Origin of the sequence: Paenibacillus sp. FSL R5-0407 (assembly GCF_038009185.1) — a bacterium.
GTDB lineage: Bacteria > Bacillota > Bacilli > Paenibacillales > Paenibacillaceae > Fontibacillus > Fontibacillus vini.
In genome coordinates, this window is the sequence record NZ_JBBPAX010000001.1 from 1990031 (window position 1) to 2220716 (window position 230686).

The following is a 230686-nucleotide window of genomic DNA, read 5'->3' on the forward strand; positions in this document are numbered from 1 at the left end:
AACAGGAGACGTCCCGGAACCCGCACTTAAGCAGCTCGCTGGTCATCCAATCCGGATCATAAGCACGCTGGACATGAGTTTCCTCAAATCGCCGGTACAAGCCAGGTCCGTTCTCTTCCTCACGGGCAAAAATCGTTAAATGATGTTCTATTTCATCCCGTGCGTCATCCCGTTCGCAGGTCCAGATATAAGCTACGGAGGATTCGTCCCAGATGAACGGCTGTTCTTCTTCATACCGGCGAAGCGTGTTCGGATGATGGACATCAAACAGGAAGGTCCCACCCGGCTTCAGCCCCTCATAGGTTCTGCGGAAGGTACTGACGATGTCATCTTTCTCCAGCAGATAGTTCAGGCAATCGCAAAAAGAAATTACCGAATCAACCGGCTCTGGCATTTCCCATTCCGTCATATCCTGTTGAACCCAGCGGATGCTCCCGTCACGGAACAATCGGACGCCTTGCGTGGTTCCTTCCATTTTGCGCCGGGCAACCGACAGCATGTCCGCCGAAAGATCGATACCGGTCACCTGAAATCCGGCATTCACGAGGGGAATCGAAATGCTGCCCGTACCGCAGCCGAGATCGACGACCGATGTTGGCATACCGTGCTTCTCCCAGGCCATGCGGGCGAACCGGATCCACTCGGGATACGGCATATCTTCCATCAATTCATCGTAAACATAGGCAAATTTTCGATAAGATACCATGGTTGTCACCGCACTTTCGTTTCCGCACGTTCTGATTATTCTGGCTTAGTCTCTGCTTGGGAATCATCTTTCGATTGCGATTCCCCTTTATTCTTCAAAGCGGAGGTCAGGTAAGTCCAGTTTTCGCTCTGTGTAATTTTCCCGTCCTTCATCAGCTTGCCAAGCGCACGTTTGAACGCTGATTTGCTGATCCCGAAGCGCTGCTTGATGAGATCGGGCGCTGTGGCATCCGAGAAAGGCATGCCGCCGCCAGGCCGGCTCTCCAGGTAAGCCAAAATACGCTCGGAATCTTCGTCACGGCCGATTTCCTTGCGAGGCGCCATCGACAGGTTGACGCGCCCGTCCTCACGGACATGCGCAATACGCACCTTAACCCGCTCACCCAAACGAAGCATCCGATTTCGTTCCGAGGAGTGGATCATGCCGATTGCACCAAAACCGAGAACCCCGCCTTCCACGATTACAAACGTCCCCATCTGCAACGGCTTGTATACGATCGCTTCCATCCACTGATTGTTCCAGGAAGATGGTGCGTGAAAAGCATGCTGAACCAGCTCCTGCTCGCCGGCCAGTTTGGCCTTCAGACGTCCCTGTTTGTCGTGCTCCATAAGGACGTAGACCCGGTCTCCCACTTGGGGGTGCAGTTCTTTCAGCTCCGGCAGCTCCCGGATCGGAAGCAGCAGTTGCCGGCCTAATCCCATCTCCAGGAAGCAGCCGAGACGGGGATGAACGTCGGCCACTTCAAGCAGAGCGAGCTCACCTAACGTGAGATACGGCTTTTTCATCGTTGCGGCCAACCGGTCTTCCGTATCATAGAACAAGAATACTTCGACCGTGTCCCCAGGCTGAATCTTGCTTGTCAGTTCGGAGTAATGAAGCAGCACGTCCTGCGTTCCTCCGCTGAGAAAATAACCGTAAGGCGAAACTTCCCGGTCTACGGGAAGAGATACGATCGTTCCCGCGATCAGGCTCATACGTTCTCCACTACCTTGGCGTCAGACCAAAGCCGCTCAATGTTGTAATATTCCCGCTCATCCCGGTGGAATATGTGTACTACGACATCCCCCAGATCCATGAGGACCCAGCGGGCGGAGTTCATTCCCTCGATGCCGCGGATCTGCACGCCCGCTTCCTGCGTACGTTTGCGAACCTCTGTAGCGATCGCCTGCACCTGCGTGTCCGAGTTCCCGTGACAAATCACGAAATAATCGGCAATCAGCGAAATACCTTTTAGGTCCAGCGCCACAAGATTCATAGCTTTTTTATCTTCCGCGGCTGCCACCGCGATGCTTAGCAATTCAGTTGGTGATACCGGCATTCATATATCCTCCTATGGAAAATGATAATTGTTTTATTGTTTTGAACCTTTGATTTCCTGGATCAGGCCGTTACGGGCAAGGACGGTCAGCGGGAAAATCACTTTTCCCTTCTCCAGCAGGAAGGAAATCGTCGAATCGAACCCTGCGACCAACGCCTCCTCCAAGCTATGTTCAGCCAGATCACGAATCTGTTCTACGCCGGGAAACTCCCGGCCCGGCTCGATATAGTCGGCCAGGCAGACGATTTTGTCGAGCTTCGTCATGCCTACTCTGCCCGAGGTATGGTAGCGGACCGCGTTCAGCACCTCCGGATCCTCGATCCCGTAGTCCCGCTGCGCAACGAACGCGCCGATTTCGGCATGCATAAGCTGCTTGTCATGCTCCAGCAACTCGGGATTGAGCCCGTTGTCACGGATCATGGCTTCCTGGCGCTCGACCGGCCAGAATTTGGCCAAATCATGCAGCAACGCGGCCAGATCCGCCTTCTCCTTATCGCCGCCGAACCGCTCCGCCAGAATGACCGCCGTCTCCATCACGCCTTCGACATGCTTCCACCGTTTGGCAGGCATTTGACCGGAGACGATTTCGATCAGCTGTTCACGGGTGTATTCCATACAATCCGCTCCTTACGATATATTCATACACCGCTTCGGGCACCATGTAACGCACCGACAACCCATTCGCGATCCGCTTGCGGATCAGGCTGGACGAAATGTCGACGAGCGGCATATCCGCCAGAAGCACCGACTCCTGAATATATGGAGGCAGCGCATCAAGTTCAAGGAAGCTTCCCGGGCGCTGCAACCCGATAAACGTGAGCATTCCCGTCAGTTCCTCGATCCCTTCCCATTTTGGAAGATAATTGACCATGTCGGCTCCAATGATAAAAAACAGCTCCAGCTCAGGATGCTGTTTCCGCAGGGCCTTGATCGTATCTACCGTATAGGATACCCCGCCGCGCCGCAGTTCTATATCAAGCGGCTTAAAAGCGGGATGGCTATGGGTTGCGGCCTCCACCATGGCGAGCCTCTGCTCCCCGCTCACACCGGCCTGGTGTTTGTGGGGAGGAATATGGGACGGCATGAACCAAACCTCTTCCAAGGCATGCTGTTCCCGGGCGGCCTCCGCCGCCAGCAGATGCCCGAGATGGATCGGATCAAACGCGCCTCCCATGATGCCGATTCTTTTCATGACTGTTTCCTCCTCCCCGGTTCCATTGCGGTCATTTGTTAGGGAAGCTCAATCTGCTTGTATTCGCGCGATTCTTTATACAATACGATCGTTCTGCCGATCAGTTGAACCAGTTCCGCTCCGGCGCCTTCCGCCAATTCTTCGGCGATTTCGCGCGGATCGTCCAGATTGTTGTTCAGCACCGATACTTTAATCAGTTCCCGGCGCTCCAGTGCTTCGGAAATATGCCGGACGATCTGATCGTTCGTGCCCCCCTTACCAACCTGAAAAATCGGTTGAAGATGGTGGGCCTGGCTCCGTAAATAACGCTTTTGTTTTCCTGTAAGCATGTAATTTCATAACTCCTCTAAATGTAAAATAGTTGTTTTCATATATTAACACTTCAACGTCCGCCGGCTAAACCAAACTGCTCAAGACCGCTGCGCGCATCGCGTCCACCGGAGCCGGCATGCCGGTCCAATATTCGAAGGCATAGCCGCCTTGATAGACGAACATGCCGATTCCATTATGAATCGTACATCCTTTCCGTTCCGCTTGAAGGAGCAGTTCCGTGCGCAGCGGATTATAGATGAGATCGCTGACGACGATGCCGGAAGGCAGCAACGCCTCATCCAGCGGCATTTGGCCGGGATGCGGATACATGCCTACGGAGGTCGTATTGATCAAAATATCGATCTCCGGCAGCAGGCCGCCGATCTCCTCCATGCCGCAGCCCTGGAGCGCACCGAGATGGCTCCATTCCGCGGCCAGCTCACGCGCTTTCTCCGCCGTGCGGTTTGCCACGGTTACCCGGGCGGGCGACTCCTGCAGCAAGGCGTACACGATCCCGCGCGCCGCGCCGCCGGAACCGAGCACCAGCACCCGCTTCCCGGCCAAATCCGGTGCAGCTTCCTCTTTCAGGGAACGGATATAGCCGATGCCATCCGTATTATAGCCTTTCAGGACGCCTCCGTCATTGACGATTGTGTTGACAGCACCGATCGCACGGGCTCCTTCATCCACCTCGTCGAGATATTTCATGACCTCGACTTTGTGGGGCACCGTTACGTTCACGCCGCGAAATCCGAGCGCACGCACCCCTTTAATCGCATCCTCGAGACGGTCACCCTTTACATGAAGCGGCACATAAGTCCCTTCGATACCGGAAGCCTGGAGTGCAGCCCGGTGCATGGACGGAGATTTGGACTGGATGATCGGATCTCCCACGACGCCCAGCAGCAGAGGCAATTTCAGCTCCTCCCGCTCTTTCCCCACGACATTCATAGTTCTCCCCCTTTGACCCGTTCCGTAAACGAAAATTCCGGCTAGATCAGCGACGGCCGGACTAAAACTTTAATCCCCTTCGGCGCATGAACCGCTACAACGGCACCCGCCTCATTATTGACTTTGATCCAGCCGAGTCCTGATATAAACAGGTCGGTCCGGCTGCCTTTGGCGATGCGGAATTCATGCCGCGTCCAATCCGGAAGCTTATCCAAGCTCTCCTTGCTCGGCGGAGCCAGCATTTCACCGGCATGATCCGCAAACAATTCGTCCGCACGCTCCAATTTGGTTCGGTGCAGCGGAATTCGTCCGCTGACAAAACAAGTGAACGATTGGCGTTCTCCCTGTACAAAATCAAACCGCCCAAACCCGCCGAAGAAGATAGTTTGGCCTTCGTTCAACTGGTAAACGGCCGGCTTCAGCGGCTTGTCCGGCAGAATGATGCCTAAATCCTGCGGGCTTACGAGCTCGCTGTATCTCGACGGATACATGATTCCCGGCGTATCGATAATCGATCTTCCGTCATCCAGCGGAATATGCACCATATCCAGCGTCGTGCCCGGGTATCTTGACACCGTCAGCTCCTGATCCAGATCGCTGTAATCCCGGATCAGCCGGTTGATGAGCGTGGATTTGCCGACATTCGTCGAGCCGACCACGTATACATCCCGGTCGCCTCTATGCTGCTCCAGCGCTTCCAGCAAGCGATCGAAACCGCTGTTTTGCTTCGCGCTGCACAGGACGACGTCCTCCACCTTAAGACCAAGATCCTTCGCTTCTTTTTGCACCCAGTTCCGGACTTTGTTCCAATTGGTCACTTTAGGCAGCAAATCGATTTTGTTGACCGCAAGCAGCACCGGATTATTGCCTATAAACCGCTGTAATCCCGAAATCACGCTGCCGTGAAAATCAAAGATATCGACAATATGAATGACCAGCGCTTCTTTTCCGCCGATCTGGCTCAGCAGCCGCAGGAACTCGTCCTGCTCCACGGTAACCGATGACGACTCATTATAGTTCTTAATGCGGAAGCAGCGCTGGCAAATGACCGGCTCCCGCGTTAGCGCCTGCTGGGGGGTATACCCCGGTTTGTTCTGCTCTTCGCTCTGCAGTTTAATCCCGCAGCCGCTGCAGCGGAATTCGCGCTCTTCGCTCCGCTTATCTGTCATTTCTGTTTTTCCTCCTCAAGCCATAATCCCGATTTCCCCAGACGGTGCTTCACGATCCGCTCCAGTCTTCGGTTGATGCGTGTGCCGAAACCTTCATCCGCTGCGGAGATCGGAAGCACCAGAACGGTGAACAACCCTTGACGGTTCCCACCTAAAATATCGGTCATCATTTGATCGCCGACCACGATCGTCTCTTCCGGTCTGAGGCCCATCATCTCCATCCCCTTCCGGAATGAAGACCCCGCCGGTTTTCTCGCCTTATGCACGAACTCAATATTCAAAGGAGTCGCAAATACCGACACCCTGTCCAAATTATTGTTTGACACGATCACAAGTTTAAACCCGGCCTTCTTAACTTTTTCGAACCATTCTACCAGTTCGGGCGTGGCTAACGGCGCTTTGGCACCGACCAGCGTATTGTCCAGATCCGTGATGATTCCCCGGTACCCTTGTTCGTACAAGCCTTGGAGGTCGATATCAAAGACATTGTTGACTCGCAATTTGGGCAAAAATCTTTCAAACAATTTACGTTCACCTCGGTTTCATACGAAAAACTATACCATATTCTACCCTTGCTTTATATTTATATTTTAAAAAAGAAAAGGTCCCCGGTGCAACCACCGGGGATCATTGTCGTGCTAGTGACATTCGGAAGTGTTCACAAATTCATTTTATTATCTCATTACCGCGTACCGCTCCCGCTTCTTTCTCTTCCGGGTCATCCGCATCAATTTGCGGGATTGCTCCCGAACGATTCTCCATTGTTGCGGAGAAAATGATTCCGGACTGTAGCTTGCCCGTTCGAATTCACTCAGCAAGGTGTCCAGGGTCGCAGCCAGTTCAGGCTGCTTCTCTTTCCAGCGGTCGACCGACTCCCGTAACGTTTCATCGCCGCTCCGGTTAAATCCTCTGCGTCGCAGCCTGCGTATTAAATGCTGCGTCTGCAGAACCGCCTTCTCGCCCAGCGTCAAAGGCCGGCCCAGACGAAGCCGAAAAAAGGCGAAGTACAGCACCGAACGGAGCTGATAAACAGCCCATACCAGAATTACCGCAACGCAGATAATAATCAAATTCCGGATCGTCTCGGGACTCATGCTCTCCAGCATTCCCTTGCCGTTATCCCGGGATGCTCCGTCGAGGTCGGAAGAATCAGCTAATGTCATTACACTTCCGTCCTGCTTATACAACACCGGCGCACTGAAGCCGGGAGTCGCTTCAAACGGAACCCAGCCATAGTCTCCGAAATATAGCTCTGTCCACGAATGCGCATCCGCATTGTTGACCCGGTAGTCCATCCCCGTCTCCGGGAACCGCTGCATATACTCGGGGTTGGGCTGTGTTCCGGGTGAGTATCCCTTGACCCATCTCGCCGGAATGCCAAGTGATCGGGCCATCATGACCATTGCAGTGGAATAATAATCGCAGTAACCTTGTTTGATTTCGAAGAGAAAGGAATCCACGAAATCTTCACTTTTTTTCAAAGATAAATCCGGCTGGTTGGTATACTCATAATTTTGTCTCAAATAGTCCTGCAGGAGCTCCATTTTCCTGTAGGGCGTCGTACCTTCAGCGGTGACCTGCAGCGCCAATTCGCGGACGCGGTCCGGAAAACCGGAAGGGATTTGCAAATAAGCATTTTCCTTATCCGCAGGATACAGGCTCTCGAAACTGGCCTCACGAAGCTCTTCCAAAGGAATAACCGGGATATTCGCCACTACTTTATACTTTTTCGGGTAGAGGCGTCCTATAGGTTGAGAACTTCTGGTCAAAGCCTGATGGTTCATCTCCCAGTGAAGCTCGGCTTCTTTGGGCGCCCACATCATTGTTCCCCCGGTTTGCTGCTCCTCCTCATCCAGCAGCTCCACACTGCCCATGGTATAGCCGCCGAACAATACCGGATAAATCTCCTCGTTTTGCATCGTAATCGTCTGCTCTACTTGCATGATTTCAACTTTCGGAGGTATCTCCTCACCTGGAAGCTCGCCGGTGGAGACGCCTTGAATCCGGTTAAATTCGCGCCCTTCTTCGCTCAGATCCATCCAGCCCTTGCCGGTATAATTCCGGCGAGTCTCGCCGCGCCAGTAGGATCTCACTGACGTATCGACCGTCATCACGGGGCCATAACTGAATTCAAAGCCGCCCCCGAGCTCTTTATCGTCTCGGCTATAGCCGGAAATGACTTCCTGCGGGGCGATAATCGTGACCGATCCCGAATCAGTGGAAGAAACAGGGGTCGCAGCGGCATTGCCGCCTGGTCCCCCCCGATTTTTCCAAGCGGTATATGGGTCCGTCAGAACAGGCGAGACCGATGGCATACTGACGCCGATCAGCAATACGCAGGCAAAGATCGCGACAATGTTGGCGGCGATCCTAAGCGGCTGATGCCGCAGACGATTCCATCCGTGCGGATATTTAAGCTGGAAGGACCGGAAATGAAGGCTCGCCAGCCAACCGAGGCCGGCAAACACCGTCCAGGCTACATTTTGCCATAAATAATAGGAAGTAAAAGAGTCCAAAATCGCAAAGGCAATCAGATCTCCAGCCAAAAACAACAAGATTCGTTTCTTTCCGTTCAGCAGTTCCAATGCCAGCTCAAAAAATACCCAGGCCGCCAGCGAAAACCAAATATAAGGCGTGAATTGTTGCGCCATACCATAAAGCTGATCCGGGACCAGCCGGCCTGAAGGCAAAAAAACATCATAAGCGATGAGAACGATGCGCCAGCCCGCCATAACGACGATCGCTTTGATGATCCATCGCCAGGTCGCTCTCAAGGGCAGTAGTTCTATGGCAGCCACCGACAAAAGCGTTACGGTGACAAGCGCCGTTGTCTCATCGAACCATAAAGGCTCCGTATAATCGATCCATTGCATAGCGATAACTAAAAGCCACAAGACCGAAAATAGGCGGTACCAGGAAAAAAGGGTCCGATTGTGTGATCGTTTCATAATCTGCCACCCCCCAGCGCTGCCGGAAGATCGCTCAGCGAAGAAACTGTAACCCCTTTCATTCCTCGTTCCTGAAGGACCGTCTTCAGGGATCCCTGCCGGTATACGGTCTGCCCCGGAATCCCCGTATGAATCTGGTAAGGCGTCATATGACGCGATTTGGCCCAGCGCATAATGCCGAGCATTTTATCGTCGGTCAGCGGACTGATCAGAATAAAAAACGCCCCGGACGGAAAGTATTGCCGTTTCCCTTCCAGCTTCTCCTTATATCCTCCATATCCATCCGCATGGATATCAACCAGATGATGAAGCATTTGCTGCCGCTCCAGGTAGCCCTCCGCCGGCGCGAATGCACGAACGGTTTTGCCCAGTGTACACAAGCCCATGCTGATCCTTTCCCTTGATCCGTATTCCAGCAGCGAGGCTGCGGTCGATACCGCGAGCTCGAACTGGGACGGCTGCGTGTAACTGAGCGTATGCGCATCCAGCACCAATATGGTTTTCGGGAGCGATTCGTGCTCGAATTCCTTCGATTTCCAGGCTCCTGTTTTCGCGGTAGCGTTCCAGTGGATCCGGGAAATCCGGTCTCCGTATATGTAATCACGGACCCCGTTGATTTGGGTCGTTTCCCGCCGCGACATGGAAACTGCGGTTTCCGGTCCGGCCAGCCGTGAATTCCGGCTATGCAACTGCCAATTCGGAATGAAGACGGTGCGCGGAAGGATACGGAACTCTCCGCCGGTCTCAAACACCCCTTTATGCTTCATCAATCCGAAGATGTCTTCAGAATGGCATTCCGTCCCGGAAAATACGTATTTCCCCCTCTCCAGAGGAGGAGTTTGGTAGGTCAGAATGCTGTCCTTATTAAAGTGAGGAACCAGACTGTCTTCGAATATCCAGGAGTCTCCGTTATGACGCTGCAAATGTTCCCTGACGATGATATAAGGGAGCGGCATAAACCGCGGCGGTTGGATCTGAAGCCTGATTTGAACCTGTTCCCCGGCTTTCAGCAGGCCCGGGCGGTCTTCATTCTGCGAAAGGGTTCTCGAGCCCCTGATTCGCTTGATTCCTCCCATACCGCCCGCCACCCAGTAAAGGGCCAGCAGCGATATCATCGTGAACAGCATTATCGACGTTTTTCCGCCTTGGAACAAAACATAGAATAGACATATAAGCCATAATGATGCCACTTTCCAAAAGTTTAATGAGGACAACCCGGATTTGAACATCTCCAGCACGGCCCGCATCATTTACCGTCCCGCAGATATCGGCACCTGAACCTGCCGCAAAATCTGCTGAAGCACTTGTTTGGAATTCATGCTGTCCAGCCGGGATTCGGGACGAAGCAATATCCGGTGGCCGAGCACGTAAGGAGCCAGAACTTTCAAATCGTCAGGCAGAACAAAATGACGTCCATCTATAAATGCGAACGCTTTCGCAGCAGCCATAAAAGCGAGAGAGGCGCGCGGAGAAGCTCCTAGGAGAACGGCTTCATGCTCACGGGTGCGCCGCACGATTTCCAGCAAATAATCGCTGAGCAGATCGCTGATATATACGTCGCGGATTTCGTGCTGAATCGCGGCGATTTGCTCCATGCTTGTCACTGGACGCAGCTGGTCTACGGGCTGTCCCAGGCTGTGAGTGTGGAGCATATTTTTTTCGGTAGCCGCATCCGGGTATCCCATCCCGATCTTTAGCATAAACCGGTCAAGCTGCGCCTCGGGCAGCAAATAGGTCCCTTCAAAATCGATCGGGTTCTGCGTGGCGCAAAGCATAAAAGGATGCGGCAGCGGATAGGTCACGCCATCCGCGGTGACGCTGCGCTCCTCCATGACTTCGAGAAGGGCGGATTGCGTTTTGGTCGTAGCCCGGTTAATTTCGTCGGCCAGCAGAATGTGAGTCATAACCGGTCCCGGCCGGAACACAAATCGTTCCTCATGAGGGTGAAATACGGATACGCCGGTAATATCGCTGGGGAGAATATCCGGATTGCATTGAATGCGCCGGTACTCGCCGTCCATCGATTTGGCTAATGCCTTAATCAACTGGGTTTTGCCGGTTCCGGGCACATCCTCGATCAGTACGTGGCCGCCGGCGAGCAAAGCGGTTAAGAGCAGGTTGATTTCAAATGATTTTCCGAGAATGCATGATTCCAAATTGTCTTTTACGGCGGTCAATGTTCGTATCGATTGCTCATTTACGGGCACGTTTTTTCCCTCCAGACATTTGATCATCCTGTTTCATCGTGTTGTATTCATCTATTTCTTTCTATTGTACATGAAGTTAGTCGGTGAAGTATACTCGGCACTTTTCGGGATGAATGTTGATTTTTTTATGATCCGGTAATCTCCTGAAAACAGAAAAAACCTTCAGTCCGCAGACCAAAGGTTTTTGAAGAAATTTGTTCATTCCTATTCGATTCAATTGAGTTATCCTTTCGGACGTACAACAAGCGCAGCCAGGAATGAAAATATGATCGCCGCGGAGATCCCCGCGCTGGTCACGTCAAAAATCCCGGTGATTACGCCGATCCATCCGTCACGCTGTAACTCGGTCAACGCGCCGTGTACCAAGGAATTGCCGAAGCTGGTTATCGGTACGGAAGCCCCTGCGCCGGCAAATTTGACAAGCGGATCATACCAACCGAAGGCATCCATGACCGCACCGATCACGACGAGTGAACTCATCGTATGAGCGGGGGTCAGTTTGAATACGTCAAACATGATCTGACCGACTACGCAAAACAATCCTCCTATGACAAACGCCCAGAGAAATATCATCCTATGCTTTCCTCCTTTTCCAGAGCTACCGCATGCGCGATGCACGGAATACTCTCTCCCTGCTGGTAGGACAGCGGGGACAGCAGCGCCCCGGTCGCCGCAATCAACACCCGGTTCAGCTCCCCTTTTTTGATTTTCTTCAAAATATGTCCGTAAGTCACAACCGCCGAGCAACCGCATCCGCTGCCCCCCGCTATCACGTAGGGCTGTTTCTCCCTGTCAAAGATCATCAGGCCGCAATCATTGAAGGTCGTCCCTTTCATGGATACGCCATCCTTCTCCAGCACATCCTTTACAATAGCGTGCCCTACCGATGCCAAGTCACCGGTAACGATTAAATCATAATCCTCAGGACTGCGGCCCGTATCATTGAAATGAGCGACCAGCGTGTCCGCGGCCGCCGGCGCCATGGCTTCGCCCATATTGAACGGGTCTTTCACTCCCAGATCCTGTATCCTCCCGATCGTGGCATGGGTGATGCGCGGGCCTGATCCTTTCGAGGATACGACCGCCGCGCCCGAGCCGGTGATCGTGTATTGGGCGGTCGGCGGCTTTTGCGAACCGTATTCCGTGGGATAGCGAAACTGCTTCTCTGCCGTACAGTTGTGGCTTGCCGTTCCCGCCAGCGCATGATGAGCGCCCCCGGCATCCACGATCAAAGCGGCCAAAGCCAGGCTCTCCATCGAGGTTGAGCAGGCTCCAAATACGCCCAAGTAAGGAGCACCTATCTTCCGCGCCGCAAACGTCGCGCTGATGATCTGATTCATCAAATCACCGCCGATAAAAAACTGGAGCTCTTCCCTGGAAATCCCCGCATGCACAAGGGCTAGGGCGGATGCGTGTTCCAGCAGCTTGCGCTCCGCCTTTTCCCAAGTCTTCTCGTCGATCTCCAAGTTGTCATACACAAAGTCGAAATCGGCCGACAGCGGGCCTTGTCCTTCTTCCGGGCCGACGACGGTCGCCGCCCCGATAATCGCCGGCTTCGATTTGAATTCCCAGGTTTGCGAACCGGTCAGCACCATTAGTGTGCGCCTCCCAAGCCGAAGATAACGTGAACTACGCCGACTAAAAAAGCCGCGACTACACCGAATACAATGACCGATCCCGCAAGTTTGAACATGTTGGCCCCTACGCCGAGCACCAGACCTTCCGCCTTGGATTCCAGCGCCGAGGAGCACATGGAGTTCGCGAATCCCGTAACCGGCACGGCCGAGCCTGCGCCTGCCCATTGCGCGATTTTATCGTAAACTCCGAACGAGGTGAGGATTACGGAAATAATAATCAGCACGGCGACCGTCGGGCTGCTCGCCTCTTTGGAGGTCATCCCGCCATAAGACATGAACAATTGCTGGATGCACTGCCCGATCAGGCAGATCAGCCCCCCGACAAGAAACGCCTTCAGGCAGTTTCCGAAAATATTCGTCTTGGGTTTATGTTTTTTGGCGATTTCCTTATAATCCTGTTCGGTCAGCGACATCGTATTCAGCTTCACCCGGGCACCGGATCTCGATTTGGTTTTGGCTGGCAAGCGCCATCCCTCCTTCATGCATTCAAACATTTCCTTACGCGGTATACTCATTATTTGTCATCATGCCGCTTGTTATGTTTGGTAAATCATCCATAGCCGCAAATAGCGGTTATCTTCGAGCACAACAAAAAAACAGCGTAATCCTTTAGCGGGAAAACGCTGTTTAAATGATTGGGCTTTATTTAAGTGCAAGTTCAAAAAGTCGTGATCAAAAGATGACTTTTTGAACAACCTCTTATAAATATTGAAGAATAATGACCAGCAGAATGAACAGTAGCATAATCATCAGCCAATCCTTGGAATAACGCTCCATTATGACTTGCCCCCTTGCCTCCTCGGTTCACGAACAAATGCTTTGCTGCAGTATATGAGTTTTACGGTATTCCGGTGCCATTCAAAGAGTGGAATTCGAAGCGGAAATACGGAGACCGTTTAGCGGATCATAGACATTCTTTCACAGGTGGTACATACTAAATAAGGACGGAAAGGAGAGTACGATTTATGAACAATAAAACAATGGAACTGTTTAAACACTTGACCGAATTTCCCGCTGCCCCAGGATTTGAGCGAGAGCTCCGGGCCTGGTTTAAAGAGCAGCTATCCGCTTATACCAATGAATTCGTGCAGGATCGATTAGGAAGCCTGTTCGGCATCCTCCGCGGTGACGATCAAGGCCCGAAAGTCATGGTGGCCGGACATATGGATGAAGTCGGTTTTATGACCACCGGCATTACCGATAACGGCATGGTGCATTTTCAGCCAATCGGCGGCTGGTGGAGTCAGGCCGTTTTGGCGCAGCGCCTGCAAATCATTACCCCGCAGGGCCGGATCGTCGGTGTAGTCGGATCGATTCCGACGCATCTGCTGGACGAGGCCCAGCGCAGCAAGCCTGTCGATATCAAAACAATGTATCTTGATATCGGAGCCGACAGCCGTGCGGAAGCCGAGGAGGCCGGCGTTCGGCCTGGACAGCAGATCGTCCCGATTTGCGAATTTACGCCGATGGTCAATCCGAAGAAGATTATGGCCAAGGCGTGGGACAACCGTTATGGCGTCGGCCTTGCCATCGAGCTGATGGAAGCGCTGCATGGCGAGAAGCTGCCGAATACGCTGTATTGCGGCGCCACCGTGCAGGAAGAGCTCGGCCTTCGCGGAGCGCGTACCTCGGCGAACCTGATTCAGCCTGACATTTTCTTTGGCCTCGACGCCAGCGCCGCTAACGACATGACCGGCGACAAGAAGGCGTTCGGGCAATTGGGGCAAGGAGCCCTGCTGCGGATTTATGATCCGACGATGCTCACTCACCGGGGCATGGTGGAATACATTCAGGACACCGCTGACACGCACAAAATCAAGTACCAATATTTCGTATCCCCAGGCGGTACGGATGCCGGACAGGTGCATTTAAGCGGAATCGGCGTTCCTTCCACGGTGATCGGCATATGTTCGCGTTACATTCACACTTCGTCCTCAATCATTCATACGGACGATTACGAGGCGGCCAAGGAATTGCTGATCAAGCTGGTGAAAGGTCTCGACCGCACGACGTTAAATACGATTTTGGAAAACAGCTAACTATACAAAAGAGCTAACCGCCTGGCCAGTTTCGGCCTGTGGATAGCTCTTTTTTAGTAAATATGAACTATGTACTAGTAGTATGGAATGCTAATCAACCCAATAGGGGACATTTTGGGCTCTATTATCAGGTTTTCGGGGTTTAACTTGCCAATTGGAGCCTTTTTGTCCCCTAATAACCTCCATCCTGATTAAAACCGACCTTTTAGGCGGTCCATCTGCAAAATAAGACCCGGAATGGGGAACATCCGCGCAAATAAAGCCCTAAAAGCCCCTTATTTCTCACACGATGTACCCGCTATGCTCTCCCAACACTGCTGCAAATGCTCCGAAGCCCAGCGCCGATGGTTCTCATCGCTGTATTGGCGATAGGTACATTCAATATGTAGAATTAGGGCAAGATACAGGTCATAAAGCTCTAGCCGCTCTTTTTCAAGATTCGTAAAAGCTTCCTTCCCGTATCCCTTCAAAAAAGCGGAATGATCCCCGGCCAATGTCCGGAAATAGTATTCCATGAGCGGGTCTCCCCATAATGCCCTCTCGCAATCAATAATTCCGGTAATCCGGCCGGAATCCACAAACACATTGCCGTCCCATAAATCCCAATGAACCAATCGCGGAACGGTGACTTCCTCCAAACTGGATTTACGGAGAGCAATTGCGGACTTTATTTGCTCTTCACTTGCCGGCAGCTCAATATCTTTGTCCTTCGCATCGGCTATCAAGCCGGAAACCATGTCTGAAAATACCGTCAGCCAGTCACTTCCCTGCTGTTCTTCCAGGGCAAAGTAGCCGAAACGATCACTTTGAATCTCATTTATGTATCGGCTCAATCTCCCGAGCTCTTCTTCAATCTGCCCGCGCTCTTCCGGCAATAGTTGTTCCTTGATCTTATTGTACGGGGTGCCCGGGAGGTATTCCATCAGGAAGCACTCATTGCCGCCTTCCTCTACTTCATAATAATAAACTTCAGGTATCGGTATATTACCGGTTCCCCTCAATAAACGCAGCACCTCGACCTCAGTTTTCATTACATTGCGTTCATAGCGCATCATTCCGGCCCCTACGTGGGGAGCAACTTTCAGAACCGCCCGCGAACCGTCGTTCAAAGTGAGATCATAAGCAGAGTTGAACCAGCCGTCCTTTAATTCGAGAACTTCACCGATTTTCGCTTGTTCACCGAAGGCTCTGGCAATTAAAGCCGCCAACTCATCCCGAGTCAATTGACGCTTGATCATATTCTCCATACGGTATCCTCCAATGTTTTCTTTTTCAATACTAATGAAAAAATCGTTAAAGTCATTGTACAGTAACCCTTACATTATATTTAATAACTTTATTCAAAGCATATAAAAAAGGAGGGGATTGCTCCCCTCCTCTTCGTTATTTATTTTCTTTGATCTTCAAGAATGATAACTCCGCGGCCAGGAACAGTGACGGAATCCTTCACGTTCTTGCCTGCCAGCAGGTCTTTCTTCCCTTCGGAGCCGATTTCTACCTCGGCACTCTCCGCATTGTGATTGAGCAGGAACAGGAATTCCTTATCGCTCTTCACCCGGCGAGCTACTTCTACGCCCGCAGGAGCATGCAGTAAAGGCTTGATGCCCTTCTCATCGCACAAATTAGCAAGGAATCCTTCAAGGAAAGATGCCTCCGGGCTGCTCGCCACATAATAGGCGTGGCCGGAACCAAAGCTGTTCTTCGTCAGGACAGGCATCCCCTTATAGAAATCGGAACCATATTCAGCCAGTACTTCAGCACCTTCGGAATGAATGAGATCGCAAAGCAATCCACATTCGAACTGTCCTTCCAGTTGGCCCCAAGCCTGCTTCATCACGATCTGATTCTTCTGATCCGGGAACAGCGCATCGATCTCTTCCGCCCAAATCCCAAGCACCTTCCGCAGTTCACCGGGGTATCCTCCGGTCGTTACGATATCGTTCTCGTTCACGATGCCGCTGAAGAAAGTGGTAATAAACGTGCCACCCTTTGCGACAAACTGCTCTACTTTTTGCGCGAAGCCCGGTTTCACCATGTACATGACCGGTGCTATGACGATTTCATATTTACTCAGGTCCTCTTCCACCGATACCATATCGCTCTCCACATGCATCTGGAACAAAGCGTCATAATATTTGTGAACCTCATTCACATAATTCAAGGCGATCGTCGGGCCGCTGGACAGTTCAGTCGCCCAACGATTTTCCCAATCATAAACAATCGCAATTTTAGCCTCCGTGCGAGCGTCCAGGAGCGTATCACCAAGCTGCTCCAGCTCGCGGCCTAGCTCGGCGCATTCGCGGAAGACACGGGTATGTTCATGCCCGACATGCTCGATCACGGCGCCGTGATACTTCTCGCACGCCCCGATGGAACGGCGAAGCTGGAAGAACAGCACCGTATCCGCCCCGCGGGCAACGGCCTGGTAGCTCCATAAGCGCATAACGCCCGGCGCTTCAGTGAATTGTAGGCTTGCCAGTTTTGCTGGCTCGGTGTTTGCTCCATCAGCATGAACGGATCCCCGCTTTTCAATCCGCGCATCAGATCATGCGTCATTGCCGTAAAGCTGACCGGGGTATCCAGGGAAGGATAATTGTCCCAAGATACGATGTCCAGATATTTAGCCCATTCAAAATAGTCAAGCTCCGGATAGAAGCCCATCAGGTTCGTCGTCACCGGAATGTCCGGGGTATGTTTTTTGATCTCTTCATACTCCAGTTTATAGCATTCCAGCAAGCTGTAAGACATAAAGCGGCGGTAGTCCAACGAGATCCCCTGGAAGTTGGTGCGGTTGCCGTTCCATTCTTCGCTCAGTTCACTCGGAGGTACGATCTCCTCCCAATCGTAGAACGTGTGGCCCCAGAAACGGGTATTCCATGCCTTGTTCAAAGCATCCAGATTGCCGTAACGCTCCTCGAGCCATTTGCGGAATCCGGCTGCGCAATTGTCACAGTAGCAATATCCGCCGTATTCGTTGGATACGTGCCAAATCAGCAGGCCGGGATGGTCCTTGTATCTCTCCGCCATTTTACCGGCCATGCGGACGGAATATTTGCGATAAGTCGGCGAATTCGGGCAGGAGTTATGGCGTCCGCCAAACTTCCGCTTTCTTCCCTGAACGTCCACACGCGTGACATCGGGATACTTTCTCGCCATCCATGCCGGGTGGGCACCCGTGCTCGTTGCCAGGCAAGTATACACACCGCTCTTGTACAAGCGGTCCATCGTCTCATCAAGTTGGGCAAAATCATAAGTATCTTCATCCGGCTGGTTCAGCGCCCAAGAGAACACGTTGACGGTCGCTACATCAATACCTGCGAGCTTGAACATACGCTCGTCCTCTTTCCAAATCTCCGCGTCCCATTGCTCGGGATTGTAGTCCCCGCCATACCATATTTTCGGCAGCTTATCGTTAATCACTGCGAACACATCCTTTAAAGTGATATAATTATATTACCATTGTAAAAGTAAATCTTAGCCCTTCATATATAATATTTCCGACTTCAAATATAATAATATGGAACTAACAAGGAGGTCATAATCTCATGCAAACGCCAGCATCCCGGCGGTTCGTCTTTTCCCCTTCCGGAACTCCTCATCTCCCCCTGATCGTCGAAAGCATCGGCTATAATCCGAATCAGGAGAAGATCATCCGCCCCGAAGGCTACCCCTTCTACCACTGGATTCAAACCGAAGCGGGCGAAGGCAAATTGTCCTATGGAAATGAGACTATCGTGCTTGAGCCGTTCACGGGGCTGCTTCTCCCTCCCGGAATGCCGCATGCTTACGAGGCGATATCCCACGGAACTGTGTGGAGTACGCTGTACATCACGTTCGGCGGAGAAGCGACGGGTCCGATCCTGAACGCATTTGCTATCCGTGAACCCGCCTTTTTTCGATGGGATCCGGATTCGCCGCTGGCTCCCCTGCTCGGCTCGATGCTTGAGCAGCTGGATACCGGAAACGATCTGTTCGGTCTGGAGATATCCACTAAAACTTACCGGTTCCTTGGTCTTTTGAGCAAATTCGGACAAGCCAGCAGCGTTTCCGTAACCCGCAATGTGGAAAAGCTCGCCCCCCTGCTGCAGTGGATGGAAAACCATTATCGCGATCCTGATATCGGTCTGGACAGTCTGGCCGAAGTACTCGGCATTTCCAGCCGCCATTTGAGCAAGCTGTTCCAGCTTACTTTTGGACTTTCCCCGTATGCCTACCTCGTCCAGATGCGCATTCACAAAGCCAAGGAGCGGCTCGCCGGGAACCCGGAACTCACCGTCGCAAGCATCGCCGGGGAAACCGGATTTCGCGACACCAGCCATTTCGTGGCCACGTTCCGCAAGCATACGAACCTGACTCCGCAACAATTTCGAAGATTGCATTAAAAAGGCTGTCCTTTGGGACCGGAATGTGGCGGATCCCTGGACAGCCTTGCTTGCCCATCAATGGACGAGAATTATTGCACGGAAATCAGATATGTGCTGCCTTGCTCCGCATAGAAACGGCCATCTTCGACCGGAACAAGCGATCCGTCCGACTTAACAACCGAAATTGCCTCTTTGTAACGCAGAGTACACCAACCGCTGCGGGAAGCGGTGATGCCGGCTTCCGTAAGACGGCCGTTCAGCCATGCGGCGCTAACGGTGTAGCCGCCTCTGGCCCGGAGTCCGCTGACGCTGCCCGAAGACGACCAAGCCTTCGGCAGGGCAGGTAAAAGCTCGATACCGTTGTTATGGCTCTGAAGCAGCATTTCGGCGATGCCTGAAGTTCCGCCGAAGTTGCCGTCAATCTGGAACGGTGGATGATCGTCAAAAAGATTAGGATAGGTCGAACGGGACAACAATGTATTTACAAAACGGTATGCCGTTTCCCCGTCTCCCAGTCTGGCGTACAAGTTGATCAGCCATGCACAGCTCCAGCCGGTATGCCCGCCCCCTTGGCTGATCCGGCTGTCCAGCGATTTGCGGACCGCTTCCGCCAGCTCCGGCGTTCCATCCGGTGTAATGGCATTTCCCGGATACAAGCCGTAAAGATGCGATACATGCCGGTGCCCCGGTTCCGCTTCCACAAAATCCTCGCTCCATTCCCGCAGCCGGCCATCCGGCCCTATTTGCGGCTTCGCCATTGTCTCCATCGTTTCTTCCAGAAGTCGAGACCATTCCCGATCGGCACCAACAATTTCGGAAGCCAGAATACAATGGTTGAACAGCTCGCGGATCAGGAACAAATCCATAGTGGAGCCGGCCGATATGCTGCATGGCTCGCCGTCCGCTGTTAGGAACTTGTTCTCCGGCGAGGTGGAAGGGGCTGTAGTCAATTCTCCGTTTGGTCCCGGAACAAGCCAACCCAAGCAAAATTCAGCTGCCCCTTTCAAAAGGGGATAAGCGGTTTCCCGCAAAAAATGTTCATCCTGAGTGAAGACATAATGTTCCCAAAGATGACGGCTAAGCCATACTCCGCCCATCGGCCAAAACGCCCAACTGGCATCTCCGTCACTCGGTGTGGATGTCCGCCACAAATCTACATTGTGATGCGCAGTCCAACCTCTGGTTCCATAATGAATTCTTGCGGTTCTTGCACCGGTTTTGCTAAGATCGCCGATAAGATCAAACAAGGGTTCATGACACTCGCTTAAATTACATACTTCTGCAGGCCAGTAGTTCATTTCCGTGTTTATATTCGTCGTATAGTTGCTGTTCCAAGGTGGCTGCATATGCGGATTCCAAATACCCTGCAGATGAGCCGGCTGTGTGCCGGGTCTGGAACTGGCCATCAGCAAGTATCTTCCGTACTGAAAATACAAAGCTTCAAGCCCAGGATCACTCTTCCCGGATTGATAGCGTACGAGACGTTCATCTGTGGGTAAAGAGGTTACGTCCTCTCCATCTAACTTTAAGTCCACCCGTCCGAACAGGCTCTCGTGATCTGCGATATGCCGCTTGCGCAGTTCATTAAATCCAAGCTGCTCGGCCGCATCGAGGGCAGCCGTGCACTTCCCGCTCACGATCTCCGCCGAACCGTTTCCCGGCATCACGTCGTACCCGGCGAAGTCAGTAGCCGCCGCTAGTAGCACGGTCACTGATTTCGCACCGCTTACTTGCGCCCGGCCGGATTCGTGCACAAGGGTTCCTCCATCATGATAGATACGGATTTGCGCTTCAAAAGAAAGGCCCATCCCTTCCTCATACAAAACAGATTGAGGGTGATCCCCCCTATAATTGTCGGCAATATGGCTAGGTGCCCTACCGTTCATTTTCAGCCCGTTTCCTTCCGCCGTTTCGCTCGTTGTGTATCTTAAAGGCGAATCCAGCGAAATCGTTAAATCCAGTAAATCCTCCGAAGGAGAATCATATCTGAGCGCTAAAACTTGATCCGCCGCACTAACGAACACCTCCCGCGTAAAGACGGCTTCTCCGCGGGAATAACGGACCTCAGCCACTCCTTTTTCCAGGTCAAGTCCTCTATAGTATCCGGCAGATGTCATATCTCCATGGTGCTCCACTTTCAGGTTACCTAAAGGCTGGTAAGACTCGGTCCGCCGGCCCAGCATCTTCGAGTTGATCAATGCTTCCGCCTCTTTATATTTCCCGGAAAATATCAGTTCCCTTGCCCGATCCAAATGCCGGAGAGCGTCGTAGTTCTGGGTGTCACGGGGAAATCCCGACCATAAAGTATCCTCATTAAGCGCTATCATTTCTGTACGGTCTCCCCCGTAAACCATTCCGCCAATCCGCCCGTTTCCGACTGGCAGAGCCTCTTCCCAGCGGGAAGCGGGCTGATTATACCACAATCTCCATAATGACTTCTCTTTGTTCATATCCGGCATCTCTACTGCCTCCCATCCATAACTTAGAGAAAAAGGCCCGAGCAAACTGCGGGCCTTTTTCCTGTTCAACCTATTTAGTTCTTATAATAGCTGATTACTTAACTTCTTTGCCAGTGAACAAAGATACTCTCTTCTTCACAAGCTCAGTGTATTCAGCTTCCATTTTTTCCGCACCGGCTTTATCCAATTCAACCAGGAATGCGTCGTAAACCTTGTCGAAATCAGTCGTTTTAGCAAGAACTGCTTCCGGAATACGCTTGCGGATGATGTCTTGTGTTTTTTGGAAAATCACTTGATAGTCACCGTCTGTAGGAACCGGCATGTTGTACAGCGCGCCCCATTCTTTAGCAGGGAATGCATCTTCAGCCGGGAACAGATCTTTCCAAGTCGTAGCGTTGTAAGCTTTCAATGTTTCTTTTTCAGCTTCAGTGTAACCAGCAACGATTTGATCCGGGAAGTTAGTTGTATAGTAGTTGCCTGTGGAATCCTTCACGCCGTCGCCATAGAATGGCGCCAGAACTCTATACTGACCGATACCGGATTCTTTAGTAAAGTTGGTCGAATCATTTACTTTTCTGTCATGAATGTCGGCAGGAACTACACGTGTTCCATTCTCATCTACAGTGTAATGCTTGCCCTCAACGCCCCACATTCTGAGCACTTGACCTTCATCGGAAGCAAGCCAGTCAATGAATTTGATCGCGCGAACCGGGTCTTTACATTCCGTAGTAATAGCGATACCGTATCCGTCCAGACCTGCAGTTTGGAAGGAATGATCTTCATAGTCTTCCGACAGAGTTACTGGGAAGTGAGCGTAAGTGGATTCGTCTTTTCCAGCTGTTTTCAGAGCGTTCTCTGCATCTTGGTATCCCCACTCTTGGTCGATCAGACCAAGAACGCGGCCGCTGGCAATTTTCGCTTTGTATTGGTCGTCTTTTTGTACGAAAGTATCTTTGTCGAGCAGACCTTCATTGTACATATGGTTCAACCAACGGAAATATTCTTTCTCTTCAGGACGTTTGTAGTGCAATTTTGCTTCATAGGTTTGTGGATCAACAAAGTACTCGCCGTCATCCGGTGCTCCCGTAGCAATGAACGCCGGATTCGTTACGGTGATCATAATTCTCCAGTCATCCGCGTTCAAAGTGAGCGGGATGTTTGGCTGACCGTCCGTAGTCGGGTTCTTTTCCATATATTGTTTCAAAACATTTTCAAAGTCTTGAACGGTACGAACTTTCGGGTAGCCAAGCTCTTTCAACACGCGCTGCTGGATTTCAAAACCGCCGCCAGCATCAAAGTTCTGTTGATCAACCCCGACATTCGTCGTAATTTGATAAATCGCTGGATCTTCGTTGCTGTATTTCAGACGATTCATATTTTCGCCGATAACCTTTTTAATGTTTGGAGCATGCTCTTCAATCAAATCGGTCAAATCCAGAACAAGTCCGGCGTCAATCAGCTTACCGATTTCATTCTTTGCAAAAATGATGTCCGGAACGTCGCCACTCGCAGCCATCAAAGCGATTTTGCTTTGTCCGCCGCCGCTGCCTACGTCATATTCTGCATCCAGCGTTACGCCGGTTTTTTCAGTGATGACTTTACCCACATCATCCTTCATGTTGTTCCAGTTCGGGCTGGCATCAGCGCCGAAGAAAGTGAAAGTGACTGGGCTCGTATCTTCAGCCTTTTGTTCATTTTGTGTGTTACCCGAATTGCCAGTGTTACCAGCCGCGTTGTTCTTGTCGTTACCGGAATTTCCGCAACCGCCGACGAGTAATGTGCTTGCCAACAAGATCGCAGCAAAGGCCTTAGGACTCTTCCAACTCATTTCTAGTTCCCCCTTGTAATAAATAATAAAGCTATATTGTATAACAGGTAAAACCTGTAAATACCAAACCAAAACAATTAAACTTTGTTAATAAGAGCGCGTTCATTTGAATAGACAAGTCATCTCTTGCCTGAGCATTTTAAGTAAGGGCTTTCAACGAAAGCTTAAAAAAAGATTTTCCGATTCAGCCCGCCGTACCGGTTGCTGCCGGCACGGCGAAACTGTTCATGCTTGTTACTGCTGTTCCGTTATGGAAGGTTAAGCTTTAACTGCGCCCAACGTCATACCGGATACAAAGTACCGCTGTAAGAACGGATAAACAATCAAGATCGGAAGTGTTACGACTATGGTAATCGCCATTTTAATCGATTCCGGTGAAATCTGAGCCATCTGATTCGCCAAGTCGTTCGCATTCGTCATCGCCGAACCTTGGTTCGTGCTGGCCAGAACCTTCATCAATTCGTATTGCAAGGTAGTCAAGTGAGGTTTATTCCCGTTGTACAGATAGGTATCAAACCAGGAATTCCACTGTCCGACTGCAAGGAACAAGGCGATGGTCGCAAGCACCGGCTTACAGAGTGGAAGAATAACTTTGTAATAAATCGTAAAGTCATTGGCACCGTCCAATTTGGCCGACTCTTGCAGAGCGTATGGAAGCCCGTCAATGAAGGAACGGATGATGAATACGTTAAATGCGCTGACAATACCAGGCAAAATGTATATCCAGAACGTTCCGATCAGATCCAGATGCCGCATCAACATATAAGTCGGTACAAGTCCTCCGGAGAAATACATCGTCAGTGCAAGAAACGTGGAAACAAATTTCCGGGATTTAAAATCCGGTCGGCTTAACGTATACGCCAGCATTGAGGCACTAATCAAGCCTAACACTGTACCGGATACCGTACGAAGAATCGTAACTTTAAAACCTTGAATCAGGCCGGTGTATCCAAAGATCGTTTTATAGTTTTCCAAAGTGAATTCCCGCGGCCAAAGATAGATGCCGCCACGGACCGTGTCTGTCGAATCGTTCAACGAAATCGCAAGCACGTTCAGGAAAGGATATAAAGTAATGATCAAGATAATGGCCATAACGATTACGTTGACAGTGTCGAATACTTTATCGGATCTTGTAGCGTTAAAAGCTTTTGAGTTTGTCGCCATTTTGTCCCCTCCCCCTCTACATGATGCTTTCTTTCGTCGTTTTCTTCATGATGCCGTTTGCCGTGAGCAAGAGAATAATGCTTACGACGGAGGTGAACATACTGATCGCCGTTCCGTAGGAGAAGCGACTGATGTTTATACCATAATTCAAAGCATACAAATCCAATACTTCGGAATAATCTTTTACCAGCGCATTTTGCAACTGGAACTGTTTCTCGAAGCCGATACCGATCAGGTGACCAATCGACATAATCAGCAGTACGGATATCGTAGTTCGAATGCCCGGAAGCGTAATATTCCATATTTGTCTGAAACGTCCCGCTCCATCCACGCGGGAAGCCTCGTAGAGTTCTTTGTCAATCCCTGTGATCGCAGCCAGGTAGATAATGGCGTTCCAGCCGGTCTCTTTCCATATATCGGAAGCGGTTACAATACCCCAAAACCATTTCCCTTCAGCCATGAATTGTATCGGCTCGTTAATAATATGCAATGACAGTAGAAGTTCGTTAACGATCCCGCCGTCAATCGAGAGCATTTTGGTAATGATACCTCCGACGACGACCCAGGATACAAAGTGCGGCAGATAAGACACCGTTTGAACCGTACGTTTGAAAATACTTCCCCTGAGCTCGTTCAGGAATACCGCGAAAAAGATCGGTACGATAAATCCAAAGATCAATCCCATAAGACTCATGGCTAATGTGTTTCTTAATACCAGATAGAATCTTTCGTCTTGGAACAAGTCCACAAAGTTTTTCATTCCAACCCATTTTTGTTCTGAAAAAGACTTGGACGGTTTATAGTTCTGGAATGCCATCGTCCAGCCCCAGATCGGTAAATAATTAAATACAAACAACCAAATTACGAATGGCAAGGACATCAGGTATAAATATTTTTGTTGAACTATACTTTGCCACATTCCTTGCTTCCGCTTTTTTGGCGGCTTAGGGGTTACGCTTACATTTCTAGTTCCAGGTTTTTCTGAGAGCGTTTCCATCTGTCCAATCCCCCCTTCTCTGCTATACCTTTATGATAAAGGAACGAGGGGATTGGAAATACCCGATAGATTTGAGAGAAAACCATATAAAAATTAGACATTAACCGGAATCGTAAAGGAAAACTCCGTTCCGCGGCCATATTCACTGAAGATTTTCAGCCCATGCTCTTCTCCATAGGACAGTACTAGTCTTTGGTGGACGTTGCGCAGCCCGATCCGGTTGTTCTCGGATTCGTCCGGACTTGAAATCGAATGGATCACCTCGTCAAGCCGCTGCGGAGTCATCCCTAAACCGTTATCTCGTATTCGAATGACTAGAAGTTCGCCATTAAATTGAATATCGACATTTACTTCCACGCCGTCTTCCTTATCCTCTACCCCGTGAACTACCGCATTCTCTACCAAAGGTTGAATGATTAAAGGAGGAATCCGGATCTCCTGCGCTTGCGGATCAATATTCAACTCGTATTTCAATCGATCCTCATAACGGAATTTCTGGATTTCCAAATAGGAACGCACCATTTCGATCTCTTCCTTAATAGGCGTACTCTCTCTGCCGACTTCAAGATTTTTGCGCATTAAACGACCCAGCAAGCGGACGACATTCGCAATTTCCTTTTCACCCTTCATATGAGCATTCATCCGAATCGACTCCAGGGCATTAAAAAGGAAGTGCGGGTTAATCTGGCTGGCCATCATTTTCAGCTTGATCTCACGTTGAGCGATCTCCAGCGCCGTATTTTGCTCCGTTTTCTCCACAACCTGATTCATCAGGCTGCGAATGCTTTCGACCATGTAGTTAAACTGCCGTGATAACTGGCCGATCTCGTCATTTCCGTCGATTCGGGAGACTACATTTAAATCGCCAAGGGCCAAGCGGTTCAAATGTCGGCTAAGCCGCAGCAACCGATTGGAAGTCAGAAATGAAACAATATAAACAAACGCAAGGGCGATCAGCAAAACAAGCAGAATGATGACCAAACCGATCAAACTGACCTTGTTCGCATCCTTGACGATAGATTCCGTACTGAAAACGGATACGACTCTTAGCCCGTTGATGCTATTTTCCGGGATCAGTTCATCCACGATCATATAGGAAGGTTCGCCTTTAATGTTGAGCTTGTGAGTCCCTTTTTCCAATTGACTCAGGTCAACGCCGAAATCGAGACTTTCAAGCGTTTTACCGACAAAGCTGGAGTCCTTGGCGGCTACTACGTTTCCCGCTTCATCCGCAATCAGCGTTTCAAAAGGTTCCTGGAGCAACATACGATTTAATTCATTCTGATCGAGAGAGACCATTAGTACTCCGCTTGTCCGGCGTTCCGGAAAAGGCAGTTGTCTTATGAGACTAAGCTTTCGTACCGGAATGGGTTCATTATCATCGATATAAGTCCAGATCAAGCTTTTTGTGGACATCGCCTGCTGATACCAATGTGTTTTACTAGTATTTTCATCGATCGGGATCAGCTCCAGGTTATTGATTAAGGTCTGGTTGTCGTAATAAAAACGTACGCCGGCAATCTCCCGGTAAGTACGTTTGAATCTCGTAAACTCGTCATAATTCAGGTAAGCCTTTGTTAATTCCAGCACGCTTTCATAACGGGTAGTGACCATTCTCTCCAGATCCTTGTCAAGCAATAAGGTGTTCGACACATCCATCGGTATGCGCAGCAAGTTGCCAAGTTGAGATTTAGTCTTCTCCACATTATTGGTCGCCTGATCAATCGCCCGGTCCATCGCCTGGGAACGGAAATAGCTAACCACTCCTCCGCCAACAATCATGACGGGAATCATGACTACGAGAATGTAGGAAATAATGAGCTTGTGCTTGAGCTTGAAGTTGTTCGTGACTTGTACGACTTTTCTAAACATGTCTGCCCCTCCCTGACCTCGGGTTACCATAACGGAGATCTCCGTAAAAACCGAATATCCCCGACTCTTTGACAAGCGGGGATCATTCGGGCCGCGTCCGCACGGCGCACGCATTAGCTTAATATTAGTTTATTGCTCCGTCAGGGGCAACACGGTTATTTCAGGGAAATCTGCAATTCCGTCTTGCCGGAGAAGGAAGTCACCGAAACCGTTCCTTCATTAGTAAGCTCCCCGCCTTGAACGGAAGCCACTTCACCCATGCCGTGCAGCGATACTTTGAATGCTTTTCCGGCACCTTCAGCGCCGAGAGTTACTTTGGAGCCTTGGCGAACCGCGGTAACGGTCAGTTCGGTTTCACCCTTCATATTGCGGACCGTGCGCGTTACAGAAACGCCTTCTTGCAGCTGGTACAATCCGAGCTCTACGCCGTCTGCGAAGTCATAGTCCGGACGGCTGTTGTTGGCGCCTTTTGCCAGGATGGAGTTCTGGCGGACAAACAACGGCAGGCCGAAGAAATCGTAAGTTTCTTTTTGCCATTTGCCACCTTCGACAGTTTTGCCTGTGAGCAGGTGGGTCCAAGTGCCTTCCGGCAGGAAGTAGGTAACTTCCCCGGTTTCGCTGAATACCGGAGCAACCAGCAAGGAATCGCCCAACATATATTGACGATCCAGCGTCTCGGTAGCAGGGTCATTCGGGAATTCCAGGAACATGGCGCGCATGGTCGGAACACCTTTTTCCGTAGCATAAACAGCTGTATCGAACAGGTATGGCATCAGGCTGCATTTCAGCTTGGTGAAGAAACGGGTAACGTCAACAGCTTCATCATCATAAGCCCAAGGCACCCGGTACGAGCTGCTTCCGTGCAGACGGCTATGGCTGGACATCAGGCCGAATGCGAGCCAGCGTTTGAACACATGAACCGGAGCTGTGTTTTCGAAGCCGCCGATATCATGGCTCCAGAAACCGAAGCCGGACAATCCGAGCGACAGGCCGCCGCGAAGGCTTTCCGCCATCGATTCATAATCCGCATAGCAGTCTCCGCCCCAGTGTACAGGGAATTTCTGTCCGCCGACGGTAGCCGAACGGGCAAACAGCGCCGCTTCATTTTTGCCAAGCTTCTCTTCCAGGACTTCAAATACCACTTTATTGTAAAGGTATGTGTAGTAGTTGTGCATTTTGACCGGATCGGAACCGTCATGGTAAACGACGTCGGTTGGAATCCGCTCGCCGAAGTCGGTCTTGAAGCTGTCGACGCCCATGTCAACGAGCTCGCGCAGGTAGCCGGCATACCATTCGCAGGCTTCCGGGTTCGTAAAGTCAACCAGAGCCATGCCTGGCTGCCACAAATTCCATTGCCATACATCGCCGTTCGGCTTCTTCACGAGGTAGCCGTTTTGCTTGCCTTCTTCGAACAAACGAGAACGCTGACCGATGTAAGGGTTAATCCATACGCAAATTTTCAGGCCTTTTTCCTTCAAACGTTTCAGCATGCCGACAGGATCCGGGAATACCCGCTCATCCCATTTGAAATCCGTCCAATGGAACTCGCGCATCCAGAAGCAGTCGAAATGGAAGACATGCAGCGGAAGGTCTCTTTCGGCCATGCCGTCAACAAAGGAATTGACCGTAGCTTCGTCATAATCGGTGGTAAACGAAGTCGTGAGCCACAGACCGAACGACCATGCCGGCGGCAACGCAGGTTTGCCGGTCAATGCGGTGTATTTATCAAGTACATCCTTCGGCTCAGGTCCGTCGATAACGAAATATTCAATCGATTCGCCCGGTACGCTGAATTGAACTTTTTTCACTTTTTCAGAAGCTACTTCAAAGGAAACGCCGCCCGGGTCATTAACCAATACGCCGTAGCCTTTATTAGTTACATAAAACGGAATGTTCTTATAGGATTGTTCGGAGCTTGTGCCGCCGTCTTTGTTCCAAATGTCGACAACCTGTCCGTTCTTGATAAAGGACGTAAAGCGTTCGCCCAAACCGTAAACGAGTTCACCAACGCTTAAGTCGAGCTCTTCGCGCATGAAGGTGTTTCCGCCGGCTTCGGTCACGTGTGCCATCGATTTAAACGCACTACCTGTAAGGCGCTGAGTTCCGCGATAGAAATCCACCGACCACTGCGCACCTTTGTTAATGCGTACGCTGAGATTGCCGCTTTTGAGTTCGGCATACTCATCGTTTTCGGTAATTACTGCATGATCGCCGCCCTTAGCCAATTCAAAGTTAGGCCCATGATCCACAGTACCGGCAAAATGCACAAGCTTGACGCCGATTACGCCAGGAAGCGGGGAGTGGAAATGTACGGTAAGAAGCGTTGTATTAATCATATCGCCGCGTCCGCGAAGCGGAGTAGTCGAAGCTGAAGCTGTCAGTGTATGATTCTGTTCCATAAAATCGTATGCTTGAACCGCAGTGGAAAGCGTGTATCCATCACGAATCAGCCAGTTGCCATCGGTAAATTTCATCTGTTATATACCGCCTTTCGATTCACTTTTCATAATTATCACTATTAAACTGCTTACACTTGCATTATACTGATTGAAAAGGAAATATTCTAACATAATTCGATGATATTATAACACTATATTGATGAGGTGACTTTCATGGATCAAGCACTCCGCCGCTCTCTGAAAGAAAGCAAATCGCACGGTAGTGAGCATCTTCCATTTGGAACCTACTGGTACAGTTATGGCCCCGGCGAGCACGTTATCGACTGCCACTGGCATGAAGAACCCGAAATATTCTACTGCATAGACGGCGAGACGGTGTTCCAGGTCGATACCGATTATTTTACCGTCAAGGCCGGAGAAGCCGTATTCGTCGATGGTGGCGACATTCACGCCGCTCATGCCAGCGGAGAGACAGGCTGCTCTTTTTTCTCGCTGGTCTTCGACACGCAATTGCTGGCCAGCGCTCATTACGACGCCGTGCAAGAAAATCTGATCCTTCCTTTGCAGGAAAGAAAAGCGACTTTTCCGAGACATATCCGGCATGCCGAAAGCTTTGAGGTCAGCCTGCTGGACCATATTGTGTCCATCATGAAAGGCTGCAGCGCGCAATCCCCCGGCTACGAAGGCTCGGTTAAGGGTCATCTCTACCTTATGTTGGCGGAGATTATCGCGGAAGGTAAAACTTGCAACCGGACCGCAAGCAACCGGAGCGAGTCTTCAAAAATCGAGCGCCTCAAAACCGTGATTCACTATATTCAGCACAATTATGAGCACCCGATCCGCCTGTCTGAGCTCGCTGCGCTCGTTCCGATGAGCGAAGGCCAGTTCTGCCGTTTCTTCAAATCCATGACCCGGCAAACTCCGATGGACTATATTAACTCCTACCGGATTCGACAGGCCGTCGAACTGCTGCGGCAACCGGAACGAAAAATTTCCGATGTTGCGCTAGAGGTCGGTTACGACAATATCAGCTACTTTATCCGGGTGTTCCGCAAGACCATGAATTGCTCGCCTTCGGAATTCCGAAAAAAACTCCAAAGCCAGATCGAAGCCTAGTTTGACCGGCTCAAACGCCTTCAGCTAATATTCCTTTTTTGCCGGAGATTCATACTTGCTAGGGCTCTGAAGTTCTGAGATTTGGATTTCGGGACGGGACATCGGAGTGCAGGGACCCCATCAGACCTCCCTCTCCCCTCCACCGTCGCCGGCGCCCAGATTTAGTTGATCAACTAATCGTTGTTGCTAGAATCGCAATCCTACTAACTTCAGAATCCGTCGCCGCCTGATTGTCGTCCTGTGTTATATCCTCGTTGCCCCTGAATACCGTCCTACATGATGCCTCGTCGCCAAGCCGGGCTTTTCGTGTCTATTATTCACAAACCTATCATACCACCTTTTGTAAGCGCTTTAATACATCCATTATTAGTCACATTTTCATGTGAAAATTTAACTTCAACTACCTAAAATTGCTGAGCTGCAAATGCAGAACGAACTAATTGGATATTTCCAATGAAAAACTACACAATTAGCCGATTCCCCCGTGTTGATTGGAAATATCCAATGACGAGACTCGGATTAGCGTAAATGAGACGGTTTTCCTTAAATTCCATTGGAATTATCCAATGGAAACAACCAACTAGTCAAAAAAAGAAGCTGCTGATTGGAAATATCCAATCAGCAGCTTCTTATCGTTTCGCAATTAGCTTCACATATACTAATGCCATGCCTCAACGACCATTCTATCCCGCTTCGTGATCACAAGCCGGTTTTTGATCTACCCTTCCAGTCGAGATTCAATAACCGGGTTTTCAGCACCGAGAAGGTGGGGTAAAGCCAGGGACTGAGGAGCGGAGCGTAGGAGAAGCCTACGTGAGCACCTCAAATGTTTCCGGAGGAAACATTCTTCGGAAGCATATGCTTGGTCCATGGCTGAATCCCCAGATTCGACGCCGAATCAACTTCTCTGAATCCGCTTCGTGATCAAAAGCCGGTTTTTGATCTACCCTTCCAATCGAGATTCAAAAACCGGGTTTTCAGCACCGAGAAGGTGGGGTAAAGCCAGGGACTGAGGAGCGGAGCGTAGGAGAAGCCTACGTGAGCACCGGAAGGCACTGGATGAACCCCAGATTCGACGCCGAATCAACTTCTCTGAATCCGCTTCGTGATCAAAAGCCGGTTTTTGAATTACATCTACGCGTGGTTGGTGGTTTTGCGGTAGGCGGAGGGGGATGTCCCCACATACTTCCGGAACTTGCTATGGAAATAATCCACGTTCGTATAACCGACCTTCTCGGCCACTTGGTAGACTTTCAACCCTTCCTCAAGAAGGGACTTCGCCTTCTCGATCCGCACTTTATCGAGGTAGGTGTTAAAGTATTCGCCTGTAGCGTTCTTGAACAATTTGCCGAGATACGCGCTATTATAGTTAAAAATGCCGGACAAAGTTTCCAGCTTCAAGTTGTCGCTGAAATTACGGTGAATCAGATCAAGCATGATCTTTACTTCCCGGTGTTTTCCTCCCTCGCCCAGTCCGCTCATCATCTGTTCCAGGAAAAACTCCGTTTTCTCATACACGCCCTCAAGCGTCCAAGCCTTATAAATATCGGACAAATAGTCCGAAAATTCCTTACTGCGGCTCTGCAGCTCCGGCGATTGCTTGATCCCTTTTGCGTGAATCGAGGTCAGAATCTCAACGAAACGACGTTTAATTTCCCCTTCGCCATAGCCCTCAGACACAAGGCATTCCCCTGTACGGCGGACCAGCGCTTTCACCGTCTCGCGATTGCCCACCTCCACAGCATAATAAAGCTGTTCGTTCAACGGTTCCGTCCCTGGCTCAACGGACACTTCTCCAAGGGAAGTTTCCTGAACCGAATCCCGGCTCAGAAGCTTGCCGTTGCCATGAATAAAGTGGCTTTTGTTAAGCTCACTGGCCACTCCATAAGAATCAACTACTTCCATTAAGCTGCATACCTTTGGCCCTAAGGCCGCGGTGAATTCTACGCCCGTATCGGAAGCTGCATCCCGGATACTGCCGTAAACTCCATCCATTTCCACGCCCAAAACCGGATCTTTTAGTAGAATACCGATCTGCGCATGGTAGCTGAATACGTAGCCTCGATCCGTGTGTTCAAACAGCTCGGTCATCTTTCTTCTCATTTGAACGGAGGGTTCCATATCCGAATCGTTCTCCGTATGCAGATTAATCAGCAAGACCTGATAGCATCTCCATAGCAGACCCAATTCCTCAGCTTTGCCTTCCAGCACCGCTTTCTCTTCCTCATTACCCGACAGGAGCGATTGAATAAACGCCTCCCTGCCCCAATCCTTAGTGGTGCTTTGCCAAAGCTCGGCAAGCCGTTCCTGAGTAATCTGCTGCTGAATTTTCTGTATATAATCTATCAATTCATCTTCGTCGACCGGCTTCAGTAAATAACCGTCTGCCCGTTGCGAGATAGCCTTCTTAGCGTAATCAAAATCCGCGTATCCACTTAAAATTAAAATATGAAGCATAGGATCAAGCGAACGCAGCCGCTGAATCAACTGCAATCCGTCCATTCCCGGCATACGAATATCGGCGATTACCAAATCGGGTTCATGAGTGTTATATTTCTCGAGCGCTTCGTTGCCGTTGGCCGCCGTGTCTACGACGACATAACCGTAAGCGTTCCAGTCGATAAATGTGCGAAGTCCCTCTCTCAGCTTAGGTTCATCGTCTACAATAAGCACTTTAATCATCATTTATTTCCCCCTGCCGGAAAAGATTTCATTACAATTCCCATCCGGCGTTTTTCAATGGTGTGTATAACACTTTATTAAACACAAATAATATCCTTCCCCTACGGAAAGAATTAAAGCGTTTACAAATAATTATAAATAAATATTAAATTCTCACAAACATAATTATGTTCATTTATTGCACTATTTTGATGATATGAGGATAACAAAAAAATCTTCCAAATCGCAGATCACGATTTGGAAGATTCTTGGTATCACCTGAAACTCAAAGCAAGCCAGCTTACACCGCCTCTTTTGGCATGTCGCTCTCCTGAAATTGAATCCGGTACAATTTTGCATACAAGCCTTGCTGCTCTAGGAGAGATTTATGGGTTCCCTCCTCCACGATCCGGCCCTTTTCCATAACCAGAATCCGATCTGCATCCAGAACCGTAGACAGTCTGTGGGCAATGACCAGGGTAGTGCGTTTTTGCATCAATACGTCAAGCGAACGCTGCACAAGACTTTCGGCTTCGTTATCAAGCGCCGAAGTAGCTTCATCCAGAAGCAACAGCGGTGCCTCGCGCAAAAAAGCTCTTGCAATGGCGATGCGCTGCTTCTGACCACCGGAAAGCGATGCCCCATGTTCACCAATATGGGTGGCATATCCATCTGGAAGCTTCATAATGAAATCATCGGCCCCGGCCATTCCGGCGGCCATCCGGATTTCTTCCTCGGACTTACCTTCCGTACCAAAGGCGATATTATCGCCGATCGTTCCCGCAAAAAGGTAAGGAATTTGGGGCACATAGGTCGCAAGTCCGCGGCCCTGATCCAGACTCTCCCGCAGGCAAACGCCATGGAGGGAGACGCTCCCTTGATCAGGCTGGTAGAGTCCGCAGCAGAGACGAACCAGCGTCGATTTTCCTGAACCGCTTGGTCCAACGACAGCGACCGTTTCCCCGGCATTGACCTGCAAATTCAAACCCTCAAACAGGGCTTCCTGCGGGTCATCGGCAGAAATTTTATGCGCAAAATGAACATCCTTGAGCATGAGCGCCGGTTGATCGTGATCCCCCGTCGACGCATTCCGGAAGTACGGAGCTTGCCGTTCTCCCCGCTCTTGTCGCTCTTGCAGCCCTTTCCGCTTTTGCCGCTCCTCCCTCTGTACCGCCCGTTCCCCGCCGGATTCGTTTTCCGTTTCCTTATCAAGAATTTCAAATACGCGGTCCGAAGCACCCAAGGCCTCCTGAACCGCGCCCCAGGTCTGGGACATGTGGACGAAGGGCCACTGTACCCTGCCGATTAAGATGACGAACGCCAGCACGCCGCCCGCCGACATCCCGCCTCCAAGCGCGGAATAAGCGATCATCCCCGCACACACAACCATGACCACATTGTTGATAAAAGCGGAGGTTTGCCACAAAAGGCCGACAAGGACTGTTCTTTTCCGCTGCAAAATTCCTAGCTCGGCCCGCTCCTTTACATAACGGTTAAGTATGGCGTCTTCCATGCCGAACGCCCGAACCACCGTCATGCCTTGCACCACTTCCTGAAGCAGCGCTCTCAAGCCGGCCTCCCGGGCAAATATATCAACGGACAGGTTTCGCAGCTTCCGGTCAAAAAATCGGCTGCAAAAAAACACGACCGGCCCCGAGCCCAGCGCAAGCAAAGCGATCCATACATCCGAACGAGCGAGATAAATGAACGATACCAGGGTAAGCAGCAAATTATAAAACAACTCATATACGACGCTGCTCACCATGCTCATTGCCGAATTGACGTCTTTATTGTTCCGGGAGGAAAGATCGCCGGAATGCATCGATTGAACTTCCTGAAACGATAGGCGATTACTCCGGTCGAATAGTCTGGACCGCAAATCCCAGGCCATGCGGAAGTGAACCGTAAAGCGGAAATAGTGCTGAAAAATAAGACAGACTATTATAATGGCGCAGGCGATCCCGCATATGACCGTAACCCGGGTCAATGCGTCCGTATCGGAGCTTGTGATCGTATCGATGAACAGCTTTTGTACTGTGGCGAAGCCGATATCGACGACCAGCTTGGCGGCAAGCAACACAATGGCGGCCATAAACCCGGCCCGGTACAAGCCGGCATAGCCGACCAAACGACGGAAGGCGGACCAGACCGTGGATGACGGGTTAGCGGGCGATTTCACTTTATCATCGGTGATCATAGGTAACCTCCTTCTATCGCCAGTTCGGGGGGATTTTCGGAATGATGCACACTTTTTTCCACCATCGCCCGGTATTTTCCGTCTTCGGCCATCAGCGACTCATGGTTCCCCGCTTCCACGATGGAGCCGTTCTCCAAATAATAAATCACGTCGGCATCCCGGATCGTGGACAGACGATGCGCGACAACAACGGTGGTTCGGCCCTGCATCAGCTTGCCGAGCGCCTGCTGGATCATCTCTTCATGCTGGCTGTCGAGCGCGGCAGTCGGCTCGTCGAGGATCAGCATCTCCGGCTCCCTGACAAAGGCGCGGGCAATCGCAAGTCGCTGCCGTTCCCCGCCGGACAAGGTCAAGCCCCGTTCCCCGATCCGGGTCTCGTAACCCTGCGGCAATCCCTCGATGAAGGAATGAATCCCTGCTGAACGAGCCGCTTCCTTCACTGCGGATACATCGGCATCCGCCCGCCCCCAGGCGATATTCTCCCGAATGGTCCCCGAGAACAGATAGGGCTCCTGCGAGACGTAAGCAATGCGGCTGCGCCACTCTCCCGGAGGAATGTCCGCCATCGAGCCCATATCGCAGTCGATGTTTCCGGCCAGCGGTTCGTATACCGCCATAAGCAGGTTCAGAATCGTGCTTTTCCCGCTTCCGCTCGGTCCGGCAAATGCAGTTACCTTCCCTTGCTCAATCGTGAACGATACTCCTGATAGAACGAGGTCACTACTTCCGTAACCGAAGGAGACCTTTTCGAAGGAAACCGTCCCCATTTCCCCGTACTTCTTGCCGTCGTCCCGTACGGTTGCCTTTTCTTCCTCCATATCCGTAATTTCGAACACTCTGCTTCCCTGAGCCAATGCCGACTGAAGCTCGGTCCATAGATTGGCAAGCCGGGACACCGGCTGGGTGATCTGATCAAAGGTGATCAGAAAAGCCGCCACCGCTCCGACGTCCAGCCGCCCTTGGATAACCAGATAACCGCCAAAAGAAAGCACATACAGCAGCCCGCCCAGGACCACGGCGAAAGGCATATTATATCCGATCGCTTCAAGCCGGGTTACCCGGGTATGAAGGGCTGTAAGACCCTCGAGACGCTGCCGGAACTGCGAACCAAGCCGGGGAGCAAGCGAAAAAGCGCGCACGACTTCCGCCCCCTGAAGGGCATCCTGGACAAAGGATTGCTGTGCGGCAATGGCCTTTTCTCTTTCGATATGCAGATTACGGAGCCGGCGGCTGAACGGAATCATCACCAGCGGCAGTAAAATGCAGATCAACAGCGTTCCCAAGGTCAGGATATATTGGAGCGACAGCAAATAAGACAATAAAAACACAACCTGAAGCACATTGCCGAACAATTGGATCGTCTTCTCGTTAATTCCGGTTTGAGCCGCCGGTGCTGCATCCTGAATCCGTCCGATTAAATCGGCGGAGTGAAATCGTTCCAGCTCTCTGGTTTTCGAGCGCATAAGCTTAGACAAAATCGTCGCTTGCAAACTGGCGGTCGAGCGGATTTCCAGCGTCCCGGATAAATACGTGCTTATAAAATTGCCCAACGCGTCAGTAACGACTACAATAAGTGCAAAAACCAGCCCTGAGATCAGACCGGACATTTCCTTATCGACGGCTGCATTGATAATCCTGCGCAGACTTTCGGCGAGAAACACACCGGAGACCGACAGAATTCCGGCCAAAATGCATAACGTGATGTACCTGCCTAAATACGGTCTTCCAAGCGTGATCAGCCGCTTCAGCGCATCGGATACGGAGATTGCATGCTCCCTTTTGATTTCATCGTGCCCATTTTCTTTTTCCAACTCGTTCTCCCCTTCTCCTGAAGCCCTATCTTCCTATAGAAGTTCCCCCTTGTTGTCCATTCGTTCATTCGTTCACTCATCCAGCATGACTTTCGCCGTCAACGCCAGAAGCTCTCTGAGCCTTTCCTTGTTGAGATGGTAATATAACCGATGATCGCTGCGTCTGAATTCCACCAGGTCCAAGAAGAAAAAGAAGTTCGCATGATAGATCACCGCGGCCGGGGTAATGCCCAGCTCCGCCGCAAGCTCGCTGCCATACCGCGGACGTTCCCGGAGCAGCATAATGAAATCGATCCGCCGCTTATCCGATAGCGCCTTAAAAAACAGCTCCGCCTTCTCCCGATCCGCAGCAGGCCCAAAAACCCGGTCATTGAAAACGCCGAATATAACCCAAAAATGGGATGCATCAAAGGGCCAAATATGGTGATTGCCGACCTGTGAAACGAAGCTGACATGAATGGTTGACGGCACTTGAAAAATCTCCGGCTCGCTTTTATGAATTTCCCGGATAAACCGCTCGGGATCCCCTTTGAAAAAGGCTTCATACCGGACCAGTGCCCGTTCGCTTTCCTCGCGGATTACCTCGGACCAACCGGCAAAGACATCCCGATGAAATTGCGAGATCAGCATCATATAGCGCCGCTTTGTTTCTTCCGGATGCCTTAGACACTCCAGTAACGGCTCCTGAGCTTCCTTCACTTCATCGAGCGGCAGTGTGACCTTAACGCGCTCGATCAGCCCGAGCCTATCCTTTCGAATCTCTTCCCATTTGCGTCCTTGGAGCAGCTCCTCCATTTTGTCATAATAGACGCCGTAGACCATGTTCGCTGCGATTTCCGACGCCTCGGTCTTCTCCAGCCGCCCAATCCAGGATGCCGCGCTTAATGGCTGGCGCGAAGAAGCAATTGATTCATAGAAGGTATAGTTTAAAGCCATATGAAAAAAGTCGTACCCGAAGAAAAACTGCAATTCCCGGACCATATGCGGAGACATCTTCTTCCTGGCGTCAAAAAATATTTCATTGTTCAGCGGATCGAGCTCAATGCGGTACTCTTCGGCCGTCTTGACCATCTGGGGCTCGCAGGCAATCATGCCCATCATGACGATCAATTCAAACGCCTCATTGTAGGCGAAGCTGATATTTTTCTTCAAAGGGACTTTCAATTCAACGCCTCCACTTTATTAAAAATTAAATAAAGATTCATTTCGATCAAGATTTAATAATTACTTAATGTTAAAATAATCCTTCCCGCCCGCTTTGTCAATATCTGATTCGAACAAAAAAAGGACCGTTCGGCAAATAGCCAAACGATCCTTCCTGCATTTTGAGTCCTAAAGCAATACTCCATCCTTTACGGGCGAGCCGAAGTCCGGAGTTCCATCCTCTTTCCAGCCAAACACCTGGGCCCGGGTATGGCGGTTCGGGTCATATAGAGGATCTCCCTTAATCTCCTTGTAATTCCGCGCGTGATAAACGATGACATCCTGACCGTCCTCGGAGACAGTAAAGCTGTTATGTCCCGGGCCGTATTGTCCGTTCTCTTCGCTCGTTTGAAAAACGGGCTGCGGCGCTTTCTTCCACACGGACGGATCGAGCAGATCCGCGGATTCATCCGCTTCCAACAGCCCCATGCAGTAGTTGTAATCCGTTGCGCTAGCCGAATAGCTGATGAAGATGCGTCCGTTCCGCTTGAGCACAGCCGCTCCCTCATTAACCCGGAAACCGATGATTTCCCAGTCGAATTCCGGCGTCGAAATCATCACCTGCTCTCCGGTCAGCGTCCATGGATTGCTCATTTTTGAAATGTACAGGTTTGAGTTCCCTTCGATTTCGGGATCCTTTTGCGCCCAAACATAATAGAGGTCTCCGCGGTGCTCGAACGTCGTTGCGTCCAGGGCGAACGATTCCCAACGTGTCCGTACCTGGCCTTTCTCCACCCATTCGCCTTCTAGCGGATTTACGGCATCATTCTCAAGGACATACATCCGGTGGTCGAACAAACCGTCCTGCGTTTCGGTCGTTCTGGCCGCCGCGAAATAGATATACCATTTCCCTTGAATATAATGGATCTCCGGCGCCCAGATGTTCGCGCTGAGCGGGCCGGTTTCATATTTACGCCATACCGTTACGGGAAGCGCATCCTTTAACCCTTGAATCGTAGTCGAACGCCTCACTTCGATCCGGTCATATTCCGGCACCGAGGCGGTATAGTAATAATAGCCGTCACTATGTTTGTATACCCAAGGATCTGCACGCTGCTCCACAATCGGGTTCATATATTCTCTATTTGTGTTCATGTCGGTTTCTCCTTTTAACTAGTAATCCATGCTACAGCTGGACTTTAATACGAGCCAACGATCCTTATTTCAACGTCAGAACAACCACTGAAGCGGGAGGTAGCTCCATATGAACCTGGCCGTCCTCCAGCTTTGCGCCTGTAAATTTCGCCGGTTTCACCACTTCAGGCTGATGGAAGGTATTGTGGGCATTCAGCGATGAATGCGTAAGCAAGGTTCCGCTTATCTCTTTGCCTTCCGCGCCTTCAAGGTGACAGCTTACCGAAGCGCTGACCGCATGATGAAGATTGCAGACCGATAAATGAATGCGTCCTTCCTTATCGATTGAAGCCGAAACGCTGAGTTGTGGAATCAACTGCGACCCGTGTTTGTACATCGGGCTTTCAAACTCCACGTCCAGAAGCTCCGCATCCTGATGGACCTTGTACATATCAAACACATGATAGGTAGGCGTCAGCAGCATTTTATCGCCTTCCGTCAGCACCATCGCCTGCAGGACATTGACCACCTGCGCGATGTTCGCCATTTTCACCCGTTTGCTGTATCTGTGAAAAATATTGAGATTTACGCCGGCAATAAGGGCATCGCGCAGCGTATTTTGCTGATACAGGAAGCCTGGATTGGTACCCGGTTCCACATCGTACCAGCCGCCCCATTCGTCCACGATCAGGCCGACTTTGCCTTCGGGATCGTATTTATCCATAATTTTGGAATGCTTAACGATCAGCTCCTCCATGAACAAGGTATTCTTCATCGTAGAGAACCACTCGTCCACACCGAATTCGGTCGCGGAGCCCTTGCTGGCAAACCAATTCCCCGAAGGAATAGTGTAATAATGCAGGCTAAGCCCGTTCATTAACCAATGCGCTTCCCGCATCAGGACTTCCGTCCAGTGGTAATCATCGGTATTCGGTCCGCAGGCAATTTTATATACTTGATTGTCTCCATAATTCCGGACATAGGAGGAATATCGACGGTAAAGATCGGCGTAGTATTCGGGACGCATATTGCCTCCGCAGCCCCAGTTCTCGTTGCCGACGCCGAAGAAAGGCAGCTTCCAAGGCTGCTCCTTCCCGTTCTCCTTGCGAAGACCGGCCATCGGCGACTCGCCGTCAAAGGTCATATATTCCACCCACTGCTGCATTTCCCGCACCGTACCGCTGCCGACGTTGCCGCTGATATACGGCTCCGTCTCCAGCAATTCGCACAAGCGCAAAAATTCATGCGTGCCGAAATGATTATTTTCCTCCACTCCGCCCCAATGATTGTTGATCATTCGAGCCCGCTGCGATTTCGGGCCAATGCCGTCCATCCAGTGGTATTCATCCGCAAAACAGCCGCCCGGCCAGCGTAATACCGGGATGTTTAAGTTTTTCAGCGCTTCCAGCACATCGGTCCGGTACCCTTCCGTATTCGGAATCGGCGAATCGGGACCTACCCAGATTCCCTCGTAGATACATCTGCCGAGATGCTCGGCAAATTGTCCGTACAAGTAACGGCTGATGGTTCCTTTTCTCTCTCTAGCGTTAATGGCCATTCTCACCATGGTTTACAACTCTCCCTCTCCACCCGTATGTTTATTTACTTTGCCGAGAAGTTTGTTTTCCCCAAACGGCCATACCTCGTTCATTCAAGCCGGTAAACACCAAGGTACCTACGCCTTTTTCCCAATCCCATGCAGGCAGCACCTGTACCGTTTCTGTGCGACCTTCACCTTCGGCCAAATCGTCCCAGGTTAAAGTCAGCGTCATCTTCCCGTCAAAACTCCAGGACCCTTCTCCCCGGCTGCCTTCAGCCTTTCCTTTATCCTTCAAAAGAAGCTTGCCGGACTGCTCCTGCCCGTCAGTAAACGGATCGATTTCGAGCCGTTCCCATTCTCCGGCCAGCATACTTTGCGGAATATCCTGCTCCTTCTCTCCCGCATAACGCTCCGGCGAGACGACCGGCCAGCCGTCTTCCGTCCACAGGATTTTGCGGACATGCAGATAGGACCAGTTCTTGTCGGTTTCTCCCCTAGCATGGTGAACGATATAATAGTCGCCCCCGTCATTTAAAACGGAGTTATGACCCGGCGCGATCCAGCCTTCATCCTCGCCGAACTTGTACCCGCCCAATATTTTGTTGCCCACCTCAAATTGCGGTTCGAACGACGTATCCGTCATATCTCTGCCGTTAAAGTCGACATACGGTCCCGTAATGGAATCCGCACGCGCTACGCGTACGTTATAATCCTCGAATAACGAATCGTAGGACACGAATAAATAGTACTTTTTGAATTTCTCGTTATAAACGATATACGGCCCTTCAACCGCTCCGTCCTCGGTGACCATGTCGCGGGCAGCGATCAGCTTTCCGAAGCCTTCTTCCTTCGGTTTGCCCGTATCCGGATCCAGCTCGATAATATGAATGCCCCCGAAAAACGAGCCGTACACCATCCACATCCGGCCTTCCGCATCGGTGACTATGTTCGGGTCGATCGCGTTCAGCGCGTCATCGCTTTTCGTTTGAATGACAGCCCCTTGGTCACTCCAAGGCCCTTCGATCGAGTCCGAGGTCGCCATGCCGATCATCGACTGCCTGCTGCCAAACGTGGAAGCTGAATAATAGAGACGATAGACTTCTCCATGCTTAAAGACATCCGGTGCCCATAGATTGGTCGCTCCCGTCCATTCCAACGCCTTTTCGGGAATACCAGGCAATGCATAGTCGACCCATTTCCAGTGAATCAAGTCGTCCGATTTCCGGACCATGACGCCGGGCTTCGGCTCCCCGCCCACCTTGACGTCCGTAGAAAAAACGTAATATCCCTGATCCGTTTTGATAATGCCGGGGTCGTGCGCATTGTTTACCGTCCATTTTGGTTCATTATGAAGCACCGTAGTGTCATACATTGCAGTCGCGGAGGGGTTATCCGGAAACACGAGTTCCGGCGTCCGATCCCCCGAGCATCCTACCGTACCCATCATCATCAACATCAACATACCCGGCAGCACCACCCGTTTTTTTAATAGGTTCATCACAACTCTCTCTTTCGTTTCTGTCAGGTTCTTTATCCCTTCACCCCGGAAATCGCCACGGATTCGATAATTTGCTTCTGGAAGACAAGGAAAATGATCAACACCGGCAGCAGCGCAATGACGGATGCGGCCATAATCAGCGGGTAATCCGTCTGAATCGCATACTGTGCGTTAAAGTTAGCAATGACGAGCTGCAGAGTTTGCTTTTCCGGTGAAGTCAAATAAATGATCGGTGCCAGATAATCGTTCCAGATGCCCATGAACCACAAAATAAGCTGAGCGGCAACAGCCGGCTTAATAAGCGGGAACGTAATCGTGGAGAACAATCTGAAGTAGGAGCTGCCATCGATTTTGGCCGCCTCAAGCACTTCATCCGGAACGCTGATCAAATACTGCCGCAGGAAAAAGATCATCACGATGTTGCCGAACAGCCCAGGTACAATCAGGGGAAGCAGCGTATCCACCCATCCGATCTTCGAGAACATCATGAATTGCGGAATCATGACGGCCGGATAAGGAATCATCAAGGCTGACAAGAGCAAGAAGAAAATCATGTGTTTGCCCGGAAACTTCAGCTTCGAAAACGAGAATGCGGCCAAACTGGAGGTAAATGTGCCTACCACCGTAACGGAAAGCGCGATGATGACGCTGTTTTTAATCCCGCTTAGCAGGGGTCCGGCCGTCCAGATTTCCGCATATTTGCCCCATTGGGGATTCTCCGGAATCCACACGGGCGGCAAAGCGAACACATCGATTTTCTGTTTGATCGAGGTCGAAAGCATCCAAATCAATGGAGCAATCATCGCGACCGCTCCGATCGCAAGCAGGATGAAAATAATCGTATTAGTCAGCTTGGTTCTTGACGAATGAGACATATTCACTTTCTCCTTTCCCTTTCAATCACGCCTCGTAGGATGATTTTTCGTTCATTTTGAATTGAATCAGAGTCACGATAAATATGAATATGCCCAATACGACGGCCATCGCGGAAGCGTATCCCATTTGGAAGTTATCGAAGGCTTTCTGCCAGATATAGAACACGACGGAAGCGGACGAGTATTCCGGACCTCCCGTATTCGTCATAATGTTGATTTCCGTAAAAATCTGCGATCCGCCGATAATATTCGTCACGACGATAAAGAAAGTAACCGGCTTAACCATCGGCCAGGTGATATGGAGGAACGCCTTAAATCCGCTGGCTCCATCAAGTTCGGCGGCTTCGTAGTAGGAACGAGGAACGCTTTGCAGGGCTGCCAGATACAAGAGCATCGTATAACCGAGCCCTTTCCATACCGTCATCAGAATCAGCGCCGGCTTCACCGAGTATTTGTTCATCAGCCAGTTCGGTCCGTCGATGCCGAAGATATCCAGAAACTGGTTCACAAGGCCGTAATCTCCGTTATATGCCCAACTCCACATAATAGAAATAGCGGCCAGTGACGAAATGACCGGAACATAGTAAATGACGCGGAATGTCGTCGTCCCCGGAATGCCCCGGTTCAACCCCAGCGCAATAAGCAGGGCAAGAATCAGGCCGATCGGAATCCCGAGCATCATGAAGATCGTATTGAAAGCCGCTTTATGAAACAATTCGTCCGTAAGCAGTTCCTTGAAATTGCTGAGCCCGATAAAATCCATTTGCCCAAGTCCGTCCCAGTCCGTTAGCGAGCCGTAAAAAGAGTAAGCTACAGGAAACAGGGTAAAGAGCAAAAAGCCCAGGACAGGGGGCAAAATAAACAACCATCCGTATATTTTTTCTTTCCGATACAGATTTGATTTGGTTTGCATGATAGTCACCTCTAATTCGGATACCAGAATGAAAATGATGTTAGTTCCTTTGTTGGTGCAACATCGGAAACTAACATCATTTCTCCTGGATTAATGCACTGCTGAAGTCCCGTCCTTATTTCTTGGCTTTCGCTTTTTCTTCCGCTTCGATCGCTTTATCAAGCAATTTTTGCATCTTCGGCTGTTCCTGCTTCACATAGTCCGCGGCGGTAATTTTACCGTCGAGCACCGGTTGGATATCCGTGAAGAACAAGTCATACCATTCCGAGGTCCAAGTATAGTGGCCTGGGAGAACCCGGCCGTATTCGCCTACAACGTCGAGGAATTCTTTTTTGTTGGCAGGCTTAGTCGAAGTATCGGCTGCCCATTCTTCGGCCATGTCGATCAGGTTAGGGATTTGCACCTTAGCTTTCACGAGCATTTCCATACCCTCTTTGGAGGCTGTCAGATAGTTCACGAGCGCGACGGCTTCCTCAGGATGTTTCGTTTTAGCGGATACGCCGATACCGAGGGAACCGGTCCATGTTGCAGATTTACCCGTAGAACCTGCAGGGTAAGGCATCAAATCATATTCGAAAGGCAATGTTTCATACGTGCTCATATCCCAAGGACCTACCGGGAAGAAGGCCAGCTCGCCTTTCATCCAGCGTTGGTAAGTGTCCAGTGTTTGTGCGTCTTCCGCGGAAGGAGTGATTTTGTGCACGTTTTGCATATCCGCAAAATATTGCAGCGCTTCCGCAAATTTTGGATCATCGATCGTTACTTTCTTTTTCGTCTCATCGATCCAGTCGGCTCCATTGCTCCAAACCATGGATTGAAGCGCCCAGTTGACGTTAAAGCCAGTGGCGTATTGGTCGATTTTGCCGTCGCCGTTCGTATCTTTCGTCAATTGCTTCGATACTTCAATAAATTCATCCCAAGTGTACGGTTTATCCGGATCCGGGAACGGAATTCCCGATTTCTCGAACATCGTTTTGTTATAGCCGAGCGCAAACGGACCTACGTCTTTCGGCATCCCGTAAAGATTGCCTTGTCCAGCCATATCTCCATCATAGCGATACAGATCGAGACCGTATTTCCACATATTATCAAGGTTAATTTCCGGGTTATTTTCAACGTAAGGCGTAAGATCCATCAGAATGTTGTTATGGACGTAAGCCTTCGTATCGCCGGATTCAAAATAGAATACGTCGGGCACTTTATTGCCTGTAATAGCCGCTTTCAGTTTAGTCGCATATTGGTCTGCCGCCGTAACGACGATCTTAACCTTTACGCCAGGGTGATCCTCTTCAAATTTTTTGACCACGGCACTGTAAGCCTTTTGTTCGTCCGTACCGCCGCGGTACATAAACGTCAGTTCCTTCGTTCCTCCGGATTTGTCCGAGTTTCCGGACTTCCCGCCGTTGCCGCTCGCTTCCCCTCCGCCGTTATTTCCGCCGCAGCCCGCAAGCACGGCAGACAACACGAGTACTAGAGACAAAAGAGTAAACCATCCTTTTTTCTTTAACACCTTAACCCCTCCTATGAGTTCGGATGAAACTATATAGAGAGAACTAAAGTCCATTCAACCGAATGTTCTTATCTGTGGTAGCAGTCGCAGTGCCTGCACTTTAGTCCGGCCTATATCAACCTTGCGAATGAAACCGTGTTCATAAAGTTCAATCGGGCGGGAACGGGCGATCCTTCGCCCCTCCCCTGCCAATACTTACTTAAGCTTTGCGCAGAGTAATGACGTTCCAGGATGCCTTGGACAACCTCGCGTTTACGAACCCGTCCTTGCATTCCGCGTTTCCGCCATGATGCGGTTTAACCCTTTCCTCGGCTGCGGTATTGACCGCTTTCAAATCTTCATGCTCCAGCACGATATGTTCCACCATGCGGTAGTTTTCAAAGCCGCGGATATCGCATTCCAGATCCATCGCTTCCTGGAGATGCCGGTTGACGGCGAAGATCGTGATTTCCTCCTCCGCTTCCCTGTATACGACCGCACTGTCGAGATAAGGTACATCGGTATAATCCTGCGCATCATATTTCGGCGAATGGACGATCGGCTGCAGCGAGGTGCCGCGGCCATATCGGGAAGCATGCAAGTAAGGATAGAAAATTGTCTGCTTCCAGGCTCTTCCCCCGTTTTCCGTCATGATCGGCGCAATCACATTGACCAGTTGGGCCATACAGGCCATCTTCACCCGGTCGGCATGGCGGAGCATCGTAATCAGCATGCTGCCTACCAACAGAGCGTCTTCAAAGTTATAGATGTCCTCCAATTGCGGCGGCCCGATGCTCCAAGGTTCGATCTTCGTATCCGCGTCGTTGGAATGGTACCAGACATTCCATTCATCAAAGCTGAGATACATCGTCTTCTTACTGCGTTTCTTTGCTTTGACATAATCGCAGGTCGCGGTGACCGTCCGGATAAAATGCTCCATGTCCATCGATCTGGCCAGAAAATTCGCTGAATCATTGTCCCGGTTGCCGTAATACTGGTGTAACGAGACGTAGTCGGCAACTTCATAGGTATGGTCCAGCGTAACCGCTTCCCATTCCGGGAACGTCGGCATCCCGGTGCTTGAACTGCCGCAGGATACGAGTTCGATATCCGGATCTACCAGACGCATGGCCTTGCCGGTTTCATAGGCTAATCTTCCATATTCTTGCGGTGTCTTCTGTCCGATCTGCCAGGGACCGTCCATTTCATTCCCCAGGCACCAGGTCTTGATGCGGTGCGGCTGCTCGTAACCGTGGCTGCGGCGCAAATCGCTCCAATAGCTGCCTCCCGGATGGTTGCAATACTCCAGCAGGTTTCTTGCGGCATCCACTCCCCGGGTTCCCAGGTTGACGGCCATCATGACTTCCGAACCGATTTCCCGTGCCCACTGCGCGAATTCGTTGGTGCCAACTTCGTTCGGCTCCACGGTCCGCCAAGCCAAGTCCAGCCGTTTGGGCCGTTCCTTCACCGGGCCTACGCCGTCTTCCCAGTTATATCCGGATACGAAGTTCCCGCCCGGGTAGCGTATAATAGGTACATTCAATTCCTGTATCAATTGTTTTACGTCGGTGCGGAATCCCTTGCTGTCCGCTGCCGGATGAGAAGCTTCATAGATCCCTCCGTAAACGGCCCTCCCCAGATGCTCAATAAAAGAACCGTAAATTCTTGGATCGACCTCGGAGATCTTGAACGATTTGTCCACAATCATTTTTGCTTTAAGCGCTGCTGATGCTGATGACAAGTCCATCACCTTCCGTTTTAATAAATCCTAAACTGTTTTGAAATAACTTGAATGAATCCGCTTACAGATATAAAATAACATATAAGAACTACCTTGTAAATATATAAACCTAAATCTTTTTATGTTTTTCTAAATAGAATTTAATAACACCTCAAAAACCCCCATAATTCAGTGGTTTTATTCAAAATTAGGTCAAAAACCGGATTATTAGTTTCACATTTATGTAAAACATATTATCAAAATTGTGCAATATTTATCTATATTTTTAAATAAATTTACATTTATTGATTTAATGCTTTATTAATCGACTGAGTTAGTTTATAATTATCTAAAATAAAAGGATTTTTCAAATATTTCCTATTGGAAGAGGGTTATGTTATATGATCTACATCAAGGATTTGATGAGCGGGATCGATATTTTTAAAGCCTTAAGTTCTGAAATCAGAATTCAAATCCTCGAATTGCTAGCCAAGAATCAAGCCTTGAACCTGAACGACCTCGCCACGAAGCTGAATCTCAGCAACGGCGCGATTACCATGCATATCAAGAAACTGGAGGAAAGCGGTCTGATCGAGATCAATACCTCCGTCGGAAAACACGGCATCCAGAAAATTTGTTATCTGAACAAAGATAAATTAATGGTGGATCTCAGAAGTAAAGATGTAGAGAACCTGTACGAGGTGGAAATCCAGGTTGGCCATTACAGCAACTATCAAGCGGTACCTACCTGCGGTCTTGCGACCAAAGACAGCATCATTGGCGATTTTGACGACCCGCGGTATTTTGCCGATCCGCAGCGGATCGATTCGGAAATCATTTGGCTCGCCGAAGGGTTTCTCGAATACCGGATTCCCAATTATCTGAAGCCGAATCAAACCTTCCGCGAAGTACAGTTCTCTATGGAACTGGGATCGGAAGCACCCGGGTTTTGCGATAACTACCCTTCCGACATCTATTTCTACGTCAACGGAATCGAGATCGGCTATTGGACCAGCCCCGGAGATTTCGGGGATGCGCGGGGAACGTTCAATCCGGACTGGTGGCCGCCGCATCTCAATCAGTACGGGATGCTTAAGCTGATCCGGATCAATAATGAAGGAAGCTTCATCGACGGCTGCAGAATATCCGACGTCACTCTCGACCAGATTCAGCTGGATTACAAGAGCGAGCTTACGTTCCGCATCGCGGTGACCGACAAATCGTTCAACAAACGCGGACTGACGATCTTCGGCAAAAATTTCGGCAATTACAGTCAGGACCTACTGGCCCGCGTGCTGTACAATGTGCATGAAGATTAAATCCGCCTATCTATGAAAATAACCCCCGGCAGGTTTCCTGCCGGGGGTTATTGTTAGGAAGATTTCCACACTGCTCCGGTGTTTATTTGGTCAGCTCCGTCGGATTCATACCGGTTACTTTCTTGAACAGTGTACTAAAGTAAGGAATATTCTTATAACCGACCCTTTCCGCCACTTCATAAACAAGCATGTTCCCTTCCAGCAGCAATTCCCTGGCCTTTTCGATCCTCACCCGGGTCAAGTAGTTATTAAAGGTTTCTCCGGTCATATTCTTAAAAATAATAGCCAGATGGTTCCGGGATACAAAAACTTTATCCGAAAGCTCGGCAAGGGTCAGCTCTTCCGCATAATGCTCATGAATATAACTCGTCATAAAATCGACGACCTGCCGATGCTTGCTCTTCCCTTTCCATTGTTTGCTGCTGCAGATTCTGGTGATTTTGTCTTTCAGCCATTGGGTCAGTTGATCCGGCACGTACAAGGCACCGATTTCTTTGGCAATCTGGTCGTTCGTAAACAGCTCATCCATCGAAAATCCGGTTTCGTAAAGCGAGTAGGTGATGATACCCCACAGCTCGCTCGCAAGCATTTGAACAACCGCCGGGGATACGCCTTTTTGTTCCACCATTAAGCACATATATTCATCCAAAAGCTGATGGGCTTCCGCTTCTTGCGACGATTTAATCGCATTGGCCAGCTTAAACGACAGTTTGACCGGAAAAAGAGACACGTTGTCCTGCTCGCTTCCCAAATTCTCCCGGTAGCGATAAACCTCATAAACCGAAGCCAATCTCTCCGCACTTTGATCCAGGGCCCGGAAGGCTTCCTCCGTGGATTCGGAAATTTTCGTCCAGGCCTGCTTCAGGCCTCCAATTCCTATTCGCAGCTCCAGCTTCAAATAGCTGCCGATACTCTCGGCCAGCATGGTTCCAAGCTCCTCCAATTTCTTAACAAACGGCTCACCGTCCTCCTCCTCAGGATGAAGGATCAATAAGGAACGGGTGCTGTGAAGCTCGGTAAACTCCACATCCGGAAAAAACTTGCGCGCAATTTCGCAGGCAATGTTGCTGACCGCAAAACGAAACAGATTCCAGTCGGAAACAGACATACGGCAAGCCTGTTTATTGCGAATCAATTCTATGCCGATCGCGATATGCTTTCGGTTCAGCCAATAGCGGTAAGGCGGAGGAAGATGATCGTCCCCCCAATAGGCTTGATCCAGAGTTCCGATCGCCACCGACCGGACCCATTCCTTCTCAATAAGAGGCTCATACAGCGACATTTTGGTTTCGAGCTCACCTTGTCTCTTTCTTTTCCCTTCTTCTTCTCCCAGCTCCTGAATCACTCGGCTTAGTATATTTTTCAGAGTCGGCATACTGATCGGTTTGGAGACATAATCGCTAGCCTGGAATCTTAGAGCCTGCCTTGCATACTCGAAATCCGAATAGCCGCTCAAAATAATGATTTTCCCCTCAAATCCTTCTTTCCGAAGCTGTTCGATCATCTCTAAGCCATTCATTCGCGGCATATAAATATCGGTGATTACGATATCCGGATGAGAAGCACGAATCATCGTAAGACCATCCTCGCCGTTCAAAGCTTCTCCGACCCACTCTGCCTCCAGCTTATCCCAAGGAATTGCACGTTTCATCCCATGCAGGACCTGACGTTCATCATCTATGATAGCAATTTTCCACATAGTTCCGTCTTCAACCTCCTTAAACTGCGCAGAATTTGGCAACTGAACGGGCCGCCATCCAACCCGGCAAAGGATTCCATCCGACTAAAAGTCCGCTTTCGAAGGGGGCTCCGTCAGGAGAGGAAGCATAATTTCCACCCGTGTTCCGCCTTCTTCCCGTTCCTTCAGCGTTACTCCGAACGGTTCGCCGAAATAGCCGGCGATTCTCTCTCTTACATTACGAATGCCGTATCCGCCGGTATGACGCCTTGGCTGCTTGTCTTCCGCCTCCTTCAAGCCGGAGCCGTTATCGTCAATAATGACCCGCAGTGCATTCCCCGACTGTTCTATTAGAATCGAAATTATGCCGCTGTCCAGCTTATTAAACCCATGTACGATGGAATTCTCAACGAACGGCTGCAAAATAAGCTTAGGAACGAACAATTCCTCCAGCTCAGGCTCCGTTTCTATTACGTAATTGAGGCCGTCCCCCCAACGCAACTGCTGTATTTCCAAATAGCATTGAATATGTAGAAGTTCATCCGATATCTTAATAAAGCTGTTTCCGTTTGACAAGCCGATCCGAAACATGCGTCCCATCAACTCCAATATGCGGCTCAGCTCCTCCTGTCCGGCCTCAATCGCCATCCAGTTCAGCTGATCCAGCATATTATAGAGGAAATGCGGGTTGATATTGGCCTGGAGCGCTTCGATCTCAGCCTTTTTTTGTTGTTCATGGCGGCGCTCCAGCGAAATGTAAAGTTCATCGATCCGCTCGTTTTGCTTGCGGTATCCGGCAAAGAGATATCCGAATTCGTTCTGATAGTCACTCGGGAGGTCTACTTTTTCGCCGCCTAAGGAATACTGGCGCATCGCGGTTACAAGTTGTTTGATCGGTTTGGTAAATTGCCTGCTGATCAAGAGGGTCAGGAACAATACCAGAAGCACGGCAGCCAGACCGATGAGGCCGATCCATTCAGCCAGCTTCAAACTGCTTGACGTGATCTCGTTCCATGAAGTGAATTCAATCAGCGTCCATATAGAGTTATCCATCCTGGAATAGACAAGAAGGGTATTCCCGGATGGTCCTGTCCCCTTGATATGGACATAGCCGGATTTGTCGCTTTTGAGATCAACCCACTGAGACCAGTTGTTCTGCTCCAAAGGATCGCCTATTTTCATGATTTGTTGACCTTCACTGTCCGCCAAAATACGGTTGGACCCAGCCGTATTGCCGGTCAGCAATCTCCGGATTTCATTCGCCTTGATGTGAATGACGAGCGTACCTAAATAGTCATCGTTATAAACAATTTTTCGGGCGAAGCTCAAAACGGGGATTTCCCCTTGCTGGCTGGAAAGGTTATACTCTTTCGACCAGCAGAAATCATTTTTATCCAGACACTGGGCATATACCTGCCGCGTTAAATCGTTAATATCCCTGAATTGAATATAACTTTGCCTTTCGCTCGGGATCGGATTGTTCATATAGAGATCGATCCCTTGAATTAGAGGAATCGCATACGTGAGATTCCCGAGAGCGCTTTCAACTCCGACTCGACTACGGTGCCGTTCGAACTCATCCTGCCGGTTCAGAAGATAATGGGTCATCTCGTTGTCGCGGGAACTGGACAGGGAAATCTGTTCGATCATGACCAATCGCGTTGTAATCTCATTATTCAGCTCATCCAGTAGTTGCTGCTGATAATGGGAGGTCGTCTGTACAAGCGCTTTCGACGAATTGCTGTAACTTGTCCACGCGGTGACAGCGATCACTATAACAAGGACTGTTGCATAGCTGTTAAAAAACAGGCGATCGATCCTGAATTTTTTAAAAGGATTGGTCAAGCGTGTTCCCTTCCTTCCCCGTGGCGATTCAGGCGAAATAAACGGTAAAACGGCGAAGAATTCGTCGCTTTACCGTCACCGGTAAATGTTTTTTAAATTTAAATTTTATCCTTTTATGCCTGTAGTTGCAATGCCTTCCACGAAATACTTTTGCAAGAACATGAAAATAAACGTTGCCGGAAGGACAGAAACCAGCGACATGGCGAGTAATTGTCCCCATTCCTGGGCGGATTGAGAGTCGTTTATCATTCTGAGAGCCAAGCCGACCGTATATTTTTCCACCGAGTTGATATAAAGGAGATGCCCCAAGAAATCATCCCAGTTCCAGAGGAAACAAAATATCATTACGGTTATAATAGCCGGCAGCGTCAGCGGAATAATAACCCGCCAGTAAATCCCGAACCAGGAGCATCCGTCGATTTTGGCGGATTCGTCCAGTTCTTTTGGAAGCCCGCGGATGAATTGAATCAGCAGAAAGACGAAGAAGGTGCCTCCCGCCCCACCCGCAAGCATATGGGGAATAATGAACGGCAAATACGTATTAACCCATCCCAGTTGGTGAAACAAAGTGTATTGCGGAATAATCAGCACCTGTCCGGGCATCATCAAGGTCAGCATCAGAATCGAGAACCAGAAGCCCTTGAGCGGAAAATCCAGTCTTGCAAAACCAAAGGCTACCAATGTACAAGATATCAGTGTCGTAGCGATGACCGCTATTTCCAGTCCGAAAGTATTGAGATAAAAGTCCGTAAAGGTGTGACCCGGAATAGAGTTCCAGCCTTTGACGTAGTTGCTCCATTGCGGAACGGACGGGAAGATGCCCGGCGAGCCTAGCTCCGTGCTATGTTTCAGCGAGGCTCCGACCCACCAGAGAACCGGATACACCATAATCAAGCTGAAAAGGATCATGAAAAGATGCCGGAGTGCCGGTTTCCATTTGCGTTGTGTCATTTCCGTTTCTCCCTTCCCGTGTCGGATTCATAGAATACCCAGTATTTTGACGTGTAAAAGATTAGAATCGTAGCCAGTACGATCATCACTAGCATAATCCAGGCCAGCGCGGATGCGTATCCCAGCTCATATCTACTGAAAGCCCTTTCATACAAATACAAGGCATACACATAAGTCGCGTTCATCGGTCCGCCGTTGGTGATGACGAAAGCCGAAGTAAACATTTGGAAAGCTCCGATTACGCCCATTATCAGGTTGAAGTAAAGAATTGGCGAAAGCATCGGCATGGTGATCTTGAAAAATTGAGTAACCTTGTTGGCGCCGTCAACCGCGGAGGCCTCGTACAAATCATTAGGAATCTGCTTCAGTCCCGCGAGGAAAATAACCATGGTCGAACCGAATTGCCAGACCGTTAGCAGAATTAGCGTGCCAAGGGCCGTGTCGGGGCTAGTGATCCAACCCTTTCCTTCAAAACCGAAAACTCCGATAATTTTATTGAAGATCCCGTCTACTCCGAAAATGTTCCGCCAGAGCAGAGAAACCCCGATACTGCCACCGATCAGGGAAGGAAAGTAAATCGCCGTACGGTAAACACCGATTCCTTTTATCGCCTTGTTAAGAACCATGGCTACTAACAGGGCGGCGATCAGCTTCAAAGGCACAGAGGCAAGCACATACGTGAAGGTAACCTTCACGGAATCCACGAACTTCGGATCCGAGGTAAAGATACGCTCGTAATTCCGTGTTCCGATCCACTCCATCGGTTTCATTAGCGTGTAATCGGTAAAAGAATAATATAACGAAAGGAACAAAGGATAAGCAGTCAGCGCAAGAAACCCGATCAGCCAAGGCGAAATAAACAGATAGCCCGCTAATGGAGCGTTCCATCGGCCTAGAAACGAAGGCTTCGTCTTCTTCGGCTTCTTCGTTTCCGGGGCAGCTGGGATTGTAGCGGCTGTGGTACGATTCATGACAGTCACCTCGTGTGTCAAAATGGTATAGATCAAGTATACCGCCGGCACAATTTCTGCTAAATGAGGGCAATGCTCGAATTCTTTCAAAATATAACGAAAAAAAGGGGCGATCACTTTTCCCCTTTTTTGCATGCGTTCATTAATAAATCGTTCTTCCCTGTTCATCGGGGATTCCGCTTCTTCGGAAAAAATACGTGTTGATTCGGTCACGCCACTCCTTGGCATGCTCAGCCTGCTCCTCAAGACGGTCCGCCACTTGCCGGTATGCTTGTTCGTCCAACTGCTCCCGCATCCGCTCCCAAACCGCCAGCAACTGGCCTGCCCGTTCCGCTCCTTCAAAGTGAGTATCATAAATATGCTGAATTACGGTTTTGCCGGAATGAAGCTTATGGGTATACGGAACATGATGGAAGAAAAGCAGCAGTTCATCCGGACAAGTCGCCAGCGATTCATACCTCTGCTTGTTGGCATTTGCATATTGCGCAGTATATCCGGTTCCGGTGGCCGTCGTCCGGTCTACCCCTATACCATGGTTGTCCGCATAGTGGTAGGTCCCCCATGGCGAGTATTCATATCCCTCTACGTTTGGTCCGTAATGATGGTCCGGATTGACCATAAAACCGACCCCCAGCGGAGTAGTATAAGATTCATAAATCTCCCACGAATTCATGAGGATATCATAAATGGTTTGGAATAGCGGTTCCCGGCTGCCAAAAGTTAGCCTAATCCATTCCTTCGCAATTTCCTCTGCGGACAGCTCCGGATTCCAGGCCAATCGGCCGTAACCGAACAGGTTGGCCTGTGCCAACAAGTGACCGGTCCAATTGGCGTCGCTTCCGATATTGGAAACAGCGGCAAAGCCGTTGCAGGGATTTCCGTGCACCGTACCATCCACAATGCGTTTAACGGGGGTACCTTCCTCTTGAAGGTATGTGTCGAAGTCCAGAACCTCTTTCCATTGGGGAACCAGATAACAGACATGTCTTTGCTGTCCGGTATATTCCTGGGCAATCTGGAACTCGATCATTTGATTGGTATGCGGCATGGCCCCGATCAGCGGAGAGACGGGTTCCCGAACCTGAAAATCAATCGGTCCGTTCTTGATCTGCAGAATAACATTATCCAAGAAACGCCCATCCAACGGCCGGAAATGATCATAGGCAGCTCTTGCCCGGTCGGTGGAGCGATCGCGCCAGTCCTGTTTGCAGTTATACACGAAGCACCGCCAGATCACGACACCGCCATACGGCTTCACGGCCTCGGCCAGCATATTGGCGCCGTCGGTATGATCCCGTCCGTAGGTAAACGGTCCCGGGCGATGCTCCGAGTCGGCCTTCACCAAAAATCCGCCGAAATCCGGAATAGCTTCATAAACTTTCGCTGCGGCTTCACGCCACCATTCACGGACGGACGGATTCAGCGGGTCCGCGGTTGCGAGGCCTCCCAATTCCATGGGACTGGCGTAATTAATGCTTAGGTAGAGCTTAATGGCATATTGACGAAAGATCGCTGCCAGTTTAGTCACATCCGGCAGGAAATCGGTCAGGAGGCGGCTCTCCACCCGATGAACATTGACATTGTTGATCGCAATAGCGTTGATTCCGCAAGAAGCCAGCAACCGGGCATAATCCTGAATTCGTTGATGCTCCTTGGCAACCCGGTTATCCTGATAAAAGATCGACGACCCGGCATACCCCCGTTCCACACTGCCATCCATATTATCCCATTGATTGATCATGCGCAGCGAATTGACCGGATTTTCGACCCGATTCAAAGACTTCACGTCGCCGCCCGTCGCCATAATCCGCAGCAAATGGAACACTCCATACAACAAGCCTGCGGAGTCCGCTGCGCCGATCGCTATTTGCTCCGCCCCGTCGTCGATTTGAATCGCATAGCCCTCGGTTTTGACGGAACGGGCAGCATCGGCATGGATAGCCTCGTCAATCGCTTGGCTTGCTCCAAAGATACCCAATAGGATGCCTGAAGACTCTCCCAAAGTTTCCGTAACGGCAACCGAATGGCCTGTAATGGCTTCCAGACCTTGTGACAGCTCATTCACGGCCGTCCGCATCACTTCATCTTGAATCACGGCAGCGATATGACAATAGGGCGCATACTGTTCGAATTTAGTCCCCTGGTCCGTTCGGCGGTACTGCAGCCAAGCCTCATAACCATCACCCGGACGGTACTCAAAATAACGGCTCATTCATAGTCCTCCTCATGATGAAAAATATAAGGCCCGGGGCAAAACTGTCCCGGGCCGCAATCATTAATTTATTTTTCGTAGGATTGCGAAGCTTCCTTTAACTGTTCAAAGGCTTGTTCCGGCGACACTTTGCCAAACATCAGCTGATCTCGGACAAGTACCCAGTCTTTATCGATAAAATTCGTCCATCCGCCCGCACCGGCCGACCATTTTTGTCCGTCCGGCTCCGTCGCGCGCAGAAGTCCCAGACCAACCTTATCCAAATCGCTCATGTTCGCTTCCAGAGCGGTGGCAATTTCCTTGTTAGCCGGCAGCCCGCGGAACGTTTGCAGTATATCTCCCGCTTCTTGACTATTCACGAACCAATCCACGAATTTCTTCGCTTCCACGGCATGTTTGGAGTTGTTCGTCACTCCCAAGAACATGGATGGCTTCAGCCATCCGCCCGCTTCCTCGGCACGCGGCATGGTTACGAGTGCATACGCCCCCGGCTTGATGCTATCCCAAGTCCCCAGGTTGTTGGAGAAGCTGTAACGCATCAACACTTTGCCTGCGGCCATCAAATCCATTTGCGGATCGTGTTCTTTGTCGGAGGCATTCACATCTGCAGGCGGAACCAATCCTTCCTTACGAAGCTCTTCGAATTTGGCTGCCCATTCCACGAAAGTCGCTTGATCCACGTTAAAATGGCCTTCATCCGTGATCACCTGTCCTTTGCCCTTGGCGTATTGATAAGCCGAGTACATGAAGTAATTACCGCCATAGTCCAGAGAGAAATATTGGCCTTTCGGCAGTTTGGATTTGGATTCTTTGGCCAAAGCGAAAAACTCATCCCAAGTCCAGCCATTTTGCGGATTTTTGATTCCGAGCTTATCCATAGCGGCCTTGTCATATACCATCCCAAATGCTACCGAACCCAGAGGCATGGCATACTGTTTGCCGTCAAGCTGGCCGGCGGACACCAACTTCTCGTCGAATTTGCTTACATCCACTTCGGGAGCCAGATCCAGCAATTGACCACGGGACATCCAGTCCGGGATCCAGCCCGGATCCAGCTGAACGATATCCGGCGCGTTTTTAGCGGCAGCCTGAGTGGAAAGTTTGTCCAAATATCCGTCCATCCCCGAATACTCCGGTTCGAAAGTAATGTTCGGATTGTTCTTGGTGTACAAATCCAACGCAGCCAAGGTAGCCTCGTGCCGCGGTTGGGAGCCCCACCACATAATGCGCAATTTTACAGGTTCATCACTTGGCGCCTGCTGTTCTGTAGACGTATTGTTAGCGGGTTTTCCAGCGGAATCGGCACTGTTCTTTGTCTCTCCGTTTCCTCCGCAGGCAGCCAGGATTCCAATCAAAGCTGTCGCCGCCAAAAGGGAAAGAGAACGCTTCCATTTAATCATTTTAACCCTCCTACTTGAACTCTAATTATCTTGCTCATTCGTTATCGTACCATCTTGGAAATAGAGTTTATATGTGGATGATGCACGATTTATTTTAAAATCTCACGAAAATGCAAGCGTGCAATCGAGCAAAGCCTAAACTAAATAAGCTGACTCCGGTTGAGTACCGAAGTCAGCTTGTTGCCTAGGGCTTTTTATTGATGTCCACTAAAAGAAGGCTTGACCAGCACCTGCCGGGCTTCTTTATTATGCGTTTTCTAGGCCTCGTTCAGCGCCCGCAGCAGCGTGTGCCGATTCATGCGCACAAGATGAGCTTCGTTCAGGCTGCGTGCGAACAGCTCGTCGTCGATGCCAAGCTCCTCCAGGCTGGACGGGCCGCCGGCCTGCCGGAGCAGTTCGCGAATCTCGGCGTCGGACGGCAAGTCCGCGAGCCAGGCGCGAACCTGCTCGCTGTGCTGCAGCAGCGCTTCCGGCTCGCCGGCCGGATACAAGCCGCGGTCGACGGCGGCATGATACAGGCGCGAGATCTCGGCGCAGGCCACGCCGACCTTCGCGCCGTGCAGCAGCGCCCGGTGACCCCGGCGCAAAAATTCCATCTCCCAGTAATGGGAGAGATGGTGTTCGGCGCCGGAGGCGGGATGCGACTGCCCGAACAGAAGCATGGCGATGCCCGACTCGATCAGCGCGGTCATCAGCACGGTGATCCCTTCCTCCGTGCGCTGCCCGATCTCCCGGGCATGCTTCACGCAGGAATTCAGCGCCCGCTCGGTGATCAGCGCCGCCTGTTCATTGTACGGCTCTCCCGCCGTCAGACGGGAGAACTTCCAGTCGAACAGGGAGGTATATTTGCCGAGCATATCTCCGAATCCGGCGGCAACGAGAGATTGCGGCGCCTTCATCAGGATATTCAGATCGGCGAAGATGGCGGTCGGCGGCACGGCTGGAACCGTCTTCTTGATTCCGCGGATGATGAGCGGAGCCCCGGCCGACGTAAACCCGTCCACCGAAGGCGCTGTCGGCACCGAGATGAACGGAATGCCGCTTCTATGCCCGGCAAACCGGACGATATCGTGGATCGTTCCGGAACCCGCTGCGATCAGCGCATCCGTCAATCCCGGTTCGATCGCCAGCAGCAGTTGTACGATTGCCGCCTCGTCCGCGACCACGTCGCCGGTCCCGGCCGGCTCAAGCAAACAGAGCGTTACTTCCAAGCCGGCCTCCCGGAGCATGAGCTCCAGATCCCGGCCGGCTGCTTCATACGTATTCCCGTCCGCGGCAAGTACCAGCCGTTTGCTTCCGTGCTTCACAAGAAACGGCGCCACCTGGTTCAGCGCTCCGGCCTCCAGGACAAGACTTTCAAAAAAGGGCAACTCACTAATCTTCGACATCGCTTGTTCCTCCCACTCCTATGTTTTGAGTTCCTCGGCGATGTAAAGCTTCTTCTCTATAGTTTGTCTTATTTCCTTTATTCCGCCGATTTTTTAATATTCTTCAGCCGTTTCATGACATCATTCTCGCCGCGGCCGAAATAATCGTGCAGCTTGCTGTACTCCTCATATAAGCGGTTATACACTTCCACATTCGCCGGAATCGGCTTGAACGTCTCTTCTTTGACCCGCGCCATTTGAGCCGCGGCGTCGATGATCGTATCATAGCCGCCCGCTTCCTGTCCGGCTGCAACGGCTGCAAACATGGCTGCGCCGAGCGCCGGCGTCTGCTTCGAATCGGCGACAAAGATTTCGCGGTTCGTCACGTCCGCATAAATTTGCATGAGCAGCCGGTTCTTCTGCGGCAGTCCGCCGCAAGCGTACAGCGCATCCACCACTACGCCGTTCGAATGGAACGCGTCTACGATTTTACGCGTGCCGAAGGCGGTCGCTTCCAGCAGGGCGCGGTAAACTTCCTGCGGCTTGGTCAACAGCGTCATGCCGAGGATCAGCCCTGTCAAATCCGTGTCCACCAGAACGGACCGGTTCCCGTTCCACCAATCCAAGGCAAGCAGTCCGGTTTGGCCCGGTTTGTACTTCGCCGCTTCTCTCTCCAGCCACTGATGTACGCCGATGCCTTCCGCAGATGCCGCTTCCTTGACGTAAGCCGGCAGCGATTCTTCCACATACCACTCAAAAATATCGCCAACGGCGGATTGCCCGGCTTCATATCCATAAAGCCCCGGAATAATGCCGTCTTCCACGACACCGCACATGCCTTCCACCTGTTTCTCTTCCGTGCCCAGCAGCATGTGGCAAATCGAGGTTCCCATCGCCATGACCAATTTGCCCGGTGTTACGACGCCCACGGCAGGAACAGCCGCATGCGCGTCCACATTGCCTACCGCCACGGCGATGCCTGGTGTCAGGCCCATCATCTCGGCCATTTCCGGCGTAAGGCCGCCGGCGTTCGTCCCGAGCGAAATAACCTCTCCGCGCAGCTTGGTCTCCGTCAGGTTTTCCAGACGCGGGTCGAGCGCTTTAAAATAATCCTTGCTCGGGTATCCGTCCTGCTTATGCCAAATTGCCTTGTAGCCTGCGGTACAGCTGTTGCGCACAATTTTACCCGTCATTTGCGAAATGACCCAATCCGTCGCTTCCAGGAACATATCCGCACGCTCGTAAATTTCCGGCGCTTCATCGAGGATTTGCCACACCTTGGCGATCATCCATTCGGAGGAAATCTTTCCGCCATAGCGCGGCAAGAACGCCTCTCCCCGTTCCTCGGCGATCCGGTTGATCTTGTCGGCTTCCGGCTGGGCAGCGTGATGCTTCCACAGCTTCACCCAGCTATGCGGCAGATCCTTATATTGGCTGTCAAAGCATAGCGGCTCGCCCTGCTCATCCACCGGAAGCATCGTACAGGCCGTAAAGTCGATGCCAATCCCGATCACTTCGGCCGGATCAATCCCCGATTCCCGGATTACCGAAGGCACCGATTTTCTCAATACCTCCAAATAATCGTCCGGATGCTGAAGCGCCCAGTCATATTCCAGCTTGATGCCCGAAACCGGGAGCTCCTCGTCGATGACATGATGCGGATATGGAGTAACGTGGTCGGCAACCTCGTGACCGTTCGACAAGTCCACCAGTACGGCGCGGCCCGATTGGGTTCCGTAATCGACCCCGATCGTATATTTTTTGCTCATAACTAACCCTCCAGATTATGAAATGAATGATGAAGAGATCGAATCGTATTATTTTTACTTTTGTCCGTAATAAGCGTTTGCCCCATGCTTACGCAAAAAGTGTTTATCCAGCAAAGTCTGGTCCATCGGCGGCGTATGGGGATTGATTTGCAGCATGCGGGCGGCGATTTTCGCTACCTCTTCAAGAACTACGGCATTGTGCACCGCATTATGTGCATCTTTGCCCCACACAAACGGCGCATGAGCGTGCACCAGCACGCCGGGCACCATGTTCGGATCCACGCCCAGGTCAGCGAACCGCTCCACAATCACATTTCCCGTTTCCAGTTCGTAAGCGCCTTCGATTTCTTCCTTGGTCATCGGACGCGTCACGGGGATTTCCCCGTAAAAATAATCCGCATGCGTCGTCCCGTAAGCCGGCAGTGAACGTCCAGCCTGAGCCCAACTCGTACCCCAAGGAGAATGCGTGTGTACTACGCCCCCAATATCCGGGAACGAACGGTACAACACCATATGAGTCGGAGTGTCGGAAGAAGGGCGAAGATTTCCTTCGACAACGTTACCTTCGAGATCCATAACGACCATATGCTCGGCCTTCAGCTCTTCATAAGGCACCCCGCTAGGCTTAATGACGAACAACCCGCTTTCCCGGTCGATCCCGCTCACATTTCCCCACGTAAAAGTGACCAGCCCGTGTTTGGGTAATTCCAGGTTGGCTTCCAGCACCTGCTGCTTTAATGCTTCCAGCATGTTGCGGCACTTCCTTTCTATTTTCTTTTAATCCACTGGTTCAATTCAATTGTACGTACAAGTTACCCTACTGAGGAGCAGGGACTCCCTCTACCATTACCAAGCGAGCCCTGCCGTTTCTCTCAGCTACGTCTGACTACAGAATCCCGTTCAATCAACTCAGGCTCGTAAACCGTATCTTCAAAAAGAGCCCCCTGTTCGATCATGCCGATGAGCTGCCTTGCCGCTGCAATCCCCATCTCGGTCTTGGGATGGGTGAGTGTCGTAAGCTTCGTCCCCGAGGCCGCCGCCAGGCTGGAATCGTCAAAGCCGATCAGCGACAAGTCCTCCGGAACGCGCAGCCCGCACTCGGCGGCCGCTTCCATCAGCAGCAAAGCCAATTCGTCGTTATAGCAGACAAACGCCGTCGGGCGCTCCCCCTCAGGCGAATTCATCGCTTTCAGCAGCTTAACAGCTTCCCGATAAGGGAGATCTTGTTTCTGTTCCGTCGTGTAAGTAACGACCCGGTTTGAGGCAACCGATATTCCCCGCTCCTTATGAGCAGCCAAAAAACCTTTCAACCGTCCCACACCCTGCAAATCGTCGGTTTTGAAAAATCCGGCGATATAGCGGTGCCCGGCATCCAGCAAATAACGCGCCGCCTGATACCCTCCGCTCTCGTCATTTACCTTCAGGCAGGGGCACTCCAATTCCCGGTATTTCTCGTTGATCATCAGGTAAGGAATCCCCTTTTCTTGAAGATCGAGAAAGTAACGCAGATTCGGATTGCCTTCGGCACTCCGCGTCGGCTCGATGATCAGCCCGCTAAGCGGCTGACTGGTCATCAGCTGCAGGGCTTCCATCTCCTTCTCCTTCGTGTTGTCCGTACTGCTGAGAAGGAGCCGGTATCCTCTGCTGCGCAGTTCCGCCTCCGCTCCGCGAACGATGTGCGGAAAAATATAATCGGAAATATACGTCGTAATGATTCCGATCGTCTTGACCTGCTCGCCTTCACGCCGCTGCGGGTTCCGGGCGAATGTTCCCTTGCCCTGAATCCGCTCCAGCCAGCCGTCCTTCTCCAATTCACCGAAGGTCTGCCGGACGGTTTGCCGGCTAAGGCCGAACTGCTCCGAGATTTCATTCTCGGAAGGAAATTGCGCCCCGGGCTGCAGCTTGCCCGATTGCAGCCACGAGAGCAATTCCTGTTTCAATTGCATGTATTTTGGAATTTTCCGATTGTTCATCTATTATCCATCCTTCATTTACTCCAGCCGCCGTACATTTTTATTAGTGCAGCTTATGTGTTGGGGCGCACCTTGCACTCTAACCGCTATTGTATCACAGGCCGGGCAAATCCGGAGGGAGTGAATGCTACCGCAAACGGTAAGCCGCATCGCTCCAGCGGAGCTCGTTCTTGAACTGGCGCACCGAAGTGTCCTTATCAATGATCACGGCCTCGATTCCCGCCATTTCAGCCCAGTCGGTCAGTTGCTCCGACGTAATGGTGTAAGACAGGACCGTATGATGCGCGCCGCCGGCCAAAATCCAGGCTTCCGCGGATTCGCGCAGGGAAGGCTGCGGCTTCCATAGAACGCGGGCTACCGGAAGTTTAGGCATCGGCTTCTCGACTTTGACGCCGTCAACCGCATTGACAAGCAGGCGGAAACGATGTCCAAGATCAACCAGCGAAGCGTTGACCGCCGGGCCGTCTTGTCCGTCGAATACGATGCGGGCTGGGTCCTCTTTGCCGCCGATACCGAGCGGATGCACTTCGATCGAAGGCTTCGTAGCCGCGATCGTCGGACATACCTCCAGCATGTGCGCGCCGAGGATCATATGATTGCCCGGTTCGAAATGGTATGTGTAATCTTCCATGAACGAGGTGCTCTTGTTGTCGGCGAGCACTTTCAGCACACGGGTCAAAGCGGCCGTTTTCCAGTCTCCTTCGCCGCCGAAGCCGTACCCGGCTTCCATCAGACGCTGTACCGCAAGTCCCGGTAGCTGCTTCATTCCGTGCAGGTCTTCAAAAGTCGTCGTAAAAGCACCGAAGTTGCCCGCCTCAAGGAACCGCTTCAAGGCGATTTCCGTCCGCGCCTGATAGGCGATCGAATCGCGTACCGCCCCTTCGCTTAGCCCTTCCTTGGTAATCGTGTACTGCTCCGCATATTCGTTCAACAACGCCTTCACTTCCGCGTCGCTTACTTCATTCATGACCTGAACCAGATCACCGATCCCGTAGCCGTTGACGGACCAGCCAAACTGAATTTGCGCGGATACTTTGTCGCCGTCCGTAACGGCCACTTCGCGCATATTGTCGCCGAAGCGCGCTACCTTCAAGCTGCGGCTTTCGGCATAAGATGCCGCCGTACGCATCCAGCCGGCAATGTCGCTGCGCACTTCGCCGTCTTCCCAATGGCCGACAACAACTTTACGGGCGATTCCAAGACGTGCGCCGATATGGCCATACTCCCGATCTCCGTGCGCGGACTGGTTCAAGTTCATGAAGTCCATGTCGATCGATTCCCATGGAATGTCCCGGTTAAATTGCGTGTGCAGATGCAAAAGCGGCTTTTGCAGCTGGGACAGGCCTGCGATCCACATTTTTGCCGGAGAAAAGGTGTGCATCCACGTAATCACACCCGCGCAAGATGCGTCGCCGTTCGCTTGCAGCAACAGGTTGTATATTTCGTCCGGCGTCGTTACGATCGGCTTAAATACGACCGGATAGGAGAATACCGGGTCTTTATCAAATTGCTCCGCGATAATGCGGGAATGCTCAGCCACCTGCTCCAAAGTTTCAGGTCCGTACAAGTGCTGGCTTCCGGTTACAAACCAAAATGAATGCGGTTTCAAGTTCATGATTCTAACGCCTCCTAAAAGTTTAAGTTGCCAAGTAACTTGTACATACAATATCTTATACAAATCGACATATCGTGTTGTTGTACGTACAAGTGATTCTAGATTCATTCTATTCCGGTTCCGGCCAAATATCAAGCGTAAAAATAAAGGCAAAAGACCGAACTCCCTTAGGTCGGGGAATTCGGTCTTGAGTTTTCAGCCTTATTTCAGCAAATTCGGGACTGCGCTCGGCAATAAGGTCCATTTGGGCCTTATTCCGGTAAATGTGCTCTTATGCTCGTCAATAAGGGCCTTTTGGGCCTAATTTATCTCAAACCTGCGTAAAATGGGCATTCTAGTACCCCCAGCGCGGAAATAGGGCCCTAAAAGTCCTTTATTTCCAGTTCGCGGTTGAAAACCACGCAAATAGCGCCCTAAAAGACCCTTATTTCTATATTCAGTCGAAATTGAGAGCGCGCAACTAAACCGATCTATTGCGGGACTGTCCCGCCCATCGCGCCCCATTCCGTACAAGTTCGGCGTACCCGGAATGCATGAAGGAGTCCAGATGATGCCCCGGCATCAAGTAGGCGATCCGGCCCAGGCCAAAATGGCGAACCCAAGCCGCAGGCCAATCCCGGTCTTCGTGCCGGTAGGTCAGCAGCACTTCATGGTCGCTAAAGTCGTCGATGTCGAAGCGGTAAGGCTCCTCTTCCAGGGTAAACGGCGAAACGTCCCTCATCATTGCATGAGTGGTATTTTCGACGCGAAAATCCAGCTCCTGATAAGCGGGGTGTCCGGTAAACCGCGCTCCGAGGAGCTGTGCGGCTTCAGGCCGGGCTTGAAGAGATATGCCGTTATGCAATGCCAACAGCCCGCCTCCTCCGGCGACGTACGAAATCAATCCCGCCGTTTGACTGGAGGTTATGGGATGATCCCAACGATCCGCATAGGAAATGCAGAGCTGATAGGCAGAAATGTTTTCGTATTGAAGAGAATCGTAATCATCCGTAGCAGTCACCTGCCACTCCGCCTCCAAAATTTCGCGCAGCCGCTCCTCCACTGCCCCCAGAGGATGGTATGGCGCCTCGATGTAATCACCGATCAGCAATGCTTTTGGTTTTAGGTTTGTATTCATATCTCATTGTCCTCCTTCAGTGGAATAGTAACTTACCAAGGCAAAGGATTGCCGTAAACATCTATATATTCAGGAACGTCGCCAGAAACGTTGCCGGAAAAATCGTCTGGCGAACTACTAAAAACGTTGTCCGCGCTCGATCCCAACCCTCTTCCGTTGCTTTGTCCGATCCGGTCCATTATCAAGCTGATAATTTTGCCGGCCGACTCCGCCGGAGTCAAGTCTGCGGACGCATCCACTTCACCGCGCATGAAGGTCTGAACCCAGCCGGGATGAATGAGCAGTACGCGGCCGCCCGCTTCCTTCAATCCGTTGTACACCAGGCTGGAGCCCATATTAAGCGCGGACTTCGACATGCAATAGCCGAACCAGCTGCTGCGATTATTCTGTCCGATGCTGCCTGCCTCCGAAGAAATATTGGCGATCATTTTCGAGGAGCTGTTCAACAACAGCGGCACAAAAGCCTGCGTCATCCGCAATGCGCCAAGCGCATTCACATTGAATACTTTCAGCATCTCGTCGTAATTCAACTCGTCCATAACTGTTGCTTCGATATCCCCCAAAATCCCCGCATTGTTGATCAGGATATCAAGGCGGTCGGTATGCACTCGGACGGTCTTCGCCGCTTCCTGCACACTTTCATCGCTGCCGATATCAAGCGGAATCAGGGTCAAGCTGCCTTGATAACGAAGCTGCAGCTCTTCCAACGCAGTTTCCTCCGTTTGATATCTGCCTGCAAATACCCGGCTACCTTGTTTCAGCAGCGTCTCGACCAACGCCAGCCCGACACCATGATCCGCTCCCGTAATCAGAGCCGTCAATCCCATGCTGCTCACACTCCTTTGCTCGCCCACTCCAACGAGGACCATGTTTCATACAACTCCCATTGTCTCTGTTCCCTGGACTTTATGCAACCGCTTTATTTTTAAAGATTTAAATTAAACACAGCTATAGAAAAGCCCCACCCCGAAGGGTGAGGCAACAGGCATGAACAGGCTGCTACGAGCAAGATGAAGCAAAGCCGACACTACACACTACACTTCCGATCGGACGGCCGTAATTGTCAACTCATTACCGATGGTATCCTTGGAGTTGCCTCCGACCAGCACGGAGACACGGCATGGTTCCACCGCGAATCTCATCTCCCTGTTCCATATCGCAAGCTCCTCCCGGCCCAGGGTAAAACTGACAACCCGTTCTTCGCCGGGGAACAGCTCCAGCTTTTGAAAAGCTTTCAGCTCCGCCAAACGCCGGGTGATCCCCGATTCGCGCGCACGAAGATACAATTGAACGGTTTCGGCTCCGGCGCGGGTCCCGGTGTTCTTGAGCCGCACCGTTACCGTTATTCTTCGGCCCGCCTCCAGCTCGACTGCGGTAATTTCATGCCGGGACAAGCCTATCTCCATGTATTCGAACGTCGTGTAGCTGAGCCCGTAACCGAAAGGGTACAGCGCTGCGGAAGGCATGTCGACATAAACACGCTCACGTCCGGGATCTTTTTGATTGTAGTAAACGGGGAGCTGTCCCGAGGACCGGGGGAGCGATACCGGCAGCTTGCCGCTCGGGTTCGCCTTGCCGAACAGCAGGTCACCGATCGCGCGACCGCCTTCAGGTCCCGGATACCAGGCGCACAGCACCGCGCCGCAATGCTCGTCGACACCAGTCAGTGCATGCGGCCGGCCCTGTATGATGACCGCCACCACCGGCGTCCCGGTGGCCGCCACTTCCTCGACCAGCCGCCGCTGCAGGCCGCCGAGCGAAAGGTCGGCGAGGTCCACGCCCTCCCCGCAATCCATTTCCGACGGGTTGCCGTTCGACACGATGGCTTCGCCATTGCTGTCAAACTCCCCGTCGAACCGGCGGGCGCTGCTGCCTCCCAGCACCAGCACGCACACGTCCGCATTCTTCGCGGCCTCCACCGCTTCCGCCAGGCCGTCCGCCGACAGGTCGCGAACGCCGCATCCGCGTGCGTACACGATCTCTGCGCCCGCAGGCGCTGTCGACCGGATGCCCTGCAGCACCGTAGTCCCGCTGCCCTCGCGTTGGACGCTCGTATAATCGCCGAGCTGGTTATACAGCCGGTCGGCGTTGGGACCAATCACCGCGATGCGCTTCCGTTCTCCCCCCAGCGGCAGCAAGCCGCCATCATTCTTGAGCAGCATGACCGATTCGCGGGCCAACTGCAGATTCACTTCACGGAACTCCGGTCTGCCGACCATAGCGATCGGAGTCATTTCATTGACATACGGGCGGTCGAACAGCCCAAGCCTGAATTTCAGGCGCAGTATCCGCCGCACCGCCCGGTCGACTTCCTCTTCGGGCACGAGCCCTTGCTGGACCGCTGCTTCCAGCGTCGTAAATGCCGTGTCCCACAGGCTCAGATCGACGCCCGATTCCAGTGCGAGGGCCGCCGCGGATTCATGGCTGCCCGTCAGTGCCAGCAGCCGGTCTATCGCGCAGCCGTCGGCCATGACGATGCCGTCAAAGCCCCATTCGTCGCGCAATATGCCCGTAAGCAGCGGCTTGTTCGCATGGCATGGCACACCGTCGATCTCGTTATACGCCGCCATGAATCCGGCGGCCCCAGCCTCCTTCCCGGCCTTGGCCGCGGGAAGGTGGATCTCGCGCAGCTCCCGCTCGCCGATTGGTGCGGGACCGGCATTACGCCCGCCCTGAGCGGTGCCCTGGGCGCAAAGATGCTTAAGAACCACCGCGACTTTCCCCATGCCCGAGAGGTCCTGGGGGTTGTCGCCCTGCATCCCCCGCACGGCGGCTTCCGTAAAACGCGCCGCCAGATACGGATCCTCGCTGAAGCATTCCTCGGACCGGCCCCAGCGCGGATCGTGGAGAATGTCCAGCGCGGACACCAGTCCCACATGCGCTCCGCGGCTGCGGATCTCGGAAGCCACATAGCCATAAGCCTCTTCCATCAACGCCGGATTCCAGGTTGCCCCGGCGCCCAGATTCACCGGAAGCATCGTGCCATCCAGCGCCTGATGTCCATGGGGACATTCCTCCGATAACAAGACGGGGATTCCGAGCCGGGTATGCTCGATGATATACTTTTGCACCATATTGGCCGCCTTTGCACTATCAGCGGCCGTAATCCCGTTGCTATAATTAACGCCGGACCAGGGGTCGCTGCGTAACAAGCCATAGAGTGCACCCATTCCGCCTCCCCGGGCGACTTCCTCTTTGAATTCATCGGTCAGGACAAAACCGTCCTCCCGTTTGACATAAGCGTTCCATCCATACATTCGCTGATTAAGCTGTCCTACTTTTTCCGCAAGCGTCATTCTTTCCAACAGGTCGCTGATTCGCTCTTCCATGGGCACATGTGCCTTTTTATATTTTTCCATCCCGCATTTCCCCCGCTTCATACTAATGATACGGGCTTATTAATTTCTCTGGCTGCCCGTGTCCCTCGTTGCGCTTAGCCCGCGGTATTCCTTTGGCGTCATTCCGGTATACGATTTGAACACGGAAACGAAATACTTGTACTCCTTGTACCCCACTTTATCCGCTACTTCAAAAACTTTGTCATGCGTGGTGGCCAGCAGGGCTTTCGCCTGCTCCATCCGCATTTCGTTCATATATTCCGTAAAACCTTTGCCCGTGCTCTGCTTGAAAATATAACTGAAATAACTCGGCGTGATTTTCAGCCAACCTGCCACCTCAGAAGCTTTCAGATCCGTACGGTAATGCTCGTCCATATATTTTTTGGCCTTCTCAATGATCCAGTACGATTTATCGATACCATGGCGGTCAATTTGCCGCAGCAACTCCTGCATCTCTTCCCTGACCAATGCCTCCAGCGAAGCATACGAATTGTAAAGGTTCAAATCCGGGTTGGCTTTGTGACCGTAGTCCAGCTCGGTCATGCCGCTTTTTCGCAGTCGCTGCCGGAGCAGGGCCGACAATTCCTCAACCGCAAGCAAAATATCCCCCGGCAAAAAGACTTCTTTCCGGAAAAAACCGAACATTCTCTCCACCCGGGAGGTAACTTCTTCATGATCTTGCTTGAACATGGCCGCCAGCAAGCTCTTCGCCATTTCGGCAGCATCGAAGGCCGGCAGATTCCGCCCCTGCTCGACAGACTCCCGGTATTCCGGCAACAGCAGGACCTTGTCCTCCACTACATGATATGGAAGCAGCCCGTTTGCCTCGGCGCAGTGTTTTGCCGTCTCTTCGAGATCGTCATAAGGCTCGGAAGCCGCGCAATACAGACCGCCCTCCCCAAGTTCAGGCAGCGCTTGTTCCAGTAGCCCGTCCCAAGTTGTTCGATCCAATCGGATATCGGACATGATTAGGGTGACGAGGAGGTTTTCATGATCAAACACAGAAACCGCGCGCAGGAACGGGTGACTGAGTTCCGTATGCAGCGTTTGAATCCACTTATCCTGGATTTCCCGGTAGCGCTCCGGCGGCCGCTCTCCAAACCGCTCGACAAACCGATCCAACTGGGTAATCAGCACGCGAAATTGAACACCACGCAGGGATGGAGGAGCTTCTTTGCCATAAGCAATGCCATGACGGGCCATATTCGACAACCACAGCTTCGCTTCCTGAACGCCCCCGTCCTTCGTTTCGGCTTGGAGGTCTTTGACGATCTTTTCTACAACCCGGGTCAATTCCTCGATTTCGACCGGCTTGAGTAAATAATCGCTAACTCCCAAACGGATGGCTTGACGCGCATATTCGAAATCTTCATAACCGCTGATCATGACGACGCGAACTTCAGGAAATTGTTCCTTCAGACGCTCCGCCAACTTTAACCCGTCCATGCCTTCCATCCGGATATCGGAAAGCACCACGTCAACCTCATGTTCTTCGACCAATCGCAGGGCTTCCGCGCCGTCATAAGCTTCGCCAACGACTTGAATGCCGAGTTCATCCCAATCAATCGTATGCCGAAGCCCTGCACAGATGATGGGCTCGTCATCCACGATCAGCATCTTGATCCAATTATGTTTACGCTCCAATTTACTGTTCATGCTGTTCACCACCATGATCCTGACTTTCTCCCAAAGGAATTCTCAGACGTATCCAGGTTCCTTGCGGAGAGGTACTTACGATTTCAAGGCCATAGCCCTGTCCGAAAAAGATCGAGAGCCGCTCATGGATGTTGGACATGGCTCCACCCACGTTGTCGTCCTTATTCCGGCCTTGAAGCAAGGCTTGAATTTCCTTTTTCCGGAGCGGAGACATCCCTTTCCCGTTGTCGATCACATCGATCCAAATTTCATCGAAGGCGGCATAAGCGTTGACTAAAATTTCATTGACCGGTTTCGAACGGTCAAACCCGTGCTTGATAAAATTCTCCACCAACGGCTGAATCGTAGCTTTGAGGATCAATGTATTTTCCAGACCGGATTCCATATTCAACCTATAGCTAAGCTTGTCCCCTAATCGGCGCTGTTGCAGATACAAATAGGATTGCACAAAATCCATTTCCCGGCGCAGCGTCGTCTCGTAACTGCCGTTATTCACACTGGAACGGAAAAATTTCGAAAGCATCTCGATCAGCTGACTCGATTTGTCCGCCTTTTCCAAACGGGCCGTCCAGCGGATCATGTCCAGCGTATTATAGAGAAAATGCGGATCCATCTGGTTCTGCATCAGCTTCAACTCGGATTCGCGTTCCCTTAGCTCTAATTTGTATTTGTGTTCGATAAGCTGCTCAATCGTAGCGACCATTTCATTGAACTTATGGTTCAGCTCCGCGATCTCATCCCTGGATTCGATAGGTACGCGTGCGCTAAAGTCTCCGTGGGTAACGCGGTGCGCCTCTTTTTTCAGCCGTAAAATCGGAGTAATGATCGTATAATGAAACCCGATCAGCGCCGTCAGGCCGAGCAGCAATATTGCGGTCAGAATAAACAGCATCAACCATTTGATACCCCGAAACTCATCGGCGACCGTCGCCTCGGGAATCATGGCTACAACATTCCAGCCTGTATTATTGATCGGCTTGTACAGCGTCAAGTACCGGCTATCTTTTACCGAATAATTAAAAAAACCTTCTCTTCCGGTTGCCAGCTTGCCGAGCAGCATTTCGTCCGGTTTGAAATTCTCGCTCAGCTTGTCTTTGGAGCCCAATACGATCTGCCCTTGCGTTCCGATGATAAATACGCTGCCCGCTCCGTCCTCAAATATGCCTTTTTCCAGCAGGTGGAGGATGCTGGCTTCATCCATCCTGATCGTCAACCTTCCTAGCGGTCTGGTAATTTCGTTGTACGAATTCAGAATCCGGAACATCGAAATCAGCTGCACTTCGCCGTACCAATCGCTATTCAAGTTGTAGCCCTCCGTCCAAATAATCGAGCCTTTACCGGCTTCAGCCTGCCGCTCCCATTTGGATTCGTCCCCGCTGAACGGTTCACCCATCTCGATGGAACTGCCGTTATAACCGGATATTTCGATGGATCGGATATAGCTGCGCGACATCAGTTGGAAGGTGAGAAACTCCTCGATATTTTTTTGAAGGTTGGCTCTCTGGTCGGTGTTCAAGGGCGGAGACGTTCTAAGGAAATTCCTCATATCCGGACTTAGAATCAGATAGTTGGCGATATCCTCCACCATCTTCGCCTGTTCTCCGAGCTGACTGGTCACGTTATCCAGATTGCGCTTGGTAGAATTAATAAATTGATCTCTTAACACCTGATTGAATTTGTATTGAACGACGACACCGACACCAAAGGTCGGCAAAATGACAAAGAGCAGGAAGATGACGAGCGCTTTACGCTTCAGTCCGAAGTTTCCGAGGTATTTTCTGTAGCGTATCTTCATGTCGTATCTTCCCCTCTCACTTTCGCCCGGTCTAGCCCTTAACCGCTCCCGCCGTCATACCATTAACGAGTTGTTTCTGCAGCAGCAGGTAGAATATCAGGATCGGGATCAGCGCAATCGTCAGCGCGGCCATCTGCAAGGTGAGGCTGGCCGTTTCAATACCGACGAAATTCGCCAGGCCAAGCGGCAGCGTTTTGAGTTCCGTCGAGGTGATCAGCACTAATGCAAATAAGTACTCGTTCCAGTTATAGATAAAGTTCAATATAATAACCGTGGCCAAGGCCGGCCTAGTAATCGGCAAAATAATCGACCAAAAGATGCGGTATACCCCCGCGCCGTCCATGACGCCGGATTCCTCCAAATCTTTGGGGAACCCCCGCATGAATCCTTCCAGGATAAATACGGTCAACGATAAGTGAAATGCCGTGTAAGGCAAAATCAGCGACCAGTACGTATCCAGCAAATGCAGTTTTTGCATGATCAAAAATATTGGAATCAGGGTAGCATGGATCGGAACCAGCATCCCCAACAAGAATAGTCCGTAGGTCATTCCCTGAAGCTTGAATTTGAACCGCGACAGGAAATAGGCGGCAAGCGCCCCCAGCAGCACGGTAACAAGCAAGGAGACAAACGTAACGATCAAACTGTTTAAAAAGTACACGTTCATATTAGCGACTTCCCAAGCCTTTGCATAGTTCGAAAACTGCAAAACTTTCGGGAACGAAAACGGATCTGCCGCATATTCCTGTTCCTTCTTGAAGGAGTTGACTACCATCCAAAAGAGAGGAACTATATTAATAATAGCGAACAGGCTTAAAAAAGTGTATGCGAAAAACTGAAACAGCCCGGATTTTCTCCTCATGGCGCAATCCTCCCTTCCTTATGCATCTTTCTCCCGGCCAAGCCGGTTGATGAGTGAAATGACGATCAGACTGAACAGCAATACCAGAATGGACACCGCACTGCCGTAGCCGTAGCGCATGTTGATAAAGGCGCTATTGTACATATAGATCGTCATGACTTCCGTCTGATGCGCAGGTCCGCCGCCCGTCAAAATCTGAATCAGGTCAAAGACGCGGAAGGAGTTGCTTATACTGTAAACTACGCCTACCATAATCGTTCCCCGGACCATAGGGATCGTAATCCGCAGGGTCCGTTTCAATCCGGTGGCCCCGTCCAATTCGGCGGCCTCGTTGACTTCTTCCGGAATATTTTGCAGCGCGGCCAGGAAAATAACCATATACAAGCCGCAATTTTGCCAAATATACGCAATACTGATCGACAGCATCGACCATTTCGAATCAACGAGCCAGTTCTGCTGCCAGCCGTCCAGCCCGATCATCCCCAGCAGACTATTCAGAAAGCCGTATTCCGTATTGTACACCATCCCCCAGATCAGGGAGACCATGACCGAAGAAATAACGACCGGCATAAATCCGATGGTCCGGAAAATTCCTGAGCCCTTCAACCCGCGGTTGAGCAGCAGCGCCAGCAGCAGGCCCAGCGGAATTTGACCGACCAGGCCGGTCACCATGATGATGACATTATTTTTTACCGACAGCCAGAAGGTGTCGTCGCTCAAAATTTTCACATAGTTATCAAGTCCGGCAAAAGACATGGAGCCGATTCCGTTCCAATTCATCAGTGAGTAGTACAAGGACAACCCGATCGGAACGATGGCAATACCCAGATAGATGATCAGCGCCGGAAACAAACCGAGGAAAATGGCAAATTTGGTCCCTCTTAGCGTTTGCATCGGGGATTCCTCCTTTTCTTCGCACCCTTGGCCTCCAAGCCCGATGAAACAAGAAAACCCGGAATGCTCGGGTTTTCTTGTTTCATCGGATTCAAACGTCAGGGTGATGGATATGTCCGTTGTTTAGTTCATGTTGTCGAAAGCTTCCTGGACTTCCTTGGCCAGTTCTTCAGGCGTACCGTGTTTTACGGTCAAAGCCTGAAGCCCGTTTTGCAGCACATCGACGACCTGAGTCGGAATCACGCTGTCGAATACCGGCGCCGTACCGTTACCCGTCAATTCCAGCATCTCTTTCAGGTACTTGCTCGCATCTTCCGGCACATCAACCTTTGCCGGCACGACAACGCCGTTACGGATCAGTTCTTTATACAAGTCCTCGCTCACGAAAAATTTCAAGAATTCTTCGGCAGCAGCCCGTTTTTTCTCATTCAGTTCGCTCTTGATGGCAATGCCGTATTGAACGACGCCCGCACTCTTGGCCGGTTCGCCTTTGCCGCCCTCCACGCTCGGGAACAGCGCAATGCCGAACTTGTCCCCTTCATCGTTGTTGATCCGCACCCGTGCATCAACAGTGGAGGAAGAAATATGCATGGCCGCTTTACCCTGGATAAAATAATCCTGCCCTTGTACGGAGTCCATGTTATTGGCATCGGTATTGAACGCGCCCAGTTTGGTCAGTTCATCAATGACCGAGAGCGCCTTGACGAATTCCGGATCGGTGAATTTTGCTTTCTTCTCCAGAACGGCCGGCAAGAAATCGCTGCCCGTAAACCGGTCTCCGATGATCGAAATATAGGAAGATTGCAGCGGCCATTGCTCCTTGTTGCCGAGGGAAATCGGCGTAATGCCTGCTTCTTTCAGCTTTTTGACCGCGTCGATGAATTTGTCATAGGTGTCAGGGAAGGTATCGTATCCAATTTGCGCAAACATTTCTTTGTTGTAGTAAATAATATCGACAAAGGTTTGCTTGGTCGGCACCGCATATTGTTTGCCGTCAACATTAAATCCGGCCAACGCGCTCTCCGGCAAAATGGAAGTCCAATTTTCCATCAGGTCGTTAATCGGCTCAAGCAAGTTACCATCAACTAGCGGATCCAGGTCCGCGCCTGGCCATACTACGTTGATGTCCGGCAGGTTATTGCCCGCGGCGAGCGTGCGGAGCTTCGTTTTGTACTGAGCGGAAGGTACGCCGTCCTGTTTGATAACAATGTTCGGATGCTGTTTCTCGAATTCAGCGATCCGCGCCTTATACACTTCGTTATCGACGTTCGGGGATGTCCACGGATGCATCATGTTCAATGTGATGGTTTCCGTTTCCGAGCCGCCTTTAGAGGAAGCATTGTCTCCTTTTCCGCAAGCTGCCGTAAAAATCGCCAGCAACGCGACCAGTCCCAAAATTACCGCCTTTTTGCCTTTGTTTGTTTTGATCATAACCAACCCTCTTTTCTTAATAATGAAATTCGGTTTAGAACCTAACAAGACATGATCTATTTATTGTCTTGACTCGTTATGTTTCTATTATAAATGGTCTGTTATTCGCTCTATATCCCATGAATCTTTGATTATATCCGAAAAATCAAGATGAATGTGGAAGTTTCGGCGACTTTAGAATGGCCGTTTTGTGGCTTTACGTTATATAATGTAATACATTGTGTAATAACCATGAAAACAGATGTAATATAGTAAGCGTTTTCAAGTTGTTTTCAGGAAGAACCGCTTGCCGCGGTCGTTCCCTGCTTACGTTTCTATTAGTTTTCCGGCTCGTTGAGAATATAATCCACAAGTTCCTCAAGCGGCACCGTCGCCAAGGCGATCGCCGTATCGGTAACTCCATAGTAGATATACAGCAAGCCGTCTTTTACCACGTTCCCCGTCGGGAAAATTACGTTAGGAATCTGGAACCCAAACTTTTCGTAGTACGTCTCCGGCTCCATGATGAAATTCTTCGTCCGCGCAATGATTTTTTCCGGATTGTCCAGATCGAGCAGCATCGCTCCCACGCGGTATACGATTTCGTCGTCCACGCCGTGATACAGCACCAGCCATCCGCGGTCCGTCTTCACCGGCGGCGTCGATCCGCCGATTTTGCGACATTCCCAAGCCGGGTTTTCGCCTTTGGCGAGCAGCTTCGGCTCTTCCCAATGAATGAGGTCGTCGGAATAGGTAATCCACATGCCCGCTTTTTCCGTACCGTATGCTTCGCCTACATATTCCTCCGGCCGACGCAGAAGCACATATTTGCCGTTTATCTTTTCAGGGAACAAAATATTGTCCCGGTCGTTAATATCAAGCGGTGTCGTATCCGTCAGGAACTCCCAGTCCACCAGATTTTTGGAGGTAAGGATCGAGGAACGGGTAAGCCAATGGCCTTCCTGCTCGCCCCAACCGTCCGGATATTCCGGAATCGAACGCTCGGGCACGCCTCTGCCGGTCGGATAGTAACTCATGGCGCAAGGACGCAGCGCGTAGTTCAAATAAAACGTATCATCGATCTTGACGATGCGCGGATCCTGGACGCTGCCGTAGGGGAATCCGAGCATGTCCGACGTAACGATCGGCTCGTCCTTCACATGCGTGAAATGCACGCCGTCTTCGCTTTCCAGCAAGCCGAGAAAGTTTTTGCACGGGGTCAACGACCCGGCCGTCCGCTCGATCATGTAGAACTTTCCGTTATCAATAATGACCGCAGGGTTGAAAACGGTTACCATTCTCCATTCGTAACCCCCCGGTACCACAATCGGATTGTCCGGATGTCTCTCAATCTTCATCTGTATGCCTCCTCATGTAAACCATAAAAGTTCTATGAGCCAAACCGCTGCAGCACCCGACGAAAAGGTCGGTTATCGGCACCGCGTGAGCTTGGCAATGTCTTATAGGGTTATTATAGAACGCTTTCTTATTGCAAAATATCCTGTGAACTTTAGAAAACATCTGAATAATAGGGCTGGTTTTCGGGCGCTCCGAACCGGTGATAGAAGAGCCGCAAAAAGTAAGGGATTTGAGGATAACTTTGGCAGATGGAGCCTGATGCAGGCTTAATTCGAGACGTTGCACGCTGGGGAGGCAAAGCGGTGGATGAGTCGGACCGAACGTTTCGTACACACGATGACATGTTGGACACGGGCTATTAATTTACTTGGCGTGGCAGGCACGTCAGTAGTTTCGAGATAATCCGAGAGTTAATAACCCTGATTACAATCAAACCAACTTCCGATGACTAAAAGTAACTCCGCGCCTAAACTAACCCTTCTAAATCTAAAATCACCTTATTAATCATGAGTAACCTTAAGCTCCTCCGTCACTAGCCCAAATGCCGAAAATACTTGGCACGACTGATCTAATGACATCCAACCTGTTTCAGTAATCTTCCGCTCACTTTAACCAAAATCAACTAGAATACGATGAATCACACGTTTGGGGTAGTCGGGAAATCAGGGACGTTAGGACGTTGGGGACGTTGGGGACGTCAAGTCAGGCATGTCGGGCATGTGGTCATGTCGGTTACATTGATCGCTTTAGTCGCATTAGTCAGATTGGTCACATTGGTTACTTTGGTTAATTTGACGGATTAGTCACATTGATCACTTAGGTCACATAGGTCGCATTGGTCACATCTGTAACTTTGACGGATTGGTCACATTGATCAGCATTGGTCACTTAGGTAACATGAGTCATATTGGTCACGTCGGTCTCGCAGTATCTAACGGACACAGGAGACCTTATTCGGCTAAAAAACAGAGGTTGGATCGGCTAACGGACACAGATGACGTTAAACACCCTTTTTCGCAGGAAAACAGGGAAATCCAAACCATTTAAGGGCTCTGGTGTCCGTTAAATTCCTTAAACGGTGATTTTCCGGAGTTTAGCGTCTCTCATGTCCGTTAGAAAAAGATACAGCCGGGATAAGTGGCAAAATGGCGTTCCACCCCGGCTTCCGACGATGAAAATATCGTAACTCGGCATATTTTTAGATGGTTGCACCTATCTAAACGCGTAATTTTATAACGATGCAATACTAGGCTACGAGACCACCACAGCAGGAATTTTCTAACGGACACAGAAGACCTTATTCGGCTAAAAAACAGAGGTTTGATCGGCTAACGGACACAGGAGACGTTAAACACCCTTTTGCGCAGGAAAACAGGGACATCGCGACCATTTAAGGGCTCTGGTGTCCGTTAAATTTCTAAAACGGTGATTTTTCGGAGTTTAGGGTCTCTCATGTCCGTTAGAAAAAGAAACAGCTTGGACGAGGGGAAAATGCCGTCTCGGTGATGTCCGTTAGAAAAAGAAACAGCCGGAACGAGAGGCAAAAATGCCATCCCATCCCGGCTGTCCAACGGTACTTCTAATTCCAACGCAAACTATGCGTCATAATTTACGATGTAGCTCTGCAACTCAGTGTTATAGTAGCCGACACTGTATTCGATAATGTTCCCTTGTTCATCGCGGGAATAACGGCTGCGCTTGAGCAACGGAGCTCCTTCGGGCACTCCCAGGATCTCCGCGATTTCACGGCTAGCGGCTGCCACGCCGAACTCGTCCCGGAGATTGTCGAGGGACAATCCCTGTTCTTCAAGCAGTTCGTAGAGCGATTGATCATTCAGGTCGGACAACGTCAGACCTTCTTCCAGATCGCTGCTCAAGAAATGCTCGTAATAAATATATGGGGCATCGTCCAGATAATAGAGACGCTCCAGCTTCAGGCAGGTCTCGCCGAACAGCCGATGCGGTTCTGTTCCCGGCACAGTCCGCCCGGCTTCCGCCCGAAGCCACTGCTTCTTGATCCGGTGGCCGGACTCGACCAGAATCTCCGTGAAATGTTTCCATTTTGACAGCTTGGAAGCCGCTTTATTCCGGATTACCTTTGTGCCCTTGCCGCTGCCTTTTTCCAGATAGCCTTCCTGGACGAGTTCCTGGATCGCACCGCGAACGGTAATTTTGCTGACGGCGAATTCCCTCTCCAACAGAGGCTCCGACGGAATGTTGCTCCCCAATGGATATACACCGTGCAAAATCCGGTCCTTCAAAATTTGTTTGATCTGCAAATATAACGGCCGGTCTTTTCGGGACAAGCTCACTTTAAAATCCACTACCTTTCCACATCGCCTATCGTACTCTCCATGGCCCGGAAAACATCTCCCTCCGAAGCCATCGGCGTATCTCCAGCCACGGTATGGGCCAGCATGCCCGCCACCGCCGCAAAATTCACGGTCCGCTCCGGCTCGAATTGCTCCAGTTCCCCATGAATAATGCCGCTGGCAAAGGCATCTCCTGCCCCTATTCTATCATAGACGGAAAATGTCAGTCTCTCCGAAAACGCAAAGCGCCCTTCTTTGAACAAAAATCCGCGCAAAGAGTGGGAGTTATCACCGTGGATATCCCGGTGCGTCCCGGCAATCGCCGTGATACCGTATTGTTTCGCCACCGCCGGAATCAACTCGGCTAATCTCTCTTCCCGCCCTTCGGCAGCGCTGCCCATTCCCAGCGTGAGCATGGCGTCCTTTTCGTTCATGAACACAATGTCCGCAAGCCGCAGTATCTCCTCATAATGCGGTCTGGCCTCGCTATGGCCTTTTTCTCCCCATAGAGAAGGACGGAAATTGCAGTCAAAAATAACTTTGCCTCCCCGACCCTTGACGGCTTTGGCCAGGTTTATCATGTGGCCTCGGACTCCGTCGTTCATAGCCAGCGTGATGCCGCAGAAGTGTACCGCATCTATCGATTCGGCAATACGTTCAAAATTGTAAGTACCTTCCGGCGACGTATTGAAGCTGCTTTCCAACCGGTTAGTATACGTTACCCGGCTTGGACGAGCCCCAAAGCCGTTCTCCAAAAAATACAATCCCAAGTAGTTTCCACCGCGAAGAACGAACTCCGCCTCAATGCCTAGCTTCCGCAAATATGCTGCAGCCGCGTCGCCTAGCGGACCCAGGGGCAAGCGGGTTACCAATAACCCCGTATGCCCGAAGCGGGCCAAGGCCGAGGCAACATTCACTCCGGTGCCGGAGAACGAATAATTCAAGGTGCTGGCCTGTGACAGCATATCATGCCCCGGCACCTGGAGACGCATCATTACCTCGCCGAATGCAGCTACCCGCTTAGGCATATTCATCCGCCAGCTTTTTCATGGTGCCGAGCAAGTCCTGCACATCCTGTATATTGGTATTTCCGGATTCCTTATCGATGATGGAAGAATACACGTGAGGGATGACTTGCTGCACTCCCGCTTCCAGGGCGATCCGCAAAATCGGCTCGAAATTGTCCATGTCGATGCCGCCCGTCGGCTCCAGCGCGAAGCCGGCTTCGGCGCATGCCGCCGCAACGGCGCGGTACTCATCTTCACGGCTAAGGCCTTGCATCGGAAAATACTTCAGCGCGTTTCCGCCCATGTCGCGCACCAGTGCAATCGCAGACGCTACCGGTACAATCGCAGCCTCGCTTTGTGCCGCGCTGACCGGCCCTGTGGAGATGTTCACGTATCCGACGCGTCCCGTTGGGGACACCAAACTGTTGATCCAGCTGTCCTTGTCGCCGAGATTGGCGCGGGTCGCTCCCACGGCCGGAAACACCTGGTTGATATGGCTGCCCGGATAATGCTTCGCGATCTCGGCCACAACAGCGGCTTGACGATTGTCGCCGGCGCCGAGCCCGATGGATACCGCTTCGTCGATTTCCTTGCCATAGGCTTTCATGGCGGTCACGGCTTCCTCTACCGTAGGATAAGCCTTGGACAGAACGCCCACCAGGACATGCCCCTCCGCCGCTTCAAAAACTTCCTTGGCATTGGCGATATCCTTCGCCAACACGTTCAAGGCGACGCGCCCTTTGTAAAAACGCTTTTCGATCTGTGACATGCTTATTTTCCCCCCGTCAATAATTTACGCAATTGTTCCTCTATAACTTGATTGTCGTCCCCGAGCAGAGGCCGTGGATCGATGTCGAAATATCCTTGACGAACTCCATAGTCCCGCGTATAAATCGCGATTTCACCATTTTGGAGTCCCGCCGCAACTTCTTTGGCGGTCGTTCCCGTCTGTTGCGGATCGATATGAATGCGGCCCCGGTAGATCGCTCGGCCCGCTTCGTCCTGAACGATCGTCACCTTCACGCCGGGAATGTCGTTTAGCGGGGACAGCGCTTCGAGAGAGGCTTTTTCCTGCTCGCTCTTGTCTACTTTGACCAGATACTCGTCGAGTGCCTGAAGCAGGCCGAAGCTTGTTTCCTTGCCTACCTTCATACTTCTGCCGATGCCGTGCAATTGGACCTTCAGCCAATCGATATAAGTACGTTTCCCCGCTACGATTCCGGAGGTCGGTCCTTCAATCGCTTTGGAGCCGCTATAGATCGCAAGATCGGAACAGGTCACGTATTTGTGCAGATCCTCTTCGGCCGCCGCGTCCACGATGAGCGGAACGCCGTTCTTTTGCGCCACGTCCCAGGCTTCCTCGACGGAAATCATGTTCTTTTGAACCGCATGATGAGATTTTACATACAAAATCGCCGCGGTTCTCTCCGAGATGGCGTCTTCGATATGCTCGGCCCGGCCTTCATTGGCGTAGCCGACTTCCAGCAGACGCCCGCCGCCCAAATAGACCATCGTCTCCACCGGGGCGCCGTACTGTACATTGTGGCCTTTCAAAATGATGATCTCATTGCGGGGAATAATCTCCTGATGCAGCCGTTCGCTGAGCCGCCGGTTCCCCCGGGTCACAACAGCCGCAACGGACAATGCAATCCCGCTGGAAGCGGAATTGACGATGACAGCCGCTTCGGAACCAAGCGCCCCCGCGATATGATCGCCCGCTTTGTCGACCAGATCGGCGATTTCAACATAGTTCTGTCCGCCCTGCTTCATCGCTTCCATTACCGTATCGGTCGGTGCGGACACGCCTAAAATACTCATGCGCCCGCTGGCATTAATCACTCGCTTAAGCCCGTATTTCGCATTCAATGAATTCCCCATTTGTCACAACTCCTTTTGCTTGGATAATTTGATTCGCCGTTCTCTGTTCTCCTTCCGAATCGGTCAACATGACCGGACCGTCGGCTAGAGTGAACAGAGTCAGATTCGCGGTGTCGCCCGCCCGGATGCGCCCCAGTTCCGGCTTGCCCAGCCAGGCAGCGGCATTGACGGTTACCATGCCGATGATTTCTTCGAGGGAATACCCGAGAAGCAGGAATTTGGACAGCACATTGTCCATGCTGTATACTGGCCCGTTCAACCGATTGCCGCGGTAAATGTCGGTACTGATCGTATCCGGTGCAATCCCGTGACATTTGGCCGCCTCGGCCACCCGGAACGAAAAGCTTGCCGTACCATGCCCCACATCCAGATGAGCTCCCCGCGACATCGCATCGGTAAGCACCTGGAGCGGATGACCTTCTGCATCGAACAAATTGTTCGCTTTTCCGTTGAGATAATGAGTTATGATATCTTTTCGCGCCAAAAGCGGAATTACCTCCCGAATATCCGGCGGTCCCGAGCCGATATGAACCATGAGCGGAAGCCCCGTTTCTTCGGACAGTTCCCTCGCGACGCGCAGCGGCTCGATTCCGCTCTCACCGACCACACTCCGGCTGATGCGCGCTTTTAAACCGACGATGGATTCGCCGAATTTGGCGATGGCATGTTTGGCCCGTTCCCGGTCGATCCACGCCATTTGCGACAATTCGTCGATGCGGAGCAGGCCGATGCGGGAAATATTTAGAAACGCCAGTACGTTCGTCTTGGCTTGTTCCCCGCTCCGAATCAGATCCGCGATCCGGTCCGCTCCGCAGCTTCCGGCATCGACGATCGTCGTGACGCCCTGCCGGACGCCGATCTCATCAATCTCGTCCCCGTAAGGATGAAACTCGGGAAACGCATGAACGTGCATATCGATCCAGCCGCTGGATACATACGTGCCGGTGCCGTCATACTCCCGCGTTGCGCGGCCTTTTCCAGGCTCGGTGATCTCCGCGATCAGCCCGTTCTCGATCACGATATCGATCTCTTCCCCGCTCACGCGTTTGACGCGGCGCAGGACCCATGAATCTGTCATGATCTTCACCCTTTTCGATATAACATTATAATGTTTACAATAACACCATCGTTACCTTAAGTAAATATAACGTTATAATGTTTGTGATTTAATTAGACTTGCTTTTCTGAATCTATTCAGCAGCAATAGTAGTAGACTCCGTCTCAATGTCAAGCTCAAACCCGATTTCAAACATACGCTTCCATGGAAAATGGAGCCGTTGGAGCCTGATCCGACCTTCCGGAATATCCCCGAAGTACTGCTCGGCTGCGCGGTTCATTTTATCGGTCAAAATACTATGCACTTCGTCCAAACAATGTCCGATCACATAATAGCTTGCATCCAGCCGGGGCAGATCGTGTTCCAGCATATCCTGGCGGACAATAGACTGATAAATGAAATCCTCAACCAGGCGCTCATAGTAAAATTTCCGGCTCTCTCGAACGATTTCGGGATAAGCTGCCGATTCCGGGCGTTCCAAATAATACGAAATGATCACGAAATGGGCGATCACTGTACCGAGCGTATTACCGGATGTGTTCCATCCCGCATAGGCGGTCAACTGGTCTAGCAAACCTTTTTTCTTCAGCAAATTTATTAGAACCGGATCTCCACCGTTGCACGTCGCCACGTCACCCAGAGCAACATGCTTGCCCTTTCGCAAGTAAGCTTCCATCCTTTCGACGATCTCCCGATAATGGATTTCGGAAAAATAAGAACGATGCCGCTCCCTAAAAGGAATCTGCTCCGCCATGCCCGCTTGATCCACTGCCGGGGAATGGACAATCAGCACGAATGGAGTATCGCCGGAATGATCCGCCAGCACGGCCCCGGAAGCGGTTAGATGGGATTTCACACTCTCGTTCAGACTGCGGTCCTCATATTTCGGCTTGATCCACGGCCCCTTTGTCGAGGAATACCGCACATAAATCTCCGGCTTGTACTGTTTCAATTCGCAAAAAATATGCGCAAACATCGTGCAGCCGATCTCATCGGCACCGGGATATATCATCACGCGGTCCATGATGCCCAATTCCTCAACCCGGCAGATCAGCATCTGCTGCTCTTTTGGGGAAAAGCCATACTCCGAATTATCGTCGAGCGGAATGATCAGGTGATCGATGATCCCTTCCTCCGCCAGCTTCAACGTGTAATGATTCACCTGCTGATTGACGCCCCGGCGCCCGACGAAATCATTCAGATAAGGCTCCGGGATTAGTGTTTTTAGCTGTTCAAGCTCCATACGTTCGTTATCATTCAGTTGGTCGCGTTCCGCCTTATCGGTCAAGAAGCTGTATTTAAAAATCTGGCCGCCATGAAATTTATAATAATCCGGCTCTTCCTCATCCTTATTGTTGTTCGGCACCCGCATAATCAGATTAAAAGCGTGAATCCAGATCCCCGGATGGCGCTCCTTGATTTCAGTCAGCACGGACAAACGTTCCAGGCATTCCTCAAACGTCAAATGATGCAAGCGGGACGGTACGATTCCGCCATAGATCAGCAAATCAATGGATACGAGCAAATAGTCCGCTCCCTCGGCTTCGTGCAAAAGCCATTCCCGGACCGCCGCCGTATCGGCCGGTTGTTTTTTGCGGCCAAGCAGATGGATGTCCGGTACTGCGAGTTCCAGATCGGTCATTTCGGCAAGCCGCCGCGGAAACAGGTAATTGCACGGCCTTTCATCGAGCGGCAAGTAGACTACTTTTGGCATATGTTTATTCTCCCCTCCGGTTCAACTAATTAAATTATTATTTAAGCGCTTTCAGGAATTTATATGCTTAATATAATCTTAGCTCTCTCCGAATTAAAGGACTATCCCATAAAATTACGATAATATCCAAAAAAAAGAGATCAGGGCCTCTAACGAGCTCCCCGATCCCACGCTTCCAGCACTTGAATGCCTGCCAATACCGGCGAATCCGGCCAATGAATATATCGCTCACGCTCCAGTGCTCGCAGCCCATCAAGAATATCCTCTTTTCTTCTGCCGGTCATTCGTTCCAGTTCACCCATCATCGGCACTCGCCCCCGCTGCGTCGAGAAATTGAACAAAATACGCAGCAGTTTGCGTTCCAAATCAGGAAGCATGGCTGTCACGGCCCTTCACTTTCACAGGTGCATAAGCCAAAATATTGGACTTCCGGAAAGCCCTCGGCTCTCCGGTCTTTAAACAGGTCGCCCGCACCAGGTCCCCCTTTACCGCATGAACTTCAATTCGCCGCTGAGACACGTTGCCCGCCCGATCGATATAAATAATCTCGAGCAATTTTCCGATGTATTTTTCCACCAGCACCATCTCCAAATAAGAACGTTTGTTTGTATTATATGCGAACATTCGTTCTTTATTCAACAAGAAAAAAAATCCTTGTTTTCCGGAGTTAATCTGGACCTTAAATGCGTATGCTACATGTCCGAACTCAATTGGATCGATTTTCCTTATCAAGGATGTCGTTTAAAAGGGGCCATATTAACTTAAGTTATACATATGCGGATTTTCTACAGGAAGGGGTCGAATCGATATGTGGAAAGAAAGAGAACGTTATCGGAGTTGGGGAAAAGCCGTGCTCTGGATCAGCGCATTCGCTATCCTGCTGGCCTGTGGGTATGTGGTATATACTTTGTTTTCGGTGTATTGGGGATAGGTCCGAGAGTCAATGTACTAAATGGATAAAAGAGGCCGGCAATTGTAAATGCGCTAGCCTCTTTTCAATTAATAAGCTTTATATAACGAGGAAAAGGTACGCGAATATATTGTTCTATCAAGAGTTCCTCCTTGGTTCGAATCACGGAGTTGTCAGGAGTTTTGCAGCATGGATAATAATTGTTTTTGTAGACGATTCAAGGCAATTGCCGCCTCTTCCCGGGTCAAGGGATCACCTGGACGCGTTCCGTCAAACAGCCCTGTGGTTTGAGCCTCTGCCCAATCTTTGGCCGCCCATTCGCTGACCTGGTGAATATCCCGTTTCTCCACACGATTCCCCTCCTTTTCTTGTTCATTGGATGAGTTGAAAAAGCTAGCCTTCAGATCGCGTAAGCTCCCTCTATATTCGTTCAAATCGACATTTCCGGCGATCCCGGATACTTTGCCGCTGTCGCTGTACTGCCAGAAATCCCATCGTTTCCAAGCAGGCACGTCGTAAGGAACATTGGAACTGTAACGCGCGATCCAAAGGGGATATTGGCCCAGTGACGGTTCGAATTGCTGCGCAAAAGCATTTCCCGTATAGATGATCGGAACGATGCCGGTCAATTTCTGAACCTCTTTCAAAAAGGCGACCGCCACCGCATTGATCTGGGCTTTGCTAAGCCCCTTCGGGTTGTTTTCATAGTCCATGACGGGCGGCAGGTCGAAGGTAATGCCTGATGTTAGGATTGTACGCGCAAAATGCTGAGCCTGTTGTATGGCAGATTCCGGCGTCGTCGCATCCACGAAGTGATACGGGCCGATTAACAGGCCGGCGGCCTTGGCGCCGGAGGCGTTTATTTTAAACTGCGGATCCACCCAAGCTGTCCCTTGCGTCGCTTTAACAAAAGCAAATGATATGCCGTCCGCCTTGACTTTGGACCAGTTGATGCCCCCTTGCCAGTGAGAGACGTCAATCCCCCGTGCGTTACCGCTGTTTCTTGCCTGCATCGTTATTTTCCTCCTCGCTATCTCCGCTTTTCGATTGAAAAATCTTCACCGCGTTTCGCAGCACCCCCGGCATCGGTATGCCCATTCGCCCGACGTTTTCAATAATGGAAAGGAGCTCCGTCGCCAGATAAAAAAAGATGACGGCATCCCGGATATAATGCCCTTCCCCCAGAATGCCGTCAATCAGATGTGCGATCGACACAAGTATGAATATCGTAACTTTGCGAATAATTCCTTCGTGTCCGATCCGGCTGCGCAGCTCACCGTTCATCCACGCCGCCACCCACCCGGTAACCCAGTCGGCGGCCACGAAAACCAGCAGCACTTGTAGGAGGATAGAAAAACCGCCTACGGCGTAGCCCAGCACCGCCCCGAAAATAGAGGCCGTATTGGTGATGATGTGATTGATTTGGTCGTTCATGTTGGTTGCCTCCTTGATGATATTTGGTAATAGAAATGCCCCCGGGGTCGGGGGCATAATAAATACGCCTTGCGGCGTTCTCTGGTACTTCTCTCTTCTCTTATACGATCAAGTCTTGCTTACCTTCAGCGGTCAGGATCTCGTCGATGTCAACCTTATACTCTGGATAAAGAGGCACGATAACATCATATTGCATTTTGCCAATAATAATGCGCTTTGCGATATATGTTGCCATGACTATTCACCTCCCCTTGTGAGCAGCAAGAAGTCTATTACTTCCTGTGTTGCCTCCAATTCGCCCCTTAGTGCAGCAACCTCTTCATTTGCTGCACTTAATTGTTGTCTTAGCGCTTCGGCGTCCACGGGCGTAACAGGCTTCGGTTTATGCGCTTCACGGTACGCTAGGTATTCGGCTTCCGTGATCTGCGTTACATCCGCATGGCCGTCAAACCCTTCTTCCGTGGACGCTACAGCGAATTCGTTGTCAGTGTCGTTATATACCTGGGACCCGGCTATAAATTGGTCAAGATCCAGGCCTTTGTAGTCGTACTGGCCGAATGTCATTAAGTTTTTCACTTTATAAAACGTAAACATTTTATCCCCTCCGCTTTTAATTTTTAATACATCAAAAAAGCCAGGTCTACGTTCACGGCCTTGCCTTTCATTGTTGCCAGATCAAATATATAAAGCCCGGGAACTTCTGAACCGTCGCCGCTTTTCTGAATGTATATTTTATTGTTTTTCACCTTACCCGCAGCACCTAAACTTGCGGATCTGTTAAAACCAGTAACAGCATCGTTGTATATTCCGAACCCGTTTTCTACGAATCTTTTAATTGTAAAGTTCTTATCCAAAATAATTAAAGTGGTGTTGCTTACCAAGTAATAATTACTAGCATCAGCAGCACCGAACCTGATTGAATTGGGTACGGAAAAGCCTAACCCGCTAGTAGGATGAATTAATGATTTTAATATTGTGCCAGATTTATTCACGCTTAAAGACACCCAAACGCCACTTAATTCAGCGTAATAAATATCATTATCACTATAGTAGGCCCTCGGGTATCTCGGCTGCATTTGCGCCCATCCTAGTACATACTGTCTTGTACCATTTTTGTCATACCAATAAATATCGCTACTGCCTCGCAAAACTACTTCACTTTCCGTTACGGCTAGTGTGCTAAATGGTCCGGTAATATTAAGTGTTTCCGGGTCCGTCAGCAAAGGTATCAATGTTCCTGGAATCCCTAAAATGTTTTTTCCTGCTCGGATATTCTGGGCCAATAAATCCGGTGCTGGGGCAGTGACCCAAGATGCTCCGTTATAAAAACCTTGTAGGGGCTGTATAAAAGCCCTGTCCCCGGCCCAAGACGTGTAATTAAGGCCAGGCATATGGAAATTGTCCTCACTCCGGTTTGGTATTGTTCCTTTTACTCCGGCTATCGTCGTATCATTAAGCACCTTTGCTGCCGGTACACTTACTTGAGCCACCTTTGCCCCTTTATATGCCCCATCCGGGATAGTCACAGCTCCCGTTCCGCTTGGAGTTATAGTTGCCGCTCCTCGGTCAGGCATTGTACCGGAAAAGGGTCCACTTGCGTTTGACGCCGTCTTTCCGGCCAATAAGTCCGCTGCAGCCGCATTACCGGTCGCCCGGATGATCGACGCCATCTTTGGAATCAACTGCGCCCATGTCTCACTTGTGGAAGCCGATACTCCTAAGGCAACAAGCGCGGCAACCACTTCCGCTTTACGCTCATTGCCAGCTTGAAAAGCCTGACTGACAGCCTTTTCAGTTGCTGCAACATTCTCCCGCGAGCCGCTTGTCTCGTTGGAAAGTTGCACGATGCCAGCTTTATTTAGAGAGGCATTCGGAATCTCAATATCCTTCAACTCCTCTCGAACTTCCCCCACCGCCGCATCAATCTTATCCCAGTTCTCGTTCAGCATCGTCCGGATGTTAAACGTATCATTCCCGTCCGTGACGGGGTCTTTTTTCAATAAGTTAAGGTTAGGTGTATTGCTAGCCAATGTGACCACCTCCTGCAAATTTGGATAAAGGAATCTGCTCCATGTCATGGAGCGATAAAACGCCGTGGAGGTCCTTGATCAGCAAGTAGCTGAACTCGTACTCCACCGCCAGATGCGCCGGTTTGATCTCTTCGATGACGGCCTTCAGGTCGTCCAGATTCGGCGGTACGCCGATCGTATCGACGAACTTGATCGTGAAGCTCCATTCGGCGGGTTGAAAAGTTACGTCAACGGTTCCTCCGTCGTACGCTTCAGCCACGTTCTTGACGAGTCGTCCCGAGAACTGACCGGCCCCGCGGAGCTTAGATTCGACCAAGGAGCGACGCTGTTCCAGCGGCTTGGTCTGATCCGTCGCAATGCCAAGTTCGGATTCCCACCGATCCAATCCCCAGGTCGCCGTCCGGACGAAAAACTGATCCAGCGTCTCGTTCAGCGTGCCGTAAAACGCATCCAGCTCCGCACCCTTGGCAGCCATGTCATATTGCATAATCCGCGAATTTTCATAGAATCCGGGCAGATAGGAGAACATTTCACGTCCAATCGGACTTTCCATGTCATATAAACCCGTTTTTACCGCAACTGGATTCGTCATCACACCCGTACTACTCATGGACATCCACCGTCCCTAACACGGCGACCTGCCCGGGCAAAATTTCGATATTGGCATCGCTTCTGCCGTTTACGGTCAAATCGGCATAATCCACGATAGCCGGAAGATCGAGCAGCACCGCCGCGATTCGTGTATAACGCACAAGCGGGTCGGCAAAAGCCAAAGTCTTCAAATAAGCGCGAATGCCGGATTCGATGCTTTTTCGAACCTCGTCTACCGACGCCCCGGCAGCCAATGTCAGACGAACCGAGAGATGAATAGGCATCTCTTCGGCTGCCATCACTTTCACGACCGGTCCGGCTGGGGCCATCCCTTCGCCTTGCCCGTCCGTCGTCGGATCGATGTATGCTTGGACAGCGGCCACGATCTCCGCATTTGCCGCACGTTTCTCGGCGTCAAGCAGATAAATCCCTACGGTTCCCGGACCGTCCCAAAGCGGCCGCACCTGAACGCCGCCCACGCCCGGCACTTCCCCTGCCCACTTCAAATACTGGGCTTTGTTCCCGCTCGTCCCCTGATTGCGAACCTGGGCATAAAAACGTTCCAGCAACAGTTCATCCGATTCCGTATCGGCCCCGCCGCGGGTTTCCTCCGGATTCGTAACAGCTGTAATCCCGCCAACCGGCGAGGACATGACGGTTATGACTCCTGCCGGAACGATTCCCATGCGACCGGCCACCGAAGCCCGGATCGATGCAACGCCTAGGCCATCGGCTCCCAAAGCGACGGACTCCGTCGTCTCGAATTCAATCGAGGCTTCCGCCGTAATTTCGTCGGCAGGCGTGGCCACCACGGTACCGATCGGCACGACCGTTCCCGGCACGCCGGTGAACCGGACAGCGCCCGTTGCGGCAACGGCGGCCCTCCTTGTAATCCCGTGCTCGGCCGCCCGCAGGTCGAGATATTCCCCATAGGCCGTGCCCGCAAATCCCCGCTGCAGCACCTGCTGAGCCCAACCCGCCGCCTCCGCCAGCACAAAAGCAACCGGGGCCTGGGCATCCCAAATAAAAGAACCCTCGGATTTATCAATATCCGAAGGTACTCGATCCAGCATCCGCTGCATAATCACTTCTTCACTTTGTTCCTTCAAAAAAAGCGGCAGCTCCGACATCAGCTCACGCTCCCTTCCAAAGTCAATTCTTCGTCGTGTATATTCATAACCCGGCAAGTAAAGGAACACCGTTCCCCCTGCCATTCAAAAACAAAATCCTCCACGCTTGCCGTACGAGGGTCAACCATAAGCGTTTCACGGGCGATCCGCGGGATCTCGCTCTCCTGAACGGCCCGGCTGTAGCCTCTGCCAATAAGCTCCTCAAATTCTTGCCCGTAATCCCGTGAATAAATGAGATGCCTGTAACGCGGCGTGCGAATCGCCTTTTGGCACCATAGGATCCAGGCTTCCGTGCTTTGGGCTCCGGCTATTTTTCGTGTGGGCGTCATAACGAATTCCCCTGCATCAAAATCAAAACGCCAGCTTCTCCCAAAGCGCACGCTCTCATCCTGCACTTCGGACAACGGTTCCGCCCCCCAAGATTGTTCCGTATTTTCCGGAAAGAGATTAGCCACCTCTGCTCACCACCTTACAAATCACGATTGCGTCATGCCCTCCGTTTAATGGAATCACAAGAACCCTGTCACCGGGCTTGTACTCCAATTTTAGAGACGATTCCTTGGTTTCGGAGGCTTCAAAAGAGTAGCTCCCTTTTCCCTGAACACCGCCTCCTCCGCTATCCTTGAGTCCCGTAACGGTGCCAGCCAATTTCAACTCAGGCAGCTTCAAGATTCCGGGAAATTCGGCCACATAATAATCCCCGATTTCATGCTTGAACCGGTCCAGCTTCAAACCGGAGGCTGTAATCGTACCAAGCTCGACGGCTACGCCGGAGAGAACTTCCTTGGTCTTGTTTACGGCATTGTCCCTTAAGGTAACCGCGAGCGCGGTGAATGGATCAACCGTCAAGAAAATACCTCCTTTTCACGTCCTCGAAAGAAGACAACTCCAGTGTCATGTGCCCGGGATCGCCAAGTTGGTGGGTTACCGAGGTAACGATCAATCCCAACCCGTTAAAATTTACTTTATCGCCGGCTCGAACCGTGTTCAGGTCCGTACAGGATACGGTGTAGGAGACTCCTTTTCCCGTAAGCATCGATTCCGCTAGTTTTTTTGCGGCTTCCGTGGTTTTGACGTCGTCATCCTGAACGATCCGCTGAAGTACGCCGAACTTGGCCGTCTCTCCCGAAGCAATAGCGAGAACCTTGGACGGAGCATCCTCTCCGCTCTCCGTCCCCAGTACCTTGACTCGGGTCACCGTTTCTTCCAGCGTACGGCTCTGCGTCGCCTCTTCGATGCCTTCTAACCGCCAGACGGTTTTGTTGCCGCCGATTTTGAACAGTTCCAGCCCGGAAGACGTCATTCGCGGGATATACATATCACCACCGGATTTAACCGTCTCCTTTAGATCGTTCATAATCATGTTATAAATCGTTTGAGCGCGATACACCGATTTCTTTAGCTTGGTTTTCGTATCCGGGAGTGTAGCCAGTTTGATCTCCCAATCGGTCGCATACTTTTTCAGCCGTTGAGAAGCCGTCCCCCCCGCCGCAAAAAGACACTCATCCTCCGATTTCGCCAAATAGATCGTACGGTCGTAAACCGTAATCGTCATCTTCTTGATGAGGCTAGCCGTGCTGCTGCACTCCCAAACCACGCCGGGATGAAGCAGAGGTACCTGATTGGTTGCACCAAACGGCACGCCGCTGATCCGGATTTCCTGACCGGGTTCGATCCCCGGAAAATCCCCCGGAATGCTCAAGGTGATGGAGGCCTGATAGGCGATTTGATCCAGCGATTCGGTCAGCGAGATACTTTCGATCAACTCGCGGAGATAATACTTGTTTTGCAGCACCACCTCGTAACTCATGACGGCATCACCAGCTTTTGCCCGGGTTTGATCTTGCCCGGATCTTTGCCGATGATTTTGACATTCGCATTGTAAATGGCCTGCCACTTGGCACTGCTCCCGAGCTCCAGCTTCGCGATTTTGGACAGCGTATCGCCGGATTTGACCGTGTACGTTTTAGCTTTTGGCTTGGTGTCCGGCCGTGATCCTTGCGTTTTCGGAACAACCGACGTGTTCGTATGAACCTTCATGTCCCGCCAAGTGCGTGCCGTCAGTTCAAAATACACATCCCCCGGCTCTCCGCCTTTAAACGTCGTGTTATGCGCAGAAATCATCACCAGCACGTTGACCGCAGTTTTCGTGATGATCAGCCGAACCGGCGTTTTACTGTTCATCATGCGGGTGAGCTGATTCATCGCCTCCTGCGGATCGGGAAGATTCCTGAACTTGCAGTACCCTTCGTCATACGACGCAGGAAAAAAAGAAGAGAAGGCGATTTCTTTCACCTTCTCTCCCGCAGGGAACTCATATTCCCCGAGCGATAAAATATTGACCGTTTCCAGCGACTTCCCTCTGGAGATCGTAATTTCTTCGGGATTGACCGGAAAGCGAAAGTCTTTTCCCGCCCCGTCCCTCAAGTGAATATCCACGCGCTTCCCTCCTTTATCCTATATTTTGCATGGCTAAGCGGATTTCGTTAGTGATCTTCCGGGCAGTCACTTTACTAATCTCTTCGTAATCGAGCTCATCCTTATTGACGGTCAGGTTTACGGCACCTTGGGATACAGATACGTTAATCTGAGGAGGCACCCCTGTCCCCTGGCCATTACAATTACAGCAGGATTCACTTCCGCGCCCCGTTTTAAATTCCCTTTGCTCAGATTTATTAGAATATGCCGATCTATCCTGTAAACCTCTAAATCTCTTATTGCTTTCAGGGGCGTTAAGCGTATCAGCTGGTGATTTTTTAGCTTTTTTCTTTTTGGAGAATTTATCGAAAAAGAAGCCCCCTAGCTTGTCTCCGATAAAATCCCCTGCAATGGAACCGAGAGTTGCCCCGATCGCTGTTCCCGCACCTGGGATTACGGAGCCGATCACTCCACCGACAGCCCCACCAGCAATGGATAATGCGGTCGAAGCGGTAGCTTTCGCTTTATCCCGTTTCGAGCCAGCTGTAGCGATAGAACCTACATCAAAAACCGTACCTACTGGGCCAGGAATGATTTTTCCAGCTTTTCCAAGCATTCTGGCCCCTTTTCCGAACCATCCTCCGCTTTTCTTCAAAAGCTTTGAACCGTCTTCCTTCGCCCAAGAAACACCCTTGCTTAGCCATTCCCCGCCTTTGTTAAGCAGTTTCGATCCGCTGTCTTTTACCCCGGATGCTCCATTTCCAAGAATCTTCTTTCCGCTATTCAATAAAGCCGGCCCATTTTCTTTTAAGAAATTCGAACCGGAATTAAACAATGAACCGAGTCCTGAATTCCCTCGGAAGCCGAGAGCCGCGTTGGATCTAGCTGACCCTAAGCCTTTACCTAGTCCTTTTCCAGGTCCTTTTCCAGGTCCCTTTCCGGAAGATTTAGGTTTTCCGCCTTGCTCCGCTTTACTCCGATTAGATGATTTGGTAGGATCATCATTCGAGGTACCTTTACCGGCACCGGAGTTGTTCCGTCTCTTCTTACCTTTCTTCTTTTTTTTGCGTTTCTTCTTCCCATCGTCATCGGAACCAGAGCCGTAGTCATCCCCTAAAAGCCCGCCGCTTCCTCCGCCGCAGTTACACTTGCAGATGCAAACGCAGGCGCCATCTTTCTGACTGCCTTCTTTTTTGAGTAATTTATCAAATACGCCCGCTTCCTTAATGAACTCTATTGAAAGATCCTTAATAAGATCTCTTGTAAAATCCGTTGCAAAGTCTCCCATCCAGTTTCCTTTTTCTTCGCTCTTCTGACCTTTATCTTTATTAGTTGAACTGGCATCTTTTCCAGTCCCACCCTCTGCTGCCCCACCTAACTTTTCGGTGAGTTTCAGAGGATCGATCACGGACAATAACGATTGAAAATAGGATTCTCCTGCTTTTTTACCTGCTTCTGCGAAGGCAGTTGCATCCTCCAATAGCTCAATTAATGGCTTTTTAACGATCCCTTCCCAATCCACTCCTTCTACCGAGACGCGCCATGGAGTAGCGGTTACTCCTAAGAGTGAAGCTCTGATTCTCGCAGCGGCCGCAGATACATTGTCCACAAGATGCACCACTGGCCGGACTTTAGTCCGTTGAATCTGAATCAATGTACGCTTCACCTTTTCGGCGGCGGAAGTAAAGCGATCGTCTAACGTGATTTTCGGAGCAATCTTGGTTTTGCCTAAAACAGAGGCCCGTCGCTGAGTTTGTTGAAGGAGCTTATCCAAGCTGCGAAGCTTCTTATCCGTCTTGTCGACCTCAGCGCTGTCAACTTCAATTTCCAATCCTAAAATTTCTCTTTTAGCCATATGCCACCTCCTTTCACCGTACAGCGCCACCTACTTTAATAGCCTTAAGGCGAAGGAGGCGGAGACATCATCTCCAGCTCCCTCTCCGAAAAAGCTCGCAGCAGCAGGCGCTCTCCTTTAGGGAGAGACCAGAACACCCCGGGGCGAAGATGATGCCGCGTCCACAGATGGTATAGCAGCGTCGTCATGCCACCGGAGTCGATCAGTTTTTTACGTCGTCGATGTCCACCCCAAAGCCGGAGATTTCAAGCACCTTGTCACCCACGGCATCCAGTTCCCCGGCTAACAGCAATCGGCGGACGGCTTCTTCTCCGCCGGACAGCTTCAAACGGCTAATGAGCCGATCATCGCCCCAGCCGCTGAGCTTGACGCTTTGCTCCCCGCCTTGCTCCAGCTTTTTAACAACTTCCAACGCCGCAGTCGCTTCCTTGATCAATGCTGCGTTAAACAGCTCGCTGTCGATCTTTTCCGAAACCTGGCCTTTCGTAGTCTTGCGGACCGTGCAACGTTCACGAATCGAATCGACTTTGCTGGAGGTCAGCCCCCGCAAGGTAATCCGCAAGCTTAGGCGGCTAATAAAAACGGCCTCTTCCGGCAAATTCGCTGCCGTCTCGAAGAGACCGTCCAAAATATCCTGTTCATTCAGTTGTTCAGTACTCATATGAGTAAGTCCTCCTTAAAGTGTTGCTACAATCGGGTCTTTCAGGATGTACGATTCAAAAGTAAACGCCGTTTCTTCCGTCACTTCTTCCCCTGCAGTCCAATTCGCAAGCTGAATTTTGTCAACCATGCAGTTGACTAACTCGATTCGTTCAAATCCGTAAGCTTCCGGATCATCGAGCTTATGAATAATCGAAAATTTCTGGAATCCCCGCGCGATCATATCGGACGAGATTTTGTAGCCGCTCATGGTGCCGGTTCCTTTTTTGCGTCCCAATTTAAAGACGGTGTAATCCGTGCCGACAAGATTCAATTCGCGTTTCTCCGCCTCAACGTTAGCTTCCAGATGGTTCAGGTTCGACTGCCACACTCCATCGATAAAAATCTGGCCGAACGTCCCCATAATAATGCGTCCCGGATCAAGATATTGTGCCATTTGCTATTCCTCCTCAAAAATTATTGCACGTAGAACGTGCCGAAAATTTGTTCCATCACATCCGTGTCATCCGCCGTCCACGACAGGAATACCTGATCGTCTTCCGGCTGGAATTGCGGCGCGCTGCCGTAAAAACGCGAATCCAGCGTCACATCGAATCCCGTGGACTCGATGACGTTTTCAAGCGCAAGAGATTGCAGATACTGCTTCCCGGCACTGATCAAGGCAAGCCGTCCCTCTTCGGTGTTGTTCACCTTGCCGATATAATTGTCCTCGGCGGTACGCTGCAAATCGGCGTTGATTTGGTCCAGCACCCGGATTTTTCGGATTTTCTTCCAGCCTTTGTTCTGTCCTTCCCGCAGTGTAACCAGACTGTTCACGCCCCGCAGAACTTTTACCTTCCGCCCGTCATGCACCAGCAAAAAGACACCGTTTTGTACGCCGGATTCCTGCTCGGACCGGGTCCAGCGGCGGGTCACATCATCAAAAGGCGCAGCCGCATAGGTGGAAGATTCCTTCAAGGACTGGCCTGCGATCAGTCCGGCAACCCAAGCCGCCACCTGGGCCGAGGAATAGGACTTGCCATTCATTTTGGCACCAGTGCCGACATTTACGACGCCTTCGTAATCAATAGCCGTGCTTCGAGTGACAGCCTTATTTACGGCATCAGTCCCGGTATCTTCAGCTGCGGTACCGCCCAGCGTAGCGATAATGCCTTTCCCCTCATTACGGACACGCTTCAACCAGGCTACAATGCTTGTCCGGAGCGCAGCATCGGTCACGCCGTCCAGCGTAAGCACGTGGAAATCCTGCGTTTCAAACGCCTCGGTCGCTTTCACGTAATCCGCATTCGTGATGCCGGAAATACCGCTCTCCCCGCCGGCAAAAGGCTCACCGGATACATCCGCGAGTACGCCGTCGGCGATTTTTTCTGCTGTAATCCACTTGTTTGCTGAATCGTTGTTAATAGCCTCGACAGCCGTGGCGGCTTCTCCGTCACCGATCGCAATCGTACGAAGCAATGTTCCGCCCTCGTAGAGCTTCAGTTCTTTGGCGTTCGCTACGGACAGGCTCGGTTGAATCGTTACTTTGAAGCCATTGCCGCGTTTGCCAGGGTAAACGGCCTTAAGTTGAACAATGCTCTCCGCTGCCACCGTAGATTTCAGCGTCAATTCCGCCGCGGCCGCCGAGCTGTCGGCGATCCGGTAAGCAAGCAGTTTTTTCGGTCCGCCAAGCAATGCAAAATACAAGGTCGTTAAAGCGGATGCACCATCAGACTCATCATCCGAAAACAATTCCTTGATCGCGGCTTCATTCGCCACCTCGACAAATTGATTGACCGGTCCCCAATGGGATTTTACCGGGGCAACCACGACGCCGCGCGCACCCGGCTGAATCGCCGATCCCGCCGCGCTTACGAAATTCATGTACAGACCGGGAAGCACCGGCTGATTCGTCAAACTCCAATTTCCTCCTGCCATCTTAAAGCACCTTCCTTTTCAAAAATTGTTGGACTAGCTGTTTTGCCTCTTGAACATCAAAGGACTCTTGCGTGGTCCCGTGAACGGCTCCTGTCAGTACTTCGAGCTTTACGCCCAAGATAGACTGGCTATTTTCCGCCAATTCATTAAGCGAATAAACCGGAGTCGTTACCGGAGCCGTCTTGGATTTAATAGATCCTTTCTTGGTAGCCTTCAAAGTTTCTCACCTCAAATATGGGATTCATAATGGACAAACTGCATAAGTGGCGCCGCCGCTTCTTCGGCCAAAGAACTAACTCTCCGGCTTAAAGTTACGGTAAGCGGCCCTTCGCCGGTTGCGGCGTAACCATCCGCGCTGGTTCTGGTATTCACCTGTGGGGTGATCACCCTTGCAAATTTCCGGTCATCCGCCCCGATCGGGATTTTTACCGCCGCCGCCAAGCTCTCAACCAACTGCATTAAAGCCGCATGCTTCTGGTTTGAATCTTTAGCTTGAATAAAAGCCGTTGCTTTCTTTTGCAACTCATAGGCCGACGACCCTCTAGGAGTTGCATTCATTTCGGTAATCCGCCATAGGATCGAATTGGTCTTCGGCTCTGGTGGCCAGTTGCCGCTGTACACGGACCAATCCGCCCCTAATGCTTGCTGTGTCCAAGCCGTGAGCGCCGTTAGCCACGGATCGCTGGTAATTGAAACGACCTCAGCCAAAGGCTTTGGGGATAGTACCGAAAGTTGCAAATTCCGTTGGACCGTATCGCGTTGATCATCGATGATGTCTATACCGATTTGACCTTGGAATAGTGCAACCCAACTGCTTGTCACTTCATCTTCCAGTAACTGCTTGTCCAACGCATTAGCGATGGATGTGGTCAATGAATCCAATTCACTGGTAGGAGCGTCGATCTCGGAAACATAGAGACGTATCTGAAAAAGATACCTTAGTCCCTTCCAGGGATTGCCCCCACTGTCTCCCTCAAGAGACAGAACTGCATAGGGTTTGGCGGTATTGACTCCGTCCGGAGCTGCCAGATAGTAAACCTCTTTCAACTCCGGAATCGACTCGAGCAGTTTGGTTCGAATGACAGTTATCGTCTTGTCTGGAATGATGTTTCACCTCCTTTCACGGGATGTGGCAAGGTTATTGAAACACTTTGCTCAAGGCTTCAAACAACATAGCTGCCAATAATTCTGCTCTTTCAATCATTTTTAAGGTAACCTCGTTCATGGCACCATCACCTTCCCGGGACCATGCCCCTCTAATACGCATCTAGGCAGGCTGCAAAACTGCCTGCTTCCTTCGAAGCGTCCCCAGATGCAGCCGATGCAGCATTTGGGCTGCGACCAGTCCACATCATCATCCGGAATTCTGGCCGGCGGATTTTTGTTGTTTTTACGCGTGCTCAAGTTCAGCTTCCCTCCCCAAAAAGAAAAACCGCTGAGAAATTCAGCGGTTTTAAGATATGTTGTTGTGGTTTCATTCGATTTCCACAATACAAATTTATCATGGTTAAAGTGAAGCGAATGGACAAGCATCGGGCAGACACCGGACAAAAACAGGAACACTTGTTCGTTTTTTTGATTGATCGGAATCCTTTCTGCATTTCGATTTCTTCTTTTCTTATAGTAATATAAAGGAAAGGTATTAGTTCCCAAATGAGGGGAATGCCGTCCAACTCTGCAATCAAAGGAAGATGCCATCATGAAATCATTCAGCAAACTGGAAAAAGTCGTGATTTTTAGTCTACTGGGATTTGCAGTATTGTTTATGATCGGATTCTTTCTATTCTGGTTCGTCATTTCCAGAGCCGTTTCGATGTAAGGCCAGAACTTAGATGCGTTTTATTGCCCGGGACATAAAAAAACCGGCTTTCAGCCGGTTCATTAAGCTCTCTACATTTTATTTGGCTTTGCACAGTCCCTCAAACCTTTCTCGATTCCCAAAGTTCCGCGGGCCTTCCTCCAATTTGTCTTCAACCTTATCCTCCAACCGTTCGGGCACTTCATATACTTCCAGCTTCATGGCTACCGCCAAAATCCGGATCGCATCGGCTTTGATGCGGCGGTAAGTACGATCGCTGATTCCCATTTCCCCGCAGCTGATAAAATCGTACTCCCCTTCATCATCCAGGTAACTTCTTTCGATGACTTCACGCTGAATTTTTGTAAGGCCGCTCATAGCCTTGTCCAACAGTTCGGATTTGCGGAGAAGCTCCGCCTCCCGGTCCACATTCCGGATCGCCGTTTGTTCCGCAGGTTTGCTGACCAAGTTCGTTGTGCCATGATACCTCGGCTCGTAATTGACGGTCATACCGGCTTCTTGGCGGATAAAACCGACCTGCCGGTATTGACGCACCTCCTCCAGCCGTTTTTCCACCGCTGCCCGCGAGGCTGCATAATCAATCGGCATTGTCTCAAATACGGTCAAAAAGATGTTACTGCGTTTTCTTCCCACGGCGATCCCTCCCAGTATGATAATTTCTGTTTATAATGTTACCATTTTGGTAATTCAGTTGTTTCAACCTTTCATACACATTCTTCTTTAACCAAACAAAATTCTGACCAAAGAGTTTGATTTCATTCAATTCACTTGATATAATATCCGTAATTACCAATTCGGTAAGTTTATTCTCATTATATATTACCAATTTGGTAATGTCAATTCATTTCCAGTTCTAAATTCCAGTAGCATCTATTTACCAGAACGGTAACTCAATGTTATACTATCCGAAACGGAAAAAGAGGAGTTTCTATGCAAAGTCTTGGGGATCGAATCAAAATCCTTCGGGAAAATAAGTCTCTGACGCAAAAAGATCTCGCGGCTTTGGCCGGGTTGACCGTCGCTCAGTTGTCCCGGTACGAGACGAATGATCGCAAACCCGACCCGGAATCGCTGCGAAGCATCGTTGATGCTTTGGACACGAATGCCGATTATTTGCTCGGACGCAACGAAGACCCGTCTCCTTCCTATGATAAAGGGATGAGCATGTCTTTTTACGGTGGGCCCGAAGCTTATACGGCGGACGAAATTGCGATGATGGAAGCTGCCTTGAAAGCTTACCGCGAGCAAAAGAAAAAATTGCTAGATGGCGAAAAAGAAAAAAATTAAAGGAATTACAACTTGAACGTCGAATATAACTCTAAGGCAAAACAATGAATGAGATGACGAAACAGGCCCTTCCCAGAGGGCCCTTCTTTTCCGATACATACCGAACATACATTCTCTTTTGGGGTGATTTTATGTTATTCTCCTACTACAGGGAAACCGAGTTGGAGCAGTGGATCAGCGGCAAATATTTACAACATGGGATTGCGAGCACGGCCGAGCATGATATCGAGCATATCGCCCAGGCATTTGGCGTGGAGCTCGTTTACGAGGAATGCCCCTCTTTTTCCGATAACGAGGAGCAGGTGATTTTTCTCAATAAATATGCGGATGATGTGACGGCGAGAGTGATCTTTTTCCATGAATTATGCCATGTACTGAGACATGCAGGGGACCAGAGGAGGATGCCCGTCCTATTCAAAAATGCGCAGGAAACCGAAGCGGAACAGTTCGTGCTGTACGCGGCGATTCCTTTTTACATGTTTGCGAAGCTGCCTGTTCCCGATCAGCATTGCGAGGCGATTCCATTTCTCGCCGAAACCTTCCGCGTTCCGTACGAACTGGCCGAACACAGGCTGGATCAGATCCAGCGGCGGGTATTGCACGGAAGCCTGATGGCCGCCGCCAAGGAAGCGGACCGCCAGCACCAGCAAGTGAGCGGCTGGTCCGGGGAAACCAGACGAGTATTGGCCCAACTGGAGAAGCAGTTAAGCGGCAGCGGAAAGCGAGGAAGATAGAGTGCGTTTGGCTTTATACTGCGACTTCGTCCTCGACGGGATACGCCCTTTGCAGCTAGTGATCCTTACTCAGCCCGGTGAGCTGGACTGGACGGAGATTTTGTATCTGCCGCTATCGGGTCCGTTTGAGCGGTTCGAGCCCGAGCAGTTCGATGACAAGATCGGCGCATCCGTGCTGCTGGAGGATCTTGTCCTGAAACGCGGGGGGAATGAGGAACTTGGGGTCGTGCTGCCCAACCTCGCCCTCCGGCACCCCGGAGCCGACATCACATTGCTGGTGATCCAAATCAGCGATGCGGAGGAAGTGCTGGAGTATAAATGGGGAGACCGATTGATGGAGGACGGGTGGATTGAATAAGATTTCGGGTCACAAAGAAACCTGTTAACGCTCTACATGCACCCGGCCGCTCAAAATGCTCTGCACCGCTTCCCGGGTCGGCAGGCCTTCCCAGTCGCCGGGAGCCTGGATAACCATGGAGCCGATCAGATTGCCGAGCCGCACCGCGTCTCTGAGATCATTTCCCTGTTGCAGCCCCGCCAGAAAGCCAGCGCAGAATCCGTCGCCCGCTCCGACCGAATCGACGACCTGCTCCACCGGAAAATACGGGACGCTCGACAACTCTCCATTCTGCAATATGTAAGTCTCACGGTCGCCGCCTTTGATGATTTTTACACCCGGTAGCTTATTCAACTCGGGAACCAGCTCTTCAAGATGTTCTTTGCTATAAAGCAGCCGAAGTTCGTCCAGGCCCGGCAAGAAGTAATCCGCCTGCCCGGCGAGCGCGAGCAAAGTGTCTCTGGCCTCATCCGGGCTCCACAGCTTCAGCCGCAGATTGGGGTCGAAGCTTATTTTAGTTCCATGCTTCTTGGCCAGTTCCACCGCCCGGAAGATCGTTTCCCGGCTCGTGTCGCTGAGAGCCGCGGTGATGCCGGTCACGTGCAAAATTTTGGCGGAGGCGATGTAAGCTTCATCGAGATCCTCCGGCGACATCATGCTCGCGGCGGAGTGACGGCGGTAATAGTATACCGAATTGTTGCCGAAGGCCTTCTCCCGCAGCATCAATCCGGTTGGAGAATCCTCGGCAAGGCCTGCACGAGACACGTCGACTCCTTCACCGCGGATCGCCTTGTAAATACGGCGGCCCAGCGGGTCGTTTCCCAGCCGGCCAAACCAGCCGGACCGGCAGCCCAGCCTTGCCAGGCCGATGGCGACATTGCTTTCCGCTCCGCCGAAGGACAAATTCAGTTCGGAGCCGTAATCCAGGCCCCGTCGATCGTCCGAAATCAACAGTCCCATCGATTCTCCGAACGTAATCACATCAGGCGCCACAGCTGCTTCCACTGTCATGGCATGTTTCATGTCCATTCGCTCCTTTAACTATTTTTCTAAAGGTACTCGTCTTGTAACCACCATTTCCGTTCGCCCTCACAGCCGACAAACACCCGCTCTTTACTCCAGAAGGATCCGCCGGCGTCAGAACATTCCGCCCACTTTACCCTTTGCGGACGCAATGCATCGGCCTTTGAGGTGTCATATTCGCCATAGCCGACCGTCGTCTCATTGGCCGGGTCATTCCAGTTATCCCAGCCCTCCGGGTGAATGTGGCTGCCCGCCCTGCAGTTTACGAATACGGTTTTGGCATGAGGCCGCCATGGACGCCCCAGATAAACCGAGCCTTCCGGCACATCCTGGGCCGCAGTCAAGTAACATTCCCGAAAAATCAATCCATAGCGCTGTTCCTTTAATGTGGAGGCCGCTGTAATATATCCCGAGCCGCCCTCTTTCGCATGGCGCAGACTCCGGATTTCGCAATGCTCAAAATACGCCGTAGCCCCGCCAAATATAAAATCCACCGTGCCCTCGATCAGGCAACGGCGGTATATTTGTCGGCAATTGGCATGCCGCTCCCTTAACACGATGCCGCCAAACTCCGGCCGATCTTTCGGAGACGGAGGCAGCGGCCCGGTGAATAACGTATCCTGATGGCCTTTCAGGATGCAGTTGCTGAACACGGTATAATCACAATGGGCATATACGGCCAGCGCCTGCCCGATGTCATCCCCTTGTCCTGCCGTATTAGCGATGACCAGATTTTCAAGAAGCAGGCGGCTGCCTCCCAAAAATAAGGTCGGCGTAGCGAACGTGCCGATCTCTTCCCCGCGCTCATCCCGCTCCCGGGCATAACGGTTCATAACGATCTCGACTTGTCCAATGCCGATCAGGGCCAGATTCGAGCGATAGATCTTTACCGATTCTTCATAGACGCCCGGTAAAATATGAATCTGCGCGGAAACTTCAGACGGTTTACGTTCCAGAAAATCAACCGCCTCCTGAATGTATGCGAAATCACAAAATGGTTCCTTTCCCACAAGCAACTTCATATCTCCATGAAACCTCCAGTTTCCACTTAACTAAAACAAATCTATGGTGCAATGATACGCCAGCCAAGCTCAATCGGTCGCATCCGATCTTATCTCTCCAGTAAATGCTTCGTCAGAAACGGAACCCAGGCCGCGCGCATCGCCGCGGTCTCCATATGGCCGCCACCGCCGAGAACGGGCTGCCAATACTCCGACTTCCCGGCATCATTATAGGCCTCATGGAGCCCGGAAGCGAGCAGCTCCACACCTTCAACCGGACAAAGCCGGTCGTTCCGCCCGACCAGGCTCATCCTGGGCCGCGGCACGATCAGCCTTTGAATATCCAAAGTCGAAAAATGCTTCAACAAGCCTGGTACATAGGAGTAGAAGCCATGGTGGTCCAGCCCTCTTTTGGCAATCAGGGTTCCCGCCTCCACCTGCCCGCAGATGTCGATCGTCACCTTGATCCGTTCATCGACCGCAGCCAACCACCACGCCATCAGGCCGCCCATGGACATACCGATCGTGGCGACCCGGGAGCTGTCGATATCCCGCCTGCTGCACATATAATCGAGCAAACGGCGATTGTCGTACAGCATCATGCCCCACATGACCCGGCCGTTCCACAGCATCTCCTTGACCAACTCGCTTTCGGTCTTACCGCCGCGCTCATTGAAGGCCCACATATCGATGCAGCAGACCGCGCAGCCCAAGTCGGTGAGCACCTTAGCAAACGAAGGCTCCTGCAGATAGGGGCTGCTCACAATCATCTCTTTGCGGCCGTTCCCGTAATTTCCGCCATGGGAATGATTAAAGATCACAAGCGGAAACGGCCCGCTGCCTTCCAGGGGTTTGGCCACGTAACCCGGCACCGGCTCCATTCCGTTCAATTCCAGCTGCAGCGTTTCAAGCACATACCCGTCCCGCTCCTCGACCTTCAGGACTTGAGCCGTTATCGGCTCTTCCGGCGGCAAATCCCCCAGCAATTCGAGCAATTTCTTCCGTGCCTCTTGCGGACCCCACTTCATGCGGCGGCTCCCTCCTTTCATCTCCTATAACTTAACTTTGTCTATCTCTGCCTTGATACCGGAAATAGTCAAAGTCGGCATAGATTCCGCCGAACATGTTCATGTCATGGGCTGCGATGCCGATGAAGTTGCCGGTAAATCCGCCCGAGAGAAAACCTATATGCCGGGCGTCTCCCCAAGCATGCCATTCGTCCTGATCGTCCGCCCGGTAATAGAATTGTCCCTTTGCACCGGTAACGTCAACGGCCAGTTGGACCGCTCCGTCGCCGCTCCATTCCATCACGACAGGCTCGAGCTCAAATTCATCCCTTTCGCAGCGCATAAGCCTTAGTACCTTGCCTCTTCCCTCTTCATGGCTGACGTAGGCATACCAATAATTATCCTCGTTCAAATAGAGCATCAGCCCGGCCATTTGCAAATAGGAAACCGGATCAAATTCCACCTTCGTCTCCGCACGAAACGACTTGTCCGTTTGACGTATCGCCAGGATATGGTGATTAAACAAGCTTTGTAGCGATTCTCCCGCTTGAATCCTCAGGTAACCCGCTCTGGCCGACAGCGAACACCAGCTTTCATCCGCCAGAATTCGAAGCGTATTCCAGTTCTTTTTCAAGCCGGGACCCGTAAAATCATCTTCAAAATCCGTCACCGTCACTTTCGGTGTGAAATTGAGTCCTTTTGGCAGCGGCACCCGAAGCTGCGGGGCGTTACCTCCCGCAGTTAAGCGGAGCCAGCCCTGTTCGTCCCAGTACACCTGCTGCAGAGCGGTTTCCCTTCCCAAGATGGCATATTCGCCTTCTACCGGACGCGTGCACAAATGCGCCATATACCATTCGCCCTGTGGCGTCTCTATTAAACTGCCATGCCCGGCGCATTGAAGCTCCAATTCAGGATGATTTCGCGAAGTCAGCATCGGATTCTGCGGATCCACTTCATATGGGCCGAGCAGTTCCTTGGAGCGAGCCACCGTAACGGCGTGCCCGGAGCCGGTTCCTCCTTCGGCCGTAATGAGATAATAGTAGCCGTTTCGCTTGTAGATATGAGGCGCTTCCGTTTTTTTCAGCGGTGTACAATCAAACAGTTTTTTGGGTTCACCAATCAACTTGCCTTGCAAGGAATCATACTCCTGGATCACGATTCCGCTCGATTTGTTGCCTTCGGTGATCCGGTAATCCCACAGGCAATTGAGCAGCCATTTACGGCCATCTTCGTCGTGATACAAGGACGGATCGAATCCGCTGCTGTTCAAATATACCGGCTCCGACCAAGGGCCATGGATCGACGGAGCCGTTATCAAGTAATTATGGCAATCCTTAAAAGGACGCTTCGTGCTTTTCACATCGGTGTACATCAGATAAAATAAACCGTCATGATAACTAAGCTGTGGAGCCCAAATGCTGCAGTTTTTCGGGTTACCCCTCAAATCCACTTGATGGGTTAGCGGATCACTGCAGTGTTCCCAATCGGCGAGATTGCTCGACTCATAAATCCGGACGCCGGGGAGCCATTCGAATGAAGAAACCGCGATATAATAAACCTCTTCCACTCGTACAATACAAGGATCCGGGTTAAAGCCCGGCAGAATTGGATTTTGAATAAAGCCTGCCTTGTTTCCTTCGCCATTCACCATCATCAGCCTCCTCTAAGCCTCTTCCTCGCCCGGATTACTCGGCGGAACAGTAACCTGCTCCAACAGCATTTCTTCCTGCTTCGTATTTCTGGACTCGCAATGTTCCACGACGACCCGCTCTCCATTCTCCACATGAATTGCCGGTCCCTCATGTTTTTCGATCGTGACATGGTGGAAGCGGATATCCCTTACGTTACCGAGGAAGAAGCCTCGATTGTTCATTTCGCGGATGCCCGTCATCATGGCCGGGACTCCCGGAATTGCATTCTCCGCCATGGAAATATCGATATGGTCGAACGTAATTTCGGAAATGTATTGCTCGGCAAGACCGTATAGGAATCCCGCAGCCGCATGCACCCGGCGTGCGGTAATATTCGCAAAGTGGATGCGCCGGAAGCGAGGCGTCTCCTCCGTCACGGGATAAGGATTTTTGTCCCAGACGTATTTGTCTTTGCCGCGCGGCCCGCAGAAATAATAAAGATTCAGAATAAAGGGGCACAGGACATCATCCATGACGATATTGCTGATGCGGATATCCTCCACGATTCCCCCGCGTCCGCGGCGGGATTTCAGGCGAATGCCGCGGTCGGTATGCTGAAATACGCAGCCCGTGATCGTAACGTTACGGATATCTCCGCTCATCTCGCTGCCCAGTACCACGCCGCCGTGTCCATGAACCATCGTGCAATTCGCGATCGTAATGTTTTCGCAGGAGATCCGCTCCGCAGTATCCTCGGTGCCCGCCTTGATCGCGATGCAGTCGTCGCCCACATCGATATGGCAGTTGCTGATCCGCACGTTCCGGCATGATTCCGGATCGATACCGTCCGTATTCGGCGAATCGGCAGGGTTCCAAATGGATAAATTGTCGATCGTAACGTCATGGCATCGGATCGGGTTCACGGTCCAGCTCGGCGAATTGACCAGGTTCAAATCTCTCAACGTCACCCTGCGGCAGCCGTCAAAGCTGATCAGCTTCGGCCGGGGATATTCCAGCTCCTCCGGCGTGTTCCGCTTCTTGTCCCACCATGGCTGGCCGTTTCCGTCGAGCTTGCCGCTTCCCGTAATCGCGATATTCTCCAGATCCTGGCCGAAAACACATGACGCATGCACCTGCTGCAGCACGCCCTCCCAGCGGGAGGTTACGACCGGATAGTGCTCGGGATTCGTGCTGAAGGACAGCACGGCACCGGGACTCAGATTCAGCTCGATATAGCTTTTCATAAAGATCGCGCCCGTCACATACGTACCCGCCGGAACGAATACAGTTCCTCCACCTGCGGCTCCGGCGGCATCGATTGCGGATTGAATAGCCGCTGTTGACAAGGTTTGCCCGTCGCCAACCGCTCCGTAATCGGTAATGTCATATACTCGCATGCTTCTTCCTCCTGTTTGCAACGACTTTTATGTCCAAGCGGCATTTCGGCATTTATTGAGCCAGCAACCCTTCAACCTCGGCGCACGCCTGCAGGAACGCCCCGACTCCTTTTAAATCGTTCGTAATGATAGGCTCGCTGATGTAATACGCATAGGTGCCGTCCCGGCGGTCCTCTCCGCCTAAGCCTGCCACCATGCAGTTTTTGTTCAGATTGACCCAGCCCTCTTTCGTTTCCAATACGAATTCAACGATCAAGCCCTGAAATGCCGAATCCAATGTCTCCCGCCAGCCGTCCCCTTCCAGAATCCCTAGCCGGATTCCCTTGGCAATGGCAAACACGATCATACTGGAAGCCGAAGCCTCCAAATAGTTGCCTTTGCGTCCGCCCATATCTACAACCTGATACCATACGCCGCTGGCCTCGTCCTGATATTTTCTCAAAGCCGTCAGCACATCCCTGAATATCCGGACAAGCTCAGTGTAATCACCGTGCTCCTTGGGCAGCAGCTCCAGCACATCCGCCAAAGCCATCACATACCACCCCAGGGAGCGGCCCCAGAAATTCGGAGACAATCCGGTGGCGGGGTCACACCAGGGTTGAATCTTTTTTTCATCCCAGGCATGATATAACAGCCCGGTTTCAGGGTCCTTCGTATGTTTTTCGCACAGGATAAATTGCTTCGTTACATCGTCCAGTCCTTTTCCCTCTTCAAAAGTCAGCAGGTATTCCAGATAGAACGGCGATCCCATATAAAGTCCGTCCAGCCAAATTTGATAAGGATAGATTTGCTTGTGCCAAAAGGCTCCTTCCGACGTGCGTGGATGACTCGCCAGCTGCGATCTCAGCAGATCGGCCGCCTGCCGGTATTTCTCCAGACCGGTTTCCTCATACAGCATGAACAACAGTTTTCCGTTATTGATATGATCGATGTTGTATTCATCCTTACGGTATCCTCTTACGCTACCGTCTTCTCCGATAAAGTCATCCATGTTGTCCCGGATATACTGAAAATACTTCCGGTCACCCGTCTGCCTCCAGAGCAGCGCAAAACCTCTTAACACCACACCATAATCATATGACCATTTGCCGGCATATCCTTTGCCCTCATGCATCTTCGGCATCCGCTCCATCAGGGATTCCGCTGTTTTAGTAGCCCAACTCATCTGATCTGCACATCCTCCCGGTCAAAAAATGACGGTCCTTGCCACAGATACATGGAAAGGACCCCTTAAAAATTGTCCAAGCTTAAACAATCTGACTATATAAAATGAATTAACAAGCGAACTTAAGAATTGGCTTCTTTATACGCAGCTTCGTACTCGCTAATAATTTTGCTGCCGCCGGACTTTTTCCATTTCTCGACCTCCGCCTTGAAACCGTTCAGATCGATGGATCCGAGAATGTACTTGTAGGTGGCGTCTGTAATGATCTTCTGAAGCTCCGAGCCCATCGTTGTGTAAGTTTCCGATTCCAGCGAATAAACCGGATTCAGAACCGCAAACTCCTCGTTTTCCAGGATCAGTTTGGTAGCTTCGACCTTCAACGGATCCGCATCATGGATTTTGTAACCCGGCTCCTTAGGGCGGGAAGAGGCGAACGGCTGTACTTCCTGTTTCCACAGATCGTTATCCAAAATGGTGACCGCCATATCCCCGTCGATGGAGTAATGAACGCCCTCGATACCGTATGTCATCAGTGCATAAATATCGTCGTCCATCAAATCATTCACGAACTTCAGAACTTGTTTCAGCTCCGCTTCGTCTTTAACTTCCGATTTAGGAAAAGCCAGCAGCCCGCCGATTCCGTTGTTCCCGGCCCAGATGGCCCGGTCGCTTTCATTGCCGGTGGATGTAATATTGTTGACGAGCACCAATTCCATGTCGTCCTGAATACCCTTGGCCAAATTCAGCAGGTTCTTGCCGTCAAACAGGGCGCCGACATAGATGCCCGCTTTACCTTGGGCAAACCCTTCCTGCTGATCCGTCTTCGCCGTAACGGCAAAGTCCTTGTTAATATAGCCGTTATCGTAAGTGGCCTTCATAAAATCCATCGCCTTGACGTAACCTTCGGTCTCAAACTCAGGCGTCATTTTTCCGTCTTCGCTATGTTGCCAATAGTTAGGAGTCCCGAAATAGGAGCCCAGCGTTTTAAATGCCCCGTAAATCAAATCATTCCGGTCGATGAATCCGACGGTGTCCTTTACGCCGTTTCCGTCCGGATCCTGCTCGGTAAAGGCTTTGGCTACTTCCATCAGTTCATCCGTTGTTTTAGGTACCGGAAGCCCCAGCTTATCTAGCCAGTCTTTGCGGATAATGACGCCGTTGCGCGCCACGTCTTTTTGGAAAGGCACCCCGTACAGCTTGCCGGCAATCGAAGCGGACCGCCGCTTGTCCTCGGAAATCGTCGCCAAGTTCGGGAACTCGTCCAGGTAAGGCTCGACCTCCCAGAACATCCCCGATTTCAGAGCGTTTCGAACCGATGAATTGTCCAGAATCGTTAAAGTGACAATGTCGGCCAAAGAATTAGAGGCGAGCGCAGTATTGATCCGCTCTTCCTTTGATGCATCGGGAACCCAGGAAAACTTGATTTTCGTGTTCGTCTTTTCTTCAATGAGAGATTGGACCTTCCCCGTCGGCGTTGAAGCGGTATGCAAAATATTCATCCAAGTGATATTGACCGGTTTGTCTACCGCCGCGTTTCCGCCGTTGGCTCCCGTTTTGGCATTACTGGCGTCAGCAGCGCCGTTGTTTTTCGCCCCGCCGCAAGCCGACAACAAGAAGACACTAGCGAGCAATAGAACTCCCACTTGCTTCATTTTGAATTTCATATTCCTTACCCCTTTTTCTCAAAATTTTATTGGTTGTGCGGTTTAATACACGCCGTCTTCCCCAAATTTCTTCGCCAACTTGTTGGAAGCCATGACCAGGATCAACCCGACCACGCCCTTGAACAATCCGACGGTCGTACTGAAACTCAATTGACCGTTCTTCAAACCGGCGGTGTAAATGTAAGTATCGAATATTTCCGCGACTTCACGGTTCAAGGAATTCAGCAACAGGTACATATGCTCGAAACCAAGATCCAATGTACTTCCGATTTTCAGGATCAGCAGCGTAATAATGACGGGGCGAATTGCCGGCAAGGTGATATGCCATGTTTTTCTCCATCGTCCCGCGCCGTCCATTTCCGCCGCTTCGTAGAGCTGTGTATCCACGACCGTGATGGCGGCCAGATAAATGATCGTCGACCACCCCAGCTCCTTCCAAATGATTTGTCCGATATACATCGTCCGCAGCCACTCCGGAGAGGTCAGGAAGCTGATCTTGTTGAAGCCGAGTACGGCAAGGAGTTCATTAATGACACCGCCGTCCACATTCAGAAACACATACGTGATCGATACGATAATGACCCAGGACATGAAGTGCGGGATATAAATGATGGTTTGCACGGCGCTTTTGAACCATTTGTTCCGCACCTCGTTCAGCATCAGCGCCAAAATAATCGGTAACGGGAAGAAAAACACAATGTTCATCGCAAACAGGATCAACGTATTCCTCAATAGCATGAAGAACGTAGGCTCCGTAAACAATCGTTCAAAATGCTTCAACCCAACCCAGGGGCTTCCCGTAATCCCCAGGTAAGGCTGATAATCCTGAAAGGCGATTACCAATCCTCCCATCGGCAAGTACTTAAATACAATGAAATAGAGAAGCCCGGGAAAAATCATGAGGTATAGAAGCTTGTTGCGTTTTAAGCTGGTGAGGATCGGGGAAGCCTTTCGTTGAAGTTCCGGCTCCACTCTCACGTCCATCGATGCGACACTTGATGCTTTCACTAGTGCGACCTCCTTGGATGTTCCGTTTTACGTCCATTAGCGTACTTGATAGGAGGCATTCCGTATATAATCATTAGATGACAGCGATTACAAAACCCGATTGCAGCAGTATTTTCCGATTGTTCGCCTAACCTGGTGATTACGAACTAAGCTGTTGAGCATTCTCGTTTGTTCAACGCTTTTCGCCGGCCGGAAAAGACCTAAAATGGGGATTATATACGTAATCCTTCTCGCATGGTTAGCTTGTATTGTTAATCGACGAAGAGGAGGATACACAAGTGGCTCAAACTTTACGTAAAAAACAGTCCATCGGCAATCGTATCTTTACGGTTGTCAACAGCACCCTGCTGATTCTCATTGCTTTAGCTTGTCTCTTGCCATTTTTGAATGTCATCGCCAGCTCTTTTGCTTCGACCCAGGAAATGGTGGAAAAGCGTTTCATCTTATTCCCGACCACCTTTTCTCTGGATGCCTACAAATACATTCTTTCGACGCCTACGATCTTTAAAGGATTGGGCGTGTCCGTCGGGGTTACCCTGATAGGAACTCTCCTGAGCATGGCGTTGACTGCCTTAATGGCGTACGGCCTTTCCCGAAGTTATCTTTATGGCAGAAACTCCATCAACTTTATCGTCGTATTTTCGATGCTGTTCAGCGGCGGAATGATCCCTACTTTCCTGGTAGTGAAAGGCGTCCACCTCATCGACTCCTACTGGTCCATGATTATCCCGACCGCGATCAACGCATTTAATCTGATCATTATGCGAAATTTCTTCCAATCCTTGCCCGACGCCCTGGAAGAATCGGCTAAAATAGACGGATGTACCGATTTCGGCGTATTTTTCAAAATCATGCTTCCCCTGTCCCTTCCGTCGATTGCAACCATTTCTCTCTTTTACGGGGTCGCGTACTGGAACACCTACATGAGTGCCATTTTGTATATCAATGACTCCCTCAAATGGCCGATTCAGGTGCTGCTGCGGCAGATCGTCATCGTCTCCAGCGGGATGCAGGGAGATAACAGTTCCGTGGATATCATTCCGCCGGCCCAAACCATCAAGATGGCCGTAATCGTTATCGCTACCTTACCGATGCTAGCCGCTTATCCTTTCGTTCAGCGCCATTTCGTCAAGGGAGCCATGCTCGGATCGGTGAAGGGATAATAACAAGTTTTGAATAGAAATGAGTCGCTGTGTAGACATCCCAAAAGAAGCCTTTCTCCAAGCGGAAAGGCTCCTTTTCTATTTCTTAATTGGCTTTCCTGGCTTTCCGGTATTCTCCCGGCGTGATGTGCTCTCTTTTACGGAAAGAACGGATAAAGTTTTGCGGTTTGTGGTACTGGAGCCGCTCTGCAATTTCTTTGATCGTCATGCTTGTTTCGACCAGCCACTTCTGGGCCATATCCAGCCTGTAATTCATCAGGTAGTCGCTGAAGGTAATCCCATATTCTTTTTTGAAAATATTACTTAAATAGTTCGGATTATAATGCAGCCGGTCCGCGATCTGCTCCAATGTCAACTCCTGGTCGTATTCAGATCTGACGATCACGGCAATTTCTTCGGACAGACAACGGAACTGCTTGTTCGTTTTGTCCTTCATGCTTCTGACCATCGGGAAGATTACTTCATCCACCAGCATCCGTTCGATTTCTTCGGGATTGCGGGTGTCCAGCAGCACATGATAAAGGGCGTGATTGTCCTGCGTAAGCAGCACCTCGATGCCGAGAAGCTGTTCCAGCTGGATCAGATTGTTCACGAACCGGACCAGGGCGACCTCGAAATTCATCGAGTATTTATTTTTCTTCATCATTTCGGCGAGCAGCAAATACAAAGTGCGGCTGACCTGTTCTTCATCGCCGAGACGTATGGCATCGAAGAGCTGGGACTCCAGCTCGACCGGGTAATGCAGCAGCACGGGCCCGGACACGACCCCGGAAATGTCTTCATAAAAGATGATCGATTCCTTGCCCAGATTGAGACGGTGGTGCAGCGCCTGTTTGCTCATCTCGCAGGCTTCTTTGCTCTCCAGCAAGCTTTCAACCGTTTTGCTGATTCCGACGCTGATGGACACTTTCAAATATTCCCTGGCGTTCTTCATTAAGGCCGTAGCTTGTTCAAACAGTTGTTTACGGATTTCCTGCTCCGTCTTACCCGTGAACATCAGGATGGTAGCTTGGGACTTATCGTTCAAAATAATCGGAAGCATACGCTGCTCCGGCGGGATCTGTTCTTCCACCAATCTGTTGATCGCGAGCAGTAAAACGTCCTTATCAGAAGCTTCCCGCTCGCCGAGATTGTCCAATTGAATCAGCATCGTGACGTAAAGCGTATTTTCGGGCATCCGGTATCCCAGTCGAGGCAGCTTTGATGCCAATTCGTCCGCGGTAACACGGTTACGGAACAGATTCATGATCAGCTGCGTCTCGAGCTGCGGCTTCTCCGCTTCCATCAGGTTCTCCAGGCTTTCTTTCTCCGTCAAAATCGTATCGATAGAATGAATGATCGATTCGATCTCGTTTTTGGAGCCGGTCTCGCCATCCAGGGACAGACTGCGTTTGATTTGCCGGATCGGTCTCGTAAAGTAAAGGGCGAACAGGTAAGCCACGATGACGATCAACAATGTCAGTACCGTACCCATCGTGATAATCCCGAATCTGGCCAGCTTAAGGGCGCCGGAAATTTCTTTTTGATCCAGCAAGGTCAAGTAAACCCAATTGTTATATTCCGACTTGGCATAGATTATTTTTAAGGGGGAAGACTCGCCGCTTCCCTTCTGCAGGGACAGAACGCCGGTTTGTCCGGGTTCTTCGGTAATGCTGTCCGCCGCCATTTTCAATTGTCCGTCGTTGAGAACGGATTTCTCCGGCCTGCTCTCATACATTAACTCGCCCTGCCGATTCAGTATGTACACGACGCTGTCGTCTCCAGTCCCAATCGTTTGATCCAGCGACTCCAACGAAATGTCGGACAAGGCGATCGCTTGTTTATTTTTGGAGAAGACGGGCAGCGTGTTGACGAAACGGATCCCCGTCTCCGTTTTGGTCCAAAACAAGCTCTGGTCTTTATTTTCCACATAGGTGTGGATCAGTTCTTCCCTTTGTTCCTCGTTCAGCTTCGACAACCTGCCGTTCGAAATTTTCCAGCTCTGCTCCAGGCTGATCAATGCATAATTCGTCCGCTCCATGCCCAGCGTGGCGATGTAATTAAGCTGGGTGTTGACGTTCCGGTAAGCGATGAAGTCCTGCTCCGTGATCGGGTTCTTTACGACCTCGCTAAACGAGGTAGTTGTACTGTATGTGTCAAACGCATATTCGATGGTTCGGATTTGCTGTTCTAAATTATTTTTGGTTTGCGATATAAAGTTTTGCTTACTGCCCGCAATCCGTTCGTTCACGGAGCTTACCGTACTAAAATAGATGTAACTGGCAAAGCTGGCCACAAGGCCAATCCCTAGGACAAGAATCGGAATGAAAATTTTGTAGAACATGCTTCCTTTGTGCATCCGCGCTGCTCCTTTGTCAGTTGTGATCAATTCCAATTATAGCGCTTACAGGGGATCGGCGGCAATGATAATTTTCACGTGTGCATTATATAATTCCCTTGACTTCCAAGGAAATTTGGACTTAAAATGAAATCGTTAAACCAATATCATTTCCCGGAAGAAGAGATTCCATGGTCACGATCAAAGACATTGCAAAAGTCGCTGGTGTTTCGCATACGACGGTTTCCCGTGCGCTAAACGGAAACCCCCTCATCAAGAAGGATACCAGGGAAAGAATCGAAAAAATCGCCGCCGAGCTGAATTATATTCCCAATTTTAGCGCCAAAAGCCTGGTCATGAAAAAATCGTATACTATCGGACTGTTTTTTTCCAGTATTGATCAGGGAACCTCGGCAAGTTTTCTTGTCGACGTCATCAAGGGAATCAATCATATGCTCGACGAAAACTACAGCTTGACGGTGCATGGGATCGACAGTATCAAGCATTTGGACAGCATCTCGCCGCGGCGTTTTGACGGCATTCTCGTCATGAGCCAGAGCGACGCGGACAACGAATTTATTTATCATGTCAAAAGAACCCGCATCCCGCTCGTCGTTCTTAACCGCCATTTGGAGGATCAAGGGATCATGAACGTCGTTGCCGACGACAGAGGCGGGGTCCGGGAAGCGATCGACTACGCCATAGCCCAAGGCCACAGCAAACTGGCGATGATCGAAGGCAAAGCAGGCTTCAAGTCGTCCGCCGAGCGGAAGCAAGGCTTTCTGGACAGTTTGCTGGCTCACAGTCTTCTCCCGAACCCGGAATATTTTGCCGCCGGGGATTACAGCATCGAAAGCGGCTACCGGATGATGAGCTCTTTACTCACCCTTCCCGCCCCTCCGTCGCTGGTATTCTGTGCGAACGACGATATGGCGATCGGTGCGATGAATGCCTGCTATGCAGCCGGAGTTCCCGTCCCGGACGGAATATCCCTGATCGGATTCGACGATATCGTATTCGCCCAATATACTAACCCGGCGCTGACCACCGTCCGCAGACCGATTACGGATATCAGCGAGCTCGGCACCAAGAAGCTGATTGAGCTGATGCTGGACCCGGAAACCAGGCCCGAGCAATCCCTGGTCCAAACGAAGTTCATGATTCGCCGGACTGTCGCAAGCTGTTAAACGGCATGTCCGGGAGGCACTTAATTTCGTTAAAAAAAGAGTTCATCTCTTTTTTTATACAAAAATGTTCACGTGTGCATTAAGCGATTATATGATGAAAAGGAGCGAAACATGACCATGACACAACCGCTTTCCAGAAACTCGTTTCCCGCTTTGCCCTCCTATCCCGAGCGGATGATTCAATTCGGGGAAGGAAACTTTATGCGTGCCTTTGTGGATTGGCAAGTGCAGCAGATGAACAACAAAGGGCTGTTCCAGGGCAGCGCGGTTCTGATTCAGCCGCTTGAGCAAGGACTTGGCGGGATGCTGGCCGAGCAGGACTACCTCTATACCGTTCTGTTGAACGGCATCCTGGACGGGCGGACCGTCAGCGACCGGGAAATTATGACCAGCGTCAGCCGGCTTATTAATCCATACAGTAATTATCAAGATTTTCTTGCCTTGGCGGAGGATGACGCACTCGAATTCATCACCTCGAATACCACGGAAGCCGGAATCGCCTACCATCCCGGAGACCGACTGGAAGATACGCCGCAAAAAAGCTTTCCCGGAAAATTGACGGCCCTGCTTTACAAGCGCTTTCAATTAGGCAAAAAAGGATTCGTCATCATTCCATGCGAGCTGATTGACCGCAACGGCGAGAAGCTGCGCGAAATCGTGCAGCGCTATGCGTCGGAATGGAATCTGGGAGATGAGTTTGCCGCGTGGCTGGAGACGGAAAATACGTTCTGCTGCAGTCTGGTCGACCGGATCGTGCCGGGTTATCCGCGCGACAAGGCAGGCGAACTGGAGCAGGAACTGGGCTACCGGGACAACCTGATGGTCACCGCCGAACCTTTCCTGTTCTGGGTGATCGAGGGTCCGGCATGGCTGAAAGAAAAGCTGCCGCTCGCGGAGGCCGGTTTGAACGTCGTCGTCACGGAGGATATGACGGCTTACCGGGAACGCAAGGTCCATTTGCTCAACGGGCCGCATACCGCGATGGTGTCGCTTGGACTTCTCGCCGGTCTGGAAACCGTCGAAGACGTGATGAATGACGGGGTTTTCTCCGCATTTGTACGTCAATTGATTGAGGATGAACTCATTCCTATGCTGGATTTGCCTCTTGAGGAATTACAGTCCTATGCGGCAGCAGTACAGGAACGGTTCCGGAATCCGTTTATCCGGCATGAACTGACCTCCATTTACCTTAACAGCGTTTCCAAGTTCAAGACCCGCCTGCTGCCTGTGCTGCTCCGTTACCGGAAGGAACGCGGAGAACTGCCGAAGCTGATCACCATTGCTTTTGCCGGGCTGCTGCTCGGATACCGGGGGGATCGCCTCCAACGCCAGGACAGCCCGGAGGTGTTGGCTGTTTTTGATGAAGCCTGGAAGGATCCGCAGTCTTTTGTTGAGGTCATTCTTCAGGACAACTCGCTTTGGGGAGAAAATTTATTATCCGTTCCCGGATTGAAGGAAGCGTTGGCGGACGGATTGCGGCTGCTAGATTCCGTAGACTGCTGGACCGCACTGGAACAAACGATCGGAGGGGAAATTCAATGCAGCGACTCATGAAAATGAATGCCAGGGATACGGTAGCCGTCGCCCTGCGCCCGGTCCAAGCCGGGGAAGAAATTATATTCGATGATCAGACGTACACCGCCCGCCAGGATATTCCGCAGGGCCATAAAATGGCCTTGACCGATTTTGGTGAGGGCGACATCGTCACCAAGTACGGTTATCCGATCGGGCATGCAACAACCTCTATTTCCAAGGGCGAGCATGTGCACACCCATAATCTGAAGACCAATTTGGTCGGGGAAGAAAATTACGAATACCAGCCTGAGCTGCATCCCGTAACCTATCCCAAACGCTCTCTCTCCTTTGACGGGTATCGCCGCAGTAACGGAAAGGTAGGCATCCGGAACGATCTCTTCATCGTCCCAACGGTCGGCTGCGTGAACGGGGTCGCCGAGCTGATGATCGCCGAGTTTAAGGCCATCCATCCCGATCTCGGGAGCTTCGATAACGTCACGGTGCTTAAGCATCCTTACGGTTGCTCGCAGCTTGGCGACGACCACCGGATGACGCGCAGTATCCTGCTGGATGCCGTGAATCACCCCAATGCGGGCGGGGTACTTGTATTCGGACTCGGCTGCGAGAACAATATCGTCGCCGAATTCCGCGAAATGCTGGGCGACTATGACGAGAGCCGCATCAAGTTCCTGGTGGCCCAGGAAGTTGGCAACGAAGTCGAGGCAGGCCTCGCGCTGCTGGAGGAAATCTATGAGGCCGCGAAGGATGACCGCCGCGAGCCCGTGCCGATCAGCGAGCTCAATGTTGGCCTCAAATGCGGCGGCTCCGACGGATTCTCCGGCATTACCGCCAACCCGCTGCTGGGCGCCTTCTCCGATTTCCTCATCTCCCAGGGCGGTACTACCATTTTGACGGAAGTGCCTGAAATGTTCGGCGCCGAAAAAATGCTCATGGCCCGCGCGGAAAGCCGGGAGGTTTATGAGGACATCGTCTCCCTGATCAACAATTTCAAACAGTACTTCCTGTCGTACGGCGAGCCGGTCTACGAAAATCCTTCCCCGGGCAACAAGGCGGGCGGCATCAGCACGCTGGAGGACAAATCGCTCGGCTGCACCCAAAAGGCGGGAACCGCTCCCGTGGTCGATGTGCTGCAATACGGGGAGAAGCTGCGCAAAAAAGGCCTCAGCCTGCTGCAAGCACCGGGCAATGACCTCGTCGCTTCCTCGGCCTTGGCGGCCGCCGATTGCCAGCTCGTCCTGTTTACGACCGGGCGCGGAACGCCTTTCGGCAGCTTCGTTCCGACCGTCAAGGTCGCGACGAACAACGAGTTATACAACAACAAAAAGCATTGGATGGACTTCAACGCAGGACCGCTGCTGGAAACTCCCATGTCCGAGGTGCTTGAGCAATTTATCGATTACATCATCGCCGTCGCCAGCGGACAAAAAACGCGGAACGAACAAAACGAAGTGCGCGAGCTCGCGATCTTTAAAACCGGCGTGACGTTGTGATCACGGGCGGGGCCAGGGGCTGAACCGGACAGGGCGCTGGGCCAGTTGGTGGCTGGACTTGATACAGGATTGGGAAGCCCGTCCGGGGAGGCCTGGGCCCGAACGGTCCGGTGATCCCGTCGCGAAGCCTGGCCTTGCCCTGATCTCAGCCAAAGTCTCGCCTTGGGCCCGGCCCATAGTAGTAAAGCAAATTAGCTGTAAATATTGCAGCTAATTTAAGGATATTCTTCATTTCCTAAACTTTAGATGTAAAATCTGCAGTTAATTCGGCTCTATCTCCCATTCTTCATGCATTCGGAGTAAATTAACTGCATGTTTTACAGCTATTCAATCATTCGGTTCAATAAGTGCTAAATTACCTGTATGTTTTACAGCTAATGTTCGAAACGTCATTAATTTATTAACTTTAAAAAGGAGCCTACCCCATGTTTCTGAATGATGACTTCTTGCTTTCCACCGAGACTGCCCGAACCCTGTTTCATAAACATGCGAGCCACATGCCGATCATCGACTATCACTGCCATCTCGATCCAAAGGAAATTTACGAGAACCAGCCTTTCAAAAATATCACCGAAGCCTGGCTGTACGGAGATCACTATAAATGGCGCCTGATGCGCGCGAACGGTGTGCCGGAATCCCATATCACCGGGGATGCTTCGGACTACGATAAATTCCTTGCTTGGGCCCGGACGGTCCCCAAGACGATCGGAAATCCGCTATTCAGTTGGACGCATCTGGAACTACGTCGTTTCTTCGGCGTCAACGAACTGCTGAATGAACAGTCGGCCCCGCAAATTTGGAAGTCCGTGAACGAAAAGCTTGCGGGTGAGCCGTTCAAGCGGCGCAACATCATCAAAAACGCAAACGTAAAGCTAGTATGTACGACGGACGATCCCGCGGATTCCCTGGAATATCACCGGTTGCTGAAAGAAGAAGAACAGGGCTTCTCCGTCCTGCCGACCTTCCGTCCCGACAAGGCACTAAACATCGACGCGCCCGGTTTCCCGGATTGGCTGAAACGCCTGGAATCGGCGTCCGGTCGGACGATTGCTTCATATAACGATCTGGTAGAGGCACTTCGCTCCAGAGTCGATTACTTCCATGATCACGGCTGCCGCCTGTCCGACCACGCGCTCGATATTTTGCGTTACAAGGCCGGCGATGTCTCGGAGCTGGAGGCTATTTTCCGGAAAATAACAACCGGAGAAGTGCTGACAGAAGAGGAAATCACGGTTTACCGTACCGAGCTTTTGACCGCCCTCATCGGCATGTACCGCGAAAAAGACTGGACAATGCAATTGCATCTCCATGCCTACAGAAACAACAATACTCCGATGTTCAATAAACTGGGACCGGATACCGGGTATGACGCTTTGAATGACCTCCCGATTACCGCCCCTCTTTCACAGCTGCTGGACCGGGCCGAATGCGGAGCGGGTCTGCCGAAGACGATTCTGTACTCCTTGAATCCCAAGGATTATCCATCCCTGCTTACCCTGATGGGCTGTTACCAGAAAGAAACGCCGGGCAAACTGCAGCTCGGCTCGGGCTGGTGGTATAACGATACCCGCAGCGGCATGCGCCAGCAATTAACGTTGTTTGCCGAGCATAGTCTGCTCGCCGGCTTTGTGGGGATGCTCACTGATTCACGCAGCTTTCTCTCTTACACACGACACGAGTATTTCCGACGGGTATTATGCGAACTGATCGGAGAATGGGTCGAGCGCGGAGAAGCTCCTGACAACGAGGACCTGCTCGGAGGCATAGTTGAGGATATCGCATACCACAATGCCGCAGGCTACTTCGGGTTTGATATAAAATGAACTAAGGTATGATGCAGGCAAGGAGTAAGACGATTCCGAAGAAGAAGCTGAAGCTTTCTGCAAGAAAGCGGGAGGTATTACGATGTCATGTACTTTGTTTATAGCGGGAGACTCTACTGCGGCGATCAAAGGGGCCACCGAAAAACCGATGACGGGCTGGGGCGAGCATCTTCAGGCGTATTTCGGTCCTTCTCTTCGTATTGACAATAGGGCTGTGAACGGGCGAAGCACCAAATCTTTTTTGGCCGAACGAAGGCTTGAAGCGATCGAAAAAGAGTTCCAGGCGGGAGACTACCTCTTCATCCAGTTCGGCCACAACGACGGGAAACAGGAAGACCCTTTGCGTTATGCCGACCCGGAAAGAGAATACCCCGCCAACCTGAAGCGGTTTATCGAATCCGCCCGCCGGGAGGGCGGGATGCCTGTCCTGTTGACCTCGGTCAGCCGGCGGCGCTTCCTGGCGGATGGGAGCCCCGACCCTGATGCGGTCGGCGCTTATCCCGAGGCTATGCGCCAGGTTGCGGCTGGCACCGCAACCCCGTTGCTGGACATATTTGCGGCTTCACAACAGCTTTACCGCGCACTCGGGATCGAGGGCACACGCCATCTGTTTATGCATTTGCCGGAGCAGGCCCATCCGAATTATCCTGAAGGGATCAGCGATGACACTCATTTCTCGGATGTCGGCGCCCGTCATATCGCCAGGTTGGTAGCCCAAGCGGTCCATCAGTGCGCTGCCCTTCCGGAATTAAGACAACATCTTATAAGAACGACAGAAGGTTATCTCCCTGGAAAGGTGGCGATGCCGGAATGAATTTAATGAAGGACTCAGCAATAGACAACTCAGAAATCGCGGCGTTTCCCCCGCTCAATCTTGGCGTGCGTGCCCATGATTTCGGGCGGGTACCGCTGGACCTGCTCATCAAGAAAATCCAGGAGCATTCTTTTTCGAACATCCAGTTTGCCGTCAAAAAGTCGTTTCCCGACAGCGTGAGAAGCCTGTCCGAACTAAGTCCCGGTGCCGCCTCCTACTTTGGAGGCGCGTTCCGGCGAGCAGGCATTCACCTGGCGGTGCTCGGTTGCTACGTCAATATCGTCGCTACCGATTCCGCAAAACGGGGGGAGGCGCTGAACGGCTTCGTCACTCATTTGCGTTTGGCGAGAGACTTTGGCGCCAGTCTGGTAGGTACGGAGACCGGCAGCGTCGGGGATGGCTATACGCCCGATAATTTTACGGAAGAAGCGTTTCGGCAGGTTGTTGCCTCCGTTAAGATCATGGTTGCCGAAGCCGAGCGTTTTGGCGTCACTGTCGGCATCGAGGCCGGGCAGAATCATCCGCTCCATTCGGCCCCACTGGCCCGCAGGCTGCTCGACGAGGTGCCGTCTAACAACCTTCAGGTCATTCTCGATTGCGCAAACTTGATGTCCCCGGAGAACTATACGGATCAGGACCGCATTATTGAGGAGGCTTTTGAGCTTCTGGGCAACCGAATCGCTGTCGTTCATCTTAAGGATTTCACAATAAAACAGGGACGAATTCACATCGTCCCTGTGGGTCAGGGGCTGCTGCATTTTCGCCCCATACTAAGCTATATGAAATATCAACGCCCCCATATCCACGGGATTCTCGAAAGTACGCCCGAACCGGATATGAAGGACAGCATTGCCTTCCTGCAGCAATTATACGCAGAAGTATAACCTGGCTTGCAGCTTGAGAGCAGGCCTATAAAATAGTCGTCAGCAAGGCAGATAGCCTACTTGGCGGACTCCGTCCCGGCTAGCTGCTCTAACGCCCGCTGGGCAAGGCGCATGAAGAACTCCGCGCTGACCGGCAATGCGCCTTCATCCAGCGTAAAGGCGGGATGATGCCATTCCTGCGTGCCGGCGGTGCCCATGAAGACGAATAGTCCGGGCACCGTTTGCTGGTATACGGCGAAGTCTTCGCCGGCCGAGGACAACTGGGGCACGACCGGGTTGTGTCCCAACTCGGAGGCAACGCTCCAGGCCAAGTCGGCCAGGGCATCATCGTTGGCGATCGGCGGCGGCCCTTCGACCCAGCGCACCTTGGCGGTCGCGCCGAAGGCGGCGGCCACGGTCTCCACGATGGCGGCGAATCGCTCCATCACGCGCTTCCGCGTCCCCAGATTAAAGGTGCGGAGCGTGCCCTCCATCACCGCTTGCTGCGGGATGACGTTCCACACCGTACCGCCCTGAAGCCGGGTGACGCTCACGACCGCGCTTTGCAGCGGACTAACGTTGCGGCTGACGATCGATTGCAGCGCCGTCACGATATGCGCGGCGGCGAGAATCGGGTCTACGCCTGCATCGGGCACGGCCGCGTGGGTGCCCACGCCGTCCACTTCAACCACAAACCCGTCCGCGGCCGCCATAAGCGGGCCGCCCTTGATCCCGATCGTGCCCACCGGCAGATCGGGTTTGTTGTGCATGCCGAACACGGCCTGCACTCCCTCCAGCGCGCCGCTCGCGACAACCTGCTTCGCTCCCGTCGCAATCTCCTCCGCCGGCTGGAACAGCAGCCGGACCGTGCCCTGCAGCTCCGCTTCCCGCTCCTTCAGCAGCAAGGCCGCTCCGATCAGCGCCGCCGTATGGAAATCATGCCCGCAGGCATGCATTTTCCCGGGGACCGTCGAAGCGAAGGGCAATCCACTCTGCTCGTCGATCGGCAGCGCATCGATGTCCGCGCGCAGCGCGATCACCGGTCCACCCCGCATCCCCCCGATTTCAGCGATCAGTCCCGTCTGCAGCGGAAATTCCGACGCGATCCGGATCCCGGCTTCCTCCAGCCGTTCCCGGATATACGTGGTCGTGTTATTTTCTTCATTCGCTAACTCAGGGTGGCGATGAAGGTGACGCCGCATTTCAATCATTTGATCACCTATTTGCTCAAGCTGCTCTGTCCATGCTCCAGCTCCATTATGCATCTTCAAACCCATCCCCTCGGTCTCTTTTGTATGAAATTTATGATAAACCTATGGAGGGAGTTGAGCAAGCCAACGCGACGCAGGATCAAACCGGATCGTGCTAATCTAATTTATTCCCACGGAATCACGGTATCGAAGAATTCAACGGACTCAGATTTCAGCAAATTCTTGTTCACTGTAATCCGCAGAATAGCCATCCATTTTTTTACCTCCTACTTATAACACGATCGACAATTGAAAAATATCTCGCAAAATGAACAGCACCCGAAACAATTTCGGGTGCTGTTCTGACCAACAGAAATAGAACAAATTAAATAGCAGCTTCAGTGATGTGGTCCGCCGCTCCGGCTAAATGATGGATCGTCCGCAAATAGCTGACCGTCCGGTTTAAGGAGTGCATAATCACGGAATGGGTCTCGGCTGTGTTATTCGGCAAATAGCGGACCCCGCTGAGCAGATCGCCCGAGGTTACGCCAGTGGCGACGAACAGCACGCTGCCCCGGCCCACCATCTCGTCCATGCCTAGCAGCTGCTGCGGATCGCTCAGGCCCATCCGCCGGCAGCGCTCCGCTTCCTCGGGATTCCCCGGCAACAGCCGTCCCTGCATCTCACCGCCGAGGCAGCGGAGAGCCGCTGCGGCCAGCACGCCTTCCGGAGCGCCGCCGGAGCCCACATAGAGATCGACTTCGCTCTCGACGGCAGCCTCGATGGCTCCCATTACATCTCCGTGGCTCAGCAGCTTGATCCGGACGCCCGCTTGTCTAAGCGCCGATATCATGTCCCGGTGGCGTTCACGATCCAGGATCGAGACCGTCATTTCGGATAACGGCTTGTTGAGGATGTCTGACGCTTTGGCGAGCGTAATTTCGATCGGATCGTCCAGGGATAACCGCCCCGCCAGTGCGGGACCGACAGCCAACTTCGCCATATAGATATCCGGCGCATGCAGCAGATGACCTTGCGGGGCAGCCGCGATAACGGAAATGGCATTGTTCAGCCCATTTGCCACCGTCTCCGTCCCTTCCAGGGGATCCACGGCGATATCCACCTTCGGCCCCCGGCGATTCCCTACCTTCTCACCGATATAAAGCATCGGCGCTTCATCCATTTCCCCTTCCCCGATCACGACGGTGCCATCCATATCCACGGAAGAAATCAAGCTCCGAATCGCCACCGTTGCGGCTTCGTCCGCACTGTGTTTGTCGCCTCTTCCCGTCCAGCAGGCCGCATCTAGCGCAGCCGCCTCCGTAATGCGTGCCAATTCCAAAGCAATATGACGTTCCATATGGATCCCTCCCGTTAATTATCTATAGCTGCTTCATAATCAAGCCTGCGGTTTCTTCAATCGCCTTATCCGTCACATCGATCACCGGACAGCCTAGCGAAGCAAACAGAGTCTGCGCATATTTCAGTTCATCTTGTACCCGTTCCAGTGAGGCATACGGGGCATCGTCGGGCAGTCCCATCGACTTTAGACGCTCCGACCTGATTTTGACCAGATGCGTAGGGTCGATCGTCAGGCCGATGATTTTGCCGGCGCTTATTTCCTTCAGTTGCGTGGGCGGCGTCAACTCAGGCACCACCGGATAGTTCATTACTTTCAAGCCTTTATGGGCCAAAAATATCGACAGCGGCGTTTTAGACGCTCTTGAGACCCCGAGCAGCACCAGATCGGCTTTCAGGATAGCCCCCACGTCTTTGCCTTCGTCATTGTTGACCGCAAACTCCACCGCCTCCACGCGGCGGAAATAATCCTCGTCCAGCCGGTGCAGCAGGCCGGGAGTCCGTTTCGGCGTATCATTGAATGTATCTATAAAAGCCTGCATCATCGGTCCCATAATATCCACGGCCCGGACGTTAAGACGAACGGCTTCTTCCCGTATGACCTCCCGCAGTTCAGGCTGGACTAAAGTATAGGCAACAAAGCCGCCGCGTCCCGCTACTTCCTCCATGATTGCGCTAAGCTCATCTTCAGAGCGGACGTTCATCATGCGTTTGATTTCCGTATTCGGCAGTTCGAACTGGCGAAGCGTGGCCCGGACGACCGCATCGGCGGTTTCGCCGACCGAGTCCGAGCAGATTGCTATGAAGTGAGCTTGCTCCTGGTTCATTCCATTCCTCCCGTTATTCCTCTGCTAACGTTTCGAGCAACATTTTGATAATGTTCGTTTTGGAAATGCGTCCGACCACGTTCCATTCCCCTTCTCCCCCGGAAGGAGCGGGAACTACGACAGGCAGGCTGTCGATCTGATGGGTAATAATAATCCGCGCGGCCTCCAGAACGGTGTCCTCCGGCGAAACGGTAATGACATTGGCCCGGCGGGTCATAATGAAGCTCACCGGCATCGTAGAAGCCGACGCGTTTCCGAGCGTGACCTTTAACAAATCCTTGCGGGACACGATCCCCGCCAGCCTTCCCTCTTCATCCGTGACGATCAGATGCCCGACATTTTCCAGAAAAAGAGTTACGACCGCATCATGGATCGTCGTCGTTTCCCGAACGACCACAGGAACGCTATGAACGTCACCGACCTTCATGTCCAGCAGCCGGATTTTATTTTCATTTTCAGATATAGCCCGCTTCCCGAGAAAATACCCTACCTTCGGCTTGGCATCGATATAGTCGAGCATCACCAGGACCGACAAATCCGAACGAATGGTCGGACGGGTTAAATTCAGCATCTCGGCGATCTGTTCCCCGGTGATGGGCGCATGTTTTTTCACGATATCCACGATTTCCAATTGACGGGATGTCAGTTTAATAGTGATCCCTCCGTATTTCGTATATGCCCGCTCTGTCGAGCGGAACGAGGTGCCTCCTTCCGCTGGAAATGTTTTCTGAATATATAGTACGTCATATATATTTATTTTTCAATATATAATACGCACTATATTTTAATTGTGATGGTTTACTTGGATCGTACCGGGGACAAAGTGACATCACTAAAAACAAAAAAAGCCTGCTGGTCGCAGACTCTTTTGTACTAAGTTATTCATCTTTCAACTCGATCGCTTCCTTTATAATCGTCCTCTCTTCTTCCGTAACTTGCTCCATTTGCTCTTTTAGGAGCGATAGCTGACCGGCGATAGATTGGTCGGATTCAATGATTCCGGCAATATTTTTATCCCACAGGTCCTTGAGTTCCGCGTCGAGAGGTGTTGGATATATTCCCGTATTGAATTGCGCATAGCTTTTTGCCATACTCTTCGGATCTTGTCCGCCAAGGTAGCTCTCCTTACCCGAATCGTCGGCCGTTTTCGTCAGCAATACTACAGTCTGAACGTATTTCCATGCTTCCGATTTATGCTCGCTGTCTTTGGTAATAGAGATCATCGCCCCATCCCGATAGCCGTATAAACGAAACGGCAGCTTCGAAACGCGCCATAACCCCGCCTGATCCGGAGCCCAGTTCTTTAGTGAATCCGTTGTCCATGGCCCCCCGTGCAGCATCGCCAGCTGTCCGTCACGAAGCGCCTGCTCACCTGAAGGATCCCATATGGAACTTCGAAGCGCAAGTCCGTTCCGGCGAATCTCACGCGCTACATAAATCGCATCCTGAAAAGTCTGACTATCCCAGGCGAACTCAAGATTACGATCGAGAATGCTGGAAGACATCGCAGCAACCTCTATAGGGTCCGTATAATGCTGAAAAAGAAAAATTCCTTTTTCCTTCAGCTTGATGGCCATATCTACCCAGTTCTGCGGTTCGCTTAAATATTCGGCCAATTTGTCCGGATTTGCAGGGAAGCCATTCTCTTCAAGTAAATCAGCACGATAGTACGTAAAGGCCGTCGATAACTCAATGGGCAAAGCGATCAGCTTATCCATCTTCACGTCCGAAAACTGGGGAAGCATATCAGCCGGGATTTGTTGCTCGAATCTGCCAACTTGATTCCCTTGTTCCCGAAGGTCGCTCAAAATATCAAGACCGTTCAGCTTCCCTGCCATGGAACTATCGAGAAAAACCACATCGGGCGACTCGCTGGTTCCATAAGCCTTGATTAATGCATCCGCAATATCTTCATATTTTAATCGTACGGTTTTCACCTTTATTTGAGGATAAAGCTTCAAAAATTGCCGGTCCGTTTCGGTAGTATCATAATAAGTCCAAACAAGCAGTTCATCCTTTTTCCCATGAGTGTCCTTGGATTGTTGCGAATCCTCAGTATCGAGGGAAACGGGTGTCAGCTCCGTCAAATAACTGCTGCATGCCGTCATTACGAACAGCATCGTCAAGATGGTCAGCCTCCAGAATCTAATCACGCCTCACTATCTCCTTGTCCATTACTTTCCCAGACCAATGCAGTTCCGGACTGTTTGGCCAGGTACATGGCCTGATCCGCAAGCCTTAACAATTGATCCGGATTATCATTGTCTTTGGGATAGGATGCAATCCCGATACTCGTTTGCGGCTGAAGTTTGAGATCTTGAATTAGCAGCGGTGTCTTGAACAGCTCCAGGATCTGTTCAGCTGTCTGTAGTACAAGCATCGGATCCGCTGTCGGAAGAACGACGACGAATTCGTCTCCCCCGAGACGACATACTTGATCGGCCCCTGCCGCAGTAGTTAATAAACCGGCGACATGCTGCAGCAGCTTATCCCCTACTTCATGTCCGTATGTATCGTTGATCTCTTTGAATTTATTCAAATCCATAAACATTACCGTAACCGCTGGTGAACGTTCCTCAATTAACCGCTTCAATTTCTTATGGAAATAGAGGCGATTCGGAATTTTTGTCAGAGCGTCCGTAAATGCTAGTTTCTGAAATTCCTGCTCAGACTTCCTGATCTGCTGCGCCTGCTCCGTTAGAACCTTGTTCATTCGTATAGCTTCGGCGAACATCTCCTTGAGCCTGACCGCCATCTTCTGAAAGTTCCTATACAGCTTATCGAACTCCACAATATGACTTTCGGCGCTATAACTCTCAAAGGTCGCCGCTATTTTATCAGGCAGGCCGGTCGTTTCGTGAGTGAGTTTAATCAATATCTGGACGATCAGCTTACTGAACCAATATACAACGAGCAGCACGACCAAAATAAACGCAATGATGAGTCCAAACTCTATCGCATAAATGCTATATACCTCATACAAAAAATGAGAGGCGGGAACCCTTACATTGATGTTGTAATCCAGGTCCTCATTCATAGGAATGCTATACCAATAAAATCCGCCGCTCCACATAGACAACTCGGTAAAATATCTGTTGTCAGGCAGCGTCAAATATAAATTGGAATTGTACCGGAATAAGTTGATTTTCTCAGGAAGATTACTAACTGAAGTATGTGCGGCAATGTCCTTGGAGCTGGCTGCCAAGACGTCACCGCCAGGATTACTTATAACGACTTCAACAGCTCCGGACGTAACATTGTTGACGATCGCCCTCAGCTTGCCTAACTGGATCATATCCCGAAGTTCCAATGCGCGATAATCCGCCTTGCTCCAACTGCTAACCTGCTCCTGGACACTGCTGGCCGTAGATTGTGTCAACTGCAATGCACGTAAATTAACGACATGATTCTGTGAGATTCCCGTCATAATCATAAAGCAGACAAAGGGAAGAATCAGGCCGCTAATCGAAAGATGGACGAAAATTTGTTGAAGGGGAATTTTCTTGTTCCTCTTCTTAATTTTCAATCGGCGTATAAAAGGAAGATAGGTTGTCAGCACCTCTGCCATCAAAGCGTTCGAGGATCCATTCACGCTTGATTTGGCAAGGAGTAGAAGCAGCTGCGTATGCGATTGAAACAGATGAACGTACAAGGATAAGAAGAGAAACAGTGCGCTTGTTATGAACCAGAAGAGCAGGTCATACACAAATACAGAACCTTTGCGAAGCCTGAAGGCGAGCGCAATGAACAGGATCTCGGCAAAGACAATTACGGAGTCAAAGACGGACAGCTCCAGCAGAAAATAATTACTGCAGGCAGTAAGAAATGCTATTAGAATTGCCGCCGGGCTTCCGATAAGTATAAATCATGATAATAAAGAGGGTAGAAAAGTGAAATTTCATTCCATATAGCATAGGCAAAGATAGAAAATCGCCCAGCAAGCTAAAAATCAGCAGTAATATAGTGAGTGTCAGTCTGGCTTGCAGACGATGGTTTGAGCCCCGCATAGTGTCGTTGCCTCCGCAAATGATACATTATCAAAAATAGAAACCTATCTCTAATAATACTTCCTTTATCGACAGTTACGAACATTTTTTTATACCTACTCTTGTCCGCCTTGATACTGGGTTTCATCTGCCTTGGCTTGCTCAAGCAATTCGGTTGCATCATCCAGAGGTTTATAACCGATGAGTTCCTCCAGATAATCAATATTGTAATAATTGTCGCTGTTCGCGGAGGTGCCGTATAAATTCAAATAGTTAATCTCTGCGTCCGCCTCAATGCAGAATAAAATCAATCCAACAACAAAAGGCCCCGCCGCTTCATGTCTAGAAGGGAGAGACCTTGTAGTTAATTTAACCTCGGTGGAGGTTGCCCTTAATTAGGCTCGTGTTTGATTTAGCACTTCTTATCCTTCCACGATATCAGCCCGAAGATCGGATGCAATTTCGACCATGAGGGGCACGATTTCCTGATGGGAGATAGCTACATACAGATCACCCATATAGTGTCTGAATGGAATAAGGTCTTCTCCGTGTTTCCACATAAAGAAATCCCCTTTTATAGACATGGTGCTCTCCTCACCTTTTACAGTCAGCACCGTCTGATAAGTGAAATCCGCCTTGGAAGAAAAATATTGCTGGCATTCCTCCAATGAAATCTCTTGCCCGCTTGAGTCTGGTTGCATGGATCTCGTAATTCGAAAGCGTTGATTCATAAGTATCCTCCAAAAAAATGACCTTGTATTCCCCATTACCTTAATCGTTAAGCTTGTCTCTGTCAATGAAGGCTGTTTAGTTTAAGACGTCATTCATAAACCTCTCCAGCCCGGACACATCGGTAATATTCCGGTTGCACTTGGCGCTGTCGATGCACATATAATTTCCGACCCGCCCGAAATGATCCAGGGCCGATCCGGATTTGACTTTCGTCTGTGCGGTAACAAAGGCGATCTCCTCATGCTTGTTGCAGAGGCAGCAGACCCCTTTCTTGTTCGTCGGACTGAAGCGTCCTTCTACGCCCGCCATCTTCCCGTCTAAGTTGTAGACGATAAAGAGTTTATTGCTTGAAATATCGGTCCATCCGATATAGGTCAGAAACCGGAAATCGAGCTCGGCCAGCGGCGGAAGCTTCAACTTTTTAACTTTTCGGAAAAGCTTCTTCAACTGTTGTTCAGTTACCTGTTCTAAGGGCGTAACGTACTCCTCCAGCTCGCTTAGATAAGCTTGGAATTCCTCTGAACGGTTCAATGCCGGAATCCGATCGAAGAATCGCTTCTGCTCCTCCGTCGCAGACGGGAACATCTCCATGACTCGGGTCCAAGTGGTGTGGCGGGTAGCAGCTATTACTTTCTGGTCGGCTGTGGTCTTAATATTGTTATCGAGACGCCCTACCAGGCGTTTGATTAAATTAAATTCATGGTTTCTCATAAATGGCGTTAGCATTCGTTCTCCTCCTCATTCCAGCAAAAAAATTACCTAACCCTTATTTTAAAGTGTGAATGAAGTCATTCCTATGTAAACAACAACTTAGAATCGATTAAGACAGAAAAACACTGATGAAGAATAACTTCATCAGTGTCCGTCATTACTATTTTGCTGAATAGACAATTTTCTTAATCGTTTCCATGGACAGAAAATAGTCCTGAGCAAGCTGCTCAATCTTGATATTATTCTTGAAATCGTGTCTTATGGCGGCATTCCGGCGATCTAGCCATTGTCTGCTGCCGCTCCTGCTTCCCCAAGGCTTATATTCCATCTCCGGTTTAGGAATGTAGATGGTTTCCCCCTGGATATATTGTTGAATTTCTGTGATCAGCTTTTCGGGCAATACTTTTTTGGCGTTCGTATATTTCAACTTGCTTCACTCCTTATTAAGAATAAATAAGGCGCAAAGCCAACTATTAGAAAAGCTTATTTAGCGTTAGAAAAAGTTTGACCCCATGCAAAGTAACGCTTCTCCAATAATGGCTCTGCATGAGTGAAAGAAGTCACAGACAATCCTAACGGATTCTCCATCAGTAACGCACCCCCTTTACTTTTCCAGTATACCATAGGGGTCAATGCATTTTCTCGTCTCCCTGTTGCAGCATTTCTGCCAAGTAAGGGTTCAAAAATATCCCCGAAGGATCAAGTTCTTGGCGAAGTTGGTGAAATGCATCCCACTTCGGATAGATCGAACGGAGCCGGTCTGCAGTCATCGTGTGCATCTTGCCCCAGTGAGGTCTTCCGCCATGTTGCCTGCAGATCTCCTCCACTTTGGCAAAATAGTCGGCGTACTCCATCCCCCGATACATATGTACGGCGATATAGGCGGAATCGCGTCCATTCGCGGGGCTAAGCCACAAATTATCTCCCTGTACATAGCGGCATTCGATGGGAAAATGAACGGCGAACTGGTGACGATCTACCATTTCGCGTATTTCTTCAAGTACGATTCGCATGCGGTCAGCAGGTACGCTGTACTCTAATTCGTTAAACCGAACGAGCCGCGGCGTCGCGAAAATACGGTGACTATACCCCACTTCCTGTACATCCGGCACGCTTGCCGCCGATAATCGGCTTACCGGTTTACAAAGGCGCGGGATGAGCCTGCAGCACTCCGACAATACCCAGAACAGTACATTTTCCATCAGCAGGACTTTCCAATAACTCCACCGGCTCGGCGGCCCGGGAACCTCATTCGTCTTATTTGTCAGCTTGATTTGAGCGACGTCCGTATAAGGGAACCAATAAAACTCGAAATGACGGTTCTCCTTTTTGAATAGATCAAGCTGTTCAAGGCATTGGGAGAATGATATTTTGCGGCTTGTATACCGGAGCGCATACGAAGACACAACACGCAGCTTCACTTTCACGATAATCCCGAACATCCCTAATGAAACCTGCATCGCCCGAAAAAGCTCTTCGTCCTGCTCCGCCGAACATTCGAGAATATCCCCTTTCGCAGTAACCACCGTCAAGCCTGCCGCTTGTGTTGCGAGGCTCCCAAGCCGCTCGCCCGTACCATGCGTTCCTGTACTGATCGCTCCTGCAATGGATTGTGCATTAATATCGCCCAGATTCTCTTGCGCCACCCCAAAAGCATGAAGTTCTTCCCCGAGTCTGTCCAGTTTCGTGCCGCCCCATACTTCAGCGATGCCCTTCTCTGAATCAACAGAAATTACGCCCTGCAATTGATCCAAAGAGACCAATACATCATCGGTCTGAACGAGCCTTGTAAAAGAATGTCCGGTTCCCACGACACGCAGTTTTCGTCCTTCGGCCGCACAGGCCTTAACAACCTCGACCACCTCATCGATGCTGGCCGGATATACAATGCTTCTCGGCAGTCCGCGTACTAATCCTGACCAATTACGCCATTCTTTCGTATTACGTTCCTTCAAATTTATAGATAACATAGCCCGTCCCCACGATATGTCGTTGTCTCGCCAACGATACCGTTATTTGAAATGTAATAGAGGTGCTTGAATCGTTCGCATAACTCCCCTGCTTTGCTATGACGCATAAAGATCGGATCGCCGAGTTCCAGCTTTTCCGGCCCGTTGTAGCGAATCGGCGTCTGGACTTCGCCTGCTCCTTCCATCGCAAGGAGTGCCGCACCTTGCGGCAGGTAGGGTCGCGGCAGTTTATCGTTGCCTGCAGCACCTGATGCCGTGTACCCTCCGCCTAAACAGGTGTAGAGATCACTGCGCGGCTGGCGCACGATTTCGATCGCGTACCCTGCGGCGGGAAGCAAAGTGAAGTCCCGGTAGTGGTCAAATAGACCGGGTGAATAGAAGCCAGAACCGGCCGTAACCTCGGTGACAACGGACTCCTCGCTGCTTGTGTGTAGACTGCCCGTGCCGCCTGCATTCACGAACCGCAGCGGAGGAAGGCCCATTCGCTCAATCGCTGCGATCAGCTCCGCCCGCCGGTCTGCGGCCTCACGGATCGAGCGGCGCTTAAGGAACCGCACGATGGCGTTCTTCAGCGCCTGCCCCGGCACCCGGTCGCCTAAGCCCGCAACCTGCGCTTCGTAACCCATGAGCCCCTCGAGCACGACGTGCCTCGACTGTGCGATGCGCTGGATAAGGTCCAGCGCCGCAGCTGTGGAGCGTATAGGCGAGCGCCATACGCCGAAATGCAGCCCCGGGACATCGATCGACAAATCGATGTCGACACAGAGCGGCAGCACCACGCCGTACTTGGAGGCTGCCGCTTCCGCCTGCTCGACATGACTCTCGCAGTCGACCATCAGCGTGATGCTGCAACCACCCTCACGCTGATGCATGGCGACGGACGCCAGCAGACTCTCGTCCACCGCCGGATAACCCAGCAGCAAGTCCATCAACCCTTGCTGCGCCAAATAAAGTGCTTCCGGCACGGTGAAGCACATGATGCCCTGAAACCGGGCATCGGCCTCCAGAATTCGCCGGAGCACATCAACCGAACGGATCGATTTGCTTGCAATGCGGATTTTCTTCCCGTTTGCCCGCTGAAGAATGCTCTGAATATTCTGCTGCAGCATATCCAGATCAACGAAGGCAAAAGGCATCGGAAGCCCGCTGCAAACTTCTTTATAGTACCGATAATCGCGCAGTTACTTCGACCTCCCTTCTTTCTATAGTAGATACGCCATTTTCTTGTACTATTAATATTCTGATTAACAGAGGGATAGTCCATGATTTCCGGGGCCTTCAGAGGATGGAGACTTCTTGATCGAAAAAAAGAAACTCCCCTTTGCGGTTCCAAATGGAATCACAAAGGGGAGCTCTTGATGGCTATTCATTTGAATTCAAAGATACTGACGTTCACCGGTCCTCGGTTTATAAATTCTCCCAACGCGAGCTGATAAACAAAATGTAAATGCGTCTCCAGACAATTTTCAGAATCATGTATACCGGAATGACTACCAGCATCCCGATAATGCCAAACCAATTTCCGCTTCCCAAAACAAGGAGGATCGTCGTTACCGGATGAATGTCCAGCTTCTTCCCGAAAACATACGGTGAGATCACATTATCCTGAATTTGCTGTGCCACTAAAATTATTACCAGTGCCCAAATACCGGTAGATGGAGATTCAATTAAACCGATAATAACAATCGGGACAGATGAAATAATAGCTCCAAACATGGGGATAAAGTTGAGTATAACCGCAATCAAAGTCAATAAAAGTGCGTAAGGAAGTCCTATTATAATAAATCCGATAAACATAAGAACTCCTAATGCTAAATTGACAATGACCCTCCCGATAATATAATCATTTAATGCTTTGTCCATATCTCTGGTTACGCGATACACGGTTCTCCGGTATCGAAGAGGAAAAAGTTTGGCTAGACCTCGCTTGAAGCGATGCCCCTCCTTTAGCATGTAATAAAGCAAAATCGGAAAAGTAAATAAAACGATAGCAAACTGGGATAGAAAAGAAATAAAGCCGGATAAATAATTGCTTAGAAAAGCGATTCCTTTGCTTAAATAATCAGTCAGGTTAGCAAGCAAGTTTGAATCAGACGGGAGAATCTTTGAAAGAAATGAATCCTCCCCCGCATTATTTATTTGGACATCAAGCTTAGCCAAAAAGTTTGGAATGTTTTGCACTAAATTAAACAACTGATCGCGAAGGAGCGGCCAGACCCCTGCAATAAATCCAATAGTCAATATCACCAAGACAACATAAAGTATAAGGATCGCTAAAGACCGTTTAATTTTATATCTTTCCATGTAAGCAACTACTGGCCGAAGCAGATAATAAAAGAATCCCGCAAGCAGCAAAGGGATTAATATCGCTCCTATGACTGCTTGCATCGGTAAGAAAAAGGGTTTTACAAGAGAAAATAAATAAACGATGGCCAGCATAATCAGAACAAACTTCCCACCGCGCGTCCATTTATCCAGCAAGTTCATCTTCATTCACACCTAACTATATTAATTGTACATGCCAAATATTATAGTATAAACCTTACTGCTTATAAAGTTTGGCTGACTTAGAAAAAAAACTCATCTCCATGGGTGAGACAAGCTTGGGTTCCGGCTCCCCCATCCCTTTCTCCAACAACTCGTTCCCCGGACTTTCATCCGAACAATCCCGGCGATATTTCCCTTCTTCCAGCTTCATGTCGATAAAATCGACGACCTGCTGCAGTGAGGCGATTTGGCTGACAATACTCTCGCGGTGGCTCTTTAAGAGTTCCACCAGTTCGGGATATTCCGCAGGATCGGTATCGACGGAGACCGTCAAAAAAGGCCGCATTTCCTCTAGCGGCATCCCCGTTTTTTTGAGACATGCGATCAGCCGGATCGTATCGATGCTCTCCTGTCGATAGATGCGATGCCCGTTGTCCTTCCGCTCTGCACGGGGCAAGAGCGCGATCTTTTCGTAATAACGGATCGTATCCTCAGTAATTCCGGTTTGCTCGGCGGTTTGTTTTATCGTAAAGGTTTGCTTTTCCTTCATTTTGCACCCTCCGTAGATAACGTTTTGTGCATTATACATCTTGGAGCTGGCTCCAAGTCAAGTCTCTTATTTTTAGGACAAAACTTTGTTTTTTGCGCCTTGACTTGGAGTCGACTTCAAGTTATAGACTTTGCTCTATCAAATAAATATTCCGAAACAGGAGGAAATGCATAATGAATATAAACCCGCGAGAACATACCGCATTGATTACAGGCGCCAACGCCGGGATCGGTTTGGAATTAACCCGGAAATTGCTGTCGGAAGACTGGCAAGTGGTTGCATTGAACCGTTCCGGTTTTCCCGAGGACGATATGAGCATCCAAAATGCAATCAAGAAGGGATCGCTGCGAATTTATACAACAGAGGACCTTGCCGACTATGCCAGCCTGAAACGTACTTTGGGAGAAATCAAAGGCAAGGAGCGTCGGATCGATATTTTGTTCAATAACGCCGGAGGATCCTTTCCCGAGCTAAGCTATTCGAAACAAGGCCGCGAAAAGCATTTTGAGCTGTTGACGGTCGTTCCGTATATTATTCTGAAGGAGTTGAAAGAACTTCTAAACAGCGGCAGTTTAAAAACGGTAATCAACACCTCTTCCTCCGCGCAAAAATTTACGAAAGAGTTTTCGATCGATATCCTGGAACGTCCCAAAACCTTCCGCAAGCTAATTGGCCCTTACGCCACATCAAAGCTGGCTCTTTCGCTCTGGACTCACGCCATCGTGCCGGAACTTGCCAAGGATGACATCCTGATCCGCAGCGTTGACCCCGGCGGCAACAATACGTTAAGAAAAGGGAAAACATCCGGATTACCCTTCCCGGTTGGTGTATTAATGAAACTATTTTTCCCACCTCCTACTCGCGGCGCTGACAGACTGTATGAGGGAGCACTCGGGGAACACCGGAATAAGACCGGCGTGTATTTGGTGAAAGGTCACGTTGTGGAATTAAAATTTATAGACCAGGCGCGGAATGTATTGGACAGGATTCAAGCGATTTATGAACAGGAATTTCTTCGTTCCGAATAAAAATAACGCCCTGGCGAAAGAGCCTTATCTTCTCCGCCAACGCGTCACTCAGATGATTAGTGTATATTTTTCTTTCTGAAACTGCCGCCCTTAACCTCGGCTACATCATATACGACCACAAACGCATTCGGGTCGAGTTCATGAATAATTTGTTTGATCTTGCTGTCTTCCAGACGGTTAATGACGCACGTAATTTCTTTGTATTGTTCATTGGAATAGCCGCCGTAAGCATCCGTATAGGTTGAACTGCGCCCTAACCGGTCGCGGATCGTTTCCACCATTTTTTCGGGTTGAGTGGTAATGATCTTGAAGGTCTTCGACCCGCTCAAGCCTTCTTCAACAATATGTATAACTTTGGATGCGATAAAATAAGCGAGTGCCGAAAGTATAGCTCCCTGCAATCCAAATACAGTCGAAACAACTACGAAGACAAAAGCATTCAAGAATAAAATTAAGTCACTTGTCCCAAAAGGAAGCTTCCGTGACAGCAATACAGCCAACATATCGATCCCGTCTAAGGCTCCGCCATTTCTCAAGGCCAAACCCATTCCGAAACCGATGATAATTCCGCCAACAACGGTAACTAAGAGTGTGTCCCCCTCAATAATGGTCGGTACATGGTGCATAAGAACTGTGCCGACCGCTAACGAGGCAATCCCGAGAATGGAATAGAAAGCGAAGCTTTTACCAATTTGCTTATAACCCAGCCAGACAAAAGGGATATTAATTACGGCAATCAGCAGCCCTAATGGTAATCCAAACAGCTCAGAACCGACGATACTTAAGCCGGTCACACCACCATCCGATACGTTATTCGGTATCAACACGGATTCCAGGCCATATGCCGCTACAAATGCTCCTATAATAATCAATAATCCTCTTGATATGATTCTTAGAATCCTTGAGTTTCGCTTGCTCGTTTTATTCATCTAACTCCCCTTTTCAGAATTAATGTACCATACACAATGATCGCTTAATAAAAGCTGATAAAAAACAGTCTATAATATTTTTCACAAAAAAGGCAAATGGGGAGCCCGTTTATAAACTCGAATAAATTCCGTATCGTAACAATCAGCTCAATAAAAAAAGCAACCGACATCCGGTTGCTGGGTACTTACATTATCATGTCCTATGTTAATAATTTAATTAAATTGCCAGCAGCTTAAACTTAGATTTCCATATTGGTAGCTGCGGTGAAGAAGCTCCGCTTTACGGTTGGCATCGCCCGTTCCCATGGCTAAGAGAAGCGGTATGAAGTGCTCATTTGTCGGTACGGCAGCATGGGCGTTAGGAGCTAATTCACGGTATTGAAACAGCGATTTCATATCCCATGATTCGATTTTACTCTGAAGCCAGGTATCAAACTGCTCCGCCCACTCGTCAACTCCTTGGGACCGCCAGTTTAATCGTCCCAAGTTATGAACGGTTCCCCCGCTGCCAATGATCAGAACATCCTGCTCGCGAAGCTCCGCAAGCGCCTTGCCGATTTGATATTGCTGTTCATTAGGCAGATGACGATTGACGGACAATGCAATAACAGGAATATCTGCATCCGGGTACAGTAGTTTGAGAACTGACCAAGCCCCGTGATCCAAACCTCGTTTTTCATTTCGAACATTCCCAATACCATGCTTTGTAAACAGCAATTGAATTTGCTCCACTAGTTTGAGGTCGCTTTTGGCCGGATAAGTCATCTGGTAAAGCTCATCTTGGAACCCGCCAAAATCATAAATGGTTTCATAGGTTTCAGCGGCGCTAACCGTCTGTACCGGTTCCTCCCAATGTGCGGAGAATAGGACAATCGCCTTCGGTCTTGGCGTATCTTTCTTAAAATGCTTCAGAAGATTTGTATATTTATTATCCTCAAGCACGATGGATGGCGCACCGTGCGCAAAAAAATAGGATGGCAGCATGTTTACACTCACTCCTTAATATAATTCCGGATCATCATGACCATCCTCATCTTGCAGGGACTGGATTACGCTTGTTAAAAATAAGACGGTCGATGGAGAGCGGCGACTCTGCAATGATTAAATGCAGTAAAACCAAAATGAATCCGAGATCCAATTCATATCCGGCCATGTTGCCATTGCCGAGAAGTCCGGCCGACAGCTTCGCTGTTACAATTGCTCCGATGAGCGTGACAACAAGCAAAACCGAAACATAGCGAGTAAACAACCCCACAATCAACATGATCCCGCCGACAAGTTCAATCACCGCTACGACATATGCCAAAAATCCCGGTATACCCATGGAGCTAAACCATGCCTCTACGTTACTAAGTCCCATTTGAAACTTGTCTACACCGTGGAATACGAATATAATGCCCAGCACCACTCGCATAATTAACGAAACTATATTTGATTTTGTCATTCGTTATTCTCCTCCTTGAATATTAGTAATAGGAATATAATTTCTATATCAGTAATTTAACGCGAGTCACATTGACTTGTCAATAAAAAAATTGATAATATAAAATTAACTTTTGTATTACAAATATTCTTGAGGTGAGATCTGATGGATATCGGCTCTACAATACGGGCGATTCGGAAGCGAAAAAATATTACCATCGCTCAAATATGCGAAACAACCGGCCTGTCCCAAGGCTTTATGAGTCAGGTGGAGACGAATAAAACCTCCCCGTCCATCTCGACCTTAGAAAGTATAGCCCAAGCTTTGAAAGTGCCGCTGGCGTATTTACTTTTAAAGAAGGAAGAGCGGATGCGGATTGTTCGGAAAAATGAGCGGACTATCACAACAAGCGGCCCAGAGAACTTAAAGGTTGAGCATTTAAGCTCGACAAAAAATGGGAGAATGATGCTTGTGGAAATCCCCATTGGTGCTTCGACAGGTGTCGCTCCCCACGCGCATGAAGGGGAAGAAATTCATGTTGTCATTAAAGGAAGAATATACGCAGAACAAGGGGAAGACGGAGCTGAATTTGAAGAAGGCGATTCCTTCAGCTGGAACGCATGTACTCCCCATTTAGTACGAAATATTGGTGAGGACACGGCAATCGTATTGATTTCCATCTACACTGAACATGAAATCGGACAGGACCTCATCTAAGAGGAAAGCCCTCAATCGAGCCATGCTGGCTGAATGAGGGCTTTTTACAATTAAGGACTGTCTCCGCGGTGTCATGGTCTTTTCCGTATAATGATGATGGGTAGTTCCGATTGCTGGGAAAGAATCTTTCATTCTGTTAATACACATGGCTCCCTGGATAAAATAAAGACCGAGCATGGCTCGGTCCGACACTAGATTGTATTGCACTTTCAACAAATATTTATTTCTTCTTATAAAACTCATGGTACAACTTCATGAGCGCTCTTTTCTCGATCCGCGACACATAGCTCCGGCTGATGCCGAGCTCTTTGGCGATTTCGCGCTGGGTCCGTTCTTCTCCCCCATGTTCCAGCCCGAACCGCCCCTTGATGACTTCCTGCTCCCGCTCATCCAAAATATCAAGATTCCGGTATATCTTGCTCTTCTCCATTTTGAGCTGAACCCGGTCCACGACATCGTCCGCTTCCGTACCCAAGATATCGATAAGCGTGATTTCGTTGCCTTCTTTGTCCGTTCCGATCGGGTCGTGAAGCGATACGTCCTTCCGGGTCTTCTTTAGTGATCTTAAGTGCATAAGTATTTCGTTCTCGATACAACGGGCCGCAAACGTGGCCAGCTTCGTGCCTTTGTTCGGCCGAAAGCTCTCAATCGCTTTGATCAGACCGATCGTCCCGATCGAGATCAGGTCTTCGAGGTCCTCGCCGGTGTTGTCGAATTTCTTGACGATATGAGCCACCAGCCGCAGGTTATGTTCGATAAGCAAATTGCGGGACACCGCGTCACCCTCGGCCATCCGCTGCAAATGCTTCGTTTCCTCCTCTTCCGTCAACGGTTGGGGAAACGCGTTGTTTTTCACATAAGATACGAGCAAAGTCAGCTGTTTGATGAATAAAGCAATGGCAGTAAACAATCCGGGCATAGAAGACACCTCCTGCTGAATCACTAGAGCAACCTAAGCATTCCTTCCGGGTCACTTCAATTGTATGTAGGTAGGAGCCCATCTGTGCCTGTACGGGAAACAAAAAGGACAGCAAACGCTGCTATCCCGATTCACCTTGCCAATAACAGATTGATTATCTCTAGACCTAATAATTCAGCAAAACCATGCACGGATTAGCCGTGGTCAAGCCTCTACCTTATTCGCGGGAAAATGTGTTGCTTCCACCGTATACTTCCGCGAGTATCGTTAGGTTGAAGTGAAAAAGCCATAAGCTAACGGACACTAGAGCCCTTATTTCGATGAATTTGGCCACTTTATATTTCTAACGGACTCCACGGACCTTATTTAGCAAAAATAGGCTTGATACTAGTTGTTTTGATACAAATAGCGGCTCTCCTGACCGTTAGATTAGAAAAAAGCATATTTTCGTGCAAATAAGGTACCTCATGTCCGTTAGAGTCTATATGTTCGGATTTGCCCATTTTGATTCAGTGCGCTAACACTTGGTCAGTACAATTGGCTTGGATGGTTATCCCTTCTAGGTCAGATAAGTACTAAAACCCACCTTCGGCTTCCAATCTTAGGGTGGGTTTTACTTTTTCTTGTTGTTATTAACTGCCACACGCGAAAAAGCCCCCCCGGAAATCTTCCGGGGGGGCTTGCCATCGTTTGCAAATCATTAACCCAAAATCTCGTCGATTTTGCTCAACTCTTCGGCGGTGAACGAAGGGCTGCTTAGCGCGCCGACCGCATCTTCGATTTGGCTCACCTTGCTGGCGCCAATCAGCGCCGAGGTCACTTTGCCGCCGCGCAATACCCAGGCCAAAGCCATTTGCGACAGTTTTTGTCCTCTCTCGGCGGCCAGATCGTTTAACTGCCGTACCTTCGCGATCCGTTCCTCGTTCAAATCCTCGGGACGCAGGAAAACGCTAGGGCCGGCAGCCCGGGAATCCTTTGCGATCCCGTTCAGGTAGCGGTCGGTCAGGATGCCTTTTTCCAGCGGAGAGAACACGATTGAACCGATACCCTCTTCCGCCAGGACGTCCTGCAAACCCTCCTCGATCCAGCGGTTCATCATAGAATAGTTCGGCTGATGAATGACCGCCGGCGTCCCGAGCCGCTTCAGGATTTGTGAAGCCTCCCGCGTCTGCTCCGGGTTGTAGTTGGAGAGTCCAACATACAGGGCTTTTCCTTGACGCACGATCAGATCAAGCGCGGCCATCGTTTCTTCCAGCGGTGTGTCCGGATCTGGACGGTGATGGTAAAAAATATCGACATATTCCAGACCCATCCGCTTCAGGCTTTGATCCAAGCTGGATACTAAATATTTTTTTGAGCCCCATTCGCCGTAGGGGCCCGGCCACATGTAATATCCCGCTTTGGTCGAGACGATCATCTCGTCGCGGTATGGACGGAAGTCCTCGCGCAGCAACCGGCCGAACGTCTCCTCTGCCGATCCCGGCGGCGGTCCGTAGTTGTTCGCCAGATCAAAATGGGTAATCCCCAAGTCGAAAGCTCTTCGTACCATGGCGCGCCCGTTTTCGTGCACGTCGATGCCTCCGAAGTTATGCCACAAGCCCAGCGAGATAGCAGGCAGCTTTAATCCGCTCCGCCCTGAACGGTTATATGTCATAGTTTCATATCTATTATCCATTGCTTGATACATGAATGCTTGCCCTCCTAAAGTAGATATGGCTCCAATATAATACACATGAAGCAGCATACCTATATCAGAAAGGATGTTAAATATGGCATGATGTCTTATTTCATGATTGATCCCGATATTCGGAGGGCGAAACGCCGACCATTTTTTTGAACATTTTGGAGAACAACAGCGCATCCTGATATCCGACCGAACGTGCGACCTCACCGATTGAGTATTGGCCTGCTCTCAACAGCCCGCAGGCTTTATCCATCCGGTAATGGAGCAAGTATTGCTGCGGCGGCAAACCGGTTGCCTGTTTAAACAGGGATGACAAGTACCTGCGATCCAACCCCACGATTGCGGCCAACTGGCCGACGGTAACTTCCTCACTGTAATGCCCATGCAGGAAATCGAGGCAGCGGTGAATATAAGAATCCCTGGCTTGATCCCGCGCCGAAACGGGCGGCCCAGAAGCCGGAGCAAGCTCCACCAGCATACTCAAGAATTCGTGCAGCAGCGCCTGCAGACGCAAATCCCGGGTCGCGGAATTATCCTCCGCTTCGTTCAGCAATTCGTACATCTGCGGCATAAACCTCGTGTCCATCGAAAATACGGGGTTTTCCAGGCTCAGCCGGGTCCGGCTTAAAATATCGGCCGCTTGGTCGCCGTAAAAACCGATCCAGGAATACGTCCATGGATCGGCTTCGTCAGCCTGATAAAAAATGACCCGTTCCGGATAAGCGAGAAACGCTTGTCCGGCAGTCAATTCATGCGTGATTCCTTCGGCGCTTACGACACCTTTTCCCGCATGAATAAAATGAATTTTATAAATATCGCGAACCCCGGGACCGAAGGAATGGAGCGGGGCGCAGCGTTCTTTTCCCCAATAGCTTAAATAAAGTTCAGGGCTTTCGCGAAACGGGCGATCCGGATTATGATGAAATATCGCCGGCATGAAGTAACACCTTCCCATAGCAGTATTCGCTGCTATTGTATCACATGAATCCGGATCCATATCTTTATTTCATTATGCCGACGACCTTAACTCTTAACCTTGTCGCATTCTCCGGATGATAAGCGAGTGGGGTTTCCTCCACTTCGACCAATTCGATCGTACCTGGGTCCGCTCCAGCCAAGACGGCTTGTTGTACCGCCTTTTCCTCGGCATCCTTCAACGAAGCCTCGCGCGGTTCCCGCGAATAAATATAGATCTGCTCGTATTGCCCGCTGATTTGGGCGATCGAGGCGCCGATCGCATTAGCCACACTGCCGTTTTCCGGTTTGATCATGCTCGCTACCCCGCGAATGGAATCCGGGATAATAATGCTGCCCCCGCCGACCAGAACAAGCTGAATGTCTTCGGACGATGTCTTCATTTTATCGATGGCTTGCTCGACGATGGCCGAAATTTCGGCTTGCGCAGCTTTGGCGAAGTCTTCATCGATGTGGGACACCAAGCTTTTGTCCCCTACATCAGCAAGTCCCAGCCGGACGGCGATGTCCGTGGCCGTTAGTGTACTTCCTCCAAACACGAGCGCTTCTTCGCTAATCTTGTACCCTACGCTGTCAGGTCCAACCATAATTTTACCGTTGTCAGCCACGCGAACAATGCTGCCCCCGCCTAGTCCGACGGAGATAATGTCCGGCATTCTGAAATTGGTTCGGATATCCCCGACTTCGACCGCAACAGACGACTCTCTCGGGAATCCGTCCTGCAGCACCCCGATATCCGATGTCGTTCCACCAACGTCAAGCACCATCGTGTCTTTGATCTGCGCCAAATAAGAGGCGCCGCGGATGCTGTTCGTCGGACCGCAAGCAATCGTGAGGATCGGAAATTGTTTTGCGTAGTCGATGGACATTAAAGTACCGTCGTTCTGACATAAATACACGGCCGCATCCGTAATTCCTTCTTCCTCCAACGCATGAATAAACCCTTGTGTCGTTGTCTCAATCACCTTGCATAACGCCGCATTCAAGATCGTCGCATTCTCACGTTCAATAAGTCCGACCGAACCGATCAGAGAAGAGCAGGAAACCGGGAACTCCTCTCCATATACCTCATGAACAAGATCTCGGACACTCAGCTCTTGGTCATTCTTAATGGAAGAGAATACGCCGATAACCGCGATGGACTCAACCTTTCCCCGCCATTCTCCCAATAGCGCCCGAATTTCATCCTCATCGACTTCGCCGAGAACTTGTCCGTCGTATTCATAGCCGCCCCGAACCAATGCGTAATTCCCCGACAGCTTCTCGACCATGTCCTGCGGCCAAGCCGTGTACGGAACGACGGAAGCCGTTGCGGGATAGCCCAAACGAATGACGCCGACTTTCGCCAGCTTTTTGCGTTCCACAATCGCGTTGGTGCATTGCGTAGTGCCGAGCATGGCATGCGTAATTAAGGTTTTATCGATATTCGATTCCTGCAGCAAATTCCGCAATGAGGTTTCAATCCCTGTCTTGATGTCCAGACTGGTTGGAGATTTCACGGCGTGAATCAATTGATGCCGCTCATCCAAAATTATGGCGTCCGTATTCGTACCGCCCACATCGATCCCGATTCTATACATGATCAGCCACCGCCTTTTTTACCAATTGTTCAATCGGAACATAATCGTAATCGTACCCAAAGTATCTCGGCCCCGCGGTTTGAATTCCCTTGTCCGTTCTCCATTTTTCATGGGCAGGGAGCCCGATCACCCGCACGCGTTTGCCGTATTTCAAGCTCTCGGTCGTCACGGGCAGCAATGTTTCATAATCGACCAGGCAGAGTAAGTCCGGGGTCATCCCAACTACCTGACCGTCCCGTTCCGCAACGAGATTTTCATTTTGAAAATGAACCTGCATATGGCCGCCTTTATGGGCTTCGATGCCCTCCAGATTCATTTTGCCAAGGTTGAAGCCGCCCTTGGTTTCCCGGATCACATCGACGATTTTCCCCTGGAACAGCTCATAGCCGGATACCAAGCTTAACAGTTCTTGCAGTTTTTCCTTCGCATCCCGATGTTTCGAGGAAATAATCTCCCCGATTTGTTCGGACAAGGTAACGATGTGATGAACCCCGCTTTTCTTCATTTGAGCCCCTGTCGTCGGGTACAGGCTAACCAAAGCGCTGGCCCCCATTTCGACCGTGGCTACACGAGCTAAGCGTTCCGTCCATTTGTTATCGATCGTTTCGAAAATGCCGATGTTTCCCTTTTCATCCGTAATCGCCATCGGGGTTGCCGAAATACCGTCCAGGTTGAACGTCACCATCTGAAGCTCGGGAAAAGCTCTGCCCATCCCGTCGCAATCGACCAGCGGCAAACCAAGCTGGGCCGCGACGACGATCGGAATCATGGAATTGACGCCGCCCGCTTCCATCGGGTAGGTGCCTGCAATTTTATCTTTGCCCAAGTACTGGGCCAGCTTTTGAAACACCTTCACGAACTCGCTTCCGTTCGGAAATTTCTCCGTCGATACGGAAGGCGCCCCCATCATGGCCGCCGGAATAAAAAAGTCTTCGTCGCCGATTTCGTCGACCGAAACCAATTTGACCGGCCCGTTCTTCTCAATGGCGGAGATGGCCATCAGTTTGCCGATATAGGGGTCTCCTCCGCCGCCCGTTCCCAGGAACGCGGCTCCGATTGCAATATTTTCAATAGCAGCTTTATCTAGATATCTCATTGATTTTCCTCCAATAGGACAGTTTTTGAAGCCGTTAAACGATAGCCCGCGATATACAGGACAAATGAAATGACAATGCCGAGCAAGGGTTGATTGGATACTTGAGGCAAGCCCGGAAATAAGGACAAAATGACGGGAGTACAAGCGATGACCGAACCGACGAGCCAGGAATAGACGCCCAAGCGATTCACACCCTCCGTCTCCTTCCAACTGCGCTTATCTCCCTTGTTCATCACCCAGTACGATGCGATCATTACACCCGCAACCGGTGGGACCATCGCCGACAAGATAGACATCACAGGTGTGAAGTAATCCAATATGCCAATGACCGCCAGCACGGTTCCGATCAGCCCGGCAACCCCTACGGCCCATTTTTCCTTTTGCTTGGATACGTTAAAGACATTGATTAAGGCGAAGCCGCCCGAAATGGCATTGACCATATTGGTTTTCCATGCCGCCAATATAAGAACGACACCGCCGATAAACGGAGTAGCGATATTCAAAAAGACAGCCGTAACATCATTCGTTTGGTAGGCCAGTGTTAGAACGGCCCCCACACTGATCATAAGGACACCTGCCGGTATAATTCCGAAGATCGCCGCTTTCCACACATCGGAGCGCTTCCCGGAAAATTGCGAATAATCACCGGCAATGACCGCACCGAGCGCAAAAGAACCCATCGTTACCGCAAGACCGTCCATAAAGCCCATCTTCTGCTCAGGCCTGTAGCTTGAAATAAGCTGCACAGTTTCTCCGTTTAACGCCTGAATCAGACCGTATACGCAAAGGACGACCAGCAGCGGAACGGCAACATAGCTTAGAACACGCAACACTTTTATTCCGTACATGGCAGATACAACCATGACCAGGCCGCTGATTAAGGAAGCTACAGGAACAGGCATCGCGATATCAAGCTCCGCTAACAAATTCGCCAGCGCCGCCCCGCACACATTGGCCTGAATCCCAAACCAGCCAAGACAGGCAATGGTCAGAATGATGGAAAGAATGGTACGTGATCCTTTTTTACCGAATCCCTGACTCGCCACTTGAACGGTGGTCTTTCCTAGATCCGTGCTTTGGATTCCCTGTAAAATCATGATAGCAACGATAATGCCATACCCGATCAACGCAACTGTTAATGTCTTGGATAAGCTCATTCCAGTGATCAGCGTGTTCCCTACCAAAAGCCCCGGTATACTGATCATCGCTCCGGCCCAAACGATCCCCAGCGTGAACCAAGACTGAGTTTTCTCTTTATTGCCCATAACTCCTGTCCCCCCAATCTTGATCGATAACTAAAAACGATTGTTCTTATTGTAAAAGAACCGGGGAGGGCCGTCTTTTTCGGAAATAAAAATAAAAATCCGAATTTTTGTCGTTTGGACAAAGACTCGGATTTAGCAGGTTTAGCTGTTTATTAACCGGTAGATCATGCAAGCCAGATACACATCGTAAAATTCGGAGTTCTTCGTGATATCGTATCCCAGCAGCTCGCTGATTTTTTTGACGCGGTATTTTACTGTATTTTTGTGAACGAATAAGAGTTGGCTGCATTCATCAAAGCTCCCCTTCGCATCCAGCAGGAACGTCATCAAGGTTCTGACGGATTCCGGATCCTCTAGCACAGGAGCAATTACGGACATCCACTCCTCCACCACTTCCTCGCCCTGTACGCTCAAATCCACGGCCCGCTTCATGGAGCGAATTTCCGCCGCCGTAAACCATTTTCGCTCATGGTAAATGAGATGAATCTGCTTCCTGACCTGATTCACAAGCTGATACATCCGCCGCACGTCCGTCGTGTTTCTCATCCTTGGTGCGTATACCATTTCGGATATCGAAGACAAGAAGCTCGTCGTCTCCATATACTCTTCGGCAATTTCGATTTCATTGGATTTGTACGAACCGTTGCCCAACAGAACAACAATGCAGTAGTCGATCGTCTGGATGACGGCCGTTTGATAATATTTGGAGAGATGTTCCGCCAGGTCCTCCCGGATGTCTTTTTCCTCCGATAAATCCTCGAAGTAGACGAGCCACATCATCTGAACCGCCGCAACATCGATATGAAGCAGATGGGCAAGCCTCCGCATCTTCTCGCTCTCATCGTTGAGGATCGCTTTGACCAGAGCGTATTCGCTGACCTCGTTATGCTTGTCTCCCCAAAGATTGACGGCCACTTGCACGACCTCGCCGATTTTATCTATGGTTTTTACCGGCAGCTTCGCATTTTCTTTAATGACAAACAGGTACAGAGCCTCTCCATTCTTCTGGCGGATGATTTGATGACCGATAAAACAAGCGGAATCGTTGTTCTCTCCCCGTGCCCGGCCGTCGATATAATGAGGCGCGTATCCCCGAATGAGGCTCACCACGTCCAAGGTCGAGTTGCGCGGCCACATGACTTGATTGGCAATGTCCAGCTGCGTATTCGTCAGTACGAGATTGGCCTTCAGCCGGTCGGACAACAATTTCAGCATAATTTCCACACTGCGCGAATGCTCCGGCAGGAACGATACTTTCTCCAGCGTTTCATTCACAAAATTATCATTGATCGTCTGATTGTCGAGCACAATCGCTTCCATCACTTCATAAATCACTTCATTATAACGAAGCGAGATATCGTTCTCTGGCATGCAGATGATGATAAAATTGTGCGATTCGGCTAATTGCAGCACTTCCTCCGGGATTTTCGGAACGATGATTCCTACATAATACAGGATCAGTCCCACTTCGCCGAGATCGATCAAGTACTGGATCGTCTCGCACTGTTTCTCCACGCTGTCCTTAATCGTGTATAAGGAACTGATTACAATCTCTTCCGCATACCATTCCTCCTGAACGGTTTGAACGATTTTGGAAGAAAAATCGGCGTTCGACACCTCCAATACGGATAAGGAGGAGACGATGCGATGCAGGCTACTCTTTCCGGCCAGCACCTTGGCCCCTCGAAATGAAGGCAATTGCAGCATATCTTTAACGGTTACCCCATGTTGTTCACCACTTTTTCTTGTTCAGTGATTATTGAAGCTATTCCTAAATTTTAAAGTGAATGGGGATGAAAAGCCAATCGAATAAAAAAAGGCTGCCTTATCCGTGGATTTCCCGATTTCGCGCTATGATATAATGATGGCAGCCTAAAAAGGAGGAGTACGTTTGACGACGATTCATTATGTTGAAAGCAATACGTCACACGCCGGTAATTTTGTGGTCGACGTGCCGGTGGGCTATCACTGGCTGCTTGTTCTCACCAAAACCCCGGCTCAATTCTGGGTCGACGGGGAGCTCAAGACATATCCCGCACATTGCGCCGTCATCTACCGTCCGAACCAAAAAGTCTATTACCGTTCCAGCGCCGACCAGTTCGTCAATGATTGGATTCGCTTCGAGACCAACGAGCCTTACATAGCGGAATCGCCGCTGCCGACAGGTGTACCTTTCGCCTTGATCGATCCGGAATATTGCGGCAAGCTGTTTGAATTACTGGTCATCGAACACAACAATCAGCGGGACTATAAACATTCTTCCCTCGACTGCTTGCTCCGTACGCTGTTCAACAAGCTGCTTGAATCCTATTTCCACGGCGGCGAGCTTACGCCGCAATACCACAATCTATTGAGGCTGCGGACCGCGATTCAGAACCATCCCGGCGATGACTGGTCGGTCTCAAAAATGGCGGAGTACCTTCAGATCAGTACGGGCTATTTACAGAACATTTACAAGAAAACCTTCGGCGTTTCCTGCATGGATGACGTCATCAACCACCGTATCCGTATAGCCAAAGAATACTTGATTCATAACACGCAATCGATCGCCGAAATTTCTTCCCGTTGCGGATATCAAAATGTCGAACACTTCAGCAGGCAGTTCAAACAAATCACGGGCCACACGCCAAGAAATTTTCAGAAGCTTAACAGTGCTCTTTCTTAAAATATTGCTTTACAAGAAACTTCATCATTTCGCTAGGTTCCTCTTCGAGATATTCGGCCCGGTCCGCAAACAGCATTCCATAAGGAGTCTCGGGCATGAGGGGGTTCCAATGAGGAAGCTCCTCTCCGGTAGAATCTATTCCATTCGGGTTTCCTGAAGCAATGAAGTTCGCCCAGTAGTTGCACATTTGTCGAGCCAAATCGTAGTGTTTGCCGACAAACGGCCTCCAGCATTTGGCGAGCGTCTCAAAGAAAAACCAGAGATCCACGGAATGGAAAGTACCGGGGTTATCCCAGCCTGGGATGTCCGCATCGAAATTATAATAATACAACGGAGTGTTGGCGCCGCTATCGGCATTAGCCTGTGCGGCTAAGCGGATGGCATACTCGATGCCGCTCACCGAGGCTCTCTTCTTGGCCTCCTCAATGTCGACTGACTGACCGCCGCACAATTTCAGGAATTCTTCGGCATCGTTGCCGAACATATCTGCGGCCATCCTCTCGAGCTCACCCTGCGTTTCGACATTCGGGACGCTGAAAAACTCGGAGGAGGTATGGCCGAACATGACCGGCACCATCCAGCGTTTATTTTGCAGGAAGCAATCAAACGGGTTGCCAACGTTAAATCCCCCGTCTTCGACGGTTCCCCAGAAGCCCTGGTATTCCACCGCTTTGTCCCGCAGATAGGTTCCATCCAGCCGCCGCGCTTCCTCAAGCGTGGAGACGCCGAGATATTCAAAAAATGTGACGCCCGCCCGTTCCGCTTCTCCCAACTCTGTCCAAAAATCAGGCATGCCTTTATTAGGATAAAGGGACGTAAATACTCCGCTTTGAACAATGGCTCGCTGAAAGAGACCTTCGTTCTGAGGAGATGCAAGCTGGCTCAAGACACTCCAGCCCCCCGCCGACTGTCCGCCGATCGTTATATTGTCCGGGTCCCCGCCAAATGCCTCAATATTGCGCTTGACCCATTTGGTAGCCGCCTGCTGGTCGAGATGGCCGAAGTTAGCGGGAGCGTCCGGCGCTTCCGCCGTGATTTCCGGGTGGGCTAAAAAACCGAATACGTTCAAACGGTAATTGATCGTTACCACCACGACTCCTCTTCGCGCTATCCGTTCGCCGTCAAACTCCATTTCCGCCGTATGGCCGACCTGGAGCCCGCCGCCGAAATACCAGACATACACCGGCAGCTTTTCATCGATGCTTTTGGCCGGCGTCCATACGTTAAGGTACAAGCAATCCTCATCCATCACGATATCCGGTTCTACGGCCCACTCCCGGGTATAAATGTTGTTATCGTCAATCTCTTGTCTTACCTGCAAGGAAATCGGTGCGAATTCATATGCTTTAAGCACGCCTTCCCAATTTTCTGCCGGCTGGGGGGCACGCCATCGGTTCTTTCCTACCGGCGGAGCTGCAAACGGAATCCCCTTAAAGCTTGTAATCCGGGGATCCGCTGCCGGCAGTCCCTGAACCATCCCATTTTCGACTTTTGCGACTCGAAGCATAACCAACGCCTCCTATTCTATTCCGGACGTTCCCGGCGATTCAGAAAATTATAAGATGTGCCCCCGCTGAAAACAATGATGCATCCTCACTTGTAATTGATTTATTCTAATATTCATTAAATTTATAAATGCCAAATGGCTATTTATTAATAACGTTTATTCTATTTTCACTTGGGATATCAAACTTGATCTTTCCTATTCTATTCTAAAAATAATTTGTTGACATTTACTCCTTTGGACGTTACGATTCACGCAAAAGCAAAATGAAACAAACGATATTATATCGTTGTTTCTCGAACAGTATGATTGGGAGTTGATACCGGATGAAGCAGCAAGGAGTAAACCCTTATCTGCCGTCATGGGAATACATACCTGACGGGGAACCGCATGTTTTTGAAGACAGAGTCTATGTTTACGGATCGCATGATCGATTTAACGGACATGTTTTTTGCCTGAACGATTATGTTTGCTGGTCGGCACCTGTGGATAATCTGGGGGACTGGCGATACGAGGGCGTGATATATGAGAAAACGGATGATCCGCTTAACCCGGACGGCCATATGTGTCTTTATGCGCCCGATGTCACCCGCGGCCCGGACGGACGTTATTATTTGTACTATGTTCTGGACAAGGTATCCATCGTTTCAGTCGCCGTCTGCGATACTCCGGCCGGCAAATACGAATTCTATGGATATGTCCGGTATGCCGACGGTACGCGTTTAGGTGAACGGGAGGGAGACGAACCGCAATTCGACCCGGGCGTCTTGACGGAAGGAGATCTCACTTATCTGTATACCGGGTTCTGTGCGATTGGCGACCGGTCGCGTCATGGCTCGATGGCTACAGTACTCGGACCGGATATGCTCACCATCACCGAAGATCCGGTATTCGTTGCTCCCAGCGAACCGTACGGCAAAGGAACCGGCTTCGAAGGACATGAATTCTTCGAGGCGCCTTCCATCCGAAAGCACGGAGATACGTACTATTTCGTTTATTCTTCGATCGTCATGCACGAATTGTGCTATGCGACCAGTCTTCATCCAACGAGCGGTTTTGAGTACCGCGGCGTTATCGTCAGCAACAATGATCTGCATATCGATACCTATAAACCCGCTGACAAACCCATGTTCTATGGGGGTAACAATCACGGCGGCATGGTGGAGACGGGCGGACAATGGTACATCTTCTATCACCGGCATACAAACGGCACGAGCTTCAGCCGGCAGGGCTGTATCGAACCGATCGCTATCTTGGAAGACGGAACCATACCGCAAGTGGAGATTACAACGAGCGGCCCGAATGGCGGCCCGCTAGAAGGGCGTGGCGAGTATCCGGCATACCTGGCCTGCCATCTGTTTACGGCGGCTGTGGATGAGCGGTATACAGGCTCGCATGGCGCCTGGATGGACGGCCGATTCCCGAAGATCACGCAGGACGGGAAAGACGGGGACGAGGAAGTCGGTTATATCGCCAATATGCAGGATTCCGCAACAGCGGGGTTCAAGTATTTTCATTGCGAAAATGTGCGGAGCATGAAGATCAAAGTCCGAGGCTATGCCCGCGGAAGCTTCGAGGTCAAGACGGCATGGGATGGACCGCCGCTTGGCTCGATTCCGGTGGATTTCACGAATGTATGGACGACGTATGAGGCCGATATCGCCATTCCGGACGGAGTTCACGCCCTCTATTTCACTTATAAGGGAATCGGCAACGCGAGTCTGGCTTCGTTCACATTGGAATAACGAACGAGCGTTTCACAATGGCTTCGTCTTCTGCTTACCCCAGATCCTCCTACTTGGTTGTAAATAATATTAAAAAGACGGCAGCCGGACTAAGATCCGACTGCCGTTTGCATTTATCGTAAATTGAATTATTCAGCATGATGCCATCCGCCTCATGAATGAGTCGTTATCTTGTATGCTGTCCCGGCGGAAGCCTTGAAGGTGATTTCATTTCCTTCCGATCCGGCATCGACCCTCGTTCCCGCATCGGTCTCAACGACAAGCCTACGCGAATCGTCTTTCCGTATCCGGCATATTCCTCCGTGTTCAGAACGTATTACCGCCTGGCTCAGCTTGCCTTCAACCCATTTCATATCGACTTCGAATCCGCCGCGTGCACGCAGCCCTTTGACTGATCCGTCCCCCCATGCCTTCGGTAGCGATGGCAGTAGATCAATGACGCCTTCGTGGCTCTGGAGCAGCATCTCCGCGATGCCTGCGGTACCTCCGAAATTACCGTCAATTTGGAACGGCGGATGGTTATCGAGCAGGTTGGGAAGCGTCGAGTGGCGTAAGAGCGCCATGAAGTTCCCATATGCTTCATCGCTGTCGCGCAGCCGCGCCCATAGATTGATGATCCAAGCACGGCTCCACCCTGTGTGACCGCCGCCGCTAGCAAGCCTGCGCTCGAGCGTTGTCCGGGCCGCCGTCGCCAATTCGGGCGTTTCGTTAGGTGTAATACGGGAACCGGGATGCAGGGCAAATAGATGCGAAATATGTCTGTGTCCCGGTTCTTCTTCCTCGTAATCCTCCAACCATTCCTGCAGCTGTCCATAACGTCCGATCTTCGGTTCCGGCAGCCTCGACCTTGCTTCGGCAAGCAGATCCCGGAAATCATCGTCGATGCCGAGCAGCATCGAAGCTTCGATACATGCCCCGAATAATTGATCGATAATCTGACTATCCATCGAAGGCGCAATGCACAACGTGCCCGTCTCCCCGTTCGGCAAGCGGTAAACGTTCTCGGGCGAGACGGAAGGCATGGTGACGAGTTTCCCATCCGCCGTCTCCGTCATGTAGTCGATAAAGAAATCCGCGGATTCCTTCATCGTCTCATACGCTTTCTCGAGGAATGGCCGATCAAGCGTGTAGGCGTAATGCTCCCACAGGTGCAGACAAAGCCAAGCCGCACCCATCGGCCAAACCGTAGCAGGCATGTAAATGTCCTGCGGTGCCGTATCGCCCCACAAGTCGGTATTGTGATGTGCTACAAACCCGCGGCAACCGTACATCCGGCGTGCCGTCTCACGACCGTTTGGCCTCATCCGCTCAAGCAGATCAAAGAGCGGTTCATGGCATTCGGACAAGTTGCAGCTCTCTACCGGCCAGTAGTTCATCTGCGCGTTGATATTGATCGTATATTTCGAATCCCACGGAGGCGTTAAATGCTCGTTCCAGATGCCTTGCAGGTTAGCGGGCAGCGAGCCGGGACGGCTGCTTGCAATCAGCAGGTAACGGCCAAACTGGAAATAGAGCGCTGATAAACCGTTGTCTTCAGAACCTCCCCGCACCGCGGCGAGCCGTTCGTCCGTAGGCAAAGCGGCTGCAGCGGATCCTTCTCCATTCCCAAGCCGGAGCTCGACCCGTCCGAAGAGACTGCTGTAGTCAGCAATGTGTCTATCCCGCAACTCGGCATATCCGCGGGTACGAGCCGACCGAATCGTCTCCCGGCACACCGCTTCCGTATTCTCATGCCTATAGGTGGTCGCAGCCGCGATAAAAATAACGGCTTCATCCGCATCCTCAACTACAAGAAACTCGCCGATTGACCGGATGCGTCCCCCTTTTGTTTGAACGCCGATCATCGAACAGACATTAATTCCATCCGCCCCACCGAGGCCCGCCTTCATAACGAGAAGGCCGTCCGGCTCGGTCCGCAAGCTGTCAAGAAACCGCTGATGCCCGCGCGTGAAGCGCAGCCTGAACGAAACGGCGTTGCTGTGGTCGGCAGATAATCGGACGGCGATGACACCGTCCGGATAACTGGCGAAATGTTCGCGCTCATGCCGTTCGTCGCGCCATTGGTAGCTGACGGTAGCCGTTCCGTTCTTTAGATCAAGCTCTCGCCGATAGTCCGACACTTCCGCTTCCTCATGTCCGATCTCAATCCATAGATCACCGAGCGGCTCGTAATGGCGTTGGCATTCCGGCGTTCCGGATAACGCCATCGCCGCGAGCCTTTCCGCTTGAGACAATCGTCCGTCCGCAAGCAGCCGCCGAACCTCTGCCAGATACTCCAGCGCGTCTGGGTTGTTACGGTTCATCGGGCCTCCGGACCAAATGGAATCTTCGTTAAGTTGAAGACGCTCTTCCACAGTTCTGCCAAAGATCATGCCGCCGAGTCGGCCGCTGCCGATCGGCAGGGCTTCTTCCCAGTTCTCCGCAGGCCGTTGATACCATAATTGCAATGAATCAGTCATCTAATTCATGCCTTCCTTCCTTAATCAATGTCTGAATTCATACCGTAACGGAAATAATCGAAGTCCACAAACCCTCCCGCTTCTTTCGTCGCATAGTTGTATAAGCCGATCCGGCAGCCCATAAAATGATCCAGCGTATATTTTAGCTGCTGCGGGCGGCCGATGGTTTCCCACCGGTTACCGTCAGCAGAATAGTGAAACTCGGCCGTATCCGCACTATCCTCGAAGTCAAACTTGATTTTAAGATAGATTATGTCTCCTTCGTAACGAATACGCTCGACCGTGGTTTCAGCGCCGTCTCCGGAAGCAGCAGTCATGGCAACGTACCGGCTGCCGTCTTCCTCCATTTGCACGCCGACGGTGCCAAAATCATGCTGCAAGGCAACCAGCCCGGCACGATCACCCGGCTTCATCCCGGTAATGTCGACCTTCGTCATCGCCGTGCAGCGCGGTCCTTCCGTACGCTGCGTCAATGTGTTCCGGGCATATTCAACGCTTTGCGCCGGACGCCCCGTAATTAACCGAAGGTGCCCTTGCCGCGACGTCACCGACCATAACAGGTTGTCGGGATTATGGTTCCATTGCCAGTTTAACGCCAGTTTATTCTCGTCATAGTCGAAATCGTCGCTGATGACAAGCGGCTTCAGCAGCCTCTCCGGCAGCTCCGCTTCGAAAGAAGACGGCACTTTGCCGTCGATTCCAAATACCGGCCAGTCATTCTCCCAATGTACAGGAACGACGCAGGGAACACGGCCTACGGCATCGTGATCCTGAAACAGAACAGCGTACCATTCTCCCGCCGGCGTATCGACGATACCTCCTTGCGCAACCCCTTTGTTGTGGTAGCCCATATCGTCATCCAGCACAACGCGATGCTCGTACGGTCCCAGCAGTTCTCTTGAACGATAGACAATTTGCCTGCGGCGGCAATTGCCGACGTTCGGCCACTCGATGAAGAACAAATAATAGAATCCGTTCAGCTTATAGGCATGACATCCCTCGGCTCGCAACCCGATTCCTTCCCTCTCTGTTTCGAACAGTAACCGGTTGACGCCACCCGGCTTCAACGCCGTCGCGTCCGGTGTTAGCTCCGTGATATGGATATCGCCGTTACCGTAGAACACATAGACGCGGCCATTATCATCAAACAGCAAACCCGGATCATGATGGAGTCCGCCAAGTACGGATCTTTCCCAACGTCCGTGCTCGATGTCGTTCGTCCGGTAAACGTAGAATCGGTCCATATCATTGCACGAGAAACATACGTAGTACATTCCTTTGTGGTAGCGCAGACTGGCAGCCCATGAGCCGTTACCGTATATGCCTTCTCCATCGAGTAAATGATGCGCGTCATGATCTTCAAGCGTATCGAAGACATAGTTCACAAGCTCCCAATCCATTAAATTGTCCGACTTCATAATCGGGCAGCCTGGCATGGAATGCATGCTCGTGCTCACCATATAGAACGTCGTTCCTACGCGGATGACGCTGACGTCCGGTACATCGGCCCAAATGACCGGATTCGTAATCGTTGTTTTGACCATTGCTCCACTTGCCTCCTTCGTTGTCTTAAACATGCTCTATTTAAAAGATGTTCCTTGATTACCTGCCACTTTTGAAAGCGTACACAAAACTTATCATAGCGTTTTCGCCTTGCCCTAACAAGCCTCTTGCCAACTTATATCAAAAAGCGCAGCCCTCCTCTTCAGGAAGCCTGCGCTATTTGAAATTTCGGGCCGATCAAGACTTCATCCAAAGTCCGGCTGATCTACAAAAGAAACGACGGGCTCCTTTACGCCATGGAGTTCGAACACGATAATATCGTTCCCGCCTTCGCGAAGAAGCGGAGCCGGCACGTACAGCGTCTTAGTCGGTCCCTTATCCCAGTAACGGCCTAGGTTAAAGCCGTTGATGAAGGCCTGCCCTTTGCCCCATCCATCAAATCGCAAGAACGTATCCGCCGGCTCGTCAACATGCAGACTGCCCCGATAAAAGACGGGCTCAAGGCGTTCGTCGCAATCACCATCAGGAGCAAACGACAAACCAGTAAGATCGGTCAACGGCAAGGACCGAATAGTCCAATCGTGCAAGAACTGATAGCCGAGCCTCACCCCGCATGTGATTCCTTTCGGATCACGGAGCTGAGGGCCGTAGTTTATGCGCCCCATATTTTCCACCAGAATATCGATCTGCAATCCCTCCGCCGGGACTTCCAAAGGAATCCCCTTCGGATTCCAACGTTCAACCGCACCGATATAGGCTCCGTTGGCGAAAATAAGCGCACGATCGCGTACTTCTTGCAGGATAAGCTCCCTTCCGCTGCTTGGTCCCGTGATCTTCGTTGAATATAAAACAAATCCATACGCCTGCCCAAGCTTCTCCATCGGTTCGGGGCACGATCTGCGCACAGGATGAGACAATGCGTCCAACTGGGTAAACAATGGCGCACATTCTGTCATCCGTACCTTCCCGTAAGCCCGCGACTCAATCCCTGAAGGCAATTCCAGCGGCGGCAGATCTACGTACTTCTCGATAATTTTCCGGGCTGCGTAAAATTTACCCGTCGGCCTGCCGGATTCGTCCAGCAGCGTATCATAATCATAACTGGTTACGAGAGGCTCATACTCCTCGAACAAATTGGCCCCATTCATATATCCAAAGTTCGTTCCGCCATGGAACATATAGAAATTGACAGAAGCGTCCAAAGCCAGCATCTCATCCAGCGTTTCCGCCACTTCAGCTGCGGGGCGGGTCTGATGCGGCTTCATCCAGCGGTCAAACCAACCGTTCCAGAATTCCATGCATACCAGCGGCCCCGTCGGCTGATATTCACGCAGTTTGGCGAAGGATTCTTTGGCACGCGATCCGAAATTGACCGTGGCGAACACCCCGTCGATCATCCCGCCCTGGAGCATGCGATCTTCGGCTCCGTCCGAGGTGAATAGCAGCACATCCATGCCGCGGGCGATCATTCCTTCTTTCAAATAATTCAAATAAGCTTTGTCGGTTCCATAGCTCCCGTATTCGTTCTCAACCTGAAGCGCGAGCACAGGTCCGCCCTGGGTGCTTAACAGAGGCCGCAAACGCGGAAGCAGTTCGTCAAAGTAAGCGTCAACCTTGGACAAATAAGGTTTATAATCGCAGCGGAGCTGCATGTTGTCATCCGCAAGCAACCATGCGGGCAAGCCGCCGAATTCCCACTCGGCACAAATGAAGGGACTCGGCCGCAGGATCACATGCAAGCCCAGTTCCCCGGCTAGTCGAACGAAGGCTTCAATGTCAGCCAGACCTTCAAAATAAAAGCGGCCTTCCTCCGGTTCATGCAAATTCCAAGGAATATAGGTTTCTACCGTATTCAGTCCGCAAGCCTTCAGCTTCAACATACGATCCCGCCAATATTCCGGAACGATCCGGAAATAATGCAGAGCCCCGGAGAGAAGACGGAACGGCTGACCGTCCAACAGAAACTGGTCGCCCGATATGGATAAATTACTCATAGTTTCTTCTTCCTTTCTCCCTAAACCCCTGCGATTACGGAAGGTGTTGCGATCGTATGCCATAAATTCGCGCTGATCGCTCTTGGACCGTCTTCATCAACAAGACCGTCGAAGGTCAGTAGTTCCTCTTCCAATTCCGGAATCCGGTCCAGATCCCCTTCTACATAACGATGGATTCGACGAATGGCAGTTTGGATTCTCTGAAGCAAACCTCCCATCCGCAGATCAAAGACATCAAGCCCGAATATCTTGTTTTCCTTCTCCCATTGGACCCGGTAATCGTCCATAAACCTTTCGGTCAAATCGGAAAGCTGCGGCAAAGTCACATCGGCAAAACGGGCCAGTGTCTCCGAATCTCCTCGGCGGTATGCATCCCTGATGCGTATTCCTGCTTCGCTCTTGACCTCAAGCAATCGGCACAAGCTTGCCTGGACGGAGAATAGGGACTGCCAAGCCGGATTGCGTAATATCGCCGCTTCAAGTCTTTCCCCACTCAACCGATAATGCTCCGAATAAGCATCCGGTACGACATGGCGGTCGAACAACCCGTACATAATATCCTGATACAACAAATACTTTGCCGGATTGATGGAATTCCCTCCGGGTGCGGGGTTGCCGGGAACCAGATTAGCCGCGTCAAGGGCCATGAAGTCATCGTAATTGCCTTCCATGCAAGTGCTGAATCTCTCCCGGATATAATCTTCCTCCGAACGTCCCGTGTAGCATAACTCTGCCCATAGTTGAAGGGATGGAAGTACCGAGAAGACGGAAGCCTCGGCGCCATTATCTCCCCAGGCTGTCACCAGCACGTCTTTAACGCCATATTTGATGCAGCTCTCATGTGCCAGCAGGCTGACCTTGCGGCTGAATTCGTTGTTCGGAGCAAAGCCCATCCATTTCCATGCTCCGCCAGCAAACCCGATGTTGTCGCTGAGCTGCTTATGTTTACGAAGCATTCCGTCATAAATCTCCTGCTTTTCCGAGTAGTAATCCCAATAGACCAACGTAACATCTTCCGGAATCATCTCTATAATGTCGGGGCGAATCGGACTCTCCGTATCATAATACTCTCCCGAGCTCGCCAGACGGAAAAACATGTCGCTCCACATCATCGTATGGAAACCATATTTCCTGGCGATCTCCATCACTTTTCCGAAGTGTTTAAGCATCAACGTTGAACGATCATGGTAACCGTGCTTGTCGAGATATTTTCCCAGCCCCATCATATGTGCTTCATCCATACCGATATTGATTCGGCGGCTGCGGAAATTTACGGCCATGAAAGCAAACATACGATCGATCAAATCATAAGTCCCGGGCTCGTCGATCAGGAGAATATCCTGACAATCCACCAACGGTGCATGAGCCTGCCATTTCAAGGTTTGACCCAGATGGGCCAGCGTCTGAATGCAAGGAACCAGCTCTATGCCAAAAAGTGCAGCGTACTTGTCCATCTCCTGAATTTGTTCGCCGGAATATCTCCCTCTCATATAACCGAAGTAAGGATATTCCTTCAGCTCATACGTGTCTTCCGTATACAGTTGAACCGACGAATAACCCATGAGCGATAAACGGCGGATCAATTCCTTATATCCTTGATCGTTAAGCACGGCGTTGCGGGAGCAGTCCGCCATAAAGCCTAGCTGTTCATAGGCCTGCTGTTCCTTGATTTCAAACGTTTCTTCTCCTCGGCGTACGTGCTCGAGAAACCGGCTGATCCCCCGAATCAACTGATGCTCCTTCTCGTACTCAATAGTAGCCTGACCCGAGCCAAATGACACACGGATGCCTTTCCCTTGGTTCTTGCAATCCACTGGAATGCCTGCCTGGTCCATTCGGATGCTCAGAATTTCCGCCACTTCGGAGACTGCCGACAACTGCTGTACACTTAATCCCTTCAAGTGAATTCCGGTTATCATCATCGCTTCCCTCCAAATTGTAGAAGGATGCGGCCATTCCCTGCCGCACCCTCTGTATGTTCGGGTTCTATACCCGATTACTCAATACCTTCTTCTTTGGCCTTCTCATTTACTTCCTCAATCATTTTATCGAGACCTTTTGCCTTATAATCCTTCAGAATACTATTCCACGAATCTTCAACCGATTCCTTGGAGAGCATGATTTTGAGCAAATCATCATGGTCAAGCACCGAGAATTTATCCTTTGTAGGCGTGGAGATGTAAGTTAATAGAATATTGTAGTCCGGAACCTTTGTATTTTTCAAAATCCAGTCGATATAATCGACGGCTTCTTTCCGTATAGCTTCGTTAGCGATCGTCGGGTCGTCCATGTTGTATCTGTCCGAAGTTTCGTACGCCACCAATTCCTTCAGGAATAAACGGGCCGGATACTTCTCGATCAAAGAACGCGTTTCGATCATTACTTTTTTGCCGTCCTCGATCTTGTAATCCTCGCCTTCGATGCCGTAGGTCAACAAATCTTTACCTTCCGGGGATAATACATAATCATAGAGTGCCATAATCCGGGCCATCTTTTTATCGTCGACCTTGTTGCTAAAGTAGCTTTCCGACCAGTAGGTTTTGAAAATAGCGTGTGAACGTTCTCCATCCGGACCGACGAGCGGCTTAAGTACCTTAACGCTCTGAGTGATATCTTGATCCGGGTAAGCGGACTTCCAACGTTTTTCATAAATTTCTTTATTGTAATTGATAAACCCGCCGCCGCTCAGGAGAGCTGCCGATTTACCCGCTACGAAGTTGTCATAGGAATCCGAAGGCTTCACTAGTGCGATATCGGGATCGATCAATCCTTTGTTATACATGTCTTTCATATTTTGAAGCGCCGGAAGCGTCTTCTTGGAGAAAATAGCCGGGATATACTTGTCATCCTCTTTGATCCATTTGAAATCGCTGCCGCTGCCATCGCTCGTGGCAACCGGGTTACCGTACAGCCAGAAGAAACCGCCCAGCATCTTGGTAGTAGTCGATGTCAAACCTGCAATATTCTTGCCTTCCGGATCCGCCTTGACGATGGCATCCAGCATGGCTTCAAACTCTTCCCATGTCTCAGGTTCTTTGGTGATGCCGGCTTTTTGGGCGAGGTCCCAACGATAGAGCACAACACGGTCCAACGCACTCCAGTCCACGCTTGGGAACATCCGGCGAGGAACGGTATAATGCTTGCCGTCAACGCTTAAGCCGCTAATGTCCGGAGCTTCGAAATATTTTGCAAGATTTGGGTAGGGAGAGAGATCGGGAAGCGCCTTGACGACGCCCTGCTCAACCCATTTGCGCTGATATTGCGTGCCGACGGCGTCGATCGCGAAGATGTCAGGCAATTGGTCGGAGGCAGCCCACATTTGAATCTTCTGAGCATAGTCATCCCAAGTCGTATTGACCGGTTTTAAGGTAATATTGAATTTCTCCAGTATTTGTTGAACGATCTTATCTTTTTCAATGTTAGCAATTTCGACATCCGCGTCCCAGTAACCTACTGAAATGGTCATAGGGTCTTTGTAGGGATTATCTGTGGAAGAAGAGTTCGCAGAGCTTGAGCCTTCCCCATTCGCTGCCGTTTGCCCTTTGTCATTATTGCCTCCGCCGCAAGCTGCCAGCAGCGAAGCCATTAAGGTAATACACATTGCCAGCGTTAATATTTTCTTTCTACGCATGCTTGAAACCTCCCTTTAATTGTTTAGGATAATACTCTGTATTTGAATGTTCTTATCCTTTAATGGAGCCCACCATAATCCCTTTATTAAAGTGCTTCTGAAGAAACGGATAGACGGCAATGATAGGGATGCTAGACACCACAACAGCTGCCATTTGCAGTGCAGGCGTGTAAACCTTCGCAGTCTGCTGCTGTTCGGCCATGGTTTGTGCCATGAGACCGAGTAAGGAATTAGAAGTAATGAGCGTTTCCCGCAAATAAATTTGAAGCGGCGTTTTTGAAGCATCGCTGATAAAGATCAAAGCATACCACCATTCATTCCATCTTTCTACGGCATAGAACAGGGCAAATGTTGCCATAAACGGAGCAGAGATCGGAATAATAATTTTGAGCAGGATATACAGGTCGTTCGCTCCATCAAGCTTGGCCGACTCTTCCAGACTTTCGGGAATCGTGTTGAAATAATTTTTCATTATAATCAGGTAAAAGGTGTTCAGGCCCGCAGGTATAATCATAACGAAGATATTATTTACAAAGCCCAAATCCTTCACGATCAGATAAAACGGAATCAATCCGCCGTTAAAAAACATCGTGAACAAGATCAAACTAAGCATCGCGTTTCTGCCAGGCATTCCCCGTTTGGACAGGGCATAGGCTCCTGCCACAGAGATCGTCATGCTGAACAAGACTCCGAGCACGGTTACGATAACCGAATTTAAGATAGAAGTCCAAAACTTCATATCCTGAAGCAGCAATTTGTAAGCCGATAGATCGAACGATCGCGGGAAGATATAGAAGTCGCTTTTGCTGATCGCTTCAAACTTGGCAACCGAGATAATTAGAACGTTATAGAAGGGAAAAAAGGTAATGAGCGCTAGCAGCCCCAAAATCACGAAGGCGCCAATATCAAAAGCACTCCACTTCTTTGTCTTTTTTTCCATTGTGTCAGTCAATTGTGTCTCCCCCTTACTTGCAAATTAGTACAGGCCTTCTTCCCCCATCTTCTTAGCGAAGGTATTGGCCGCCCATAAGAGCGCCAGGCTGATTACGGATTTAACCATACCTACAGCGGTCATATAACCGAAATCGCCGCCTACGGTGAATGAAGTTCTATAGATATACGTATCGATCGTGTCGGCCACTGAATATACCGGTGAGCTGTACAGGTTAAAGATCTGATCGAAGCTGGAGCCTTGAGTCAGCAGTTGTCCAACTTGTAGAATCAGCAAGACGGCTACTGTGCTCTTAAGACCAGGCCATGCAATGTTCAACAGCCTGCGGAAGCGGTTCGCGCCATCCACCTCGGCCGCTTCGAACAACTCCGGGTTAATTCCGGAAAGCGCTGCCAAATAAATGATCGAGTCCCAACCGATCTCCCGCCAAACATGGGTGATGTACAGCACCGGCCTAAACGCGCCTTCATCCACGAGGGGAGAGCTCGGATTTCCGCCGAACAACATAATGATCTGGTTATAGATCCCGTCCTTGCTTAAAATATTGATAACAATCCCCGCGAGTACGACCCAGGAAATGAAATGCGGGAAGGTCAGAATCGTCTGAAAGAATCTTCTGATCTTGGTCTTCGAAAATTCATATAACACAATGGCCAGAATGATAGGCATCGGAAAATGAATTAACAACTTCATTAAACTGATAATGACGGTATTCCAAAATGCTCTGCGAAACTCGGGGTCGGTCAGCAAGGTCTGAAAGTTCTCCAAGCCGACCCAGGGACTCCCCAAAATCCCCTTGCCGTAATGAAATGTTTTGAATGCCAGCGTAACACCGTACATAGGAGCATAGCTGAAGAGGGCATACCAGATTAATATCGGCAGCACCATGAGGTAGAAATACTTATACTGTAAAATCGTTTTGCCCAAGCTGCGCTTGGGAGTGCGGACGGTTACAGGTTCAGCCAATCTTCCCCCCACCTTTCTGTCTGAGATTGCAATGCGAGTAAGCGCTTTATATGATAAATTATAGGGGGAGAGGAATTTGTCGAGTATAGAGAATCCAACTCCATGCATGTGGATTTTTTATACTTCTTCAATAGGCCTTCCCGTGACCCTTAATATCCGACATAGTGAGCGTAAAATAATCCATACCCCCAAGGGCCTTCAATAGCTAGGATGAATCTAAGAACACCAGAGAGACAGGGGGATTGCCTATGCACTCCGTGATTATTGCAGATGATGAGAAGTGGATCGTAGAAGGAATTAAAGCAGGGGTGAATTGGAATAAATACGGCTTTGAAGTTATCGACGACGCCGAAAACGGGCAAGAAGCTCTAGGCTTAATCCAATCGCTTCACCCTACTCTTGTATTGACGGATATCAAAATGCCCGTCATGAATGGACTGGAACTTATACAACGCGGCAAAGCCGTAGCGCCGGATACTATTTTTATCGTATTGAGCGGACATGCCGAGTTCGCTTATGCCCAAAAAGCGATGAATTACGGCACTTACGGATACTGTCTGAAACCCTTTGAAATCGAAGAAATTGAAGGAATTCTCAACCGGATAGCCCAACAGCTCAAATCCAAAACAGTTAAGGAACCCCCCGTTTCTAATCACACCTATGAACTGTATGAAGCCGTATGCTCAGGGGATCACGAGCAAATCACTCAATGGTTGGATGAGAAGCGAATGCCCTTGTCCCGCTCTACGCCACACATCCCGATTGTTATCCAAGGGCTCGGTTCCCCCATCGAGGTCGGACCAACCTCTTCCCTGGTCTTTCCGATGAGTCGCCGGCGATATGGCTATCTATTGGAAGAGAGTCAATATGACACCTTCCTCCAGATCCTTGAGCAAGCGAACGCTGCACGAGAATGCGGCATCGGGATCGGCCCGCCAATATCGGACATCCACCAGTTGGACGCATCTTTGGAATCAGCCTCCCTGGCTGCCTTCAGCATGTTTGCAACAGGCAAGCCCGGATGTTATTTGGGGAATCAACCCGTGGAGAATCCGATCGACGAGAAGCTCAAGGAAATTTCTCAACTGCTTCAAAACAAAGACCGGCTAGGCTTCATAGCGGCTATGGAATCGATAAAGAAGTTATTCAGAGAGGGAATCTTCACCATTAAAGAAGCTTACCTGCTCTATACCTCGATCCTTTACTTATTTCCACGGGACGGGGCCCGGGTGAGCGGCCGCTTTTTCGAAGGATATGAACAGCTCTACTACCGGTATGGCACAGCCGAAGCGATGATCGATGATCTGGTTCTGATGACGCTTGATACGTTCAGGGAGAGGTACGAGGCGGACACTTCGCAAATCTCAAACAAGAAAGTCAAAGAAATCTTGCTTTATATTCGCGACCATTTTAATCAAGAGATATCTATTCAGCATTTGGCTAATCATTTTTACTTAAGTCCTAATTACCTGTGCCAGTTATTTAAGAAGGAAGTCGGCGAGACCATTGTAGAGCATATTAGCCGCCTAAGGATTGAGTGCGCTTGCAAGCTGCTGGTGGAGACCGATCTCTCCATCTATCAAATCGGGGAAAAATGCGGGTTTCATGATTACTTCTACTTTACGCGAATCTTCAAGCGGCATCTTAAAATGACGCCGACGCAATACAGGGACAAAAACCAATGAAAACAATTAAGAGATTATCTATCCGTACCCAGGTTCTGTTATTCGGATTGTTTATTATAGCGCTCATTCCCGTTATTATCTCGCGGGTCTATCAACTATCCAGCGAAACGATTATTAACCAGAATACGCAATACAATACGGAGCTGGTCTCGCTTCTCAAGGAGCGGATTTCCGCCAACTACGCCAACATTTCATCCATGATGATGAACGTGGGATACGATTCGACCGTCCAGAAGTTTCTCCTGGAGAAGGATAAGCTCCGGGTCTATGACTTATCTCAAAAGGTAGAAGGGTTGCTGAGCATCGCCCGAAATATGAATACGGATATTCTGGATATTGTTGTGATGGGAAGTTCGAACACTCGTGTTTCGATCGCGGGGAGAACAAAATATGTGGAAGATCTCATGGATACAGCCGGAGATGACGGGATCGTTCAATATCGGGGTTATAGCCCTCCTGATAAAATCCTCGACAAGAGCAAGCTGCTCTTCGGGATGAATATCTTTGCTTCGGGGGATACGTCTAAATATGGAGAAAAGATCGGCTATCTTGCCGTTATTATGGATATGAGAGCGATTCAGACTGAATTCTCGGAGTACCCCCGCCTGGCCGGAACCAGCTTTTTTATGATTGATGATAAAGGAGTAATTTACTCCAATAGCAACGAACCGGAAGCTATGTTGGAACCGATTCTTAACCGAGCCGCTTACGAGGACGGTAAGTCAACCGTCGAAACGATCAACGGGAAGAAATACGCCATTCAATCCTTTCAGTTGCCTGAAATATCGGGAAGAATCGTAACCGCAGTTCCGGTTCACAGTTTAATGAAGGAACTGGAGAAGTTGAAGAATTTCAGCATTGGGCTGCTGGCCTTAACCCTGTTGGTCGTCTCCATTCCTTACTCCGTGCTTGTGATGAATCTCTTGCGGCCGCTGTCCCGGCTGATGCGCTATATGAATCAGTTGAAGGCTGGAAGCCTGCAGGTGCTCAACAATAAGGTTGATCTAAGGGGTTATGCCGAGATGGAAATCATCTCCCGGCAGTTCAACGACATGACTACGCGGATTCATGATTTGACGGGCCAATTAGTGGATGCCTCAACCCAGCTCTACCAGTCCGATCTGGAAAAACAGCGGGCCGAGTATTCTTATTTGCAAAGCCAGATCAACCCGCATTTCTTAAGCAACACTCTGGATACCATTAAAGGCGTTGCCATTGTAAAGGGAAATCGTGAGATCTTTGAAATGACCACTGCGTTAAGCACAATGCTAAGGTACAGCATCAAAGGCAAAGAGGAAGTAACTCTTGGTGAGGAACTCAAAATCGCGGAGGCTTGCGTGAAGATTTACCAGGGAAGGTTTCCGGACAAGTTCACGTACACGCTGTTCTGTCCCCAGGAATGGCTTCATATTTCCGTACCAAAAATGATTCTTCAACCCATTATCGAAAATGCGCTGGCACATGGCCTTGAAGCTCAGGGCAGCGGAGTTTTGCTGATCTCAGTGGAGGCCAGCGAAGAGGGACTGCTGGAGATCGCCGTCGAAGATAATGGAGTGGGAATTCCATCCGACAGGCTTGAGCAGCTAACCAGACTACTGGCTCAGAAAAATATAGAATCAGGCGATCATATCGGTCTTCTCAACGTGAATAACCGCCTGCATCTTAAATACGGAGATCCTTGCGGTGTCCGGCTCTACAGCCGGGAGGGAAGCGGAACGAAGACCGTGTTGATGCTTCCCGGAACTTTGATAGAACCGCAAGAATATGGTGCTTAGCAAAAAAGAAGGGGGTGTCCCAAAAGTCATCTATAGATGACCGATGGGGCACCCCCTTTTAAGCCCAAATATAATGTATCAGTTTAACCGCTATGCTTTATGACCGGAGGCGTCCGCGTACTCCTTGGCATGATAAGGTCCGCCCTCTTTCAGTACCGTCCGCATCGGATCAATATCGCAGTCCATGGAGCTCATCATATCGTCATGCCATTCATTTAACAAATACACGGCATCCTTGCAAACATCTCTGCGTTCTTCAGCGAGATTATGTTGTTCATAAGGGTCGTGCTTCAAGTTGAACAACATTTCTTTCGGAAATCCATGATGTCCGTCGTGATAGGTACGTATATACAACCAGTCCCCGAATCGGACGCTGCGCTGACATACATGGGCACATTGTGAAATGACAAGATAGTCTCGTCCGGCGGTCGGGATTTCCTCCGTAATAGCGTCGGCATAACTTTCTCCGTCCCAGGATGGCGCGGCTTCCAAGTTCAGAAGGCTTGCTAATGTCGGCGGAAGATCCAGGTGATAATGGAGGCCGTCATCCACGGCTCCCTTCCTGCCGTCCGGCCAGCGAATAATCATCGGAATACGGCAGGTCCCTTCATCCGCCGTGCCGTGTTCGGAATAAATTCCGAGCTCGCCCAGGTTCTCTCCGTGATCCGCGCTTATAATGATAGCCGTGTCTTCCATCACCCCAAGCTGCCTCAGCTTGGAGAACACTTGCCCGAGATGCTCGTCCAGATATTTGACTCCGGTATCATAATTGTCGATAATAACCCGCAAATCGTCGTGCTGCTCTATGCTCCGATGGTGACGGGCATGACGGTGATAGTGCGATTTGGCGAGCGCGTTCATGTCTTCAATGCTGTGCTGCCCCTTCTTGTTCCGGTGAAGCTCGAATACCTCTTCGGTGATCCAGTCGGGCAAGGGGTCCTGTGCGAACGGATTGCCGTAACCCTCGGGCGTACGATAAGGCGTATGCGGGTCCCAAAAATTCAGATGCAGAAACCAATTCTCCGAGCTTCCGTTATCCTCAAGCCATTTAAGCGCTACTGGAAGCACCTGCTCCGCCGTCTCATGCCCTCTCCCGCCCACGTTGAACACCTCCTGAAAACCGGCGTTAAACGTCCAGGCGGAATGCCGTTCGGAGAACGTGCTGATCGATGACGTTTTCATATCCGCTTGTCTTAATACAGCGGGAAGGCTTTCCATGCCCAGACGGTCATTGAATTCCCGGCTTGGCCCTTCCCTGCGCATATCGGCAGCGGTACCGCCATGTCCTACAATTCCGTTAAGAATGCCGAAACGCCCCGACATTAATGCGGAGCGGGATGGCAGACATGGAGCATCCGAGCAGTAATAATTGGTAAAGGTGACCCCTTCCTTAGCAATGGCATCGATGTTCGGAGACGTATTCCGATGGTAGCCGTAGCACCCCAGATGATCCGGGCGAAGCGAGTCCAAATCCAAATACAAGATTCTCATGATTGATTCCCTGCCTTTCTATTTATACTAAGATGAACTGATAAAATAGATAATGGGAATGATTACGAATCGACATCGTGCTGATCAAGACGATCCGCTCATGATAATAAGCGTAAATGAATCCGGCACATCCGGCTATGGAGAAGAGATGCTTGTTTTTGTAAATTTGATACTTTTTCGATACTCTGCCGGTCCTTTGCCGTACACGTTCTGAAATGCTTTACTGAAGTGCGAAGCGTCATAAAATCCGCATCTGCCGGAGATATGCTCCATCGTATAATCCGTACTCTCGAGCAGCTGCTTGGCATGCTGCAGCCGAAGCTTTCGAAGCATTTGCATCGGCGTCAGCTTGTATATTTTCTGGAACGCCCTACTAAAGTAGACGGGATTCATATGATAAAGCTTGGCAAGCTCTTCTCTGGTAATCTCCTGATCGAGCCGGTCCTCCATGAATTGCAGCGCTTCGTTAAACCGGTCCGTAACGGCGGGATCACTCGAGGCGCGACGGCCTCCATGCTTGGTGCTTTCGACAATTTCATAAAGGAGATAAAAAATGAGCGAACCGACCTGAACGTTTCTTAATTCGTCTTCCTCCTGCAGCCACAAGCTCCGCAGTTCGTCGAATTTCCGCTCATACACGTCGCGGTCCCGAATCCGAATCACCTTGCCTAAAGGAAACATTTTGAAGAAGTCAGCTTCTTCACTCACCGTAGCGTTGATATTAAACAAATAATGCACGCCATCTCTTTTGGAAATGACATTAAAAGGCTCATTGGGACGATGAATCATGACATCCCCGGCGGAAGCCACATACTCCCCTTCGGAGGATGTCGTCAACACTTCTCCCTTTTGTATATAAGAGACGGTATAACAAGACTGAACATAATCAAAAATGATTCGCGTCTTGTATTGAATTTTGATAACGTCCAGGACGTTTACGCCAAACTGACTTTGAATGATAGAGGACATGGAACTCCCTCCTAAACAAGCTGCTGACAGCAGTTCTTGAACTTTTTCCCGCTTCCGCAAAGACAAGGTTCATTCCGGCCCGGAAGCGGCTGACCGCTGTTCCTGTACGCTTGTAACTGTTCCGTTTTAAGCCGGTTAGCAAGTATAGTCATCCTGTCGTACGCATGGGCGTAGAACATCCTATAGCTTTGGCAAAAATAATCCACCTCGGACCGGTCATTGACATCGAGCCAATTCCGGTTGCGGGGGCATCCTCCATGGCAAAAGCTGAGATATTCGCAATTGCGGCATGCTTCATTCATCATCGGCTTCATTTCTAAAAAGTCTTCATAAGCAGGGCTGGCAAGCAATGATTCCAGGTCGCTTTGACCGATGTTTCCTAACCTGTGCTCTTCGTCAATAAAGAAATCGCAGGGGTAGGCATCCCCGTTCGTCTCAAGCACCATCATCTTCGGACAGTGCGAGCTGTGAACGCACAGCTCCGCCGGACGATGCAGCATGGCGAGTACCATATTCTCAAACATACGAATGGATATCTCCGGATTCCCCTCGTTGTACCACAAATCAAAGGTCCGGCACAGAAACTCTCCATACTGTTCCGGCGTGATCCGGAAGACTCCGGGCATCCCGCTCTTTTGAGAAACAAAATCCATGCAGGGGATGAACTGAATATATGTAAACTCCTGCTCCTTGTAAAAAGCCATCAGTTCGTCCGGCTTCGTCACATTATCTTCATGGATCACCGTCAAAATGTTATATTCCACACCCGCCTGCTGCAAATGACGTACCCCACGCATAACCAGGTCAAAGCTGCCTTTCCCTGATCCCGTTACACGGTGGGTATTATGGATATGCTCCGGTCCGTCGAGGCTTATTCCGATCAGAAAGTTGTAACGTTTGAAAAATCGCGCCCAAGTCTCATTTATAAGTGTCCCATTCGTTTGCAGCGCATTACTTATCAACGTATGAGGCGGCGCATACTTGGCCTGAAGCGAGACCACTTGTTCAAAATACGGATAACCGGCCAACAAGGGCTCTCCTCCCTGCCAGGAAAATGTAGCCTGTCCGGAGGACCGTTCCATATACTGAGAGATAAACCGATCCAGAAGTACCGGATCCATCACTCGAACCGGTTGATGAGGAACCCCGCCGGCCGTACTGTAGTAACAATAATCGCAGGCCAGATTGCAATCCTCGGAGACGGTTTTCCACATGACATGAAGATGTTGCGGCCTGGATGTTTGAATGCATGCGCTCATTGAGTTCCATCCCCCATTGTTATGCCTGTTTAATATGAGACAAAACAGAAACAGGTTCTCGTCCGACAACCAGACAACCGCCCTGCACATATCCTTCTTCTCGTCCCTGAAGCTCATGAATCAGGATAGAACGCCAATATTGAATTTTTTCCTGCAGCGCCGGATCGTGAATCATGTTGTGCAGTTCGCCGGGATCCTGAGCCAAATCGAAGAACTGTTCCTCCCCGGTTTGAGAGTACCATATATATTTCTCACGCCCATCCGTAACCCACTGCGTGGACATGATGCCCTGGGTATGTTCCCCATGCAGGTACTCACGCCAAGACTTTTCCTTAGGCTGCTTATCACTTCGGGCTAAATCCCAAATGCTCTCTCCATCGACGGAACCGGGAATCTCGGCCGAAGCCGCATTCAATAAAGAAGGCATAATATCGCGCAATTCAATGATCTCGGACACGACGGATCCTGAAGCCAAATCAAGGTGTCCTCCCGTATCGTTTACGATAAATGGAATATGGGCGCTTCCTTCATAAGGCAACGACTTTCTAAACAAATGATGGTCGCCCAGCAGCTCCCCATGATCCGAAGTAAACATGATGATCGTATTATTCCGTTCGCCGTATTCGCTCAACACTTGCAGAAAACGTCCGATTTGATGGTCGATATGGGTAATTAATGCGTAGTAAGCGGCCATAGCTGTTTTTAAACGCCGCTTGGGAACGATGCCCTTGGAAGTCACGGGATTAAACCCGTTCCCCTCCGGATCTTCCTTCATAGCCCATTCTCCAATCACCGGATCGGGAAAATCGAGATCCTTGTACAAATCCAGGTAGGCTTGCGGCGGATCAAGAGGAGAATGAGGGCGCACGAACGACATCCACAGGAAAAACGGTTTGCCCGGATCTCTTCGCCGCAAGAAATCGATCGATTGACTTACAGTCCAATTGGTAGGATGCAGGTGTTCCGGCAGAGCCCATGGCCTTGCAACTGTTGAAGCATTACAATCCAGTCCAATGTCCAAGAGGTCCGCTCCCGGGACTTGTCCGCGCAGCCAAGGCAAGTAATCGTCCACTTCATCGAAATGCTCTTGTACGGGAGTATTCTGTTTATCCCGATTATAGTGCAGATATCCGTCATGCAAGACAACATTATGGAACCCCAGCAGACTCCGTGCCGGATAGACATGCATTTTACCGACACATTGCGTATGATAACCCGATTTAGCCAGTTCACCCGGCAATGTGTTCGGGTAATTCCACGGCACCCTCTCCTGGTAGCCGACTCGTCCGTGAGAGGTTTGCTTCATCCCCGTGAATATAGCTGCCCGGGCAGGCACACAGGTCGGCGTTGCCGAATATGCATGATCAAATCTCACACCGGTTCGGGCCAATTCATCCAGGTTAGGCGTCTCCACGACGGGATGCCCTAGTATACTTAGACAATCAAAGCGCATCTGGTCAACCGTAATCAGTAAAATGTTTGGACGTTTAGAACTCGTTCCTGATTCCATTTCAAAAGCCTCCTCTTGATGAAATACTAGACGATACAAGTTATAGCTTCAGTGAGTTTCCGCAACGGATTTACTTTATAACATCCGCCGCGCACCGAAACCCGATATTCCCTGAAGAGCTGTCCGGCGTATTCTTGCTTCGGGCCGCGATGCGATAGCGGTTACAATAAGATTTATGGCATAAATAGGATCCGCCGCGCATCGACCTTGCCACACCGCTTGCCGGGCCTCGCGGATTTACGGAATCGGAAGACCGGTGATAGGCAGGTGTGAACCAATCCTCGCACCATTCCCATACATTTCCCGACATATTGTAAAGGCCATAACCGTTAGGCTGGTAGGATTTGACGGGAGCCGTGCCTGCATAACCGTCGCTGGCATGATTCTTGTCAGGGAATTTCCCTTGCCAAATATTGCATTGGTGTTCTCCGCCCGGCTTTAATTCGTCCCCCCAAGGATATCGTTTCTGGATAAGTCCTCCCCGGGCAGCATACTCCCACTCCGCTTCCGTCGGAAGACGCTTGCCGGCCCAGCGGCAATAAGCTTCGGCATCATTCCAGGACATATGAACAACCGGATGATCCAGCCGCTCCTTCACATGAGAATCGGGGCCTTCCGGGTGACGCCAGTCCGCTCCTTCTACGACCCACCACCAAGGGGTTTGAGTTGCCACTTGGGTAACCTTCTTGCCTGTTTCTTCGGAAACGAAAGAATGGAAGACGTAAGACCAGCCGAAACGCTCCGCTTCCGTAACGTAGTTGGTATCTTCTACAAAGAGCGCGAACTGCTCATTTGTAACCGCTGTCGCTTCTATATAGAAGGAAGAGACTGTCACTTCCCGAACCGGTCCCTCTCCATCCGACGGGAAGCCTTCCTTATCATCCGTCCCCATCAGAAATGGACCTCCCTCGATGAGGATCATACCCGATAAGTCTTTCTTCCCGGTCAATACTTGGATCGATTTCTCCGATTTCTTCACTTTGGACGATCCGTCGAGGGAACCATTGACCTTGACTTGATGACGACTGGCTGAGCAGCAAGCTTTAAAGTTATCTGCCATATTCAAATCTCCAATCTGCGATGATCCCTGCTCTAAGTTAAAAAAGGTAGCGCCAAGAATTCCAGAGGTTTATTGGCAACTTCATTATATCACTTTTTTTCAAAACGAAATTAAGTTTTTTGCATGTAAAAGACCCTCTTCCAGGAATATTCCCTCTCATCCTTTCGGTTCTGATTCAACGAGAATAAATGCCTTTCAGCGTAATTGTAATTTTATACACTGTACGAACCCTCCCAAATCCTTTACAATACATCAGTATTCATTCCGGTATCGGCGGAATGAGAAGCAAATGATCTTCTGGAGGCTTTGACTGAACTATGCAAAACGCATCATCTACACACGTAAAAATCATGACGGCCGATCCTAGCGGAATCGGCCTGTTTGGACTGGCAATCGTAACGTTGGTCGCCTCTTCCCAAAAGCTAGGAATCACGGACGGTTTGAGCTACGCCATTCCTTGGGCGATTTTCCTCGGAGCGTTCGCCCAGCTGTTCGCCAGCATTCAAGATGCCAAACATAACAACACATTCGGTATGACCGCATTTGGCGCGTACGCCTTCTTCTGGTTCGCTATGGGTACAAGCTGGCTAATCAAGCTTGGCGTATTGGGCCCTGAGCTGGCGGCAGGCGTGGACGGCAAGCAGCTCGGCTTTGCGTTTGCCGGATATCTCATATTTACGTTATTTATGACCATCGGTGCTATGGAGACGCATAAAGTCCTGTTCTTCATTTTCGTCTTAATCGACCTTTTGTTCCTTGGCCTTTCCTTTGATGCATTCGGGATCGCCCCAGAACTGTTTCATGGTCTGGCGGCTTATGCAGAAATGGGCATCGGCCTGCTCTCGCTCTACGGCGCCGGCGCAGCTGTGCTGAACGTTCACTTTGGCCGGGTATTTTTGCCTGTAGGCCGACCCTTCGGCATTTTCAAAGCACGGGATTAATTCTCAATACAATAAACAAAGCCGCCTAAGCGCTCCGATACGCGCAATTAGGCGGCTTTGTTATTATTTCATTAAAATTACTGGAGCTTTAACATTAACATCTAATCTCCTGAAACTTAATGTGCCGGAATGCCTTCTTTGGCATTCTCGGGAGCAGCTTCAGCTGGCGCCGCTTGGTTCGTAGTGCGGAGCGGGAGCTCCTTCAGGAAGAAGACCAATATGAAAGCTACGACCAAGACAAGCGTACCTGTCAAGAATACATGGGACAGCGTATCGCCGAGCGCATCGCGGATTCCCGCGATCATTTGCGTGAACAAAGGCTTGATATCGGCTGGAAGACTAGCCTGCGTTTGTTCGATCAACGGCTTATTCATCAGCGTTTGCGGGTTCGCAAATGCCGTCAGTTGCTTCGCCATTTCCGGATCTATTTTGCTCATGTCCGGAGCGCTGGACGAGGTCATTGCGCTCTTCAGGTTACTGGTCAGGCTGTTGGACATAACCGTACCCATGACGGCAATACCGATCGTACCCCCGAGGTTACGGAACAATTGCGTGGAAGCTGTTACAACCCCGAGCTCTTTATGCGGAACCGCATTTTGTGTTGCCAGCGAGAATACCGGCATACCCAATCCAAGGCCGATCCCGAAGATGATCATAGCCACGACGGCCATCCAGACGCTGTTCATAAATACCATTACCGCCATACCCAGAATCATGATCGGCACACCGATCAGGGCAAAACGTTTGTACTTGCCTTGTTTTGCAATGAGTTGACCTGTTATTGCACTTGTAACGACCATGAAAATACTCATTGGCATCGTTACATAACCGGCATAAGTCGGCGAAATACCCATTACGCCTTGAACGAAGAACGAAATGTAGATCATCGCGCCCATCAAGCCGAAGTTCATAATAAAACCGATTAAGTTAGAAACGGTAACTACGCCGTTCTTAAACAGATGCATAGGCAAAATCGGATTTTTTGCTTTCAATTCTACGAATACAAAAATAATTGCGGATATTACAGTTGCAGCGAGAAGTCCGAGAATTTGGACGGAACCCCAATCGTACTGCGTACCTGCCCACGAAAACGCCAGCAGCAGCGGAACGATCGTCGTAGTCATGAACAGGGAACCGAGATAGTCGATACTTTCGCCAGGCTTGCGTTCCATTTTCGGGAACAACGTCAGAATCATAATGAAAGCGACGATACCGAGCGGCAAGAAGATCCAGAACAACCAGTGCCAATCCATATTGTCGACCAAATATCCGCCAAGCGTTGGGCCCAGAACACTGGAGAAACCGAAGATTGCGGTCATAAGACCCATCCATTTGCCGCGTTCACGCGGAGCAAACAGGTCGCCTACGGCAGTAAAAGCCGTCGATTGAATAATACCGGCGCCAATCCCTTGGATCCCGCGGTAAGTAATGAATTGGAATACATCGGAAGAAGTACCTGTAAGGAACGCCCCTATCATAAACAACAGGATCCCTAGCAATATAAAAGGCTTACGCCCAAACATATCGGACAATTTACCGACAAGTACGGTTGCGATCGTCGAAGTCAGCAAATAAATATTGATTGTCCAGGTGTAATAATCCATGCCATCAAGGATAGCAATGATCCGCGGCATCGCGGTACTGACAATCGTCTGGTTGATTGCCGCAAAGAACATGGCTGCCATAACGGCGATCATGATCGACACTTTGCGTTTTAATGACAAATGCTCCATTTTTCTATCTCCACCTCTGTGTTTTTATTTTTCTAAGTTGTCAAGCATAGCCGTAAAAATGCGCTTCAAATGCTTAATATCTTCATCCCCAAGCGTATTAAAAATGGTTTGGGTCGCCTCCTCATGATTTTCGGTAATCTCTTGGAGGAGATTCGTTCCTTTTTCGGTAATCGTAATAAAAACGACCCTGCGGTCCTTGACTGCCCGTTCTCTCTCGACATACCCTTCAGCCAGCAGGCGATCGGTAATACCTGTGATAGCAGCTGAGGTTAATCCTAACGTATCCGCCAATTGTGAAACCTTCTGAGGTCCGGTCCGGTTCAGAAAATGCAGCATTTTAAATTGAGGAAAGCTTAGATTGTATTCCGCGCCAAGCTTGTTCCACTTCTGCGAAAATCCTTTGAGCAAGGCTCCGAACATCGTGGTTACTTCAAGCAGCATTTCTCTTTGTACCAACTTGTTTCCCTCCATAACTCCTTTTTTTCGATTGCACCTCGCTTGCTGAATTTATGTTAAAATTTTAGTTAAACTACTGAAATAATTATAACTAAATTATTAAAGCATTTACTAATATACAAGGATCGGAAGCACTAGTCAAGAGCCAAGCTGTAAGGTATTTATTGCATTTTCAAATGAAAAGGCTTTCCCGAATGAGATAAATTCGGGAAAGCCTTTTCATTAAATTAGAGTCCGTGTTATATAATCATAGAATAGAAGATTACCTGGAAGATTAACTTCATATCAAAGGAGTGAGCTCATGACACCTGAATCGCCAAACCGTTTCGTCTCACGACTTCGGCATTTTACCATCCTCAGCGTTTCCATACTGACGCTTGTGACGGCCGGGGGTATCGCCCAAAACACTAACGCGGCCGCTTCCGAAGCATTGGTTCATCCCTATGGAATCGAAGAGTCCGTAACCAAACAAAACAAGCTGCCTAAGGGCTTTGTCTATCTGGATGAGATCATTCCGGACGCCCAGTATGATATCCGGTATTTTAGCGATAATAACTTTATCGGGGGGCCGGTCAAAGGTTATGAAGCGCCGCTTGCCATCCTGTCGTCCAAAGCGGCCAAAGCATTAAAGAAAGCGAACGATGAACTGGACAAGCAGGGTTACCGCTTCAAAATCATCGACGCCTACCGTCCGCAAAAAGCCGTAAACCACTTCATCTCCTGGTCCAAGGATCGCGACGACACCTTGATGAAGGATGCCTTCTACCCTGATGTGGACAAGAAGAACCTGTTCAAGCTCGGCTATCTATCCAGCAAATCGGGACATTCCCGGGGCAGTACGGTCGATTTGACGCTCGTTTACAAAAGAACCGGTGAAGAAGTCGATATGGGGAGCCGGGTTGATTTTCTCGGTGAAATTTCCAGTCATGGCACCAAGCTGATTACCAAAGAACAGCGCAAGAACCGGTACATTCTCAAAACCGCCATGGTGAATCAGGGCTTCAAGCCTTACACTAAGGAATGGTGGCATTATACGCTGAAAAATGAGCCGTACCCTTCCACTTACTTCAACTTTAATGTAGAATAATTACCTTTAGCTTCTTTGCGGCGAAAACAGCGCATCATAAGCGGGACAAGGCTGTTCGTCAAGGAACTCCCTTAAAGGGTCGGGCATTTCCTGATATAAGTGTTTGAGCGAGTTCCCTTTGTAAATGTTCCCGATAATGACGGGATGACACAATTCCGAAATCAGGATGTCTCCGTTGCCGTGCAGGTGGAGCTGTTTTTTGCCTTCAATGCAATGGGGAAAATAAACGCCCGGTTGCTCCGCAAATCCAAGCTCGTCCATGAAACGGTCCATGCAAGTAAAATAAAGCGTCATATCCTCTTTCTTCCGGGCAATCAGATCATTTACCGCTTTCTTTAAGGCTTCCCTCGCGGCGATCGATCTCCAGCCGGTATGATCCATAACGATGCTGTTCTGGATCTCGTGCGTACGTACTCCGAGTTGATATACACGGTCGCTGATCTCGTCCATATGGCCCTCGGTTTCTTTGAATAGCAGCGTTTCAAGCACGGTATCCAGCCCGGCTGCCGTGCAAAGCTTAATATTGTTGACTATTTTATGATAGACGCTTGGTTTAATACGATAATAATCGCTAAATTGCTCCGCCGTTACGAAATTAAAAGAAATATGAATGTTCGTTAGTCCCGAATCGGCCAATCTCCGAATTCGCCCCTCATTCAGAAGACTTGCGTTGGTGTTCAATTGCGTATGAATTCCCCGCGACGAGCAATAATCGACTACTTCCACGCAGTCTTCGTATTTCAGGGTTACCTCTCCGCCGGATAAGCGCACTCTTTTTAAACCCGGCAATTCCTCAAGCAGATTAATGATTTGTTTCGCATCGATGCTGTTTCCGTCGTTACGGTTATAAGCACAACAATACTCGCACCGAAAATTGCAGTTCGAGGTTACGCCAACTTCCAGTCCTTCCAACTCATACGTATCCGGCTTCTCCAATTCCAAAGCCTTATATGTCATTATTCCACTCCCTCCGGCTATTTACCGCCCCAAAGAGGGGGCGTGTCAACAATTGCGATTATAATGGCGGCCGTAAAATAAAAATATGAGATAATCCTCTTTTTGCGCAAAACTTGATTTAGATCAAGGTTCGGAACGTCTTTCACGGGTACTATAAAACCAAGGAGGGATCACAATGGATAAACAATCGCTTGGCACACTTCAAGATTTTCAACAGGATAAATTCACGAAACGGATCGCTTTTAAAAAAGGGGAGAGCGTCGTTTTCGTTTTAAACTTCATGCCGGGACAAGAGCTCCCGACCCATAAACATCCCGGAACGGATGTATACATTCTTGCACTCGAAGGGAACGGGACGGTAACGGTGGATGAAGTCCAGTCCGAACTTCTTAAAGGGGACATCATCCATCTCCATGGCGACGAAGCGTTCTCGTATGCTAATCATGGCGACGCTCCCGCTTCCTTATATGTCATACTTACCAAAATTCCGGAGCCACGCTATGCCGAAAATATTTAAGTGCTAATATGAACGAACAACGGCGGTATAGGGAGCTTCCCCATACCGCCGTTATTTATGGCTTCATTGCCGTTTCCTTACCCGCTGTTACGCACGCCGGTCCTAATAACGATCCGATTCGTGGCCCATATCTTCCGACTTCTTCAACGCCTCGTCCGCGGCCGCCGTGCTGACATGATCATTTCCTTCCCGCTTGATTCGATCCAAACCGTCTTTTACCCGCTTGCCGTAGTCCTGGTCCGCCTGCATGAAATGGCTGATCCAGGTTTCCTGGATCTCGGGCTTGCAAATTTTCAGGTTGTTCACCAAATTGGAAATCAACTCATCCCGTTCTACATCATCGAAAGACCGATAGGTTTGCCCCGCTTGTCCAAAGTCGTTAGTACGGTCAATTTTCTCTCTCACCAGTCTTGTATCGTAATGCGGTTCGTGATCTCCGCTTACGGTTGGCCCTTATTCGTCATAACATTCCATGAGAAAAACCCGCCTCCCCATGCGGGGAAGCGGGTTTACTATGAATTGCCGCAAGTTCATGCAAAATGAACCTATCCACTTATGCTACTAAAATTTCAACCGGTAAATCGCCTTGTTCTCCAGCCCTCGAATGAAAGGAGTCCAGTCTTCGGTATCCGGCGTCGTATTCAAGGCATCCTCTACCATTTGCAGCTTGGCGTCCATGGCATCGATAAAATGAAGCGCCACCGCTTCCGCCATCTGCGGCTGAACCGGGCTGCCCCATTCGCCAAGATTGTGATGCGACAGCACCAGATGCTGCAGTCCCAACACCTTCGGCGACTCCGTTCCGATGCCCAGCCGTACGGCGGCTTCGGTGATCCAGTTGGACGCCATCGAAATGTGTCCGACCAGCTTGCCTTGGACGCTATACTCGGACACGATGCCGAGCTGTGCCACCATCTCCTCCGGTTTGGCGATATCGTGCAAAATAATGCCCGCCTTCAATAAGTCTTCGTTCAGGAACGGCCGTTGCTTGCATATGAACTCGCCGAGCTCCAGCATCCGCACCATATGGTAGGCAAGACCGCCGAAGTAGGCGTGATGATGGCTCTTCGCCGCAGGGGCGTGTTCGAGCTTCTCCTCCACTTTTCCGACGCAAAATGTAACAATATCCTTGATTTCCTGATCTGAAATATCGGCAATAACTTGCTTTATCGTATGAATGAGTTCCGTAGATGAAATCGGAGCGGAGCGGATAAAATCCGTCAGTTTAACCCCGTCCTCCGGCTTCGCCGGGCGGATTTGCAAGATTTTAACCTGCAATCGGTCACGATAGGTTTGAACAAGCCCCTTCACCTTCACAAGTCCCATCGGGAAAAAGGCTTCTTTATCGACCGAGGAGGCATCCCACAGCTTCGCCGGCAGCTCTCCGGTTCCGTCGGCCAACACGATATCGAGATAATCCTTCGGCGGCGTGGCATTGGTCTGTTTGACCTCTACCTCCTTAAGCAGATAAAAACCAACAAATTCATCTTGATTCACCAGTTGTCTAATCAAAGTCACGCTAGATTCCCCCACTAAAATGATAGTTTCATTATACTACGGGGAAAGAAGGATGGCATGTCATTTAGCGAGAACAAGGCTTAAGGATAAACCACCACATAATTGCCAACCTCATAATATTCCGCGTCCTCCGCCAGCTCGGGGGCATATTGATAGAACACTTCGGAAATGGCGTCCAGCACTTCGTCTTCATCGAGATCCGTAGCCAGACGAAGCGATATCCATTCATCTCCTGCCTGAAGTCCTTCTACAAGCTTCGCCTTAAATTCCTGAAGCGACTTAACCTCCAGCCCATGGACGACATAATAATCATTCGCGTTACTTTTTCCCTTGAAATTTGAGAGCTCGCTGTCCAGCATATAATCCTTATCGAAATGAAAATTCAGCTTGGCGGCCTCCGCGTCATTTGCATTGTAGAGATAATAAGGCACTCCGGCATTCGTCGCTCCATTCGTGGCGTCGACGTTCAGCCACTCTTCCCCGATCTTAACCTTGTTCCAGGCATGGGGAACGTCGTCCAGCGTCCCGGTGACGATGATATTGTCGATCCCCGCAAGGTCCCCAAGCATTTTGTATGCATACGCATAGCTCATACAGACCCCTTGCTTCTCCACCATGACTCCATAGGCAGTATATGCATCGATAAATTCATCATCCACATATTCGAAGTCGTGCAATTCGGAATTTTCATATGCATCGTCATCATACACCGCGTTTTCGTCCAGATAATTGTATAAAGCCATCCGCTTCTCTTCTTCGGTCATTTCTGCTTTAAGCGTGGAGGCTATAATTTGCCGGGCTGCCTTCAGCGTTTTGAATTGCTTGTTTTTCATTGTTTTCTGAGAGTCATGATAAGTAATATGAAGAGTTTCACTAAAAGGGCTGTACCTGTAGTTTTTAACCCCCATGATCATCGGGTTTTGAAAATACACTTTATTCACCGTATCGTAAAGTAATTCCGTATCCTCGGTCTCAGGGAAAGCTCTAAGCGGAACTTTACGCTGCCCGTCAATCATGAACCTGGCAAGGTATTCTTCCAGCGCAGAATCCGCGTTTAGTTCCATTTCGTTAAGAATGTCCGAATCCGGAACCCGTTGCCGGTCCCATTTGTCGTTTGTTTTGTCCGCTTCCTTCCTTTTATCATCGGCATGTCGTTCCTCCCAGCTCTTGATATCAGGGACACGGGAATTCCCGATTACCGGTGAACTCCGGAAGGCTTCCAATTCCTCCGGTGGCAGATTGGCCTGCCTGTCTTTCAATTCTCCGATTTTCTTCTCGGTAATGTCCGTGATGTACAAGATGCCTCTAAGAGCTGTTCCCGAAATCCTGTAATAAACTCGAGTCCCGTAATCTTTCTCCCTCGGAGCTCTCAGTCTTGATGTATCGTACAAGATATCCCGCTTGGTCAAAGCACCGTCAATATACTCGACCTGAACGGCTGCAGGCAGATCTTCCGCATGTTCCAAGCTGAGCAAACGCTCAAGATCATCATCCTGTATCTTCTTTGGCAGTTGTCCGGACAGAGCATGCGTGTTTACGGGGTTGCTGAAGCTGGATTCCTTATCCCCAATAATTGCAGTCACATAATAATCGCCATTCACGATCCCGTTTTGGGAATAAATCTCTTCATTGTCCGATGCAAAAAATCCGCCGTTCCCGTTTTGTCCAAAATCATCAAACTCAGTTTTCGATTCCATACCTATAAGGATGGGGTAGTTGCCCTCATATCCTTGCTCAGGTCCGGCATTCGGCAGATTTTCCTTTCCATTCTTCTCGTTTCCAAAAACATTATATATGTGGTAACTCTCGGCTCCGGGAACCGGTTTCCACATTAATTTTAACCGGCCGTCTTTGCCGATTTTATAAGAAAGCTCAGGTACCGGCACCCCGGTATCCACCTCAAAAGGAATAATTAGCGGCTTATCCAGCTTCAAAGGCGAAGATGATTCCAGGTCATAATTGATCCGGATATAATAGGCTGAAGCGTTTCCCCATTGCTTTTCTCCTGCCTCGTAAGTGTATGAGGAACTCAGGACTCCGAATAACGGTGGAGAAACGGTAATGGTAGTCGGACCATAGGTATAATCTTCAAGCTTAACCGGAGAATCTATTTTGCTTTGCGGCTGGGCGGCCGGATCGGTATGGACAGATATGATGTCTCCAAGCGGGATATTTTTACTGAACTTGGATTCGAACCGGATACGAAAGACTTCATCCGCCGACACCTTGCTAAGTGCCCCGGGACCTTGGATCTCTGTTATTGAAGCGTTGTATCGAGACTTTAAATCCGCTACCGTTAAATTCCCCGTAATCGGAGCAACGGCCTGCTCCGCCCGCTCTTCGCGCTGCTGCTCCTGTTCGCTCTGCTGCTCCTGTCCTCCTGTACCATCTTCCAGCGCAAGTTCATATTCCGTTTCAAAAAAAGGCTTGAGCACCCCGGCAGCATCGGTGACGATATCTTCGGCCATCCGGTCGGCCCACTGACAACCGGTCAGAGAAAAACAGAAGGCCAAGATAAGCATCACTTTTCTCAAATTGATCATTTTGCTCCGCTTCCTCCGATCATTAGCGCTGTCAGAGATATTATACATAGGAAGGGAAATACTGTATATAATTAGAACTTCTATACTGCACGGTTCATGCTAAAACCCCCGGGCCTAATCACCCGGGGGTTTTGCTTTACAACAGATTTATCTGCCTGCAGCTTCCAATGCCACTTTGACGGCATCGACCACTTTGCCCGACAACGCTTTAACCGCATCGGTATCTCCGAATGCGGCCGGACGGTATGCGTATTTATGCATAACCCCGGTCGTCGGCGTTTCAAATTCCTGCTTCACGAACAACTCATCCGCCGACAATTTGTCGGCAGCTTTGATTTTGCCGTTCGCATCCAGATAGAATACTTCCATTTTAAACGGTACGTTCTTCTCTACCGTAACCATGACATACACCGATTTGTCGGCATTTGTACCGGCAAAGATTCCGTTGGCGTACGCCGTTTTATAGGATTCGGCAATCTCAGCCTTTTTGTACGCCCGATCCACCGCTGCACTGAATGCCTTGCTGCTGCTGGTTGCGCCGGATACGGCATCCACTTCGGCTGCGTTTTCCCGGGTAACGGCGAGGAGATAGTTGCTCTCGAGGATCGGAATCGCTCTTACTACATCCGCGTACGCCGATGCGCCCCGATCCTGGAGATCGACGCCCACACGGAACAAGTCGATACCGACAATGTTTCCGTTCCGGAGCGTAACGTCCGCACGGTTAGTTCCCTTATCATACGCATCGCCGTATGCGGTGAACTTGCCATCTTTATAATTGCCCTGAACCTTGGAAGCATTTTGCAACGCATCCGCAAATGCCGCTTTGGCTGCGGCGGACACTACCTCTTGGCCTGGGATCAAAGCAAGATTATTTCCCTTCTTGATCAGGCCTTCGCTTAAAGTGGCGATCGTCGTCTTTTGCCCTTCCGTCAAGTTCTCTTCTTTGATCAGCTTGCCATCTTTATCGAACAGGTGAATCGTTACTTTGGTTACTTTGTCGCCATGGAAATCGGCCAGCACCAATGCTTGGGACCGGTTATCCACGCCGGCAAACGTGCCTTCAAAATACTTGTGGCCGTCAGGGGTTTTAAGTGCCTTTTCAAAGGCTCTTTCCACGGCTTCGTTCCAGCTGTGGCTGCTTTCCGTCGCACCGGAAATGGCGTCGGTATCGCTGTAATTCTCAATGTAAGAACCGTTGGCAAGCAGCTTAGCAACCATAGGCGCATTCGCCTTAACCACTTCGGCATAAGCGGTTTCTCCGCGGTCGATCAGATTGGAGCCCAATCTGTACAGCTTCACGTCAACCAGCTTGCCGTTGCGGATGTACACGTCCGCTCTCTCCACCCCTTTGTCCCGGGCGGCTCCGTAAGCGGAATAAAATCCGTCTACATATTTTGAAACGTTGTTAATCTTCGCGTTTTGGTCTGCGTCCCAGAAAGCTTGGATCGCTGCTTTAAAGTCTGCTTCCAGACCTTTGGCGGCTACGGCGTTAGTTCCCCGGTAAAGCAGTTCGCTTGCGATAAGGTACACTGTTTTTGCCTGTTCGGGAGTCATCGCGGCTTCTTCCACCGCTTCCCCTTTCTCATTTAAAGGGTATACTTTCACGCCAAGCAGTTTTGTTTTATCGTATTTGGCAAATACCATATATTTACCTGCAGGGTCAACACCCATATGCTCTCCTGCAAAATAAACCTCGCCCGCAGGCTTCTCTGCCTGTGCTCTTGCAAACGCGCGATCGACCGCCAGCTTCCAACCGTTGCTGGAACGCGTTGCGCCGGAAACGACGTCAACCTCAGCCGCTTGTTCCCGTGTCTTGCCTCGGAAACTGGTCTCCATCGGCTCATAAGCCTGCCAAAGCCCGCTGTAATTGATCCGAACATCCCGGTCGATCAGCTTCGGACTCGTTCTCAGAAGCTCCACATCGGCGACCTTTCCGTCCTTGATCGTAACCTTCGCGCCTTCCGTTCCTTTCGAATAAGCATCCCCATAGGTTACATAAACGCCGTCTTGATATGGATTTTTAACTGTTTCTACAGCCGCGGGGGTTTTAGTCTCTGTCTTGGCTGCATCCTTTACCGCTGGAGTAGTCGTTTTGCTGGCAGCCGGCTTGGTTGTGGTCGTCTTGGTTGTGGTCGTCTTGGTTGTGGTCGGCTTAGTTGTGGTCGGCTTAGTTGTAGTTTTGGTTTCCTTCTTCGTTGTCGGTTTGGTTTCCGGTTTTGTCGTCTTGGCAGGGGTTGATTCCTTGGCCGGCGTCGTCTCGGCTTCCGAGGCGGCGGATACAACGTCGATGTTCGAGATCTTGATCGGAGACAAGTCAACGGTCATGACCAGCGAAGACAACACCATCGTCGCGCAAACTGTTAAAGCAACTATCTTCTTCAAACGCAATCCTCTCCTTTTAAATAATTCAAAATTATGTACCGTTCTGTGTTGCTAATTAATCCGAACTGGCTCGCCCCTTCCTTTTCAAGCCTTCCTCCGTCTGTCGAGCACCTTACTTAAAACGAGTGAATTATTTCACATTCATAAGCATCGTAATATGCTCCTCCAAGCGGTTTCGATTTATGATACTGAATATCCCTCGTCCATAGCTGTACCTAAAATCACAAGGTGCGCAACATAAATCACTTTTCTTGTTAAAACATGTAATTTAAAAGCTTTCACACAGGCAAAAGGCAGCCCCTTATCTCTAAGGAAGCTGCCTTGCCCACCCGATCATTCTCAGATCTTTTAATCCGTTTACTCCAGATTTCCAATCGCTATCCAAGTAATAAAGCCATAATTGATATGACTTTCCTTAATCTTCGTTACTTCGAGCACCGCCATTTCCGGTGTCTGTTCTTTCAAAGTAACGTAATAGGCCGGTTGATTGGTCATGGCGACAAGCACATATTGCGAGTTTGAAAATGGCTGTTCGAACATCACCGTAACTTCCACGGACATTTCATTCTTGATCACCATGAACGCGCACATTCCGAACTGCTGCATCGCCGGCTGATCGGTCAAAGTTTGTACGGGTGTAATAGCCAAATGTTCCGGTTTAACGGATTGATGACCCAGCGCTACAGCATTCACGGCTCCCGGCTGCAAGTGCTCGGCACCGATGGAGCCAGGCTGCAGGCTATCCCCGCTAATCCCTTCTTCCGGCAGCAATCCGTCACGCTGTAAGTCGGATGACAAGTGCCACGCTGTCACCGCGCCCGGTTCAATATGGAGCGATTGTACGGCGGCCTCGGCAAGATGTTCTCCCTCGACGACTCCCTCGCTTAAATGCTGCGACCCAATCACGCCGCTGCCCAAATGCGAGGCAAGTACCGCTCCGCTCTCCAGGTGCTGGCCGGATATGGCATTCATTCGTATATGATCCGGTCCGACGGACCGATGGCTCAACACCTCGGAATTCACGGCTCCCGGCTGCAGATGCCCCGTGCCGATCGATTCCGGCTGTAGGTCGGATCCGCTGATCCCACCCTCCGGCAGCAATCCGCCTTGCCGCAGATCCGCCGATAAATGCTCCGAAGTCACCGAATCCAATCCGATTTGACCGGATCCCACGGCGCCTTCCGCGAGATGCCTTGCCTCGATCACGCTGTTTGCCAAATGCTGAGGCTGAACCGCTCCGTTGCTTATATGATGCTCCAGCACCGCACCTTTCGTTAAATGCTGACCATATACGGCGTTCAATTGCAGATGATCCGGTCCTACGGACTGATTGCCCAAAACTTTGGCATCCACGGAAGATGCCTGCAAATGTTTCCGGCCGATGGAACCTGGCTGCAGATTCGCTCCGCCGATCCCTTCTTCCGGCAGCAGTCCTTCCCGCTGCAAGTCGGCAGATAGATGCTCGGTCGTTACGACACCCGGAGCAATATGAAGAGACTGAACCGCGGCTTCCGCAAGATGCGACCCTTGCACGGTCTCTGCGGACAAATGTTCCGGCTGAATTGCTCCTTTATCGATATGCTGCCCGAGCACCGCGCCTAGCGCTAAATGCTGGCTTGATACCGCATTTCCCTGCAAATGTTCGGCCCCCACCGAGCCTTCGCCCAGTACCTCGGCATCTACGGCACCCGCTTGTAAATGCTGACGGCCGATGGCTTGCGCTTGCAGATCCGCTCCGCTGATCCCTTCTTCCGGCAGCAACCCTGTACGCTGCAAATCAAAAGACAGATGCTCGGTCGCTACTGTACTCGGCGCGATATGAAGAGACTGCACCGCGGCTTCCGCAAGATGCAAGCCTTCCACAGACCCTGCGGACAGATGTTCTGGCTGAATTGCACCTTTACCGATATGCTGTCCGAGCACCGCACCCGACTCCAAATGCTGACTGGATACCGCATTTGCCTGCAAATGTCCGGCGCTCACGGAGTCGTCGCTCAGTACCAAAGCATCCACGGCTCCCGCTTGTAAATGCTGGCGGCCAATGGCTTGCGCTTGCAAATCCGCTCCGCTGATCCCTTCTTCCGGCAGCAACCCTGTACGCTGCAATTCAAAAGATAGATGCTCGGTAGTTACAGAACTCGGCGCAATATGAAGAGACTGTACTGTGGCTTCCGCGAGATGCAAGCCTTCCACAGACCCCGCAGATAGATGTTCAGGCTGAATTACACCTTTACCGATATGCTGTCCGAGCACCGCACCTGACTCCAAATGCTGATTGGATACCGCATTTTCCTGCAAGTGTTTAGCGCCCACCGAGCCGTTTCTCAGTACCTCGGCATCTACGGCTCCCGCTTGTAAATGCTGGCGGCCGATGGCTTCTGCTTGCAAATCCGCTCCGCCGATCCCCTCTTCCGGTAGCAATCCTTCGCGCTGCAACTTGAAAGATAAATGCTGGGTCGTTACAGAACTCGGCGCGATATGAAGAGACTGCACTGCGGCTTCCGCAAGATGCGACCCTTCCACGGCCTCTGCGGACAGATGTTGCGGCTGGATGGCTCCTTTGCCAATATGATGTGCGAGCACGGTGCCTGGCGTTAAATGCCGGCTGGATACCGCATTCGCCTGCAAATGTTCGGCGCTAACTGATTGATTACTCAGTTTTTCGGCATCTACGGCTCCCGCTTGTAAATGCTGACGGCCAATAGCTTCCGTTTGCAAATCAGCTCCGCTGATCCCCTCTTTCGGCAGCAGTCCTTCTTGCTGTAATTCGAAAGATAGGTGCTGGGTCGTTACGACACCCGGAGCGATATGAAGAGACTGCACTGCGGCTTCCGTGAGATGCGAGCCTTCCACGGAACCTGCGGACAGATGTTGCGGCTGAATTTCCCCCTTACCGATATGCTGTCTGAGCACTGCACCTGGCGCCAAATGCCGGCTGGATACCGCATTTGCCTGCAAATGTTCGGCTCCCACGGATTGATCGCCAAGTACCTCGGCATCTACGGCTTTCGCTTGTAAATGCTGGCGGCCGATAGCTTCCGCTTGCAGATCCGCTCCGCCGATTCCCTCTTCCGGCAGCAGTCCGTTCCGGCGTAAGTCGGCGGACAGATGCCTGGACGTTACCGCGTTCTGTCCGATATGGCCGGATTGTACCGCATCTTCTGCGATATGGCTTCCTTGAACGCTGCCGCTGGCCAGATGCCGGGACTGAACATTGCCTGCCGCCAAATGCTGGCTTTGAACCGCTTCATCCGTAAGATGATAACATTGCACCGACTGCAGTTTAAGATGCAATGCGCCTACCGATTCGCTTTGCAGCACTTCGCCGTCCACTACACCCTTTTGAAAATGCTGGCGGCGAATTGAGCCGGGTTGGAGATCCGCTCCCCCGATTCCTGCTTCCGGCAGCAACCCGTCCTTCTGGAGCTCCGGTGACAAATGTTCAAGCGTTACAGCATTCAGCCCAATATGGCGGCTTTCAATGACCTGATCGCCGATAAGGCTTCCACTCACACTGCCCGCTGCTATATGGCGGGCATCCAACGTCGCTTCTGCCAGATGCTGACCCCGAATCGCGGAATCGGCTACATGTTGGCTCTGTACGGCTTGCGGCTGAATATGAGCGGAGCCAATTGATTTTTCCTTCAGAACATCGGCATCTACGATTCCCTTCTGCAAATGGGCACGCTGGATCGAAGCCGGTTGAAGATCTGCGCCGCCAATTCCATCTAACGGCAATAATCCTTCCTTTTTCAAGGCGTCAGACAGGTGCTCTCTATTTATCGTTTCCGCCAATATATGACGGGAATCCACCGCCCCGGTCGAAAGATGCACCCCTTCCACGCTGTTCCCACCCAAATGACGGGATTGAACCGAGCCTGCCGCCAATTTATCAGAGGACACCGCCTCATTCTGAAGCGAGCGTTCCGAGACAGCTTCGGTAGCAAGGTGCGGCTCCTGGATCGCGCCGAACCTCACTTGTTCCGCTCCGACCGAGTCTGGAGCGAGATGCCGGTTCTCCACAGCGTTGTCGGCTACACTTTCGGACTGGACCGCGCCGACCGAAAAATGCCGGGATTCCAGGGAACCCTCCGCAATTTTGGGCCCGCTGATGCTCCCTTCGGCCAGCTTGGGCGCGGTTACCGCCAGATCATTTAATTTGTCGGTAGTGACGCTCTCCGGCGACAGCTTCAGAGAAGTAACGGCATGGTCTTGCAAATGCCACGAAAAGATAGAGCCGTTACTGAGATGCTCCTCCCGGATCAAACCTGTCTGAAGGAGGCTGCTGTCTATGCTGTTCTCAGCCAAATGCACACGGGAGACGGATCCCGGCAGGATATGCCTGGAGGAAATTTGCTCCGAACCTACGACAGTTCCGGTCACCGAGCCGGGAGCAAGCTTACTTTCCGTGATCGAGCCGTCGGCGATTTTGGTATTCGTTACACTGCTGTTTTGCAGCTGCCTTTCGCTGACCGCTCCTGGCGCTATGTGGCTCTCCAGAATTGACGACCCTGCAATTTTCTCCCTGGATACGGATCCCCTTGCCAAATGCCGATCTTGAATCGCTTCTGCGGCAATTTGTTCTCCCCCCACCGAGCCTGGGACCAAATGATAGGAGGTTACGGATTCCAGTGCCAGCTGGGGCCCTTGAACGGCAGATTTGGCAAGATGGCGGGTCTGCACCGCTTCATCGGCGATTTTGTTCGGCAAAATACTCTGATCGGCGATTTTGGACGAAGTAATCGCTTGATCCACTACCTTAGAGGTGCCCACGGATTGATCGGACAGCTTTGTGGACAGGATGCTTTTATTCGCCAGATGCTTTCCATGAATTTCACCGCTGCCAATCTGTTCCTCACCGATGCTCCCGGGCTTCATATGGAATGATTCCACCGAGCCGGGGGCGAGGTGACGGGCCTGAATGATCTGGTCCTCCAGATGATGGGAATTTATAATTCCATCGCGGAGTTGTTCGCCGCTAACACTTAACATAGCCAGGTGTTCATTGCTGATCATCCCCGGAGCCAGGTGGCGGACGGTGATGGCATTCTCAGCCAGATGCCTGCTCTCCACTGCTCCTTCCTGCAGTTTGGCCGCTGTAATCGCTCCGTCCCGGACTTTAGTTGACGTAACGGAGAACTCCCCTAATTTCGACGTGTCCACCGCTCCGTTTTCCAGGTGAATCGACCGGATCGCCGAGCTGCGGATTTTGTCTGAAGTTACGGCTTGATCCTGGAGCAGATCCGTAGTAACGATCCACTCGCTTAAATGACGACTCTGGATCGCGCCGTCCGCGAGCTTGCTTCCGTCAATAATTCCGTCCGCCAGCTTGTGGCTGGTGATGCTGCCATCCTCCAGTTTGTTCCCGCCGATCGAGCGGTCCCGGACATTCCTACCCTCCACGGCTCCGTCGACCAGATGGTCGCCCCGAACGGACAAGGGAGCTATTTTGGAGGCTACGATGGCTCCGTCTGCGATTTTGCTGCCGAGCACCGCATGGTCGGCGATCCAGGCCGATCCGATGGCCCCCAACTTTATTTTGCCGGAATCGATCGTATAAGGTGCGATCTTATCCCCAGTAACGGCAGCGTCCGTCAGATCGGCCGTATAAATTATGCCGCCGTTGGATTCAGGAGACTGTTTCTCTTCAAGAATGGATTCCAGTTCCTGCAAATGCTTCTGCTGCGACGGATTAAGCTCCCCGGGGGTTTTACTCAATTGTTCATCAAAAGCATCGATTTCAACATCGTTTGTAAGATCGTTTACAACATCAATTTCAACTTCCTCTTCGTCTTCAGCTTCATTCACAATTTCCTTCAATGTTTTGTCCGTGAAATCCCCTACAAGGATCTCATCTTCGATTACTTCCAAAACGGGAGGGGAGTGGTGGATCTTCAACTCCTTTTCCAGGTCAGATGTAAACCCGGTCTTTCCTTTTTCCAGCAAGGTCAACTCGTTTATTTCCGGATTATCCACGTAATAGAGCGTCTTTTTGGGTCTGCTCGGTTTCGTGGTTCTGTTTCGCTTTTTCAGAGCCGTCCTCTCCTTTGCCACAAGATAATCATCTTTGGCATCATATGCGGCGGAATGGGCCCTTGTCACAGCTTCTCTAAGGCACCGCAAAAAAGCAACGGGATTTCTTCGCGATACGGTCCTTATTCCACAAATTCGCTGGGAGAAATTCTGATTATTTCAAAAAAAAGACCGGCCCTCCGCTGCTCTCGCAGCCTACGGACCGATCCCTGCATTTCTGTATTATTGCTCTCTTACCCACACCGTCATTTCGCCTTCACCGCGATTGGCCCAGGCATAATAAGGAATAAACTTGACGGTTGCCTGCTTCATCCCAAGCGCCGGCTCCGGACTATATAGACCGCCGCTCCATTCTTCATCCCGCAGCCGCAGGCCCTCGGCGCTTATTGCTACAACGCCGCCAAGAAGCTCCTCTTCCTTCGCTGCCTTCAGCTCCGCATCCCGCGGCAGCACGACCTCGTGCAAGTCCGGCCCGTTATCCGCCTGTTCCAGGCAATAGACGAGAGGTCCTCTTTGCAGTGCAACCTTCCCCGCATTGGCGCGGACCGAAGGATGGCTGTGCATGCGAAGTACCGGCATTTCCAGACGAAGCTCCAGCACATCACCGGACTGCCACTCCCGCTCGATTCGTGCATAACCGTTCACTACCGTGTTATCGCCCAGCGGATACGCCGAGCCGTTCAGCAGAAGCGATGCCTGTTTGCACCAGCCCGGAATCCGTACGGCCAAAGTAAACTTTTCACCGGCCTGTTCCGGGAACACTTCCAGCTTAATCTCGCCATCCCACGGATAATTCGAAGCCTGTTTCAACGTAACCTTGCTCTCTCCAAGCTCAAGCGCCGCTTCCCCGCCAATATAGAGATGCGTATAAATGGTGTCCCCTTGTACCGTATAGATATACTCTCCCAAAGAAGCCAGTAACCGTGCCACGTTAGGCGGACAGCAGGCACAGCCGAACCATTCCTGGCGCACCGGCTTGACATGGTCGTATTTGTGGTTTGCTCCGCCGCAAGCCTTCGGATCGACCTCCAGTGGATTAACGTAGAAGAAATGCTTGCCGTCTCTGGACATGCCGCCGACTACCGTGTTGTACAGAGCTCTTTCCATCACGTCGGCAAATTGCGATTCGGGAGCGAGCTTCAACATCCGTTGGGCAAAGAAGATCAAACCGATCGAAGCGCAAGTCTCCGCATACACCGTGTCGTTCGGCAGATCGTAATCGAAGGAGAAGGCTTCTCCCTGCGGCATGGAGCCTACGCCGCCCGTAATGTACATTTGCCGGGAAACGATGTTGTCCCACAGCTTGCGGCAGGCCGCCAGCAAGGATTCATCTCCCGTTTCGGCCGCCACGTCCGCCATCCCCGTCAGCATATAAAGCAGGCGGACCGCATGGCCGATCGCCGTCTCCTGCTCCCTCACCGGCAGATGCGACTGGTTGTATTCCAGATCGATCGCCTCATTGCCTGACGGCCAATGGGTTTTCCCGCCGCGTTCATCCAACTGAATTTGATAAAAACTCGGCTTTTGCCCCCGTTGATCCAGAAAATAACGACTGAGCTGCAAATATCGCTCATTTTCGGTCACCTGATACAGCTTGACCAACGCCAGCTCAATTTCCTGGTGTCCGTCATACCCTGCCAGTTTCCCAGGCTCGGTTCCGAACACGGAATCAATGTGATCGGCGAACCGGCTTACAACGTCCAGCAGCTTTCTTTTTCCTGTAGCCCGGTAATAAGCCACCGCCGCCTCGATCATATGTCCCGCACAATACAACTCATGGCATTCCGCCAAGTTGGTCCATCTTTGACCGGGTTCTTTGAGCGTGAAATACGTGTTCAGGTAGCCGTCCTCATGCTGGGCCTGTTCGATAATGTCGATCAACCCGTCCGCGATTTCCTCCAATGCCGGATCCGGCTGCAATTCTAGCAAGTAAGCTACCGCTTCAAGCCATTTGGCGATATCGCTGTCCTGGAACACCATACCGTAAAAATCGCCTTGCTCCAGACCCGCCGCTATTTTAAAGTTGCGTACGGCTCCGCTTGGTTCCGCACCGCTCACCCGGTCGTTCAGCGCATCCCATTGATAAGGGACAACCACCTCGCGCACCAGTTTAATGTAATAATCCCAGAATTCATCTTGAATCTTCACTTGGTTTAAAGGCACTCTTGCAGAGTGAATACTTTGTTCAGCTCCCGTTCCGCACATAACTCAGAGGCCCTCCTTCTTTTGAAATATCATACTGACAAGATTCATTCTATCGTATATATTTAATAAATAATACAAATGAGAGCAACCTATTATTTATAATTTTTCACACAAAGTGATGGTGAAGACAAACGTGATCAAAGCTGCTGAAATCGTCCATATCCCGGCTCCCCCGGCTCCTTATTTCCTGGAGTGCGGATATGCCGTTTATAATGCTGGTGATCAGCATCCCAACCGCAGTAACATCGGCGTTTTTGATTTGCTGTTTATCGAGAGCGGCACTATGTATATCGGCGAGGAAGACCGTCAATGGGAGCTGGGACCGGGGAAATCGTTACTGCTTCTACCGGACCGGTACCATTATGCCGTAAAGCCTTGCGAAGACCGGTGTACCTTTTACTGGCTTCATTTTCACACAATTTGCTCCTGGCAGGAAACCCCGTCCGAAATCCCGGCCGCGTTCCAGCCCGAAGAGCACTCCCGGACTTTCAAAACGTCGCCTTACACCATCCAGCTTCCTAAAATGTGGACTCTTCCTTACCCTGCCCAGACCTATCAGCTGATGGACCGGCTGCGTCAATACTCGGCAGAACGCCAATCCAGCGCGTATTGGTCCCAGCAGCAATCCTTCGAAGAACTGCTGCGCATGATGGACCTGCGCCAGTTGGAGCAAACCACTTCCCCCGTGGTTACCTTAGCCGAGCAAACGGAGGCTTATATCAGAAACAACTATCGGTCCGAGTTGACGAGCCAAAGCTTTTCAGAGGCATTGCATTTTCACTATAACTATATTACGCGGTGCATGAAGCAGATCTACGGCATGACGCCGAATGACTATTTGCTGCATTACCGGCTGGAACAGGCAAAACTGCTGCTGCTCAAAACGGAATGGCCGGTGGCGGAAATTGCCAAGGAGGTCGGCTTCAGGAACGCCCCTTATTTCTCTAACCGGTTCACCTTAAAAAACGGCTGTTCCCCTCAGCAATTCCGAAAACAATATTCCAGGTAGGAGCAATTCATTTTACACAAAAAAGCTGTTCCCCCCGCTCTTTACTCCGGGATTGGAACAGCTTTCAACTTTACGACAATATGACCGCCTAGCGGTATACGCTCATAGGCTGGTGGAACGGAACCTCACGATACATTTGCCCCAGCGTTTGCATCGTCTGTTCCGGAGCCGTCGCCACCGCATACCATCCTTTGCGGGCCATGTAGCTCCATACTTCAAACGCCTGGTGCGAGCACATCCGGAACGCATCCTCCAAAAATACCCGCAATTGAACCGTCGAGCACTCGAACGTGGACCACGCATATTCTCGGCCCGCCCGTTTCAGCGTAAGCAAATAAGAAGTCGCGATGCCGCGGTCGTCCAGTTGGGTCAGCTTAACCTGCGGCTGAATCGGCGTGTAAGCCGTCGGAGACGGAGCTGGCGAAGGAGCAGTAGCCGGATTCATGCTCAGCTGAGGCACGTTTAACTGGTCCCGGGAGCCTTGCATTTTTGACGCAAACTCTACCTTCATGTTGTAATCTTGAATATGCACGGCATAGTGGCGGGAGATCATATCCCGCAGTTCAGGATCCTGTGCCTGATTCAAAAACAAGGCCATACTTTGAATAGAGTTGGTGCAACTGAGCAGCAGTTCGTTCAATTCATGAGCTTCGTGGGCGCCTAATAGCAAAGTGCATTCTTCCTTTCGGTATATTAGGTTAATTTTCATTCCCACTTATTTTTTCTCTCTCCGCAGTTATTATCCCGGGTAACCTTCATAAGCAAAAAAAGGAACCCCGTATCCACGGAATTCCCATTTTCACTCTCATACCATTCTTATCCTGTTTTACCGAGCTTGGTAATCGTCTTCTGCTTGAGAGATGCTTCGCCCTCTATAGCTTTCTCTACATATTCAAATTCCACGGCATCGTCGGAGTTCAACCCGTCCGCTGTCCCCTGAACACTTTCACTCAATTGAAAAGATTCCGGCACCCCGTTCATCATAATTTCGGCGGAGTGACTGTCTTCAAGTCCTACCCAGGTTCCTTTTCCTTGCTTTGTTTTCGAAGTTTGCTCCGAATCAGGCTGCCCCGTGCTTGAGTTGCTTGAGTTGCCTGCGTTCGTACCATTCTCGTCAGTTGGCGATGAAGGATCTACATTGTTTCCGGAATTCCCGGCGTTTCCTGCGTTGCCGGAGTTCTCCACGTTCCCGGAATTTCCGGTGTTACCGGCGTTACCGTTGTTTTCGGCATTACCGGCGTTCCCCCCGCAAGCTGTAAGTGCAAGTGTCAGAACTGCTACCGCTGCAAAGGTCAGTATTTTTTTGTGTCTAGTCATAAGTAACACCTCCATAATAACGAACGAATGATTACTCTGAAAAGTTACAGGTTCCGTTAATGTAGCCTGCATAATCCGCTATAAAGATTAGGGCATTCATTGTTAATATGGATTAACCGATGAAGCTGAGCCTAAAACAAAAACCGCCTAACCAGGCGGTTTTCTTCTAATTCTATACTTCGTTCGAGGTTTCCTCTGCAGTATCTTCCTGCATTCCCTTACGCGCTGCGGACATAAACAAAATGATCAGCACAAATGCGATCAGCGCCATGAACGGAATGGTGATAAATCCCCACCAGTTCAAGTAGTCGAAATTACACGGGATGCCTACCTTGCACGGAAGCAGCTTGGACATCGCCGGAATCTTTTGCTCGGCATAATGGTATATAGAGATGCAACCGCCGATCACACTGAGAGGAATGGCATAGATGGCTGCCGAACGGTCATTACGGTAAGCTGCGATCCCAAGCACAACTACTTGAGGGTACATGAAAATCCGCTGAAACCAGCACAATCTGCAGGGTTCATAATGCAACACTTCGCTTAAATACAGGCTGCCCAAGGTAGCTACTAACGAGACCAGCCAGGCTAGATAAACACCGTAATTTCTGAAAAAAGAGCGCATCCGCCGATCCTCTCCCCACATTATTTATTATTTGACGCGTTATCTATGGCTTGCTTGAACTCATCATAGTTTCCAAGATTGCCGGTAAACTCTACGCCGTTAATAAAGAATGTAGGGGTGCTGTCAATTTTGAGCTTGTCAGCTTTGTTGTAATGCTCGGTAACTTCGTTTATATACGTTTTATCCTCGATATCTTTCTGAAGCAAATCATAGTCGACAGGAAGATTGATCTCCTTCGCGAGCCCGACCAAATATTCAGCCGTAGCCCACTGGACCTTCTCCTCGCCTTGGTTGCCATAAATAGCGTCAAAATAAGTCCAAAAAGCGTCCTTGTTCTGATGATACACCGACTGCACGGCAAGCGCCGCCGTCGTCGAATCGGGTCCGATAAACGGAAGATTCATGAAATAGAACGCCACTTTCCCCTGCTCTATATAGTCATTAACCAGCTGCGGTTTGATGGTGTCGTTGGCTATTTTACAAGCCGGACATTTGAAATCCCCAAATTCCACGATTTTGACCGGAGCATCGCTTTGCCCAAGCACTGGCAAATTGTCGTAATCAAACGAGGCGGCTTTTACGACCGGCTTCGGATCCAAAGATAGGACGACAACAATGAGAATGAGCAGAACGCCCACGGTGGAGAACCAAATCAACCGTCTTTTCCGCTGCTGTTGCAACAATTTTTCCGCATTCGATTTTCGCTGAGCCAAGGCGTTTCCTTGTTTTTTCGGTGGCATGCAACCCCTTCTTTCCTCTTATAAAATAGTAACTTTGCTAGATCCTGCAACCATTCTAGTTACAAAATCAATTTTCGTCAAGTTAAGAGGAAAAGAGAGGAAATCCAAAAAAAATGGCGGTGTCAGGATCCAGTCCTTATGCCGCCATTTTCTTCATATTCCTATTATGTTATTAACGGTCCAAGAGGAACTACGCGTCGTTTCCGTCCGCTGTACCGATATCCCCTTCTGTCTCCTCGCCAGCCGTTTCCGCCGATTCGGCACCTGTTCCGGTATCCACTTCTTCCTCGACCACGCGTGGCAGCACGATGGAAGCCAGCAGTTCTTCCTCAGCACCGATGAGAGTAATCCCGCTTGGCAAACTTACATCTGCCGCAGTCAACTTATCGCCGGTTCCAAGCGAGCTAATATCGACTTCGATATTTGCCGGCAAATCATCCGGCAATCCCTCGACTTCCAGTTCCGTAGCTTGAACCTGTAACACGCCACCGGCCTTTGTGCCTTCAGCAGTACCGGTTAAGTGCAACGGTACTTTTACGCGGATCGGTTTGTTCTTGGACACCTTCTGGAAATCGACATGCGCGACAACGCCTCTGCGCTGCTGGATCTCCTTGATCAGTGCCGGGTAAGTTTCCCCGCCCTCTACCTTCAGATCAAAAAACTCCGACCGGCCGGTCCGCGACACTTTTGCCAAATCCTTAGCGTCAACGTGAATCGGCAGACTCTCCGTTTGCGCTCCATATATAACTGCCGGAATCCGTCCGCCTTCTCTCAATTGCCGCAGCGACGCCCGGGTAAATTCTTCTCTTCGCGAAGCACTCAAACTTTGGTTCGTTGCCATATGCATCTACCTCCTGGAATTTGTGCCATATGACTATCTTACCCAATTCGAGGCCTTCTTTAACGACGCCGACATAAAAAGATGTCGGCGCTTCATCGCTTTTTTGATGTGAAAAAGAATGAATGGGGGTCGACAGACACCTGCTTGAGCTGTGATGGGACTTATCAATTAATGAACATTTGCATGCATGAGGTTAGTTAGATGGCTAGTCGATAATTGCTATAGGTGAATGGTGGACAAGGTGATCGATTGGCTTGAGAGAGGGCTTCGGCGACGTGATGAGATATTAGTGGTGAGTTAATGAGGGAGGTGGGTGTGAAGAGTGATGAGCAGAGTGGATGTTGTTGTGTTGGGTGATGCGTAATTTGGATAGCGTGAGGATGGGCGGTAAGCAAAGTGGGCGGTGGGATGGTGGTTTGATGGGTGATGGGTGATGGGTGATACCTAATGAGAATGATGAGGTGATGGGTGATGAGTAATGTGGGTATTGAGGTGCGCAGTTTCTCTAACGGACATAGGAGACCTTAACTAGCTGTTTTTAGCCTCCTGAGCAATCTAACGGACACGGGAGACCTTATTCGCCTGAATTTGTTCATTTTCTTCGATGTGTCGCACGAATAAGAGCTCTGATGTCCGTTAGAAAAGTAAATCCTCGTTTTCGGGAGGTTTAACGTCTCTCATGTCCGTTAGATTACGCAACTGCGACTATTTTGCATCAGAAAGCCCCGAAAACGTGGCTGGGTCGGTTGCTCAGGCAGCTCAGGCAGCTCAGGCTGGTCGGTTACTCAGGCAGGTAGCTTAGGCAGCGCCAGTATTGTAGCAATGGGAACACTAAGGTGCGAGTTTCTCTAACGGACATAGGAGACCTTAACTAGCTGTTTTTAGCCTCCTGAGTAATCTAACGGACACAGGAGACCTTAATCGTCTGAATATGTCCATCTTCTTTGAGGTTCGGCACGAATAAGAGCTCTGGTGTCCGTTAGAAAAGTAAATCCTCGTTTTCGGGAGGTTTAACGGCTCTCATGTCCGTTAGAATTGGAAGCTGTTGCTACATTGCACCAGAAATCGCAGAAATCGAGGTTGCGTCGGCAGCGGGACAGCCCAGTCGCAGAGCCAAAGTAGTCAAGCAGACAGCTCAGTTAGCTTAGGCAACTCAGTCACGTAGGCAGCTCAGGCTGGTCGTCTGCTCGGGCTGGTCGTCTGCTCAGGCAGCTCAATCTGCCCAGATCGCCCAGGCAGCTCAGTCTGCTTAGACAGCTCAGTCAGCTTAAACCACCAAGAACTAAAAAACCGGTGCCCAAAGGCACCGGAATAGGAAAAACCCAAAATGAAACCCAAAATGTTGGAAAAGAACCAAACCAGCTTATTGCCCGATCCCCCGAACAAGCTTCACGACTTGTTCAGCCGTTTGCTGCTCCAGTGCCTGTTCCGCCAAAGCCTTCATCTCCGCTTTGGAGAGCTTGGAAATTTGCGAACGGGCCGGAAGGATGGATGTCGCGCTCATGCTGAATTCATCAAGACCCAAGCCTAGCAGGAGCGGAATCGCCGTAGCGTCCCCTGCCATCTCCCCGCACATTCCGGCCCAACGGCCTTCTTTGTGGGCTGCATCGATTACCATCTTCACCAAGCGAAGAATCGCAGGGTTATACGGCTGATACAAATAGGAGACACGTTCGTTCATCCGGTCGGCCGCCATCGTGTATTGAATGAGATCGTTGGTTCCGATGCTGAAGAAATCGACTTCTTTGGCGAACTGGTCCGCAAGGACGGCGGTCGAAGGGATTTCGACCATAATGCCTAGCTGAATGGAGTCGGAAACCGCGATTCCCTCGGCGACCAGCTTCTCCTGCTCCTCAAGCAACAGCGCCTTGGCTTCCCGGAATTCATCAAGGGTAGCGATCATAGGGAACATGATTCGCAGATTCCCGTAGGTACTCGCCCGAAGCAGCGCACGAAGTTGGGTCCGGAAAATATCCTTCCGGTCCAGGCAAAGCCGTACCGCGCGGAATCCGAGGAACGGATTCATCTCCTTCGGCAAATCGAGATACGGAAGCTCCTTGTCTCCGCCGATATCAAGCGTTCTGACGACGACGGGCTTGCCCTCCATCTTTTCCAGAACCGTCTTATAAGCGTTAAACTGGACTTCTTCCGAAGGCAGTTCCGTCCGTCCCATATAAAGGAATTCCGTACGGTACAAGCCTACGCCTTCGCCGCCGTTCTCAAGAACGCCGGTCACATCGTTCGGCGTACCTATATTAGCCGCCAGTTCGACATGAACACCGTCTTTCGAGACGGTCGGAACTTCCCGAAGCTTCTTCCACTCTTCGATCTGACGAAGGTGATTGTCCCGTTTGCTCTTGTACTCTTCGATCACCTCTGCCGAAGGATTGACAATAACGGTTCCGTCAAGTCCGTCGACAATGATCATGTCACCGGAATTTACTTGGGATAATACGTCTTTCGTTCCCACTACAGCAGGAATCTCCAAAGAACGGGCCATAATGGCTGAATGGGATGTTCTTCCCCCGATATTTGTCGTAAAGCCCTTAACGTATTTACGGTTTAACTGAGCCGTATCCGAAGGGGTCAAATCCTCGGCGATGACGATGACTTCCTCACTGATATCAGCGGGATTCACATAGTTGAGACCAAGCAGGTGCGTCAGCACCCGTTTGGTCACGTCACGCATGTCGGCCGCGCGTTCCCGAAGGTACGCGCTCTTCATATTCTCGAACATGCTGATGAATTGCTTGGATGTTTCATCCAGTGCATATTCAGCTGTTGCATTTTCACTCGAGATTTTATCGCGAACCGGCGTCAAAAGCTCCGGATCGTTCAAAATCAACAGATGAGATTCGAAGATCTCCGCTTTTTTCTCCCCCAGCTCCTGAAGCGTGCGCTCTTTGATCGCTTCAAGCTCCTGCTGGGAGGTTGCCAGAGCTTCATCCAAACGGGCCAACTCGGCGGCCGGGTCGGCAGCATTTTTATTCTTCACCGTATAATCGGGATGCTCCAGTTTAAAAGCGGGGGCAATCGCTACCCCGGCCGATGCGGCAATGCCGTCGATCTTAAGCATTCACTTCGCCTAACCCTTCGTTAATCATCACATCCGTGAGCGCTTGAAGAGCCTCGGCCGCACTATCGCCTTCCACGATCAGCTTGATCGAGTCCCCTTTTTCCAAACCGAGGGAAAGAACGCCCAAAATCGATTTAAGCGTCACTTTTTTACCGTTTGCCTCTGCAAAAGCTTCTGAATCTTTAAATTTATTAGCGGTATTGACCAAAGCTGTTGCCGGGCGTGCATGGATACCGTCTTCATCTGTAATTCTGAAATTTTTTTCCATTTTAAATGCATCTCGCTTTCTTATTAAGAATTCTCCCTTTTATTTTAAGGGATTGTAATAACCAAATCCAATATCTGCCTTCTCCATGATCCTTTAGCGGATCGATATAATATCCTCTTCGCCTTTTTTCAATGTGCCGGATTTCTTCAACGTCACCACTGAGCCTTCCGGAAGATTGGAGAAAATGATTGGCGAAATGATGGAAGGAGCATGCTCTTTCACATATTCCAGGTCCACTTCCATGATCGGCTGCCCCGCAGAGACCAGGTCTCCTTCATTAACCAGGACATTAAAGCCTTGACCCTTCAGTTTCACCGTATTGACTCCGATATGCACGAGCACTTCTTTGCCGCCATCGGACATGATGCCAACAGCGTGCTTGCTCGGGAATACATTAAATACTTTACCGTAAACCGGAGAGCAAATCGTACCGTCATGCGGCAGAACCGCAAAACCGTCGCCGGTCATTTTTTCGGAAAATACGGGATCCGGTACTTGGGTGATATCCATAAGCTCGCCATTCACCGGCATCACGATATCCTCCTGGATGATCGCATCCCCGTCTTTGGCAGCCTCCTGCTCCACGACGGCTGGCTTTTGCTCTGCAGCATCAACCGTGGCATCTGCCCGTGTCTCAATTCTAGGCGTCTTTCCGCTCATAATATCAGCGATCTGTGATTTGATCGTATCCGAGCGTGTACCGAATATAGCCTGAATATTGTTACCCACTTCCAGAACTCCGGAGGCGCCCAGTTTCTTGAGGCGGTCTTTATCGACGTTTCCTTTGTCCTTCACTTCGACTCGCAAACGGGTAATGCAGGCATCCAGATGCGCGATGTTCGCATCTCCCCCAAGCGCGGTCAATATATTATGCGGAAGCTCGTCTTGAGTAACGCTTTTGCCTTGTTTCGAGTTATCCTCGTCGCCGGCCTCTGTATCTTCACGCCCCGGCGTTTTCAAATTGAACTTTCGGATAACGAACCGGAAGCCAAAATAGTAAATTACGGCGAGAATCAAGCCGACGATAATCACATACCACCAAGGGGTGCGTCCCGGTATAACCCCAAAGATCAGATAATCGATCAATCCGCCGGAAAATGTCATCCCGATTTTGACTCCAAGAATGTGCATGGTCATAAAAGACAAACCCGCAAAGACGCAGTGTACCGCAAAAAGTATCGGAGCTACGAACAAGAACGAGAACTCTAGCGGCTCCGTGATCCCCGTCAAAAACGAAGTCAGTGCCGCGGAACCCATAATGCCCGCCACATACTTTTTATGCTCGGGTTTGGCCTCATGATAAATGGCGAGTGCCGCAGCCGGCAGGCCGAACATCATGAACGGGAATTTCCCGGTCATAAACGTACCTGCGGTAAACGGAACGCCGTCGCGCAATTGGGCCATAAAAATTTGCTGATCGCCGCGTACCAGCTGTCCCGCACTGTTCACATATTCTCCGAACTCGAACCAGAACGGTGAATAGAAAATATGATGGAGACCGAACGGAATCAGCGCTCTCTCGACGACTCCGAAAATGAATGCGGACAAGGTCCGATTCTGCTCAAGCATAAAGTGGGAAGCGGAATTAAGTCCGGTCTGAATCGGCGGCCAGATCACCACCATGATCAAGCCGAGAATAACCGAGGTTGCCGCGGTCATAATTGGAACGAACCGTTTACCGGCAAAGAAGCCCAAATAGGAAGGCAACTCGATTTTGAAGAACCGGTTGTACATACTTGCCGCTAATATCCCGACGATAATCCCGCCGAAAACACCGGTAGCCAGCGTCGGAATCCCCAGTACATTGGCATACGCAGGGTCGGTACCTATCATGGACGGTACGACGCCGATCACCGAGCCCATCGTCACGTTCATGACGAGATAGCCGATAATCGCAGCGAGTCCTGCCACGCCCTCGCCTCCGGCCAAGCCGACAGCTACGCCGACTGCGAATAACAGAGCCAGGTTCGTAAAGACGATTTGCCCTGCATTCATCATTACAGTGGCAATGGCGTGTACAGTATGATTATCCAGAACGGGTACGAGATCAAGGAACTCGGGGCTGACCAGCATATTCCCGATCCCAAGAAGCAGACCGGCAGCAGGCAGCAGTGCTACAGGTAGCATTAGCGCTTTACCGACTCTTTGCAAGACGCCGAATAACCTCTTGAACATAAACATCCTCCTACGTGCAATCTTTGATGTACTAAACAACAAAAAAAGCATAAGCCAATAAAGTTTCCAACTGTACGCCTTATTTACGGTTATAATACCCCGCAAACCGGCGATACAATCAAAAAGCTTTTATCAACTCATGCCTGATCGAATCAGTCACACATTGTGATATATAGTGTTGTTTATCGCAAAGATTATAACAAACCTGCCAAGCAAGCGCAAGTTATGTCATTGGATATGAGGAGGAGCTACCCGGTGCAAATGCATCGTCAAATAACTGACCTCGGCCGGGTAAACGGGCTTGTTCAAGCGCTTTTCCATGATCATCGTTAGCTTCCCAGCAAGGGAATACAGCAAGGGATATTCCTGCTTTAACAGGGTATCCAGTTTCTCCACTTCTCCGACCTGCTCACCTCGACGGATGCGTTCAATCGCAAACCGCAAATGCGTAAGAAGGCGGGAATAGTCCAGCGAGTTTCGCAAAATCGTAAACTTGAGCTCTTCCTCAATGGCGGCGACAAGGTCCGCAATCAGTTGGGCATGCCCACGTACTTCGCTGATATGCCGATTCGTCATCGCACTGTTGATATGAAGGGCTACGAATCCGATTTCATCTTCCCCCAGGTCAACCCCCAATTTTCTATGAATCAGCTTGATTGCATACTCCGCCAATTCATATTCGACAGGATAGATCTCCTTGGTTTCATACAAAAACGGATTGTGGAAAGCGATATCCTGTTCAGCTCTCTTGATGGCAAAAGCGAGGTGATCCGTGAGCGCGATATGTATATGTTCATTCAGTTCAGTTTGTGTCTTGCGTGAAATATACATAATGATCTCGCCGATGATCTCGATCAATTGCTCATCTACCTGCGGAACGAGCTGTTTGTACTGCTCCTGTTCGTGCTGGTTGGTCAGAATGAACATCTTTTCTACCGATTCGAGAGGAATGGAATCGCCTGTTTTCCGGTTAAAACCAATGCCTTTACCGATCACGACAACTTCGCCGTGCTCGGGATGATGGGCAATGATGACGTTGTTATTCAACACTTTGGCCACTTGAAGGCTGTTCACAATTGCACCTCATTTTAACTGCATTATTCTGTTCTCCGGAACGCTTATGCCTATTATAATCCACGTCCCTTCTCCTTGCCAGACATTACTTCAAATAATACAAAAGCATCCCCAGGATTATAGAAAAGCATCCCTCCGGGTCGAAGGGATGCTTCATTTGTATATTATTTATTCTCTTACAAAGTGCCGAGCTTTACGGGGTTTCTTGCGAAGCGGCGCTTTCAAGCAGCACGGAAGCTTTGGCTGCCGGAGCGGGCTCCGCTGCAGGGGGCGAAATTTTACCTTTCGTTAAACCCTTGATAAGCTGATCCAATTCGATGCCCGAAACGTTCTTGAGCATTTCCGGAGCGGTCGCCATCAGCTCTGTCACATAATTGCTGACCCGGGCGGCCCCTTCTCCTTTTCCGGTATCGACTACCGTCAACTTGTCGATCGATGAGATCGGAGTCGCGATTTTGCCGGCCAGTTCAGGCAGCATTTTCACGACGATATCGAGGATAGCCGCCTCGCCGAATTTCTGGAAGGCTTCGGCCAACTTTTCCTTCGCTTCCGCCTCCGCAAGACCCCGAAGCCGGATGATTTCCGCATCCGCCGTACCTTTGGCCCGCTCGGCATCCGCAATCGCGAGACCCTCGAGCCGTTTTTGTTCGGCGGAAGCTTTGGCCTGAGTTTCGATAGAGTATTGCACGGCGTCGGCTTCCCGCATTTTCCGCGCTTTATCCGCTTCAGCCGCCTGCTCCACCGCATACCGGTCGGCATCGGCTTTCTTCTTCACTTCCGCATCGTATTGCTTCTGCCGAACCATAATTTCTTTATCCTGCAAATCGATTTCGCGCTCTTTGCGGACCAGTTCGACCTTCATCTGTTCCTCGACCATCGTTTGCTTAGCCCGCGCCTCCTGAATATGGTAAGCCTGATCGGCTTCCGCTTTGGCGGTGTCCTGTTCCTTCTTAAAGGAGGCTACCTTCAGTTCCTTCTCCTTGGAGGCTTCCGCGATATTCGTATCCCGCAAAAGTTCCGCCTTCTGTCCAGATTCCTCGGCCAGCGCTTTCTGAATCCGCGAATCCCTAAGTGCTTCCGCTTCGGCAATTTCAGCGTCCCGCTTGACCGCCGCAATCCGCGGTTTCCCGAGCGCTTCCAGATAACCATGTTTGTCGCGCACATCCTTAATCGTGAAGGAGACGATTTGCAGCCCCATCTTCTTAAGATCCCGTGCCGCAACACCCTGAACCTCTTGGGCAAACTTGTCACGGTTCCGGTATACTTCCTCTACCGTCATGGAACCGAGAATGGAACGCAGGTGGCCTTCCAGCACTTCCTGTGCTTCGCCTTTCAGAGATTCAATCGGCTTGCCCATGAATTGTTCGGCCGCAGTCGCCACGTCTTCCACCGAGCTGCCCACTTTTATAATTGCAACGCCATCCGCAGAAACGGGAACTCCTTGTTCGGTATATACCTCGGGAGTCATGACGTCCAGTTTGTGGGACAGCAAGGACATGAATTCGGCCTTCTGGAATATCGGCCAGATAAAAGCGCCGCCCCCGCGGACGATCTTGATCTTCCGGCCGGATTCATCATCGGAAATGTTACGGCTTCCCAGGAAGGACCCCGTTACGATCATCGCTTCATCCGGACTTACGGTTTTATAGCGCGTCCAAAACGCCAGACCCAGCACAATAATGACGGCAATGACAACAATAGGGATAAGCAAGAAATCAGGTACTGCTTCAAACAATTACACCAGCTCCTTTTTTTGTTCGGTTTCGTACAGCTCGGATACATGAACGACGCCATCCTTGGAATCCACGATCACAACCAGTGCTCCGGCGGGAATATTCCGCCGATCCCAACTGGCGGCCGTGTGTAACGTATTGCCAGCAACGAATTTGACCATAACCTCCCCAAAACCTTTTGAGGGAATTGGTACGGTCACTTCACCGAGCTTACCGGGAAGTTCGGTACTGGAATACCCGATTGAATTCTCGCTGTTCTCCATCGGCTTCACATAAGCAAAATAGATCAGCACTGAAAAACTAAGCGCGATCAAAACCGCCAGAGTAACAACACCGAAATTACCGATTCGGGTATAGCGGGTTAGCAAAATACCCGCACCTCCAAACGTGGTAATCGCGGAGGCTGTCACGACCGGCTTCAAGAAGTCCACCGAGAACACGTCAAATACCCCTTCCAGCCAACTTCCGACAACATCTCCTAAAATGGCGCTGATTAAAGCAAAGAGTGCGCCGCCTGCAAAACAGCTCCAGAACAAAACCTCCAAACCGTCCCCCCCCTTTCTGCTCAAACCTTAACTCTTTATAATTGTTACGTTATTACTTCTGCATTGTTTCAATAATTTCCCTGCTTTGGACAGAAAAAAACCTCTCTTTTCACCAAAAGAGAGGTTTTATGACGAATAAGGCTTATACAAAAAGGTTGGATGAAGCAACCTCTTATAACGAGCTTTGGTAAATTTCCATAACGTCCTGCTTATTAAGCAGTGCGAAATTGCCGAAGGATCCGAAACGAACCGCCTTGTCGGCCATGATCTCCAAGTTGCTGCCGTCGATCTCATAATCAGCCAACCGGCTCGGCGCACCAATGGAATTCCAGAACGAGCGAAGGGCTTCAATCCCCTCCTCGGCAACAGCTTGATCACTCTTGCCTTCCGGATTCACGTCAAACACGTTGATAGCCAAGCGTTTGAACCGGGCAATGTCATGATGCATGACATGCTTCATCCAGTTCGGGAACAGGATGGCGAGCCCGCCGCCATGCGGAATATCGTACACCGCCGAAACCGCATGCTCAATGTTGTGGGTTGCCCAGTCTCCCGACAGTCCCATATTCAAAACGCCGTTCAAGGCCATCGTTCCGCAATAGAGAATCGTTTCGCGATATTCCGTGTTTTCCAGGTCTTCAATCAGTTTAGGTGCCGTTTCAATCACCGTACGAAGTACGGTTTCACAGAACCCGTCCTGGACAGGAGTGTTGGTGTCCTTATGAAAATAATGCTCAAACACATGCGACATGATATCGACCATACCGTATACGGTTTGATCTTTCGGCAAGGATACCGTATTTTCCGGCTCGAGAATCGAAAACGCAGGGTAAGCGAATTTACTGCCCCAGCCCAGCTTCTCCTTAGTCACTTCATTGGAAATAACCGAGTTCCCGTTCATTTCCGAACCGGTTGCCGCCATGGTCAGCACCGTACCCAGTGGAAGCGCGTCTTTCGGCGCAGCCTTCCGTTCAGCGAAATCCCACATATCGCCGTCATACTTGGCCCCGACAGCAATCGCCTTCGAACAGTCAAGCACGCTTCCGCCCCCGACGGCAAGCACCAGTTCGATGCCCTTCGTTTTGCACAGCTCCACGCCGCGATGCACGGTGGACAATCGCGGATTCGGCTCCACACCGGACAGCTCGATTACTTCCGCTCCGATTTCTTTCAGGATTGCTGTCACTTTATCGTACAGCCCGCTGCGCTTAATGCTGCCGCCTCCATAGACCAACAATACCTTGCTTCCATAGCGGGGAACCTCTTGTGTTAATGCCTGCAATTGATCTTTGCCGAAAATCAGCTTAGTCGGATTATGAAATTGAAAACGATCCATGTTTCGTTCCCTCCTGATCATGAAATAAGATGAACATGCCATCTTTGATTATACTGCCATTCAAGACGTGAAAACAAACGCCACGCCGGAACTATTAAGGCTTAAGTGGGAAATCTAATGTGTTTAGTGAGGGGCGGTTTAGGCAGTTTAGGCGATATAGCTTATTGTGTCACTGCACCCTCATTGGATTTTTTCGGGTCTGTCAAGATTTTTGTGTAAACTCATTGTCAAGCAAATCCCCCGAGGGGGATTTGGCGTTTCTAACGTAAATAGTTACTGATGCGATCCGGAAAGAAGACGGATAGCTGGAGTAGCATTTGCCCCCAATTTTGGACACGACCTGTCCATTTACGAGTAACATCCATTGTGGCTAGGTAGAGCATTTTAAGCAAGGCTTCATCGGTAGGGAAAATGCTTTTTCCTTTGGTCACTTTACGAAGCTGCCGGTGGTAGCTTTCAATCATGTTGGTAGTATAGATGAGTTTGCGGATCTCCGGCGGGTATTTGAAAAACGTTGAGAGCTCTCCCCAGTTGTTTCTCCAAGAGCGAACAATGAGCGGATACTTGGTGCCCCAAACTTCCTCGAACCGATCCAGTTCAAGCAGGGCGCCTTCTTCCGTGGCTGCTTTGTAAATCGGCTTCAAGTCAGCGGTGACTTTCTTAAGATCTTTGTACGATACGTAGCGAGTGGAATTACGGATCTGGTGAATGATACACTTTTGGATTTCGGTCTTTGGATAGCAAGCTGCAATCGCTTCAGAGAAGCCACTTAGGTTGTCCACACAGATAATAAGGATATCTTGGACCCCTCGATTTCGAAGGTCATTGAGTACGCTGAGCCAGAACTTGCTGGATTCGTTCTCGCCAATCCACATACCCAGCACATCCTTATTCCCATCCAGATCAATTCCGATCACCATGTATGCAGCTTTATTTACAATAGCTCCGTCCTGTTTCACTTTAAAATGAATCGCGTCCATGTATATGACCGCGTAGACACCTTGAAGTGGCCGATTTTGCCATTCCTTGATGAGAGGTACGATTTTGTTCGTAACATTGGATATGAGTGTAGGCGAGACTTCGATTCCGTACAGATTTTGGAGATGATCCTGAATCTCCCGAGTGCTGACACCTTTAGCGTAAAGAGCTATAATCTGATCTTCGATTCCGGTCACATTCTTCTGATGTTTCTGTATAACCAAGGGCTCAAACTCACCCAAACGATCCCGAGGGACCATGATTTCTTGCTCACCGTACTCGCTAACCACTGTCTTTTTACTCTTGCCATTCCGGCTATTGGGTGTTACTTTGGCTTTAACTTCATGCTTCTCATATCCAAGATGTGTATCGAGTTCTGCCTCCAACATCTCTTGAATGGTCTCTGCAAACAACTCTTTCAAAGCGTTCTGTGCATCTTGAGCCGTTACCAGTTTGTTCTCCTTAATGAAAGCTCGTAATTGCTCTTTTGTCCAAAGTCCCATGTGTTCCCCCAACCTTTCTATTACTTTCCATTTTAGTAGAATTGGGAGTTTACACAAATTATTTTACAGACTCATTTTTTCCAACGAAATCTCCGATTTAGGTCAAAAATTCAGACGCGATTGGATTTTTTCCAATGACGAGGCTGAGAAAACAGCCCAAAACCTCATCAAACCTGCTCTAATCACTTTGCTCATTGGATTTTCTCCAACCAAATCTGATTTTCAACAGATATTAGACTATATGATTGGATTTTATCCAATCGCGCACAGACTGGTAGGCACATACCACAACACTTAACACTAACCAGCTCCCTCACTAACTCACTACTCACTACTCACTAACTCACTACTCACTCCACAAACCAAATACCACATACACATAGCACATAGCACATAGCACCTACCACATTCTACCTACCTCACTCCACACCCAAACTCCACATACCACCTAACATTTACCATCCACTTCATTCCACACTATCTACTTTAACAACTTAACTTCAACTCTTTCGCTCCATTAGCCACTACTAGGAATGATCCGGTTAGATCAAGGCAAGTTAGTTGGAAAAATCCAATTAAAACGGCTAGTATACGCGACTCTTCGCTGTTTCATTGGATAATCTCTTAGGCCCCCTAATAAAACTGGAGTCCTCCTACCCAAAAAATTTATACTAGAAGTAAGGGAGAGGATCCAGTATGGGGAAAAAGCGGAAAGAAGAAATCAAAATTCAAATCGTTAAAGAAGCATTGTCTGGAATTAAGGTGGGGGTGTTGGCCCGCATGTATGATTTGCATCCTGAAACCATTCGTTTGTGGGTTAAAGAGTATCGTGATTCAATTCCAACAGAAGAAATCCCTGCAACAGATGAGCATTTGCAAGAACTACGGCGACTGCAAGATGTTGAGCAACGCTATGAAAAGGCGGTTAAAGTGCTCGGGGAGAAGGAACTCGAAATAGAGATACTTCGTGAATTATTAAAAAAGCAGAACCCCGCTTATCCGAAAAATTCGAAATAGCAGAGCAATTTATTAAGCGGGGAGAAGCAGCAGCAGTCGTTCTGCGGATCATGGGACTCTCGGAATCCACCTATTACGATCGTAAAAAGCGGATGAGTGACCCGGAAAGACGTTCCAGAGCAAGACATAGTGGACGTCCAGCGCCCGGATACTCATATACTTTTAACGGAGAACAAGTAAGTGACGACCAAATTAACAGTTGGCTTCTTGAGCTTATTGAGGGTGAGGAGCATGTTTATGGCTACAAATTTCTTGGACATTGCATCCGTGACCGATATAACGTAAGGCTGAATAAAAAGAAATCCCATCGCTTATGCAAGGAACTAGGGATCCTACAAAAAGCACGCCAACGTAAGCCGGCCCATCCACGGAGATTACCGAAAAATCGGGTGGTCACAGGATCGAATCAATTGTGGCAAATGGATATTAAGTATGGTTATGTAATCGGACGCGAACGGTTCTTTTTTGTACTTAGCATTATTGATGTATTTGATCGTGTCGTGGTTGGTCAATATAGAGGTCCTGTGTGTGAGGCAAAACATGCCGTGCAGACGCTTTGTCATGCATTGCAGAAGCGCATACAGCCAGGAGAACCCATGCCTGTAATTCGCACAGATAACGGGCCGCAATTTGTAAGTAAATTATTTGGGGATATGTGCGAGAGTCTGGAACTCATTCATGAAAGAATACCGCCACGCACACCAAACATGAATGCTTACATTGAATCCTTCCACAGTGTACTTGAGCGACATTTATTCAGTCTAAGAGACTTCATGACTTTTGAGGAAGCTTACGAGGCTTTAGATGGTTACATGGACTTTTACAACAACAGAAAAATGCATGGCAGTTTAAAAAGAATGCCTCCTGCGGTATTTTCTGTTTGGGTTAAAACGCAGGAGGATACGTCTGAATTTCATAAAGCGATGTAATTGTTTGAAATAGTGAGCTATTATGCGAACGAGCCATTTTTGGTGGGTAAGACTCCGGATTTAAGGGGCCTAGCCGAATATCCAATCAAACTATCTCAGCCTGCTTTTGTTGCATCTTCTCACTGGAAAAATCCAATGGGACTTCACTCCGATTCATTCCATTCCAATGCGCTTTTCCACAGTTTACATACCTCAAGCCACATTGTTTGTTCCCCCATTGCCCCATCCTATAGCCGCAAAAAGTAAAAAAGCCGTCCCCCCTAGGAGGACAGCTCTTGATAACCCGCGGCGCCGACAAAGCGGCGGAACGCTTCGCGTCCGGCTTCGTCTACTTTAAAGACACCCGCGTGGCCTAAAATCTCCGCAAACTTGCGGCCTACTTCTTCTTTGAGCAGCGCATCGGCCTGCTCGCGCTCCAGCGTCATGCCGTGGCGAGACACCAGCTCCTTAATCCAATCGGCGTGAACCGCCAACGGGCTGTCGCCGGCCGGATCCGAAACGGTCCGCTCGTACAAAGCAGCGTCGCCGCTCAAAATACCCGCAATATCGGCCAGTTCCTGTTTCAGACGGCCCGGCAAAATCGCGAGGCCCATCACTTCGATCAAGCCGATATTTTCTTTTTTGATATGGTGCATTTCCCGGTGAGGGTGGAAGATTCCTTCGGGATGCTGCTCATTCGTGCGATTGTTGCGCAGTACAATATCGAATTCATATCCGCCGTCCGCGCTCCGCCGGACGATCGGCGTAACCGTGTTATGCGGCACAGGTTCGCCGGAACCACCTTCGGTATTTTCGCTAAAGGCCAGCACTTCCGCATCAGGATCGCTGTAGGCTTTCCATTTTTCATACAGATCGTTCGCTGCCTCCAGCAAAACTTCAGGATCCTGTCCCTTAAGCCGCAGCACCGACATTGGCCAGTGCACCATGCTCGCCGTTACTCCGCCAAATTCCGGATGGCTGAACACCGCTTCGATCGGCGCCTTCTCCAGCGGGAAGGTGTGACGTCCACCCTGGAAATGGTCATGCGTCAGAATGGAGCCGCCCACGATCGGCAAGTCCGCGTTGGACCCGATAAAGTAGTGCGGGAACCGCCCGGTAAAATCAAGCAGCCGCTTCAAGGTCAACTTGGTCAGCTTCATTGGCACATGATCATGGTGGAATACGATGCAATGCTCATTGTAATACACGTAAGGCGAGTATTGGAAAAACCACGGTTCCTCGTTCAGCTCGAGCGGAATGACGCGCAGATTTTGCCGGGCCGGATGGTTGATCCGCCCTGCGTAACCCACATTTTCCCGGCAGAGCTGGCACTTCGGATAAATCGGCGGCGGAAGCAGCTTCGCCATCGCGATTTCCTTCGGATTTTTTTCCGGCTTGGAGAGGTTAATCGTGATCTCCATATCACCGAAGGACGTCGGCTGGTTCCAATATATATTTTGTGCAACCCGGTCCATCCGGATATAGTTACTGTCCACGGACAGCTTATAGAATTCATCCGTAGCCGCTTGAATGCCGCCATTCTCTGCCGTTTGACGGAATTTAGCAATTGTTTCCGAAGGACGCGGCATTAAAAGTCCCATGATACGGGCGTCCAGCAAATCACGGAAAGTATCCGTATTTTCCGGAATCAGTCCGATTTCAACGCCATAGTCGATCAATACGTTTAGCGGTTCCTGCGGTCCGGTCAATACTTCCTCGCCGACTTCGCCTGCAAACGGCTCGTCAAATCCGAATAATTCCAGTAGCCGGTTTCGCGAATAATCGAGATCCCACCAGTCGATCAACCCTTGCTGCAAAGCATAGTGAGTCAGCCGTTCTATAGCATACTGCGCTTCTTGTCTGTTTTGGTTAGCTTCAGCTTCCACTATTCTTCACTCCTTAGTTGTCACCGTAGCCGTCAGGATGATTGAGATGCCATTCCCAGGCGCTGCGGATAATATCGTCCAATTTGTTACGGGTAGGTTCCCAGCCGAGCACGGTTCTCGCTTTATCCGAAGAGGCGATCAAAATGGCAGGGTCGCCTTCCCGCCGCGGGCTAAGGACAACCGGGAAGTCGCGGCCTGTCACTTCTTTGACTTTGGCAATAACCTCTTTGACCGAGAAGCCTTGACCGTTTCCAAGATTGAACACGTTGCTGTCTCCGCCGCCGATCAAATAGTCAACCGCACGCATATGGGCATCGGCCAAATCGCCGACATGGATATAGTCGCGGACGCAAGTTCCGTCAGGTGTATTGTAGTCGTCACCGAACACCTTGATCGAATCACGTTGACCCAGCGCCGTTTGCAGGATCAGCGGAATCAAGTGACTTTCCGGATTGTGATCTTCGCCGATCCGCCCGCTCTCGTGAGCTCCTGCAGCATTAAAGTAACGGAGAGCTACGTATTTGATACCCAGCACCTTATCGAACCAAGACATCATCCGTTCCATCATCAGCTTGGTTTCCCCATACACATTAGTAGGCTGCGTAGGATCGGTCTCTTCAATCGGCACCTTATCCGGTTCGCCGTAGGTCGCCGCCGTGGAGGAGAAGACGATTTTCCGCACATTCGCGGCATCCATCGCTTCAAGCAGGCAGAGTGTTCCGTAAACGTTGTTGTCGTAGTATTTCACCGGATTTTGCATGCTTTCTCCGACCAGGGAGTTAGCGGCAAAATGAATTACGGCTTCAATCTCATTCTCGGCGAACAGTTTGGCGAGCAGCTCTTTGTCACGCAAATCCCCTTCATACAGCTTCCCGCCAAGCAGCGCCCCTCTATGCCCGGATTGCAGATTGTCGATAACTACAACTTCCTTGCCTTTGTCCAGCAGTTCCGCTACCGTATGGGAACCGATATATCCGGCTCCGCCAGTCACTAAAATCGCCATGTTCAGTTATCCCCTTTCACTTCATGGACTCCATTGCCGACGCCGCATACATAAAACTCGCCTTCCAGACCGGTACGTTCCTTATAAGCCGAGCCTACTTCGGATACAAAGCGGTCTACTGCATCTTCATGAACAAGGGATACCGTGCAGCCGCCAAATCCGGCACCGGTCATCCGCGCGCCAAGCGTACCTTCAATCTTGCGTGCTTCTTCCACCATCACATCCAGCTCCATGCAGCTTACTTCATACAGATCGCGCAGGGAATCGTGAGAGGCGTTCATCAGCGCACCAAAGGCAGTCAGGTCGTTTGCGCTCAGCGCATCCACCGATTTCAACACGCGGGCGTTTTCTTCCACCACATGGGCCGCGCGCCGGAGCAGCACTTCATCCGTGAACTTCCCTTTCATTTGTTCAAAACGTTCCGGCGACAGGTGAGCCAAATACTGAATCTGAGGTTCTTCCTCCTGAACGATGCGGAGAGCAGCGTCACACTGTTCCCGGCGCTCGTTATATTTGGAGTCCACCAGTCCTCTGCGCTTGTTGGTGTTGCCGATGACCAGCTTGTACGCTCCCGTCTTGAACGGCACCAATTTATACTCCAGCGTATCGCACATGAGCAGAATCGCATGATCCCGGGCCCCGTTCGATACGGCGAATTGGTCCATAATTCCGCTGTTTACGCCTACATAGAGGTTCTCCGCTTTTTGCGAAAGGACTGCGATTTCGACTTTATCCGTAGGTTGCCCTTCCATGGACAGCAGCGCAAAGGCAGTTACTACTTCAATGGAAGCCGAAGAGGAAAGGCCCGCCCCGTTCGGTATTTCACCATGGAACAGCAGATCATAACCGCTAGTGAGGGTAATTCCCTTTTTACCAAGCTCCACGATCACGCCTACCGGATAATCAACCCACTCTTCCGTTTTGGCTTTGCCCAATTCATCCAGTTCGATTTCAGCAGTATAAGACAAATTGGTTGATGCAAATGTAACTTTCTTATCGTTCCGTTTCCGGACGGCAACCGTGGTTCCGAATTCCAGAGCGGCCGGCAGCACATAACCGCCGTTGTAATCGATATGCTCGCCGATCAGATTGACCCGGCCCGGAGCATTGAAGATCCTTACGGTTTCTTCGCTCCCTCCGCAACGTGATATAAACAATTGTTCCATTTCCTGTTTTTTCATTTTACGTACACCCCATCTTCATGGAATCTTAAGTTCTACACTTAGTATAAAAAACAGCCTTGTTTTTGATAATGCATCTATGCGAGAATTATATGGACAAATGTGACCATCCTGCAGAAAGGAAGGCTCTCTAATGATTCATGAAACTTATAGCGCGGCAGCCAATCCGGAAATTAATGAGGTTAGCGACCTGCATGTGCTGTTTGCCGGGGAAAGCCAGACCCAGGCCGATCACCGTCTCGGCCCTAAAGTCTATGATTACTTTCTTCTTCATTTTGTTGAGGAAGGCAAAGGCAGCTTTCAAACCGAATTCGCCCATTACGATCTCAGTGAAGGCGATTGTTTCCTGATCCAGCCGGACCAGCTTGTCAGCTACGCTTCCGATACGGTCGCTCCATGGCGTTACCGGTGGATTGCTTTTAATGGAGACAAAGCGTACCAACTCATCTCCCGGGCGGGCTTCACGCCCCATCTTCCGGTGTTCCAACCCGGCCCTGACAGCCGGATTCCCGGACTGCTGGAGACGGTCCTTCAAGCTTTTCGCAGTAAAAAGCCCAGCTCTCATCTCGCTTCGCTCGGATACCTGCATCTTATCATGGCAGATGCGGAGGAGACGCTTGTAAGGGAGTCCGCGCTTCCGGCGGGCGAGACAGGTGTGCAGCGTATCGTTAAACAAATGATCCACTACATGTCCAGCCAATATGCGCATCCTTTATCGATTGAACAGATGTGTTCGAGCCTTGGGTATAACCGGGCCTATTTGTCCAGAATTTTCAAAAAAGAAACCGGGCTTACGCCCGTCACCTACCTGCTGAAGCTGAGAATCGACAAATCGCGTCAGTTGCTCCGCGAGCGGCCTGAATTGTCTATCGAGCAAATCGCTGCTTCCGTCGGCTTGGCGGACGCCTTGTATTTCTCCCGCCAATTCCGCCGATTCCACGGCGAGTCCCCCAGCGCGTACCGGAAAAACGCGTCAGGGCAGCCTCATCTAAAAAACACCCCTATCCATCCATGATGCCGGATAATAGGGGTGTGTCCCTTAATGCGCTTAATTATTGATGATCTCCATTCGTATTCAAAATCGTTTCGATGCGGGCCAGTTCCTCTTCGCTGAAGTCCAGCTTGCTGAGCGCCTGCACATTCTCCTCGATCTGACTGACACGGCTGGCACCGATCAGGGCGGAGGTCACTCTGCCGCCGCGCAGCACCCAAGCGAGCGCGAATTGTGCCAGACTTTGGCCGCGGGCCGCAGCCATTTGGTTCAACGCCCGGACTTTCCGCAGCGTTTCCGGCGTGATCTGTTCTTCTTTCAGAAACCCTGTGCTGCTCTTGGCCCGGGAATCGTCCGGAATGCCGTTCAGGTATTTGTTTGTGAGCAAGCCTTGAGCGAGAGGGCAGAAAGCAATGCTGCCTACACCGTTTTCTTCCAATACGTCCTGCAATCCGTTCTCGATCCAGCGTTCAAGCATGGAATAGCTTGGCTGATGAATGAGCAGCGGGGTCCCCAATTCTTTCAGGATAGCAACAGCCTCGGCGGTCTGTTCCGCAGAGTAGCTGGAAATCCCCACATACAGCGCTTTTCCCGAGCGCACGATATGATCCAGAGCCATCATGGTTTCCTCCAGCGGAGTCTCCGGATCGGGGCGATGCGAATAGAAAATATCCACATAATCAAGGCCCATCCGCTTCAGGCTTTGGTCCAGACTGGAGACCAGGTACTTGCGGGACCCCCATTCTCCGTATGGTCCAGGCCACATATAATAACCGGCTTTGGTGGAAACCACCATTTCATCCCGGTAAGGAGCGAAGTCTTTCTTTAAAACCTGTCCAAACATTTCTTCGGCCGAACCCGCAGGGGGCCCGTAATTATTAGCCAGGTCAAAATGAGTGATTCCAAGATCAAACGCACGCCGTAACATTTCACGTCCGTTTTCGAAGGTATCCACACCTCCGAAGTTATGCCACAATCCGAGCGAAATGGCCGGCAGCTTCAAGCCGGAACGTCCTACACGGTTATATTTCATAGTTTCATAGCGATCATCGCTGGCGGTATAGACCATCTTGTTTCCCATCCTTCCTGATGTGAAATGCCTTCGCAAAATATAATAGCTCGTTCAAATGCCTTTGGCAAGAAACCGTTTTCTTGCTTCTTATTTAAACAATTCGACTACTTAGAGCCCGCGAAGCTTCTCTCCGACGTCCTTCATCACATTCCCGATCGGATCCTTGATGTGAAGATCGGCTCTGTGATCGAAGGCCGTGCTGGAAGCATTGAGCAGAACGGTCCGTTCTCCCCGGAAATAGGTGATGAAGGATGCGGCAGGCTGAACTGTGAGCGAGGTTCCGCCGATCAACAGCAAGTCCGCTTCCGCTATGGACTTGACCGTCTCCCCGATGACCCGCTCGTCCAGGCTTTCTTCGTACAATACGACATCGGGCTTCACGACCCCGCCGCACGCTTTGCAGTGAGGAACAACCTCCGGACTACCCATCACCTCGTCCAAGCTATGGAAGCGGCCGCAGTCCATGCAAGAGTTGCGGTGTATCGAGCCATGAAGCTCCAGGACGTTCTTGCTGCCCGCCATTTGGTGCAGACCGTCTATATTTTGCGTCACGACGGCCTGGAGCTTGCCTTCCTTCTCCAAATCGGCCAGCAGGAAATGACTCGGATTCGGCCTTGCTTCCGGATGAATCATCTTTGTTTTGTAGAAATCAAAGAATACTTCCGGATGACGATCAAAGAAACTCCGGCTTAATATTTCCTCAGGGGAGTAAGGCGATTCCTTTTCCATTTGATAGATCCCCGCGGCGGAACGAAAATCGGGTATCCCGCTCTCCGTAGAGACACCTGCTCCCCCAAAGAATACAATCCTCTTGCTTGCCTGAATCCATTCCGCCAAAATATCACTTTTCGACTGCGATATCCCTGCCATCGTATAAGTCCTCCTTCCGGCCCCTTTTATGGGGTCGCCTTCAACTCCGTATAATCGGTAATAATTTTGTCAGCATCAAGCAGATAGCTGGCTCCATCGCCGTCCGGCGCGATTCCGAGCCTCAGTGCCGCACCGGCCCGCACCCCCATCGCCATATCCGCATTGCTGTCTCCGATCACCACGCACTCCTCCGGGGTAATCCCCAGCTCGCGCATGGCCAAATAAGCCATCTCCGGATCAGGTTTCCCTTTAATCACCCTGTCCCGGCCGACCACGCTATCGAAATATTCCAGGATGCCGAGCCATTCCAGATGCTTCAAAGCCTCGGGCGTCGTGTCGGAAGTAACTACCCCGAGTCGTATTCCCGCAATGCGGCAGGAATCCAGGAAGCCGCCCAAACCAGGCATCGGGTGGGCGCTCTTCCGTTTTTCAACTTCTACCATTGCCGAAGCGCTGAATTGGCGGACTTGAACTACAGCTTCGTTCCATGGTACTCCGGCATTATAAAGCTGCCAGGCCAAGATCGCGGTGACTTCTTCTTCCGTCCCCATCGCAAGCGGGCCGGTTCTGTCATATCCTGCGGCACGTCCTGCCTTATCGTAATGTAAGCCCATCAGCCCTGTCGCAGAGACCGGCAACTTAGCTCCCAATACCGCAAGATGACCTTCCAGCAGCTTGGTCAGCGTCTCCGCCCAACCTCCCCAAAGCTCCATAAAATCGAGCAGGGTTCCGTCTTTATCGAACAAAATCCCCCGGCACGGAACCGGATGATCCCCGATATGTACAACTGGCATTCAAGCACCTCCAAGCATCGCCTAAAATCCTGAATTTTCTATATATTATCCTCATTGTACCCCGTGCATAGCAAAGAGACAAAACCGCAATGGAGCAGGTTTCATCAGTTGGTCACAACTAAGACATCTGAGAGCGTTTTCCATTGTGATAATAATCACAAGGTTTGCCATTCAAAGAGAGTATTTTTAAACAAGAGAACAATAATTCAAATTTTTAATATTCCAGCTGTTGCTCCGCTATTGCTTTACGGGTAGCGAAAGCTGCATGGGAAGGGGCTTAACGTCATGTCGGCAACACATTTAAATCAACGGGGTGAGACATTTTTCCTCAACCTGCGCTTTCTGCTCATCGTATGCGTTTTTATCGGCAATGCGATAGAACCGCTAATTAGCCGGATGGATGGAATTCATTCGCTCTATATGTGGATTTTCACTTTTCATATGCCTCTGTTCGTATTTGTAACCGGGTATTTTGCCAAATCCAGCCTCACCGGGGAAGCCGGCCGCAAAGTACTGCTTCAGATCGGCATGCAGTATATTATTTTTCAAACCTTGTACTCCGTGCTTGATATAACCGTATTCCAAGTGAAAAATATTCAACATTCGTTCTTTGCACCCTACCTGCTTCTTTGGTTCCTGGCCAGCCATTTCTGCTGGCGTTTGGTCCTGCTTTCCTTACGCAAGTGTTCGCCGCTTCAACAGATTGCCATCTCGGTCCTTCTGGGCGTACTGGTCGGCTATCTGCAATTGGACGGAACCTGGCTCAGCTTTTCCCGGACCTTTGTGTTCCTCCCGTTCTTTATAGCGGGCTATCACTTTTCTTTTGCCGCTTTGGAGAAATTCCTTACCCGTAAGGTTAGAGTCACCGGCATGATGCTATCGGCAGGACTCTTCCTTGTACTTTACCTGGGAGGCGGCAATCTGATTCCCGGCTGGTTATATGGAAACATGACTTATATGCAGCTCGATCATCACGAATGGTATGCCGGGTTAATCCGACTGTCTTTGTACCTATTGCAGCTGTTTGCCGGGGCCATCTTCCTTTCCTTTGTTCCGGCAAAAGAGAGTCGGCTGACGGATTTCGGACGCAGAACGCTGTACGTCTTTTTGCTTCACGGCTTGATTATCCGTCTGGCGGCGGCTTCTCCGCTCTATGACTATATTCATACGGGAGCGGCCACCCTCGGTCTGATTGCCGGGGCTGTGATCCTGACCGTATTGCTCAGCCAGCCGGCTGTCCGTAAATGGACCTCCCCGGCGATTGAACCGCCGGTTCAATGGGTAGTAGAATTGGAGCGTAGAGCTCTCGGACAATTCAATCATTAACAAATTTTGATATAAAATACACAAAAAGGACCATATAGGTCCTTTTTGCTTTTTTGCTTTTTATTTCGAATATTGGTTTCAAACTAACTGACCGTGGTAAATAAAGCATACGGAAGACAAAAACGACCTAAGGAGTTGATAAGCATGGCACGGAGCAAGGGTAAAATGAGCCGTGAGGAAGCAGGCCGTTTAGGAGGACAAGCCACCTCCAAAAACCACGGTAAGGAATTTTATCAGGAGATCGGCCAAAAGGGCGGAGAAGCAACCTCCCGCAACCATGACAAGGAATTCTACCAAGAGATTGGCCAAAAGGGCGGAGAAGCCACTTCGGAGAAGCATGACAAGGAGTTTTACCGCGAGATTGGCCGAAAAGGCGGAGAAGCCCGCAATAATAACAACAAATAATGGAAGCCGTGGTTATTTACCCGGTTTCCTTGCAGAAGAAGCTCCGGTAGCACCGGGGTTTCTTTTTTTCGTTGCTAGAAAAACCGGAATACATATGATAGACTTTAAAGAAAACCTTTAGCGGTGTAAAGTTCCAAAATCAATATATTCTTTTAGTGGGGTGAATCATCTTGGCAGCAAAAAAAATGCGTTCAGACATGATCAAAAAAGGCTTCGACCGCGCTCCTCACCGCAGCTTACTGCGGGCCGCAGGCGTGAAGGAAGAAGATTTCGGCAAACCGTTTATCGCGGTGTGCAACTCGTATATCGATATCGTGCCAGGACACGTGCATCTGCAGGAGTTCGGCAAAATCGTCAAAGAAGCAATTCGCGAAGCCGGCGGCGTACCGTTTGAGTTCAACACGATCGGTGTGGACGACGGAATCGCCATGGGCCACATCGGAATGCGTTATTCTCTGCCGAGCCGGGAAATTATCGCCGACTCCCTGGAAACCGTCGTTTCCGCACACTGGTTCGACGGCATGGTCTGCATCCCGAACTGCGACAAAATCACGCCGGGAATGATGATGGGCGCACTTCGCGTCAACATTCCGACCGTGTTTGTCAGCGGCGGACCGATGAAGGCCGGCGTAGACAGCAAAGGCCGCAAGCTTTCGCTTACTTCGGTATTTGAAGGCGTAGGCGCCCATCAAGCGGGACAAATCAGCGATGATGATCTGCTCGAGCTTGAACAATTCGGTTGTCCTACTTGCGGCTCTTGTTCCGGTATGTTCACGGCTAACTCCATGAACTGTCTGGCGGAAGCATTGGGCTTGGCTATGCCGGGTAACGGAACGATCCTGGCGGTGGCTGAAGAACGCCGCGATTTCGTAAGACAATCGGCACGTCAGCTGATGGAATTGATCAAGCTGGACCTTAAACCGCGCGACATCGTAACCCAGGAATCGATCGACAACGCGTTTGCACTCGACATGGCTATGGGCGGCTCCACAAATACGGTGCTGCACACACTCGCCTTGGCGCAGGAAGCGGGGATCGATTATCCGCTGGAGCGCATTAATGAAGTAGCAAACCGCGTACCTCATATCGCCAAGCTGGCTCCGGCCTCCGATCTTTTCATCGAGGACGTTCACCGCGCCGGCGGCGTAAGCGCCGTGCTGCATGAGCTGCTCAAGAAGCCGGGAGCCATTTATGGAGACCGGATCACAGTAACAGGCAAAACGATTGCCGAAAACGTGGAAGGCTGCGAGATTCTGGATCATAGCGTCATCCATCCGATCGATAAGCCGCATTCGGAAAAAGGCGGCTTGGCCATTCTGTACGGTAACCTGGCTCCGGAAGGTTCCGTCATCAAAGTCGGCGCCGTAGATCCTTCGGTCGGCGGCTATCATAAAGGCCCTGCCATCTGCTTCGACTCCCAGGAGCAAGCGCTTGAAGGCATCGCAAACGGCAAGGTGAAGGAAGGCAGCGTAGTGGTCATCCGCTATGAAGGACCAAAAGGCGGACCGGGTATGCCGGAAATGCTGGCTCCTACTTCCCAAATCGTCGGCATGGGCCTTGGAGCCAAAGTCGGCCTCATCACCGACGGACGCTTCTCCGGCGCTTCCCGCGGCATCAGCATCGGACATATTTCTCCGGAAGCCGCTGAAGGCGGACCGATCGCCTTTGTCGAAGATGGTGACATCATCGAATTGGATCTGAACAACCGGAAGATCGAACTGCATGTCGATGACGATGAAATGGCACGCCGCCGCGCCAACTGGAAAGGCTTCGAGCCAAAAGTTAAAACCGGCTACCTTGCCCGTTATTCCAAGCTCGTTACTAACGCTAGCTCCGGCGGCGTATTGAAGATCTAATATTCATTTGATAATCAACATACATGAAGAAACCGTCCGGGCAGTTGCCGGACGGTTTCTTTTTTGTATCATGGATTTAAAAGTGCTATGGGCATGGAATCGTCGCGCTTAAAACCGCTTCTTCTTCCACTACTTCATTTTCCTGTTTCCCGGCCATCTTCCGATGAGAACCGTCTGTCAAATACTGTGTGACGAGATAATCCACAGGCATTACGATCAGCTTGGGAATCATATGCTCGGCGGACTGTTTTAACCGGGAGCCTCCATCCGGATGAATGACTCGAAGCAAAAATTTCAAGTACCATTGCGATGACTTGGCAAACCAGCCTTTCGGAAGATCGGTCACCGTAAAGCCGAACTGTTCAGGTCCGCGGTTAATCATGCTTACGCCGTACAGCGCTTTGACCTCATGCAATTCGTGATGGTCCACCACGATCTTTGCCAGCTTCGGCAATTCCTTCTCCATACTGCGAACCATTTTGATGGCCAGCTGTACGGGAGACTTGGAGCGCGTACCTATTTCAAACAGCTTTTTATTGTCAAAATGCAGTTCCATGACCTTGTCTCCGCCGCGAAGCATGTTTCCTCCGATCATTTCAACAGGGTCCCCGTGATAAGGCCGGATTCGAAAATGCAAGAACGGATCTTCCTTGTTGGCCGTTTGAAGCTGGAACAACAGGTGGAATATTTTTTCCCAAAGCAACCACAAAAAAACAACGCATCGTTTGGCCCACGACAACCGCTTGGGACCGACCGGTGTAACCTTCCCGTCAGAACTCGCCAGATTCTTATTCCGCTTCACCGATTCGCTTGTCCGAATCAATTCATCTACCCGAATGCTTCTCAGATTTCTCTTCTCCGCCTCTTGCAGAATCCGGTCCAAAGCGATCAGCATTTCGCCCGGTGCGCCGCTGTTAGCTCCCAGCGTAGATCCGCAATCATGCAGGAGGAATACCTCTCCGCCCCGAAGCTTCTTCATCATCCGCTCGGTCAAGCGATCTGCGCCAATCCGTTCGCGCCAGTCACTGAACATCGCTGACCAGAGCACAATTTGCGTATTATCCCGCTTCGCGAAATCAAACAGGTTCACAATGCCCCATGGCGGACGATAGTAATTCGTTTTGAGCCCTGTTACTTCCTGAATGATGTTGCTTGTTTTCTGTATCTGTTTCTTGACGGCCGCAGGTCCCATCAGCCAGTTTGTCTTATGCACATAATTATGACTTCCGATCAAATGGCCTTCCTCATGCATCCGTTTAATCAAATCGGGATGTTTCTCCGCATTGGAACCGACAACGAAGAAGGTTGCCTTGGCATCATGACGCTTCAGCAAATCCAGCAATTTAGGGGTATAAACAGGATCTGGACCATCGTCAAAAGTAAGTGCAAATGTATCATCGCTCACCCCGCGTCTGAACACCCGAAAGCCAAATATGCGTGTAATCAGTCCAGGTATGAACGCATATAGCGATGAAATATAGAATAACCACAGCAGCAAAGTCTCCATGTCGCTTCTTCCCCACTTTTCTATGATCAATGACTTTGTCATGCCCTAAAGCATAGCATCCCCACTATTTTATCATACACAGCACGTGAGTAGGGTCATTTTTTTGGAAAAGAGTCTGGATGTTTTGCCAGGTCCGGCGCGACTATGATCCCTGTTCGGCCAGCATATCCATCGTTCTGCGGAACAAAACGGCAGCCTGATGTTCGGAATCGGTCGGACGGTTTTGCACCAGTACGGCAACCGCATATTTCGGATTGGAAACGGGTCCGTACCCGATGAACCATTGATGGTTCATCGCCTTTCCGCCCTTTTTCGTCTGGGCGGTACCCGATTTGCCTGCCAGCGGCCACTTCGCTTGTGCTAAAGTGCGACCGGTTCCATCCGTGACGACCAGTCTCATCCACTCCCGCAGCAATCGGGCGGTCCGTGCAGATATTTGCCCTTGGTTCCCTCGGATGGTATGAACGGGAAAGTTGGCCATGACGGATTCATCCCTGTATCGAATTTGAGTGACTAAGCGGGGAGAGGTCACCTGACCGTCATGCAGCAGCGTAACTACCAGATTAGCCGCTTGGAGCGGCGTTACGGTAACATCGCGCTGACCAAGGGCGGTCTGAGCCAGTGCGCCTCCATCGACGACTCCGGCCGGGTTGAACACGGTCCCCTTCTCTTCCTGATCAAGCTGATGCAAATCATCTCCGCCCATAAAATGCGATTCATTCCATCCCACCTTCTGGTTCAAGCCCAGTTTGGCTGCTCCCCGGGCAACACTGTCTGCAGATAGACGCTCCCCCAAAGTAGCGAATACCACATTACAGGACCGGGCAAATCCCTGCTCCAGCGTAATGTGTCCGTGCCCTTCCTTTTTCCAACACGATAATCCGTATTTGCCGTAATGTCCGGAACAATGAAAAACTTCCCCAGGATGAGTCAAGCCTTCTTCGAGGGCCGCCGCAGCAATTACCGTTTTAAATATCGAGCCTGGAGCCGCGGCCTTCACAGCCCTGTTGCTCCAATTTCCTTCCTCCAAGTCGATATGGACCGGGTCAAAAAAGGGACGGGACACCATAGAGACAATATCGCCTTGTTTAGCGTCCAGCACGACAACGGCTCCTTCGCGCACATCCATTTGTTCAACGATCCCTTCCAGCCTTTCTTGAATGCCGTTGTCGACGGTCGTCCGTACTTGAACCGGGTAATAGCGATTTGACGCCCCTTCCGCCCGAGTTCCGATTCCTGGCAAGGGGCGCTTTTTCCCGTCAACCGAATAATAGGCGCGCGTTCCTCCGGTTCCCCGCAAGAAGCGATCCAGCGTTCTTTCCAACCCCGAGGCGCCTACCTGCATAGTCAAAGGGAATAAGCGCGGGTTACCGATTTTCTTTATCGTGTCGGGTCGCTGAGCGACATATCCAAGCCATTGCTTTCCGGTTGTCCCACCTGGATACCGATCCATGAAGGGCAGCACTTCAAATCCATCGGTAGCTGCCACGGCCCAAGCCTCTACATACTCCTTTTTCTTATCTTGCCCATCTCGATCCCAGTGTTGAGGTACCTTCAAACTGCTCCAGAGGGTTTTCAGTTCGTCCGAAGTTGTCCCGAGCCGATCAGCAAGAATATTCAGATGTTCCTTGTCCGGCAGCTCCGAGACCGGGAACAGAGTAGGTCTCCAACGGGTAAAGCCGGTCAGCGGTTGCCCGTTTCGATCCACGAATTGCCCGCGGCCCGGATCCAGAAGTATGCCTTCCTCCCGCTGTCTGACTGCCAATTCATTCATGGTTCTTCCCGATGCGGTTAAAGGCTTATATGCTGAGGCCCACTGAATCCATGCTATTCTTGCCGCGAATAACACAGTAACCAAAGTGAAAGCCATTAAAATATAGAATATGCGTTTCTTGCGCAGTAATGACATCCCTTCCGCCCCCAACTTCTTTTATCCCATTATTTCCTGGGAAAAGCGGGTTCACACATCCGGCAATCTTGCCATCATCGCATTCTTAAGTCCAACTTGTATAGATAACGACAAATAGAACCGCCGTGGCAGGACACCAAGGCGGTTCTAGGTAAATTATCTCTATTGTGTTACACCGTAAATTTGGACAAGGATTCTTTTAATCCGTTGGATACATTCTCAAGCTTATTCGACAACTGAACCAGTTGATCTCCGACGGTCTGCTGCTCACTGCTGAGCGAGGCAACCTGTTCGGAAGTAGCCGAGGATTGTTGAGCAACGGCGCTGACATTTCCCATCGCCTCCGAGAGGACATTTTGAGAAGAGTTCAGCTCATCAATAGAAGACGTAACTGTGTCCAAATGGCGGATAAATCCACCCATTTGCTCTTGAACGGAAACGAAGATTTGGCTGGTTTCCTTAACAGAGCTGATCTGTTCCTGGAACAGCGGGCTCGCATCCGACAAAGCTTGAACCGTTTCATTCATCTCCTGTTGAATGTTGTCCGTAATTTGTCCGACCATCGTAATCGATTGCCGCGACTGATCAGCGAGCTGGCGGATTTCATCGGCGACCACCATAAATCCACGCCCAGCTGCACCGGCACGGGCAGCTTCAATTGTAGCGTTCAGAGACAAAATATTGGTTTGCTGAGTAATGTTCTGCATGACGTCCAATACCTTCAGAACCGAATTCGTGCTTGCTTTCAGCGAATCGACCTTATCGGTCAAAGCGTTGATCATTTCAACGGTCATATTCGTTTTTGCCAGCAGCCCGTTCAAATATTCGGTACCCAATTGACTTGACTTCTCGACCTGGTGGGCAGAGTCTTCCATCTCTTTGTTAGCATGGATAACCCGCTCCATTTGCCGGGAAATATTCTCCGTCAGCGTGTTGCCGCGTTCAGCTTCGTTTGCAAGGCTTGTCGCACCGTTAGCTATCTCCTCTGTCGCAACTGCGATTTCCTTCGCCGAAAGCGCCGTTTTATTGGACGCATGAGTCAACTCGGAAGCCGTATCGAGTACATCCTTAGCGGAGTTGTTCGTTTGTTTTACCAGTTCGGTGATATGCTCCATCATAAGGTTAAAGCTGCCGGTCAACTGACCGATTTCATCCTTGGCCTTCGTTTCCATACGCACGTTCAGGTTACCACGCGCGCCTTCTTCCATAAGGTTTCTCAAATTACCCAGCGGATGTGCAATCATGCGGACCATCCACATCGCAATAAGTATCGTGATGAGAGCTACTACGGCTGCAGAAATGTATGTAGTCAGCAAAATACCGTTAGCATCCTTGACAAGTTCTGCGGTTGCAACCGTACCTACCAGCTTCCATCCTGACGTTTCCTGCGTATTGTAGACT

189 protein-coding genes and 2 pseudogenes (2 of these 191 cut by a window edge) are annotated in these 230686 nt (G+C 50.6%); 32 read left to right on the forward strand and 159 right to left on the reverse strand.

What is annotated here, in order from left to right; genetic code table 11:
- The 15 genes from NYE70_RS09595 to spoVAC form a co-directional block, all read right to left on the reverse strand.
- Positions 1-706 carry the 5' portion of a class I SAM-dependent DNA methyltransferase gene (locus NYE70_RS09595; protein WP_213656369.1) on the reverse strand. 68 nt of this gene lie to the left of the window's left edge, so 706 of the gene's 774 nt are visible here — the first part of the coding sequence; the start codon lies at positions 704-706; the stop codon falls past the left edge of the window.
- 35 nt (positions 707-741) lie between these two features.
- Positions 742-1680, reverse strand: coding sequence for a CvfB family protein (locus tag NYE70_RS09600; protein ID WP_341045803.1), 939 nt, complete (start codon positions 1678-1680; stop codon positions 742-744).
- Entirely contained in the window at positions 1677-2024 is a 348-nt protein-coding gene (gene rsfS / locus NYE70_RS09605; RefSeq protein ID WP_211019944.1) for a ribosome silencing factor, read from the reverse strand. Before rsfS ends, NYE70_RS09600 begins: the two co-directional genes overlap by 4 nt.
- 33 nt (positions 2025-2057) lie before the next feature.
- Positions 2058-2639: a bis(5'-nucleosyl)-tetraphosphatase (symmetrical) YqeK gene (gene yqeK / locus NYE70_RS09610; protein WP_341045804.1), complete on the reverse strand. Its 582-nt coding sequence runs from the start codon at positions 2637-2639 to the stop codon at positions 2058-2060.
- Positions 2623-3216: a nicotinate-nucleotide adenylyltransferase gene (locus tag NYE70_RS09615; RefSeq protein WP_211019946.1), complete on the reverse strand. Its 594-nt coding sequence runs from the start codon at positions 3214-3216 to the stop codon at positions 2623-2625. The genes yqeK and NYE70_RS09615 overlap by 17 nt, the downstream gene beginning before the upstream one ends.
- Before the next feature lie 38 nt (positions 3217-3254).
- Entirely contained in the window at positions 3255-3545 is a 291-nt protein-coding gene (gene yhbY / locus NYE70_RS09620; RefSeq protein ID WP_211019947.1) for a ribosome assembly RNA-binding protein YhbY, read from the reverse strand.
- A gap of 67 nt (positions 3546-3612) precedes the next feature.
- Entirely contained in the window at positions 3613-4479 is an 867-nt protein-coding gene (aroE, locus tag NYE70_RS09625; RefSeq protein ID WP_341045806.1) for a shikimate dehydrogenase, read from the reverse strand.
- 41 nt (positions 4480-4520) lie between these two features.
- Complete coding sequence (yqeH, locus tag NYE70_RS09630; protein ID WP_211019949.1) at positions 4521-5648, reverse strand: ribosome biogenesis GTPase YqeH; 1128 nt, start codon at positions 5646-5648, stop codon at positions 4521-4523.
- A complete protein-coding gene (locus tag NYE70_RS09635) occupies positions 5645-6172 on the reverse strand; it encodes a YqeG family HAD IIIA-type phosphatase (RefSeq protein ID WP_211019950.1) in 528 nt (175 codons plus the stop codon). The genes yqeH and NYE70_RS09635 overlap by 4 nt, the downstream gene beginning before the upstream one ends.
- 150 nt (positions 6173-6322) lie before the next feature.
- Positions 6323-8596 carry a transglutaminase family protein gene (locus NYE70_RS09640; RefSeq protein ID WP_341045807.1) on the reverse strand — a complete coding sequence of 758 codons (2274 nt, stop codon included), beginning with the start codon at positions 8594-8596 and terminating at the stop codon, positions 6323-6325.
- Positions 8593-9843: a DUF58 domain-containing protein gene (locus tag NYE70_RS09645; protein ID WP_445323836.1), complete on the reverse strand. Its 1251-nt coding sequence runs from the start codon at positions 9841-9843 to the stop codon at positions 8593-8595. Before NYE70_RS09645 ends, NYE70_RS09640 begins: the two co-directional genes overlap by 4 nt.
- Before the next feature lie 3 nt (positions 9844-9846).
- The gene (locus tag NYE70_RS09650) at positions 9847-10803 is read right to left on the reverse strand and encodes an AAA family ATPase (protein WP_341047563.1); all 957 of its coding nucleotides are present in this window, start codon (positions 10801-10803) and stop codon (positions 9847-9849) included.
- Positions 10804-11025: 222 nt separating this feature from the next.
- Complete coding sequence (gene spoVAE / locus NYE70_RS09655) at positions 11026-11376, reverse strand: stage V sporulation protein AE (protein WP_211019953.1); 351 nt, start codon at positions 11374-11376, stop codon at positions 11026-11028.
- Complete coding sequence (gene spoVAD, locus NYE70_RS09660) at positions 11373-12398, reverse strand: stage V sporulation protein AD (RefSeq protein ID WP_211019954.1); 1026 nt, start codon at positions 12396-12398, stop codon at positions 11373-11375. Before spoVAD ends, spoVAE begins: the two co-directional genes overlap by 4 nt.
- The gene (spoVAC, locus tag NYE70_RS09665) at positions 12398-12904 is read right to left on the reverse strand and encodes a stage V sporulation protein AC (protein WP_211019955.1); all 507 of its coding nucleotides are present in this window, start codon (positions 12902-12904) and stop codon (positions 12398-12400) included. The genes spoVAD and spoVAC overlap by 1 nt, the downstream gene beginning before the upstream one ends.
- Before the next feature lie 501 nt (positions 12905-13405).
- Here spoVAC and NYE70_RS09670 point away from each other — a divergent pair.
- Positions 13406-14479 carry a M42 family metallopeptidase gene (locus NYE70_RS09670; protein WP_211019956.1) on the forward strand — a complete coding sequence of 358 codons (1074 nt, stop codon included), beginning with the start codon at positions 13406-13408 and terminating at the stop codon, positions 14477-14479.
- A gap of 275 nt (positions 14480-14754) precedes the next feature.
- Here NYE70_RS09670 and NYE70_RS09675 read toward each other — a convergent pair whose 3' ends face one another.
- Positions 14755-15726, reverse strand: a complete 972-nt coding sequence (locus NYE70_RS09675) for a phosphotransferase family protein (protein WP_341045809.1) — start codon at positions 15724-15726, stop codon at positions 14755-14757.
- A gap of 140 nt (positions 15727-15866) precedes the next feature.
- Positions 15867-17899, reverse strand: a pseudogene (locus tag NYE70_RS09680) (beta-galactosidase).
- A gap of 125 nt (positions 17900-18024) precedes the next feature.
- Between NYE70_RS09680 and NYE70_RS09685 the strand changes: the two are divergent.
- Positions 18025-18861, forward strand: coding sequence for an AraC family transcriptional regulator (locus NYE70_RS09685; RefSeq protein ID WP_211019960.1), 837 nt, complete (start codon positions 18025-18027; stop codon positions 18859-18861).
- Between the two features lie 71 nt (positions 18862-18932).
- Here NYE70_RS09685 and NYE70_RS09690 read toward each other — a convergent pair whose 3' ends face one another.
- The 6 genes from NYE70_RS09690 to yicI all read right to left on the reverse strand — a co-directional run bounded on the left by NYE70_RS09690 (position 18933) and on the right by yicI (position 29637).
- Positions 18933-21302, reverse strand: coding sequence for a glycoside hydrolase family 95 protein (locus tag NYE70_RS09690; protein ID WP_341045810.1), 2370 nt, complete (start codon positions 21300-21302; stop codon positions 18933-18935).
- Between the two features lie 94 nt (positions 21303-21396).
- Positions 21397-23130 (reverse strand): ABC transporter substrate-binding protein, encoded by a 1734-nt coding sequence (locus tag NYE70_RS09695; protein WP_341045811.1) that lies wholly within the window; start codon positions 23128-23130, stop codon positions 21397-21399.
- Between the two features lie 258 nt (positions 23131-23388).
- Entirely contained in the window at positions 23389-24294 is a 906-nt protein-coding gene (locus NYE70_RS09700; protein ID WP_211019963.1) for a carbohydrate ABC transporter permease, read from the reverse strand.
- 16 nt (positions 24295-24310) lie between these two features.
- Entirely contained in the window at positions 24311-25291 is a 981-nt protein-coding gene (locus NYE70_RS09705) for an ABC transporter permease (protein WP_211019964.1), read from the reverse strand.
- Positions 25292-25384: 93 nt separating this feature from the next.
- Positions 25385-27163, reverse strand: coding sequence for a cache domain-containing sensor histidine kinase (locus NYE70_RS09710; RefSeq protein WP_211019965.1), 1779 nt, complete (start codon positions 27161-27163; stop codon positions 25385-25387).
- Between the two features lie 155 nt (positions 27164-27318).
- Positions 27319-29637: an alpha-xylosidase gene (gene yicI / locus NYE70_RS09715; protein WP_341045813.1), complete on the reverse strand. Its 2319-nt coding sequence runs from the start codon at positions 29635-29637 to the stop codon at positions 27319-27321.
- Positions 29638-29775: 138 nt separating this feature from the next.
- Here yicI and NYE70_RS09720 point away from each other — a divergent pair, with 138 nt between their 5' ends.
- Entirely contained in the window at positions 29776-30678 is a 903-nt protein-coding gene (locus NYE70_RS09720) for an AraC family transcriptional regulator (RefSeq protein WP_341045814.1), read from the forward strand.
- A gap of 1134 nt (positions 30679-31812) precedes the next feature.
- Here the strand turns inward: NYE70_RS09720 and NYE70_RS09725 are convergent.
- The 11 genes from NYE70_RS09725 to arfA form a co-directional block, all read right to left on the reverse strand.
- Positions 31813-33363, reverse strand: a complete 1551-nt coding sequence (locus NYE70_RS09725) for a response regulator transcription factor (RefSeq protein WP_341045815.1) — start codon at positions 33361-33363, stop codon at positions 31813-31815.
- Positions 33364-33640: 277 nt separating this feature from the next.
- Positions 33641-35536 carry an ABC transporter ATP-binding protein gene (locus NYE70_RS09730; RefSeq protein ID WP_341045816.1) on the reverse strand — a complete coding sequence of 632 codons (1896 nt, stop codon included), beginning with the start codon at positions 35534-35536 and terminating at the stop codon, positions 33641-33643.
- On the reverse strand, positions 35533-37347 hold the full coding sequence (locus NYE70_RS09735) for an ABC transporter ATP-binding protein (RefSeq protein WP_341045817.1): 1815 nt from the start codon (positions 37345-37347) through the stop codon (positions 35533-35535). Before NYE70_RS09735 ends, NYE70_RS09730 begins: the two co-directional genes overlap by 4 nt.
- A gap of 72 nt (positions 37348-37419) precedes the next feature.
- Positions 37420-38511: an ArsR/SmtB family transcription factor gene (locus NYE70_RS09740; RefSeq protein WP_341045818.1), complete on the reverse strand. Its 1092-nt coding sequence runs from the start codon at positions 38509-38511 to the stop codon at positions 37420-37422.
- A gap of 168 nt (positions 38512-38679) precedes the next feature.
- Positions 38680-39645, reverse strand: coding sequence for a glycoside hydrolase family 43 protein (locus NYE70_RS09745; protein WP_211019972.1), 966 nt, complete (start codon positions 39643-39645; stop codon positions 38680-38682).
- A gap of 64 nt (positions 39646-39709) precedes the next feature.
- Entirely contained in the window at positions 39710-41191 is a 1482-nt protein-coding gene (locus NYE70_RS09750; protein WP_341045820.1) for an alpha-N-arabinofuranosidase, read from the reverse strand.
- Between the two features lie 31 nt (positions 41192-41222).
- The gene (locus tag NYE70_RS09755; RefSeq protein ID WP_341047564.1) at positions 41223-42626 is read right to left on the reverse strand and encodes an arabinan endo-1,5-alpha-L-arabinosidase; all 1404 of its coding nucleotides are present in this window, start codon (positions 42624-42626) and stop codon (positions 41223-41225) included.
- Between the two features lie 68 nt (positions 42627-42694).
- The gene (locus tag NYE70_RS09760) at positions 42695-43537 is read right to left on the reverse strand and encodes a carbohydrate ABC transporter permease (RefSeq protein WP_211019974.1); all 843 of its coding nucleotides are present in this window, start codon (positions 43535-43537) and stop codon (positions 42695-42697) included.
- 25 nt (positions 43538-43562) lie between these two features.
- Positions 43563-44450, reverse strand: a complete 888-nt coding sequence (locus tag NYE70_RS09765) for a carbohydrate ABC transporter permease (RefSeq protein ID WP_211019975.1) — start codon at positions 44448-44450, stop codon at positions 43563-43565.
- 115 nt (positions 44451-44565) lie between these two features.
- Entirely contained in the window at positions 44566-45960 is a 1395-nt protein-coding gene (locus tag NYE70_RS09770) for an ABC transporter substrate-binding protein (protein ID WP_213655746.1), read from the reverse strand.
- Positions 45961-46159: 199 nt separating this feature from the next.
- Positions 46160-47686, reverse strand: a complete 1527-nt coding sequence (gene arfA, locus NYE70_RS09775) for an arabinosylfuranosidase ArfA (RefSeq protein WP_213655745.1) — start codon at positions 47684-47686, stop codon at positions 46160-46162.
- 374 nt (positions 47687-48060) lie between these two features.
- Between arfA and NYE70_RS09780 the strand changes: the two genes are divergently transcribed.
- Positions 48061-48978: an ArsR/SmtB family transcription factor gene (locus NYE70_RS09780; protein WP_211019978.1), complete on the forward strand. Its 918-nt coding sequence runs from the start codon at positions 48061-48063 to the stop codon at positions 48976-48978.
- A gap of 82 nt (positions 48979-49060) precedes the next feature.
- On the opposite strand, the gene NYE70_RS09785 is transcribed toward NYE70_RS09780, so the two are convergent.
- From NYE70_RS09785 to NYE70_RS09880, 20 genes are all read right to left on the reverse strand, one after another.
- Complete coding sequence (locus tag NYE70_RS09785) at positions 49061-50677, reverse strand: response regulator transcription factor (RefSeq protein ID WP_341045822.1); 1617 nt, start codon at positions 50675-50677, stop codon at positions 49061-49063.
- 84 nt (positions 50678-50761) lie between these two features.
- Positions 50762-52501: a sensor histidine kinase gene (locus NYE70_RS09790; protein ID WP_341045823.1), complete on the reverse strand. Its 1740-nt coding sequence runs from the start codon at positions 52499-52501 to the stop codon at positions 50762-50764.
- A gap of 105 nt (positions 52502-52606) precedes the next feature.
- Positions 52607-53452: a carbohydrate ABC transporter permease gene (locus NYE70_RS09795; RefSeq protein WP_211019981.1), complete on the reverse strand. Its 846-nt coding sequence runs from the start codon at positions 53450-53452 to the stop codon at positions 52607-52609.
- Positions 53449-54423: a carbohydrate ABC transporter permease gene (locus NYE70_RS09800; RefSeq protein WP_341047565.1), complete on the reverse strand. Its 975-nt coding sequence runs from the start codon at positions 54421-54423 to the stop codon at positions 53449-53451. The genes NYE70_RS09795 and NYE70_RS09800 overlap by 4 nt, the downstream gene beginning before the upstream one ends.
- A 142-nt stretch (positions 54424-54565) precedes the next feature.
- Positions 54566-56635 carry an alpha-glucuronidase family glycosyl hydrolase gene (locus NYE70_RS09805; protein ID WP_341045824.1) on the reverse strand — a complete coding sequence of 690 codons (2070 nt, stop codon included), beginning with the start codon at positions 56633-56635 and terminating at the stop codon, positions 54566-54568.
- A gap of 68 nt (positions 56636-56703) precedes the next feature.
- A complete protein-coding gene (locus NYE70_RS09810) occupies positions 56704-58035 on the reverse strand; it encodes an ABC transporter substrate-binding protein (protein WP_341045825.1) in 1332 nt (443 codons plus the stop codon).
- A 257-nt stretch (positions 58036-58292) separates the two neighbouring features.
- Positions 58293-59423: a sn-glycerol-1-phosphate dehydrogenase gene (locus tag NYE70_RS09815; RefSeq protein ID WP_341045826.1), complete on the reverse strand. Its 1131-nt coding sequence runs from the start codon at positions 59421-59423 to the stop codon at positions 58293-58295.
- 77 nt (positions 59424-59500) lie between these two features.
- Positions 59501-61171, reverse strand: coding sequence for a ribulokinase (locus NYE70_RS09820; protein ID WP_341045827.1), 1671 nt, complete (start codon positions 61169-61171; stop codon positions 59501-59503).
- Positions 61172-61225: 54 nt separating this feature from the next.
- Positions 61226-61921: an L-ribulose-5-phosphate 4-epimerase gene (gene araD / locus NYE70_RS09825; RefSeq protein ID WP_280520392.1), complete on the reverse strand. Its 696-nt coding sequence runs from the start codon at positions 61919-61921 to the stop codon at positions 61226-61228.
- A gap of 122 nt (positions 61922-62043) precedes the next feature.
- On the reverse strand, positions 62044-63144 hold the full coding sequence (locus NYE70_RS09830) for a GntR family transcriptional regulator (protein WP_341045828.1): 1101 nt from the start codon (positions 63142-63144) through the stop codon (positions 62044-62046).
- A 127-nt stretch (positions 63145-63271) separates the two neighbouring features.
- Positions 63272-64759, reverse strand: coding sequence for an L-arabinose isomerase (gene araA / locus NYE70_RS09835; RefSeq protein ID WP_211019987.1), 1488 nt, complete (start codon positions 64757-64759; stop codon positions 63272-63274).
- 460 nt (positions 64760-65219) lie between these two features.
- Positions 65220-65876 carry a ThuA domain-containing protein gene (locus tag NYE70_RS09840; RefSeq protein ID WP_341045829.1) on the reverse strand — a complete coding sequence of 219 codons (657 nt, stop codon included), beginning with the start codon at positions 65874-65876 and terminating at the stop codon, positions 65220-65222.
- 32 nt (positions 65877-65908) lie between these two features.
- Positions 65909-66703, reverse strand: a complete 795-nt coding sequence (locus NYE70_RS09845) for an SDR family oxidoreductase (protein WP_341045830.1) — start codon at positions 66701-66703, stop codon at positions 65909-65911.
- Between the two features lie 207 nt (positions 66704-66910).
- Complete coding sequence (locus NYE70_RS09850; protein WP_341045831.1) at positions 66911-69235, reverse strand: glycoside hydrolase family 3 N-terminal domain-containing protein; 2325 nt, start codon at positions 69233-69235, stop codon at positions 66911-66913.
- Between the two features lie 39 nt (positions 69236-69274).
- Positions 69275-70870, reverse strand: a complete 1596-nt coding sequence (locus tag NYE70_RS09855) for a response regulator (RefSeq protein ID WP_341045832.1) — start codon at positions 70868-70870, stop codon at positions 69275-69277.
- Positions 70860-72665: a sensor histidine kinase gene (locus NYE70_RS09860; RefSeq protein WP_341045833.1), complete on the reverse strand. Its 1806-nt coding sequence runs from the start codon at positions 72663-72665 to the stop codon at positions 70860-70862. The genes NYE70_RS09855 and NYE70_RS09860 overlap by 11 nt, the downstream gene beginning before the upstream one ends.
- A 31-nt stretch (positions 72666-72696) precedes the next feature.
- Complete coding sequence (locus tag NYE70_RS09865; RefSeq protein ID WP_211019993.1) at positions 72697-73527, reverse strand: carbohydrate ABC transporter permease; 831 nt, start codon at positions 73525-73527, stop codon at positions 72697-72699.
- Positions 73528-73545: 18 nt separating this feature from the next.
- Positions 73546-74421: a carbohydrate ABC transporter permease gene (locus NYE70_RS09870; protein ID WP_341045834.1), complete on the reverse strand. Its 876-nt coding sequence runs from the start codon at positions 74419-74421 to the stop codon at positions 73546-73548.
- 123 nt (positions 74422-74544) lie between these two features.
- Positions 74545-75852 carry an extracellular solute-binding protein gene (locus tag NYE70_RS09875; RefSeq protein WP_341045835.1) on the reverse strand — a complete coding sequence of 436 codons (1308 nt, stop codon included), beginning with the start codon at positions 75850-75852 and terminating at the stop codon, positions 74545-74547.
- A gap of 317 nt (positions 75853-76169) precedes the next feature.
- A complete protein-coding gene (locus NYE70_RS09880) occupies positions 76170-77189 on the reverse strand; it encodes a glycoside hydrolase family 130 protein (protein ID WP_341045836.1) in 1020 nt (339 codons plus the stop codon).
- A 633-nt stretch (positions 77190-77822) separates the two neighbouring features.
- Between NYE70_RS09880 and NYE70_RS09885 the strand changes: the two genes are divergently transcribed.
- Positions 77823-77993 carry a hypothetical protein gene (locus NYE70_RS09885; protein WP_341045837.1) on the forward strand — a complete coding sequence of 57 codons (171 nt, stop codon included), beginning with the start codon at positions 77823-77825 and terminating at the stop codon, positions 77991-77993.
- A gap of 792 nt (positions 77994-78785) precedes the next feature.
- Here NYE70_RS09885 and NYE70_RS09890 read toward each other — a convergent pair.
- The 8 genes from NYE70_RS09890 to NYE70_RS09925 all read right to left on the reverse strand — a co-directional run bounded on the left by NYE70_RS09890 (position 78786) and on the right by NYE70_RS09925 (position 85800).
- Positions 78786-79502, reverse strand: a complete 717-nt coding sequence (locus NYE70_RS09890) for a GntR family transcriptional regulator (RefSeq protein WP_341047566.1) — start codon at positions 79500-79502, stop codon at positions 78786-78788.
- 11 nt (positions 79503-79513) lie between these two features.
- Positions 79514-80530 (reverse strand): sugar kinase, encoded by a 1017-nt coding sequence (locus NYE70_RS09895; protein WP_341047568.1) that lies wholly within the window; start codon positions 80528-80530, stop codon positions 79514-79516.
- The gene (dagF, locus tag NYE70_RS09900) at positions 80523-81278 is read right to left on the reverse strand and encodes a 2-dehydro-3-deoxy-phosphogluconate aldolase (protein ID WP_341045838.1); all 756 of its coding nucleotides are present in this window, start codon (positions 81276-81278) and stop codon (positions 80523-80525) included. Before dagF ends, NYE70_RS09895 begins: the two co-directional genes overlap by 8 nt.
- 2 nt (positions 81279-81280) lie before the next feature.
- Positions 81281-82387: a DgaE family pyridoxal phosphate-dependent ammonia lyase gene (locus NYE70_RS09905; protein WP_341045839.1), complete on the reverse strand. Its 1107-nt coding sequence runs from the start codon at positions 82385-82387 to the stop codon at positions 81281-81283.
- Positions 82353-83465: an amidohydrolase/deacetylase family metallohydrolase gene (locus NYE70_RS09910; RefSeq protein ID WP_341045840.1), complete on the reverse strand. Its 1113-nt coding sequence runs from the start codon at positions 83463-83465 to the stop codon at positions 82353-82355. The genes NYE70_RS09905 and NYE70_RS09910 overlap by 35 nt, the downstream gene beginning before the upstream one ends.
- A gap of 112 nt (positions 83466-83577) precedes the next feature.
- Complete coding sequence (locus tag NYE70_RS09915; protein ID WP_341045841.1) at positions 83578-85158, reverse strand: DUF4127 family protein; 1581 nt, start codon at positions 85156-85158, stop codon at positions 83578-83580.
- 149 nt (positions 85159-85307) lie between these two features.
- On the reverse strand, positions 85308-85535 hold the full coding sequence (locus NYE70_RS09920; RefSeq protein WP_341045842.1) for a hypothetical protein: 228 nt from the start codon (positions 85533-85535) through the stop codon (positions 85308-85310).
- Complete coding sequence (locus NYE70_RS09925; RefSeq protein WP_341045843.1) at positions 85525-85800, reverse strand: hypothetical protein; 276 nt, start codon at positions 85798-85800, stop codon at positions 85525-85527. Before NYE70_RS09925 ends, NYE70_RS09920 begins: the two co-directional genes overlap by 11 nt.
- A 166-nt stretch (positions 85801-85966) precedes the next feature.
- Here NYE70_RS09925 and NYE70_RS09930 point away from each other — a divergent pair, with 166 nt between their 5' ends.
- Positions 85967-86089: a hypothetical protein gene (locus tag NYE70_RS09930; RefSeq protein ID WP_341045845.1), complete on the forward strand. Its 123-nt coding sequence runs from the start codon at positions 85967-85969 to the stop codon at positions 86087-86089.
- 152 nt (positions 86090-86241) lie between these two features.
- Here the strand turns inward: NYE70_RS09930 and NYE70_RS09935 are convergent, their stop codons facing one another.
- The 20 genes from NYE70_RS09935 to NYE70_RS10030 form a co-directional block, all read right to left on the reverse strand.
- Complete coding sequence (locus tag NYE70_RS09935) at positions 86242-87081, reverse strand: glycoside hydrolase family 25 protein (protein WP_341045847.1); 840 nt, start codon at positions 87079-87081, stop codon at positions 86242-86244.
- A complete protein-coding gene (locus NYE70_RS09940; protein WP_341045848.1) occupies positions 87059-87502 on the reverse strand; it encodes a phage holin family protein in 444 nt (147 codons plus the stop codon). Before NYE70_RS09940 ends, NYE70_RS09935 begins: the two co-directional genes overlap by 23 nt.
- 100 nt (positions 87503-87602) lie before the next feature.
- Positions 87603-87737: a hypothetical protein gene (locus tag NYE70_RS09945; protein WP_341045850.1), complete on the reverse strand. Its 135-nt coding sequence runs from the start codon at positions 87735-87737 to the stop codon at positions 87603-87605.
- Positions 87738-87739: 2 nt separating this feature from the next.
- The gene (locus NYE70_RS09950) at positions 87740-88096 is read right to left on the reverse strand and encodes a hypothetical protein (RefSeq protein ID WP_341045851.1); all 357 of its coding nucleotides are present in this window, start codon (positions 88094-88096) and stop codon (positions 87740-87742) included.
- 23 nt (positions 88097-88119) lie between these two features.
- Complete coding sequence (locus NYE70_RS09955; protein WP_341045852.1) at positions 88120-89532, reverse strand: phage tail protein; 1413 nt, start codon at positions 89530-89532, stop codon at positions 88120-88122.
- Positions 89525-90142 carry a YmfQ family protein gene (locus NYE70_RS09960; RefSeq protein WP_445323764.1) on the reverse strand — a complete coding sequence of 206 codons (618 nt, stop codon included), beginning with the start codon at positions 90140-90142 and terminating at the stop codon, positions 89525-89527. Before NYE70_RS09960 ends, NYE70_RS09955 begins: the two co-directional genes overlap by 8 nt.
- Positions 90135-91253, reverse strand: a complete 1119-nt coding sequence (locus NYE70_RS09965; RefSeq protein ID WP_341045853.1) for a baseplate J/gp47 family protein — start codon at positions 91251-91253, stop codon at positions 90135-90137. Before NYE70_RS09965 ends, NYE70_RS09960 begins: the two co-directional genes overlap by 8 nt.
- Positions 91253-91708, reverse strand: a complete 456-nt coding sequence (locus NYE70_RS09970) for a DUF2634 domain-containing protein (RefSeq protein WP_341045855.1) — start codon at positions 91706-91708, stop codon at positions 91253-91255. Before NYE70_RS09970 ends, NYE70_RS09965 begins: the two co-directional genes overlap by 1 nt.
- Positions 91701-92102, reverse strand: a complete 402-nt coding sequence (locus tag NYE70_RS09975; protein WP_341045856.1) for a hypothetical protein — start codon at positions 92100-92102, stop codon at positions 91701-91703. The genes NYE70_RS09970 and NYE70_RS09975 overlap by 8 nt, the downstream gene beginning before the upstream one ends.
- On the reverse strand, positions 92092-93063 hold the full coding sequence (locus tag NYE70_RS09980; RefSeq protein ID WP_341045857.1) for an XkdQ/YqbQ family protein: 972 nt from the start codon (positions 93061-93063) through the stop codon (positions 92092-92094). The genes NYE70_RS09975 and NYE70_RS09980 overlap by 11 nt, the downstream gene beginning before the upstream one ends.
- Entirely contained in the window at positions 93060-93692 is a 633-nt protein-coding gene (locus NYE70_RS09985) for a LysM peptidoglycan-binding domain-containing protein (RefSeq protein ID WP_341045858.1), read from the reverse strand. Before NYE70_RS09985 ends, NYE70_RS09980 begins: the two co-directional genes overlap by 4 nt.
- Positions 93693-93705: 13 nt before the next feature.
- The gene (locus NYE70_RS09990; protein ID WP_341045859.1) at positions 93706-95526 is read right to left on the reverse strand and encodes a hypothetical protein; all 1821 of its coding nucleotides are present in this window, start codon (positions 95524-95526) and stop codon (positions 93706-93708) included.
- 44 nt (positions 95527-95570) lie between these two features.
- On the reverse strand, positions 95571-95714 hold the full coding sequence (locus tag NYE70_RS09995; RefSeq protein WP_341047638.1) for a hypothetical protein: 144 nt from the start codon (positions 95712-95714) through the stop codon (positions 95571-95573).
- 14 nt (positions 95715-95728) lie between these two features.
- A complete protein-coding gene (locus NYE70_RS10000; protein ID WP_341045860.1) occupies positions 95729-96187 on the reverse strand; it encodes a phage tail assembly chaperone in 459 nt (152 codons plus the stop codon).
- 15 nt (positions 96188-96202) lie between these two features.
- A complete protein-coding gene (locus NYE70_RS10005; RefSeq protein ID WP_213655712.1) occupies positions 96203-96622 on the reverse strand; it encodes a phage tail tube protein in 420 nt (139 codons plus the stop codon).
- Between the two features lie 20 nt (positions 96623-96642).
- Complete coding sequence (locus NYE70_RS10010; protein WP_341045861.1) at positions 96643-98103, reverse strand: phage tail sheath family protein; 1461 nt, start codon at positions 98101-98103, stop codon at positions 96643-96645.
- Between the two features lies 1 nt (position 98104).
- Entirely contained in the window at positions 98105-98320 is a 216-nt protein-coding gene (locus tag NYE70_RS10015; protein ID WP_290405980.1) for a hypothetical protein, read from the reverse strand.
- Between the two features lie 11 nt (positions 98321-98331).
- Positions 98332-99150, reverse strand: coding sequence for a hypothetical protein (locus tag NYE70_RS10020; RefSeq protein ID WP_290405981.1), 819 nt, complete (start codon positions 99148-99150; stop codon positions 98332-98334).
- Between the two features lie 174 nt (positions 99151-99324).
- On the reverse strand, positions 99325-99507 hold the full coding sequence (locus NYE70_RS10025) for a hypothetical protein (RefSeq protein ID WP_341045862.1): 183 nt from the start codon (positions 99505-99507) through the stop codon (positions 99325-99327).
- A gap of 493 nt (positions 99508-100000) precedes the next feature.
- The gene (locus NYE70_RS10030; protein WP_341045863.1) at positions 100001-100555 is read right to left on the reverse strand and encodes an ArpU family phage packaging/lysis transcriptional regulator; all 555 of its coding nucleotides are present in this window, start codon (positions 100553-100555) and stop codon (positions 100001-100003) included.
- A gap of 297 nt (positions 100556-100852) precedes the next feature.
- On the opposite strand from NYE70_RS10030, the gene NYE70_RS10035 reads away from it, so the two are divergent.
- The 3 genes from NYE70_RS10035 to NYE70_RS10045 all read left to right on the forward strand — a co-directional run bounded on the left by NYE70_RS10035 (position 100853) and on the right by NYE70_RS10045 (position 102301).
- The gene (locus NYE70_RS10035) at positions 100853-101209 is read left to right on the forward strand and encodes a helix-turn-helix domain-containing protein (RefSeq protein ID WP_290405984.1); all 357 of its coding nucleotides are present in this window, start codon (positions 100853-100855) and stop codon (positions 101207-101209) included.
- 131 nt (positions 101210-101340) lie between these two features.
- Complete coding sequence (locus tag NYE70_RS10040) at positions 101341-101943, forward strand: ImmA/IrrE family metallo-endopeptidase (RefSeq protein ID WP_211020004.1); 603 nt, start codon at positions 101341-101343, stop codon at positions 101941-101943.
- A 1-nt stretch (position 101944) separates the two neighbouring features.
- Positions 101945-102301: a hypothetical protein gene (locus NYE70_RS10045; RefSeq protein ID WP_290405985.1), complete on the forward strand. Its 357-nt coding sequence runs from the start codon at positions 101945-101947 to the stop codon at positions 102299-102301.
- Between the two features lie 24 nt (positions 102302-102325).
- Here NYE70_RS10045 and NYE70_RS10050 read toward each other — a convergent pair whose 3' ends face one another.
- From NYE70_RS10050 to NYE70_RS10085, 8 genes are all read right to left on the reverse strand, one after another.
- The gene (locus NYE70_RS10050) at positions 102326-103303 is read right to left on the reverse strand and encodes a sugar kinase (protein WP_290405986.1); all 978 of its coding nucleotides are present in this window, start codon (positions 103301-103303) and stop codon (positions 102326-102328) included.
- Between the two features lie 26 nt (positions 103304-103329).
- Entirely contained in the window at positions 103330-104319 is a 990-nt protein-coding gene (locus NYE70_RS10055) for a pectinesterase family protein (protein WP_290406084.1), read from the reverse strand.
- Positions 104320-104414: 95 nt separating this feature from the next.
- Entirely contained in the window at positions 104415-105332 is a 918-nt protein-coding gene (locus tag NYE70_RS10060; protein ID WP_290405987.1) for a dienelactone hydrolase family protein, read from the reverse strand.
- 31 nt (positions 105333-105363) lie between these two features.
- Positions 105364-106965 carry a glycoside hydrolase family 43 protein gene (locus NYE70_RS10065; protein WP_290405988.1) on the reverse strand — a complete coding sequence of 534 codons (1602 nt, stop codon included), beginning with the start codon at positions 106963-106965 and terminating at the stop codon, positions 105364-105366.
- Positions 106966-106974: 9 nt separating this feature from the next.
- Positions 106975-108339, reverse strand: coding sequence for a glycoside hydrolase family 28 protein (locus NYE70_RS10070; protein ID WP_341045864.1), 1365 nt, complete (start codon positions 108337-108339; stop codon positions 106975-106977).
- A gap of 52 nt (positions 108340-108391) precedes the next feature.
- Positions 108392-109504, reverse strand: a complete 1113-nt coding sequence (locus NYE70_RS10075; protein ID WP_341045865.1) for a glycoside hydrolase family 88/105 protein — start codon at positions 109502-109504, stop codon at positions 108392-108394.
- 122 nt (positions 109505-109626) lie between these two features.
- On the reverse strand, positions 109627-111168 hold the full coding sequence (locus NYE70_RS10080) for an extracellular solute-binding protein (protein ID WP_341045867.1): 1542 nt from the start codon (positions 111166-111168) through the stop codon (positions 109627-109629).
- 42 nt (positions 111169-111210) lie between these two features.
- On the reverse strand, positions 111211-112068 hold the full coding sequence (locus NYE70_RS10085; RefSeq protein WP_373316832.1) for an ABC transporter permease: 858 nt from the start codon (positions 112066-112068) through the stop codon (positions 111211-111213).
- Between the two features lie 386 nt (positions 112069-112454).
- Here NYE70_RS10085 and NYE70_RS10090 point away from each other — a divergent pair, with 386 nt between their 5' ends.
- A complete protein-coding gene (locus NYE70_RS10090) occupies positions 112455-113339 on the forward strand; it encodes a carbohydrate ABC transporter permease (RefSeq protein WP_211020012.1) in 885 nt (294 codons plus the stop codon).
- Between the two features lie 85 nt (positions 113340-113424).
- On the opposite strand, the gene NYE70_RS10095 is transcribed toward NYE70_RS10090, so the two are convergent.
- Positions 113425-115677 (reverse strand): helix-turn-helix domain-containing protein, encoded by a 2253-nt coding sequence (locus NYE70_RS10095; protein WP_341045868.1) that lies wholly within the window; start codon positions 115675-115677, stop codon positions 113425-113427.
- Positions 115678-115847: 170 nt separating this feature from the next.
- On the opposite strand from NYE70_RS10095, the gene NYE70_RS10100 reads away from it, so the two are divergent.
- From NYE70_RS10100 to NYE70_RS10125, 6 genes are all read left to right on the forward strand, one after another.
- Complete coding sequence (locus NYE70_RS10100) at positions 115848-116843, forward strand: LacI family DNA-binding transcriptional regulator (protein WP_341045869.1); 996 nt, start codon at positions 115848-115850, stop codon at positions 116841-116843.
- Positions 116844-116960: 117 nt separating this feature from the next.
- A complete protein-coding gene (locus NYE70_RS10105; protein ID WP_341045870.1) occupies positions 116961-118397 on the forward strand; it encodes a tagaturonate reductase in 1437 nt (478 codons plus the stop codon).
- Complete coding sequence (locus NYE70_RS10110) at positions 118382-119869, forward strand: UxaA family hydrolase (RefSeq protein ID WP_341045871.1); 1488 nt, start codon at positions 118382-118384, stop codon at positions 119867-119869. Before NYE70_RS10105 ends, NYE70_RS10110 begins: the two co-directional genes overlap by 16 nt.
- Before the next feature lie 425 nt (positions 119870-120294).
- The gene (gene uxaC, locus NYE70_RS10115) at positions 120295-121692 is read left to right on the forward strand and encodes a glucuronate isomerase (protein WP_341045872.1); all 1398 of its coding nucleotides are present in this window, start codon (positions 120295-120297) and stop codon (positions 121690-121692) included.
- Between the two features lie 82 nt (positions 121693-121774).
- On the forward strand, positions 121775-122506 hold the full coding sequence (locus NYE70_RS10120; RefSeq protein WP_341045873.1) for a rhamnogalacturonan acetylesterase: 732 nt from the start codon (positions 121775-121777) through the stop codon (positions 122504-122506).
- The gene (locus NYE70_RS10125; RefSeq protein ID WP_341045874.1) at positions 122503-123390 is read left to right on the forward strand and encodes a sugar phosphate isomerase/epimerase family protein; all 888 of its coding nucleotides are present in this window, start codon (positions 122503-122505) and stop codon (positions 123388-123390) included. Before NYE70_RS10120 ends, NYE70_RS10125 begins: the two co-directional genes overlap by 4 nt.
- A gap of 56 nt (positions 123391-123446) precedes the next feature.
- Here NYE70_RS10125 and NYE70_RS10130 read toward each other — a convergent pair whose 3' ends face one another.
- From NYE70_RS10130 to NYE70_RS10195, 14 genes and pseudogenes are all read right to left on the reverse strand, one after another.
- Positions 123447-124580 carry an amidohydrolase gene (locus tag NYE70_RS10130; protein WP_341045875.1) on the reverse strand — a complete coding sequence of 378 codons (1134 nt, stop codon included), beginning with the start codon at positions 124578-124580 and terminating at the stop codon, positions 123447-123449.
- A gap of 364 nt (positions 124581-124944) precedes the next feature.
- Positions 124945-125919 (reverse strand): class II fructose-bisphosphatase, encoded by a 975-nt coding sequence (gene glpX, locus NYE70_RS10135; RefSeq protein WP_341045876.1) that lies wholly within the window; start codon positions 125917-125919, stop codon positions 124945-124947.
- A 22-nt stretch (positions 125920-125941) separates the two neighbouring features.
- On the reverse strand, positions 125942-126745 hold the full coding sequence (locus tag NYE70_RS10140; RefSeq protein WP_213655676.1) for a pyruvate, water dikinase regulatory protein: 804 nt from the start codon (positions 126743-126745) through the stop codon (positions 125942-125944).
- Positions 126746-126758: 13 nt separating this feature from the next.
- Positions 126759-127376, reverse strand: coding sequence for a helix-turn-helix transcriptional regulator (locus NYE70_RS10145; protein WP_213655675.1), 618 nt, complete (start codon positions 127374-127376; stop codon positions 126759-126761).
- A 247-nt stretch (positions 127377-127623) separates the two neighbouring features.
- The gene (locus tag NYE70_RS10150; RefSeq protein WP_341045877.1) at positions 127624-128898 is read right to left on the reverse strand and encodes an ABC transporter substrate-binding protein; all 1275 of its coding nucleotides are present in this window, start codon (positions 128896-128898) and stop codon (positions 127624-127626) included.
- The gene (locus NYE70_RS10155) at positions 128895-130271 is read right to left on the reverse strand and encodes a diguanylate cyclase domain-containing protein (protein ID WP_341045878.1); all 1377 of its coding nucleotides are present in this window, start codon (positions 130269-130271) and stop codon (positions 128895-128897) included. The genes NYE70_RS10150 and NYE70_RS10155 overlap by 4 nt, the downstream gene beginning before the upstream one ends.
- Before the next feature lie 576 nt (positions 130272-130847).
- Positions 130848-131036 (reverse strand): annotated as a pseudogene (locus NYE70_RS10160) (NAD-dependent epimerase/dehydratase family protein); the annotation flags it as partial.
- Between the two features lie 117 nt (positions 131037-131153).
- Complete coding sequence (locus NYE70_RS10165) at positions 131154-131462, reverse strand: hypothetical protein (protein ID WP_211020025.1); 309 nt, start codon at positions 131460-131462, stop codon at positions 131154-131156.
- A 76-nt stretch (positions 131463-131538) separates the two neighbouring features.
- On the reverse strand, positions 131539-132189 hold the full coding sequence (locus NYE70_RS10170; RefSeq protein WP_341045879.1) for a FusB/FusC family EF-G-binding protein: 651 nt from the start codon (positions 132187-132189) through the stop codon (positions 131539-131541).
- A gap of 145 nt (positions 132190-132334) precedes the next feature.
- Positions 132335-132601 carry a CD3324 family protein gene (locus NYE70_RS10175; RefSeq protein ID WP_211020027.1) on the reverse strand — a complete coding sequence of 89 codons (267 nt, stop codon included), beginning with the start codon at positions 132599-132601 and terminating at the stop codon, positions 132335-132337.
- 202 nt (positions 132602-132803) lie between these two features.
- Positions 132804-134144, reverse strand: coding sequence for a D-arabinono-1,4-lactone oxidase (locus NYE70_RS10180; protein ID WP_341045882.1), 1341 nt, complete (start codon positions 134142-134144; stop codon positions 132804-132806).
- On the reverse strand, positions 134132-135280 hold the full coding sequence (locus NYE70_RS10185; protein WP_341045883.1) for an amino acid deaminase/aldolase: 1149 nt from the start codon (positions 135278-135280) through the stop codon (positions 134132-134134). The genes NYE70_RS10180 and NYE70_RS10185 overlap by 13 nt, the downstream gene beginning before the upstream one ends.
- A gap of 271 nt (positions 135281-135551) precedes the next feature.
- Positions 135552-136631: an AI-2E family transporter gene (locus NYE70_RS10190; RefSeq protein WP_341045884.1), complete on the reverse strand. Its 1080-nt coding sequence runs from the start codon at positions 136629-136631 to the stop codon at positions 135552-135554.
- A gap of 55 nt (positions 136632-136686) precedes the next feature.
- Complete coding sequence (locus NYE70_RS10195) at positions 136687-137181, reverse strand: MerR family transcriptional regulator (RefSeq protein ID WP_211020030.1); 495 nt, start codon at positions 137179-137181, stop codon at positions 136687-136689.
- Between the two features lie 173 nt (positions 137182-137354).
- Here NYE70_RS10195 and NYE70_RS10200 point away from each other — a divergent pair, with 173 nt between their 5' ends.
- A complete protein-coding gene (locus tag NYE70_RS10200) occupies positions 137355-138209 on the forward strand; it encodes an SDR family NAD(P)-dependent oxidoreductase (protein ID WP_341045885.1) in 855 nt (284 codons plus the stop codon).
- 56 nt (positions 138210-138265) lie between these two features.
- Here the strand turns inward: NYE70_RS10200 and NYE70_RS10205 are convergent, their stop codons facing one another.
- The 3 genes from NYE70_RS10205 to NYE70_RS10215 all read right to left on the reverse strand — a co-directional run bounded on the left by NYE70_RS10205 (position 138266) and on the right by NYE70_RS10215 (position 140582).
- Entirely contained in the window at positions 138266-139138 is an 873-nt protein-coding gene (locus NYE70_RS10205; protein WP_211020032.1) for a YitT family protein, read from the reverse strand.
- 213 nt (positions 139139-139351) lie between these two features.
- Positions 139352-140122, reverse strand: a complete 771-nt coding sequence (locus tag NYE70_RS10210) for a DODA-type extradiol aromatic ring-opening family dioxygenase (protein WP_341045886.1) — start codon at positions 140120-140122, stop codon at positions 139352-139354.
- A 46-nt stretch (positions 140123-140168) separates the two neighbouring features.
- Positions 140169-140582 carry a DoxX family protein gene (locus tag NYE70_RS10215; RefSeq protein WP_341045887.1) on the reverse strand — a complete coding sequence of 138 codons (414 nt, stop codon included), beginning with the start codon at positions 140580-140582 and terminating at the stop codon, positions 140169-140171.
- A gap of 144 nt (positions 140583-140726) precedes the next feature.
- Here NYE70_RS10215 and NYE70_RS10220 point away from each other — a divergent pair, with 144 nt between their 5' ends.
- Positions 140727-141278, forward strand: coding sequence for a helix-turn-helix domain-containing protein (locus tag NYE70_RS10220; RefSeq protein WP_213655667.1), 552 nt, complete (start codon positions 140727-140729; stop codon positions 141276-141278).
- 220 nt (positions 141279-141498) lie between these two features.
- Here the strand turns inward: NYE70_RS10220 and sigK are convergent, their stop codons facing one another.
- The 7 genes from sigK to NYE70_RS10255 form a co-directional block, all read right to left on the reverse strand.
- Positions 141499-142197 (reverse strand): RNA polymerase sporulation sigma factor SigK, encoded by a 699-nt coding sequence (sigK, locus tag NYE70_RS10225; protein WP_211020036.1) that lies wholly within the window; start codon positions 142195-142197, stop codon positions 141499-141501.
- Between the two features lie 700 nt (positions 142198-142897).
- Positions 142898-143884, reverse strand: a complete 987-nt coding sequence (locus tag NYE70_RS10230; protein WP_341045889.1) for an aldo/keto reductase — start codon at positions 143882-143884, stop codon at positions 142898-142900.
- A 100-nt stretch (positions 143885-143984) separates the two neighbouring features.
- Positions 143985-144818 carry an AraC family transcriptional regulator gene (locus tag NYE70_RS10235; RefSeq protein ID WP_341045891.1) on the reverse strand — a complete coding sequence of 278 codons (834 nt, stop codon included), beginning with the start codon at positions 144816-144818 and terminating at the stop codon, positions 143985-143987.
- A gap of 64 nt (positions 144819-144882) precedes the next feature.
- Positions 144883-146436 carry a hydantoinase/oxoprolinase family protein gene (locus NYE70_RS10240; protein ID WP_341045892.1) on the reverse strand — a complete coding sequence of 518 codons (1554 nt, stop codon included), beginning with the start codon at positions 146434-146436 and terminating at the stop codon, positions 144883-144885.
- Complete coding sequence (locus tag NYE70_RS10245) at positions 146429-147532, reverse strand: DUF917 domain-containing protein (RefSeq protein ID WP_211020040.1); 1104 nt, start codon at positions 147530-147532, stop codon at positions 146429-146431. The genes NYE70_RS10240 and NYE70_RS10245 overlap by 8 nt, the downstream gene beginning before the upstream one ends.
- Positions 147529-148797 (reverse strand): cytosine permease, encoded by a 1269-nt coding sequence (locus NYE70_RS10250; protein ID WP_341045893.1) that lies wholly within the window; start codon positions 148795-148797, stop codon positions 147529-147531. The genes NYE70_RS10245 and NYE70_RS10250 overlap by 4 nt, the downstream gene beginning before the upstream one ends.
- Positions 148798-148938: 141 nt before the next feature.
- A complete protein-coding gene (locus NYE70_RS10255) occupies positions 148939-150504 on the reverse strand; it encodes a PucR family transcriptional regulator (protein WP_341045895.1) in 1566 nt (521 codons plus the stop codon).
- A gap of 184 nt (positions 150505-150688) precedes the next feature.
- Between NYE70_RS10255 and NYE70_RS10260 the strand changes: the two genes are divergently transcribed.
- Complete coding sequence (locus tag NYE70_RS10260) at positions 150689-151462, forward strand: AraC family transcriptional regulator (protein ID WP_341045896.1); 774 nt, start codon at positions 150689-150691, stop codon at positions 151460-151462.
- On the opposite strand, the gene NYE70_RS10265 is transcribed toward NYE70_RS10260, so the two are convergent.
- Positions 151443-152969, reverse strand: coding sequence for a carboxylesterase/lipase family protein (locus tag NYE70_RS10265; protein WP_341045897.1), 1527 nt, complete (start codon positions 152967-152969; stop codon positions 151443-151445). The genes NYE70_RS10260 and NYE70_RS10265 overlap by 20 nt on opposite strands.
- A 323-nt stretch (positions 152970-153292) precedes the next feature.
- On the opposite strand from NYE70_RS10265, the gene NYE70_RS10270 reads away from it, so the two are divergent.
- Positions 153293-154711 carry a family 43 glycosylhydrolase gene (locus tag NYE70_RS10270; RefSeq protein WP_341045898.1) on the forward strand — a complete coding sequence of 473 codons (1419 nt, stop codon included), beginning with the start codon at positions 153293-153295 and terminating at the stop codon, positions 154709-154711.
- A gap of 152 nt (positions 154712-154863) precedes the next feature.
- Here the strand turns inward: NYE70_RS10270 and NYE70_RS10275 are convergent, their stop codons facing one another.
- The 7 genes from NYE70_RS10275 to NYE70_RS10305 all read right to left on the reverse strand — a co-directional run bounded on the left by NYE70_RS10275 (position 154864) and on the right by NYE70_RS10305 (position 166216).
- Positions 154864-157170, reverse strand: coding sequence for a glycoside hydrolase family 95 protein (locus tag NYE70_RS10275; protein WP_341045899.1), 2307 nt, complete (start codon positions 157168-157170; stop codon positions 154864-154866).
- A gap of 20 nt (positions 157171-157190) precedes the next feature.
- Positions 157191-158714, reverse strand: a complete 1524-nt coding sequence (locus tag NYE70_RS10280) for a glycoside hydrolase family 43 protein (protein ID WP_341045901.1) — start codon at positions 158712-158714, stop codon at positions 157191-157193.
- Between the two features lie 204 nt (positions 158715-158918).
- Entirely contained in the window at positions 158919-160667 is a 1749-nt protein-coding gene (locus NYE70_RS10285; RefSeq protein ID WP_341045902.1) for a glycoside hydrolase family 35 protein, read from the reverse strand.
- Between the two features lie 20 nt (positions 160668-160687).
- On the reverse strand, positions 160688-162589 hold the full coding sequence (locus tag NYE70_RS10290; RefSeq protein WP_341045904.1) for a beta-N-acetylhexosaminidase: 1902 nt from the start codon (positions 162587-162589) through the stop codon (positions 160688-160690).
- Between the two features lie 74 nt (positions 162590-162663).
- Entirely contained in the window at positions 162664-164298 is a 1635-nt protein-coding gene (locus NYE70_RS10295) for an extracellular solute-binding protein (RefSeq protein WP_211020050.1), read from the reverse strand.
- 52 nt (positions 164299-164350) lie between these two features.
- Complete coding sequence (locus tag NYE70_RS10300; protein WP_213655654.1) at positions 164351-165250, reverse strand: carbohydrate ABC transporter permease; 900 nt, start codon at positions 165248-165250, stop codon at positions 164351-164353.
- A gap of 24 nt (positions 165251-165274) precedes the next feature.
- Positions 165275-166216, reverse strand: a complete 942-nt coding sequence (locus tag NYE70_RS10305) for an ABC transporter permease (RefSeq protein WP_244861597.1) — start codon at positions 166214-166216, stop codon at positions 165275-165277.
- A 248-nt stretch (positions 166217-166464) separates the two neighbouring features.
- Here NYE70_RS10305 and NYE70_RS10310 point away from each other — a divergent pair, with 248 nt between their 5' ends.
- The gene (locus NYE70_RS10310; RefSeq protein WP_341045905.1) at positions 166465-167901 is read left to right on the forward strand and encodes a helix-turn-helix domain-containing protein; all 1437 of its coding nucleotides are present in this window, start codon (positions 166465-166467) and stop codon (positions 167899-167901) included.
- Positions 167898-169676: a sensor histidine kinase gene (locus NYE70_RS10315; RefSeq protein WP_341045906.1), complete on the forward strand. Its 1779-nt coding sequence runs from the start codon at positions 167898-167900 to the stop codon at positions 169674-169676. The genes NYE70_RS10310 and NYE70_RS10315 overlap by 4 nt, the downstream gene beginning before the upstream one ends.
- Before the next feature lie 90 nt (positions 169677-169766).
- Here NYE70_RS10315 and NYE70_RS10320 read toward each other — a convergent pair whose 3' ends face one another.
- From NYE70_RS10320 to NYE70_RS10340, 5 genes are all read right to left on the reverse strand, one after another.
- Positions 169767-171167, reverse strand: coding sequence for a sulfatase (locus tag NYE70_RS10320; protein WP_341045907.1), 1401 nt, complete (start codon positions 171165-171167; stop codon positions 169767-169769).
- Between the two features lie 135 nt (positions 171168-171302).
- The gene (locus NYE70_RS10325; protein ID WP_341045908.1) at positions 171303-172136 is read right to left on the reverse strand and encodes an AraC family transcriptional regulator; all 834 of its coding nucleotides are present in this window, start codon (positions 172134-172136) and stop codon (positions 171303-171305) included.
- Between the two features lie 11 nt (positions 172137-172147).
- Positions 172148-173395, reverse strand: a complete 1248-nt coding sequence (locus NYE70_RS10330) for an anaerobic sulfatase maturase (RefSeq protein WP_341045909.1) — start codon at positions 173393-173395, stop codon at positions 172148-172150.
- Between the two features lie 19 nt (positions 173396-173414).
- Positions 173415-174905, reverse strand: a complete 1491-nt coding sequence (locus NYE70_RS10335) for an arylsulfatase (RefSeq protein WP_341045910.1) — start codon at positions 174903-174905, stop codon at positions 173415-173417.
- Between the two features lie 70 nt (positions 174906-174975).
- Positions 174976-175965, reverse strand: coding sequence for a formylglycine-generating enzyme family protein (locus NYE70_RS10340; protein WP_341045912.1), 990 nt, complete (start codon positions 175963-175965; stop codon positions 174976-174978).
- A 317-nt stretch (positions 175966-176282) separates the two neighbouring features.
- On the opposite strand from NYE70_RS10340, the gene NYE70_RS10345 reads away from it, so the two are divergent.
- Positions 176283-176906, forward strand: a complete 624-nt coding sequence (locus NYE70_RS10345) for an acetate uptake transporter (protein ID WP_290406031.1) — start codon at positions 176283-176285, stop codon at positions 176904-176906.
- A gap of 116 nt (positions 176907-177022) precedes the next feature.
- Here the strand turns inward: NYE70_RS10345 and NYE70_RS10350 are convergent, their stop codons facing one another.
- Positions 177023-178639 (reverse strand): DHA2 family efflux MFS transporter permease subunit, encoded by a 1617-nt coding sequence (locus tag NYE70_RS10350; RefSeq protein WP_211020064.1) that lies wholly within the window; start codon positions 178637-178639, stop codon positions 177023-177025.
- A gap of 24 nt (positions 178640-178663) precedes the next feature.
- Entirely contained in the window at positions 178664-179095 is a 432-nt protein-coding gene (locus tag NYE70_RS10355; protein ID WP_211020065.1) for a MarR family winged helix-turn-helix transcriptional regulator, read from the reverse strand.
- A 301-nt stretch (positions 179096-179396) separates the two neighbouring features.
- Here NYE70_RS10355 and NYE70_RS10360 point away from each other — a divergent pair, with 301 nt between their 5' ends.
- Positions 179397-180182: a M15 family metallopeptidase gene (locus NYE70_RS10360; protein ID WP_213655645.1), complete on the forward strand. Its 786-nt coding sequence runs from the start codon at positions 179397-179399 to the stop codon at positions 180180-180182.
- Between the two features lie 6 nt (positions 180183-180188).
- On the opposite strand, the gene NYE70_RS10365 is transcribed toward NYE70_RS10360, so the two are convergent.
- The gene (locus NYE70_RS10365) at positions 180189-181139 is read right to left on the reverse strand and encodes a radical SAM protein (protein ID WP_213655644.1); all 951 of its coding nucleotides are present in this window, start codon (positions 181137-181139) and stop codon (positions 180189-180191) included.
- A gap of 175 nt (positions 181140-181314) precedes the next feature.
- Here NYE70_RS10365 and NYE70_RS10370 point away from each other — a divergent pair, with 175 nt between their 5' ends.
- Entirely contained in the window at positions 181315-181656 is a 342-nt protein-coding gene (locus NYE70_RS10370) for a cupin domain-containing protein (RefSeq protein WP_290406036.1), read from the forward strand.
- Between the two features lie 102 nt (positions 181657-181758).
- On the opposite strand, the gene NYE70_RS10375 is transcribed toward NYE70_RS10370, so the two are convergent.
- From NYE70_RS10375 to NYE70_RS10400, 6 genes are all read right to left on the reverse strand, one after another.
- Positions 181759-182061 (reverse strand): catalase-related domain-containing protein, encoded by a 303-nt coding sequence (locus NYE70_RS10375; RefSeq protein WP_341045914.1) that lies wholly within the window; start codon positions 182059-182061, stop codon positions 181759-181761.
- A 156-nt stretch (positions 182062-182217) separates the two neighbouring features.
- Entirely contained in the window at positions 182218-183174 is a 957-nt protein-coding gene (locus tag NYE70_RS10380; protein WP_341045915.1) for a 3'-5' exoribonuclease YhaM family protein, read from the reverse strand.
- An 80-nt stretch (positions 183175-183254) separates the two neighbouring features.
- Positions 183255-185717, reverse strand: a complete 2463-nt coding sequence (locus NYE70_RS10385; RefSeq protein WP_341045917.1) for a transglutaminase domain-containing protein — start codon at positions 185715-185717, stop codon at positions 183255-183257.
- A 147-nt stretch (positions 185718-185864) separates the two neighbouring features.
- On the reverse strand, positions 185865-188102 hold the full coding sequence (locus tag NYE70_RS10390) for an FMN-binding protein (RefSeq protein ID WP_341045918.1): 2238 nt from the start codon (positions 188100-188102) through the stop codon (positions 185865-185867).
- 357 nt (positions 188103-188459) lie between these two features.
- Positions 188460-194156: a WIAG-tail domain gene (locus NYE70_RS10395; RefSeq protein WP_341045919.1), complete on the reverse strand. Its 5697-nt coding sequence runs from the start codon at positions 194154-194156 to the stop codon at positions 188460-188462.
- Positions 194157-194357: 201 nt separating this feature from the next.
- The gene (locus NYE70_RS10400) at positions 194358-196340 is read right to left on the reverse strand and encodes a glycoside hydrolase family 127 protein (RefSeq protein WP_341045920.1); all 1983 of its coding nucleotides are present in this window, start codon (positions 196338-196340) and stop codon (positions 194358-194360) included.
- Between the two features lie 118 nt (positions 196341-196458).
- Between NYE70_RS10400 and NYE70_RS10405 the strand changes: the two genes are divergently transcribed.
- Complete coding sequence (locus tag NYE70_RS10405; protein WP_247681507.1) at positions 196459-197349, forward strand: helix-turn-helix domain-containing protein; 891 nt, start codon at positions 196459-196461, stop codon at positions 197347-197349.
- Between the two features lie 88 nt (positions 197350-197437).
- On the opposite strand, the gene NYE70_RS10410 is transcribed toward NYE70_RS10405, so the two are convergent.
- From NYE70_RS10410 to NYE70_RS10470, 13 genes are all read right to left on the reverse strand, one after another.
- Positions 197438-198019, reverse strand: a complete 582-nt coding sequence (locus tag NYE70_RS10410) for a spore coat protein (RefSeq protein ID WP_290406041.1) — start codon at positions 198017-198019, stop codon at positions 197438-197440.
- A 146-nt stretch (positions 198020-198165) separates the two neighbouring features.
- Positions 198166-198666 (reverse strand): hypothetical protein, encoded by a 501-nt coding sequence (locus NYE70_RS10415; protein WP_341045922.1) that lies wholly within the window; start codon positions 198664-198666, stop codon positions 198166-198168.
- Positions 198667-198838: 172 nt separating this feature from the next.
- Positions 198839-199291, reverse strand: coding sequence for a disulfide oxidoreductase (locus NYE70_RS10420; protein ID WP_341045924.1), 453 nt, complete (start codon positions 199289-199291; stop codon positions 198839-198841).
- A gap of 20 nt (positions 199292-199311) precedes the next feature.
- Positions 199312-200031 carry a DsbA family protein gene (locus NYE70_RS10425; RefSeq protein ID WP_211020076.1) on the reverse strand — a complete coding sequence of 240 codons (720 nt, stop codon included), beginning with the start codon at positions 200029-200031 and terminating at the stop codon, positions 199312-199314.
- Positions 200032-200221: 190 nt separating this feature from the next.
- Positions 200222-200878: a 50S ribosomal protein L25 gene (locus NYE70_RS10430; RefSeq protein WP_373316830.1), complete on the reverse strand. Its 657-nt coding sequence runs from the start codon at positions 200876-200878 to the stop codon at positions 200222-200224.
- Between the two features lie 1357 nt (positions 200879-202235).
- Positions 202236-203948: a phosphoenolpyruvate--protein phosphotransferase gene (gene ptsP / locus NYE70_RS10435; RefSeq protein WP_341045926.1), complete on the reverse strand. Its 1713-nt coding sequence runs from the start codon at positions 203946-203948 to the stop codon at positions 202236-202238.
- Positions 203941-204216, reverse strand: coding sequence for an HPr family phosphocarrier protein (locus tag NYE70_RS10440; protein WP_211020079.1), 276 nt, complete (start codon positions 204214-204216; stop codon positions 203941-203943). Before NYE70_RS10440 ends, ptsP begins: the two co-directional genes overlap by 8 nt.
- A gap of 93 nt (positions 204217-204309) precedes the next feature.
- Positions 204310-206391 carry a glucose-specific PTS transporter subunit IIBC gene (ptsG, locus tag NYE70_RS10445; protein WP_341045927.1) on the reverse strand — a complete coding sequence of 694 codons (2082 nt, stop codon included), beginning with the start codon at positions 206389-206391 and terminating at the stop codon, positions 204310-204312.
- 228 nt (positions 206392-206619) lie between these two features.
- The gene (gene glcT, locus NYE70_RS10450; RefSeq protein WP_280520389.1) at positions 206620-207465 is read right to left on the reverse strand and encodes a glucose PTS transporter transcription antiterminator GlcT; all 846 of its coding nucleotides are present in this window, start codon (positions 207463-207465) and stop codon (positions 206620-206622) included.
- Positions 207466-207658: 193 nt separating this feature from the next.
- Positions 207659-209200, reverse strand: a complete 1542-nt coding sequence (locus NYE70_RS10455) for a flotillin family protein (RefSeq protein WP_211020081.1) — start codon at positions 209198-209200, stop codon at positions 207659-207661.
- Complete coding sequence (locus tag NYE70_RS10460; protein WP_211020082.1) at positions 209201-209743, reverse strand: protease; 543 nt, start codon at positions 209741-209743, stop codon at positions 209201-209203.
- Between the two features lie 172 nt (positions 209744-209915).
- The gene (locus tag NYE70_RS10465; protein ID WP_341045928.1) at positions 209916-211079 is read right to left on the reverse strand and encodes an iron-containing alcohol dehydrogenase; all 1164 of its coding nucleotides are present in this window, start codon (positions 211077-211079) and stop codon (positions 209916-209918) included.
- Positions 211080-211339: 260 nt separating this feature from the next.
- Positions 211340-212560 carry an IS256 family transposase gene (locus NYE70_RS10470; RefSeq protein WP_211020084.1) on the reverse strand — a complete coding sequence of 407 codons (1221 nt, stop codon included), beginning with the start codon at positions 212558-212560 and terminating at the stop codon, positions 211340-211342.
- Between the two features lie 696 nt (positions 212561-213256).
- Here NYE70_RS10470 and NYE70_RS10475 point away from each other — a divergent pair.
- Both NYE70_RS10475 and NYE70_RS10480 read left to right on the forward strand, forming a co-directional pair.
- The gene (locus NYE70_RS10475; protein ID WP_211020868.1) at positions 213257-213577 is read left to right on the forward strand and encodes a transposase; all 321 of its coding nucleotides are present in this window, start codon (positions 213257-213259) and stop codon (positions 213575-213577) included.
- Positions 213578-213588: 11 nt separating this feature from the next.
- Entirely contained in the window at positions 213589-214506 is a 918-nt protein-coding gene (locus tag NYE70_RS10480; protein ID WP_280520412.1) for an IS3 family transposase, read from the forward strand.
- 260 nt (positions 214507-214766) lie between these two features.
- On the opposite strand, the gene NYE70_RS10485 is transcribed toward NYE70_RS10480, so the two are convergent.
- From NYE70_RS10485 to NYE70_RS10495, 3 genes are read right to left on the reverse strand one after another with little or no spacing between them, the layout of a single operon-like run.
- Positions 214767-216371, reverse strand: a complete 1605-nt coding sequence (locus NYE70_RS10485; RefSeq protein ID WP_341045930.1) for a UDP-glucose--hexose-1-phosphate uridylyltransferase — start codon at positions 216369-216371, stop codon at positions 214767-214769.
- Positions 216372-216384: 13 nt separating this feature from the next.
- The gene (gene galE / locus NYE70_RS10490; protein WP_211020085.1) at positions 216385-217374 is read right to left on the reverse strand and encodes a UDP-glucose 4-epimerase GalE; all 990 of its coding nucleotides are present in this window, start codon (positions 217372-217374) and stop codon (positions 216385-216387) included.
- Positions 217375-217376: 2 nt separating this feature from the next.
- Positions 217377-218540: a galactokinase gene (locus NYE70_RS10495; RefSeq protein WP_435530061.1), complete on the reverse strand. Its 1164-nt coding sequence runs from the start codon at positions 218538-218540 to the stop codon at positions 217377-217379.
- A gap of 148 nt (positions 218541-218688) precedes the next feature.
- Between NYE70_RS10495 and NYE70_RS10500 the strand changes: the two genes are divergently transcribed.
- Positions 218689-219570 (forward strand): AraC family transcriptional regulator, encoded by an 882-nt coding sequence (locus NYE70_RS10500; protein WP_290406050.1) that lies wholly within the window; start codon positions 218689-218691, stop codon positions 219568-219570.
- A gap of 37 nt (positions 219571-219607) precedes the next feature.
- Here NYE70_RS10500 and mgrA read toward each other — a convergent pair whose 3' ends face one another.
- From mgrA to NYE70_RS10515, 3 genes are all read right to left on the reverse strand, one after another.
- Positions 219608-220615, reverse strand: a complete 1008-nt coding sequence (gene mgrA, locus NYE70_RS10505) for an L-glyceraldehyde 3-phosphate reductase (protein WP_213656475.1) — start codon at positions 220613-220615, stop codon at positions 219608-219610.
- Positions 220616-220726: 111 nt separating this feature from the next.
- Positions 220727-221488: an NAD-dependent protein deacylase gene (locus tag NYE70_RS10510; protein ID WP_211020088.1), complete on the reverse strand. Its 762-nt coding sequence runs from the start codon at positions 221486-221488 to the stop codon at positions 220727-220729.
- Positions 221489-221514: 26 nt separating this feature from the next.
- On the reverse strand, positions 221515-222282 hold the full coding sequence (locus NYE70_RS10515; protein WP_211020089.1) for an HAD family hydrolase: 768 nt from the start codon (positions 222280-222282) through the stop codon (positions 221515-221517).
- Positions 222283-222567: 285 nt separating this feature from the next.
- Between NYE70_RS10515 and NYE70_RS10520 the strand changes: the two genes are divergently transcribed.
- The 3 genes from NYE70_RS10520 to ilvD all read left to right on the forward strand — a co-directional run bounded on the left by NYE70_RS10520 (position 222568) and on the right by ilvD (position 225869).
- Entirely contained in the window at positions 222568-223608 is a 1041-nt protein-coding gene (locus tag NYE70_RS10520; RefSeq protein ID WP_290406051.1) for an acyltransferase family protein, read from the forward strand.
- A gap of 144 nt (positions 223609-223752) precedes the next feature.
- The gene (locus tag NYE70_RS10525; RefSeq protein WP_211020091.1) at positions 223753-224013 is read left to right on the forward strand and encodes a KGG domain-containing protein; all 261 of its coding nucleotides are present in this window, start codon (positions 223753-223755) and stop codon (positions 224011-224013) included.
- 167 nt (positions 224014-224180) lie between these two features.
- Entirely contained in the window at positions 224181-225869 is a 1689-nt protein-coding gene (ilvD, locus tag NYE70_RS10530) for a dihydroxy-acid dehydratase (protein ID WP_341047570.1), read from the forward strand.
- A gap of 85 nt (positions 225870-225954) precedes the next feature.
- Here the strand turns inward: ilvD and NYE70_RS10535 are convergent, their stop codons facing one another.
- The 3 genes from NYE70_RS10535 to NYE70_RS10545 all read right to left on the reverse strand — a co-directional run.
- Entirely contained in the window at positions 225955-227376 is a 1422-nt protein-coding gene (locus tag NYE70_RS10535) for a polysaccharide deacetylase family protein (RefSeq protein ID WP_341047572.1), read from the reverse strand.
- 142 nt (positions 227377-227518) lie between these two features.
- Positions 227519-229285: a peptidoglycan D,D-transpeptidase FtsI family protein gene (locus tag NYE70_RS10540; protein ID WP_341045932.1), complete on the reverse strand. Its 1767-nt coding sequence runs from the start codon at positions 229283-229285 to the stop codon at positions 227519-227521.
- 170 nt (positions 229286-229455) lie between these two features.
- A protein-coding gene (locus tag NYE70_RS10545; protein WP_213656469.1) for a methyl-accepting chemotaxis protein crosses the window boundary here: on the reverse strand, positions 229456-230686 show its 3' portion. The gene runs 944 nt beyond the window's last position; 1231 of the gene's 2175 nt are visible here — the last part of the coding sequence; the start codon falls outside the window, past its right edge; it ends in the stop codon at positions 229456-229458.

Excerpts from the sequence above, each read along its gene's own strand:
- NYE70_RS09600 (WP_341045803.1), bottom strand. The coding sequence starts at position 1,680 with ATGAGCCTGATCGCGGGAACGATCGTATCTCTTCCCGTAGACCGGGAA.
- rsfS (WP_211019944.1), bottom strand. The coding sequence starts at position 2,024 with ATGCCGGTATCACCAACTGAATTGCTAAGCATCGCGGTGGCAGCCGCG.
- yqeK (WP_341045804.1), bottom strand. The coding sequence starts at position 2,639 with ATGGAATACACCCGTGAACAGCTGATCGAAATCGTCTCCGGTCAAATG.
- NYE70_RS09615 (WP_211019946.1), bottom strand. The coding sequence starts at position 3,216 with ATGAAAAGAATCGGCATCATGGGAGGCGCGTTTGATCCGATCCATCTC.
- yhbY (WP_211019947.1), bottom strand. The coding sequence starts at position 3,545 with ATGCTTACAGGAAAACAAAAGCGTTATTTACGGAGCCAGGCCCACCAT.
- aroE (WP_341045806.1), bottom strand. The coding sequence starts at position 4,479 with ATGAATGTCGTGGGGAAAGAGCGGGAGGAGCTGAAATTGCCTCTGCTG.
- yqeH (WP_211019949.1), bottom strand. The coding sequence starts at position 5,648 with ATGACAGATAAGCGGAGCGAAGAGCGCGAATTCCGCTGCAGCGGCTGC.
- NYE70_RS09640 (WP_341045807.1), bottom strand. The coding sequence starts at position 8,596 with ATGAAACGATCACACAATCGGACCCTTTTTTCCTGGTACCGCCTATTT.
- NYE70_RS09645 (WP_445323836.1), bottom strand. The coding sequence starts at position 9,843 with ATGCGGGCCGTGCTGGAGATGTTCAAATCCGGGTTGTCCTCATTAAAC.
- spoVAE (WP_211019953.1), bottom strand. The coding sequence starts at position 11,376 with ATGATATTTCTCTGGGCGTTTGTCATAGGAGGATTGTTTTGCGTAGTC.
- spoVAD (WP_211019954.1), bottom strand. The coding sequence starts at position 12,398 with ATGGTGCTGACCGGTTCGCAAACCTGGGAATTCAAATCGAAGCCGGCG.
- NYE70_RS09670 (WP_211019956.1), top strand. The coding sequence starts at position 13,406 with ATGAACAATAAAACAATGGAACTGTTTAAACACTTGACCGAATTTCCC.
- NYE70_RS09675 (WP_341045809.1), bottom strand. The coding sequence starts at position 15,726 with ATGGAGAATATGATCAAGCGTCAATTGACTCGGGATGAGTTGGCGGCT.
- NYE70_RS09685 (WP_211019960.1), top strand. The coding sequence starts at position 18,025 with ATGCAAACGCCAGCATCCCGGCGGTTCGTCTTTTCCCCTTCCGGAACT.
- NYE70_RS09690 (WP_341045810.1), bottom strand. The coding sequence starts at position 21,302 with ATGCCGGATATGAACAAAGAGAAGTCATTATGGAGATTGTGGTATAAT.
- NYE70_RS09695 (WP_341045811.1), bottom strand. The coding sequence starts at position 23,130 with ATGAGTTGGAAGAGTCCTAAGGCCTTTGCTGCGATCTTGTTGGCAAGC.
- NYE70_RS09700 (WP_211019963.1), bottom strand. The coding sequence starts at position 24,294 with ATGGCGACAAACTCAAAAGCTTTTAACGCTACAAGATCCGATAAAGTA.
- NYE70_RS09705 (WP_211019964.1), bottom strand. The coding sequence starts at position 25,291 with ATGGAAACGCTCTCAGAAAAACCTGGAACTAGAAATGTAAGCGTAACC.
- NYE70_RS09710 (WP_211019965.1), bottom strand. The coding sequence starts at position 27,163 with ATGTTTAGAAAAGTCGTACAAGTCACGAACAACTTCAAGCTCAAGCAC.
- yicI (WP_341045813.1), bottom strand. The coding sequence starts at position 29,637 with ATGAAATTTACCGATGGCAACTGGCTGATTCGTGATGGATACACGCTT.
- NYE70_RS09720 (WP_341045814.1), top strand. The coding sequence starts at position 29,776 with ATGGATCAAGCACTCCGCCGCTCTCTGAAAGAAAGCAAATCGCACGGT.
- NYE70_RS09725 (WP_341045815.1), bottom strand. The coding sequence starts at position 33,363 with ATGATGATTAAAGTGCTTATTGTAGACGATGAACCTAAGCTGAGAGAG.
- NYE70_RS09730 (WP_341045816.1), bottom strand. The coding sequence starts at position 35,536 with ATGATCACCGATGATAAAGTGAAATCGCCCGCTAACCCGTCATCCACG.
- NYE70_RS09745 (WP_211019972.1), bottom strand. The coding sequence starts at position 39,645 with ATGAACACAAATAGAGAATATATGAACCCGATTGTGGAGCAGCGTGCA.
- NYE70_RS09750 (WP_341045820.1), bottom strand. The coding sequence starts at position 41,191 with ATGGTGAGAATGGCCATTAACGCTAGAGAGAGAAAAGGAACCATCAGC.
- NYE70_RS09755 (WP_341047564.1), bottom strand. The coding sequence starts at position 42,626 with ATGTTGATGTTGATGATGATGGGTACGGTAGGATGCTCGGGGGATCGG.
- NYE70_RS09760 (WP_211019974.1), bottom strand. The coding sequence starts at position 43,537 with ATGTCTCATTCGTCAAGAACCAAGCTGACTAATACGATTATTTTCATC.
- NYE70_RS09765 (WP_211019975.1), bottom strand. The coding sequence starts at position 44,450 with ATGCAAACCAAATCAAATCTGTATCGGAAAGAAAAAATATACGGATGG.
- arfA (WP_213655745.1), bottom strand. The coding sequence starts at position 47,686 with ATGGACTTGTCATCAGCATCAGCAGCGCTTAAAGCAAAAATGATTGTG.
- NYE70_RS09780 (WP_211019978.1), top strand. The coding sequence starts at position 48,061 with ATGATCTACATCAAGGATTTGATGAGCGGGATCGATATTTTTAAAGCC.
- NYE70_RS09785 (WP_341045822.1), bottom strand. The coding sequence starts at position 50,677 with ATGTGGAAAATTGCTATCATAGATGATGAACGTCAGGTCCTGCATGGG.
- NYE70_RS09795 (WP_211019981.1), bottom strand. The coding sequence starts at position 53,452 with ATGACACAACGCAAATGGAAACCGGCACTCCGGCATCTTTTCATGATC.
- NYE70_RS09800 (WP_341047565.1), bottom strand. The coding sequence starts at position 54,423 with ATGAATCGTACCACAGCCGCTACAATCCCAGCTGCCCCGGAAACGAAG.
- NYE70_RS09805 (WP_341045824.1), bottom strand. The coding sequence starts at position 56,635 with ATGAGCCGTTATTTTGAGTACCGTCCGGGTGATGGTTATGAGGCTTGG.
- NYE70_RS09810 (WP_341045825.1), bottom strand. The coding sequence starts at position 58,035 with ATGATTAAATGGAAGCGTTCTCTTTCCCTTTTGGCGGCGACAGCTTTG.
- NYE70_RS09815 (WP_341045826.1), bottom strand. The coding sequence starts at position 59,423 with ATGTCGAAGATTAGTGAGTTGCCCTTTTTTGAAAGTCTTGTCCTGGAG.
- NYE70_RS09820 (WP_341045827.1), bottom strand. The coding sequence starts at position 61,171 with ATGAGCAAAAAATATACGATCGGGGTCGATTACGGAACCCAATCGGGC.
- araD (WP_280520392.1), bottom strand. The coding sequence starts at position 61,921 with ATGCTGGAAGCATTAAAGCAGCAGGTGCTGGAAGCCAACCTGGAATTA.
- NYE70_RS09830 (WP_341045828.1), bottom strand. The coding sequence starts at position 63,144 with ATGAACAATCGGAAAATTCCAAAATACATGCAATTGAAACAGGAATTG.
- araA (WP_211019987.1), bottom strand. The coding sequence starts at position 64,759 with ATGAACTTGAAACCGCATTCATTTTGGTTTGTAACCGGAAGCCAGCAC.
- NYE70_RS09840 (WP_341045829.1), bottom strand. The coding sequence starts at position 65,876 with ATGAATACAAACCTAAAACCAAAAGCATTGCTGATCGGTGATTACATC.
- NYE70_RS09845 (WP_341045830.1), bottom strand. The coding sequence starts at position 66,703 with ATGGGATTGACGGCTCTGATTACGGGAGCGGATCATGGTGTCGGGCTG.
- NYE70_RS09850 (WP_341045831.1), bottom strand. The coding sequence starts at position 69,235 with ATGGAAAAATATAAAAAGGCACATGTGCCCATGGAAGAGCGAATCAGC.
- NYE70_RS09855 (WP_341045832.1), bottom strand. The coding sequence starts at position 70,870 with ATGAACAGTAAATTGGAGCGTAAACATAATTGGATCAAGATGCTGATC.
- NYE70_RS09860 (WP_341045833.1), bottom strand. The coding sequence starts at position 72,665 with ATGAAGATACGCTACAGAAAATACCTCGGAAACTTCGGACTGAAGCGT.
- NYE70_RS09865 (WP_211019993.1), bottom strand. The coding sequence starts at position 73,527 with ATGAGGAGAAAATCCGGGCTGTTTCAGTTTTTCGCATACACTTTTTTA.
- NYE70_RS09870 (WP_341045834.1), bottom strand. The coding sequence starts at position 74,421 with ATGCAAACGCTAAGAGGGACCAAATTTGCCATTTTCCTCGGTTTGTTT.
- NYE70_RS09875 (WP_341045835.1), bottom strand. The coding sequence starts at position 75,852 with ATGATCAAAACAAACAAAGGCAAAAAGGCGGTAATTTTGGGACTGGTC.
- NYE70_RS09880 (WP_341045836.1), bottom strand. The coding sequence starts at position 77,189 with ATGAAGATTGAGAGACATCCGGACAATCCGATTGTGGTACCGGGGGGT.
- NYE70_RS09885 (WP_341045837.1), top strand. The coding sequence starts at position 77,823 with ATGAATCACACGTTTGGGGTAGTCGGGAAATCAGGGACGTTAGGACGT.
- NYE70_RS09895 (WP_341047568.1), bottom strand. The coding sequence starts at position 80,530 with ATGCCTAAGCGGGTAGCTGCATTCGGCGAGGTAATGATGCGTCTCCAG.
- dagF (WP_341045838.1), bottom strand. The coding sequence starts at position 81,278 with ATGTCACAGATCGAAAAGCGTTTTTACAAAGGGCGCGTCGCCTTGAAC.
- NYE70_RS09905 (WP_341045839.1), bottom strand. The coding sequence starts at position 82,387 with ATGGGGAATTCATTGAATGCGAAATACGGGCTTAAGCGAGTGATTAAT.
- NYE70_RS09910 (WP_341045840.1), bottom strand. The coding sequence starts at position 83,465 with ATGACAGATTCATGGGTCCTGCGCCGCGTCAAACGCGTGAGCGGGGAA.
- NYE70_RS09915 (WP_341045841.1), bottom strand. The coding sequence starts at position 85,158 with ATGCCAAAAGTAGTCTACTTGCCGCTCGATGAAAGGCCGTGCAATTAC.
- NYE70_RS09920 (WP_341045842.1), bottom strand. The coding sequence starts at position 85,535 with ATGCTTCCTGATTTGGAACGCAAACTGCTGCGTATTTTGTTCAATTTC.
- NYE70_RS09930 (WP_341045845.1), top strand. The coding sequence starts at position 85,967 with ATGTGGAAAGAAAGAGAACGTTATCGGAGTTGGGGAAAAGCCGTGCTC.
- NYE70_RS09935 (WP_341045847.1), bottom strand. The coding sequence starts at position 87,081 with ATGCAGGCAAGAAACAGCGGTAACGCACGGGGGATTGACGTCTCTCAC.
- NYE70_RS09940 (WP_341045848.1), bottom strand. The coding sequence starts at position 87,502 with ATGAACGACCAAATCAATCACATCATCACCAATACGGCCTCTATTTTC.
- NYE70_RS09945 (WP_341045850.1), bottom strand. The coding sequence starts at position 87,737 with ATGGCAACATATATCGCAAAGCGCATTATTATTGGCAAAATGCAATAT.
- NYE70_RS09950 (WP_341045851.1), bottom strand. The coding sequence starts at position 88,096 with ATGTTTACGTTTTATAAAGTGAAAAACTTAATGACATTCGGCCAGTAC.
- NYE70_RS09960 (WP_445323764.1), bottom strand. The coding sequence starts at position 90,142 with ATGAGTAGTACGGGTGTGATGACGAATCCAGTTGCGGTAAAAACGGGT.
- NYE70_RS09965 (WP_341045853.1), bottom strand. The coding sequence starts at position 91,253 with ATGTCGGAGCTGCCGCTTTTTTTGAAGGAACAAAGTGAAGAAGTGATT.
- NYE70_RS09980 (WP_341045857.1), bottom strand. The coding sequence starts at position 93,063 with ATGAGTTACGAGGTGGTGCTGCAAAACAAGTATTATCTCCGCGAGTTG.
- NYE70_RS09990 (WP_341045859.1), bottom strand. The coding sequence starts at position 95,526 with ATGGCTAAAAGAGAAATTTTAGGATTGGAAATTGAAGTTGACAGCGCT.
- NYE70_RS09995 (WP_341047638.1), bottom strand. The coding sequence starts at position 95,714 with ATGACGACGCTGCTATACCATCTGTGGACGCGGCATCATCTTCGCCCC.
- NYE70_RS10000 (WP_341045860.1), bottom strand. The coding sequence starts at position 96,187 with ATGAGTACTGAACAACTGAATGAACAGGATATTTTGGACGGTCTCTTC.
- NYE70_RS10005 (WP_213655712.1), bottom strand. The coding sequence starts at position 96,622 with ATGGCACAATATCTTGATCCGGGACGCATTATTATGGGGACGTTCGGC.
- NYE70_RS10010 (WP_341045861.1), bottom strand. The coding sequence starts at position 98,103 with ATGGCAGGAGGAAATTGGAGTTTGACGAATCAGCCGGTGCTTCCCGGT.
- NYE70_RS10035 (WP_290405984.1), top strand. The coding sequence starts at position 100,853 with ATGCAAAGTCTTGGGGATCGAATCAAAATCCTTCGGGAAAATAAGTCT.
- NYE70_RS10040 (WP_211020004.1), top strand. The coding sequence starts at position 101,341 with ATGTTATTCTCCTACTACAGGGAAACCGAGTTGGAGCAGTGGATCAGC.
- NYE70_RS10050 (WP_290405986.1), bottom strand. The coding sequence starts at position 103,303 with ATGAAACATGCCATGACAGTGGAAGCAGCTGTGGCGCCTGATGTGATT.
- NYE70_RS10060 (WP_290405987.1), bottom strand. The coding sequence starts at position 105,332 with ATGAAGTGGGGTCCGCAAGAGGCACGGAAGAAATTGCTCGAATTGCTG.
- NYE70_RS10065 (WP_290405988.1), bottom strand. The coding sequence starts at position 106,965 with ATGATGGTGAATGGCGAAGGAAACAAGGCAGGCTTTATTCAAAATCCA.
- NYE70_RS10070 (WP_341045864.1), bottom strand. The coding sequence starts at position 108,339 with ATGCGAGTATATGACATTACCGATTACGGAGCGGTTGGCGACGGGCAA.
- NYE70_RS10075 (WP_341045865.1), bottom strand. The coding sequence starts at position 109,504 with ATGAGTTGGGCTACTAAAACAGCGGAATCCCTGATGGAGCGGATGCCG.
- NYE70_RS10080 (WP_341045867.1), bottom strand. The coding sequence starts at position 111,168 with ATGAAATTCAAAATGAAGCAAGTGGGAGTTCTATTGCTCGCTAGTGTC.
- NYE70_RS10085 (WP_373316832.1), bottom strand. The coding sequence starts at position 112,068 with ATGATTTTTCCCGGGCTTCTCTATTTCATTGTATTTAAGTACTTGCCG.
- NYE70_RS10095 (WP_341045868.1), bottom strand. The coding sequence starts at position 115,677 with ATGCACAAAGGAAGCATGTTCTACAAAATTTTCATTCCGATTCTTGTC.
- NYE70_RS10100 (WP_341045869.1), top strand. The coding sequence starts at position 115,848 with ATGGTCACGATCAAAGACATTGCAAAAGTCGCTGGTGTTTCGCATACG.
- NYE70_RS10105 (WP_341045870.1), top strand. The coding sequence starts at position 116,961 with ATGACACAACCGCTTTCCAGAAACTCGTTTCCCGCTTTGCCCTCCTAT.
- NYE70_RS10110 (WP_341045871.1), top strand. The coding sequence starts at position 118,382 with ATGCAGCGACTCATGAAAATGAATGCCAGGGATACGGTAGCCGTCGCC.
- uxaC (WP_341045872.1), top strand. The coding sequence starts at position 120,295 with ATGTTTCTGAATGATGACTTCTTGCTTTCCACCGAGACTGCCCGAACC.
- NYE70_RS10120 (WP_341045873.1), top strand. The coding sequence starts at position 121,775 with ATGTCATGTACTTTGTTTATAGCGGGAGACTCTACTGCGGCGATCAAA.
- NYE70_RS10125 (WP_341045874.1), top strand. The coding sequence starts at position 122,503 with ATGAATTTAATGAAGGACTCAGCAATAGACAACTCAGAAATCGCGGCG.
- NYE70_RS10130 (WP_341045875.1), bottom strand. The coding sequence starts at position 124,580 with ATGATTGAAATGCGGCGTCACCTTCATCGCCACCCTGAGTTAGCGAAT.
- glpX (WP_341045876.1), bottom strand. The coding sequence starts at position 125,919 with ATGGAACGTCATATTGCTTTGGAATTGGCACGCATTACGGAGGCGGCT.
- NYE70_RS10140 (WP_213655676.1), bottom strand. The coding sequence starts at position 126,745 with ATGAACCAGGAGCAAGCTCACTTCATAGCAATCTGCTCGGACTCGGTC.
- NYE70_RS10165 (WP_211020025.1), bottom strand. The coding sequence starts at position 131,462 with ATGAATCAACGCTTTCGAATTACGAGATCCATGCAACCAGACTCAAGC.
- NYE70_RS10170 (WP_341045879.1), bottom strand. The coding sequence starts at position 132,189 with ATGCTAACGCCATTTATGAGAAACCATGAATTTAATTTAATCAAACGC.
- NYE70_RS10180 (WP_341045882.1), bottom strand. The coding sequence starts at position 134,144 with ATGTTATCTATAAATTTGAAGGAACGTAATACGAAAGAATGGCGTAAT.
- NYE70_RS10185 (WP_341045883.1), bottom strand. The coding sequence starts at position 135,280 with ATGCCTTTTGCCTTCGTTGATCTGGATATGCTGCAGCAGAATATTCAG.
- NYE70_RS10190 (WP_341045884.1), bottom strand. The coding sequence starts at position 136,631 with ATGAACTTGCTGGATAAATGGACGCGCGGTGGGAAGTTTGTTCTGATT.
- NYE70_RS10195 (WP_211020030.1), bottom strand. The coding sequence starts at position 137,181 with ATGAAGGAAAAGCAAACCTTTACGATAAAACAAACCGCCGAGCAAACC.
- NYE70_RS10200 (WP_341045885.1), top strand. The coding sequence starts at position 137,355 with ATGAATATAAACCCGCGAGAACATACCGCATTGATTACAGGCGCCAAC.
- NYE70_RS10205 (WP_211020032.1), bottom strand. The coding sequence starts at position 139,138 with ATGAATAAAACGAGCAAGCGAAACTCAAGGATTCTAAGAATCATATCA.
- NYE70_RS10210 (WP_341045886.1), bottom strand. The coding sequence starts at position 140,122 with ATGCTGCCATCCTATTTTTTTGCGCACGGTGCGCCATCCATCGTGCTT.
- NYE70_RS10215 (WP_341045887.1), bottom strand. The coding sequence starts at position 140,582 with ATGACAAAATCAAATATAGTTTCGTTAATTATGCGAGTGGTGCTGGGC.
- NYE70_RS10220 (WP_213655667.1), top strand. The coding sequence starts at position 140,727 with ATGGATATCGGCTCTACAATACGGGCGATTCGGAAGCGAAAAAATATT.
- sigK (WP_211020036.1), bottom strand. The coding sequence starts at position 142,197 with ATGCCCGGATTGTTTACTGCCATTGCTTTATTCATCAAACAGCTGACT.
- NYE70_RS10230 (WP_341045889.1), bottom strand. The coding sequence starts at position 143,884 with ATGTATCAAGCAATGGATAATAGATATGAAACTATGACATATAACCGT.
- NYE70_RS10235 (WP_341045891.1), bottom strand. The coding sequence starts at position 144,818 with ATGCCGGCGATATTTCATCATAATCCGGATCGCCCGTTTCGCGAAAGC.
- NYE70_RS10240 (WP_341045892.1), bottom strand. The coding sequence starts at position 146,436 with ATGTATAGAATCGGGATCGATGTGGGCGGTACGAATACGGACGCCATA.
- NYE70_RS10245 (WP_211020040.1), bottom strand. The coding sequence starts at position 147,532 with ATGAGATATCTAGATAAAGCTGCTATTGAAAATATTGCAATCGGAGCC.
- NYE70_RS10250 (WP_341045893.1), bottom strand. The coding sequence starts at position 148,797 with ATGGGCAATAAAGAGAAAACTCAGTCTTGGTTCACGCTGGGGATCGTT.
- NYE70_RS10255 (WP_341045895.1), bottom strand. The coding sequence starts at position 150,504 with ATGCTGCAATTGCCTTCATTTCGAGGGGCCAAGGTGCTGGCCGGAAAG.
- NYE70_RS10265 (WP_341045897.1), bottom strand. The coding sequence starts at position 152,969 with ATGCTTCGAGTCGCAAAAGTCGAAAATGGGATGGTTCAGGGACTGCCG.
- NYE70_RS10270 (WP_341045898.1), top strand. The coding sequence starts at position 153,293 with ATGAAGCAGCAAGGAGTAAACCCTTATCTGCCGTCATGGGAATACATA.
- NYE70_RS10275 (WP_341045899.1), bottom strand. The coding sequence starts at position 157,170 with ATGACTGATTCATTGCAATTATGGTATCAACGGCCTGCGGAGAACTGG.
- NYE70_RS10280 (WP_341045901.1), bottom strand. The coding sequence starts at position 158,714 with ATGGTCAAAACAACGATTACGAATCCGGTCATTTGGGCCGATGTACCG.
- NYE70_RS10285 (WP_341045902.1), bottom strand. The coding sequence starts at position 160,667 with ATGAGTAATTTATCCATATCGGGCGACCAGTTTCTGTTGGACGGTCAG.
- NYE70_RS10290 (WP_341045904.1), bottom strand. The coding sequence starts at position 162,589 with ATGATGATAACCGGAATTCACTTGAAGGGATTAAGTGTACAGCAGTTG.
- NYE70_RS10295 (WP_211020050.1), bottom strand. The coding sequence starts at position 164,298 with ATGCGTAGAAAGAAAATATTAACGCTGGCAATGTGTATTACCTTAATG.
- NYE70_RS10310 (WP_341045905.1), top strand. The coding sequence starts at position 166,465 with ATGCACTCCGTGATTATTGCAGATGATGAGAAGTGGATCGTAGAAGGA.
- NYE70_RS10315 (WP_341045906.1), top strand. The coding sequence starts at position 167,898 with ATGAAAACAATTAAGAGATTATCTATCCGTACCCAGGTTCTGTTATTC.
- NYE70_RS10320 (WP_341045907.1), bottom strand. The coding sequence starts at position 171,167 with ATGAGAATCTTGTATTTGGATTTGGACTCGCTTCGCCCGGATCATCTG.
- NYE70_RS10325 (WP_341045908.1), bottom strand. The coding sequence starts at position 172,136 with ATGTCCTCTATCATTCAAAGTCAGTTTGGCGTAAACGTCCTGGACGTT.
- NYE70_RS10330 (WP_341045909.1), bottom strand. The coding sequence starts at position 173,395 with ATGAGCGCATGCATTCAAACATCCAGGCCGCAACATCTTCATGTCATG.
- NYE70_RS10335 (WP_341045910.1), bottom strand. The coding sequence starts at position 174,905 with ATGGAATCAGGAACGAGTTCTAAACGTCCAAACATTTTACTGATTACG.
- NYE70_RS10340 (WP_341045912.1), bottom strand. The coding sequence starts at position 175,965 with ATGGCAGATAACTTTAAAGCTTGCTGCTCAGCCAGTCGTCATCAAGTC.
- NYE70_RS10345 (WP_290406031.1), top strand. The coding sequence starts at position 176,283 with ATGCAAAACGCATCATCTACACACGTAAAAATCATGACGGCCGATCCT.
- NYE70_RS10350 (WP_211020064.1), bottom strand. The coding sequence starts at position 178,639 with ATGGAGCATTTGTCATTAAAACGCAAAGTGTCGATCATGATCGCCGTT.
- NYE70_RS10360 (WP_213655645.1), top strand. The coding sequence starts at position 179,397 with ATGACACCTGAATCGCCAAACCGTTTCGTCTCACGACTTCGGCATTTT.
- NYE70_RS10365 (WP_213655644.1), bottom strand. The coding sequence starts at position 181,139 with ATGACATATAAGGCTTTGGAATTGGAGAAGCCGGATACGTATGAGTTG.
- NYE70_RS10370 (WP_290406036.1), top strand. The coding sequence starts at position 181,315 with ATGGATAAACAATCGCTTGGCACACTTCAAGATTTTCAACAGGATAAA.
- NYE70_RS10385 (WP_341045917.1), bottom strand. The coding sequence starts at position 185,717 with ATGATCAATTTGAGAAAAGTGATGCTTATCTTGGCCTTCTGTTTTTCT.
- NYE70_RS10400 (WP_341045920.1), bottom strand. The coding sequence starts at position 196,340 with ATGTGCGGAACGGGAGCTGAACAAAGTATTCACTCTGCAAGAGTGCCT.
- NYE70_RS10405 (WP_247681507.1), top strand. The coding sequence starts at position 196,459 with ATGGTGAAGACAAACGTGATCAAAGCTGCTGAAATCGTCCATATCCCG.
- NYE70_RS10415 (WP_341045922.1), bottom strand. The coding sequence starts at position 198,666 with ATGACTAGACACAAAAAAATACTGACCTTTGCAGCGGTAGCAGTTCTG.
- NYE70_RS10420 (WP_341045924.1), bottom strand. The coding sequence starts at position 199,291 with ATGCGCTCTTTTTTCAGAAATTACGGTGTTTATCTAGCCTGGCTGGTC.
- NYE70_RS10425 (WP_211020076.1), bottom strand. The coding sequence starts at position 200,031 with ATGCCACCGAAAAAACAAGGAAACGCCTTGGCTCAGCGAAAATCGAAT.
- NYE70_RS10430 (WP_373316830.1), bottom strand. The coding sequence starts at position 200,878 with ATGCATATGGCAACGAACCAAAGTTTGAGTGCTTCGCGAAGAGAAGAA.
- ptsP (WP_341045926.1), bottom strand. The coding sequence starts at position 203,948 with ATGCTTAAGATCGACGGCATTGCCGCATCGGCCGGGGTAGCGATTGCC.
- NYE70_RS10440 (WP_211020079.1), bottom strand. The coding sequence starts at position 204,216 with ATGGAAAAAAATTTCAGAATTACAGATGAAGACGGTATCCATGCACGC.
- ptsG (WP_341045927.1), bottom strand. The coding sequence starts at position 206,391 with ATGTTCAAGAGGTTATTCGGCGTCTTGCAAAGAGTCGGTAAAGCGCTA.
- NYE70_RS10465 (WP_341045928.1), bottom strand. The coding sequence starts at position 211,079 with ATGGATCGTTTTCAATTTCATAATCCGACTAAGCTGATTTTCGGCAAA.
- NYE70_RS10470 (WP_211020084.1), bottom strand. The coding sequence starts at position 212,560 with ATGGGACTTTGGACAAAAGAGCAATTACGAGCTTTCATTAAGGAGAAC.
- NYE70_RS10475 (WP_211020868.1), top strand. The coding sequence starts at position 213,257 with ATGGGGAAAAAGCGGAAAGAAGAAATCAAAATTCAAATCGTTAAAGAA.
- galE (WP_211020085.1), bottom strand. The coding sequence starts at position 217,374 with ATGGCGATTTTAGTGACTGGCGGAGCCGGATATATCGGTTCCCATACG.
- NYE70_RS10495 (WP_435530061.1), bottom strand. The coding sequence starts at position 218,540 with ATGGAACAATTGTTTATATCACGTTGCGGAGGGAGCGAAGAAACCGTA.
- NYE70_RS10500 (WP_290406050.1), top strand. The coding sequence starts at position 218,689 with ATGATTCATGAAACTTATAGCGCGGCAGCCAATCCGGAAATTAATGAG.
- mgrA (WP_213656475.1), bottom strand. The coding sequence starts at position 220,615 with ATGGTCTATACCGCCAGCGATGATCGCTATGAAACTATGAAATATAAC.
- NYE70_RS10510 (WP_211020088.1), bottom strand. The coding sequence starts at position 221,488 with ATGGCAGGGATATCGCAGTCGAAAAGTGATATTTTGGCGGAATGGATT.
- NYE70_RS10515 (WP_211020089.1), bottom strand. The coding sequence starts at position 222,282 with ATGCCAGTTGTACATATCGGGGATCATCCGGTTCCGTGCCGGGGGATT.
- NYE70_RS10520 (WP_290406051.1), top strand. The coding sequence starts at position 222,568 with ATGTCGGCAACACATTTAAATCAACGGGGTGAGACATTTTTCCTCAAC.
- NYE70_RS10525 (WP_211020091.1), top strand. The coding sequence starts at position 223,753 with ATGGCACGGAGCAAGGGTAAAATGAGCCGTGAGGAAGCAGGCCGTTTA.
- NYE70_RS10535 (WP_341047572.1), bottom strand. The coding sequence starts at position 227,376 with ATGGAGACTTTGCTGCTGTGGTTATTCTATATTTCATCGCTATATGCG.
- NYE70_RS10540 (WP_341045932.1), bottom strand. The coding sequence starts at position 229,285 with ATGTCATTACTGCGCAAGAAACGCATATTCTATATTTTAATGGCTTTC.